A 226080-nucleotide genomic window follows, 5' to 3' on the forward strand; every position below is an offset into this window, starting at 1 on the left:
CGGCCGAGGTGTTCAACCTGCCGGGTGCCGGCGGGACCGTCGGGCTGGGCCGCACCGTCAACGAGGCGGGCAACGACCGGCTGACGATGAGCATGGGTCTGGGCGTGGTCGGCAGCGTCTACTCGAACGACTCGCCCTCCACGCTGGCCGACACGACGCCGATCGCGCGGCTCACCGAGGAGACCGAGATCATCGTCGTCCCGGCGGACTCGCTGTACCACGACATCGGCTCGCTCCTCGACGCCTGGCGGCGCGACCCGGCCGGCACGCCGGTCGGCGGCGGCTCCTCCCCGGGCGGCCCGGACCACCTGGCACCGATGCTGATGGCCGAGGGTGCCGGGCTGGACCCGACCCGCGTCAACTACGTCTCCTACGACGGCGGCGGTGAGCTGCTCGCCTCGGTGCTCGGGGGCAAGGTGGCGTTCGGCGTGTCCGGGCTCGGCGAGTTCGCCGACCAGGTCGAGTCGGGCGACCTGCGGGTGCTGGCGGTGACCGCCGGACAGCGGGTCCCCGGCGTCGACGCCCCCACCCTGCGCGAGTCCGGTGTGGACGTCGAGTTCTCGAACTGGCGCGGCGTCGTCGCCCCGCCCGGACTGTCCGAAGAGGGTCGCGCCGAGCTGGAGCAGGCCTACGCCGAGCTGGTCCGGACCCCGGAGTGGCAGGAGGCGCTGCAGCTCAACGGCTGGCAGGACGCCTACCAGCCCGGGCCGGAGTTCGGCGCGTTCCTGCAGACCGAGAACGACCGCGTGGAGCGGGTCCTGAGGAGGCTGGGGCTGGTATGACGATCACCGAGGATCCACCCCCGAGCGGGCCGCCCGGCCTGCGGGACCGGCTACGCGGACATTCCGAGCTGGGCGTCTCGGCGTTGCTCGCGGCAGCCGGGCTGCTCGTCGTCGTCGACACGCTCGCCGAGTCCGGCGGCGGCACCAACGACTCCGACCCGCTCGGGCCGCAGCTGGTGCCGCTGGTGCTCGGCGCGGCGCTGCTGCTGCTCGCGGTGCTGCTCACGGTGGACGTGCTGCGCGGCGGCCGGGGCGAGGCCGAGGGCGGCGAGGACGTCGACCTGAACACCCCGATGGACCTGCGCACCGTCGGCTCGCTGGCCGGGGTGCTGATCGCCACGGCTGCCCTCATCCCGGTGCTGGGCTGGCCGATCGCGGGCACCGTGCTGTTCTTCGGGGCCACCTACGCGCTGGGCTCGCGCACCGTCGCCCGGGACCTGGCCATCGCCGCCGGCGTCTCCCTGCTGACCTGGGTGCTGTTCGACGCCGTGCTCGGCGTCGACCTGCCCGGCGGCCCGCTGATGGGGGTGTTCGGCTGATGGGCACGTTCGACCTGCTGATGAACGGGTTCGCGAACGCGCTGACCCCGGGCAACCTGTTCTTCGCCGCCGTCGGGGTGCTGCTCGGCACCGCGATCGGCGTGCTGCCGGGCATCGGCCCGGCGATGGCGGTGGCATTGCTGCTGCCGGTCACCTACGCGTTCGAGCCGACCGGCGCCTTCATCATGTTCGCCGGGATCTACTTCGGCGCGATGTTCGGCGGCTCGACGACGTCGATCCTGCTCAACACGCCCGGTGAGTCGGCGTCGGTGATGGCCGCGATCGAGGGCAACCCGATGGCCAAGTCCGGTCGCGGGGCCCAGGCACTGGCGACGGCGGCGATCGGGCACTTCGTCGGCGGGCTCGTCGGCGTCACCGGGCTGGTGCTGATCGCGCCGCTGATCGCCTCGGTGGCCGTCAACATCGGCGCCCCGGACTACTTCGCGATCATGGTGCTGGCGTTCGTCGCGGTCACCGGCGTGCTCGGCGCGTCCCGGGTGCGCGGGTTCGCCGCACTGGCGCTGGGCCTGACGATCGGGCTGGTCGGCCTCGACCCGATCGCCGGGCAGCCGCGGCTGACGTTCGGTGTGCCGCAGCTGGCCGACGGCATCGACGTCGTCATCGTCGCCGTCGGCCTGTTCGCGGTCGGTGAGGCGCTCTGGGTGGCCGCGCACCTGCGCCGCACCCAGCAGGAGGTCATCCCGGTCGGCCGCCCCTGGCTCGGCCGCGCGGACCTGCGGCGCACCTGGAAGCCGTGGCTGCGCGGCCCCTTCATCGGGTTCGGGTTCGGTTCCATCCCGGCCGGCGGTGCCGAGATGTCGACGTTCATGGCCTACGTGACCGAGCGGAAGCTCTCGAAGCACCGCGACGAGTTCGGCAAGGGCGCGATCGAGGGCGTCGCCGGACCGGAGTCGGCGGCCAGCGCGTCCTCGGCGGGCACCCTGTCCACGATGCTCACCCTCGGCCTGCCGACGACGGCGATCGCCGCGGTCATGCTGGCCGCGTTCCAGCAGTTCGGCATCCAGCCCGGCCCGCTGCTGTTCGAGCGCGAGCCCGAGCTGGTCTGGACGCTGATCGCCAGCCTGTTCATCGGGCTGGTCATGCTGCTGGTGCTGAACCTGCCGCTGGCCCCCGCCTGGGCGAAGCTGCTCCGGATCCCGCGGCCCTACCTGTACGCGGGGATCCTGTTCTTCGCCTGCATCGGCGCCTACGCGGTCTCCGGGCAGCCGGTGGACCTGCTGGTGCTGCTGGCCATCGGTGCCGTCGGGTTCCTGATGCGCCGGTTCGGGCTCCCGGTGCTGCCGGCGATCATCGGGGTGATCCTCGGCCCGGACGCCGAGCTGCAGCTGCGCCGCGCCCTGCAGATCGCCGACGGTGACTGGACGACGCTGTTCTCCACCCCGCTGGCGATCACCGTCTACGCGGCGATCGCGCTCCTGTTCGTGGTGCCGATCGTCCTGCGCGCGGTCCGCGGGCAGCGCGAGCGCGAGCCGGAACGGGTCTGAGCCCGGTCCATCGGTGCCCCGCGGCCGCTCCCGGCCGCGGGGCACCCGTCATGCGACCGGTCCGGCCCGGTCGTCACGAACCCCTCTCGGCGACGAAGCAGTACCGGTTGAGGCTGAACAGGTAGTCCTCGCCACGGTCGCGCAGGTCCGCGGCCCACGCGTCGACGTCGGCGCCGGTCAGTCCGTCACGGCCGGCGACGTACGCGGCGATCGTGTCGATGGTCAGCGCGCTGTAGGTGTCGGGGTCGTACTCCGGGTTGAAGATCGGTACGAGATGCCGGCCGGTGACCCGGAACCCGGCCCGGCGCAGCAGCCCCGGCAGGGTGCGGGGCAGGTGCGGGTGCACCAGGTGACCGTCCCACGCCGCCATCACCCGCCGGTGCCGGGCGGGGTCCGCGGCATGCCACACGACCGAGTCCCAGTCGGTGTCCAGCAGGACGACCCGGCCGCCGGGCCGCACCACGCGGCACAGCTCGGCGAACGCCCGCGGCAGGTCCGCGACGTACTCGTAGACCTGGGTGGAGACGGCGGCGTCGAAGGTGTCGCCGGCATAGGGCAGGGCGGCGGCGTCGCCCTCGTCGAGACGGACCGTCGCCCGTCCTCCCGTCACCTCCGCCGCGATCGCGTGCATCGCCGGCGCCGGGTCGAGGCCGTGCACCCGGCCCTGCGGTCCCGTCCGGTCGGCGATCGCGTCCAGCAGGAAGCCGGGCCCGGACCCGACGTCGAGCACCCGCTCGCCCGGGCGCGGGTCCAGCAGCTCCAGGACCCGGAGTCGCTGGGCCACGACGTCCGGCGTCGCGTAGACCCGCTGGATGTGCCGGGCCGCGCGCTCGTCGAAGTCGAGTGTGGCCATCGCCGTGTCCCCTCCGCCGGTTGCCGGGGCCTCGTGCCGGACCACGCCCGCGTTACGGCAGCAGGTGCTCCGGGACGTCGACGAGCCGGCTGCGCAGGTACTCCCCCAGCCCCTTGGCCTGCGGGTCGGGCCGGGTGGCCGAGGCGACGCCGTCGCCGAGCAGCCCGTGCACGACCACGTTGACCGCCCGCAGGTTCGGCAGTTCGAACACCTCGACGTCGCGCTCCGCGGCCTCGGACCCGAGCAGCTCGCGGACGCGGCCCGCGGTGAGGAACGAGGCCAGCCAGGCGTGCCCGGCGTCGTCGCGGGCCCAGACACCGACGTTCGCGTCGCCGCCCTTGTCGCCCGAGCGCGCGCCGGCGACCGCGCCGAGCGGGACCCGCCTGGTGGCGCCTTTGCTCTGCTCACCGATACGCACCGGGGCGCTGACCTGCGAATCCGTCGGGGAGAAGGCGGGCGGGTCGGCGACGGTCCGGCGCTCGCCGTCGGGCAGCACCACGGTGTGTGCCACCGCCGAGCGCGGCACGCGGGCCGGGCGGTAGATCCCGAACGCCGACGCGTCGGTCGGCGGGGTCGTGGTGTGGAACCCGGCGTACCCGCCGAGCGCGAGCTGCATGGTGGCGTTCGAGAACGCCCGCCCGGCCACCCGGCGGTCGGCACTCTTGACGGTGATCCGCAGGTGCGCGGTGGCCTCGGCGTTGGACGCCGCGTCGGGGCGGTCGAAGCGCAGCAGCCGCACATCGACGTCGTCGAAGGCGTCCCGGTCGACGATCCCGAACAGCAGCTGTTCGGCGTGGACCGCCTTCGCCTCGATGTCGAGCCCGGTCAGGACGAGCGTCATCGTGTTGCGGTAGCCCCCGGTCTCGTTGAGGGCGACCTTGAGCGTCTGCGGCGGCGGGCTCCCGCGCACACCGGTGACCGCCACCCGGTGCTCCCCGGCCTGCTCGAGGCGGATCGTGTCGAAGTGCGCGGTGACGTCCGGTCCGAGGTAGGCGGGCGGGCCGATCTCGTAGAGCAGCTGCGCGGTCACCGTCCCGACCGACACGAGCCCGCCGGTCCGGTCCGGCTTGGTGATCACGCAGCCGCCGTCGGCGGCGACCTCGGCGATCGGGAAGCCCGGGTAGCGGCGGTCGGTGATCTCGTCGAGGAACGGGTAGTTGCCCCCGGTGGCCTGCGGCCCGCACTCGATCACGTGCCCGGCGACGACGGCGCCGGCGAGCGCGTCCCAGTCGTCGCGCGCCCAGTCGTGCCACCAGGCCGCCGGCCCGACGACGAGCGACGCGTCGGTGACCCGCCCGGTGACGACGACGTCGGCCCCCGCGGCGAGCGCCTCGGTGATCCCCCAGGCCCCCAGGTAGGCGTTGGCCGAGACCGGTGCGCCCTCGACCGGCGGGCTGATCGCGGACAGGTCGGAGCGCAGGTCGTCGCCCTCGACGTGCGCGACCCGCGCGGTGATCCCCTGTCCGGCCGCGACCGCGCGGACGGCGTCGGCGAGCCCGGCGGGATCCAGCCCGCCGGCGTTGGCGACGATCCGGATGCCGCGCTCGACGCAGCTGCCCAGGATCTGCTCGACCTGGGTGAGGAAGGTCCGGGCGTAGCCGACGCCGCCGTCGCGGTCCTGCGCCTTGGCGAGGATGAGCATGGTCAGCTCGGCGAGGTAGTCGCCGCAGACGACGTCGACCTCCCCCGCCTCGACCATCTCCCGGGCGGCGTCGATCCGGTCGCCGTAGAAACCGGAGACATTGCCGATGCGGACGGGGCGGCTCATCCGAACTGCCCCCGTGCCCGGCCGGGACCGGGCTTCCCGGCGAACGCCTGCGCGATCTCCATCCACCGGGCGGCGACCGGCCCGGTCACGGTCAGGTCGACGTCGTCGCGGTGCCGGCGCTGGGTGACGGCCAGGCAGAAGTCCAGCGCGGGCGCGGTGACCCGGTCCGGTGCGTCGCCGGGTCCCCAGGTCCAGGTGCCGCCGTCCGGTGCCCTCAGCTCGACCCGGACCGGCTCGCCGGGCGGTGTCCGGTCCCGGGCCACGTAGCTGAACGCCCGGGCGCCGACGCCGATGTGCGCCACGTGCCGCAGCCGCGCCGTCGGCTCACGGACGACGCCGAGGGCGTCCGCGACGTCCTGGCCGTGGGCCCAGGTCTCCATGATCCGCGCGGTGAGCGAGGACGCCGCGCTCATCGCGGGGCCGAACCACGGCACCCGCAGCGACGGGTCCAGTGCACGGAACGTCGTGACCAGGCGTGCGCGGGCCTCGTCGAACCAGCTCAGCAACGACTCACCGGACAGGTCGCGGTAGCGGGCGGCGGTCGCGTCCGGGTCGACGCCACCCTCGGCGTCGAGGCGCTCCAGCTCGGCCCGGAACGCGTCCGGGTCGACGGCCGAACGCACCGCGACGTCGTCGTAGTACGCCAGGTGCGAGACCTGGTCGGCGATCGTCCAGCCGGGCGCGGGCGTGTCCCGCTTCCAGTCCGGTTCGGACAGCGGCGCGAGCAGCCCGCGCAGGTCCGCGGACTCGGCGGCCAGGTCGTCGGCGAGCGCCTCCATCGAGACAGCCACTATCTCCCCTTCCAGACCGGGGCCCGCTTGTCGCGGAACGCGGCGGGCCCCTCCTGCGCGTCGGCGGACCGGTAGACCGGCGCCCAGATCTCCTCGGCTCGTGCGTAGGCCTCATCCCGGCTGCACGACGCCGACAGGTACGCAGTGCGCTTCGCCGCCGCCACCGACAGCGGCGCGTTCGCCGCGATCTGCCGGGCGAGGTCGTGCGCCTTCGCATGCAGCTGGGCGGCCGGGACGACGTGGTTGACCAGCCCGGCCTCCCGGGCCCGGTGCGCGTCGACCGGGTCGCCGGTCAGCAGGATCTCCAGCGCCACCCGCGGCGGGACCAGCCAGGACAGCGGTGCCGCCCACGGCGCCCCACGCCCGACCTTCACCTCGCTGACGGCGAACCGGGCGTGCTCGGCGGCGACGACGAGATCGCACTGCTGGGCGAGCAGGAACCCACCGGCGTAGGCGACGCCGTTGACGGCCGCGATCGTCGGCTTCGGCACGTCGATGTTGCGGCCGAACTGGGGGAGGAAGTCCGGCGGCGGGATCTCCAGGGCCGTGTCGGCCATCTCCTTGAGGTCACCGCCCGCGCAGAACGCCTTCTCCCCGGCCCCGGTCAGGATCAGCACGGCGGCGGAGTCGTCGTCGACGAACCGGCGGGTGCCCGCCCAGAGCCCGTCGCGGACCTCGGCCGACAGCGCGTTGCGGGCCTCGGGGCGGTCGATCGTCAGCCGGGCGACGCCGTCGAGGACCTCGTAGCGGACGGCGCCGTTCACCGGGCATCCCCTCCGCCCCGGTTCGGGGCCGCCGAGACCACCGTCTCCGCGTCGACGACGGCGAGCACCTGCCCGGTCTCGACCTGGTCGCCGGGCGCGACCCCCAGCTCCCCGAGTACACCGTCCCCGGGCGCGGCGACCGTGTGCTCCATCTTCATCGCCTCGAGCACGACCAGCGGCTGCCCCGCGCGTACGGCGTCGCCCACCGTCGCGAGCACCCGCACCACCGATCCCGGCATCGGCGCGAGCAGCGATCCCGCGTGCGTGACCGCGTTGGGGTCGGCGAACCGTGGTACCTCGTGCAACGCCGCGGCGCCGTCGGATCCGTCCACGTAGGACACCCCGTCGGCGCTGTGCACCCGGTAGGTCCGGCGGACGCCGTCGACCTCGAGCACCACGCTCTGCGGTGTCACCGACACCGGCACCGCGTCCAGCGGCTCGCCGGACACCCGCAGGTCCAGACCACCCCGCCGGAACCGGTAGCCCACCGGCAGCTCCCGTTCCCCCAGCCGGTAGGTGACCTGCTGGAACGCACCGCCGACGTTGCGCCATCCGGACGGCATCCCGGCCAGCACGCGCGCGCCGGCCCGGTGCGACGCCTGGGCGGCGAGGGCCGCGGCGGCGGCGTGCCGGCGCCCGCCCTCGGCGAGCGTGCCGGCGCCCAGGGCGACCGGGTCGTGCCGCACCAGGAACCCCGTGTCGGTGTCCCCGGCGAGGAACTCCGGCGCCTGCAGGATCCCGACGAGCAGGTCCCGGTTGGTCACGACGCCGTGCAGCTCCGCCCCCGCGAGGGAACGGGCCAGTACCCGGGCCGCTCCGGACCGGGTGGGGGCATGCGCGATCACCTTGGCGAGCATCGGGTCGTAGTGCGGCGACACGACCGACCCGTCCTCGACACCCGAGTCGACCCGCACCGCCCCCGGCACCGAGAACCGCTCCAGCACCCCGGTCGCCGGCAGGTAGGACACCCCGGCCCCGCGCTGTGGAGCATCCAGGCCCGTGACGCCACCCTCGGAGCCCGCGTCCTGGGGGTCGACGGGGTCGGGGGTGACCTGCTCGGCGTAGAGCCGCACCTCGATCGCGTGCCCGGTGATCGTGGCGTCCCGCACCTGCGCCCTGAGCGGCGCACCCTCGGCGATCCGGAGCTGCTGCTCGACCAGGTCCAGCCCGGTGACGAGCTCGGTGACCGGGTGCTCGACCTGCAGCCGGGTGTTGACCTCCAGGAAGTAGAAGTCCGCTCCGCTGAGGACGAACTCGACCGTCCCGGCGCCGGTGTAGCCGATCGCCTCCCCGGCCGCGACGGCCGCCTTCCCGAGCTCGGCCCGCAATGCCTCGGAGACCACAGGCGACGGGCATTCCTCGACGATCTTCTGGTGCCGCCGCTGGATCGAGCACTCCCGCTCGAACAGGTGCACCACGTCGCCGTGGGAGTCACCCAGGATCTGCACCTCGACGTGCCGCGGGTCGACCAGGTAGCGCTCCAGGAACACCAGCCCGTCGCCGAACGCCGAGATCGCCTCCCGGCGCGCGGACTCCACCGCACCGGCCAGCTCGGCCGGCGTGCGCACCACCCGCATGCCACGACCGCCACCGCCGAAGGCCGCCTTGACCAGCAGCGGGAAGCCCACCTCCGCCCCGGCCGTGCCGAGGTCGGTGTCCGGGCCGACGGTCACGCCGGGCAGCACCGGCACCCCGGCCGCCGCCATCATCGCCTTGGCCTCCACCTTGGACCCCATCGACGCGATCGCCGCGGGCGACGGCCCGACGAAGAGCAGCCCGGCGTCGGCACAGTCGCGGGCGAACCCGGCGTTCTCGGACAGGAACCCGTACCCGGGGTGGACGGCGTCGGCGCCGGTGGCCCGGGCGGCGGCGATCACGAGGTCGCCACGCAGGTAGGTGTCCGACGGGGCGGTACCGGGCAGCCGGACCGCCTCGTCGGCGTCCCGGACGAACGGTGCGCCCGCATCGGCGTCGGAGAACACCGCGACGGTGGCGATCCCGAGGCGGTGCGCGGTCCGCTGCACCCGGGACGCGATCTCGCCGCGGTTCGCGATCAACAGCTTGGTGATCATGTCCATCACATCCGGAAGACGCCGAAGCCCCGGCGCCCCTCGACTCGCTGGTTGTGCACCGCCGACAGCGACATCCCCAGCACGGTGCGGGTGTCGCGGGGGTCGACGATGCCGTCGTCGTAGAGCCGGGCGGTCACGTAGAACGCGTGCGACTCCTGCTCGATCTGCGCCTCGATCGCCGCGGTCCGTTTCGCGTCGGCGTCGATGTCGAACGGGCGACCCTGGGACTCGGCCGAGGCCCGGCCGACGATCGACATCACCCCGGCGAGCTGCGCCGCGCCCATCACCGCGAGCTTCGCGCTCGGCCAGGCGAACATCAGCCGCGGGTCGTAGGCCCGCCCGGACATGCCGTAGTTCCCGGCCCCGAACGACGACGCCATGTTGATCGTCAGGTGCGGCACCGTGGAGTTGGTGACCGCATTGATCATCTTCGCACCGTCCTTGACGATCCCGCCCTGCTCGTAGTCCGCGCCGACCATGTAGCCGGTGGTGTTCTGCAGGAAGATCAGCGGGGTGTCGGTCTGGTTGGCCAGCAGGATGAACTCGGTGGCCTTCTTGGCCTCCTCGCTGAACAGCACCCCGCGGTGGTTCGCGAGCACCCCGACGGGGTAGCCGTGCACGCTCGCCCAGCCGGTGACCAGCGAGGACCCGTAGAGCGGCTTGTACTCGTCGAACTCGGAGCCGTCGACGACACGGGCGAGCACCTCGCGCGGATCGAACGGGATCTTCGACTCGGGTGGGAGCAGCCCGAGGATCTCCTCCGGGTCGTGGAGCGGTTCGGCGGGTGTCGCCGCCGGGGCCGGGCCGAGCTTTCGCCAGTTGAACCGGGAGACGATGTCGCGGCCGATCCGGATCGCGTCCGGCTCGTCGACGGCGAAGTGGTCCGACAGGCCCGAGACCCGGCTGTGCATCTCGGCGCCGCCCAGCGCCTCGTCGTCGGCGTCCTCCCCGGTGGCCATCTTGACCAGCGGCGGGCCGCCGAGGAAGACCTTGGCACCCTTGTCGACCAGCACCGCGTGGTCGCACATGCCGGGCACGTAGGCGCCGCCGGCGGTGGAGTTGCCGAACACCAGCGCGACCGTCGGGATGCCCAGCGAGGACAGCTCGGTCAGCTCGTGGAAGATCCGCCCGGCCGGCACGAACAGCTCGGCCTGGGTCGGCAGGTCCGCGCCGCCGGACTCGACCAGGTTGATCACCGGGAGCCGGTTGAGCCGGGCGATCTCCAGCGCGCGCAGCGTCTTGCGCAGCGAGTACGGGTTCATCGCGCCGCCGCGCACCGTCGGGTCGTGGCCGATCACCACGCACTCCACACCGGACACCACACCGATGCCGGTGAGGATCGAGGCGCCGACGGTGAACTCGGTGCCCCACGCGGCGAGCGCGGCCAGCTCCAGGAACGGCGAGTCCGGGTCGAGCAGCAGCTCCAGGCGCTCGCGGACCGGGAGCTTGCCGCGGTCGCGGTGGCGCTGCACGTACCGTTCGCCCCCGCCGGCGACGACCTTCTCCAGCTCCGCGTCGAGCGCGGCGATCGCCTCGAGCTGGACCGTGCGGTTGTGCCGGTAGTCCTCCGACGTGGTGTCCAGCGTGGACCGCAGGACCGCCATCAGCGCTCCTCTCCCTGGTAGTGACCCTCGTACCGGTCCCGCAGGACGTTCTTCCGGATCTTCCCGGTGGAGGTCTTGGGCAGCTCGTCCACCACGAGCACCGCCTTGGGCACCTTGAACCCGTCCAGGCGCTGCTTCAGCGCGGCGACCAGCGCGTCCGGGTCGACCGAAGACCCCGGCTTCGGGACGACGACCGCGGTGATCGCCTCGCTCCACCGCGCGTGCGGCAGCCCGACGACGACCGCCTCCGCGATCCCGGGGTCGGCGGTGTAGACGGCGCGCTCGACCTCCAGCGACGCCACGTTCTCGCCACCGGTCTTGATCACGTCCTTGTGCCGGTCGGCGAACCACAGCACGCCGCCCTCGCCGACGGCCCCGACGTCGCCGGAGTGGAACCAGCCGTGCCGGAACGCCGCTCCGGTCGCCTCGGGATCGTCGAGGTAGCCGTTCATGGTGGACGGGCCGCGATAGACGATCTCGCCCTGCTCGCCGGGGCCGAGCAGCTCGCCCTCCGGGCCCATGATCGCGAGCTGGACCCCGGTGATGGGGGTACCGACGGCGCCGACGTGGGTGAGCTGGTGCTCGGGCCGGAACAGCGTCGTGCACGGGCTCATCTCGGTCTGGCCGAACAGCAGCGCGAAGTCGGAGCCGTACCCCTCCATACAGGCACGGATCAGCGGTTCGGGCATGGGCGCCATGGCGTACACGGCGCGGCGCAGCGAGGAGAGATCGCGGCCGGCGAACGACGGGTGCTCCAGGGCGGCGCGGTACATCATCGGCAGGCCGAACACCTGCGTGATCCGCTCCCGCTCGATCGTGTCCAGGAAGGACTCCGGATCGAACCCGCGGGCCACGTGGATCGTGGCCCCGACCAGGACCGCGGGCGTGCAGAACGCGTTGAGCTGCGCGGTGTGGAACATCGGCATCATCGCCAGGAACCGGTCGGCGGCGTTCCATCCCGAGTCCAGCGCGACCGAGAACGACTCCATCGTGATCGCCAGGTGCGACGCGGCGACGCCCTTCGGGAACGACGTCGTCCCCGAGGTGTAGAGGTAGCTCAGCGGGTCGCGGTCCTCCACGAGCACCTCGACCGGGCCGTCCGCACCCTCCAGCTCGTCCAGTGTGGACCAGCTCCGGTCCGCGGGCTCCGTGGCGTGGGCCGCGCCGAGGCCGGGCGCGACGATCACGTCGGCCACCGCGGGCACCTTCCGCAGCGCCTCGGCGAGGCCGTCCACCAGCTGGGACTCGACGACGATCCCGCGGGCCCTCGAGTGCCCGAGGACGTAGGCGACCTCGTCGGCCCGCCAGCCGAGGTTGATCGGCACGCAGACGACGCCGAGCCGGGCGCAGGCGAAGTAGACGGCCAGGAACTCGGCGCTGTTGCCCGCGGCCAGGGCCAGCGTGTCGCCGCGGGCGTACCGGCGGCCGGCGAACCCGCGGGCGAGCCGGGACACCCACGCGTCCAGCCCGGCGTAGGTCCAGCTCCGCTCGCCGTCGACGACGGCCGGCTGCTCCGGCCGGGCCGCCGCGCTGCGGGTCAGCGAGTCGGCGACGTTCACCCGCTGGATCAGGTTCCGCTCCCGCACCTCGTCGGTGAGCATCAGTAGGAGCGGGGGAGGTTCAGGCCGTGCTGGGCGACGTGGTTGAGGATCATCTCCCGGTTCACCGGCGCGACCTGCATCAGCCGGGCCATTCCCCAGTACGGCATGAACCCGTACTCGCTGGCCAGGCCGTTGCCACCGTGGGTCTGCATGGCCGCGTCCAGTGCGTGGATCGCGGCCTCCGCGGCGGCGTACTTGGCCATGTTGGACTCCTCGCCGGCAGGCAGGCCGCGGTCGTGGAGCCAGGCCGCCTTGCGGGTCATCAGCGCGGCGAGCTCGGTCTCGATCCGGGCCCTCGCCAGCGGGTGCGACACGCCCTGGTGGGCGCCGATGGGCACGTCCCACACCTGGCGGGTGCGGGCGTACTCGGCGGCCTTCGCCAGCGCGAACCGGGCGATGCCGACGCCGAGCGCGGCTCCGGTGATCCGTTCCGGGTTCAGTCCGCGGAAGACCTGGCGGAAACCGTCACCCTCCGCGCCGACCAGGGCGCCCGCCGGGACCCGGACGTCGTCGAAGTGCAGGACGTGCTGCTTGTCCGGCGCGATCAGGTCGACCGGGAGCGGGGTGCGCACCAGGCCCGGGGAGTCGACGGGCACGACGAACAGCGACAGGAGCGCACTCCCGTCGGGCTTGCGCCCGGTCCGCGCGGTATCGATGCGCGCTCCGCCTGCGCTACGCGCTACGACGAGCACCGCCTCGGCATCATCGGTTCCGGATATGTAGTGCTTGGTGCCGTTCAGCACCCAGTCGTCGCCGTCCCGGACGGCGTGCGTGGCCATCTTGTGCGTGTTCGACCCGGCGTCGGGCTCGGTGATCGCGAAGACGACCTTGGTGGAACCGTCGGCGAGGCCGGGCAGCCACCGCTTGCGCAGCTCCTCGGAGCCGAACTCGCCGATCACCTCGGCCGAGATCGCGGCGGACACCAGGATCAGCAGCAGCGGCGCCCCCTGCGTCGCCGCCTCCTCGCAGACCGCGGACAGCTCGACCAGGCCGCCGCCGCCACCGCCGTAGGCCTCGGCGACGTTGACACCGAGGAACCCGGCCTCCCCCATCGCCGCCCACAGTTCGTGGGTGTGCCTGCCCTCCCGGGCGCACCGCAGGTAGTACTCACTGCCGAAGGACCCCGCGATGGCCGCCACGGCGGACCGGAGATCACGTTCCTCGTCGGTCTCGCTGAAGTCCACACCGGCTCCCAGTGATCGAGGGTTCACTTGTGGCGAACCGTACCGCGCGACTGCCATGCTGACCAGATGCCGGCCGGAACCTCGTCCACGACCACCCCGCCGCCCCGGCGCCGCGACCCCGACCGCGCCGAGCGGATCCTCGCCGCGGCGGCGCGGCTGATCGCGAGCCGCGGCTTCCACGGCGTCGGGATGGCCGAGATCGGCGCCGAGGCGGGCATCGTCGGGTCCGGGATCTACCGCCACTTCCCCTCCAAGGAGGCGATCCTGGTCGCCCTGCTGGACCGCGGGATGACGCGACTGGAGGCCGGGGCCGCCGAGGCGCTGGCCGCCGCGACGTCCGACCGTGAAGGACTGTCGCTGCTGGTGAGGGACCACATCGCGGTGGCGATCGGACACCGTGCGGAGCTCGCCGTCTACCACCGCGAGGTGCACACGCTGCCCGAGGAGGAGCGCCGCTCGCTGCGCAGGCGCCAGCGCCACCACGTCGAGGAGTGGGTGCACGCACTGGCCCCGCTGCGCTCCGAGATGGCCGACGGCGAACTGCGGGTGCTCGTGCACGCGTGCGTCGGGGCGATCCAGTCGACGCTGTTCTTCCGCAGCGGGCTCGCCCCCGAGCGGCTCACCGCCCTGCTGACCGGCATCGCGCACGGCTGCCTCGGCGTCGATCCGATGTAGTGAACCGAAATTTACTGATGCCCTTGCCGTCGTGGCCCGGATCACGTCATAGTGACCGGCGTCCCCCACGGCGAAGGAGCCGGCGGCATGAGTGACACCACCCGGTCCCGCACCGGCCTCCCGCTGATCGCACACGGCACCGCGCTCCCCGCCCCGGGCGAGATCGATGTGACCACGCTGCGCGGACGGCGTGCGGTCCGGCGCTGGGAGCGCACCTGCGCAGGCGACGTGCTCGAACGGCTCACCTGGAGCCGCCCCGACCAGGTCGTGCTCACCGGGGTCCCCGGCGCGTACGGCGACGACCGGTTCGCCGCCGTCACCGCCCGCGTGGGCGACGCCGTGGCAAACCGGTTCGCGCACGCCCTGGCCGCGGCCGGTCTCGAGGCGGGGGACGTGGTGCTGCTGGTGTGCGAGAACTCCGTCGAGGCGTACCTGGCCAAGATCGGGATCGCGAAGGCCGGGATGGTCGCCGCGCCGGTCAACCCCGGCCTCGCCCCGGACGTCCTCGCCGCGCTGGTCGAGCGCGTGCAGCCGCGGTTCACCCTGGTCGACGCCGAGCTGTGGCCGCGGGCCGAGCCGGTGTTCGCCGGCTGCGGTCTCGCCGTCGGCGCGACGATCACGATCGGCGGCGGCCCGGTGGCGGGCTCGCCGTCGTTCGCCGCGCTGGTCGAGCGCCACCCCGCCACCGAGCCGGACGTGGAGATCCACGGCGACGACATCGCCGAGCTGCTGTTCACCTCGGGCACGACGGCGTTACCCAAGGGCGTGATGCTGTCCCACCACTACGCGCAGACCGCCGGGCTGAACTTCGCGCTCTCGCTGTCGCGCGGCTTGCGGCACGAGACCGACCTGGTCGTCGGCACGTTCCTGCCGGTGATCTACCACGTCGGCGACGTGATCTTCCCGAACGCCGCGCTGCTCGCCGGTGGATCCGTCGTGCTGGGCCGCCGGCCGGTCCCGTCCGATGTCGCCGCGGCCGTCGGGCGGCACCGGGTGACCGCGCTCTGGGCGGGGTCACCGCAGTTCGTGGGCCTGCTCGCCGACGAGCTCGACCGGGACCCCGGCCTGGACTGGGCGTCGGTGACCACCCTGTTCTACGGCTGGGGCGCCCTCGCCCCGGCCCTGCTGGAGCGCCTCGCGCCCCGGTGCGCGCCCGGCATGGTCACGGTCGGCATCTTCGGGCAGACCGAGGCGATCGCCTGCCACCGGTTCTGGCCGAGCCGATGGCCGGACACGCACGCGGCGACGGCGCCGTCGGTGAACTACGTCGGCGTCCCGAGCGGGCTGCTCGCCTCCGACGTCGTCGACGAGGCGGGTGACCCGGTGCGGGGTGGACCGGGCGAGGCCGTCTACCGCTCCCCGATCATGGCGGCCGGGTACTACCGGGACCCGGACGCGACCCGGGAGGCGTTCCGCGGCGGCTGGTTCCACTCCGGCGACGCGGCCGTGGTCGACGACAGCGACGAGGGCTTGCGGATCATGGTCGACCGCTACAAGGACATCGTGAAGTCCGGCGGGGAGAACGTGTCGTCGATGCGGGTCGAGACGGTGCTGCAGGACCACCCGGCGATCGCGAAGGCGGCGGTGATCGGACTGGCCCACGAACGATGGGGCGAGGCGGTGGCCGCGGTCGTCGTGCCGGCGCCGGGTGCCGCGCCCGACCCCGACGAGGTGATCGCCTTCTGCCGCGCGCGGCTGGCCGGGTTCGAGACGCCGAAGGCCGTCGTGGTCGCCGAGGCGCTGCCGGAGACGGTCGGCGGGAAGGTGCTGAAGTACCGGCTGCGGGCGGAGCACGCCGGGCTCTTCACCGGGTGACCTGTCCCGCGTGCGGTTGACAACGGGGTGGCCGCCGAGTTCGGTGGAGGCCGTGACCGGATTCCTGCTGACGCGCCGCCGTCACGTCGACCACCAGGTCGTCGTGAGCCAGGCCTGTCGCTGATCACTCGTTCCGCAGGTCCGTCCTCCCCTTTTCTCCTCTCTCCGCCCGACGTGGGGTGCGCGCCGTCCGTGCACCCCTGTCGCTGTGCGCAGCATCGACAAAACCAGGAGCCCCTCCGTGTCCGACACCATCGGCAACCTCGACCACACCGTGAACGCGCAGATCAGCGAACCGCTCAAGTTCGCCTACTGGGTCCCGAACGTGTCCGGCGGCCTGGTCACCTCGGACATCGAGCAGCGCACCGACTGGGGCTACGACTACAACGTCAAGCTCGCGCAGACCGCCGAGAACAACGGCTTCGAGTACGCGCTGTCCCAGATCCGCTACATGGCCAGCTACGGCGCCGACCACCAGCACGAGGCCACCAGCTTCTCGCTCGCCCTCGCGCTGGCCACCACGAAGCTGAAGCTCATCGCGGCCGTGCACCCGGGCCTGTGGCAGCCGGCCGTGCTGTCGAAGTGGATCGCCACCGCCGACCAGATCACCGGCGGGCGGGTCGCGCTCAACGTGGTCTCCGGGTGGTTGAAGGACGAGTTCACGGCGATGGGCGAGCCGTGGCTGGAGCACGACGAGCGCTACCGCCGCACGAACGAGTTCATCCGGGTGCTGCGCGAGATCTGGACGGCGGGCGAGGGCGGGGCCGAGTTCTCCGGCGACTTCTACCGGGTGCACGGCTTCGACCTGAAGCCGAAGCCGGTCGACGTCCCCGGCCGCCCGCACCCGGAGATCTTCCAGGGCGGCAACTCCACCGCGGCCCGCCGCAACGGCGGCACGGTGTCGGACTGGTACTTCTCCAACGGCAAGGACTACGACGGCTTCAGCGAGCAGGTCGAGGAGGTCCTCGGCCACGCGAAGACCGCGCAGCGCCTGCAGCCGGTGCGGTTCGGCCTCAACGGTTTCATGATCGCCCGGGATAACGAGAAGGAAGCCCGGGACACCCTGCGCGAGATCGTCGAGAAGGCCAACAAGCCGGCCGTCGAGGGCTTCCGCAACGCCGTCCAGCAGGCCGGGAACTCCACCGGCGACAAGCGCGGCATGTGGGCGGACTCGTCGTTCGCCGACCTGGTCCAGTACAACGACGGCTTCAAGACCCAGCTCATCGGCACGCCCGAGCAGATCGCCGACCGCGCCATCGAGTACAAGCGCCGCGGCGCCAACCTGCTACTGCTCGGCTTCCTGCACTTCCAGGAGGAGGTCGAGTACTTCGGCGCCAAGGTGCTGCCGATCATCCGCGAGAAGGAGGCCGAGCTGGCCGGCCGCGAGCTGCAGCCGACCACGGTCTGACCCCTCGTCCCCGGCGGCCCGGCGCACCCGCGCCGGCCGTCAGGTGATCGCGGCCCGGAGCTCCCCGGCGTGGTCGCGGGCCCAGGCCGCGACGGTCGTCCCCGGACGGCCGGTGACCTGTTCGACCACCCCGTTCGGGACGGGCTCGGCCTCGTGCAGGAACCCGAGGATCGTGTTGACCATCAGGTCCGCATCCTCGGCCCCCATCGACGGCGTCAGCGCGGCGACCGCCTCGTCCGGCGTGACCTGCTCGAACCTGATCGGGACACCGGTGGCCTGGGCGACCGCGGCGACCATGTCACGCCGGGTCACCGGCACCGGACCGGTCAGCGACAGGGCCGTGCCCTCGTAGCCGCCGCGGGTGAGCGCGACGGCGGCGACCTCCGCGATGTCGGTCATCGCGGTCGGCGTGCTGGCCAGCTCGGGCCACGGTTCCCGCACCATGCCGTGCTCCCGGATCTGCGGCAGCCACATCTGCAGGTTCTCGACGAAGTCCGCGGGCCACAGGTGCGTCCACGCCGGCCCGCCCGCCTCGACCGCCGCGGTGACGCTCCCCCACCAGCTCTCCGGCTCACCGGAGAGGTCCACGATGTACTCCACCCCCGCGTCCGCGGCACGGGCGACGACCTCGGCAGCCGTCTCCTCGACCGGGGCCAGGTACATCGCGCGGACGCCGTCGAACACCCCGTCCAGCGTGTCCGGCTTGCGGACCGACCCGCGCACGGCCTCGACGCCGTCCGGCAGCGCGGCGCGCGCCGGGTTCACGGTGAGCGCCCGCACGGGTTCGTCGGTGCGGGCACCCAGATGGTCGACGACCAGCCGGCCGATGTTCCCCGTCGCCCCGGTGACCAGGATCGTCACGCTGTCCCCCTCCGCACGGATACCGTTCCTCGTACACCGTACCGAGTGGGAGCCGTCGAGCGGAAGGCGGTCGCCGCGTCCGCACACCTCTTCGCCGCTCGTCACACCTGTCGTGGCAGGTGTGCCGAGCAGGAAAGGGGTGTGCGGCGGTGTCAGGTGTCAGGTGTCAGGTGCTAGACGCCGGCGGTCGAGCGCCGGTCACGCACCCGCGGGAGGAATCGGCCGGTGCGCCTGCGGTAGGCGTCGTACTCGGGGCCGAGCGCGCTGCCCAGCCCCGGCTCGTAGACCCCACGCGCCCGGATCTGCACCGCGACCAGGATCAGCACACCGGCCAGCAGCCCGAGCAGCGTCGGTGCCATCAACAGCATCCCGCCGTAGCCGACGACGAGGCCGGTCATCCCCGGGTGGCGCACCCGCCGGTAGAGCCCGCCGGTGGCCAGCACCGGCCGTCGCGCCGCGTCCGGGTCGTCGGCCACGGGAGCACCGGCCTGGGCCGACTCCCGCAGGACCGCCCCGAACTGCCTCGTCGCGGTGACGAGGACGCCGAAGCCGACCAGCAGCAACCCGGCCCCCACCAACGCGACGACCGGCCGGGCGAGCACGGAGATCGGCCCGAGCACCCCGAGCCCGACCAGCAGCGGGGCGACGAGCCCGAGCACGGCGCCCGCGGCGAACGACATCCGCGCCCACCAGGCAGGGCTGCCGGGGGCGCGGGCGAACTCGAGCCGGCGGCCGCCGCGGGCGCCGCGCGCCCACACCCGGGTCCCCAGGACGACGCCGGTGGCGATCGCCCCGAGCACCAGCGCCGCCCACCCGGTGACCCGATGGTCCATCGCGGCCAGCACGGCCTCGCCGGTGCCGGGGCCGCCGAGCTCCAGGATCGCGTCGACGAGCATCACGGCACCGAAGCCCAGGAAGAGCACGGCCCCGCCGATCTCGATCATCCGCTCGGGCAGCCGCCTGCCGAGCGTGCGGCCGACGAGGATCGCGAGCCCACTGGCCGCGACCATGCCCGCGGTCGAGCCCAGCCAGACACCGACCCAGTGGTACTGCGAGGCCAGTGCGACGGTCGCGAGCATCGTCTTGTCGCCGAGCTCGGCGAGGAAGAACGCCATCGTGACCGTCACGACGGCCGAACCGCTCCTGGGCCGGGGCGGCCGCTGCCCGTCCGCGTCACCGTCGGCATCGCCCCGCAGGCTCCACAGACCGAAGCCGATGAAGGCGAGCGCGGCGACCAGCGTGATCCAGCCGGTCGGCAGCGACGTCCCGAGGCCGTACCCGACGGCGACCGACACCAGGTGGGTCACCGCGGCCGCGATCGTGATGCCGACCAGGACCGGGAGTGCCTTGAACCGCGTCGCGAAGGTCAGCGCCATGAGCTGGGACTTGTCACCGAGCTCGGCCACGAAGACGACGCCGAGACTGACCGCGAACGCGACCAGGAACCCGTCCATGTCCACCCATTCGATCTCGCGCCGGACCGAGGAGATGGGGCGACCTCGATCCGGCGCTGTGCGGATCGAAGGTCTCGCTCGCCTGGTGGTGGACAGGCCGTCGCGCCCGGGTCGGCCCCGCAGGGGGCGACCAGTATGTCGAACGCGGCGTTGGGAGCTACTCCCCTTCGCGTGAATCGGACATTACCTCATCGATCCGGGCCCGTTCGACCCCGAGCGACGGCCTGTGACCGCACTCTCATGACGTTCGTGGCACAGCGGGCCGCCTACGGCTTAGCGTTGCGAACGAGTCCGGTGTCACCGCTGACCGAGGAGAACCCGCCATGCCCGAAGCCGTCGTCTGCGAGGCCGTCCGCACCCCGATCGGGAAGCGGCGGGGGTCGCTGTCCGAGGTCCATCCGGTCGACCTGTCCGCGGCCGTGCTGACCGCACTCGCCGAGCGCACCGGGATCGACCCCGGGGTCGTCGACGACGTCGTGTGGGGCTGCGTCAACCAGGTCGGCGACCAGGCCGCCCAGATCGGCCGGTACGCACTGCTCGCCGCCGGCTGGCCGGAGACGGTCCCGGGCGTGACGATCAACCGGGCCTGCGGGTCGAGCCAGTCGGCGTTCGACTTCGCGGCCGGGATGGTCCTGGCGGGGCAGTACGACGTCGTCGTCGCCGGCGGCGTGGAGTCGATGACCCGGGTGCCGCTCGGTGCCGGCCGCGACCTCGGACGCCCGTACGGTCCGCTGGCACGGGCGCGCTACGCCGAGGACCTGGAGTCCGGCGAGTTCCCGAACAACGACTTCAACCAGGGCGTCGGCGCCGAACGGATCGCCCGCGACTGGGGGCTGTCCCGCACCCGGCTCGACGAGTACGCGAGCCGCAGCCACGAGCTCTCCGCCGCCGCGATCGACTCGGGCGCCTTCGACGGCCAGCTCGCCGCGATCCCCGGGGCGCCCGGCTTCACCGCCGACGAGGGCCTGCGCCGCGGGACCAGCGTGGACACGCTGTCGAAGCTGAAGCCGTCGTTCTCCGAGTCCGGGGTGATCCACGCCGGGAACAGCTCGCAGATCTCCGACGGTGCGTCCGCCGTCCTGGTGACCACCCCGGAGCGGGCGGCCGAGCTCGGGCTGACCCCGATCGTGCGCTACCACTCCGGCGCGGTGTCCGGTGCGGACCCGCTGCGGATGCTGACCGGGCCGATCCCGGCCACGCAGAAGGTTCTCAAGCGGTCCGGGCTGTCGATCGGCGACATCGGCGCGTTCGAGGTGAACGAGGCGTTCGCCCCGGTGCCGCTGGCCTGGCAGGCCGAGCTCGGCGCCGACACCGACCGGCTCAACCCGCTCGGCGGCGCGATCGCCGTCGGGCATCCGCTGGGCGCCTCCGGGACGATCCTGCTCACCCGGCTGGTGCACCACATGCGTGACCGCGGCATCCGGTACGGCCTGCAGACGATGTGCGAGGGCGGCGGGACCGCGAACGCGACGATCGTCGAGCTGGTCGGGTAGTCCGGCTCGCCCGGCACGTAGATTCCGGTCGTGCTGTGGATCGGGATCGTCCTGCTGCTCGCCGGCGGGGGCTGCTTCTGGGCGGCCGTGCACACCCAGCGGCGGGTGCACGCCATGATGGCCGCGGAGACACCACCGGTGCCCGAGCTGCTCGAGCGGGCCCGGATCTCCACCGAGCTGAACGGCGGGCCCGGCCGGTTCCGCCTGGTGTGCGAGGTCGTCGGTGAGACCGCTCCCGCGCCGGTCGGGATCCTGCGGTCCGAGCTGGCCGGGGTGGAGTGCGTCTGGCACGCGCATCGCGTCGAACGCCGCTACGAGCGGCGCGAGCGCGACGACGAGGGCCGGATGCGCACCAGCACGCACACCGAGACCGTGTCCGAACGGACCTCGCCGCACGGCTGGCCGTTGGTGCGCGACGGGCACCACGTCGGCGTCGACCCGGGTGGGCAGCGACCGGAGCCGGTCGAGCAGGTGCTCGACCGGTTCGATCCGGCGGACGGACAGGGGTCCACCGGTGCCGGCGGGCAGCGCGGGGACCGGACCGTCGGCTACCGGCACCAGGAGTGGGTGCTGCGCCCGGGCGTCCGGATGTACGTCCTCGGCGAGGTCGACGACCGCGACGGCCCGCTGGTGATCCGGCGGCCGCAGGACCCGAAGCAGCCGTTCGTGCTCTCCACCCGCTCCGAGGCGGAGCTGACCGCCGCCGACCGCACCAGCCAGCGGTGGTGGGCACGCGGCGGCGCGGGCCTGGTACTGCTCGGGCTGGGGCTGGCGGTGGCCGGCGCCGTGAGCTGAACGGGCCGGGCACGGCGGCGTGCCACCTCACACCCGACGCCCGAGGGATTCCCAGCGCGATCACAGGATCGTCTCAGGGTCGCGGCGCACAGTGGGGCCATGACCGAGTACGGACCGGGTCCCGGCGAGCGCGCCGACGGACGGACCTCCACCGGAGGCGACGCCACGGAACCCACCCGGTCCGAGCAGCGTGCGCACGGGGCCGGCTCCGAGCGCGCCGACGGCATCCGCGCACAGGAGGCGACCGGCATGACCGATACCGACCACCGCCACGGCGGTGGCCCGAGCACCCAGCCCCCGCCACCGTGGTCGGCGAGCAACCCGGGCAGCCACCCGACGATCCCGGCGCACGGCGCGGGCAGCCCGCCCACCGCGGTGTACCCGCCGTTCCCCGGGCAGGGGCCCGCACCGAAGCCGCCACGCCGGCTCGCCACCGGGACGGTGGCGGTGGCGCTGGCCGCCGGCCTGATCGGCGGTGGCGTCGGGTTCGGTGGCGCCTACGCCGTTCTCGGCGACTCCACCGCCCCGAGCGCGGCGACGCTGTCCAGCGCCGCCGCCCCCGACACCCCGGCCCAGGCGGCCGACGGCTCGATCGCGGGCGCGGCGGCCGCGATCACCCCGAGCACGGTCGACATCCAGGTCCGCACGGCCGAGGGTGCGTCCGAGGGCTCCGGGATCGTCCTGACCGCCGACGGCGAGGTCCTCACCAACAACCACGTCGTCTCCGGTGCCGGGAACGGCGCCCAGATCACGGTCTCGACGTCCGACGGCAGCCAGTACCGCGCGACCGTCGTCGGCACGTCCCCCAGCTACGACCTCGCCGTCCTCCGGCTGGAGGGGGCCTCGGGGCTCAAGGCCGCCACGCTCGGGGAGTCCGGGAGCGTCCAGGTCGGTGAGCAGGTCGTCGCGACCGGTTCGCCGCAGGGCCTGTCCGGCACGGTCACCGCAGGCATCGTCAGTGCCCTGAACCGGACCGTCGCCGCCGGTGGCGAGGGCGAGGCCCCGGTCGTCTACAACGGCCTGCAGACCGACGCCCCGATCAACCAGGGCAACTCCGGCGGGCCGCTGGTGAACCTGGAGGGCCAGGTCATCGGGATCAACTCGGCGATCGCGACCACCGGGCAGGGTGCCGGGTCGATCGGCCTGGGCTTCGCCATCCCGGTGGACACCGCCAAGCGGGTCGCCCAGGAGCTGATGTCCGAGGGCGTCGCGACCAAGCCGCAGCTCGGCGTCCAGGGTTCGGTGTCGCCCTCCGGCGCGACCTCGGGCTCGGGCGGCGCGCAGATCGCGACGGTGCAACCCGGATCACCCGCCGCGAACGCCGGCCTGCAGGCGGGCGACATCGTCACCAAGGTCAACCAGTACCCGGTGGCGAGCTTCGCCGACCTGATCGCCCGGGTCGGCAACTTCACCCCCGGCCAGCAGGTCACGCTGACCGTCGGCAGCGGGGCGGAGGCCCGTGAGCTCCCGGTGACGCTGGGCAGCGTGCAGGACACCACCGCGGCGAACGCGCAGAACGGCTCGGCGACGACACCGGGCGGCGGCGACCAGCTGCCGTTCGGCTTCAACCCCTTCGGCGACTGATCGGCGGACACCCCGCGGTCTCCGGCCGGGCGCGACCCCTCCCTCCTGTCGCGCCCGGCCGGTCCCGTCGCCGCCCGGCGACTCCCGCCTTTGCGTTGCTGCGTCCGGTGGACATCCCCGGATCCATCCGGCGACCCTGGTCCCGACCGTTGCACGGTGACGTGCGAACGACCGGGAGGGGCGCCCATGGCGGCACGGGATCGGCAGGGACCGGGGCAGGGGCGCGGCATCGGGCTGGCGACCGCCGTCGCCGCGGCCGGTGGGCTGCTGTTCGGCTACGACACCGGCGTGATCAGCGGGGCGCTGCTGTTCATCGGGCCGGAGTTCGGGCTCGGTGAGGGCGGCCGGCAGCTGATCGTCTCCGGGCTGCTGGCCGGGGCGCTGGTCGGCGCACTGGCCGGCGGTGCGATCACCGACGCGCTGGGCCGGCGCCGGACGCTGCTCGGTGTCGCGGCCGTCTTCCTGGTCGGGGCGGTGCTGTCCGGGCTGGCGCCGGGCGCCGGGACGCTGCTCGCCGCCCGGGTCCTGCTCGGCCTCGCGATCGGCGTCTCCTCGGTCTGCGTGCCGCTCTACATCGCCGAGATCGCCCCCAGGGCGTCGCGCGGGCGGCTCGTCTCGATGAACCAGTTCCTCATCACGGTCGGGATCCTGCTGTCCTACCTGGTCAACTCGCTGTTCGCCGAGGCGGGCAGCTGGCGCTGGCCACTGGCGCTCGCCGCCGTCCCGGCGCTGGCGATGCTCGTCGGCCTGGCCGGGGCACAGGAGTCACCGCGCTGGCTCGTGCTGCGCGGGCGGCTCGACGAGGCCCGCACCGCGCTCATCGGCCGGACCCCCGAGGAGGCCGATGCGGAGATCGCCGAGATCCGCGCCGCCGCCCGTGACGAGTCCCGGTGGAGCTGGGCCGACCTGCGCCGCCCGCAGCTGCGCCCGGCCCTGACGCTGGGCATCGGCGTGGCGGCGGTGAACCAGCTGGTCGGGGTGAACGCGATCCTCTACTACGCGCCGACGATCCTCGAAGGCGTCTTCGGGTCGGAGACCGGCGCGATCCTCGCGACCGTCGGGATCGGCCTGGTCAACACGATCGTCACCGGGATCGCGCTGGCCCGGATCGACGCGTGGGGCAGGCGGCCGTTGCTGCTCGGCGGCCTCGCGGTCGTCGTCGCGTCGCTCGTGGCGCTGGTGGTGCTGTTCCTGCTGCCCTCACAGCAGGGCGTGGTGGGGATCCTGATCGTGGTCGCGCTGTGCGTCTACATCGCGGCGTTCGCGGCCAGCCTGGGTATCGCGATCTGGCTGGTGAACTCCGAGGTGTTCCCGACGGCGGTGCGCGGCAAGGCCGCCGGGCTCGGGGCGACGACGCACTGGGGCCTGGACCTGGTGATCGCCGCGACGACCCTGACGCTGATCACCTCGCTCGGCGAGTCCGGCCTGTTCGCGATCTTCGCGGTGATCGGTGCGGCCGGGTTCGTCTTCCTGTACCGGCTGATGCCGGAGACGAAGGGGCGCAGCCTGGAGGAGATCGACGCGCAGATGCAGGCGCGGGCCGGCCGGCGCTGAACCCTCGCCGGTGGCGTGCCGTGCCGTGCCGTGCCTACCGGTCGGCGGGTGCTGCCGGTCGGGCGCGACGTGCGCGCAGCCGGGCACGCAGCCGTCCCAGCACGGCGGTGAGGCCGCCGACGAGGGCGACCAGGCCCACCGCCATCGCCGCCGCGACCAGGGGCGAGTCGGTGAGGTTGCCGGTGAGCACCCCGAGGACGCCGTAGAGCAACGTCCACAGCACCGCCCCGGCGGCGACGGCCGGCACCAGCTTCGTCCAGGCCATCCCGGCCGCGGCGGCGGCGATCAGGGTCGGCACCCGCCCGGCCGGGGCGACCCGGCCCACCAGCACCAGCAGCCAGCCGCGGCCGGCGAACGCGCCCCGCATCCGGGCGATCCGCTCCCCGGTGCGGGCGCCGCCGAACCGGCCGCCGGCGACCGCGTCGAGCACCGGGGCGCTCCCCCGGCGGGCGACGGCGAAGGTCACCAGGTCACCGGTCAGCGCCCCGGCGAAGGCCAGCACCAGCACCAGCGGCAGGGACAGCGTGGCGGTGGTCATCGCCGTCGCCGCGGCGGCACCGACGATCGCCCCGGTCGGCACCACCGGCAGGACCGATCCGAACAGCACCCCGCCGGCGACGACGAGGTAGGCGATCCGGCCGGCGTCCGGCGAGAGTTCGGCCTCGAACCACTCGTCCCCCACCGCGAGCAGTGCGGCGAGCGCGCTCACGACGGCGCCCCGGCGGTGGCCCCGGGCGGCAGGACCACGGTGCAGGTGGGGAGCCCGGCCGTCGTGACGGCGTCGGCGAAGTCGTACGGCGGACGCACCAGCAGCTCACGCATCCGGCCACCGGTCCGGCCCGGCACCGAGCGGAGGCCGGTGACCGCGAGCGTCCCCCAGTGCACCGGCAACGCGACCCGCGGGGCCAGCCTGCGGACCGCCTCGGCGGCACCGGCCGGGTCCAGGTGCCCCGGGCCGAGGCTCGGTCCCCATCCCCACACCGGCAGCGCGGCCAGGTCGATCCGGCCCTGCGCGGCGACGTCGTCGAGGCCCGGGAACAGGCCGGTGTCGCCTGCGCTGTAGACGCGCAGCCCGTCGGCCTCGAGCAGGTGTCCCATCGCGTCGGCCTGCGGGCCGTGCGTCAGCCGCGGGCCCCAGCGGTGCCCGGAGTGGTCGGCCGGGGTGGCGGTGACGCGCAGCCCGCCGAACACCCGGGCCTGCCCGACGGCCAGCTCGGAGACCCGCGGCACCCCGCGGCGTCGCAGCCAGTCCCCCGCCCCGGCCGGCACGACGACCTCGGTGCAGGCCGGCAGCCTGCGCAGCGACGGGAGGTGCAGGTGGTCGGCGTGCAGGTGCGAGATCAGCACCAGGTCGACGCCGGCGAGCTCGGCCGGGTCGACCGCGGGCACCACCCGACGCAGCGGCCCGATCACGCCGGTCAGCACCGGGTCGGTCAGCACCGTGCGCCCACCCATCCGCAGCCGCAGCGTGCTGTGGCCGAGGAACGTCGTCTCCGGCAGGTCCACGCCGTCGATTATCCCCGCGTTCAGGCGTTCCCGAGGACGCGGTCGACGACGATCTCCAGCACCACCCGCTGCGGGTTCACCCGAGGCTCCTTGTACTCCCGGGCGTAGCGGCGCTCGGCGTCACGCACCGACTCCGGGTCGTCCCGGACGACGGCGACGCCCTCGATCGTCGACCAGGTCCGGCCCTCGACCAGCGTGACCGAGACCCGGGTGCCCTCGGGTCCGGCGGCCGCGACGTTGCGGGCCTTCTGCGAGCCCCCGCTGCAGATCACCCGGGCGGTCCGCTCCTCGATGTCGAGGGTGGCGCCGACCGGCACCGCGTGCGGCGTCCCGTCCCGCCGCAGGGTCACGAGGATGCACGGGCGGCGCTCCGACCAGAGCTCACGGAACCGGTCGGAGACACCGTCGGCGAGGGAGCGGCGTCGGTTCATACCCGCCATCCTCGCCCCACGACAGGATCCGCGTCCTGGGAGTCCCGGGCGCGGCATCCCACTCCGGGCCTCCCAGGACGCGGATCTTCACTCCCGGGAACGCGTCCCGCTGATCCACCTCGCCCGATCGCGCGGCCCGCGACCCTGCTCCGGTGCGATTCGAGGACGTGCTGCGCCGGCAACACGGCGTGATCATCCGCGCCGAGGCCCGGGACTGCGGGCTGTCCGCCCACACCGTGCGCGCACGGATCGCACGCGGTGAGTGGATCGAGGGGTACCCACCGCACTCGAAGCCGCGGCCACGCTGCCCGACGGCGCGACGTTCCTCGACCGGGCGCTCCAGCGCGGCCTCCCGTTCGCTGAGCTCTCGGCCGCCCACGATCGCAACATCGGCGCCGCCGGCATCCCCCGCGCGCGGCTACTGCTCGTCGAAGCCGCGGACCGCGCCGACTCACGGGCCGAACGACGCCTCGTCGGGCACCTGCGCAGGGCCGGGATCGACGGCTTCGTCCTCGGACTGCCGTTCGGACCCTGGTTCATCGACATCGCGTTCCCCGAGCGGCGACTCGCGGTGGAGATCGACGGCTGGGCCTTGGAGTCCCCAGGTCGTCACGCGCACCCGGCACTCCCCGGACCGTGATCATGCCGGGACGCGGCAGGGCGGTGGTGAGAATGCTGCCAATGCAAACTTTCGTGTTGCCCCGGACCTGACGACCGTGCTCATCTGATCCGGCACCCTTGCTCGCCGTCACGACCTACGGAGGTCATGTGTTCCGGGACCGTCGCCCTGCCCAGGCCACGCCCGGAACCTCCGCACCTCCCCGGCCCCTCGTGACGATCATCGTGCTCGCCTCGTGCGGGCTGCTCGTCTCGCTGGTGCAGACGATGGTGGTGCCGCTGCTGCCGCTGTTCCCGCAGCTGCTGTCGGTGAGCCCGTCGACGGCGTCCTGGCTGATCACCGCGACGCTGGTCGCGGGCGCGGTGTCGGCGCCGGTGCTGGGCCGGCTCGGGGACATGTACGGCAAGCGCCGGATGCTGCTGGTCGCGCTCGGCCTGGTCGGTGCCGGGTCGCTGCTCGGCGCGGTGTCGCCGGGGATCGAGCTGCTGCTCGTCGGGCGGGTGCTGCAGGGTGCGTCGTTCGGCGTCATCGCGCTCGGCATGAGCCTGATCCGGGACGTCCTTCCGCCGGAGCGCGTCGGCACCGGGGTCGGGCTGATGTCGTCGTCGCTCGGTTTCGGCGCCGCGATCGGGCTTCCGGTCACCGGCGTCGTCGCGCAGTTCGCCGACTGGCGCTGGCTGTTCGCCGGTGCCGCGGTGGTCGCGGTGTTCCAGATCCTGCTGGTGCGGCGCCTGGTCCCCGAGTCCGGGCTGCAGACCGGCGGCCGGTTCGACGCCGTCGGCGCGGTCGGGATCAGCGGGACCCTGGTCTGCCTGCTGCTCGCGGTCTCCAAGGGCAACGACTGGGGCTGGACGTCGCCGCCGGTACTCGGCCTGCTCGGTGCCACCGTGCTGCTGGCGCTGGTGACCGGTCGCTACCAGCTGCGTGTCGCGAGCCCGCTGGTCGACCTGCGGGTGTCCGCGCGACCGGCCGTGCTGCTGACCAACCTGGCCTCGGTCCTGGTCGGCTTCGCGATGTTCGCCGGCTTCGTGCTCGCGACCCAGATCCTGCAGGCGCCGACGTCCACCGGGTACGGCTTCGGCCTCTCGCTCGTCACCTCCGGGCTGGTGCTGCTCCCGATGGGTGGGGCGATGGTGGTCTTCTCGACCGCGTCCGCGCAGTTGTCTCGGGTGCGCGGGCCGCGCACGACGCTGGTACTGGGCACCGTGCTGCTCGGTCTCGGGAACCTGGCGTTCGCGCTGATGCCCGGCACGCTCGGGATGCTCATCCTCGTCACGACCGTCACCGCGGTCGGTGCGGCCCTGGCTTACTCCGCCATCCCGCTGCTGATCATGCGGGCGGTGCCGGAGGCCGAGACCGCCGCGGCGAACAGCCTCAACACCCTGGCCCGCCAGCTCGGAACCAGTTCGTGCACCGCCGTGGTGGCCGCGGTGACGACGGCGTTCATGATCGACGGGGGCGTCTTCCCGGCGGGCACCGCCTACACGATCTCGTTCCTCGCAGCCGGCGTGGCGGGGTTGCTGGCCGCGCTGCTCGTCGCGCTCACCCCCGCCCCCGCGATCAGCGACACGCACCCCACCGACGCCGCAGGCGCACCCGCGGCCGCTGCCTGAACCGGGTGGCCGGGCCGGCCGGAACCCGGTCGCCCTGCACGTGCACGTGCACGCGGCGGAACCGCCCGGACACCCGCCGTGATCACTCCATTGTGGATGATGTCGTGCCGACCACCTGCACAGACGACCGAATCAATACATAAACCGGCGAGTAGACCCGCCGGTAACATTCTCGCCGGTAACAGTCCAAGTTGACCGACTATCCGTGAGAGCGCACACTCCGGGGCCGGATCACATTCCGATCGCGCCTGTTCACCGATACCGTCTGGGGTACCGCATCCGCATCGCTCACCCGGCCGTACACACTTTCGGCCTGGTGTTTCAGCCCGGCAGGCGCCACCCCTGGAGGTCGTCACATGAAGCCGTTCGTGGTAAACAACCACGACCGTCTGGTCTTTCCCGCCAATTTTCTCGGAGAACTCGATTTCTCCGTAATTGACGATCTCGATCAGTTCACGGCAATCGTCGGGCGCGATTTCGAGGCGAAGGCCCCTACCGGGACCGACATCCTCGAGCGGGTCACGGCCGGGAAGTACGAGAGCCGGTTCGCGCTGCTCCGGGACATGGGCCAGAACCTGTTCTGGGTCAACCGCTACTCGATGACCATGTTCGAGAAGCGCCCCACCCGCTGGCGCGACCTGCCCCGGCACCGCAGCGACGTCTTCCTCCCCACGCTGACCCCGTGGCGCGACGCGCAGGAGAAGGTCCGTGCGGTCCGCGAGGCCTTCGGGTCGCTGCCGTCCACCTGGGACGACGCGGCCGAACAGAAGATCTTCGACCTGCTCTTCGACGTGTTCGGCAACCGCCGCCACCACGCCACCGAGCTGCCGGCCCTCAAGCCGACCGTGCAGGAGTTCCTGACCACCCCGGGCGCGCAGACGTTCGTCGTGCCGCACCACGACCCGGACTACCCGGTGTTCTCCTTCGGCGAGATCCTCGACGCGCACGCCGACCGTCCGGAGCTCGAGGCCCTCACCCGGTGGGCGATGGTCCTGCACAACCAGTACCCCTGGGACCGGGCCGCGACCGAGCTGCGCACCGCCGAGCAGATCGGCGACGACGACTACGTCATCGCGTTCCACCCGCGCAACCGCGACGTCGAGGCGTTCCTCGACCGCGCCACCGGTGCCCGGCCGACCCGCCGCGGCCGCATCTCCACCCAGGCCGAGCCGGTGCAGCCGCAGACACCGCTGCTCCCGGTGCGGGTCCGTGAGGCCTTCCGGGTCCAGCCCCGGATCGAGTCGCTGGCCGTGGCCCGCGGCGAGCACGTCTGCTCGAACGACGACGTCGTCCGCAACTCCGCGTTCTCCTGGTCGCCGATGAGCGCCGCGGAGATCTCCACCAAGACCGGCATCGACCAGCGCCGCTACACCGAGCTGGACATCGAGGACCTCGCCTGGTCCGCGGCCGTCCGCGCACTGGAGCACTCCGGGCGCGACCGCTCCGAGATCGGCGCCGTGCTCGTCGCCACCTGCACCAGCGAGCGGCTGATCCCGTCGCTGTCCACGTGGCTGTCGGGCCGGCTGGGCCTGCTGCAGACCCACTGCTCGGCCGACATCATCGCCGCCTGCGCCGGGCTGCCCTACGGCCTGTCCGAGGCCGTCCGCCAGCTGCAGGAGGTCGAGCGGCCGGTCCTGCTGGTCTGCGTCGAGAAGTTCTCCGACAAGATCGGTAACGTCCGCACCTCCCGGATGATCTTCGGGGACGGGGCGGCGGCCATGGTGATCGCACCGGCCGCCGAGGGCGAGCGGGGCGACGTCGACCTGCTGCAGACCTACGCATCCGGCCCGGACTCCCAGGTCAACTCGATCATCTGGCCGAACCCGGAGTTCGACAACGACATCACCGTCTACGGCCCCGAGGTCAAGGCGCTGGTCGCCCGCTACCTCGCGCAGATGATCTCCGAGCTGGGCGAGCAGCCCGGTCCCGGCGGGGACGGCACGATGCTGGACGCGATCGACCTGATCGTCCCGCACCAGGCGAACAAGACGATGATCCTGCAGCTCGCGGAGAAGGCCGGGCTGTCGGCCGAGCAGCTCTACTTCAACATCGGGTCGATGGGCAACGTCTCCGCGGCGTCCATCCCGATCGCGATGTTCGACGCGGTCGCCGACGGCGCCGTGAGCGGGCGGAAGCGGGTGTTCGCGCCCGGCTTCGGCGCCGGGGCGGTCGGTGGCTACGCCGTGCTCGAGGTCGATCCGGCCGTGATGGCCCCGGAGGTGTTCCTCGACCCGGCGACCGCCGCCGAGGTGCCCGTCCCGTCCGCGCCCACGTCCGACGACGTCCGCATCGCGTTCGGCGAGTGACAGGCCCGGTTCCGACCGGTAGTACAGGGCGGGTCAGCCGTCCTGCTCGAATAGACCGTCACCCGCCGTTGCAGCCATCAGGAGCAGTGAAGACCACCATGTTCTCGCGCATCGCCATCGTCAACCGCGGTGAACCCGCCATGCGACTGATCAACGCCGTCCGTGAGTGGAACGCCCAGAACGGCCCGGACCGCCGGCTGCGCACCATCGCCCTGCACACCGCCGTCGACCGGCGTTCGATGTACGTGCGGGAGGCCGACGAGGCCGTCCTGATCGGACCGGACGACCCCGACCACATGGGCGCGAGCCCGTACCTCGACCACGCCGAGCTGGAGCGGGCGCTGCGCGTGACCCGCGCCGACGCGGTGTGGCCGGGCTGGGGCTTCGTTTCGGAGAAGGCCGATTTCGCCGAGCTGTGCGAGCGGCTCGGGATCACCTTCATCGGGCCGTCGGCCGAGGTCATGCGCCGGCTCGGCGACAAGATCGCGTCCAAGCAGCTGGCCGAGTCGGTCGGCGTGCCGATGGCCCCGTGGTCCGGTGGCCCGGTCGCCGACCTGGACGCGGCGCGCAAGGCCGCCGAGACGATCGGTTTCCCCCTGATGGTCAAGGCGACCGCGGGCGGCGGCGGTCGCGGCATCCGGTTCGTGGCGGGCCCGGAGCAGCTGGACGAGGCGTTCGAGCGGGCGACGTCCGAGGCGTCGCGGACGGCGGGCGACGCGACGGTCTTCCTGGAGCGGGCGGTCTCGGGCGGCCGGCACGTCGAGGTGCAGGTCGTGGCCGACGCCGGCGGTGACGTGTGGACGCTCGGCGTGCGCGACTGCTCGGTGCAGCGGCGCAACCAGAAGGTGATCGAGGAGTCCGCGTCGACCGCGCTGGACGCCGAGCAGGAGCAGCTGCTCCGCGACTCCGCGGCCGACATGGCCCGCGCCGCGGGCTACGTCAACGCCGGCACCGTCGAGTTCCTCTACCAGCCCGAGGAGAAGCTCCTCTCGTTCCTCGAGGTCAACACCCGGCTGCAGGTCGAGCACCCGGTCACCGAGGCGTGCACCGGCGTCGACATCGTGAAGCTGCAGCTGCACGTGGCCGCCGGCGGGGCGCTCGCCGAGGTCGCCGAGACCGTGCCGACCGGCAGCGGCTGGGCCATCGAGGCCCGGCTGACCGCCGAGGACCCGGAGCGCGAGTTCGCCCCGGCCCCGGGCCGGATCGAGCACCTGGCCCTGCCCAGCGGACCCGGCATCCGGGTGGACACCGGGGTCGCCGCGGGCGACGTCATCCCGCCGCAGTTCGACTCGATGATCGCCAAGGTCATCGCCTGGGGCCGGGACCGCGACGAGGCCCGCGCCCGGCTGTCCCGCGCGCTGCGCCAGACCGCCGCGGTGATCGACGGCGGCTCCACGAACAAGGCGTTCCTGCTCGACCTGCTCGACCGCGACGAGCTGCGTTCCGGCGATCTGCAGACGACCTGGCTCGACGCCATGATGGCCGAGGGTTACGCGCCGCCCCGCCGGATCGACGTCGCCCTGCTGGCCACCGCGATCCAGTCGCACGACGGGCACGTCGCCCGCCAGCAGGACCGGCTGTTCCGCTCGGCCGAGGCCGGCCGGCCCGAGGTGGGTTACGAGACCTGGCACCAGACCGACGTCACCGCGGCCGGGCAGTCCTACAAGCTGCGGGTGGCCCGCACCCGGGCCGGGCGCTACCGCGTCGAGCTGGACGGTGCCGTGGTCGACGTCGACGTCGAGCGCAACGGTGCGTACGAGCGCCGGCTCACCATAGGTGAGCAGAGCTGGACGGTGCTGTCGGTCGCCCAGGGCCCCGACTACCTGGTCGAGGTGGACGGCTCCGTGCACCGGGTCTCCGGCGGCGAGGCCGGCATCGTCCGCGCTCCCGCCCCGGCGATGGTCGTGGCACTGCCGGTCTCCCCCGGCGACACCGTGTCCGAGGGCGACACCGTGGCGATCGTCGAGTCGATGAAGCTGGAGACGTCGCTGCGGGCGCCGTTCGACGGTACCGTCGCCGAGCTGCTCGTCCCGGCCAACACGCAGGTCGACGGCGGCACCAAGCTGATCCGCCTGGAGCCCGCCGCCGACGCTGCCGAAGCCGCCGCCGCCCCCGCGGGCGACCGCGCGGACTTCTCCGCGTTCACCGACACCGGCGCCGACCCCGACCCGGCCGCGGCCGCCGCGGACGCGCTGTCCGCGCTGCGCTTCCAGGTGCTGGGCTTCGACGTCGACGAGCGCCAGGCACGCCCGCAGCTGCGCCGGCTCGCCGCGGCCCGTGACGAGCTGGCCGCCGACGACCCGGCCGTGCTGGCCGGCGAGACCGCCGTCCTGCAGATCTTCGCCGACCTGTGCGCACTGTCGCGCAACCGTTCGGAGACCGACGACGAGACCGGCGAGACCGAGCGCAACCCGCAGGAGTACCTCTACGCCTACCTGCGCAGCCGCGACGCCGACGACGAGGGCCTGCCCGAGTCGTTCCAGGCGAAGCTGCGCCGGGCCCTGGCGCACTACGGGATCACCGACATCTCGGCCGGCGACGACCGCGCCCATTCTCGTTCCGCCGGCGCTGCTCTCGACGACCTCGGCCCGGCGCTGTACCGGATGTTCCTGGCCCACCGCCGCGCGCCGCAGCAGGTGCCGGTCGTGCTGGAGCTGCTGAACTGGCGGCTGCAGCACCCCGAGTCGCTCGCCGCGCTGTCCACCACCGCCCGCGAGGACTACCGGAGGACCATCGACGAGGTCGTCGTCGCCACCCAGCTGCGGCACCCGGTCGTCGGGGACACCGCCCGGCTGGTCCGCTACCGGGCGTTCGACGCCCCGGTGGTCGCGGCCGAGCGTTCCCGGGTGCTCGCCGAGGTGCGGGAGAGCCTGGACGTGCTCGCCCAGAACCCGGACACGCCCGACCGCGCCCGGCGGATCGACACGCTCGTCGCCTCCTCGGAACCGATCCTGGGGGTGTTCGGCGAGCGGCACGACGCCGTCCTGCTGGAGGTCATGGCCCGGCGCTACTACCGGGTACGGCCGCTGCGCGAGCTGGAGCTGACCGAGTACGCCGGGAAGCCGCTGCTGACGGCGCGCTACCAGCACCTGGGCAACGACCGCACGCTGTTCGCCTCGGTCATCGACAACAACGACCCCGCGGCCGCGGCGGCCGTGGCCGAGGAGCTGCGCCGCCGGGTCGCGGAGCTCGACGGCAACCGCACGGCGCTGGTCGACCTCTACGTCACCTCCACCAAGGCCGACGACGGCGGTGACCCCGACGCCCGCGCCGAGCGGGTCCGGGCCGCGCTGGGCCGGGTGCCGGGCGGGATCCTGCACCGGGTCGCCGTCGCCGTCCGCCCGAACCCGCGGACGGCCGGTGCCGGCGCGGACGAGGCGGAGTCGCCCACCTGGTTCACCTTCCGCCCGGACGAGACCGGCGAGCTGGTCGAGGACCGGACGTTGCGCGGCATGCACCCGCTGGTCGCCGACCGGCTGCGGCTGTGGCGCTACCGCAACTTCGAGCTGACCCGCCTGCCCGCGGCGCTCGACGTGCACCTCTTCCGGGCCATCGGCCGCGAGGTCCGCGGCGACGACCGGCTGGTCGCGATGGCCGACGTCCGTGAGCTCACCGTCCTGCGTGACGACGAGACCGGGCGGATCCGCTCGCTGCCGCAGTTCGAGCGGGCCCTCGACGCCTGCATCAACTCGCTGCGCGCGGCCCGGGCCGGGGACCGGACCCTCGCCCGGACGTCCTGGAACCGGATCGCGCTCTACCTGTGGCCCGAGGTCGACATCCCGCTGGCCGAGCTCGACTCCGTGGTGCGCCGGCTCGCGCCGCGCACCGCGAACCTCGGCATCGAGCAGGTGCTGGTCGAGTTCCGCAGCGCCGACGCTTCGGTCACCGGCGGCCAGGGCGGCCCCCGCTCGATGCTGCTGCGCATGTCCCGCCCGCCGGGCGCCGGGCTCACCCTGCGGCTCGACGAGCCGCCGACCCAGCCGATGCGCGAGCTCGACGCCTACGACCAGAAGGTGCTCAAGGCCCGCCGCCGCGGTGCGGTCTACCCGTACGAGATCGTCCCGCTGCTCACCGCGCCGATCGACGCCGGTGCGGGCACCTGGACCGAGTACGACCTGGACGCCGACGGCGTCCCGCACCCGGTCGACCGTGCCCCCGGGGGCAACGCGGCGAACCTGGTGCTCGGGGTCGTCTCGGTCCCGAGCAGGCGCTACCCGGAGGGCATGAAGCGGGTCGTGCTGCTGGGCGACCCGACCCGGGCGCTGGGCGCCATCGCCGAGCCGGAGTGCCGCCGCGTGCTGGCCGCGATCCGTCTCGCCCGCGAGCTGGACGTGCCGATCGAGTGGTTCGCCGTCTCGGCCGGCGCGAAGATCGCGATGGACTCCGGCACGGAGAACATGGACTGGATCTCCCGGGTGCTGCGCGGGATCATCGAGTTCACCCAGGACGGCGGCGAGCTCAACGTGGTCGTCACCGGCATCAACGTCGGCGCCCAGCCCTACTGGAACGCCGAGGCCACGATGCTCATGCACACCAAGGGCATCCTGGTCATGACGCCGGACTCGGCGATGGTGCTGACCGGCAAGCAGTCGCTGGACTACTCCGGCGGCGTCTCCGCCGAGGACAACTTCGGCATCGGCGGCTACGACCGGATCATGGGTCCGAACGGGCAGGCGCAGTACTGGGCGCCGAACCTGTCCGGGGCGGTGTCGGTGCTGATGCAGCACTACGCACACACCTGGACACTGCCGGGCGAGCGGTTCCCGCGGGCGGCGCCGACGACCGACCCGGTCTCCCGTGACGTCACCACCGCGCCGCACTCCGGACCGAACTGCGAGTTCGGCACGCTCGGCGAGATCTGGGCGGACGCGACGAACGGCGAGCGCAAGAAGCCGTTCGACATCCGCTCGGTGCTGCGCGGTGTCGCCGACGCCGACCACCCGACGTCCGAGCGGTGGGCCGACATGCACGACGCCGAGTCGGTCGTCGCGCTCGACGCCCACCTCGGCGGGCAGCCGGTCGCCATGATCGGCATCGAGTCGCGGCCGCTCCCGCGCCGCGGCCCGCGCCCGGTGGACGGCCCGTCGCAGTTCACCGCGGGCACCCTGTTCCCGCGGTCCTCGCGCAAGTGCGCGCGGGCGATCAACGCGGCGTCCGGCAACCGGCCGCTGATCGTGCTGGCGAACCTGTCCGGGTTCGACGGCTCGCCGGAGTCGCTGCGCGGGCTGCAGCTGGAGAACGGCGCCGAGATCGGCCGGGCCATCGTCAACTTCGACGGCCCGATCGTCTTCTGTGTCGTCTCCCGCTACCACGGCGGCGCGTTCGTGGTGTTCTCCGGAACCCTGAACGACAACATGGAGATCGCCGCGATCACCGGCTCGTACGCCTCCGTGCTGGGCGGCGCACCCGCGGCCGCCGTCGTCTTCGCCAGCGAGGTCAACGACCGGACCGCGAAGGACGAGCGGGTGACCGGCCTGGAGGCCCGGATCGCCGAGGCCACCGAGGCCGGCGACGAGGCCACCACGGCCCGGCTGCGCGGCGAGCTCGCCACGCTCCGCCCGGACGTCCGCTCCGAGAAGCTCGGCCAGGTCGCCGACGAGTTCGACACCAAGCACTCCATCGAGCGGGCGCAATCCGTCGGCTCGGTGCACCGGATCGTCACCCCGGACCAGGTGCGGCCCTACCTGGCCGACGCCGTCCAACGAGGCATGAAGCGCACTCTCGACGCCCACAACGCAGGAGGCAACGCATGACCGCCATCTCCGACACCCACCCGGACCAGCGCGTCGCGATCGTCACCGGAGGCGCGCGTGGGATCGGCGCGGCCATCACCACCGCACTCGCCCGCCAGGGCGTGCACGTCGCCGCCGGGTACTCGTCCAACTCCAAGGCCGCCGAGGACCTGCAGGAGAAGCTGGGCGCCGAGGGCGCCTCGGTCTCGGTCCACCAGGGCAACGTCGGCTCGCCGGAGGACTGCCAGCGCGTCGTCTCCGAGGTGCTGGAGCAGCGGGGCCGGGTCGACTACCTGATCAACAACGCCGGCATCACCGTCGACAAGACCGTCCGCAAGCTGACCGTCGACGACTGGCACGCGGTGCTGCGGATCAACCTGTCCGGGGCCTTCTACATGAGCAAGGCCGTGCTCGAGCACATGACCGACAACCAGTTCGGCCGGATCGTGAACATCTCCTCGGTGATCGGCCAGATCGGCTCGATCGGCCAGGCGAACTACGCCTCCTCCAAGGCGGGCCTGATCGGCTTCTCGAAGTCGCTCGCCCAGGAGGTCGCCCGCAAGGGCGTCACCGTCAACTGTGTCGCGCCGGGCTTCATCGAGACCGAGATGGTCGCCGCGGTGCCGGAGAAGGCGATGGAGAAGATCCTGGCGAAGATCCCGGTCGGCCGCCTCGGCCAGGCCGACGAGATCGCGCGCACCGTCCAGTTCCTGGTCGACGAGCGCGCGGGCTACGTCACCGGTTCGGTGATCAGTGTCAACGGCGGCCTGGACATGGGGTCCTGACCGTCCTTCCCGGCCGAGGGCCTCGCACAGTGCTGTGCGGGGCCCTCGTGCGTTGCGCCGGTCCGGCTCACCGGAGCCGACCGGTTCTCCCGCCGAGATGCGGATCAGCGGGAAGTGTCGATCTCCGCAGGCCGTTGAGCTGCATCTCGGCGAGGACGATACGTGCTCGGACGGAATCGGCGCGACCATTCGGCCCGTGGGGTCAGCGCCGGGAGCACAGCCCCTTGGACTCCAGGACGCGGGCCGCGGCGGCGTCGTTCGCCTCGGGGGTGATCCGGCCGTCGGCGAGGGCCTTCTCCCCGGCGTCGAGCAGCGGGCCGACCGCGGTCACGTTGGAGAACAGCGCGATGTCCGCGCCGGCCGCGAGCGCCCGGGTGGTGGCCTCGGCGAGGCCGTACCGGTCGGTGATCGCCTTCATGGCGCCGAGGTCGTCGGTCATGGCGACCCCGTCGAACCGGTACTTCTCGCGCAGCAGCCGGTAGGCGGCCGGGTCGACGGTCGCCGGGTTCTCACCGGTCAGCCCGGGGACCTCCAGGTGTCCCAGCATCACGCCGATCCGGCCGTCGAGCGGCGTGCCCGGACCGACGAGCGCCGCGTACGGCTTCAGGTCGCGCTGCTCGAGCTCGGCCAGCGGCGGCGTGCTCACCGATCCCTCGTGCGAGTCACCGGAGCCGCTGCCGTGCCCGGGGAAGTGCTTGAGGACGCCGTACACCCCACCGGCCTGCTGCCCTTCGGCCCACGCCCGCGCGTAGCTCGTCGCGATGTCCGGGTCGTCGGAGAACGACCGGTCACCGATGACCGAGGAGCGCGGCTTGTCGGAGACGTCCACCGACGGCGCGAGGTTCCAGGTGACACCGCGGGCCCGCAGCTGCTCGGCCCGGGTGCGGGCGATCTCGGTGACCTGCTCGGGGGTGCTCGACGCGGCCATCTGCCGGGCGCTGGGGATGTCGCCGTCGAGCTCGTCGATCCGCTGGACCCGGCCGCCCTCCTCGTCGACGGCGACCGCGAGCGGGGTGCGCGAGGCATCCTGCAGGGCCTGCATCCGGCCGTCCCGCAGCAGCGCGGTCGCGTTGCCGCCCAGGAACACGCCGCCGACCTGCGACCCCTTCACGATCGCCGCCGCACCGGCCGGGTCGGACGCGTCGACGCCGACCATCAGCCGCTGCGCGATCCGGTCCCGCGGGGAGAGCGCGGTGACCATCGGGCTGCAGGTGTCGGTGACCTGCTCGACGCTCGCCGGCGCGGCCTGCGGCTGCGCCGGCGCGGACGGACCGCTGTGCGCGGTGAGCGCCGGAGCCGCGACGGCCACGGTGCCCGCGACCAGCGCCCCGACGACGGCCGCCGTGAGCAGCCCGGGACCGCGGGGCCGGCGCGCGGCGGAGGGGGCACGCGGCGCCGGCCGCTCGGTTCGTCCTCGCATCGCCGACCATCGTGACAGCACCGCGCCGCCCCGCCCGCCTACGCCCCGCCACCCCGCGTGTCCCGCCCCGCTCTCCCCCCGGAGGGGTGGTGCGCCCAGGTGAGCAGAGCAAAGCGTCCCGCGAGACCCGTGAAGGGCACGTGGGGGCAGTTCGATCTCGGGAGGACGACGCTCGTGTGCCCCTCGTGAGGCGGGTGTCGTGGGGCGGGGCGGGGCGGGGCGGCGGTGGCGTGGGGCGGGGCCTGGGGCGGTGGCGTGGGGCGGTGGCGTCAGCCGATCGCGGGGATGCGCTCGGCGGCCGGGGGTGGGCCGGGCGGGCCTCCGTCACCGAACGGGCGGCCGCCCAGCTGCTCGCGGGCGTGTCCGGTGAGCCAGCCCGACACGTCCGGACCCACCGGGACGACACCGGACGGGTTGAGCGAGGTGTGCACGCCGTAGTAGTGCTGCTTGATCTGCTCGAAGTCGATGGTGTCGCCGAACCCGGGGGTCTGGAACAGGTCGCGGGCGTAGGCCCACAGCACGGGCAGCTCGGTGAGCTTGTGCCGGTTGGCCTTGAAGTGGCCGTGGTAGGCGGCGTCGAACCGGACGAGCGTCACCCACAACCGGATGTCGGCCTGGGTGATCGTGTCCCCCACCAGGTAGCGCCGGGTCGACAGGTGCCCGGACAGCGCGTCCAGCCGGGCCCACAGTGCCCGGTACGCACGCTCGTAGGCGGCCTGGGACGAGGCGAACCCGCACTTGTAGACGCCGTTGTTGACGTCGTGGAAGATCCCCTTCCCGAGCTCCTCGATCTCGTCGCGGTACTGCTCGGGCCACAGGTCCGGGGCGCCGTCGCGATGGAACCCACGCCACTGGGTGGACAGGTCGCGTTCGAGCGCCGCGTACTCGTTGGTGGCGACCTTGCCCGAGTCGACATCGACCATCGCCGGGACGGTGACGCCCTCGTCGTACCCGGGAACGGCCTTCTCGTACGCCTCGCGCAGGTACTCGATGCCGAGCACCGGGTCGACGTCGCCCGGATCGAGGTGGAAGCGCCAGCTCCGCTCGTCGTGCAGCGGGCCCGCGATGCCGAGCGAGATCGCGTCCTCCAGCCCCAGCAACCGCCGGGTGATGATCACCCGGTTCGCCCACGGGCAGGCCCGCGCCCCGACCATCCGGTACCGGCCCGCCGCCACCGGCCACGACGACGCCCCGTCCGCCGTGATGCGCTCGGCCACCCCGAGGGGTTCCCGCACGAACTCGCCACTGTCCCGATCGCTGCCCATGGGGCCCGACGCTAACCCCGGGTGCAGTATCCCGCAGGTCAGCTCCATGATCGGATGACAGGTATGAACGACGAGGCCTTCGACGACGCCGCCGCCGAGCGGGCGCTGGGCGAACTGGTCCGGCCGGGTGCCCGGATCGCGATCGCCGACGCCTGCGGGATGCCCTACGTGCTCGCCGGCCCGCTGAGCCGGGTGGCCGCCCGCACCGGCGGGGTGCGGCTGGTGCTCGGCTGGGTCCCCGGGCCGGCGCCGGAGCTCGACCCCGACGCGTTCGCCGACATCCGCACGGTCGTCGGCGGACCGGGCGCGCGGGCTCTGGTGGAGTCGGGCGCCGCGCACCGCGTCCCGGCCCGGCTGTCCGCGCTGCCGGCACTGCTGGCCGGGCCGCTGCGACCGGACCTGGTGCTCGCCACGGTCGTCGAGCACGCCGACGGGTACCGGTTCGGTGCCGAGTCGTCCTGGATGCGCGGGCTCGCCGAGGACGGGGTGCCGGTCGCGGCGGTCGTCGCGCGCCACGCACCGCACGCGGAGCGCGGCGCCCCGCTGCCGGACGTCACCGTGCTGGGCGAGGTCGACGGCACGCCGTTCACGGTCGGCACGCCGCCACCGACCGAGGCCGACCAACGGATCGCCGAGGCGGTCGCCACACTGGTCCCGGCGGGTGCGCGGATCCAGTTCGGCCCCGGGCGGCTGGCCACGGCGCTGGTCGCGGCCCTCGGCGTCGCCGTGCACGTCGACTCGGGACTGCTCGCCGACCCGGTCGTCGACCTGGCCGAGCGGGGCCTGCTGCTGGGCACACCGTCGGCGCTCGCGCTGCACGGCAGCCGGCGGCTCTACGACTGGGCGGACGGCCTGGGCCGGGCGGGTCACGGCATCGTCCGGCCGGTCGAGTACACCCACGACATCTCCCGGCTGAGCTCGGACCCGGGGCCGCTGATCGCGCTGAACACCGCGCTGGAGATCGACGGCAGCGGCCAGGTGAACGTCGAGGGCGTCGCCGGGTCGGCGGCCGGGATGATCGGAGGGCACCCGGACTTCGCGGCCGCGGCGGCGCGCGGGCCGGGGCTGTCGGTGATCGCGCTGCCGGCCTCGCACCGCGGCCGTCCGACGCTCGTGGAGCACCTCGGCGGGCCGGTGACCACGCCGTCACACGACGTCGACGTCGTCGTCACCGAACGGGGAACCGCGGACCTCCGTGGCCTGGGACGGCGGGAACGGGAACGCGCTCTCGCGGCTCTGTGGAGTGGCGCCGTTGGCGCGAACGAGTGAACTGCAAATCCATGCAGTGACCGACATCACAAAATTCGTTGGCGTTTCACGTAGCGGAAGTTCCCGCCGTGCAACTCCGCAAACGCTGAACGCCCGAACGTGTCCGTCTTCTCACCCGAGGCCCGGCACCGGGAGACTGCACCACTGGTCGGACCGCCCGCACGCCGCGGGCCGGAGATCCTGGTCACCGGCCCGCGGCGTGTCATGGACCACAGCCGCCACCCCCGGCGTTGCGTATAACACAACGTTCGCGACCGATCCAGACCCCCGCCCCGGGGCCGGACGGCACCCGATCCCCCGTTCTACGGTCGGGGCGCCCCGAAACACCCGAGTTGTGTCGAGGAGACGCGGTACATGACGGCCGACCATCGCACCGACAGCGAGCTGCCCGAGCTGGGACGAACAGTTCAGGAGTTCGGTGACGAACCCACCGAGGTCCGCGAGTCCACCCACTACAAGCACGAGTACGTGCAGACGTTCGTCGACAAGTGGGACGAGCTGATCGACTGGCGGGCCCGCTACGAGAGCGAGGGGAAGTTCTTCGTCCAGCAGCTCCGCGACCACGGAGTGAAGAGCGTTCTCGACGTCGCCACCGGGACCGGCTTCCACTCCGTCCGGCTGCTGGAGGAAGGCTTCGAGACCGTGGTCTCGGCCGACGGCAGCGCCGAGATGCTGGCGAAGGCCTTCGCCAACGGCATGAAGTTCGGCGGGCACATCCTGCGCGTCGTGCAGGCCGACTGGCGCTGGCTCAACCGGGACGTGCACGGCGAGTACGACGCGATCATCTGCCTCGGGAACTCGTTCACCCACCTGTTCTCCGAGCGGGACCGGCGCAAGGCACTCGCGGAGTTCTACGCGATGCTCAAGCACGACGGTGTCCTGATCCTGGACCAGCGCAACTACGACTCGATCCTGGACAACGGGTTCAGCTCGAAGCACCAGTACTACTACTGCGGCGACGGTGTCGTGGCCGAGCCCGAGCACGTCGACGACGGGCTGGCCCGGTTCCGGTACGAGTTCTCGGACGGCTCCGAGTACCACCTGAACATGTTCCCGCTGCGCAAGGACTACACGCGGCGGCTCATGCACGAGGTCGGGTTCCAGAAGATCGAGACCTACGGCGACTTCCAGTCGACCTACTCCGACGAGGAGCCCGACTTCTTCGTGCACATCGCGGAGAAGGCCTACCTCGAGGAGACGCTCGAGGAGGAGACCCCGTGACCCAGGCACAGGCGGCCGAGAGCACGGCTCGCAGCTACTACGACTCCGAGGACGCGGACACCTTCTACTCCCGCGTCTGGGGCGGCGAGGACATCCACGTCGGCCTCTACGAGACCCCGGACGAGGAGATCGCCACCGCCAGCCGCCGCACGGTCGCGCGGATGGGCGAGATCGCCGGTGTCGGGCCCGGGATGCAGGTGCTCGACCTCGGCTCGGGCTACGGCGGCGCCGCCCGCCAGCTCGCGAGCCGGCTCGGCGCGAAGGTCCACTGCCTCAACCTGTCCCCCGTGGAGAACGACCGCAACACGCGGCTCACCAAGGAACAGGGGCTCGACGAGCTGCTGACGGTCGCGACCGGCACCTTCGAGGACGTCCCCGTCGACGACGCCTCGATCGACGTCGTCTGGTCGCAGGACGCGTTCCTGCACTCCGGCGACCGGGACAGGGTGCTCGACGAGATCGCCCGGGTCCTGCGGCCCGGCGGGCAGGTCGTGTTCACCGACCCGATGGCCGTCGACGGTCTGGACCAGTCGTCGATCCAGCCGATCCTCGACCGGATCCAGCTGTCGACGATGGCCTCCCCCGGCTTCTACACCGGCGGGCTGGAGAAGCGTGGCTTCACCTCGGTGACGTTCCACGACCACGCCGACCAGCTCCCGACGCACTACCGGAGGGTCCGCGAGGAGCTCGTCGCCCGCGAGCAGGAGCTGTCCGCGGCCATCTCGGAGTCCTACATCACCGGTATGAAGGCGGGCCTGCAGCACTGGGTGGACGGCGGCAACGCCGGCAAGCTCACCTGGGGTGTCGTGCACGCCGTCAAGAGCTGAGTGTGTGAGGGGAGGGCCCCGGCACCCATGGGGTGCCGGGGCCCTCCCGTGCGTGGATCAGTCGTCGTCCTCCTGGCCGCCGCCGCCCTGGTCGTCCTGGTCGCCCTGGTCGCCGTCGTCGCCGTCGTCGTCGCCGCCCTGCTGCTGTTCCTGCTGCTGCTGAGGCGGCGCGGGGGCCTCCTCCCCGCCGCCGCACGCGCCGGCGGTGGTGAACACGAGGGCGAGCGCCGCGAGGGTGCCGAGAACTGCCCGGGAGAGCGTTGTACGTCGCATGGGGCGATTGTTCCAGGATGTCCGCTGTCGGCGCAGGGTTCGTCCCGCAAGCTTCTCTCAGTGCGGCAGCAGGAACCCGCGCAGTTCGTCGAGCGTGGCACCCGGCTGCTCGTCGACCAGGAAGTGCCCGGCGTCGGGCAGCGCCCGCCCGGTGACGAGGTCCGGGTCGGCGGCCGCGCGGCGCCACACCTGCAACGGACTCTCCGCATTGGCACCGACGACCCCGGACGCGCCCCACAGCGCGAGGGTGGGCACGGTGATCCGCTGTCCGGCGTCGGCGGAGGCGGCGTCGTGCTCCAGGTCGACGGTCGCGCCGGCGCGGTAGTCCTCCATCATCGCGTGCCGCGCGGCGGGATCGGCGAACGCCCGCTCGTAGGAGGCGAGTGCCGGTACCGGGTGCGCGTCCAGCCCGGAGCCCCAGCCGCCGAGCAGGGTGTGCAGATAGCCGATCGGGTCGCAGGCGATGAGCCGTTCCGGCAGGTCGGCGGGCTGGATGAAGAAGAACCAGTGGTAGTACGCGGTCGCCAGCGCCCGGTCGACGTTCCCGTAGACGTACGCCGTGGGCAGGATGTCGAGCAGCGCGGCCCGGGTCACCCGGCCGGGGTGGTCGAGCAGCATCCGGTGCGTGACGCGGGCGCCGCGGTCGTGCCCGGCGACCGCGAACTCGTCGAACCCGAGCCGGGACATGACGTCCACCTGGTCGGCCGCCATCGCCCGGAACGAGTAGCCGGCGTGGTCGTCGCCGGACTCCGGGCGTCCGGACTCGCCGTAGCCGCGCAGGTCGGTGCAGACGACGGTGTGGTCGCGGGCCAGCTCCTCGGCCACCGGCGCCCACATGGCATGGGTCTGCGGGAATCCGTGCAGCAGCAGGACGGGTGGCCCCGCACCGCCCCGGACGCCGTGGATCGGCACCCGGTCCGGGCCTGCGGTCAGGTCGAAGGCGGTGAAGTCGCCGAACACTGCGGGGGACCTCCAGCGTGCGTCGCGTCGTCGTTGCTGCCTGCTCCGTCCAGATCGAACACCCAGAACCGCAGCACCGCGAACCGGAGGAGCCCGCCCCCGATGCTGGCCAGCGCGACCGCTGCCGCCTCGTGCGCCGGGGTGGTCGCGGGGTCCAGCCACTGCAGCACGAGCAGTACCCCGGAGGTGTAGGTGGCGTAGAACGCGACGGTGCCCAGATCCTGCACCCACTCGCGGAGCCGGTGCGCACGGGCGCCCCCGAACGCGAAGCGGCGGTTCAGCTCGGTGCTGAGCGCGGTGGTCACGGTGAGCGCGACGAGGTTCGCGGGGACCGCGGCCAGCCACGGCCGGACCAGCAGGAAGAGCGCGGCGTTGAACGCGGTGGCCCCGCCGCCGACGACGGCGTAGCGCGCCAGCTGGGTGGCCAGCGGGTACCGGGCCGCGGTCCGGCGAGCAACGCGACGCAGGTGCCCACGGGCGCGCCCGGCGGCCGGCCGCCGTCGTCCCGGGGTTGATGCTGCGCCCACCGGACCTCCTGTCGAATCCTCCGCTCACAAGGATCTTCCCAGGTCCTACCCGATGTGCACGACCCGAACCCCGGCAGGGCGTCACAGCGGGCGCCGGACGGGCCGGGCCCGGCCGTCAGATCTGCAGGAAGACCGTCTCACCCACCCCGCGCAGCCGGATGTCGAACCGGTAGCGCCCGGGTCCCTCGGCGAGGGCGACCAGCGTGTCCCGCCGCTCGGCGGGCACCGTGGCCAGCAGCGGGTCGGCGGCGTTCGCGTCGGCGAAGTCCGGGAAGTAGATCCGGGTGACGAGCCGGTCGAGCAGGCCACGGGCGAACACCGAGACGTCGATGTGCGGGGCCTCGTCCGGAGCGTCGTCGTACGCCGGGAGCGCCCCGGGCAGCAGGGTGCGGATGCTCCAGCGGCCCTGCCCGTCGGTCGGGGCACGGCCGAACGCCCGGAACCCCTCGGCGGCCGGCTTCTGCTCGCCACGGGGGTCGTCGGGGTGGTCGAACCGGCCGTCGGGGTCGGCCTGCCAGGTCTCGATCATCGCGTCGACGACCGGTTCGCCGTTGCCGTCGAACACGGTCCCGCCGATCGTCACCGCGCCCGGGGTGCCCTCGGGCACGACGTCCGGGCCGTCCGTCCAGGGCAGCCCGAGCGCGAGGTAGGGCCCGACGGTCTGGGAAGGCGTGAGCTGATGACTCATGCGTGCGGCTCCTCGAACACGGTCTGGTTCCGGCCGCGCAGCACGATGTCGAAGCGGAACGCCAGCGCCCACTCCGGCCGGGTCGTGTCCAGGTCGAAGGTGGAGACCATCCGCTCGCGGGCGCCCTCGGGCACCGAGTTGTAGATCGGGTCCTGGGCGAACAGCGGGTCGTCCGGGAAGTACATCTGGGTGACCAGCCGCTGGGTGAAGGCCCGCCCGAACAGCGAGAAGTGGATGTGCGCGGGGCGCCAGGCGTTGTGGTGGTTGCCCCAGGGGTAGGCGCCGGGTTTGATCGTGGTGAACGAGTAGTCGCCGTGGGAGTCGGTGAGGACCCGGCCGCCGCCGGTGAAGTTCGGGTCCAGCGGGGCCGGCCAGTTGTCCCACGCGTGTGCGTACCGGCCGGCGGCGTTGGCCTGCCAGACCTCGACCAGGGTGTCCGGGACGGGGCGGCCGTCCGAGTCGGAGACCCGGCCGAAGACGACGATCCGCTGGCCCTGTGCCTCGCCGTGCTCACCGATGGTCAGGTCCTCGTCACCGGGGCGGATCGGCCCGGTCAGCAGCGGCCCGGTGACCTCGGTGAGCCGGTGCGGGAGGATCACCGGCTGCTCCTTCGGTGCGCGCAGCCCGGTGCTCTTGTAGCCGGGGAAGTCCAGGGGTGCGTGGGTGCCGTCGGGCACCGGCGCATAGGGCGGGATCGTCGGCGTCGGCCGAGCCATCGACGTCGTCCTCTCTCGTGGTGGTGGTGGGGCGGGTCAGACGGCACCGTGCGGCAGGCCGACGTAGTTCTCGGCCAGGCTCGTCGCGGCAGCGCGGGAGGTGGCGGTGTAGCGCAGCTGCGAGCGCTGCAGGCCGACGCCGAACGCGTCGCCCGCCTCGGTCGCGGGGTCGAAGCGGTGCAGCATCGAGGTCATGAACCAGGAAAAGTGCTCGGCCCGCCACACCCGTCGCAGGCAGGTCGCCGAGTACGCGTCGAACCCGCTCTCGTCGCCGTCGCGGTAGTACCGCTCGACGGCGTCGGCCAGCACCCGGACGTCGGCGATCGCCAGGTTCATCCCCTTGGCCCCGGTCGGCGGGACGATGTGCGCGGCGTCGCCCGCCAGGAACAGGCGTCCGCGGCGCATCGGGGACGCGACCATGCTGCGCATCCCGGTCACGCTCGGCTTCTCGAGGAACTCGCCCTCGTTCAGCGTGAAGCCGTCGCAGGCCAGGCGGGTCTGCAGCTCGTCCCAGATCCGGTCCTGGGACCAGTCGCCCGCGTCGGCATCCGGCGGGACCTGCAGGTAGAGCCGGGTGACCTCGGGACTGCGCATCGAGTAGAGCGCGAAGCCGTTGTCGTGGTGGGCGTAGACGAGCTCGTCGGTGGTCGGCGCGGCCTTCGCCAGCACGCCGAGCCAGCCGAACGGGTAGACGCGCTCGGCCGTCGTCAGCTCCCCGCCCGCCCCGGCGGCCACCGTCCGGGCGACGCCGTGGAAGCCGTCGCACCCGGCGACGACGTCGCAGCGCAACCGGTGCGCCGTCCCGTCCGCGGCCGTGTAGGTGATCGACGGCGCGTCGGTGGTGACGTCATGGAGATCCACATCGGAGACCTCGAACTCGACCGGCAGGCCGGCGTCGTCGATCCGGTCGGCGAGCAGGTCCTTGACGACCTCCTGCTGGCCGTACACGGTGATCCCCCGCCCGACGAGGTCGGCGAAGTCGATCCGGTGATCCTCGGCGGGCCCGCCGGGGGCCTCGGCGAAACGCAGCGAGATACCGGTGTGCCCCATGCCCTCCCGGTCCAGCCGCCCGGCGACGCCGGCCTCGCGGAGCAGGTCGACGGTGGGGGCCTCGAGAACACCGGCCCGGACGCGGGCCTCGATGTAGGAGCGGCTGCGGGCCTCCAGCACCACCGAGTCGATGCCGGCCCGCGCGAGCAGCGCCGCCAGGACGAGGCCGGCCGGTCCCGCCCCGACGATGCCGACCTGTGTCCTGGACTCGTGCCGCCGCGTCATGGGAGAAACTGTCCCCGACCCGGCCGCCCCCGTTCGACTCCACTTCCGCAGTGCGGAAGAATGCCCGGTCATGGCGTCACGACCGATCCGCTCCGGGGTCACCGCGCGGGTTCTGGACGTCCTCGGGGCGTTCACCGCCGAGGCTCCCGTGCTCGGCCTGTCCGACATCGCGAAGCGCACGGGGCTGCCCCTGACCACCGCGCACCGGATCGTCGGCGAGCTCACGGCCGGTGGCGCGCTGGACCGCGGCGAGGACGGCCGGTACCGGATCGGCCTGCGGCTCTGGGAGATCGCGCACCTCGCGCCGGCCAGCCACGGCCTGCGGGAGGCGGCGATGCCGTTCCTGGAGGACCTGCACGAGGTCACCCGGCACAACGTGCAGCTCGCCGTGCTGGACCCGGACGATCCGGGCGAGGTCGTCTACGTCGAACGGCTCTCCAGCCGGGACGCCGTCTCGATCGTCTCCCGGCCGGGGTCCCGGCTGCCGTCGCACGCCACCGGCGTCGGGCTGGTGCTGCTCGCCCACGCCGATCCGGCCGACGTCGAGACGGCGCTGGCCCGGCCGCTGCGCCGGTTCACCCCGCACACGGTCTGTGACCCGGACGCGGTCCGTGCGCTGCTCGCGCAGGCCCGCTCGGGTGGCTTCGTGATCTCCGACCGGCAGATCGAGGCGGTGTCGCTGTCGGTGGCCGCACCGGTGCGCCAGGGCGGCGGGCCGGTCGTCGCCGCGCTGTCGATCGTCGTGCCGGCGGCCGGGACGAACCCGCACACCTGGGTGCCCGCCGTCCGGGCGGCCGCCCGCGGGATCAGCCGAGCGCTCCCCGCTTCGTGATCATTCGGATGCCGCGGCGCGCCCCCGCCGCACCGCCGGGCGTGCCACGGTGGCAACGTGCGCGACTTCCGGATCGAGATCCCCGAGACCGAGCTCGACGACCTGCGCGAGCGGCTCGCCCGGACCCGCTGGCCGGACCCGGCGACCGTCGACGGGTGGGAGCAGGGCATCCCGCTGGACTACACCCGTGAGTTGTGCGAGTACTGGCGCACCCGCTACGACTGGCGCCGGGTGGAGGCCGAGATCAACTCCTGGCCGCAGTTCCGCACCGGTCTCGACGGCGGGGGCGACGACTCGGTCGAGGTGCACGTCCTGCACGCGCGGTCCCGGCACGCCGGTGCCATGCCGCTGCTGCTCACCCACGGCTGGCCGGGCTCGCTCGTCGAGTTCCTGGACGTGCTGCCGGCGCTGACCGATCCCGAGGACCCGGCGGACGCGTTCCACGTCGTGCTGCCGACGCTGCCGGGCTTCGGGTTCTCCGGCAAGCCCGCGGTGTCCGGCTGGGGCGTCGAGCGGATCGCCGTGGCCTGGGCACAGCTGATGGACCGGCTCGGCTACTCCCGCTTCGCCGCGCAGGGCGGCGACTGGGGCTCGATGATCACCTCCGCGCTGGGGACGGCCGCACCGGAGATGCTGTACGGCATCCACCTGACGATGGCGCTCGCCCCGAAACCGAGGGACGGCGCGCAGCCGTTGTCGAAGCAGGAGCGCGACGACATCGCGTTCTCGAAGGCCTTCAGCCGGTACGGCGCCGGGTACTCCGCCGAGCAGTCCACCCGGCCGCAGACGATCGGGTACGGACTGGTCGACTCCCCCGTCGCCCAGTGCGCCTGGATCGTGGAGAAGTTCTGGGACTGGACCGACTGTGCCGGGCACCCGGAGAACGTGATCAGCCGGGACAGGTTGCTGGACAACGTGATGCAGTACTGGCTGAACGGGACGGGTGCGTCGTCGGCACGGCTCTACTGGGAGAGCTTCGCCCGGCGGCGGATGGACGACGTCGAGGTGCCGACCGGCATTGCCCAGTTCCCGCAGGAGATGGTGAAGCTGCCACGGCACTGGCTGGAACGCCGCTTCACCGACCTGCGCTGGTTCTCCCGGCCCGACGTCGGCGGGCACTTCGCGGCGCTGGAGCAGCCGGAGACGTTCGTGGACGAGCTGCGGGGGTACTTCCGCACCCTGCGGTGAGCGCGCCGTATCCGGTGAGCGTGCGGTATCCGGTGAGCGTGCTGTGTCAGGTGAGCGTGTCCGGCGTCAGCGGCGCGCCGCGCGGATCCGGCCGGGACGCGGCCACAGCCGCAGCCGCGCGACCGCCCGGACCCGGGCGGGGCCCAGCGTCGCCGAGTCGGTCGATCCGAACGGGTTGTCACCGCGCACGTGCCAGCCGTCGCCGTCGGTGCGCACCGCCCGCTTCACCGACAGCTGGTCCGGCCGCGCGTCCCAGGTGACCAGCACCACGTCCCCGGGACGCACGGGGGTGCCGAACCGGACCAGAACGACGTCGCCGTCGGACAGTGCCGGGGACATCGACGGGCCCCGCACCGTCACCCTCCGCCAGCGCACCGGGCCTCCCTCCAGAGTGGATCTCGCGGCCACGCCCGGCTGCCTCACCCGGTCCGCAGGGGTAGGGTCGGCCACGCCAGAACGATCACCCAACCAGGGAGGATTCCATGCGGCTGTCCCGCATCTTCCGCCCGCGGCTGGAGGCCACCGCGCACTGCGACCTCCCCTGCGGCGTGTACGACCCGGCCCAGGCCCGGATCGAGGCCGAGTCGGTCAAGGCCATCCAGGAGAAGTACCAGGGCAACGACGACGCGGACTTCCGGGCGCGCGCCATCGAGATCAAGGAGCAGCGCTCCGACCTGGTCAAGCACCACCTGTGGGTGCTGTGGACCGACTACTTCAAGCCCCCGCACTTCGAGAAGTACCCGCAGCTGCACGAGCTGTTCAACAAGGCCACCAAGGCCGCCGGTGCCTCCGGCACCAAGGGGTCGAACGACCCGAAGTCCGGCCAGGACCTGCTGGACTACATCGCGGAGATCGACAAGATCTTCTGGGAGACCAAGCAGGCTGCCTGATCCAGGCGTCAGAAGCGGCGCTGACCAGCGAGAACCTCGTCGGTCAGCGCCGCTTCGTGCTCCTCGGCGCAAGCCCCTCGGGATGTTTCGCCCGCCCATCCAAGATCAACGGCACACCAGGGCTGTCCGATCTTCGTCCCACAGCCCTGGTGTGCCGTTGATCATGACGGCGAATGCCGGACGCCTCGATCGCCGGTCATTCGACGTTTGCGTCGAGTTCGGGAGTCGAGGGGCCGGGCTGCGGGCGTCGAGACTGCGGATCGCGTCCGCCGGGACCGTCAGGGGACCCGGGTACGGATGCCCTTCGGCTCGGCGAGACCCGCGCCGGTGCTCGCGGCCCGCGCGTGGTCACCGGGACTCGGCGACCTCGGCGAGCCGGTCCAGGGAGGCGCGGAGCCGCTCGGCGGTCGTCGACCGGGCCCGCTGCAGGCGTTGGTCGTCGGTCAGCCGGGACCAGTCGTAGGTGTGGCGGACGAGCGTCCGGCCGTCGTCGACCGGCTCCAGCTCCCAGCGCCACAGGTGCCCGGGCGGCGGGCTCCCCGGTTCCGACGGAAGCCAGGCGATCAGGCGTCCTTCGGCGAACTCCGTCACCCGGTTCTCCCGGACGCCGCTGCGCGTCAGCGTCATCGAGAAGACGTCCCCGACCCCGCGGACCCGCTGGCCGGCAGCGGCCTCGGCGAGGTTGTCGTTGCCGTCCCATTCGGGCTGCCGGGCCGGGTCGGCGATCAGGTCGAAGATCGTCTCTGCGGAGGCGGCGATCTCCCGGCTGCTGGTCACGACGGTCGAGGGTTGCTCGGTCACAGCGCAGTGAACCACCCGGTGCGCAACGGGGGAAATCATCGCCCCGGCCCTGGCGCGCCACCGGCGGTGCGCGATTCCGCGGCGCCCCACTGCGAGATCCGGGCGGACGACGGCGTCGATGTCGGTGGCCCGTCATAGTCTCCGGGCCGTGACCGAGCCCGCATATCTGACCGCCACGAGAGGCGGCTACGACGCCATCGCCGAGAGTTGTGCTGGACCTTTCCGCGCCGCGCTGGACGATGCGCCGCTGGATCGGGCGCTGCTCGCCGCGTTCGCCGAGATGGTGCGGCGCGACCACCCCGATCCGCTGACGGTCGAGGTCGGCAGCGGCCACGGAGGCACCGCCGCGTATCTGGCGACGCACGGCCTGAGCGTGAGCGGCATCGACCTGTCCACGGCGATGGTCGAGTTCGCGCGCCGTACCTACCCCGAGGTCGGGTTCCGGGTCGGCGAGATGCACAACCTCGACATCGACGACGTGAGTCTGGCCGGACTGGTCTCCTGGTACTCGCTGATCCACGTCCCGGAGCACGACCGGCCCGCGGTGCTGGCCGAGTTCGAGCGGGTGCTGCGACCCGGCGGGTACGTGCTGCTCGCCTTCCAGGTCGGCGACGACACCCTGCACTTCGACGAGGCGTTCGGGCACGAGGTGTCGCTGGACTTCCATCGCCTCGATCCCGACGCCGTCGTCGCGACACTCGAGGCCGCCGGGTTCGGGCTGGTCGCCCGGCTCGTCCGGGCACCCGAGGCCCGCCATGCGGCCGCACCGGTCCCCCAGGGGTTCCTGATCGGACGGAAACCGGCCGAGCAGGCTTCTGCTGCGTCCGGCGCAGGGTGACCGCGGTGCGTACCCACGTCGCGCTGCTGCGCGGGATCAACGTCGGCGGGTCCGGGAAGGTCCCGATGGCCGAGCTGCGGCGGTTGCTCGCCGAGCGCGGCTTCACCGATGTCGCCACCTACATCCAGTCCGGCAACGTCGTACTGACCAGCACCGACCCGGAGCCGGCCACTGTGGCGGCGGCGGTCGAGGAGGTGCTCCGGGAGGACTTCGCGGTCCCGCGGCCGGTCGTGGTGTTCGGGCGGGAGGAGTACCTCGCCGCCGTCGAAGCCAACCCGTTCCCGCAGGTCACCGAGCCGAAGCAGCTGCACGTGGTGTTCCGTGCCGCACCCCCGGACGACGCCGAGCTGGCCCGGCTGGATGCCGCCGTGACGATCGAGCGGACGAAGGGCGGCCAGGAGGACGCCGCCGTCGTCGGGCGGGTCGTCTACCTGCACCTGCCCGACGGGATCGGGCGCAGCGCGCTGGCCGTCCGCGTGAGCGCCAAGACCACGGCGGCCGACGGCGGCGGGACCGTCCGCAACTGGGCCACGGTCCGCAAGCTCGCCGAGCTCCTCGGATAGCGGGTCGCGGATGAGACGCGGCGGCGCCGCGTCCGGGAATCCCGGCGCGGCGCCGTCGACGGCGGGTGTCGAGCTGCCAGAACGATCACCGGCACCGTGTCACCACACTGCTGCAAGTGACTTGCAGAAGACTACGCCTGGCGACTCGATCCGTCCATGCGTGAGAGCCAGCCATCGCGGGTAGGCGGCTGTTGCGACATAGTGGCAAGTGATCGTGCGTGGCATCCGCCGCGCTCCCCCGTGACCGAGGAGGTCGGAGACAACCGATGGCCGAGTACACGCTCCCGGATCTGCCGTACGACTACGGCGCACTCGCCCCGCACATCGCGCCGGAGATCATGGAGCTGCACCACTCCAAGCACCACAACACCTACGTGACCGGCCTGAACGGCGCGCTCGACAAGCTCGCCGAGGCTCGCGACAAAAACGACTTCGGCGCGATCGTCGGTCTGGAGAAGACCCTCGCCTTCAACCTGGGCGGGCACGTCAACCACTCGATCTTCTGGAAGAACCTCTCGCCCGACGGCGGGGGCAAGCCCACCGGCGACCTCGCCGCGGCACTCGACGAGCACTTCGGGTCGTTCGACGCGTTCCAGGCGCACTTCACCGCGGCCGCGACCACCATCCAGGGCTCCGGCTGGGCGATCCTGAGCTGGGACACCCTCGGGCAGCGGCTGCTCGTCCACCAGCTCTACGACCAGCAGTCGCAGCTGCCGGCCGGCCAGACGCCGATCGTCATGCTCGACATGTGGGAGCACGCGTTCTACCTGCAGTACAAGAACGTGAAGCCGGACTACGTCAAGGCCTGGTGGAACGTCGTGAACTGGGCCGACGCCGGCGAGCGCCTGGCCACAGCCCGCGGCTGAGCCGGGCCGTCAGCACAGCCCGCGGCTGAGCCGGGTTCCCTGCACACCACGCCCCGTCCGGGATTCCGGGCGGGGCGCGCGTGTGTCTACCGGTGGGCGCCGGGGCCGGTGCGGCCGGTGACCCGCAGCAGCAGGTGCATGGCCAGGTCCACCGACCGTTCGCGGACGTCCGCCCGCCCACCCGGCAGCTGTGGGTCCCGGGCGACCACCTCGCCGTCGGCGGTGGTGACGCAGAAGCAGACGTAGCCGACCGGCTTGGCCTCGGTTCCGCCGTCCGGCCCGGCGACGCCGGTGATCCCGACGCCGACGTCCGCACCGAACCGGGCCCGGGCGCCGTCCGCCAGGGCCCGCGCGACCTGCGGGGAGACGGCGCCGTGCTCGGCGATCAGGGCGGCGGGCACGTCGAGCAGTGCGGTCTTGGCCTCGTCGGAGTAGGCGACCACTCCCCCGGCGACGTACGCGGACGAGCCGGCGCGGTCGACCAGGCGCCCGGCCAGCAGGCCACCCGTACAGGACTCACCGGTCGCCACCGTCCACCCCTTCTCCAGCAGTGCGCCGGCCAGCAGCTCGTCGGTGGTCCGGCCGTCGTCGCTGATCAGCTTGCGGCGGTGGGCCCGCACGACCCGGTCGGCCAGCTCCCCGGCGAGCTCGGCCGCCCCCGGGAGCGGGTGCAGGTCGACCTCCAGCTCGGAGCGGCGCAGGCAGGTGATGACCTCGACCCGGGAGAGGTCCAGCTTTTGCTCCACCTCGCGCAGGGTCGCCGCGATCTCCGACTCGGGGAGCCCGGCGAAGCGCAGCAGGATCGGTTCGGCGCGCGGGGCCGTCGCGAGCAGCTCCGCGACCGGCTCCGCGACGAGCACCGCCGGCCACATGCCGGTGAGCTCGCGCGGCGGCCCCGGCAGCACGACGACGATCGGGCCGCCCGGGCGCGTGACCACCAGTCCCGGGGCGGTCCCGACCGGCTCCAGCACGCACGCTCCGTGCGGCACCCGGGACTGCTTCTCGGTCGCGGCGTCGAGCGCCGGGCCGGCCCAGCCCGCCCGGGTCGCCCAACCGGCGACCTTCGCGTGGATCCGGCCGCGCAACTCGGTGTCGACCGCCATCGGGGCGGCGCAGAACTCGGCGACGATCTCGGCGGTCAGGTCGTCGGCGGTCGGGCCGAGCCCACCGCTGGTCACCACCAGGTCGTCGCCGGCGACGAACTCCAGCGCGGAGCGCAGGTCGTCGGGCCGGTCCCCGACGAGGAGCACCCGGCGCACCGCGAAGCCGAGGTCGGCCAGCGCGCGCGCCACGAACGGGCCGTTCGCGTCGGCGACGTGGCCGGTCAGCAGTTCACTACCGGTGACCAGCACGGACGCGGTGGGGCGCTCACTCATGATCCGAACCTACCCGCGGTGTGCGCAGGTGCACCCGGACGGACCCCGCGGACACCGGCGAACCGGTCAGGGCGCCCCGAACAGACCCGAACCGGACGACTTGACCACCCGATCGTGTCCGAACCGATCACGGTCGTGGCTGCTCACCGGACAGGTCGCCGCCGACCATGCCGCCGTTCACCCGAACGTGGCACCGGTACCGGGCGGACACGCCGATCCCAGAGCCGCACACGGCGTGTCCCCGCTGGTTCCGGCACGCTCGTCGCGCCCGCGGGCTCGGCCGGCGACACCGCACCGCCCGGCTGCGGTTCAGCACGCCGGGCGTCCACCTGCACCGATACCGGACAGCGGTACCGGAACCGGTGAACCGGTCGCCGACGACGACGCAGAGTCGTCGACGGGGCACGATCCGGCACTCTCAGTGTGGTCTCAGCGCGGGTGGACGAGACTGTGTCGCATGCCAGGGATGTGTTCGACGACCGACGCCGCGACGTGGGTGGGCGAGCTGGACCGACTCGCGCCGCTGCGCGACCTCCGGGCCGGGCCCGGATTCCACGCCGCCCGCCTGCTGGTGACGGTCGGTGGCACCCCGCAGGGGCAGGTCACGGTCCCGCTGCGGAACGGCCGCGCCACCGTCGCGGATCTCGAGTCCGCCCTGATCACGCTGGGCCCGCCCGAGCGGGTGGCCCCGGCCCCGGTCGCGACCGACCCGCTCACCGTGGTGATCGCGACCCGGAACCGTCCCGAGTCGCTCGCCCGCTGTCTGCGCGCCGTGCTCGCGTCCGACCACCCGGCGCTGTCGGTCGTCGTCGTCGACAACGACCCGGACGACGAGCTCACCCGCGACGTCGTGGACGCGACCGGTTCACCCCGGGTCCGCTACGTCCGCGAGCCGCGCCGCGGCGCGTCGGTCGGCCGCAACCGCGGGCTCGCCGAGGCGCGGACCGATCTCGTCGCCTTCACCGACGACGACACCGAGGTCGACCCGGCGTGGGCGTCCCGGCTCTGCGGCGCGTTCGCCGCCGACCCGGAGCTCGCCTGCGTGTCCGGGCCCGTCCTCGCCGCCCGGCTCGGATCGCCCGAGGAGCGCGCGGCCGACGTCGCCCTCGCCTGGAACAAGGGCTTCACCACCCGCCGGTTCTCGATGCAGGCGCCGCCCCAGGACTCGCCGATCTTCCCGTTCGCCCCCGGGCTGTTCGGGATCGGCGCCAACCTCGCCGTGCGGGCCACCGCCGCGCGGTCGGTCGGCGCGTTCGACGAGGCCATGGGGCCCGGCACGCCCACGCACGGCGGCGAGGACTGCGAGTTCCTCGTCCGGATGATCCTGGCGGGGCACGTCCTCGGCTACGCCCCGGGCGCCTACCTGTGGCACCACCACCGGCCCGACCAGGACGCGCTGCGCAAGCAGCTGGAGGGCTACGCGGTCGGCCTGGGCAGCTTCCTGGCCAAGGTCGCGCTGTCCCCGCAGGGCCGGTCGGTCGCGCTGCGCCGGCTGCCGGCCGCGCTCGCACGGCTGCGGCACATCTCGGCCCGCGAGGCGGGCGCCGGGGACGCGATGCCGGCCGACACCGACCAGACCCGCGCCCGAGGGCTGCTCACCGGACCGCGCGCCTACCTGCGCTCCCGCCGCGCGGTGCGCCGTGCCGGGGGTGCGGTGCCGCCGCTCATCGGGCGGTCGCTGCCCGCCGTCGTGCCGGGATACCACGGACCGGCGCCCACCGGCACCGGTCCGGTCCGGCCGGTGCCCTCCCGGGAACCCGGACCGGCCCGTCCGGCCGACCGGTCGGACCGGTCGGACCGGTCCGAGCGGGCGGAGCGCAGCGACCGGTCGAACACCGACCCGGCCGTCCCGGCCTGAACCCGGGTCCACCGAGCCCCACCCGCGCCGGCCGGCTGCGCGAGAGCGCCGCGGAGCGGTATCCGGTCAGGACGGGCCCGGGCCGAGGAGTGCCGGTGCCGCCGCGGCCGCCGCCAGGCGGCCGTGCGGATCGGCGACCAGCCGCCGGGCCGTGGTGTCCAGGACCCCCATCGTGCACTCCGCCTCGGCCGCGACGTCCTTCGCGGGCGCTCCGTCACCGTCGGCCACCCGCACGATCCGGTGACGCATCGTGAACGGCTTCCGATCTGTGAAGGCCATCTCCGAATCGATCTCCAGCTCGTCACCGTGGCGGAGCTCGGCGCGGAAGTGGACCGTCGTCGAGAGCAGGACGACCGTGAGCCCGTGATCGCCGAGCGCATGCTGGGACAGCCCGGCCGCACGGAGGTGTTCCATCCTGGCGTGCTCGGCGTACTGGTGGTATACGGCGTGGTTGACGTGCCCGTTCACGTCCATCTCGTAGCTCCGGACGCCGATCCTGACCACGTACCGTGCAGGCTGCTCTGCGCTCATGGGCGCCAGCCTGTCATCCCGCGCGGCCCCTCCCGGGAGCCCGCGCACCCGGCCGCGAACGATGTTTGTGCGACGCGCGACCGCGGTCGTAGGGTAGGAACTCCTCCTGACTAGGCTGGGACGGGGACAGCATGAACGGCACGTCAAGAATCGGCGTCCGATGTCACCCACGGTGACGCCCTACCGGGTTGAGCCACTGCCGACGACCGTCGAGGGAGCACGAGACACATGAGCAGTGAGACGCCCACCGGTGTGGGGGACGAGCAGACCCCCGACGTCGGCGAGGTCGTCCGCTTCGAGGTGGTCGAGCACGGGGACGGCGCAGTCGTCGTCCACGTGCACGGCGAGATCGACACGATGACCGCACCGGTGCTCAGCGAGCGCCTGGCCATGCAGATCCCGTCCGCGAGCCTGCTGGTGGTCGACCTGTCCCGGGTGACGTTCCTGGGGTCGGCCGGCCTGGCTGCACTCGTCGAGGCCAAGGAGTCCTCGCAGAACGCCGACATGCGGCTGCGGCTCGTGTGCGGGTCACACGCCGTGACGCGTGCCCTGGAGGCGACCAACCTGCTGTCCATGTTCGATGTGGCCGACGGCGTGCCGGAGGCACTCCGCACGGTCTGACGAGACCTGGAGGCGTATGGGTGCCTGGTGGCCCCCGCGGTCTTCAACACCGACGTGGCCGAGTATCTCGGCCAGGCGGGTTCGATTCCCGTCCGCCTCCGCCGAACAGAATCACCGACGGTGAGCGCGCTCCCCGGCACCGCCTCGTCCGGGCCCGGCACCCCGGACGGGCAGCCGTGGAGCGTGCCGGAGATCGCCGGGGCGGTCCGGGAGGGCCGCCGAACGGCGGTCGCCGTCGCCGACGCGCTGCTGGCCCGGACCGGTGCCGGCGGCGCCCGCCACCCGCTGCTGGCGGTCGATCCCGAGATGTTGCGCGCCGCGGCCGCGGCACTGGACCGGCGCACCGACCGGTTCGCCTTGCCGCTGGCCGGCGTGCCGGTCGCGGTGGAGGACGGTGTCTCGGTGACCGGCCGCGGCGACGAGCCGGTACGACGGCTCCGGGCCGCCGGTGCGCTGATCGCCGGCAGCGCCCGCACGGCGGAGTTCGACATCGGCCCGGACGGCTCCCCCGGCGGCCGGGCCACGGTCGCCGCGGTCGCGGCCGGCACCGTGCCACTCGCGATCGGCGTCGACGGCGACGGCGCGCTGCGGGCCGCCGCGGCCGCGCACGGCCTGGTGGCCCTCAAACCGGGCCGGCGGGTGCTCCCGCTGCCCGCCACCGCCGAGCGGCGCTGGTCGGGCCTGGCCGAGACGACCGTGGTCGCCGCGACCCCGCAGGACCTCCTGGTCGCGCTCGACGTGCTGTCCGTTCCCGCCCGCCGCGGGCCGGCCACGGCATCGCGCAGCGGGCCGGGGGACCCCTTCGGCCGCCCGCCGTCCGGCGCAGCGGACCCCGGGGGGCCCGGCCCGGCCGGTACTCACCTCGGTTCGCTGGCCTGCTCGTTGCGCATCGGGCGCAGCCGGCTCGCGGATCCGGCCGCCGCGGCCGGGGTGCAGGCCGCCGTCCGGATGCTCGACGCCGCCGGTGTCCGCCTGCTCGCCGCGGACCCTCCCTACAGCGCGGTCCTGGCGGTACACGGGGCCCGCCGCCGGCAGGCCGGGCTGGCCCGCCGGATCGAGGACCTCGACCTCGACCCGGCCGGCCTGCCGCGGGCCGCGCGCAGTGCCCTGCGCCGCGGGCGCCGGGTCCGCAGGCTCGGCGGGCTCCGGCCCGCCACCCCGGCCTCCTGGCGGCAGCGGCTCGTGGGCTGGCTGGACGAGGCGGGCGCCGAGGCCGCGCTGCTGCCCGCCACCGCCGGGCCGGCCGGCGCGGGGACGACCGGGCTGGCCGTCTGGAACCTGGCGGGGCTGCCGTCGCTGGTCACGCCGGTGCACCACGGCGGCAGGTCGACCTGCGTCCAGCTGGTCGGGCGCCCCGGCTCGGAGCGGCGGCTGCTCGCCACCGCGGCCCTGCTCGCGCCCTGAGCCGGCTCACGCCGCGGGCGGCTCCCAACGGCCGGTCGCGACGAACTTCTCCAGTGTCCCGGTGTAGGGGTCCAGGTCGAGCCCCTGCTCGGCGACCCAGCCGTCGTCGTAGTAGCTGTGCCGGTACCGCTCGCCGCCATCGCAGATCAGCGTGACGACGCTGCCGGTCCGCCCGGTACGCAGCATCTCCGCGACCAGCTGGTAGACGCCCCACAGGTTGGTCCCGGTGGAACCGCCCGCCCAGCGGCCGGTGCGGTCGCGCAGGTGCCGGGCCGCGGCGATGCTGGCCGCGTCCGGCACCGGGAACATCCGGTCGATCACCGAGGGCACGAAGCTCGGTTCCATCCGCGGCCGTCCGATCCCCTCGATCCGCGACGGCATGCCGGTGGCGTAGTCGGCGGCGCCGGTCGCCCAGCCCGGCAGGAACGCCGAGTTCTCCGGGTCGACGACGGCCAGCCGGGTGGGCAGCCGCCGATACCGCAGGTAGCGCCCGATGGTCGCCGACGTCCCGCCGGTCCCGGCCCCGACGACGATCCACTCCGGCACCGGGTGCTCCTCCTCGGCGAGCTGCGCGAGGATCGACTCGGCGATGTTGTTGTTGCCACGCCAGTCGGTGGCACGCTCGGCGTAGGTGAACTGGTCGAGGTAGTGGCCACCGGACTCGGCGGCGAGCCGCTCGGCCTCGGCGTAGACGTCCGGGCCGTGCTCGACGAAGTGGCAGCGGCCGCCCTCCCGCTCGATCAGCAGCACCTTCTCCGGGCTCGTCGACCGGGGCATCACCGCGACGAACGGCAGCCCCAGCAGCCGCGCGAAGTACGCCTCGGACACCGCCGTCGACCCGGAGCTGGCCTCGACGACGGTCGTCCCCTCGGCGATCCAGCCGGACGCCAGCGCGTACAGGAACAGCGACCGCGCCAGCCGGTGCTTGAGGCTGCCGGTGGGGTGCACCGACTCGTCCTTGAGGTAGACCCGCACGCCCCACTCGACGGGCAGGTCGAGCACGTGCAGATGGGTGTCCGCGGAGCGGTTCGCGTCGGCCTGGACCCGGCGCATCGCCTCGTCGGTCCAGGCTCGGGTACGGGCGCAACTACGGTCGACGGGCTCCACCCGCCCGACCCTAGGCCGCGTCACACGTGGACCAGGCCCGTCCCCTCCGTGACGAACCCGATCACCGCGGCGTCGTGCCCCTGTTCCCGCAACCGCGCGACCGCGCCCGCGGCGGCCTGCGGCTCGGCCCCGAACAGCAGACCGCCGGAGGTCTGGGCGTCCGAGAGCAGCAGCAGCTCGTCCTCGGAGATCGTGCCGCGGGTGACCCGGTCGTCGATCCACTGCCGGTTGCGCAGCGTCCCTCCGGGGACGACACCGCCGGCGATCAGGTCCCGCACGCCGTCCAGCACCGGGACGGCACCGGCGTCGACCGTGGCGTCCACACCGGAGGCGACGGTCATCTTCGTCAGGTGCCCGAGCAGGCCGTAGCCGGTCACATCGGTGCAGCCGGTCGCGCCGGCCTCCCGGGCGGCCACCGCGGCGTCCGCGTTGGGCGTGGTCATCGCGGCCACCGCGGCCTGGACCCCCGCCGGCACGCCGCGCTTGACCGCCGTCGAGATCACGCCGATGCCGAGCGGTTTGGTCAGCACCAGCGCGTCGCCCGGGCGCAGGCCGGCGTTGGTCAGGATCCGGTCCGGGTGCACCTCGCCGATGACGGCCAGGCCGTACTTGGGCTCCGGGTCGTCGATCGTGTGGCCACCGACGACGGCGAACCCGCACTCCCGGCCGACCGCGGCGCCGCCCTCGAGGACCTCGGCGAGCACCTCCGGACCGAGATCGCCCGACGGCCAGCACACCAGGTTCAGCGCGAACAGCGGGGTGCCGCCCATCGCGTACACGTCGGACACCGCGTTGGTCGCCGCGATCGCGCCCCAGGTGCGCGGGTCGTCCACGATCGGGGTGAAGAAGTCGGTGGTGGCGACCAGCGCACGATCCGGCGAGAGGCGCCAGACGGCGGCGTCGTCACCGGTGTCGGTCCCCACGAGCAGGTCCGGGTGCGCCGGCGGGGTGACACCGGCCAGCACCTCGGCCAGCTGCCCGGGACCGAGCTTGCAGCCGCATCCGGCGCCATGGCTGAACTCGGTGAGCCGCCGGGTGGATACGGTGTCGGACATGCGTTCCTCCGAACGTGACAGTGGTCACCGAAGATCCTACCCGGGACCACCGACGACCACGGAGAGGAGCACGCCGTCGGCCGCCGGACCGGGGCCGTCCGCCGAACGGGGGCTGCGCGGACACCGCCGGACGCCGAGACTGACCGACCGTGAGGAAGGCGTGAGCGACGTGCGAGAGGGACGACGGGCCGGCCCGGTCGGCGGGAGCCGCTCCGACGAGGAGCCGGACAGGGGGACGGTCGACGACGTGGGCGAGTACGACGGGCGGCCCGAGGACGTCCGGGACGACGAGGCGACCCGCGCCGGCGAGACGGCCGTCGCGGAGCTCCCCCAGCGCGTGCCGTCACCGCCGCGCGGCGGCGACGGGGCCCGGGCCGGGGCGCCCGGTGGCGGGAACCGGACGGACGAGACGGCGGTCGTCGAGGAGCTGCTGACCCGGCTCGCCGCCGCGGAACGGGCGCGGGAGGAGGCCGAGGCGACCCGGGACGAGGCCGCCCGCCGGGCCGACGCGCTCGCCGCCGCCCTGGAGGAGGCCCGGTCCCGCCCGGTCGAGACGTTCGGGATGCGCGCCGACAAGGTGCTGCGGATGGCCGACCACGAGGCAGCGCAGCGCCGCCGGGCGGCCGAGCACGAGGCCGAGGAGCTGCGTGCGCGGACCCGCGCCGAGGCCTCCCGGATCACCGCCGAGGCCCGCGCCGACGCGGAGCGGATCGTCGCGGAAGCGGCCGCCGAGGTCGACCGGCAGAGTGCCGCCGGTGCCGCCGCCCGCCGGGACGGCGAGCTCCTGGCGGACACCGCCGCGTCGATGCACTCGCACGTGGCCGGGCTGCGCAGCAGCGTCCGGGACGAGATCGCCCGGCTGCACACGCTGCTCGGCACGGAGCTGAACCGGCTCGACGGACCGGCCCGGATGGTGAGCGGGCGCGGCCGCGGCGGCGACACCGGCCCGCTGCCCGCGGTGTCGCTGCCCGAACAGCGGGCCGGCGCGGCGGGCGACGAGGGCGGTGCGGGCGAGAGCGGCGGTGTGCGCGAGAGCGGCGGTGTGCGCGAGGGGGCCGAACCGGCCGGCACGCCGTGGCACGACACCGAACCCGCCCCGACGACCGGGCACACCGGCAATCCCTGACCGCTACGGTGCGCCGATGACCACAGCGCGCCCGCACCGCGCGGCGGACCCGCGCCGCCGCGTCCCGCGCACCGACGCCGTGCTCGCCGAGCCGGAGCTGGTGGCGGCCGCCGAGCGTCTCGGCCGGGACCGGGTCAAGCGTGCCGTCACCACGGCCCAGCAACGGGCCCGGGACGGCGCGATCGACCCGTCGGACGTCGCCGCGGACGCGCTCGCGGCGCTCCCGGCCACGGCCTCCGGCATCCGTCCGGTACTCAACGCCAGCGGCGTGCTGCTGCACACCAATCTCGGCCGGGCCCCGCTGTCGGACGCCGCCGTCGCGGCGATCGGCGCCGCGGCCGGAACCTGCGACGTCGAGCTGGACCTGAGCACCGGCCGGCGCGGCACCCGCGGCGCCGGTGCGGTCACGGCCCTGCGCGACGCCGTTCCGGGCGCCGGCGCCGCGTGGATCGCGAACAACGGTGCGGCCGCGCTCGCCCTGGTCTGTGCCGCGCTCGCCGGGACCGGCCGGGAGATCGTGATCTCCCGCGGCCAGCTCGTCGAGATCGGCGACGGCTTCCGGATCCCGGAGCTGATCGAGTCCACCGGCGCCCGGCTGCGCCCGGTCGGCACCACCAACCGCACCCACCTGCGCGACTACGCCGACGCGATCGGCCCCGAGACGGCCTTCCTGCTGTCGGTGCATCCCTCGAACTTCGTGGTGAGCGGGTTCGTGTCCGAGGTGGACGTCGGCGAGCTGGCCGGGCTCGGCCCGCCCGTCGTCGCCGACATCGGCTCCGGGCTGCTCACCCCGCACCCGCTGCTGCCCGGCGAGCCGGACGCCGCAGGCGCCCTCGCCGCGGGGGCCGACCTGGTCACCGCGTCCGGCGACAAGCTCCTCGGTGGCCCGCAGGCCGGTCTGCTGCTGGGCGGCGGTGAGCGGGGCACGCGGCTGGTCGAGCAGGTCCGGCGGTTCCCGCTGGCCCGCGCGATGCGGGTGGACAAGCTGACCCTCGCCGCGCTGGAGGCCTCGGTCACCGGGCCGCCCACCCCGGTCCGGGAGTTCCTCGACGCCGACCCGGCCGCACTGCGCACCCGGGCCGAGGCACTGGCCACGACGCTCGCCGCCGACGGGGTGGCGGCCACGGCCGTCGACACCGTCGCGGGGGTCGGCGGTGGCGGGGCGCCCGGGGTGGAGCTGCCCAGCGCCGCCGTCGCGCTGCCCGCCCGCTACGCCGAGGCCCTGCGCGCCGGGGACCCCCCGGTGCTCGGCCGGGTCGCCGGCGACCGCTGCCTGCTCGACCTGCGCGCCGTGCCGCCGTCCGCCGACGCGGTCCTGGCCGGCGCGGTGCGCGCGGTACGGGGAGGCTGAGCCGGTGTACGTGCTCTGCACCGCCGGGCACGTCGACCACGGCAAGTCGACGCTGGTCCGCGCGCTGACCGGGATGGAGCCCGACCGGTACGCCGAGGAGCGGCGCCGCGGGATGACGATCGACCTGGGGTTCGCCTGGACCACGCTGCCGGGGGCCGGGCCGGTGGCGTTCGTCGACGTCCCCGGGCACGAACGGTTCGTCACCACGATGCTCGCCGGAGCGGGCCCGGTCCCGGCCGCGATGTTCGTCGTCGCCGCCGACGAGGGCTGGATGCCGCAGTCGGGGGAGCACGCCGACGCCCTCGCCGCCGCCGGAATCACCCGCGGGCTGCTCGTCGTCAGCCGGACCGACCTGTTCGACCCCGAGCTCGCCCTGGACGACGCCCGGTCCGGGCTGGCCGCCCGCGGGCTGGGCGACTGGCCGGCGGTGGCCGTGTCCGCGCAGACCGGCACCGGTCTCGACACGCTGCGCGGCGCGCTCGCCGAGCTGGTCACCGGGCTGCCGCCGGCCGACCCGGACGGTGATGTGCGGCTGTGGGTGGACCGGGCGTTCACCGTCCGCGGTGCCGGCACGGTGGTCACCGGAACGCTGGGCAGCGGGACCGTGCGCACCGGTGACGAGCTGGAGCTGCACGGCGCGGCCGGGCGGGTCCCCGTCACCGTGCGGACGGTGCAGGAGCTCGGCGAACCGGTCGACGCAGCGGGGGCGGTGGCCCGGGTGGCGCTCAACCTGCGCGGGGTGCCGCGGGACCGGGTCGGGCGCGGTGACGTCCTGCTCGCTCCCGGTGCCTGGCCGGTCACGATCGAGGCCGACGTCCGGTTGCACGGCGTCGGCGGCCCCGCCCCGGAGATCGACTCCCCGGTGGGCCTGACGCTGCACGCCGGGTCGGCCGCCGTCCCGGTCCGGGTGCGACCGCTCGGCGACGACCTGGTCCGGCTCCGCGCGGAGCATCCGCTGCCCGTGCGGATCGGGGACCGCGCCGTGCTGCGCGACCCTGGCGCGCACCGGGTGGTGGCCGGGGTGACCGTCCTGGACCCGGCCCCGCCACAGCTGCGCCGCCGCGGCGCCGCCCGGCTGCGGGCCCGGGCGCTGGCCGGCGCGACCGGCGTTCCGGATGCCGCGGCCGAGCTGGCCCGGCGCCGCACCGCGCGCGCCGCGGACCTGGTCCGCTGGGGGGTCCCCGCCTCCGAGGTGGCCGCGTTGCGACGGCGCGTGCCCGGGGCCACGGGGTGGCTGGTGCACCCGGACGCCGCGGTCGCCGCCGTCACCGCGCTGGAGCGGGCCGTCGCGGCGCACGACGCCGCCGACCCCCTCGACCCGGGGCTGCCGCTCGCGGCCGCCCGGCGGGCCGCGGGCCTGCCCGACGCCACGCTGGTGGAGGCCGTGCTCGCCGATGGGGCACCGCCGGACACCGGCTCCGGGCTCGTCGTGCGGGACGGCCGGGTCCGCACCGCCGCCGACGCCGGGCCGCCCGAGCACGTCCTCGCCGCCGCCGCACGGCTGCGCGCGGACCTCGAGGCGGACCCGTTCGCCGCGCCCGACGCCGACCGGTTGGCGCAGCTCGGCCTCGGCTCCCGGGAGCTGGCGGCGCTGGAGCGGGCCGGTGAGCTGCTCCGGCTGACCCCGGAGGTGGTGCTGCTGCCGGACGCACCGGACCGGGCTCTGCAGGTGCTGCGCGGCCTCGACGGGGAGTTCACCCTGAGCGCCGCCCGGCAGGCGCTCGGAACCAGCCGTCGGGTGGCCGTCCCGCTGCTGGAGCTGCTGGGCCGAACCGGGTGGACCGCACGCACCCCCGACGGGACGCACCGGCTGCGCTGATCCGGCGAGCGGCGCGTGATCAAGCCCGTGATCACCGCGTCGCCGGGCCGGACATCGCTCCGAGTGGCGTGCCCCCGGTCCGGTGCCTACCGTCGGACCGATGAACGAGTCCCGCCCTCCCGGCCCCGGTGCCCCGGACGGCCGGCCCGGCGGAGCCACCCGCACACCGCCACCGGCGACGGCCGGATCCGCCGAGGCCGCCGACCTCGGTGAGGGGCTGCGGCTGGAGGCGTCCACCCCGTCCGAGGGCGTCGTCGTGGTCGCCGTCGGCGGCGAGCTGGACATGCTCACCGCACCGGAGCTGCGCGGCGACGTGATCGCGCGCATCGCCACGGCGTCGCTGATCGTGCTGGAGCTCGACGGCGTGCGGTTCCTCGGCACCAGCGGCCTCGCCGCGCTGATCGAGATCCGCGAGCAGGCGCACCGGACGGGGGTCGAGCTGCGGGTCGCCTGCACCGAGCCGCGGGTGCTCCGGCCGCTCGCCATCGCCGGGCTGCACCACCTGTTCGACGTCCACGACGACGTCGAGACCGCCCTGAACTCCTGACCCGAACGGAGTATGACGCAGCTCACACCTACGCGGAGGGCTCGCCCGGACCCGCCCGGCCCGCCACCGGCGCCTCGGTCGTGAACAGGGGCGATGGTCCCGGATCGCGCCGGCCGGGACCCGGCACGCGGCAACCGCTCGCGCATCGCGCAGGTGCCGCGCACTGATCCGCGCGGCCCGCAGGTTTGACCTCGGGGCCGCCCGGGAACCGGGAGAACAAGCAACCGGTCCGCCCGGGCCCCGATCGACGAGGTGAGCACGTGAGCGATGTTTCCCGGCTACCCGGCCCGATGGACGACATCTGGCAGTGGCAGCGTCTCGGCGCCTGCCGTGGCATGGACAGTGCCGTCTTCTTCCATCCGGACGGCGAGCGCAACCCGTCCCGCTCCCGCCGCACGGAGCAGGCCAAGCAGGTCTGCCGCGGCTGCCCGGTGATCCAGGAGTGCCGCCGGTTCGCGCTGGCGAGCCGCGAACCCTTCGGCGTCTGGGGCGGGCTGGGCGAGTCCGAGCGCCGCGCCATCCTCGAGCGCCGTGACGCCGGTAGGCACGCCGTCGCCGCGCAGGCCCCGGACCTCGTCGCCGCCGCGGGCTGAGCCCGCCCCTGCTGCGCGGCCGGCGGCACGGACCCGCTCCGGCCGCCCGCGCGGAGCCGCTCAGACCGCGGGAGCCTGCCCGCCCGCGGGGCAGCGCACCGCCGTCGCCGTCGCGTGACGCACCCGTACGCCCCCGTCGCCGCCCGGCGGGCCGTACGGCAGCACCGGCAGCCCGTACACCCGGGCCACCCGCCGCACCGCGCGCCGGACGACCTCGATCTCCTGGTCCACCACCGGACCGATCGACGCCGGGGCCACGCAGTAGGTGCCGTCGTCCGGGTCGAACCCGACCAGTTCGGACAGCGCGGCCACCAGGTCGGGCTCGTCGGCGTCCTGGACGGTCCAGCGCAGCCCGAGCCGGTGCAGTCGCACCGGGATCGCCGGCACCCGGGTCACCGGCATCGTCATCGGTGAGTCGTCCGGGTCCGACGCCTCGTCGGCCGGGTAGTCCTCCGCGTCCGCCGGCTCCACCAGCCGCAGCGGCCCGACCGGATCGGTCCGCACGACGAGCAGGTCGGTCTCCCCCGTCCCGCCGGACAGCTCGGCCAGGGCACCCCCGGCCCGCACGGACTCGGACTCGGTGAGCGCCACGGCCACCAGCCTGCGCGGCCGGGCCACGTCCTGCCCCACGACGATCACGCGCCTTCCGAGTCCCGCACCTGCCTGCTGCCGTCGCCGGAGACTAGACCGGCCCGGGGGCGGGCACCCGCGCCGAACCACCACCCGTCCGGACGAGTGGGGTCAGCCGCTCCGCGAGCGGACCTCGACCCGGTCGATCCGCCCGTCGGCACTGTGCGGGCGCCGCAGCGATCACCGATTCCGACGCCCGCCGGTCGCCGTGAGCGGTCCGGCGGTCGAACGGCGCCGGATCCCCGCCCGACGGTCGACACCGGGATGTGAACGACGGTCACGGCACCTCGACGAGACCGATCACCACAGCCAGGACGTCGCGGGAGCCGGTGCGGCGGCGACCGCTCGGCTGTCGGGACCGGCCGGTATCGTCGTCACCGCTCCTCCACGGACCGTCGTGGAGGGTCACCACGGCCCCGGCGCCGAGTGCCCCGACGGGGCCGGGCCGCCGCCCGTCGAGACCACGACATCCGCGCCGCGACCGTCGTCGCGCCCCCACCCGGAGGTGATCCCGCTGGCCGGATCCGCGCCTGCCCAGCCGTCCCGGGGCGACGACGCCCGGGTCCAGGACGCCCCCGTCGACCTCGGGGTGTCGTTCTCGCACCCGCACGCCGGTCTCACGGTGCTCACCGTCCGTGGCGAGGTGGACGCCCTGACCGCGCCGCGGCTCGCCGTCGCCCTCGACGAGCTGCTGGACGGGCACGGCGACCGCGCGGTCGCCGTCGACCTGGAGGGCGTCACGTTCCTCGCGTCCAGCGGGCTCGGGGTCCTCATCGATGCCGCCCGCCATGCCGCACGCGACGAGCGCAGGCTGTTCGTCGTCGCCACCGGGCGGGCCGTGCTCCGGCCGCTCGAGGTCACCGGTTCCGCGCAGCTGTTCACCGTCGTGCCCGACCGGTCCGGGATCCCCGGCCCGGGAGCCGCCCCGGCCTGCACATCGAGCGCAGGCGAGACATGATTTGCCCGTGATCGGCGTACTCGCGCCGTGACCGCCCCCGACCCGAAAGGACATGCCAGCGTGGCCAAGGAGGACCCAGCGAGCGCTCCCGCCGGCGACGGCGTACCCGGCGCGGCCAGCGTCGAGATCCGTACCGCGGCCCGGCCCGCACTGATCCCGACGGTCCGCGCGGTCGCCTCCGATCTCGCCGCCCGGGCCGACTTCGACCTCGACGCCATCTCCGACCTGCGGATGGCGGTCGACGAGGCCTGCGCGACGCTGGTCGGGCTGGCCGCGCCCGGCTCGTCGCTGCGGTGCACCTTCGACGTGCACGACGAGCGCATCGACGTCGCGGCGCAGGTGCACACCGGCAGTGACGCGACGCTGCCCACCGACAGCTTCGGCTGGCGGGTGCTGCAGACCCTCGCCGACCAGGTCGCCGTCGAGACGGATGCGGCGGACGGGGGACGCTCCGCTCTCACCATCCGGCTGCACAAGCTCGCCGGACCCGGGCTGTGACGGCGGACTCCGAGTACGCCCACCTCACCCCGCTGCTCGAGGAGTACGCCGCGCTCGACCCGGACGACACCCGGCGGGAGGAGCTGCGCGACGAGCTGGTCACCGGCTACCTGCCGGTCGCCCAGCACATCGCGCGCCGGTTCAACCACCGCGGCGAGCCGCTCGACGACCTGGTCCAGGTCGCGACGGTCGGGCTGATCAACGCGATCGACCGGTTCGACCCCGAGAAGGGTGGCGAGTTCTTCTCCTTCGCCGTCCCCACGATCTCGGGTGAGGTCCGGCGGCACTTCCGCGACCAGAGCTGGTCGATGCGGGTTCCCCGGCGACTCAAGGACATGCACGTGTCGATCAACGGCGCGGTGTCCGAGCTGTCCCAGCCCCTCGGCCGGGCGCCGAAACCGTCCGAGATCGCCGAGTACCTCGACGTGCCGGTCAGCGAGGTCCTGGAAGGCCTGGAGGCCGCCGAGGCCTACCGGAGCTCGTCGCTGGACGAGATGCTCTCCTCCGAGGACGGCAGCGCCACCGTCGGCGAGCTCGTCGGCGACGCCGATGCCGAGCTGGACCGGGTCGACTACCGCGAGTCCCTGCGACCGCTGCTCGCCGATCTGGCGCCGCGCGAACGCACCATCGTCATGCTGCGCTTCTTCGGCAACCGGACGCAGACCCAGATCGCCTCCGAGGTCGGGATCTCGCAGATGCACGTGTCGCGCCTGCTGGCGCAGACCCTGAGCCGGCTCCGCAACCGGCTCGATCCGGACGACCGCACGTTGTGAGGACCACCTCCCCCGGTACCGCGTCCACCGGCCGGGGAGGATCATCCTCTGGAACAGTGCCGTTTCTCTCGAGGGGTGCGATGAGCGAGCCGGAGCACGTGCTGGTGGTCGGGGCCGGGTTGGGTGGCCTGCGGACGGTCGAGGGTCTGCGGCGGGCAGGCTACGAGGGCCGGATCGGCCTCGTCGGCACCGAGGAACCGCCCGCCTACGACCGGCCACCGCTGTCCAAGCAGTACCTGGCCGGCGAGTGGGACCGGGACCGGATCGACCTGGCCGCAGGCGACCACCTCGAGACCCTCGGTGTCCGGACCCACTTCGGGCGGTCCGCCGTCTCCCTGCGGGCCGGTGCGGACGGGAACGAGGTCGAGCTGGACGACGGCAGCACCCTGCACGCCGACGCGGTCGTGCTCGCCGTCGGTGTCGCCGCCCGCAGGCTCGCCGAGCAGCCCGAGTCGGTGCACCTGCTGCGCACCGTGGACGACGCGACCGGGCTGCGCAAGGCGCTCGCGAACGCGTCGTCGCTGCTCGTGGTGGGTGCCGGGTTCATCGGGGCGGAGGTCGCGAGCACCGCGGTGAAGGGCGGGCTGGCGGTGACCGTGCTGGAGGCCGACGGCGTGCCGATGGCGCGGGTGCTGGGCCCCGAGGTCGGCGCGCTGGCCGGGCGGCTGATCTCCGCCGGCGGCGCGGACCTGCGGTGCGGGGTGTCGGTGTCCTCGTTGACCGCATCCGGCGCGACGCTGTCCGACGGCACATCGGTCGAGGCCGACGTGACCGTCGTCGGCGTCGGCGCGTGCCTCGAGCTGGACTGGCTGGCGTCCACCGGGCTCGACCTGTCCGGCGGGATCGTGTGCGACGAGCACGGCCGCGTCGAGGGGCTGGACGGCGTGTGGGCCGTCGGCGACGCCGCCGCCTGGACCGACCCGCGCTACGGCGACCGGATCCGGCACGAGCACTGGACGTCGGCGACCGACCAGGCGGCCGCCGTCGCCGCGGACATCGCCGGTGCGGACCCGCCGCCGGAGAGCGTGCCCTACTTCTGGTCCGACCAGTTCGGGATGAAGATCCAGCTCATCGGGCGGCCGGATCTGGCCGACGGCCTCCTGGCACTGCACGGCGAGGGGTTCGCCGACGGCGCGGACACCGGTGGCGAGATCAAGGGCACGACGATCGGGTACCTGCGCGGGGACGAGCTCGTCGCCGTCGTCGGCTTCGGTGCGGCGCGACGGGTCGCCCGCTACCGCAAGCCGCTGGCGGAGCGTGCCACCCGCGACGCGGTCCTGGAGTTCCGCGACTCGCTCACCTGAGCTGTTCCGGACACGCCGACGCCCGGCCGGGGTTGCTGCCCGGCCGGGCGTCCGCATGTGCTCCGGGGCCGGGTCCTAGCGGAAGATCGAGCGGACCACGACCAGCCCGATCAGCGCGCCGACCGCGATCAGCGTGTACTTGATCTTCGGGTCGGCGAGCTTCTCGGCGACCTGCTCCTTGCCCCCCTCGATCAGGTTCTTCGGGTGCGCCCGGTCCGCCAGGGCGTCCAGGCTCTCGGCCAGCGCATCCCGGGTCTTCTCGATCTCACGCTGGATGTTCTCGGGGTCGCGGGCCACCATGTCTCCTCGGCTCGGCCGGTGCGCGCTCCGCGCGCCGGGGCTCTCCTGCTGCTCGCGCCCGCCGGCGACGTGCGGGCGGCGTGGCACACACCGTAGCCACCGGGCCCGTGCCCCGCGCGTCCCGGCCCGCGGCGCGCCGTGCCACGGACGGGTCCGCGCGCTCCCCCCGGCCCCGCCCGTCCACAGCCGACGCCCGATTCGCGGAGTTGTCCACAGGCCGCGATCTCGGCGCGGCAGCGCCGCGAGCGGGTGGCAGGCTGATCGTCATGAGCACCCGGTTGCAGGCGGGCGACACCGCCCCCGACTTCACCCTCGACGACGCCGACGGCACGCCCGTCTCGCTGGCCGCCCACAAGGGCCGCAAGGTGATCGTCTACTTCTACCCCGCGGCGAGCACGCCCGGTTGCACCAAGGAGGCATGCGACTTCCGGGACCACCTGGCCGAGCTGAACGAGGCGGGCATCGACGTCCTCGGCATCTCCCCGAACAAGCCGGAGAAGCTCGCGAAGTTCCGCGACGCCGAGGGCCTGACCTTCCCGCTGCTCTCCGACCCGGAGCGGACGGTCCTCACCGAGTGGGGCGCCTTCGGCGAGAAGATGATGTACGGCAAGACGGTCACCGGTGTCATCCGCTCGACGTTCCTGGTCGCCGAGGACGGGACCATCGCCGACGCGAAGTACAACGTGAAGGCCACCGGGCACGTCGCGAAGCTGCGCAGGGACTGGAAGATCTGACATGCGCGCCGGCCGGCCGGCGGGCGGCGCGTGATGCCGCGCCCCCGTCGGTGGACCGACGAGCAGCTCGTCGAGGCGGTGGCGGCGTCGAGCCGGTTGAGCGAGGTCTGCCACCGTCTCGGGATCAAGCCGGGCCGCTACGACTGGCTGCGGGGACACATCCTGCGGCTGGGGATCGACGCGAGCCACCTACCCGGCTCGGTCGAGGGCCGGCGCCGCAACCACTGGACCGACGAGCAGCTCGCCGAAGCGGTCCGGGCGTCGGAGTCGGTTTCCGCGGTCCTGCGCCGGCTCGGCTACACCCCGAGCGGTGGGATGCACCGGATGATCGTCGGGCACATCCGCCGCCTCGGCCTCGACAGCGGGCACTTCCTGGGGCAGGGCTGGTCCCGCGGTCGCCAGGTCCGAACCCGCACCCTGCGGCCCCTCGCCGAGATCCTGGTCAGGGACTCCCCCTACACCAACACCGACCACCTGCGTCGCCGGCTCATCGCCGCCGGACTCAAAGAGGCTCGCTGCGAGGTCTGCGGGATCTCGGAGTGGCATGGCCGACCGGTCCCTCTGCACCTGGATCACGTCAACGGGGACCACACCGACAACCGGCTGGAGAACCTCCGTATCCTGTGTCCGAACTGCCATGCTCAGACCGAGACATGGTGCGTCCGAAAGGCGTAGTCGGCGTAGCCCAATCGGCAGAGGCCCGGTCTTTAGGTGGCCGAAAGTGCGGGTTCGAATCCCGCCGCCGGCACCACAGCGGGTGCCCCGGACAACCCCGGGCCCGCGGCTCAGGCCGCGGGCTCGTCGGGCAGCGGCTTCCGCGCCGCCAGCACCACCCCGCCCAGCCCCAGCACCGCGCACGTCGCCGAGACGACCAGCAGCGACGGGGACACGTGCCCGGTGACCGCGTCGCCCAGCGCGACGATCGCGATCGTGCTCGGCGCGGATCCGATGACCGTCCCGACCAGGTACGCCCGGAAGCGCACCTGGGACAGCCCGGACAGGTAGTTCATCGCCGCGAACGGCACCATCGGGATCAGCCGCAGCGAGGTGACGGCGAGCGTCCCGTGGTGGTCGAGGCGCCGACGTACCCACACCGCGCGCGGGTGCTCGGCGTAGCGGGCGATCAGGCGGCCCCCGGTGAGCCGCACGAGTGCGAAGGCGACCACCGCCGCGAGCGCGGTGGCGACCAAGGTGATCGCGGTCCCGGCGACGGCGCCGAACAGCACCCCGGCCGACACCGTGAACACGGTCCGGGGCAACGGCGGGACGTTGAGCAGGACCTGGAGCAGCACGAACGCCACCGGCCCCCACGCGCCGGTTGACTCCACCACCTCCCGCAGCTCACCGAACTGCGGGACGACGGAGAAGCCGTAGGCCCGTGCCCCCAGCACCACGAGGCTCGCCACGAGCACGAGCCCGAGACACACCAGGAGCAGACGCCACCACCGCACGCGGATCACGGTACTCACGCCGCCGCCGCGACCGTCGTCACGCCCGGTGCCGCGGCCCGGAGCGGGCTCCGGGTGAGAGGCTTCGGCCATGAGTGCCGCGACGAACGGGATCGACCCCTCCGAGCTGGACGCCGACGGTCTGGCGGTACGCCGGGAGGTCCTCGGCGCCGACTACGTGGCCGCGGCGCTGGAGAAGACCGACGACACCACCGCCGAGTTCCAGCAGCTGATCACCCGCTACGCCTGGAACGAGATCTGGACCCGGCCGGGCCTGGAGCGCCGGATGCGCTCGGCGGTCACCCTCACCGCCCTGGTCGCGCACGGGCACTGGGCCGAGCTGGAGATGCACCTGCGCGCCGCCCGCCGCAACGGCCTGACGAACGACGAGATCAAGGAGATCCTGCTGCAGACCGCGATCTACTGCGGGGTGCCGGCCGCGAACTCGGCGTTCAAGATCGCGCAGCGGGTGCTGGCGGAGCCGGCCCCCGAGTAGACCTCCTCAGGCGTCGGCGAGCAGCGCCTGCAGGTGCGGGACCAGGGCCCGCAGGGCCAGGCCGCGGTGTGACGCGGCGTCCTTCTCCGCGGCGGACAGCTCCGCCGACGAGCGGGACTCCCCCTCCGGCGCGAAGATCGGGTCGTAGCCGAACCCGTTCTCCCCGCGCGGCGCGCGCAGCAGGGTCCCCCGCCACGTGCCGTGCACCACGGTGCGGCCGGGGGTCTCGCCGCCGGCGTCCGGGGTGCCGGGTGCGTCCGCACCCGACGGTGTCACCAGGGCGGCCGCACACACGAAGGCGGCGCCGCGCCGGGGGTCCGGGACGTCGGCGGTCTGTCCGAGCAGCAGCTCCAGGTTCGCCTCGTCGTCGCCGTGGCGCCCGGCCCAGCGGGCGGAGAAGATCCCGGGCATCCCGTTGAGCGCGTCGACGGTGATCCCGGAGTCGTCGGCGATCGCCGGCAGGCCGGTCGCGGCGGCCGCGTCCCGGGCCTTGGCGAGCGCGTTCTCGGCGAACGTCGCGCCCGTCTCCGGGGCTTCCGGGAACTCCGGCACGTCGGCCAGCCCGACGATCTCGACACCGGCGAGCCCGGCCGCGTCGACGATGCGGCGCAGCTCGACGAGCTTCTTCGCGTTGCGGGTGGCGAGCAGGACACGACGCGAGGTCATCCGGACCCTTCCGCGTCGGCCTTCTCCGCCTCCAGCTTCGGGTGCGGGGCGGCCAGGGCCTCGATCTGCATCCGGGCGAGCTCGGTGATCCCGGCGAGCGCGGAGTCGAGCATCGCGTCGAGGGTCTTGCGGGCGAAGGTGGCGCCCTCGCCGGTGCCCTGGACCTCGATCAGCGTGCCGGTCTCGGTCGCGACGACGTTGGTGTCGACCTCGGCGCGGGAGTCCTCGGTGTAGGGCAGGTCGAGGCGCACCCGGCCGTCGACGACCCCGACCGACACCGCGGCGACCTGGCAGGAGATCGGCTTCGGGTCGGTCAGCTTGCCGTGCTCACCGAGCCAGGTGACGGCGTCGCACAGGGCCACGTAGGCGCCGGTGACCGCCGCGGTCCGGGTGCCGCCGTCGGCCTGCAGCACGTCGCAGTCGATCGCGATGGTGTTCTCGCCGAGCGCGCGCAGGTCGATGCAGGCGCGCAGCGACCGGCCGATCAGCCGGGAGATCTCGTGGGTGCGGCCGCCGATCCGGCCCTTGACCGACTCCCGGGAGGCCCGGGTGTCGGTGGAGGACGGCAGCATCGCGTACTCGGCGGTGACCCAGCCCAGGCCGGAACCCTTCCGCCAGCGCGGGACCCCCTCGGTGACGCTGGCCGCGCACAGCACCTTCGTGTCACCGAACTCCACCAGCACCGATCCCGCCGGGTGCTTCTGGAAGCCCCGGGTGATCGTCACCGGCCGGAGCTCGTCGTCGGTCCGTCCGTCCGCTCTGCCTTCAGGTCGTGTCACCGGGACATCGTAGGAAGTCACACCGCGAACGCGGCGCCCGGGAAGGCCAGTGCGACGGGGCCGTCGAACGCGTCCCCTGCCTCCGAGGCGAGATCGGCGCCGTCGTACCAGGCGGGGACGTGTGTGACCACGAGCCGCCGGGCGCCCGCGGCGGCGGCGTGCTCGCCCGCCTCCCGGCCGGACAGGTGCACCCCGGCCGGGTTGGTGTCGTCGTGCGGCCAGCTGGCCTCGCAGAGGAACAGGTCGGCGTCGCGGGCGGCCTCGACGAGACCGTCGCAGGCGGCGGTGTCACCGGAGTAGGTCAGCACGGACCCGCCGTGCTCCACGCGCAGCGCGAACGCCGGGCACGGGTGACGGACCGGGTACGCGGTCACCGTCACCGCGTCCGGCCCGGTGCCGACGGTGAAGGGTGCCCCGGCGGCGAGATCAGCGAAGGTGAAGACGTCGGTGAGGTCGGTCGCCGCGACCTCCTGTTCCGACGGCGCGTAGGCGCGGGCGAACCGGGCGTGCGCACCTGCGGGGGCGTGCACGGGCAGCGGTGCCGCGGTGGGGTCGTACGGGGGCCGCGGGTGGTAGCGGCGGTACACGACCAGGGACGCGAAGTCCGAGCAGTGGTCGGGGTGCAGGTGGCTGAAGGCGACGGCGTCGAGCGACCACGGGTCGGTGTGGCGTTGCAGCGCGCCGAGGGTGCCGTTACCGAGGTCGAGGACCAGCCGGGTGGCGCCGGCCTCGATCAGGTAGCCGGACGCCGGGGACTCCGGTCCGGGGCCGCTGCCGGAGCATCCGAGCACGATCAGCCGCATGCGCGACCCTAACGCGGCCGGCCGGTGCGGCGCAGCCAGAAGATCCCGACGAACGGCAGCACCAGCGGGATGAAGCCGTAACCCAGCCCGAACCAGGACCAGACGGTGTTCTGCGGGAAGTCGCCGGGCACCAGCGTGGTGAACGCCCCGACGGCGAGGACCCCGACCAGCTCGAACGTCACCGCGAACCAGGCGAGCCGCCGGAAGCCGGGGCCGGTGCCGGCCAGCCCGGCGGTCGCGAGGATGTAGACGAACGCGGCGACGGCGGACAGCGAGTAGGCCAGCGGGGCCTCGTCGAACCGCTCCGCGATCTGGACGCCGGCACGCGCGCTCGCCGACAGCGCGAAGATCCCGTAGACGGCGATGAGGATCCGCCCGGGGCCGGTCGCGGTGGCACGCACCTCGTGCCGCGGCTCAGGCACCGGGGACCCACAGCCCCTGCAGGCGGAGCACCGCGACGAGGGTGCCGAGGACACCGACGGCGATCACCGCGCCACCCCACCGGCTCGGCTCGGCGGTGGCGAACTGGAGCGCGATCGGCGGCACGCAGATCGCGACGGCGAGGTAGATGAGGAAGGTGGTCTGCTCGGGCAGGCTCACCCCACCGGCGAAGACCTGGTACGCGGCGATCGCGGCCTGCACCACGATCAGCGCCGTGCAGATCCCGACCGCGGCCCGGTGCACCTGCCCGGGCGGGCGGTTCATGGCCGTCGTGACCAGGCCGAACAGCGCGGTGGCCGACAGCGCCACCGTGATCACCAGGACCAGCGTACCGATCACGGCCCGGACGTTACCCCTGCGTCGTGGGACACCGCGGCCCCGGCCCGTCCGACGACCGTCCCGATCTCCGGGCCGAGGAAGCGGCGCCCGAGCCGCCGGAACGGCTCCGGGTCCCCGGTGGCGAGGAAGCGGTGTGGCGCGGGGGGCGCGGTGTCGTCGCGGAGCAGGTCGTGCGCGTGCAGGGTGCGCACCAGCGTGCGGGCGGTCTCGTCGGCCGAGGACACCAGCGTGACGTCCGGGCCGAGCACGATCTCCAGCACGCCGGACAGCAGCGGGTAGTGCGTGCAGCCGAGCACGACGGTGTCCACCCCGGCCCGTTGCAGCGGCTCGAGGTAGCTCTGGGCCACGCCGAGGACCTGGCGGCCGCTGGTCGTGCCCCGTTCGACGAAGTCGACGAACCGTGGGCAGGCGACCGAGGTGATCTCGGTGTCGCGGGCGGCGGCGAACGCGTCGGCGTAGGCCCCGGACGCGATGGTCGCCTTGGTGCCGATGACGCCGATCCGGCCGTTGCGGGTGGCGGAGACGGCGCGGCGCACGGCGGGGCGGACGACCTCGACGACCGGTACCGGGTAGCGCTCGCGGAAGTCGGCCAGGCAGGCCGCGGATGCGGTGTTGCAGGCGATGACCAGAGCCTTGACCCCGGACTCGACGAGCTCGTCGCCGATCTCGAGGGCGAGCCGGCGGACGTCGGCGATGGTGCGCGGCCCGTACGGGCTGTGCGCGGTGTCGCCGAGGTAGACGATCTGCTCGGCGGGCAGCAGGTCGATCACCGAGCGGGCGACGGTGAGCCCGCCGACGCCGGAGTCGAAGATCCCGATCGGGGCGTCGAGGCCGGGTTCGTCCGTCACGCCCTCAGGGTAGGTGTGGCGCGCCGGTCGGCCTTCGCCACCCAGGACGCGGCGACCAGGCCGCCGATCGCGCCGAACAGGTGTGCCTGCCAGGAGACCCTCGGATCCGACGGCAGCACGCCCCACAGCAGCGAGCCGTAGAACAGGAACAGCACCAGGGCGAGGACGATCTGCCGGCCGTTGCGGGCGTAGAAGCCGCGTGCCAGCAGGAACAGGAACCAGCCGAACACGATCCCGGAGGCCCCGATCACCGGGGCCGGCGAGATCAGCCAGACACCGATCCCGCTGATCACCCAGATCGTCGCGGTGGCCGCGAACCACTGGCCGAGCCCACCCGACATCGCGAGGAACCCGAACAGCAGGAACGGGACGGTGTTGGCCACGAGGTGCGCCCAGTCGCCGTGCACCAGCGGTGCGGTGAGGATGCCGGTCAGGCCGGAGGTGTCGCGCGGGTAGATGGCCCCCGCGCCCTCCACCAGACTGCCGGAGGCGTGGTCGATCGCCTCGAACAGGTAGAGCGCGGCGGTGAACACGATCATGATGGCCGCGGCCCGTTTCGGCGCGGGTGGCAGCACTCGCGCGGGAGCCCGGCCGGACGGGGGTGCGGTCATGTCGTCGACGGTACCGGCGCTACGCGCCCCGTGACCGGGAACGCGGGTGCCCGGCTCCCGCCCGCACGAGCCGTCAGGCCCAGAGGTGCCCGTCGATGCCCTGGGCGGCGGTTCCCAGGTCGCCGGAGTAGGCGCCGGTCGACAGGTACTTCCAGCCGCCGTCGGCGATGATCACGACGACGTCGGCGCGCTCACCGGCGTCGAGTGCCTTGTTCGCGACGCCGAGCGCGGCGTGCAGGATCGCCCCGGACGAGATGCCGGCGAAGATCCCCTCCTGCTCGACGAGCTGGCGGGTGCGGCGCAGCGCGTCGTAGGACCCGACGGAGAACCGGCCGGTGAGCACGGACTCGTCGTACAGCTCGGGCACGAAGCCCTCGGAGAGGTTGCGCAGGCCGTAGACCAGCTCGCCGTAGCGGGGTTCGGCGGCCACGATCTGGATGCCGGGCTTCTGCTCGCGCAGGTAGCGCCCGGCTCCGACCAGCGTGCCGGTGGTGCCGAGCCCGGCGACGAAGTGCGTGACCGACGGCAGGTCGCGCAGGATCTCCGGGCCGGTGCCGCGGTAGTGCGCGTCGGTGTTGGCCGTGTTGCCGTACTGGTAGAGCATCACCCAGTCGGTGTGCTCGGCGGCCAGCTGCTTGGCGACGGCGACGGCCTGGTTGGACCCGCCCGCCGCGGGCGAGGAGATGATCTGCGCGCCGTACATCGCGAGCAGCTGGCGGCGCTCCTCGGAGGTGTTCTCCGGCATCACGCAGACCAGCTGGTAGCCCTTGAGCCGGGAGGCCATCGCCAGCGAGATGCCGGTGTTGCCCGAGGTGGGCTCCAGGATCGTGCAGCCGGGGGTGAGCAGCCCCTGCTTCTCCGCGTCCTCGATCATCGCCAGCGCGGGCCGGTCCTTGATCGAGCCGGTGGGGTTGCGGTCCTCCAGCTTCGCCCACAGCCGCACGTCCGCCGACGGCGACAACGACGGGAGCCCGACCAGCGGGGTGTCGCCGACGGCGTGCAGCAGCGAGTCGTAACGCACAGGTTCTCCTCACGAACGGTGCCGGGCGACGACGCCGCCCGGCACCCGGAACGAGATGCTCAGCTCCCGCCGGCGACGGCGGGAAGGATGGTCAGGTTCGAGCTCTCCTTGACCGGGGCCTCGAGCCCGCCGGCGAAGCGGACGTCCTCGTCGTCGACGTAGATGTTGACGAAGCGGTGCAGCTTGCCGTCGGTGAGCAGACGGTCCTTGATGCCGCTGTGCCGCGACTCCAGGTCGTCGATGACGGCGGAGACGGTGTCGCCCTTCGCCTCGACGGTCTTCTCACCGCCGGTGTGCGTGCGAAGGATGGTGGGGATGGAGACGGAGACAGCCATCTCGGTGATCACTCCTGGGGTCGTTGCCGGGGTCGTGCTCTTGACGCGGCAACGCGGCCGGAGCCCGGCGACATTCCCGCGTGACCGTCGCGCGGGTGCGCCGACGGTGGTTCAGGCCCGGTCGGGCACGTCGTCGGGGCCGGTGTGGGAGAACATGTAGGACTCCACCACCTGCAGATCGTCCTCGACGACCTCGCCGTCGGCCAGGCGGTAGGAACGCACCTCCGGCTCGCCGTCGGCGGCGGCCAGCCCGACGATCAGCCAGTGCTGGTCGGGGGTCCACTCCATCTGCGCGACGTCCTTCACCGAGGGGTAGGCCTCGGGCAGTCCGCTGTCGGTCAGGGGCCTGCGCGGCACGCGGGTGTGCGAGTGGACCACGAGCATCCGGCGCTCACCGCGGGCGTCGAGGTCGCGTTCGAGCGCGATGTCCTCGGCCGGAGCGAACGCGAAGTCGCTGGCGAGCTCGTCGGCGTTGGTCATCGGGACGTACCGGTGCGCCGCGTCGCCGCTCTCCGGCCCGACGAGCTGGCCGCAGGCCTCGAGCGGGTAGTCCCGCCGGGCGTGCGCGACGATCTCGTCGACGAGGTCCGCTCGGATGGCCAGCACGCCGATCACGATACGCCGGTGACCGGGTGGCGCCGCACCTCCCTCGACGAGGCTCACACTCCCCGGATGCCGCTAGAGGGCCTTCATCCGGACCCGGGTCAGCGAGTCCTGCACGTAGGTCAGCCAGTGGTAGACGCCCAGGTGCTGGGCCCGCGGGTCGTCGTCGGGCAGCTGCTCGGGCATCTCCTCGCTGACGTCGAGGGCGGTGCCCAGCGCCAGCCGGACGTCGTTCAGCCCCGCCAGCCAGGCGTCGGCCTGCGCGGCGGTGAGCTCCAGACGGCCGCCCGCCTCGGGCAGGGTGTCCAGCACCGTGGCGGCCGCGGTGTCCTTGGCCTCGATCAGCTCCGGCTCGTGCAGCGACCGGAGCCCGGCGGCGAGATCGGAGTCCTCGCTGGTGAAGTCGGGCAGCAGCCGGGCCAGCACGCGGTCGGTGGGCCGGCTGGTCGGGCCGGTGCGGATCCCGGTCAGCTCGGCGAGCTCGTCGGCCGGCGCGAGCTCGGAGCGCCCGGCGAGCATCTGCCGGATCTCGGTGAACAGCCCCCGCAGGACGGCGGCCTCCTCGCCGGAGAAACCCGAGGTGTAGCGGGCCCGTTCACCGCGGCCGCTGCGCTTCCAACCGTTCATGATGTCCCCGACCTCAGCAACGCTGCATGGTGGCCCAGAGGCCTGCCGTGTGCAGCTGCGCCACGTGCCCCTCCACCGTGTCCTTGTCCCCGGAGGAGACCGCGGCCTTGCCCTTGTGGTGCACGTCGAGCATCAGCGCGGTGGCCTTCGGTTCCGGGTAGTGGAAGACCTTCTGCAGCACGTACGTGACGTACGACATGAGGTTGACCGGGTCGTTCCACACGATCGCCTGCCACGGCGAGTCGGGATCGGTGGCCTCGTGCGCGTCGGGGTCGACGGCCGGCGAGACCTGCTCGGTGGGCGACGGGGACGGCGCGGGCATGCGCTCCATGGTGGCACAGCGGGCATAGGCTCCGACCATGACCGGTTCCCCGTCGCCGACCGCCCCGAATCCCGGTCCGGCGCTGCTGACCGACCGCTACGAGCTCACGATGGTGGCTGCCGCGCTCGCCGACGGCACCGCGGACCGGCAGTGCGTGTTCGAGCTGTTCGCCCGCCGCCTCCCGGACGGCCGCCGCTACGGCGTCGTCGCGGGCACCGGCCGGCTGCTGGACGCGCTGACCCGGTTCCGCTTCGGCCCGGACGAGCTGGAGCTCCTGTCCCGGGTGGTGGACGAGGACACCTGCGCCTGGCTGCGCGACTACCGCTTCACCGGTGACATCGACGGCTACCCCGAGGGCGAGCTCTACTTCCCCGGCTCCCCCGTGCTGACCGTGACCGGCACGTTCGCCGACGCGGTGATCCTGGAGACACTCGCGTTGTCGATCTACAACCACGACTGCGCGATCGCGTCGGCGGCGGCCCGGATGGTCACCGCCGCGGCCGGGCGTCCGCTGATCGAGATGGGCTCGCGGCGCACGCACGAGGAGGCGGCCGTGGCCGCGGCGCGCTCGGCCTACCTGGCCGGGTTCGCGACGACGTCCAACCTGGCTGCCGGGCGGCGCTTCGGGATCCCCACGGCCGGCACCGCCGCGCACGCCTGGGTGCTGCTGCACGACGACGAACCGGCGGCGTTCCGCAGCCAGGTCGCCGCGCTCGGCACGGACACCACGCTGCTCGTCGACACCTACGACATCCGCAAGGGCATCGCGAACGCCGTCGAGGCAGCCGGGACCGGCCTGGGCGCGGTCCGAATCGACTCCGGTGACCTCGGTGAGCTGACCCGCCAGGCCCGCGAGCAGCTCGACTCCCTGGGCGCGACGACCACCCGGATCGTGCTGTCCGGGGACCTCGACGAGTACGCGATCGCGTCGCTGCGGGCCGAACCGGTCGACAGCTACGGCGTCGGGACGTCGCTGGTCACCGGCTCCGGAGCACCGACGGCGGGGATGGTCTACAAGCTCGTCGAGGTGGACGGGCGCCCGGTGAGCAAGCGGTCCAGCGCCAAGGAGTCGCGCGGCGGGCGGAAGTCCGCGCTGCGCCGGCACAAGCCGACCGGGACGGCCGTGGAGGAGGTCGTCTTCGGCCACGGGTCCGAACCGGCGCTCGGCCCGGACGACCGGGTGCTGCCGGTACCGCTGGTCCGCGGCGGGGAGTTGACCGCCGAGGCGACCGGGGCGACCCTCGACGACGCGCGCGAGCGGCTCCGGACGGCGCTGGTCGCCGTACCGTGGGAGGGCCTGAAGCTGTCCCGCGGCGAGCCCGCGATCCCGACGACCTTCCCGCAGGGGTGATCATGACCCGTGAGACCCGCGCGCTGATCGTCGTCGACGTGCAGAACGACTTCTGCGAGGGCGGCGCCCTCGGGGTGACCGGTGGCGCGGCCGTGGCCGCGCGCATCGGGGCGCTCGCGCGCAGCGGGGACTACGACCACGTCGTCGCCACCCGGGACGTGCACGTCGACCCGGGGCCGCACTTCTCCGACACCCCGGACTTCGTCGACTCGTGGCCGCCGCACTGCCGCGCGGGTACCTCCGGGGCGTCGTTCCACCCGGCCCTGGACGTGGCGCCGATCGAGTGCGTCTTCGACAAGGGCGCCTACAGCAGCGCCTATTCGGGGTTCGAGGGTGCCAGCGAGAACGAGTCGGGTGTGCCCCTGGCCGACTGGCTGGACGAGCGCGGGGTGACCGAGGTGCACGTCGCCGGGCTCGCGACCGACCACTGCGTCCGGGCGACCGCGCTGGACGCGGCCCGGCTCGGCCTGCGCACGACGGTGCTGCTCGGCCACTGTGCGGGCGTGGCCCCGGAGACGACGGAGCGGGCGCTCGCGCGGCTGCGCGAGGCCGGCGTCACCGTCGCCGGGTAGCAGCCGCGCCGCGCCGCGTCCGTCGCGCCGGCCACGGCCCGGCGCGTCGTGGAGCCGGTCCGGCCCCACGACGCGGGGAGTGCTCAGCCCTGGAAGCCCGAGCTCAGCCCTGGAGAGCTCAGCCCTTGAAGCGGAACGGGGCGAGTGCCTCGGCGAGGCGGACCGGGTCGCCGTTCTCGCCCGGGGCGTGGTGGAAGCCCTCGGCCTCGGCGAAGCCGATCAGGCGGCGCTCGTCGAACAGGCCGCAGACGTAGCGGACCGTGTCCTCACCGATCTCCTCGACGCCCACCCGGAGCTGGTAGATGCCGGGGTAGTGCACCTGGTCGAGGTACTGCACCGACAGCGACGACGGGGACAGCCCGTCCAGCGGGCCGCCCGCCGGGTAGCCCAGGACGTCGGAGTGCAGCTCGGCCAGGCCGTCCAGGTACCAGGAGGCCAGCGCCACGTTGTTGACGTGCCGGTTCGTGTCCAGGTCGGTGAAGCGGGTCCGGACGTCCCAGCGGAACGGGTAGTTCTCGCGGACCGCGCGGGCGTCGCCACGCTCCGGCCGGACCGGGGCGGGGGCCTCGATGCGCAGCGTGCCCAGCGCGTCGCGGACCTCGTCGGTCAGCGGGGCCGGCCGCTCGCCGTCGGTGTGCACCGAGGTCGACTCGCCCGCGGCGACGCACTCGTCGCCGGCGAAGACGGCGTACCGGTAGGAGAACGACGTCGTGCCGATGCGGCTCACACCGACACCGATCCGGTAGGAGCCCGCGACCCGCAGCGGGGCGAGCACGTCCACCCGGATCGCGGCGAGGAGCAGCCGGACCCGGGACTGCAGGCGTGCGACCAGGTCGGCACCGAAGGTGTCACGCTCGACGGCGACCCGGGCGTCCTCGAACCAGCGCACCAGTGCGTCGCGGCCGATCCGGCGGCTCGGGTCGAGGTCGGCGTAGCGCGCCTCGTGCTCGATCAGCACCGGGAACTCGCCCGGCTGCGGGACCGTGGCGTTCTCGGTCGGGATAGTGGCAGTCACCCCTCCATCGTGACGTTGTGTCTCCGCTCACCGGGCACCGGCCGCCTCTTATCACATGGCGTGAGCACTGCGGTTACGCAGTGTGCGCACGGGAGCGCGGTCCCCCGTCCGCCCGTGGCTGTCGGGGGCGCTCGGTAACCTCGGTCCGTGCCCGCTCCCCTGCAGACCCGTGACCTGCCCGGTGTGCACGAGCTGCTGGACGTGGCCGTGTCCTCGGTCGGCGGGTCGCGCCGCGAGGGGCAGGACCGGATGGCCGACGCGGTACGCCGGTCGCTGTCGTCCGGGGAGCACCTGGCCGTACAGGCCGGCACCGGTACCGGCAAGTCGCTGGCCTACCTGGTGCCCGCCATCCGGCACGCGATCGCCCGGGACAGCACCGTCGTGGTGTCGACGGCGACGATCGCGCTGCAGCGTCAGCTCGTCGACCGCGACCTGCCCCGGGTCGCGAAGAGCCTGAAGAAGATCCTCGGCCGGGAGCCGACGTTCGCGATCCTCAAGGGGCGCCGCAACTACCTGTGCCTGAACAAGCTGCACGGCGACATGGACGATGCCGCCGACGATCCCAATGAGCAGCTGTTCGACGCGTTCGCGATCTCCGCGCTGGGCCGCAACGTGAAGCGGCTGCACGAGTGGGCCTCCGACACCGGGACCGGGGACCGCGACGAGCTCGTCCCCGGCGTCCCGGACGCCGCGTGGCGGCAGGTGTCGGTGACCGCCCGGGAGTGCCTGGGCGCGAGCCGGTGCCCGGTCGGCGAGGACTGCTTCGCGGAGAAGGCCCGCGCCGAGGCGGGCCGGGCGGACATCGTCGTCACCAACCACGCACTGCTCGCGATCGACGCGATGGGCGAGGCGCAGGTGCTGCCCGAGCACGACGCCGTGATCGTCGACGAGGCGCACGAACTGGTCGACCGGGTCACCGGCGCCGCGACCGCGGAGCTGACGGCGGGCGTCGTCGCGACGGCCGCCCGGCGCTGCGGGAAGCTCGTCGACCAGGAGCTGGCCGACCGGCTCGCCGAGGCCGGCGAGGGCCTCGGCGCGGTGCTGGACGACCTGCCCCCGGCCCGCTGGGAGTCGCTGCCCACGGCCGCCTCGGGCGCGCTGAACGCGATCCTGTCCGCCGCCGCGGGGTGCCGGCAGTCGATGGGCGCCAACCGGCGCTCCGACGAGGGCGACCCGGACGGTGCGGCCGCCCGCAAGCTCGCCCTCGCCGTGCTGGACGAGGTCTCCGAGACCTGCATCCGGCTGGTCGACACGTTCGCCGAGACCGATCCCGCGAAACGGCGCGACGTCGTCTGGCTCGGCGAGCAGGGGCCCGACGGCTCCCGCTACAAGGTGCTGCGGGTCGCGCCGCTGTCGGTCGGCGGGCTGCTGCGCGAGCGCCTGTTCAACACCCGTACCACCGTGCTGACCTCGGCGACCCTGGCGCTGGGTGGCTCGTTCGACGCGCTGGCCCGCCAGTGGGGACTGCCGGCGTCGCAGCCGAAGGAGTCCGGCGACACCCCGCCCGCCACCCCCGAGGGGCACGGCCCGGTCCAGGACCCCGAGGCGCCGCGCTGGCAGGGACTCGACGTCGGTTCGCCGTTCGCCCACGGCAGGTCCGGGATCCTCTACCTCGCCCGGCGGCTCCCCTCCCCCGGCCGCGACGGCCTCGCCCCGCAGACGCTCGACGAGATCGAGGCGCTGGTCCGCGCCGCGGGCGGCCGCACCCTGGGGTTGTTCTCCTCCACCCGGGCCGCGAAGCAGGCCACCGAGGCACTGCGTCCCAAGCTCGACACACCGCTGCTCTGCCAGGGCGACGACTCGACGATGCTGCTGGTCAAGCGGTTCGCCGAGGATCCCGAGACCTCACTGTTCGGGACGCTGTCGCTGTGGCAGGGCGTCGACGTCCCCGGCCCGTCGCTGTCGCTGGTGATCATCGACCGGATCCCGTTCCCGCGGCCCGACGACCCGCTCGTCGCGGCCCGGCAGAAGGCCACCGACGCCCGCGGCGGCAACGGGTTCCTGTCGGTCTCGGCGACGCACGCCGCGCTGCTGCTCGCCCAGGGTGCCGGGCGGTTGTTGCGCTCCACCGACGACCGGGGCGTCGTCGCGATCCTCGACCCGCGGATCGCGACCGCGCGCTACGGCGGGTTCCTGCGCGCGTCGCTGCCGCCGTTCTGGGAGACGACCGACGGGGAGAAGGTGCACGGCGCCCTGCGCCGCCTGCGCGACGCATGACCTCCGGCGCCCGGGCGGGTCAGCCCGTACCGGGCGACGGGGTCCTGACGACGTCGTAGACGAGCAGGCCGTCCTCGCGCAGCCGGACACCGTCGGTCGGTGGGTGGGGGACGAGCCGCCCGTCGTGCATGAGGTGCTCGACCGGCACTTCCCGGACGCACGCGGCGAAGTCCGCGATCAGCCGGCGGTGGCAGCGCCACCACACGGCCTCCGAGCACAGCACCGCGGTGCGCTCGGCCCGTGCACCGGCGAGCAGCTCGTCGACCGCCGTTCGGAAGCCGGACGTGCGCATGTGGGCGGCGTAGCCGCCGAACGACCGGTTCCGCAGCGCGGTGTCCGGCGAGTCCGGCGGGTCCCGGCGCCACCCACCGAGGCGCTGCTCCCACCGGTAGCCCACACCGTGCTCGGGCAGCCACCGGGTCATCGCGTCGCGGACCATGTCCGGGTTGTGCCGGCTGCCCGGCGCGGTACGCACGTCCACCACCCGGTGCACGTCCGCGCTCCGCAGCAGCTCGGCCAGCGGGCCGGCGGCGAGGGTGCCGTGCCCGAGCGTCACCAGAGGGATCACCCCACCCGGCTACCCGATCCGGGCCTCGCGGACTCCCCGCCGGTTCGCAGTCTCCCCGCCGGTTCACCGTCTCCCCGCCGGTTCACCGTCCCCGGCCGGGGATGTCCTCTCCGGGGAGGCCCGGCCTGCGCCGGCCCAGCCGCAGCGCCTCCTCCCGGGTCGGGGGCGGCAGCGGCGTGCGCGGCGCCCCTCCGGCGGGGACCCGGGGCGCGGCCGGGGCCGGGTGCCCCGGGCCGCCGACCGGCACCCGCCCGCGCAGCGCGTCGCGGTGCCGCCCGGGCGGCGGCGGGACGGAGGGGTCGCCCGGGACCGTCCGTTGCAGCCCTGCCCCCGTCAGCGCCCGGACCGACAACTGCGCGTAGCCCGCGACATCGGGCTTCTCGCGGCCCAGCACCGAACCGAGGTAGCCCAGCAGGAAGCCTGCCGGCACCGAGACCAGTCCCGGGTTGCTCAGCGGGAACCACGCGAAGTCCAGGCCGGGCAGCATCGACGACGGCGTACCCGACACCGCGGGCGAGAAGATGATCAGCGTGAGGGTGACCGTGAGCCCCCCGTAGATGCTCCACACCGCGCCGGTGGTGGTGAACCGCTTCCAGAACAGCGAGTACAGCAGGGTCGGCAGGTTCGCCGACGCGGCCATGGCGAAGGTCAGGGCGGCCAGGAACGCGATGTTCTGGCCGTTGGCCAGGATCCCGCCCCCGATACCGACCAGCCCGATGACCACGGTGGTGCGGCGCGCGACCCGGACCTCCTCCTCCGCGGTGGCCCGGCCGTTGCGCCACAGCCGGGCGTAGACGTCGTGCGCGAACGCGGCGGCCGCGGTGATCATGAGTCCGGCGACGACGGCGAGGATCGTCGCGAACGCCACGGCCGAGACCAGCGCGAGCAGCACCGGCCCGCCGATCGCCTGTGCCAGCAACGGCGCCGCCGAGTTCACCCCGCCGGGTGCGGCCAGGATGGCCGCCGGGCCCACCAGGGCGGTGGCGCCGTAGCCGAGGACGAGCACCAGCAGGAAGAACGCACCGATCAGCCAGATCGCCCAGACCACCGACTTCCGGGCCTGGCGCGCGTCGGGCACGGTGTAGAAGCGCATCAGGATGTGCGGGAGCCCCGCCACCCCCAGGATGCCCCCCAGCCCCAGTGACACCAGGTCGAGGTTGGCGGTGAGGCTGCCGCCGTAGAGCAGGCCGGGCGCCAGCACCGCCTCGCCACCGGGATGGTTGTCGACCGCCGCCGAGAGCAGCGTGGACAGGCTCAGCCCGGAGGTCCCGAGCACGAACGCCGCCATCACGAGCCCGGTCACGAGCAGCAGGCACGCCTTCACGATCTGGATCCAGGTCGTGCCGGACATGCCGCCCACCAGCACGTAGCCGATCACGACCGCGCCGACGGCGGCGATCACGGCGGACTGGCCCGCCGCGTCGGTGATGTTCAGCAGCAGCGCGATCAGGCCACCGGCGCCGGCGAGCTGCCCGAGCAGGTAGAGCGTGGAGATCACCACCGCCGAGGTCGCCGCCGCGGCGCGGACCGGCCGCTGCCGCAGCCGGTGCCCCAGGACGTCGGCCATCGTGTAGCGCCCGGTGTTGCGCAGCAGCTCGGCGACGAAGAACAACGCCACCAGCCAGGCCACGAACGCGATGACGGCGTAGATGTACCCGTCCGGGCCGGCGACCGCCACCGCGCCGACGATGCCCAGGAAGGTGGCAGCGGACAGGAAGTCGCCGGACAGCGCGAGTCCGTTCTCCGGCCCGGTGAACCCGCTGCCCGCGGTGTAGTAGTCCGAGGTCGCCGTCCCGGTTCGCCGCCGGACCCGCATCACGATGACGAAGGCGAGCAGGATGAACGCGACGAACACCGCCATGTTGAGCAGCGGGTCACCCGCCGCGGGGGCCGCGATAGCGGGCACCGTGGCGCTCACGCCCGGCCCCCCTCGAGCCGCCCGCGGATCTGGTCGGCGAGTGGATCGAGCCTGCGGTTCGCGTACCGGACGTACGCCGCGGTGAGCACGAAGGTCGAGACGAACTGCCCCACCGCCAGCACCAGTACCAGCGTCATCTCACCGATCACCTTGGCGCCCAGCAGCTCCGGGGCCCAGGCGTTGAGGGCGATGAAGAGGAAGAACCAGCCGAGGAACCCGACCGTCGCCGGCACGATGAACCGCAGCAGCCGGGCCTTGAGCTCGACGAACTCCGGGCTGTCCGCAGCGGTGACCCAGACGTCCCGCCCGGCGTCCGACCGCCCCGGTGGAGCCGCGCCGAACATCGGATGAGGGGGCCGTTCGTGCTGCCAGTTCATACTCTCCGTAACGCGGCGGGTCTGTTCCGGTTACGGACATCACAGAAGAGACAGCTCCGGAGATCGCCACATCCCGGCACCGTGGCAAGATAGGTTGTGCACAACCTAATTCGACGATCACGAGGAGCGGACATGACGGACCCGATCTACAGCACCGAGGCGGTCTCCTCCGGCGGCGGCCGCGACGGCCACGTCCGGACCGACGACGGCACCGTCGACCAGGACCTGAAGATGCCGCCCGCCCTGGGCGGCCCGGGCGGTGCCACCAACCCGGAGCAGCTGTTCGCGGCGGCGTACGCGAGCTGCTTCCACGGCGCGCTGCGCATGGTCGCCCGCAAGAAGAAGACGACGGTGCCCGACGAGGCCACGGTCACCGCGCAGGTCGCCTTGACGCCGGACGACACCAGCTTCACGGTCTCGGCGGTGCTCACCGCCCACCTGCCGGGCCTGGACCGGGCCGAGGCCCAGCAGCTCGTCGAGGCCGCGCACCAGGTGTGCCCCTACTCGAAGGCGACCCGCGGGAACGTCGAGGTCCGCCTGGAGACCACGGTCTGACCCGTGCCGCAGGCGGCCGGCTCCCGTGCGACCGGTGCCGGCCGCCTCAGCGGGAGGGTGCACGGCACCCTGCGTCGCCCGCGCGGCTCCCGAGGGTGAGGATGATGTGGGGGAACCCGCCCGAACGCCGTCAGGACAGTGGGATGACCCCGGCGGGAGTGCTGAGGAACGTGCCGAGGCACCGGGTCCCGCTCACCCCGCAGGCGTCGAGCAGGGCCCGGCCCCAGGCCCGGTCGGCCGGCTGCGGCCGGTCCGGTCCCCGGCGTTCCCAGGTCAGCACCACCGACCCCGGTCCCTGCTCGGTGGCCAGGTCGCCGTGCAGGGAACCGAGCACCTCCGCCAGCCGATCGACGATCCCCGGATCGGGCGCTGCCGGCATCTCGGCGATCGGCATGAGCACCGGAGCCTGTACACCGTCGCCGTCCAGGAACATGATCCACAGCTGTCGGTCGGTGACAGCCGTGCCGACCAGCATGGACACGCGCTCGTGCACGTCGGCGTCGGTGTGCAGGGCGGGCAGCTCGCTGCTGTGGGGTGTGGTCATCGGGTCAGGATGGTCGCGCGCCCGCTCGACGGGGCCGTGTTGGAGACACCGGCCGCGCGCCTGTTCGCGATCGTGAACCGCATCCCCGGCCGGGGTCGCAGCACGGGCTCCGCGACGCCCGCCGGCCGGCTACTCCCGCTCGGCGGCGATGCAGGTGACCGTTCCGGGCTCGACCTCGGTGAACCCGGCGTCCCGGACGGCTACGAGGTCGGAGTCCCCGGCCGCGAGCTCCGCGCAGAGCCGGTCCCAGGCGTCCGGGGCCGGGGTCCGGACCGCGCACCGCGGCACGTCCTGCGGTTCCGCGACCGGCCAGCCGCGGGCCGCACCGAGGAGCATCGACGCGTGCCCGACCTGGGCCGCAGCCTTCCCGACGCTCATCTCCACGCGCGGGTTCAGCCACACCCGCGCGGCCCCGGCGACCACGGCGCCGGGCGAGTCCGAGGCCAGCTCGGTGCCACCGATCTGCAGCCGGGCCACCGTCCTCGGGGCCTCGTCGACCGGGCCGGGCAGCAACGCGCGGGCCTCGGCCCCCGCGACCGCGATCGTCACACCGGGCAGCTCCTGCACGGCCTGCCAGTGCGCGCCCCGGGCCCGGCGGGCGATCTTGCGGATCCGGCCGTCGATCCAGGCCGCCACCGCCTCGTGCCACTCACCACCGGACTGCGCGCGGGGATCCAGGCAGAGGGCCACCGCCGCGGTCGCGGCGGCCTCCAGCAGCGGCGTCCGGCCCGGCAGCGGGTCACGCTCGATCCGCAACACGACCGGCATGGCCCGGACGACCCGGCCGGAACCGCCGGCCCCGGCGACTCGCTCGGCACCGTCGGCCCGGTCGGCACCGTCCGGCTCGGGCGGGACGTCCCGCCGGTGGGCCCCGGTCCCGTAGCGCTCGGCGAGCAGGCGCAGGACCGGGTCCCCCGCCACCTCGCTCACGCGATCGGGACCCGGCGCAGCACACCTTCGGCGGCGTCCGCGGCCTCCACCTCGTTGCGGGTGATGCCCAGGACGAACAGCACGACGTCCAGGTAGGGCACCGACACCGAGGTGTCCGCGACGTCGCGCAGCGCCTGCTTGGCGTTGAAAGCGACCCCGAGCCCGGCGGTCGAGAGCATGTCGATGTCGTTCGCGCCGTCGCCGACCGCGACCGACTGCTCGATCGGGATCTCGTACGCCTCGGCGAACCGGCGCAGCGCGGTGGCCTTTCCCGCCCGGTCGACGATCTCGCCGCTGACCCGTCCGGTGAGCATCCCGTCGACGATCTCGAGCTCGTTGGCCGCGACGAAGTCGAGCTTCAGCTCGTCCGCGAGCCCGGCGATGACCTGCGTGAAGCCGCCCGACACGACCCCGCAGCGGAAGCCGAGCCGCTTGAGGGTGCGGATCGTGGTCCGCGCGCCCGGTGTCAGCTCGATCTCGGCCGCGACCTCGTCGACGACCGACACGGGCAGCCCCTTCAGGACCGCGACCCGGCGGGTGAGGGACTCGGCGAAGTCGAGGTGCCCGGCCATCGCCTCCTCGGTGACCCGCCGGACCTCGGCCTCGACCCCCGCGCCGGCGCGCGCCGCGAGCATCTCGATGACCTCGCCCTGGATCAGGGTGGAGTCGACGTCGAAGACGATCATCCGCTTGTTGCGGCGGGCCAGCCCGGCCCGGGCCACCGCGACGTCCACCCCGGCCTGCCGGGCCACCTCGACCAGCCGCTTGCGCAGCGTGCCGGGCGGGTAGGCGGCGGGGTCGCCGTCCGGGACCGGGGAGACGAGCAGCTCCAGGCCGGTGACCGGGTAGTCGGCGACCCGGCGGATGGCGTCGATGTTCGCGCCGACCGCGGCGAGCTCGGCCGCGATCGCCCCGAACGCGCGGGCCGTGATCGGCCGGCCCAGCACCGTGACGACGTGCGTCGCCTCCGGGCGGGGCTCGACGTCACCGTCGCGCTGGATCTCGATGTGCACGAACATGCCGATGGAGTCCATCGCCTCACCGACGGACTCCTGCAGTTCCTCCGGGTCCCCCACCGGCACCACGAGGGCGCCGAGGGTCAGCCGCCCGTTCACGACCACCTGTTCGAGGTCGAGGAGCTCGACCCCGGCGGCGGTGAGGGCGGCGAAGAGGACGGAGCTGACACCCGGCCGGTCCGGACCGCTCACCGTGACGAGCACGGTGGGACGGGCCGGACCGGTGGTGGGGGCTACCGACACCTCAGTTGTGCTTGGGGTCGTCGTCCGGCATGGACTCCTTGCCGACCTCGTGCGCCAGGACCTCGGTCGGATGCGCTCGCCCGCCGACGTGCGCCTCGGCACGCACCTTCTCGACCAGGTGCGGGTAGTGCAGGTCGAACGCCGGGCGCTCGGACCGGATCCGGGGCAGCTCGGTGAAGTTGTGCCGCGGCGGCGGGGACGAGGTCGCCCACTCCAGCGAGTTGCCGAAGCCCCACGGGTCGTCGACGGTGCAGACCCGGCCGAAGCGGTAGCTCTTGAACACGTTGTAGAAGAACGGCAGCGTCGAGGCGCCGAGAATGAACGCGCCGATCGAGGAGATCGCGTTCAGCGTGGTGAACCCGTCGGACGGCAGGTAGTCGGCGTAGCGACGCGGGTAGCCCTCGTTGCCCAGCCAGTGCTGCACCAGGAACGTCATGTGGAACCCGACGAAGGTCAGCCAGAAGTGGATCTTGCCGAGGGTCTCGTCCAGGAACCGGCCGGTCATCTTCGGGAACCAGAAGTAGATCCCGCCGAAGGTCGCGAACACGATCGTGCCGTAGAGCACGTAGTGGAAGTGCGCGACGACGAAGTAGGTGTCCGACACGTGGAAGTCCACCGGCGGCATCGCGAGCAGGACGCCGGTCAGCCCGCCGAACAGGAACGTCGTCAGGAAGCCGAGCGAGAACAGCATCGGCGTCTCGAAGGTGAGCTTGCCGCGCCAGAGGGTGCCGATCCAGTTCACGAACTTGATCCCGGTCGGGATGGCGATCAGGAACGTCGTGAAGGAGAAGAAGGCCAGCAGTACCGCGCCGGTGGCGTACATGTGGTGCGCCCACACCGCGATGGACAGCGCCGCGATCGCGATGGTCGCGAAGATCAGGCCCTTGTAGCCGAAGATCGGCTTACGGGCGAACACCGGGAAGATCTCCGAGACGATGCCGAAGAACGGCAGCGCGACGATGTAGACCTCGGGGTGGCCGAAGAACCAGAACAGGTGCTGCCAGAGGATCACGCCACCGTGCGCCGGGTCGAACAGGTTCGCGCCGAGGTGCCGGTCCGCGGCCAGGCCCAGCAGCGCCGCGGTCAGGATCGGGAACGCGATCAGGATGAGGATCGCGGTGATGAAGATGTTCCAGGTGAAGATCGGCATCCGGAACATCGTCATTCCGGGCGCCCGCATGCAGGCGATCGTGGTGATGAAGTTGACGCCACCCAGGATCGTGCCCAGACCGGAGACGACCAGCCCCATGATCCACAGGTCACCGCCGACGCCGGGCGAGCGGACCGCGTCCGACAGCGGGGTGTAGGCGAACCAGCCGAAGTCGGCGGCACCACCAGGGGTCAGGAACCCGGAGAGCACGATCAGCCCGCCGAACAGGAACAGCCAGTAGGAGAACGCGTTCAGCCGCGGGAACGCCACGTCGGGCGCACCGATCTGCAGCGGCACGATGTAGTTCGCGAAGCCGAACACGATCGGCGTCGCGAACAGCAGCAGCATGATCGTGCCGTGCATGGTGAACAGCTGGTTGTACTGCTCGGTCGAGAGGAACTGCAGCTCCGGTCGCGCGAGCTCGGCGCGGATCAGCAGCGCCATCACGCCGCCGACCGCGAAGAAGCTGAACGACGTGACCAGGTAGAGGATCGCGATGTCCTTGGGATCCGTGGTCCTCAGCATCTTGAGGAACGTGGATCCCTTACCGTCCCGGCGCGCCGGATACGGGCGTGTCGAGATCGGCTTGGGCTCGACGGCTGTCACCTGGGCCTCCATGCACTTGCCTGACCTGAGCACGTCCTCGCGGACGGGAGGACTCTACTTCCCGACCGGCGAGCGACGCCCGTCCGGTCCGGAAGATCCACGAGGGATCCCGGACCGCCGGCACGGCGCCTGCCGATTGTGCTCTACGGAGGGTAGAACGAGCCCTCCCCGGACACGCAGCCAGGTCCGCCTTCCACCGGCCCATTGGTGTCAGGGATCACGTCCACGGCCGTCCGGGGTACCCCGGACGGCCGAGCAGAACCGGTTGCCTACCGTGGCGGGGTGGTCGTACCGACGCCGAACCCCGGTCGACCCGGCTCCCGACGCCGGGAACCCGGCTGGGACGTGCTGCGCAGCGGGTTCGTGCTGCTCGTGGTGCTCTACCACGCGACCCACCTCGGGCCGGTCCTGCACCCGGAGCTCATCCCCCGCCGCTTCTCCTTCGACCACCAGGTCGGCGCGAGCCTGCTGCTGGTCGTCTCGGCGTACTTCGCCTGCGCCACGCTGGGCCGGCACTCCCCCGGCCGCTACTGGTGGGGGCGGGTGGCACGGCTGCTACCGGCGTTCGTCGTCGCGGTGCCGGTGGCCTGGCTCGCGCTGCGCTTCCTGTCCCCCGAGGAGTGGGGGGCGCCACCCCCGAGCGAGCTGGTCGCCAACTGGCTGATGCTCGGGAACTGGGACCCCGCCCGCTTCCCCTGGCTCGACCCGGCCTTCTGGACGCTCCCGCTGCAGCTGATGGCGTTCACCGCCGCGGCCGTGCTCAGCGCGACCCGCTGGGGCGCCGGCCGGCGGCTGCGCGCGCTGCTCTGGGCGATGGTGCTGGTCCCGCTGGTGCTGTGGCCGCTGCGGGCGGCGCCGGTCGGCATGGCGGAGCCACCCACCTGGTACCGGATGCTCGCCGACGGGTTCGGGTTCCACCGGCTGCACCTGTTCGTCGCCGGGATCGCCATCTGGCTGTGGTCGACCCGGCGGATGGGCAACGGGCACGCGGTGGCCCTGCTGGTGCTGTGCGGCGCGGCGCAGTTCCTGCACGCTTTCGCGCCCGGCCCGGACGGGCGGGTACACCTCGACGCCGCGCACCTCGACCTCGTGGCCGCGGGCCTGGTGTGCGCCGGGATCGCCGTCGTCGCCCTGGTCTCCCGGCTGCCGCGCCCGGGCGCGTGGACGCCGGCCCCGGTCGCGTCGGCCGTCCGGTGGCTGGCCGGCATCTCCTACGGCGTCTACCTGATGCACCAGACCGTCGGCTACGTCCTGATGCGCAGGCTGCAGGACGTCGGCGCCGGGCCGCTGCTGCAGTCAGCGGCGATGATGGGGACGGCCGTGCTGCTCGGCTGGCTGCTGACCCGGCTGGTCGAGCGTCCCGCGCACGGGCTGCTGATGCGGACCTGGGACCGGTTGGCGCTCTCGCGCCCGTGACGCGCGCCGTCGGCGCTCACGAACCTCGCAGCGGCTCGAAGACGTCGGTCCACACCTCGGGCGCCGAGGCCGGGTTGGGCTGCGCCTCGACGATGTAGAACTCGGTGCCCAGGCCCATCGCGAACACCGGCTCCGGCATCGTCAGCATGAAGTGCTCCGGGCCCATCTGGCTGGCGTGCGCCCGCATCGACGCGCGCTTGACCTCGGCGTACTCGACGGCCTCGACCCGGTGGGTGATCTCCGACTCGGGCTTGCCGAACGAGCCGTCGTCGGGGATCTCCGGGGGCTGCCAGTCGGCGCCGCGGTCCTTCTGCAGGCCGCGCATCCCGCGCATCATCCAGTCCCGGTTCGTGGTGTTCTGCGCGACGACCGGGACCCCGGCCAGCTCGCCTGCCCGGCCGCCGACCCGGTGCACCTGGATGTGGTCGGGGTGGCCGTAGCCGCCGTTGTCGTCGTAGGTGGTGAGGACGTCCGTCTCCTCCTCCTCGAGGATCACCGCCAGGCGGCGGGCGGCGGGCTCCACCGGGGCCTGCCAGAAGCAGTACGGCGCGTCGTTGGTCGGTTCGCCCATCATCCCGGAGTCGACGTAGCCGAGGAACTCCACGCGCGCGACGCCGAGCTCCTTCGCCGAGGCGAAGCACTCCGCGGAACGTCGCAGCGAGAGCTGCTCGCCGTCGGCGAGGACGCCGGGCACCGGCTCGCCGAGCTCACCGCGGGTGGCGAAGACGAGCACCACCCGGTGCCCGAGCGCGGCGGCCTTCGCGAGCGTGCCGGCGGTGCCGATCGACTCGTCGTCGGGATGGGCGTGGAAGCTGACAAGGGTCCCCACGACGGCGGAGCCTACGCAGCGCCCGGCACCCGCCCGGCGACGGGCCAGGTCGATCTACAGACCGTTGACGACACGTCGGACGTGTGTAGCATCACAGGTCCCCGAACCGGCACAGGAGCCACCCACCATGGCCGATGTCGTCAGTGCTGACGAGCCCGTCCGTTCCACCACCGCCACGCCCATTCCCGCTCCGAGCGGGAGCTCGGACGCGTTCAACGCGGCCGCCCATCTCACCGCGGCCCGGGTCGCGGCGGGCGACGGCGGCCGCACGGCCGTCCGGTTCCCCGGAGGCTCCCTCACCTATACGGAGCTGACCGACCGGATCCGCGCGGTCGCGGGGGCGTTGCGCGCGGCCGGGGTGCGTCCCGAGCAGCGCGTCCTCATGGTCATGCCGGACGACATCGACCTCTACACCGCGATCCTCGCCACGATGTGGGCCGGCGCGGTCGCCGTGCCGAGCTCCACGATGCTGACCGGCCGGGAGCTGGCCGTCCTGATCCGGGACTCCCGGGCCACGACGGTGCTCGGTGGCGAGGCGTTCGCCGCGCAGCTCGCCGAGGCCACCGCCGGGGCGCCCGACCTGGAACGCGTCGTCCTCACCGGCGACACGGCGCCGACGGTCCCGCCGGGGGTCGAGTCGCTCACCTGGGATGCCCTGCTCGCCGCGGGCCCGCCGATGCCCGAGCCCGCACCCACCTGGACCGAGTCGCAGGCACTCTGGCTCTACACCTCGGGCACCACCGGCAAGCCCAAGGGCGCGATGCACCGGCACAGCGACATCCGCTACGTGTGCGAGACCTACGCGGACCAGGTGCTCGGCATCCGGCCCGACGACGTGTGCCTCTCGGTCGCCAAGCTCTTCTTCGCCTACGGCATCGGCAACTCGATGTTCTTCCCGCTCTCGGCCGGCGCGTGCGCGGTGCTGGAGCCCTCCCGGCCGAACCCGGACCTGTACTCCCGGCTCGCCCACGAGCACGGCGCGACGCTGTTCTTCGCCGTCCCCAGCTTCTGGGGGCCGATGCTCGCCGCCGAGCTTCCCCCCGAACGCTTCGCCACCGTGCGCCGCGGCGCCTCGGCCGGCGAGGCCCTGCCCGCGCGGATGTTCCACGGCGTCCGCGACCGCTACGGGTTCGAGGTGCTCGACGGCATCGGCTCCACCGAGGCGCTGCACATCTTCGTCTCCAACCGGCCCGGCGAGGTCGTGCCCGGCAGCTCCGGGTTCCCGGTGCCCGGCTACGAGGTGGAGCTGCGCCGCCCGGACGGCACGGTGATCGACGGCCCGAACGAGCAGGGGATGCTCTACGTCGCCGGCGACTCGGTCTGCACCGGCTACTGGTGCCGCACCGAGGTGAACCGCCTCGTCTTCCAGGGCCGCTGGATGCGCACCGGCGACCAGTACGTCCGCAACGACGACGGCTCGTGGACCTGCCTCGGCCGCGCCGACGACGTGCTCAAGGTCGGCGGGATCTGGGTCTCCCCCGGCGAGGTGGAGGCCCGACTGCTGGAACACCCCGGACTGGCCGAGGCGGTCGTCGTCGGGGTCCCGGACGCCGACGGGCTGGACAAGCCGGTCGCGTTCGTCGTCCCGGGCGACCCCGCGAACGCGCCCTCGGCCGACGAGCTCATCGCGTTCTGCCGCGACGGCCTCGCCGCCTTCAAACGGCCCCGCACCGTCGTCACCGTGGACGAGCTGCCGAAGACCCCCACCGGGAAGATCCAGCGCTACCGGCTGCGCGAGCACGCGTCCGGGCTGGCGGGCGTCGCCGGGCGGCAGGCGGAGCCGGAGACCGTCACCTGATCGAGTGATCCGGGATCGGGAACCGATCCGCCCGTCCCGCGTCCGATCCGGTTCCGGATTCGTGATCATCGCGAGGGCCGGTCCCTCGTGGATCCGGCGGACGGGTGTCGCGTTTCGCGACGACCCCTTGGCCGATCCCGATCGACGGGGTTCACTCGCACCGAGACCTGTCACCGGCGACGGCGAGGAGACCGGCGTGAACGCGTGGGAGTGGATCCCGGAGACCCCGGCGAGCTGGGACACCCGGAAGGCCGGGGTGCTCGGCGAGCTGGACCCGGCCCTGTTCGGCCTGGGGCGGCCCGCGTCCGGCGACGCGCTGGGCGACGAGTGGTGGCGCGTCGAGGACGACACCGGCGCGACCGTCGCGTACGGCCGGCTGGACGAGTCCTGGGGAGATGCGGAGATCCTCGTCCTGGTCCACCCGGACATGCGCCGCACCGGGGCCGGCTCGTACGTGCTGTCCCGGCTCGAGGACGAGGCCGGGAAGCGCCGGCTGAACTACATCTACAACGTGGTGCCGCACGGCCACCCGGACCCCGAGCAGGTCACCGACTGGCTCGCCGTGCACGGGTTCGTCCGCAACGACGTCGGCGAGCTGCGCAAGCAGATCCGCGCGGGGGCCGTGCAGAACTCGGGCTGAACCGCCGGGCGGACACTCCACAATCTTTCGTCGTCGCGTCGTCATGTTGTAGCCTTTAGGCGTCGCGACGCGAGGAGGCGCCCGTCCCATGACCGATTCCGGCCCCACCACCGACGCCGGTTCCCCTCCGGTCGACTTCGACCGGGATCCGTCGTCGTACCGGCACTGGCAGCTGGAGATCGACCCCGAGAACCCGGCGGTCGCCTGGGTGAAGCTCGACGTCGACGAGGAGGGCGGGCTCGTCGAGGGCTACGAGCTCAAGATGAACTCCTACGACCTCGGCGTCGACATCGAGCTCTACGACCTCACCCAGCGGCTGCGCTTCACCCACCCCGGCGTCAGGGCCGTCGTGCTGACCAGCGCCAAGGACCGCAACTTCTGCGCCGGCGCGAACATCCGGATGCTCGCCGGGTCCCCGCACCCGTGGAAGGTGAACTTCTGCAAGTTCACCAACGAGACCCGCAACGGCATCGAGGACGCGACCGAGCACTCCGGCCAGACCTGGCTCGCCGCGGTCAACGGCACCGCGGCCGGCGGCGGCTACGAGATGGCCCTGGCCTGCGAACGGATCCTGCTGATCGACGACAACTCGTCGACCGTCGCGCTGCCCGAGGTCCCGCTGCTGGGCGTGCTACCCGGCACCGGTGGGCTGACCCGGGTCACCGACAAGCGCAAGGTCCGCAAGGACCGGGCCGACGTGTTCGCCACCAAGTCCGAGGGCTTCGGCGGGAAGCAGGCCGTCGACTGGAAGCTGGTCGACGAGGTGATCCCCAAGCGCAAGTGGGACGAGACGGTGCGCGAGCGCGCCGCGTCCGCCGCGTCGGAGTCCGGGCGGCTGCCCGGCGGGGAGGGCATCGAGCTGCCCCCGCTGCAGCGCACCGAGACCGCCGACGGCATCGCCTACTCGCACGTGCACGCCACGTTCGACCGGGACCGCGGCCTCGTCGAGATCACCATCGACGGGCCCGAGGGCGGCGTCCCGTCCTCGATCGAGCGGGTGCACGAGCTGGGCGCGGCGTTCTGGCCGCTGGCCATGACTCGCGAGCTCGACGACCTGATCCTGCGGCTGCGCAGCAACGAGCTGGAGCTCGGCACCTGGATCATCCGGACCCGTGGCGACCTCGAGGACGCGCTGGCGTTCGAGCAGGTCATCGCCGAGCACTCCGGCTCGGACTGGCTGGTCAACGAGATCCGGCACTATTTCAAGCGGACCCTCAAGCGCCTCGACGTCACCTCGCGGTCGCTGATCGCGCTGATCGAGCCCGGCTCGTGCTTCGCCGGGGCGCTGCTGGAGCTGGCGCTGGCCTGCGACCGCCAGTACATGCTCGACGGCACCCTCGACGAGGACGACTCCGAACAGGGCGACGAGGCCCAGATCATGCTCACGGCGTCGAACTTCGGACCGTTCCCGATGAGCAACGGCGTGACCCGGCTGGGCTCGCGGTTCCACGGCGACGACGACCACGTCGCCAAGCTGCGCCAGGAGACCGGCCGCAGGCTCGAGGCCCGGCAGGCCGCCGAGCTGGGTCTGGTCACCGACGCCCCGGACGACATCGACTGGGACGACGAGGTCCGGATCATGCTCGAGGAGCGGGCGTCGCTGTCCCCCGACGCCCTGACCGGGATGGAGGCCAACCACCGGTTCGTCGGCCCGGAGACGATGGAGAGCCGCATCTTCGGCCGGCTCACGGCCTGGCAGAACTGGATCTTCGTGCGCCCGAACGCCTCCGGACCGGACGGCGCACTGCGCAAGTACGGCACGGGCCGCAGGGCCGACTTCGACCGCAAGCGGGTGTGATTGCCATGAGTATCGACTACTCCGAGAAGATCCCGAACAACGTCGACCTCGCCGGGGACCGCAAGCTGCAGCGCGCGCTGGAGTCCTGGCAGCCGAACTTCATCAACTGGTGGAAGACGATGGGCCCGGCCGTGCCGACCCAGGACGTCTACCTGCGCACCGCCGTCGACGTCGGGAAGGAGGGCTGGGCACAGTTCGGGCACGTCGCCATGGAGGAGTACCGCTGGGGCGTGTTCCTGTCCGAACGCGGCGACGACCGGCGGATCGCGTTCGGCGAGAACCGGGGCGAGCCGGTCTGGCAGCAGGTACCCGGTGAGTACCGCGCGGACCTGCAGCGGTTGATCGTCATCCAGGGCGACACCGAGCCGGCCTCGGTCGAGCAGCAGCGCCGCCTCGGCGAGACCGCGCCCAGCCTCTACGACCTGCGCAACCTGTTCCAGGTCAACGTCGAGGAGGGCCGCCACCTCTGGGCGATGGTGTACCTGCTGCACGCGTACTTCGGGCGCAACGGCCGCGACGAGGCCGAGGCGCTGCTGCAGCGCAACTCCGGTGACCTCGACAGCCCGCGCATCCTCGGTGCGTTCAACGAGGAGACCCCGGACTGGCTGAGCTTCTTCATGTTCACCTACTTCACCGACCGGGACGGCAAGTACCAGCTCGGGACGCTGAAGGAGTCCGCCTTCGACCCGCTCTCACGCACCTGCGAGTTCATGTTGAAGGAGGAGGCCCACCACATGTTCGTGGGCACCACCGGCATCGACCGCGTGATCCAGCGGACCTGCGAGCTGATGCGCGAGCACGACACCGCCGACATCGCCCCGCACGGCGGCGTCCCGCTGAACGTGATCCAGAAGTACATCAACTTCCACTACTCGGTGTCGCTCGACCTGTTCGGCTCCGAGCAGTCGACGAACGCGGCCAACTACTTCACCGCCGGGCTCAAGGGCCGCTGGCAGGAGGAACGCCGCACCGACGACCACCTGCTCACCGACGACGGCTACGGCATGGAGCAGGTCCGCGACGGCGCGGTGGTCACCGACGAGGTCCCGGCGCTGCTGGCGCTGAACCTGGACCTGCGCAACGAGTACGTGAAGGACTGCCAGTCCGGGGTGAAGCGGTGGAACCGGATCCTGGAGAAGAACGGGTTCGACGATCGGGTGTACCTGCCCCACGTCGGGTTCAACCGGGAGGTCGGGCTGTTCTCCACCCACCACGTCACACCCAAGGGCGATCTCGTCGGCACGGACACGTGGGAGGCCCGCCGCGACGACTGGCTGCCCTCGGACGCGGACCGCACCCACGTGCAGAACCTGATGCGCCCGGTCTACGAGCCCGGCAAGATCGCCGGCTGGATCGCCCCGCCGTCGAACGGGATCAACGGCAAGCCGTTCGAGTACGAGTACGTCCACTTCGCCTGATCACACCCGTTCGCCCCGCCTCACACCCGCAGCAACGGGTGTGAAGCGGGGACACGGGGTGTGAGGCCTCCTCAGCCCGGCGCGATGAGTTCCGGCGGCTGCACGGCGGGGCACCGGACGTCGGACCGGTCCGCGGCGACCCGTTGTGGGAGTGCGCCGGTCAGCAGGTAGTCGGCGACCTTGTCGTCGACGCAGGACACGCCGGACAGCGACGCCGAGTGGGTGTGCCCGCCGAGCCCCTCGATCAGCGACGAGCGGGGGAAGGTCCGCCGGGCCTGCAGCGCCCCGTCGAAGGGCGTCGCGGCGTCGTAGGTCTCGGAGATGAGCAGCGGACCGGTCTCCAGCTCGCCGGAGACGACCGGCGCCGGGCCGGGTTCCACCGGCCAGTGCAGGCAGGGCGCGTTGTACCAGGCGTTGCCCCAGGTCTCGAAGGGCGCTTTCGCGTCGATCTCGGTGTTGTCGCGCTTCCAGGTCGCCCAGTCCCGCGGGAACGGTGCGTCGGTGCACTGGGTGGCGAGGTAGACGGCGTAGGTGTTGTCGTCGGTCGGCGACCCGGCGCGGTCGTAGGCGGCCTTGAGCGCAGCGGCGTCGTTGCGCGCACCGGCGAGGAAGGCGTCGGCGACGGCTCCGTACTCGCCGACGTTATAGCCCGCCCGCAGGAAGATGTCGGTCCACTCCGCCGAGCCGATCTTCCCGCCCGCGGGGGCCTTCCGGAACTGCTCGTAGAGGTCGTAGAAGCGCTTCTCGACGGCGTCGCCGGTGTCGCCGAGGCCGTAGATGGCATTGTTCTTCGCGACCCAGTCGAAGAAGACGCCGATGTTGCGCTCGAACGCGACGTCCTGGTTCAGGTTCGCCTGGTACCACCAGTCCCGCGGGTCGACGACGCCGTCCAGCACCATCCGGCGGGTCCGGTCCGGGAACATCGTGGCGTAGAGCTGGCCGAGCAGGGTGCCGTAGGAGAAGCCGTAGTAGTTGATCTGCTCGGCGCCCAGCGCCTGCCGGATCAGGTCCATGTCGCGGACGGTGTCCTCGGTCCGCATGTGCTTCAGCAGCTCACCGCCCGCGGCCGCGCAGGCCTCGGCGTAGGCCTTCGTCCGGGGCAGCCAGGCCGCCTCGGCGCCGTTCTCCGGCCGGAAGTCGGGCCGGGCGTACCCGCCGTAGTCCGTGTCGCAGCTCAGCGACGGCTCACTGGCCCCGACGCCGCGCGGGTCGAAACCGATCCAGTCGTAGGCGGCGCCCGCGTCCTTCGGCACGGCGCCGCCGAGCCGGCTCAGCCCGCGCCCGGGGCCGCCGGGGCCACCCGGGTTGACCAGGACGACGCCCTGGTACTCGGCCTGCGGCACGGTGTGCCGGATCCGGGACAGCGCGATCTCGATCTTCTCGCCGCCGGGGGCGGCGTGGTCGAGCGGGACGGCCAGCATCCCGCACTCCGCGCCCGCCGTGGCCAGTGACGGGTCGGTGCACGGCCCCCACGCGACGGTCGGCGGCGGCTGCGCCGGGTCCTGCCGGGCCGGGTCCTGCCGGGCCGGGTCCTGCCGGGCCGGGTTCTGCGCCGCCGGGTTCTGCGCCGCCGGGTTCTGCACCGCCGGGTTCTGCACGGCCGACGGCTGCCCGGCCGCCGGCTCCCCGCCCGGCGTCTGCGCGGCTGCGGGTGCGGCAGCACCGACGGCCACCCCCAGCACCGCGAGCATCGTGACGATCGTCCTGCGCACGCGCCCCAACCTCTCCGGGCGCACCGCCCCGTCCCCCGACCAAGCCGCAGACGTTGCCATTCGCAACGCCGGACCCACAACGACCACGCCGGGTGGGGGCCCGATCGGACGAACCGATCCGGACGGCGTCACCCGGGGCGGCTGGAACGGACTCAGCGCCCGCCGCACCCACCAGCCCCGCACACGCACCCGGCACAGGCCGACCCCACGCCCCGGGGGATCAGCGACTCGACCACGTCTGCAGCCTGCACCGCGCCGCCGGCGGCCCGGGCGACCGCCTTCTGCTCTGCGCACCGCTGCGCGACCACCTCCGACGACGCCAGCCGCAGCACCGCCGAACGCAGCGTCTCCGGGGTCACCTCGCCGGCCGGCAGGTGCTCGCCGACCCCGAGCTCCGCGAGCCGTGCGGCGTTGCCGAACTGGTCGACCGCCTGCGGCACCGCGACCATCGGCACGCCGTGCCAGAGCCCCTCCGAGCAGCCGCCCATCCCGGCGTGCGTCACGAACGCCGACGCGTGCGCCAGCACCGCGAGCTGCGGGACCCACTCGCGGACCAGGACATCGTCCGGGATCTCGCCGAGGTCCTCCCGCGCGACGTGCGGGCCGGTCGCGAGGACCGTCGTCCAGCCGGTGCCATGCATCGCCGCGACGACGTCCCGCCAGAAATCCGGCCGGTCGGTGTAGGCCGACCCGAGCGACACGAGCAGCAGCGGCGTGGTCGGCTTCGGCCAGAGCCCCTGGTGCGAACGGTCGCCGATCACCGGGCCGACGAACGTGTACCGCTCCCGGTCGACCCGCTCCAGGTTCGGCTGCATCGCCTCCGGGATCAGCACGACCGACCGGTCGGGCCTGCCGAGGAACTCGCGGTTCCCGACACCGGCACCGACCTCGTCCAGCCAGCCGTCCAGCTCGGAGCGCCAGGCCAGCCCCTCCGGCTCCTCGAGGGGCGCGAGGGCCTCGGCCATGTCCTCCTCGAAGCCGTCCCAGGCGATCATGTGCGGGGCGAGCTCCACCCGCGGTGTCCCCCACACCCGCGACAGCGCGTGACCGGCCCAGCCGCTGCCGTCGTAACAGACGATGTCGGGGTGCTCGTACTGCAGCGCGTCGGAGATCTGCGCGTACGCCGAGCGAGCCTCGTCGGAGAACAGCCGCATCGCCTCGACGCCGCCGTCGGGCCACTGCTCGCCCTTCGCCGGGTCGGGCAGGTCGGTGTGGATCCGCAGCGCGGTGGCACCGGTGGCGGCGACGGCGTCGGCGAACCGTTCCGGTACCGGGTAGGTGACCCGGTGGCCGCGGGCGACCAGCTCGGCGATCACCGGCAGGTTGGGGTGGATGTGGCCGTGCGCGGCCGACGTGGACATCAGGACATGACTCATGGCGCCTGCGATCCTGCCCTGCGGGCCGGACGCCGTGCAGCCGGGTTTGCTTGACCCGGTCACGCGGTCGCGACGAAGATCGGTTCTCGTGGACCTGCTGCCCGGCGTGCGTGCGCGCGAGGTGCCGACCGACCGGATCCGGATGCACCTGCTGGAGGCCGGGCCCGAGTCCGGTCCGCCGCTGGTCCTGGTGCACGGCAACCTGTCGACGGGCCGGTTCTACGAACACGTCATGCCGGCCCTGGCCGCCGACGGCTTCCGGGTCCTCGCTCCGGACATGCGCTCGTTCGGGCGCAGCGAGCCGGCCCCGATCGACGCCACCCGCGGCCTCGACGACTGGGCCGACGACCTCGCCGCCCTGCTGGACGCCCTCGGGATCACCGCACCGCCGCACCTGGCCGGCTGGTCCACCGGCGGCGGCGCGATCGCCCGGTTCGCGCTCACCCGTCCCACGGCGTCACTGGCCCTGATCGGCCCGGTCGGGCCCTACGGCTACGGCGGCGTCCGCGACGACGGCACCCCGGTGCACCCGGATGGCGCGGGCTCCGGCGCGGGCGGCGCGAACCCCGAGTTCGTGCGGCGCCTGCGCGACGGGGACACCGGCACCGACAGTCCGTTCTCGATCCGGAACGTGATGCGCCGGACCTACTGGTCGCCGGCGTTCCGGCTGCCCCGGGAACGCGAGGACCTGCTGGTCGAGGAGATCCTGCTGACCACGATCGGCGACGGCGGCTACCCCGGTTCCGCGGCGGCGTCGCAGCACTGGCCCGGTTTCGCGGCCGGCGACACCGGCGTGCTCAACGCACTCTCGTCGAAGCACCTGCGCTGGGACGGCATCGTCGGTCTGGAGACCAAGCCGCCGCTGCTGTGGACGCACGGTTCCGCGGACCTGATCGTCGCCGACGGCTCGATGCTCGAGGCCGGGACGCTCGGGCAGGCCGGGCTGATCCCGGGATGGCCTGGTGCCGAGGTGTTCCCGCCGCAGCAGATGGTCGGCCAGATCCGGACCGTCCTGCAGCGCTACGCCGCGGCGGGCGGCTCGGTGCGCACCGAGTGGTTCGACGGCTCCGGGCACGGCCCGCTGTTCGACGCCGAGGCCCGCTGGACCGCGGTGGTGCGCGAGTTCCTCGCCACGGTGCGCCGGTGAGGCCGCCGACCGGCTCGCGCCTGCCGGGCTCCGCCCGCTGATGGCCCGGCTGCGCTGCGACGTCGTCGCCGACTCCCTCGGGCTGGCCACGTCGATCACCGTCCTGTTGCCGCAGCCGTCGCAGACCCGGATCGGTGCCGGGGTGCGGGATCTCGACCGGCCACCGCCGGTGCTCTACCTGCTGCACGGGCTGTCCGACGACGACACCGCCTGGACCCGCTACACCGCGATCGAGCGCTACGCCGACGAGCTGGGCCTGGCCGTCGTCATGCCGCAGGTGCACCGCAGCTTCTACACCGACCAGGCGCTGGGCGGCCGCTACCGGACCTGGATCGAACAGGAGCTGCCGGAGCTGGTCCACCGGTTCTTCCGGGTGAGCGACGACCCGGCGGAGACGTTCGTGGCCGGCTTGTCGATGGGCGGGTACGGCGCGCTGGGCTGGGCGCTGCGTGACCCGGGCCGGTTCGGGGCGGCGGCGTCGCTGTCCGGTGCGCTGGACATCGCCGAGCTGGTGCGGGGACCGCAGCGCGACGAGGACCCGCGGATCTGGGAACGGATCTTCGGTCCGGAGCCGGTCACGGGCACCGGGGCCGACCTGTTCGCACTCGTCGACCGGGCCGGCGCCGCGGGCGTCCCGCCCCTCTACGTCTGCGCCGGATCGGACGACCCGCTGCACGGGCACTCCACGCGGTTCGTCGCGCACGCCCGCGCCGCGGGCCTGGACGTCACCACGCACGTCGGCGCCGGGAACCACGAGTGGGCGTACTGGGACGCCCGGATCCGCGACGTCCTGGAGTGGCTGCCGCTGCAGCGATGACCCGGCTGCCCGGCGCTGGTCAGGGCAGTTCGCGCACCAGGCGGGCCTGCTGGGCACCGGACGCGTCCCGCAGGACGAGGTCGCCGCCGTGCAGCTCGGCCCGGCCCGCGTCGGCGATCCACCGGGCGATCGGGACGTTCTCGCAGCCGATCATCGTGCTCATGCCCGCGGTCCCGTCGAATGTTCCGTCGCCGTCGGGTCCGAGGGTCCAGGTGCCGCGCTGCCCGTTGCACCCGTCCGAGCCGGTCCAGCCGCCGTCGGCGGCGAACTCGGCGAACGCCCGGCCCTGCGCGGTGCCGTCGGCGGGGAACCAGCGCCCGAGGATGTCGTCGGCCGTGGCGGAACGCGGGGCGGCGCCCCCTGTCCCGGGTGCACCCGGTCCCGGCGCGGCCGTGGCGTCGGCACAGCCGAGCACGGCCAGCACGGCGAGCAACGCCGGCGCGAGCATCGTCCGGCTCATCACGGCACCTCCCCCTTCGTCCGGTTCCACGTCTACTCGCGATCGGGCCGGCTGTCACGCCGACAGGTTTCAGCTCAGTGCTGCTGCTTCGACCCTCGACCGCCGGGCCTCAGTCCCCGTCGCGGTGGGCGGCGCCGATCTCGAACGCCGGCAGGCACACCGCCACGTACTCGGCGCCGTCCGGCCCGGGCGAGCTGTAGCGCACCCACTCCCCCGGGGCCACGTGCACCGCCTGCCCGGCGGGCACGGTGAGCTCACCACCGGTGTGCTCGACCCGCAGCTCCCCGCGCAGCACGAGCGTGTACTCGTCGAACTCAGGGGTCTGGCCGGGCTCCGCCCAGCCGGGCGGGCTGTGCATGTGCGCCACCGACACGTTCGCGGCACCGGTGTTCACCCGGCCCACGTACTCGTCGATGGTCTTCGGCGGGGATCCGGCGGCGGTCACCCGGCTGGCGGTCTCGATCAGTCGCGGCATCGGTCCATCCTGCCCTCGCGGCGCCGGGTCAGGGCCCGCCGTCGCCGGGCGGCCGGGGTGACGGCAGCGCCGGGCCCGGGCGGGCGTCGACACGCTCCGCGGGGAACGGGCCGCCGTGTGCGGACAGGTCGATCCGCACGACCCGGGCCGGTGGGAACACCAGGCCCGTCTGTTCCCTGTCCGGGCGCAGCGGATGCCGGTAGTGCGTGCGGACCCAGCTGCGGTTCCGCCAGTGCCCCTCGACCCTGACCACGGCCCACCTCCCGCACTCACCGCCGATGCTCGCTCGGCAAGCCTCGCTCAGTGCCAGGGAACCACGGCCCACCGACGGTCGCCGCGATCGACCGGCTCGCCGCCGCGCCGTCGTCGCTCTCGGACAGCAGGCGGTGCATGTCGCGGAACAGCCCGGACGCGGCGACCAGCTCGGCGTGCGTACCGGACTGCACCACGCGGCCGCGCTCCAGGACGTGGATCCGGTCCGCGGACCGCAGGGTGGACAGCCGGTGCGCGACGACGAGCACGGTGCGGCCCGTCGTCAGCCGCTCCAGGCCCGCCATCACCAGCGACTCGGACACCGCGTCGAGCCCGGACGTCGGCTCGTCGAGGACGACGACCGGGGTGTCGCGCACCAGCGCGCGGGCGATCGCGATCCGCTGGCGCTGCCCGCCGGACAGCGTCGAGCCGCGCTCGGTGAGGACGGTGTCCCAGCCGTCCGGCAGCCGCTCGGCGAACTCGTCGACGTGCGCGGCCCGGCCGGCGGCGATCAGCTGCTCACGGGTGGCGTAGGGCGCGCCGTAGCCGATGTTGTCGAGGATCGTGCCCGCGAGCAGCACCGGTTCCTGCGGGACGACCGACACCTGGTCGCGCAGCGACTTCCCGGTGACCGAGCGGACGTCGTGGCCGTCGAGCAGCACGGCACCGGCCTGGACGTCGTGCAGGCGCAGCAGGAGCCCGCCGACCGTGGACTTCCCGGCGCCGGTGGGCCCGGCCAGTGCGACCGTCTCGCCGGGCCGGGCGACGATCGAGACGTCGTGCAGCACCGGGTGGGCCGGGTCGTAGCCGAACCGGACGCCCCGCAGCTCCACGTGCCCGCGCAGCGGCGGCAGCGGACGGGCGCCGGGCACGTCGGCGACCTCGGGTGCGGTGTCGAGCACCTCGCAGACACGGTCCGCCGACGCCTGCCCCTTGCTGATCGTCGTCTGCAGCTTCGCGAGCTGGCGGACCGGCTGGTAGAGCCGCTCGTTGTAGGTGAGGAACACCAGCAGCACGCCGAGATCCATCGCCCCGGCCATCACCTGCAGCGAGCCGGCGAGCAGCACCACCGCGCGTCCACCGTGGACCAGGACCTCGACGACGGCGGGCAGCCGCGCGGCGTGGTCGACCCGGTGCAGCCCGGCCGACATCCGCTCGTGGCCGTGGGTGCGCAGGCGCGACTCCGAGCGGGCCTCGCCGGCGAACGTCTTGACCAGCCGGATCGCGCCGAGCGACTCGACGGCGTGCGCGGCGACCCGGCCCTCGGCCGCGCGGGCGATCGCGGCCCAGGACTTGATGACCGCGCGGTAGTGCACGAGGACGACGTAGAGCACCGGTCCGACGGCCAGCGACAGCAGCGCGAACGCCGGGTCCAGCGCGAGGGTCACCGCGATGATCCCGACCAGCAGCGTCACGTTCGGCAGCAGCACCGACAGCACCGCGACCAACAGCGTCTGCACGGTCGAGGTGTCGGCGGTGAGCCGGTTGCCGAGGTCCCCGACGCGCTGGGTGTCGTGGTAGCGCAGCGGCAGTGCCTGCAGGTGCGCGAACAGCCGGTGCCGCAGGTCGGCCAGCACCCGCTCGCCCACCCCTGCCAGCAGGCGTTCGGCACCGTAGGTCGCCGCGGCGCCGGCCGCCGCGGCCAGGCAGAGCCCGAGCGCGCACACGACGACCAGCCCGGCGCCGGTGCCGACCAGCCGGGTGACCGGCTCCAGGACGTCCGGCACACCCGCCCCGCCGAGCACCGCGTCCACGACGACGGCCAGCGGCCACGGCAGCAGCAGCGTCAGTCCCGCCGCGACGACGGTCAGCACCCCACCCGCCGCCAGCCGGCCCCGGTGCCCGGCCAGCAGGTCCCGGAACCGCCACAACACGGTGGTCATCAGGCGACCCGGCCCGGCCCGGTCAGGGCGTGCTCGATCTGGGTGTGCTCGGTCAGGCTGTGCTCGGTCAGGCTGTGCCCGGTCAGGCTGTGCCCGGTCAGGCTGTGCTCGGCCGCAACACCGCCGACGACGGCGCGGTCGCGTTCCCTCATCAGCCACCGGGCCGCCTCGTGCAGCGGCACCCAGCGCACTCCGTCGACTTCGGACGGGTCCGGGCGGCCGGACGCGGCGAGCGGGGTCATCAACCAGTAGCGGACCTGCTTGGCACGACGGTTGCGGTCCCGGTAGCGCACGCCCGTGACCTCGGCGCCCGCCCGGCACCGCAGTCCGGTCTCCTCGCGGACCTCGCGCAGTGCGGCGTCCACGTCGGACTCCCCCGGCGCGACGGCACCCTTCGGAAGGGACCAGTCACCGTGCCGCGCCCGGTGCACGAGCAGCACCTGCGGGCCACCCGGGCCGGGGCGCAGCAGCACACCGCCCGCGGCCCGCTTGGCGGGGCCGTCGGTGTCGACGGGCAGTGCGTCGCGCAGCGGTCCCAGAGCGGTGAGCGGATCGCGCAGGTCCGGCCGGTCGACGGCGGCGAGCGCGTCGCGGGCGGGCCCGGGCGGGAGGTCTGCCGCCAGCTCCGCCGCGGCGTCGGCGAGCAGGACGGCCGCCGCCCGGTGCTGCAGGTCGGCGACTTCCCGGTCGACGGAGGCGAGCACGGACGGTCGGGGCGGGGCGCCTTCGGCTCCGGTCCCGATCGCGGGTCCCGTTCTGGCTCCAGTCCCAGGTCCGGTATCGGTCGCGGTCCCAGCTCCGGTGCCGGTGCCGGTGCCGGTTCTGCCCCCGGTCGCGGTCCCGGTCCCATCTGCGGTGTGCCCGACCGACCGGGTGCCGGGCACGGGGGTGCCGGTGAGCCCGGCGTCGACCGCCAGGGCGAGCACGATCCGCAGCTCGGCCGCCCGCCGGTGCACCGCGCCGGCGTCGCACGGGTCGGTGTCGCGCACCAGCTTGCGCAGGCGCCGGTGCAGCAGCGGCGGCAGCAGCACCGACGCCGGCAACGCCGGGTCGCCCAGCGGCGCGCCGGCCCGCAACGGGACCCGGCCCGCGGCGAGCGCGCCGAGGTCCGCGGCGAGCCCGGCGTCCAGGACCCCCAGCAGGGAGCGGCGCCGGGTCCGGACGAGCGCGGCCCGCAGCACGCGCGCCTCGGGGTCGTCGGCGACGCCGTCGAGCAGCGCGATCCGCAGGTCCAGGTCGTGCCGGGCGGCCAGCGCCCGCGCCGGGACGTCGGTGGCCGCGCGGACCCGCACCGCGTGCTCCTTGTCGAGCAGCGGCCGCAGCGACCGCAGCTCGGTGCGCAGCGTGCCGAGGGCGTCCACCACCGCGGCGACCGACGCCGGGTCGTCGCCTCCGGGGCCGGCGAGCGCGCGCAGCCAGCATGCCGCCGTGGCCGCGCTCCCGGCGAGCCGGGCGGCGGCGAGCGGGCCGGTGCCCGGGGGCGTCGAACGGATCGCCCGCACGGGCGGCGTGCCCGTCGGTCCGGTGGCCGGTGTCGGGCTCTGCACGGTCTGCACGGTCTGCACGGTCTGCACGGAAGGGACGGTGCGGGTCCGGCGGGTAGCGGCGCACTGCGCGAGGGTTAAGGCACGGTAATCCTGTCGGAATACCCCCTAGGGGTATCACGTTCCTGCGGTAGCGCACCCCCACGGGAAGGAACGGCCATGAACAGCGACGCATCGGACCACGGACACCATGACGGGCACGGCGACGGACACGGCGACCACGCCGCGATGTTCCGCGACCGCTTCCGGATCACCCTGATCCTGGCGGTGCCGGTCGTCGCGTTCAGCCCGATGGTCGGCATGGTGTTCGGCTACACCCCGCCGTCCTGGTCGGGGTGGATCCCGCCGCTCCTCGGGTCGATCGTCTACTTCTGGGGCGGGTGGCCGTTCCTGACCGGTGCGATCGCCGAGATCCGGTCGCGCCGGCCGGGCATGATGCTGCTCGTCGGCCTGGCGATCACCGTCGCCTACGGCGCCAGCCTGCTGCATGCGCTCGGCATCGGCGCACTGGACTTCTGGTGGGAGCTCGCGCTCCTCGTCGTGATCATGCTGCTCGGCCACTGGCTGGAGATGCGCGCACTCGGCCAGGCCTCCGGCGCACTGGACGCGCTCGCCGCACTGCTCCCGGACACCGCCGAACGGATCGGGCCGGACGGAACCGTCGAGACCGTCTCCCCCGCCCTGCTCGGTGTGGGCGACACCGTGCTCGTGCGGTCGGGCGGGCGGGTCCCGGCCGACGGCAGCATCGTCGAGGGAGCCGCCGAGGTCGACGAGTCGATGATCACCGGCGAGTCCCGGCCGGTCTCCCGTGCCGGGGGTGACCGGGTCGTCGCGGGGACCGTCGCCACCGACTCGGCGCTGCGGGTACGGGTGGACGCGGTCGGCGAGGAGACCGCGCTGTCCGGGATCCGCCGGCTGGTCGCACGCGCCCAGGAGTCACGGTCGCGAGCGCAGACGCTGGCCGACCGGGCGGCCGCGCTGCTGTTCTGGTTCGCCGCCGGGGCCGGCGTCCTGACCCTCGCCGTCTGGTCGTCGCTCGGCGAGCTGCCCCAGGCCGTGACCCGTACCGTGACCGTCCTGGTGATCGCTTGCCCGCACGCTCTGGGCCTGGCGATCCCGCTGGTCGTCGCGATCTCCACGGCCCGTGCCGCGCGCGCCGGGATCCTGGTCACCGACCGGCTCGCGCTGGAGCGCACCCGCACCGTCGACACCGTCCTGTTCGACAAGACGGGCACCCTGACCACCGGGGAGCCGAAGGTCATCGGGGTCGCCGGAGCCGAGAACACCCTCGCGCTGGCCGCCGCCGTCGAGGCCGACAGCGAGCACCCGCTCGCGCGGGCGGTCGTCGACGCCGCAGCCGGCCTCGACGTGCCCCGTGCCCGGGACTTCCGCTCGCACACCGGACGCGGCGTCACCGCGACCGTGGACGGCCGGGAGATCGCCGTCGGCGGCCCGGCCCTGCTGCGGGAGCGCGATCTCGACGTCCCCGCGGACCTCGAGCGATCGACGCACGACTGGAGTGCCGACGGCGCCACCGTGCTGTACGTGGTGCGTACCGGTGAGCAGAGCAGAGCGAGGGCACAGGAAGTCGTCGGCGCCCTCGCGCTCGCGGACACGGTCCGGCCCGAGTCGCGGGAAGCGGTCGACGCGCTGCACGCCCGTGGCGTCCGGGTCGTCATGATCACCGGGGACGCCCGCCCGGTCGCCGACGCGGTCGCCCGTGACCTCGGTGTGGACGAGGTGTTCGCCGAGGTCCTCCCGGACGGCAAGGACGACCGGGTGGCCGAGCTGCAGCGCCGCGGCGCGGTCGTCGCCATGGTCGGGGACGGCGTCAACGACGCGCCGGCGCTGGCCCGTGCCGACGTCGGCGTCGCAATCGGAGCCGGCACCGACGTCGCGATCTCCTCGGCCGGCGTCGTGCTCGCCTCGTCCGACCCGCGCGCGGTGCTGTCGGTGATCGAGCTGTCCCGCGCCGGCTACCGGAAGATGCTCCAGAACCTGTGGTGGGCCGGTGGGTACAACGTCGTGTCGGTGCCGCTCGCCGCGGGCGTGCTGGCCCCGGTCGGCATCGTGCTGCCCCCCGCGGTCGGAGCGGTCCTGATGAGCCTGTCGACGATCGTGGTCGCGCTCAACGCGCAGCTGCTGCGGCGGGTGGACCTGCGCCCGGCGCGCTTCACCGGCTGAGCCCGACCGCGGGCAGGATCGCCTGGTCGACGATCTCGGCGAGGCGGTCCGGGCCGGGCTCGGCGCCCGTGTCGATCCCGTACTTGAGCACCAGAGCCTCCCCGAGGTCCTCCACCACGGGGGTCAGCAACGCGGGGTCGAGGTGCCCCAGCCGGGCGTAGTGGTGCAGGACGGTCGCGGTGAACCGGCGCCCCGAGGCGTCGAAGACGTGCTGCAGCCCGGCGGCGAGTTCCGGTTCCCGGTGGCGCTCGGTGAGGATCACCTGCACCGCCCGCGAACTGGGGTGCCGCGACCACTGCAGGAGCAGCTCGAGTGAGCGGATGAGGTCCCCACGGAGGTCGTCGGCGGCCGGCGACGGTTCCTCGACCGGGTAGGCCGCACCGATCGCGTCGAGCAGCAGCGCGCCGGGGGTCGGCCACCGGCGGTAGAGCGTCGTCTTCGCCGTCGCCGCCCGCCGCGCGACGCCCTCCATGGTCAGCCTGCCCAGCCCCACCTCGTCGAGCTCGGCGAGCACGGCCTCGTGCAGCGCCGCCACCAGCTCGGCCCCACGGCGTCGTGAACGTGCCGCCACGATCCTCCTTGCTAGCTACGGAAGCGTATCTTATTCTGCGATCGCTACGCGTCCGTATCCTAACGGGGGGCCACTCATGTCCGCACCACCCACGAGGCTGCCGGGCACCGACCGCGCCCTCGCACCGGATCTCGCCCGCGGCGCGATGCTCGCCCTGATCGCGCTCGCGCACGCACAGGTGCTCACCGGCCGGGGGCTCGCGCCGCCCCCGGGGGCCGCCCCGGTCGTGGACGGTGTGACACAGGCACTGCTGACCCTGCTCGTCGACAGCCGGGCGTACCCGATGTTCGCGGCGCTGTTCGGCTACGGCCTGGTCCAGCTGCTGCGCCGCCGGGAACCGGTGATCGGCACGGACGGCGCCCGGCGTCTGCTGCGCCGGCGCGGCCTGTGGCTCGTGGTCTTCGGGATCGCCCACACCGTGCTGCTGTTCACCGGCGACATCCTCGCGGCCTACGGCATCCTCGCGGTGCTCCTGGCCGGGATGCTGGACGGCCCGGGCAGGCGACTGCTCGTCGCGGCCTCGATCGCGGCCGTGGCCGGTTCACTCGCCTACGGCGCGGTGCTTGCCATGCCCGATCCCACCGACGGCGTCGACACGCCCGCCGACCCACTGACGTCCGCCCTGATCAGGGTGGCCGTCTTCCCGGTGCTCACCCCGCTCAACGCGATCATGGCCGCGGCCCCGGTGCTGGTCGGCGTCTGGGCCGCCCGCCGCGGAGTGCTCACCGACCCGGCCCGGCACCGCGTGCTGCTGCGCCGGGTGGCCGTCACCGGGATCGCGATCGCCGTGATCGGGGCACTCCCCCAGGCCGCCCGCACCACCGGGCTGTGGGCCCCGGACTTCTCCGGCGCGTTCGCCGCGGGGGCGCTGCACACCGCGACCGGGTACGCCGGGGGCCTCGGCTACGCCGCCGCGATCGGCCTGCTCGCCGCGTACCTGACCACCCGGTCCCGCTCCGGACGGGGCACGGCGGCGCTCGTCGCGTGCGGCAGGCGGTCGCTGAGCTGCTACCTCGCGCAGTCCGTCGCCTGGCTGCTGCTGTTCGAGCCGTACCTGCTCGACCTGGGTGGCACCGTCGGGCCCGCGGGCGCCTCGGTGATCGGGCTGATGGTGTGGGCGATCACCGTGGGCGTCGCCGTCCTGGCCGAGCGTGCCGGGCGCCCGGGCCCCGCGGAGTCGCTGCTGCGCAGGCTGGTGGAGCCGCGACCGGATCGGTGAGCCGGTGTCGTCCGGCACCGAACCTGCGCCGGCGGTGGCGTACCGGTCAGCCGCGGGCGGGCGGCGCCGTCGTACCCCGCACGACCAGCCGGGTCGGCAGCTCGACGGCTGCCGGCTCGGTGCCGTCGAGCGCGGCGAGCAGCGCCTGCGCCGCCAGCTCGCCCTGCCGGCGGACCGGCTGCCCGATGGTGGTGAGATCGGAGACGGCGGCCATCTCGTGGTCGTCGAACCCGACCACCGACACCCGGCCGGGCACGTCCACCCCGGCCCGGCGCAGGGTCCGGACCAGGCCGAGCGCGGCCTCGTCGGACATCGCGAACACCGCCGTCGGCAGCCGGGGCAGCGACAGCAGCTCCCCCGCCGCCGCGTCACCGGCGTCGACGTCGGCGCCCACCTCCAGCACCGGGCCCCGGGTGCGGCCGGACTCGTCGAGGGCGTCGGCCCAGCCCGCGCGGCGGTCGCGGGTGGTGGCCTGTCCGCACGCCTCGTCCGGGTCGAACGACACCAGGGCGACCTCGGCGTGCCCGAGACCCACCAGGTGCCGCACGGCGGCGCGCGCGCCCGCCCGGTCGTCGATCCCGATCCGGGGCCGGCCCGCCATCTCGCCGCCGACGACCACGACCGGCACCGCGAGGTCATCCAGCGCGAGCCGCTCGGCGTCGTCGATCGCGGAGGCGACGACGATCAGCCCGTCCGCCCGCCCGCGTACGGGCAGCGTGCTGAAGAAGTGCGCCCGGCCCTGCGGGTCGCCGAGGTTGTGCAGCTGTAGCGCGTGCCCGTCCGCCGAGAGCACCGACTCCACGCCGGCCACCGCCTCGGCGAAGAACCAGCGGGTCGGGAACCGGGCGAGCACCGCCACCGTGGCCGCGCGGACGGGCACGGTGTAGCCGAGCGTCGCGGCGGCCCGGCGGACACGCTCCCGGGTACCGAGGGAGACCGGGGTGCCGTCGCGCAGCGCCCGGGACACCGTCGCCGGCGACACCCCGGCGAGCTCGGCCACCCGCCGGACGCCCGCCCGGCGGACGACCTCGGGAAGCGGCTCGTCCGTCACGGGGACATTCTGCGCCGACCTCGACAGCTGTTGCAACAGCGTGGAACAGTATGAAACATGAGTGCCCACGACCTCGACTGGTGGCGCAACGCCGTCGTCTACCAGGTGTACATCCGCAGCTTCGCCGACGGGAACGGTGACGGCACCGGCGACATCGCCGGGCTGCGCAGCAAGCTGGACCATCTCGCGCGGCTCGGCGTCGACGCGATCTGGATCAACCCCTGGTACCCGTCACCGCTGGCCGACGGCGGCTACGACGTGGCCGACTACCGCGCGATCGACCCGCGGTTCGGCGACACCGCGCAGGCCGAGGCGTTCGTCGCCGAGGCGCACGAGCGCGGGATCAAGATCCTGCTCGACATCGTCCCGAACCACCACTCCGACGAGCACGAGTGGTTCCGTGAGGCCCTCGCTGCCGGCCCCGGCTCGCCGGAGCGGGAGCGCTACGTCTTCCGCGACGGCCGCGGCCCGGACGGGGCGCAGCCGCCGAACAACTGGGAGTCGATGTTCGGCGGTCCCGCCTGGGAGCGGGTTCCCGACGGCCAGTGGTACCTGCACCTGTTCGACGTCAAGCAGCCGGACGTGAACTGGGAGCACCCGGAGATCCGGGAGGACTTCGAGCGGACCCTGCGGTTCTGGTTCGACCGGGGCGTCGACGGATTCCGGGTCGACGTCGCCAACGCGATGATCAAGCAGCCGGGGCTGCCGGACATCGAGCAGGGCGTGAACGACGTCCAGGACGGCGGCCACCCCTACCTCGACCGCGACGACGTGCACGAGGTCTACCGGTCGTGGCGCGCGATCGGTGACTCCTACGACCCGCCGAAGGTCTTCGTGGCCGAGGCGTGGGTGCCGGACCCGGAGCGGCTGGCCCGCTACCTGCGGCCCGACGAGCTGCAGACCGCGTTCAGCTTCAACTTCCTCACCGCCGCCTGGCTGGCCGACGACCTGCGGCGCAACATCGACGACGCGATCGCCGAGAACACCGCGGTGGGCGCGCCGGCGACCTGGGTGCTGTCCAACCACGACGTCTGCCGCCACCCCAGCCGGCTGGCCCGCAAGCCCGAGGCCGGTCGCGGCTGGCTCCTCGACGACGTGCTCGACCTGCCGGCCGACCCGGAGCTCGGGCTGCGCCGGGCCCGCGCCGCGACCCTGCTGATGCTGGCGCTGCCCGGGACCGCGTACCTGTACCAGGGCGAGGAGTTCGGGCTGCCCGAGGTCGAGGACATCCCGGTCGAGCAGCTCGACGACCCGACCTGGGAGCTGTCCGGGCACAGCAAGCGGGGCCGGGACGGCTGCCGGGTGCCGCTGCCGTGGGCCGCGAACGAGCCGTCGTTCGGCTTCTCCGTCAATGCTCGTTCCGCCGGCGCCGCTCTGAGCGACCCCGCCTGGCTGCCGCAGCCCGAGGTCTTCGCCCGGCACGCCGCGGACGTCCAGGAGTCCGATCCGGACTCGGTGCTGCACCTCTACCGGGACGCGCTGGCGATCCGGCACGCCCACCCGGCGCTGGGCGGCGGCACGCTGACCTGGCTGGACTCCCCGGAGGGCACCCTGGCGCTGGCCCGGACGTCGAACGAGGGCGAGAGCGGCTTCACCGCGCTGGTCAACGTCTCGTCGTCGCCGGTCTCACTCCCCGAGGACGCCGAGGTGCTCCTGGCCAGCGGCCCGCTCACCGCCCGCGACGAGGTGCCCGCCGACACCACGGTGTGGCTGCGACAGTGAGGTGATCAGGCCACCACGGGCAGCCCGGAGAACCACACCTCGCGCAGCGTGCGCCCGGTCCAGCGCCAGACCCGGCGGGCCAGGACCGGGTCCAGTGCGTGCGCGGCGACCCCGCGCCCGGCGGCGTCCTCGAAGTAGCGCCCGCTGATCCCACCGGCCAGCGGCGAGGCCGCGGCCAGCACGACCGTCGCGGCACCGATGGTTCCGGGGTGCACGGTGTTCACCGCGATCGCGTCCCCGGACCAGCGGCGCGCCGCCTCGACCACGTGCAACACCGCGGCGGTCCGGGAGCGCGCGTGGGCCAGCTCGGAGTCGTAGCGGGAGGACATGAAGTGCGGGTCGTCGAGGTCGAGCGGCGTGAGCTCGTGGGTGGACGACGAGACGTGCACCACCCGGGCGCCATCCACCGCGGTCAGCGCCCAGTGCAGGCCCGTGCTCAGTGCCGCGGGCCCGAGGTGGTTGACCGCGAGGTGCAGTTCCCACTCCTCGGCGGTGCGGGTGAGCGGAGCGCCCACGACGCCCGCGGCGTGCACCAGCATGTGCAGCGGCCCGTCCCAGAGCCGCACGAAGCGCGCGATCGAACGCTGGTCGGCGAGATCGAGCTCGCCGACCCGGATGTGCTCGTTGCCGGTGTCGGCGACGATGCCGGCCCGGGCGGCGGCACCGGCATCGGCATCGCGGACGGCGAGGGTGACCTCGGCACCGGCGGCGGCGAGGGCACGGGCGGTCTCCAGCCCGATGCCGGACGCGGCACCGGTGACGACCGCACGGCGGCCGGTGAGATCGACGCCCGCGAGGACATCGGCGGCGGTCGACCCGGGAACCGGGATCTCCTCCGCGGCGGGCAGGGATCGGGTGGAGGTGAAGCGGAATGACATGAACAGTGCTCCCGTCTGCTCGGGACACGCGGAGCGAACCCGGGAGGTGGAAACGGAGGGCTCTCCGTATGCACAGAACTTTATCCGGAGTACCCTCCGGATCGCAAGCCGTATCGTGGAGCCGATCCTGTCCGAGGAGGCACGACATGCCCACCGACACCGGCGACACCGGCACCCGTCCGGCGCTGCGCGCGGACGCCGCTCGCAACCGTGAGCTGCTGCTCGCCGCAGCTGTCCGCGCCTTCACCGTGGCGAGCGCGGGCGGCGCACCGCCCGCCCTGGACCGCATCGCGAAGGACGCCGGGGTCGGCATCGGCACGCTGTACCGGCACTTCCCGAATCGCGAGGCACTCGTCGAGGCGGTCTACCGCAACGAGCTCGACCGGCTGTGCGCGGCGGCGGCCGAACTGCGCACCGAGCTGCCCGCCGACCAGGCACTGCGCGCCTGGATGGACCGGTTCGTCGACTACGTGATCACCAAGAGGCACCTCGCCGACTCGCTGCACGCGCTCGTCGCGGACGGGCGCAACCCGTTCGCGCGCAGCCGGGAGCGCATGGTCGACGCGGTGCGTTCACTGCAGGAGGCCGGCGTGGCCGACGGCACCCTGCGCGCCGACGTGGACGCCGCGGACGTGCTCGTCGGGACCAGCGGCGTCTGCATGGCCGTCGCCGACCCGGAGGGACGGACCCAGGCCGGGCGCCTGCTCGATCTCCTGGTCGACGGCCTCCGTCCGCGCTGACCGGTCGCGGCGCCCGGCCACCGGGCGTGATCGTCCGGACACGTAGGATCGGCGTCGGAACCGGAGGACGGCCGGGTCCGGGTGGATCACGGAGGAGTCATGGGCGAGCCGCTGGGCCGGCGCCGGACACAGAAGCCGAGCATCACGGCCGCACCGCCCGCGGATCTGGTCGCCGCTCCCGGCTACGGCGCCCGCCGCATGTACCAGGCCTACCTCTCCGCCTGGAGCCGGCACGTCGACGCCGTCCTGACCGGGCCGCAGTTCGCGGTGCTGTCCGCGATCCGCGCCTACCCCGACTCCGACCAGAGCTCGCTGGCCGGCGCCGTCGCCCTCGACACCTCGACGATGGCCGACGTCTGCCGGCGGATGGAACGGCGCGGCCTGATCACCCGCACCGAGTCGCCACGCGACGCCCGCCGCAAGATCCTCTCCCTCACCGACGACGGCGACGAGGCCCTCGAGGAGGCCACCCGCCGGACCCGGCGCCTGGACCGGGAGCTGCTCGCCGCGGTCCCCGAGGAGCGGCGCACCGAGATCGCCGGCCTACTGAACACGCTCGGAGCGCACTGGGAGGCGGTCGCGGAGCGCGACCCTCTCGACGACTGGGCGTGACCGATCCGGCGACCCGGTGTCGCCGGATGTGAACGACGGGTCACGCCGCGTTTCGGTACGGGTTCATTCCCGGCGAACTCTTGCGTATCCGGATAGTACGTGCTCGGATTACTTCCCGTGCGGGCCACGTCACACGGCCCGATGGACGCGAGGAGGTAGTTGTGGCACCCAGCCAGTCCCTGGAGATCACGGTGGCGGGAGGCGGCCTGGGCGGGCTCACCGCCGCGCTCGCGCTGCGCCAGCAGGGCTTCCGGGTCACCGTGCTGGAAGCTGCGCCGCAGCTCGGCGAGGTCGGCGCCGGCATCCAGACCGCCCCGAACGCCAGCCGCGTGCTGATCGGGCTCGGCCTGCGGCCGGAGATGGAGCGCATCCACACCGCTCCGCAGGACCAGGTCCGCCGGCGTTGGGCCGACGGCAGCGTCATCGCCCAGCTCGCGCTCGGGCAGCGCGTCGTCGACGCCTACGGCGCCCCCTACTGGCACTACCACCGGGCCGACCTGCACCGGGTCCTGCTCGATGCCTGTGTCGCCCCGGAGGGCGCGGGCCCGGCGGTCGCCGTGCACACCGACGCGAAGGTCGTCGAGCTCGACCGCACCGACCCCGACCGCCCGGTCGCGATCACCGCCCGCGGCGAGCGGTTCGCCGGGGACGTCCTGGTCGGCGCGGACGGGATCCGGTCGAGCGTGCGGGACCTCGCCGGGTTCGACGACACCCTGGTCTTCTCCGGCGAGATGGCCTACCGGGCACTGATCCCCGGTGACCTGATCGCCGGCGACCCGGCCACCCGGTTCCTGCTGGACCGCTACCACTCGACGATCTGGTACGGCCCGGACAAGCACCTGGTGCACTACATGATCCGCAACGGCGAGTACCTCAACGTCGTCGGGATCGTCCCGTGCACCGAGCAGGTGGAGCGCGACTGGAGCGGCCCGGCGACCGCCCAGGACATGGTCGACGACTTCGCCGACTGGGACGACCGCGTCCCGGCGATGCTGTCCAAGGCCAAGGACGACGTGTCGGCCTGGGCCCTCTACCGGCGCCGGCGCGACCCGCTGTGGGTCGACGGCCGGGTCGCCCTGCTCGGTGATGCCTGTCACGCCATGCTCCCCTACCAGGCGCAGGGCGCCTCCCAGGCGATGGAGGACGCCGCCGTGCTGGCCGAGGAGCTCGGCGCCGCCGGCCGGTCCGACATGGACGGTGCGCTGTCGCGCTACGTGCATCGTCGCGCCAAGCACGCCGGCATGGTGCAGGACGCCTCGCTGCAGAACATGAGCTTCTACCACCTGCCCGACGGCCCCGAGCAGCGCGCGCGTGACGAGAAGCTGCGCACCTTCGACGGTGAGTCGGACGTCTCCTACGACTGGCTCTGGCGTGGATCGCCCCTGCACGATCCCGACAACGAGGCCATCACCTACCAGTTCGCCCGCTGAGCGCAGCTTGCGAAGCGAGCATCGACGCTGAGCGCAGCTTGCGCAGCGACCATCAACGCTGAGGAGTACCGACTGTGCGTACCGGAGACCAGGTCGTCCAAGACCTGCCCTGGCGGTGGAACGTCCAAGGGAAGATCTTCATCATCGGCGGCCTGGGCTACATGTTCGACGCCTGGGACGTCGCCCTCAACGGCTTCCTGACACCGCTGCTCGGCACCGAGTTCGACCTCGGTACCGGTGAGCGCGGCCTCGTCGCGACGGCGAACCTGGTCGGCATGGCCGTCGGTGCCGTCGTCTGGGGCACGATCGCGGACCGGATCGGCCGCAAGCGTGCCTTCAGCATCACCCTGATGATCTTCGCGTTGTTCTCGGTGCTCGGCGCGCTGTCGCCGACCTGGGAGATCTTCCTGGTCCTGCGCTTCCTGGCCGGTGTCGGCCTCGGCGGCTGCATCCCGGTCGACTACGCGATCGTCAGCGAGTTCTCCCCGAGAAAGCAGCGCGGCAGGGTACTCGCCGCGATGGACGGCTGGTGGCCGATCGGCACCACGCTGGCGGGTGTCTCGGCGACCCTGCTGGTCCCGGTCGACGGCAACTGGCGCTGGATGCTCGCGCTGATGGTGCTGCCCGCGCTGCTGCTGTTCTGGGTCCGCCGCGGCGTTCCGGAGTCCCCGCTCTTCCTGGCCCGCACCGGCCGTGAGGAGGAGGCCCGCGTGGTCATCGACGACATGGTCCGCCGGACCGGCGCGACCCCCGAGCCGTACTCCATCCCGGCCGTGGCGCCGGCGTCCACGCGGTCGCGCCTTCGCGGCGTGTCCGCCGTGGCCGAGCAGCTGAAGCTCGTCTGGGCGTTCTCCCCGAAGATCACCGGCGTCGCCTGGGCGCTGTTCATCACCGTGATGGTCGTCTACTACGCCGCGCTGTCCTGGATGCCGTCGATCCTGCGGGCGCAGGGCATGGGCGAGGTCGCCGCGTTCGGGTCCACCACCGTGATGAACGCGGTCGGCATCCTCGGCGTGATCACCTCGGTGCTGCTGGTCGAGACGCTCGGCCGCAAGTGGGTCATCGGCATCGCCGCCCCGCTGGCCGCGCTGTCGCTGATCGTGTTCTCGCTGGTGATCGAGTCCCCGACCGCGGCCATCGTGATGATCGCGGTGTTCGGGTTCTTCGCGCTGGTCGTCATCCCGGTCATGTACGCCTACGTCTCCGAGCTGTACCCGACCGAGCTGCGGGCGTCCGGGTTCGGATGGGCGTCGTCGTCGAGCCGTGCGGTCACCGGGTTCGTCCCGCTGGTCTTCGGCACCGTGCTCTGGCCGGTGCTGGGCCTGCCGCTGACGTTCACGCTGATGGGCGTGCTCGTCGTCGGCGCGGTGGTGTTCATGGCCTTCTGCGCCCCGGAGACCAAGGGCCGCGAGCTGGACCGGATCACCGGCACCGAGGAGGAGCTGGACACGCAGGTGGTGGAGAAGGCGTGAAGCCCGCCGCGTTCACCTACCACCGGGCGTCCTCGGTGCGCGGCGCGGTCGACCTGCTGACCGAGCTGGCCGACGAGGAGCCGAAGCTCCTCGCCGGCGGCCAGAGCCTGGTCGCGATGATGAACTTCCGGATGGCCCGCCCGGGCCACCTGGTCGACATCACGCACGTACCCGGTCTGGCCGGCATCCGCCGCGACGGCTCGCGACTGCGGATCGGGGCGCTGACCACGCACCGGGCCGTGGAGAAGGCCGACCTGGGCCCGGACTTCGCCGTGCTGTCGCGCGCCATGCGCTGGGTCGGGCACCTGCCGATCCGCACCCGTGGCACGGTCGGAGGCAGCATCGCGCACGCCGACGCCACCGCCGAGTGGTGCCTGCTCGCGGTCCTGCTGGACGCCCGGATCGTCGCGGAAGGCCCGGCCGGGCGCCGGGAGATCGGCGCGGGCGACTTCTTCCTCGGGCCGTTCACCACCGCTCTGGAACCCGACGAGGTGATCGTGGAGATCGTGTTCGACCGGCCCGCACCGCGGGCCGCACTGACCGAGTACGCCGACCGGCGGGGCGACTTCGCGATCGTCGCCGCCGGTGCGGATCTCGACACCGGCTCCGTCGTGCTCGGCGGGGTCGCGACGGAGCCGCTGCTCGTCCGCCCGGCCGGTACCGCCGACGAGATCGCCGGCGCCCTGGGCCTGCGGGACGAACCGGGTGCGCCCGCGGCCTACCGCCGCGGGCTCGTCCGGACCCTCGTGGCCCGGGCCCGGGCGCAGGCGGGTGGTCAGGATGGCTGAGCCCGGCTTCCGCCGTGACGGCACCTGGGTCGGGGCGAACGTCCCACGGCGCGAGGACCCGCGGCTGCTCGCCGGCCGCGGCCGGTTCGTCGACGACATCACCCTGCCCCGGATGCTGCACGCCGCGTTCGTGCGCAGCTCCGAGGCGCACGCCCGGATCACCTCGGTCGACCTGTCCGAGGTGCGGGAGGTGCCCGGCGTCGTCGCCGCGTTCGACGCCGCCGAGCTCGGGCTGGCCGACATCACCGCCCTGCTCGACCGGCCCGCGGAGGAGTTCACGCCGACGTCGATGCCGGTCCTGGCCCGCGACCGGGTCCGCTACGCCGGTGAGCCCCTGGCCATCGTCCTGGCGACCGACCCGTACGCGGCCGAGGACGGGGTGGAGGCGGCCGTCGTCGAGTACTACCCGCTCGACCCGGTGGTGACCGAGGCCGCCGCGCTGGCCGCCGCGGGCCCACCGGTGCACGACGAGGCACCCGGCAACGTGCTCGTCGACGTCTCGCTGTTCGCCACCGAGGGCATCGACGACGTGTTCGCCTCGGCGCACACGGCCGTGACCGTCGAGGCGAACACCGGGCGGCAGAACGCCCTGCCGCTGGAGACCCGCGGCGTCGTCGCCGACTGGGACGACCGCGACGAACAGCTCCTCGTCCGCACCTGCACCCAGGTCCCGCACCAGGTCCGCACCGTGCTGGCGCGGTGCGCCGGCCTGGACGAGAAGCAGGTCCGGGTCACCGTGCCCGACATGGGCGGCGGGTTCGGGCAGAAGTGCGTCGTGGGCCGCGAGGAGATCGCGGCCGCGGCGGCGGCCCGCCGGCTGCGCCGCCCGGTGAAGTGGATCGAGGACCGGCGCGAGGCGCTGACCGCGAGCTTCCTGGCCCGCGAGCAGCACTACACCGCCCGCGCCGCGTTCTCGGAGACCGGCGAGATCCTCGCCCTGGACGCCGACGTCGTCTGCGACATGGGCGCCTACTCCTGCTACCCGTTCACGGCCGGGATCGAGCCGCTGATGGCCTCGGCGGAGATGCCGAGCGTGTACACGGTGCCGGCGTACCGGGTGCGGGGCCGCGCGGTCACCACCAACAAGGCGCCCACCGCGCCGTACCGCGGGGTGTCGCGCCCGCAGTACGTGATGGTGATGGAACGGCTGATGGAACGGGCCGCCCGCGAGCTGGGCCTCGACGCCCTGGAGGTCCGCCGCCGCAACCTGATCACCGAGTTCCCGTACCGCGGGATCAACAACGTCACCTACGACCCGGGGTCCTATCTGGAGTCGCTGAACCTGTGCGAGCAGGTGCTGCGTGACGAGGGCTGGCTCGACCACTCCTCGCCGGACGGCCGGGTGATCGGGGTCGGGTACTCCTGCTTCTCCGAGCGCACCGGCTACGGCTCGGGAGCGTTCGCCCAGCGCAAGATGCAGGTCGTGCCGGGATTCGACATCTCGCAGATCACGATGGACCTGGACGGGACGGTCACCGTCACCACCGGCACGCTGTCGCACGGCCAGAGCCACGAGACGACGTTCGCCCAGATCGTCGCCGACCGGCTCGGGATCGGCTACGACAAGGTCAAGATCGTGCAGGGCGACACCGACCGGATCACCTACGGCTGGGGTTCGTTCGCGTCGCGCTCGGTCACCATCGGCGGGTCGGCGGCGTCGGCGGCCTCGGTGAAGCTGGGCGACCAGCTCCGTGAGATCGCCGCGCACCTGGCCGGTGCGGACATCGACTCGACCCGTCTCGACGGGCGGGGCGGCGTCCGCGCCGGGGACCGCACGTACCCGTTCACCGAGCTGGCCGACGTCGCCTACCTGCGGGCGCACCTGCTGCCCAAGGACGTCGGCCCCGGGCTGACCGCGACGGCCAGCTTCGACGTCGGCGGCGACGGCACGTTCTCCAACGCCACCCACGGCTGCGTGGTCGCGCTCGACCCGGGCACCGGCGGCGTGGAGATCCTGCGTTACGTCTGCGTGGAGGACTGCGGGGTGGCGATCCACCCGCAGGTCGTCGAGGGCCAGGCCCGCGGCGGAATCGCGCAGGGCATCGGCGGGGCGCTGTTCGAGCAGGTGACCTACGACGAGCTCGGCCAGCCACTGGCGCCGAGCTTCATGGAGTACAAGGTGCCCACCGCCGCCGAGATCCCGGACGTGCGGATCGAGCACCTGGAGACGCCGTGCGCGTTCACCTCGGACGGCGCGAAGGGCGCCGGCGAGGGTGGGACGATCGGCGCACCGGCCGCCGTCCTCAACGCCGTCAACGACGCGTTGCGGGCCACCGGTGTCGAGCTGGACTCCACCCCGATCCCGCGCGCCGCGATCTTCGCGGCCCTGTCGTCCGAGGAGAGGTCATGACCGACGTGCAGCTGGTCGAGCTGCGGGTGAACGGCGAGCGGCACGATCTCGCGATCTCCCCCCGGCGCACGCTGGCCGACGTGCTCCGCCACGACCTCGGGCTGACCGGCACGCACGTCGGTTGTGAACACGGCATCTGCGGGGCCTGCACGGTGCTGGTCGACGACCAGCCGGCGCGCGCCTGCCTGCTGTTCGCCGTCCAGGTGGAGAACTCGCAGATCCGCACCGTGGAGTCGCTGGCGGGGCCGGACGGCGAGCTGTCGGACCTGCAGCAGTGCTTCTCCGATCACCACGGCCTGCAGTGCGGGTTCTGCACGCCCGGCTTCCTCATGCTGGCCGAGGGCTACCTGGCCGAGGAGCCCGACGCGTCCCGCGAGGAGATCCGCGAGGTCGTCGCCTCGAACCTGTGCCGCTGCACCGGCTACCAGACCATCGTGGACGCCGTCGACGACTGCGCGTCCCGCCGCCGCGCGGTCCTGCAGGCCGCGCTCGACACGGAACGAACAGCAGGGAGCACCGCATGAGCCTGCACGGAGCCGATACCGACGCCACCTACGACCGCGCCGGGTTCGGGGCCCGCAGCCGCCTCGGGACCCGGCCGGCGATCGTCGTCGTGGACCTGACGGCCGGGTTCACCGACCCGGCCGCGCCCACCGGCAGCGACCTGTCCGAGGTGGTCGCCGCGACGTCATCGCTGGTCGAGGCCGCGCGCCCGATCGGCGCGCCGGTCGTGTGGACGACCATCGCCTTCACCCCGGCCGAGCTCGACACCCTGCCCTGGCTGGTGAAGGCGCCCGGCATGCGCGGGCTCGTCGAGGGCTCGGACGCCGTCGCGTTCGACGGCCGCCTCGACGTGCGCGGCACCGACCACGCGCTCACCAAGAAGGGCGCATCGGCGTTCTTCGACACCGGACTCGCGACCGTGCTCCGTGCATCCGGTGTGGACACCGTGCTGGTCTGCGGGGCCACCACGAGCGGCTGCGTGCGCGCGAGCGCGGTCGACGCCGTCCAGTCCGGATTCGGGGTGCTCGTGCCGCGCGAGTGCGTCGGCGACCGGGCGCAGGGCCCGCACGACGCCGCCCTGTTCGACATCGACGCGAAGTACGGCGACGTCGTCGGTCTCGACGACGCGATCGCCTACCTGAAGACACTGTGACATACAAGGACGCGACATTGGAAGGACGGCTGTGACCTCCACCCTCACCACCCGCCAGGTCCGCCAGGACGCCCTGGCCGACCTCGCCGATGTCCAGGCGGTGTCGCGCTGGGCGCGCAACGGCGACGTCCGGCTGCACGTGCTGGACTACGAGGGTTCCGGCACCCCGGTGCTGATCGTGCCCGGCATCACCAGCCCGGCGATCACGATGGACTTCGTCGCGCGCGAGCTGAGCGACCTGTGCCGGCCGCTGCTGCTCGACGTCCGCGGCCGCGGGCTGTCCGACTCCGGAACCTCCTGGACCCTCGGCGACTACGCCGACGACGTGCTCGCCGTACTGTCCGAACTGGACCTGGGCGCGGAGCCGGTCGTCGTCGGGCACTCGATGGGCGCGCGGATCGCCGCCGTCACCGCCACCGCGCGGCCGCTGCGCGGGACCGTGCTCGTCGACCCGCCGCTGTCCGGGCCCGGCCGCGGGCCCTACCCGACCACCCTCGAGGCGTTCCTCGGCCAGCTCACCGAGGCCGTGCGCGGTACCGACGCCGACGAGGTCGCCCGCGCCTGGCCGCGCTGGCCGCGGGCCGAGCAGGGGCTGCGCGCGCGCTGGCTGTCCTCCTGCGACGAGGCCGCGATCCGGGCCACCCACGCCGGGTTCGAGAACGAGGACTTCTTCGACGCCTGGCCGTCGGTGCCCGCCCCGACGACCGTGCTGTACGGCGCGGACTCCCCCGTGGTCACCGCCGACGGCGCCGCCGAGATCGCCGCTGCCAACCCGCGCGGTGAGCTCGTCGCGATCCCGGACGCCGGGCACATGGTGTTCTGGGACAACCCGGCCGAGTCGCTGCGGCTGCTGCGCAGCACGCTGGAGCCGCTGGTCGGCTGAGGACGGTGCGAACGCCCCGGAACGCCCCCACCGGGCGGTCCGGGGCGCTGTCGTCGGTGGGTGCGGGTACCGGTCGGCACCGTGCGCGGGCCTCCGGTGCCACCGTCGGCGTCGCGCCCGGCCCGCCGGGCTGCTGAGCCGGGGCGCGTGCGCGCCCCTTCGGGCCTACTGTCGCGGACGTGGGTACCCGAACCCGGACCGGCGCGTCCGTCCGGGCGGCCACCGTCGTGGTGGCCGCCCTGCTCGTGCTGTCCGGCTGCTCATCCGGCCCGGCGACCCTGGACCGGGCCCCCGACGACTCCGGACCGGGTACGAGCTCGTCCGACCGGGTCGGTGAGCCCGGCGCCGAGTCGCTGCGGACCAAGTTCCGCTACTTCTCCGCGGACGGGCGCCTCACCCGCGACCCGGCCGAGGTCTTCGGTCGCTGCGCGCGCTTCACCGGTGAGATCCGAAACGTGCTGCCGCAGATCCGGCGGGACGTCCCGGCCGCCGCCGACCAGGCCGACGCCACCGAGCAGGCCCTGGACCGCTTCGCCACCGCCGGCTGCGAGGCGGCCCCGGGCATGCCCGGCGGTGGCGACGCCGCGACCTGCGGGCCGGCCTACCGGGAGGTGCAGGAGGCCACGCAGGGCCTCGCGACCGCGGTCGGTGCGTCACGCTGAGCCGGATCAGGCGGCCAGAAGAGTGTCCACTTCGGCCCGGGTCGGTGCCGTCGCCGGCCCGTACCGGGTGACGGCCAGTGCCGCGGCGGCGTTCGCCCGTCTCACGGCCTCGGGCCAGTCGGCGCCACGCAGCAACTCGGCAGCGAGCACACCGCAGTGGGCGTCACCGGCGCCGTTCGTGTCGACGGCCTCGACCGGCGGCGCCGGGACCCGCTCGGCCTGCCCGTCCCGGATCAGCACACAGCCCCGGGCACCGTCGCGGACCACGACGGTCGCGCCGTCCGGGAGCTGTCGGGAGAGCTCCCGACCCGCCGCGAGGGCGTCCGGCTCTCCGGACAGCAGGTGTGCCTCCCGGGCGTTGCAGCTCAGCACACCGGTCACGGCGAGCATCCGTTCCCACGTGTGCGCGGGAACATCGGTCACCAGCGGTCCGGGATCGAGCAGCACCGCTGCCGCTGTATCGGCCACGAAGGACACGAGCCGGTCGGCCTTGTCCGGGACGAGCAGGCTGTAGCCGGACACGTACACGACGTCGTGCGGCGCCGCGGGCGGCAACGGGATCGCCCGGCCGGACTCGGCCCCGCTGCCGGTCACGAACGTGCGTTCCCCGGACGGTTCGACCAGGACCACACAGACACCCGTGTCGACGTGCGGATCCGGCGGCGCTGCGACGGTGACGCCCTCGACAGCCAGCGCTGCCCGCACCAGCTCTCCGCGCGGCCCGGTGCCGTGCCCGCCGGCGTACGTCACTGCGGCGCCCGCCCGGGCAGCCGCGGCGACGACGTTGATCCCGCCACCGGGAAGCATGACGGTGTCGGAGGCGAGGACGTCGCCGCCCGGCGGGGGCAACGCGGGGACCCGCATGACCAGGTCGACGAGCACCTGCCCGGTGTGCACGAGCCGGCCGGTCACCGGGGCTCCCGGGCTCCGCCCAGCAGGGCGTACCCCCCGGCCGCGACGACGAAGGTGATCACCCAGGCGAGTCCGTTCTCGCCGAACCACGTACCGGCGAGCGGGCCGGTGAACCACGGTGTCGACGCCGGGCCGACCGTCGCGAACAGGTACCCGGCGACGATCGCCACGGCCCAGGCCGTCGTGGCCCGCGGCTCGATCCCACCGCGGTACCAGTAACGACCGGTGGGCGAAGTGTCGATCAGGGCGTCCGGGTCGTAGTACCGGCGGCGCAGCATGTCGACCACGAACACACCGACCCACGCCGTGATCGGGATCGCGAGCGCGCTGATGAAGGCGATGAACGGCGTGTAGAAGCCGTCAGCGACCAGCATGAAGTAGATCGCGCCGACGAAGGTCACCAGCACGTCGAGGACCACCGCGTACACACGCGGCAGCTTGACGCCGAGGGTCAGCGTCGTGAGCCCCGCCGAGTACACGGACAGGTGGTTGGACAGCAGCAACCCGCCGAACGCGGCGACCAGGTACGGGATCGCCATCCAGACCGGGAGCATGTCCCGGATGGCGGCAACCGGGTCGCCCGCTTCCGCGAGTGCAGGGTCGCCGGCCGCCAGCAGGCTGCCCAGCGAGATCAGCAGCACCAGCGGGATCCCGGCACCGGCGGCCGCGGACAGCACCAGCGATCCGGCCCGCACCGACGGTGCCTGGTAGCGGGACATGTCGGCCGAGGCGTTCGCCCAGCCGATGCCGGTTCCGGCCGCGATGAGGCCGACCGCGGCCACGACCGCGCCGATCGGCGCCGGGGTCGCCGACGCTACGGCGGTCCAGTTCACGGTGGCGACCAGGAACCCACCGACAAGGATGTTGAGCGCGCCGAACACCCAGGTCGCCCAGCGCTGGACGGCGACCAGGAACCCGTGGCCGAGACCCGCGACCAGCACCGTGCAGAGCACGAAGACCGCGATGCACGCGATGGTGATCACCGGATGGTCCTTCGCCGCCGGGCTGGTACCCGTCACGATGGTGACCAGTGAGAGCAGCGCGAACGCGGCGGTGGTCGTGTTGACCGTCTCCCAGCCGAGCCGGGAGATCAGTGACACCAGGGTCGGGCCGATGTTGCCACGCGCACCGAACACGGCCCGGGACAGGGTCAGCCCGGGCGCACCGCCGCGGCGGCCCGCGATCGAGATGGCGCCGACGATCGCGAATGAGCCGACGGCACCCAACACCGCGGCGATGACGGCCTGCCAGACCGTGAGCCCGGACGCGACGAGCGTCGCACCCAGCGGGAGGCCCAGGATCGAGATGTTCGCGGCGAACCAGACCCAGAACAGCTCACCCGGCCGCCCATGGCGTTCGGCGAGGGGCACGGGCTCGATGCCCCGCGTTTCGAGGGTCCCACCTGCGGGACCGGCATCGGTGTCGGTCGTACCGGTGGCCATGACAGCCTCCTATCGAGAGGTGGACCGGATGTGGAGCAACCCCTCGACCACGTCGTCGAGGGGGTCGAGTAGCGGTGCGTTGACCCGGCGCACGCTCGCGACCAGATCCGCGGGCAGGCCGGCGGCACCGTGCACCGCACCGAGGACGGCGCCGCAGATCGCGGCGATCGTGTCGGTGTCCCCGCCCAGTGAGGCCGCGGTGACCAGCGCGTCCCGTGGGTCGTCGCCGAGCGCCGCCGCCAGGCCGAGCGCCGCGACGACCGACTCGGTGGCCGTCACCGACGTCCCGACGACGCCGGCGACGGTGTCGGCGAGCCTGTCCGGGGCCAGCCCGGGCAGCAGCCGGACGGCGGCCTCGAGCCTGGACGCGACGTCGGCGCCGGCCATCCAGTTCCCGCGCCGGGCGCCGGCCCGGGCCGCGTCCACGGCGGCGGCCAGTGCGGCGGGAAGCCCCGCACCGGACACCGCGGTGGAGACCGCTGCGGCGACCGCGGCGGCGGCGGCGATCCCGGGAGCGGTGTTGTGGGTGACGACCGCGGACTCCACGACGGCGTCGAGCAGCCGCGGACCGGTCGCGGCGATACCGATCGGGGCGACCCGCATCGCAGCGCCGTTGGTGACGCCGTCGCGACCGGCGAGTTCCGGTGGTTCACCCTCGGCAAGCCGGGTCAGCGCGCGGCGGGTGGAAGGTCCGAGCAGGTCCAGGGACCCGCGCAGGAGCATCTCCTTCTCCCAGTCCCCGAGCGCGGAGGCGAACACCCGCGCGGGCACCCGTCCCTCGTGGGCGACGAGGATCCGGGCGAGCAGCAACGCCTGCTCGGTGTCGTCGGTGACGGTCCCCGCCGGGAGCTTCGGAGCGATCGGCTGGTCGTCGGCGCCGTCGAGCAGCCGGTCGACGGCCCCGTACCGGGCCGCGATCGCCTTGCGGGACATCGACTGGGTCGGCATGCCGAGGGCGTCGCCGACGGCCAGGCCGAGAAGCGTGCCGAGCGCGCGATCCTGCTCACCGCTCACCGTGCGTCCCCGGTCGTCGCGGTGCCGCCGAAAGCGAGGTGGAACCGGAAGCGTTGCGGGTCGAGCAGGCTCACCACGTGTTCGGCGAGTCCTCCGCCGGCTGTGCGGGTGACCCGCGTCGCCCGCAGGAACAGATCACCGGGCGCTCGCTCGAGACGGGCGGCGTCGGTGGCGTCGAGCGGCTCGGCGGAGATCCACTGTTCACCGGTCGCACCGTGCAGTCCAGCGGCGGCGAGGGTCGCCGTGATGGATCCGTCCACCAGGCCACGCTCCGGGATCCCGGCCAGCTCGGCGGTCGCGGGCAGCGACGCGGTCTCCAGCGAGACCGGACGGCCGTCGGACCGGCGCAGGCGACGGACCGTGACCAGCGGGCCCTCCCGCTCCTCGACAGCGGGATCGCCGCCCGCGACGATGCCGAGCAGTTCGGTGGTGACCTCGGCACCGGACCCGGCCAGCGCCCGGGCCCAGCCGAGCTGCTGGTCCAGCCGGGCGCCGTCGAAGGTGACGAACGAGCCGACCCCGGTCTCGGTCTCGATGAGATCGCGACGCTGCAGCTCGGCGAGTGCGCTGCGCACGGTCCCCCGGGACACGGCATAGGTCTGCGCGAGCTGGTTCTCCCCGGGCAGCCGCTCACCGTGCCCGAGCCGGCCGGAGCGGATCCGTGTCGCCAGATCCGCGACGAGCTGGGCCCGCTTCGACCGACCGCCCTGTTCAGACATGTACAAACATGTACAGGACTCGGCGCCGTCTTGTCCAGGTCGACCGCTCAGGTCCCCGCGAATCCGAACACGCCGATAGGCCCGCGCCCTCGAGGGTGAGCGCGGGCCACGGGGCACTCGCCTCGCGGTCAGCCCGCGAGCAGCGCCCCCGCCCCGGGCACCCGCGGCTCCAGCCCGAGCTCGGTGAGGATCCGGTGGGTCGTCGCGGTGGCCGCGGACAGCACCGGGATGCCGATCTCGTCCTGCACCGGCTCGATCGCCAGCAACGACGGCATCTGCACACACGCGGACAGCACCAGCGCGTCGGCGCCGGTCAGGTCCAGTTTGCGGTGGTGTTCGCGCAGGTCGGCCGGGTCCAGGCGGGCCACGGCGAGGTTGTCGGGCACCTGCAGCGACAGCGAGTCCACCACCTGTACCCCGGCATCCTCGAGATAGTCCACGACGGCCTTGGTCAGCGGCTCCATGTACGGGGTGATGATCGCGACCCGCTTCGCACCCAACGCGGAGATCCCCGACAGCAACGCCCCCGCACTGGAGACCACCGGGGCCTGGGAGCCCTCGGCGCGCAGCGCGGCGGTGATGTCGTCCTCGGCGGTGCAGTGATACCCCGGCCCCTGCGCCATGATCGCGACCAGACACGCGGTCGCGACCACGTCGGGGCGGGCGTCGGCCAGCTCGGCCGCGGCCCGCTTGGCCTGCTCGTTCATCGCCCGCAACTGCTCCGGGGTCACGTGCTGCATCCGGGCCCGCGCGGCATGGAACACGAACCGATCCTCGGGATGGGCCTGTTCGCGCGCGGCCAGCATCCGCGGCAGCTCGGTCTCCATCGTCAGGTTCGACGACGGGACGATCATCCCGATGTGATGGTCACGCCGCTGCTGATCAGGGCTCATCGCTTGGTCACCGGCTTCATCTCGGGCACGGTCAGCTCACCGGCGTCGACGATCAGCTCGTCATCGAGGTAGAGCGAGTTGCCGCGCATGGGGATGTCGAAGTGGCACGCGGTGTCGTTCGGCCCACCCAGCTCGTTGTTCGGGCCGATCGAGAACATCACGTTGCCGTAGAAGGAACGCAGCTCCATACCCATCCCGCCACCGAACTGGGTCAGCCCGTGCCAGTGCGCCCGCTCGTCCAACCCCCACCCGACATGGGACATGCCGTAGCCGCGCGGGTCGTCGAAGGACCGGATGTAGGAGGCGAGCAGATCCGCATCCAAGCCGCTGCTACCGGCGCCGCCGCGGATGTCGCGGATGAACCCGGCCTCGATGGTGATCTCCACCGGGGTCTGCACGTAGGTGTTGAACGGCAACAACACGTCCCCGGGGGCGAGGACGATCTTCCCGTCGACGCCGTCGTCGGAACCACCGGTGAACACGAACGCCGCCGGCCAGTGATCCCACCGGCCCGGGGTGTCGGTGTAGCCGTACTCGCTCATGGTCGGGTACATGCCCAGCTGGTAGGTCACATCGGTGCCGTGCGGGCTGGTGATCCGCATCGTCGACGCCTTCGCCAGCAGCTCCGCACCCGTCTCGACCCGCTCACGCAGCTCGGTCGTGGGCATCAGCCGGGCCAGCAGCTCCGGCGGCTCCACCGCGGTCAGCACCCGCGTCCCGGCCGCCTGGATCGCGAACTGCTCCGGGGAGAACAACAGGAACGTGCAGTCCACCACCATGTCGACCGCCTTGAGCGCATCCACGGCCAGCGGAATCCGGCCCAGCCCGGAATCACCGACCGCCCACGCCCCACCCGCACTCGCCGGCGACGGCAACCGCATGTGATAGCCCGACGCGCCCAGGCGCCCGATCGCCCACAGGAACGCATCGGCGTACTCGGCCCGCTCCCCACCACGGGTCAGCACCACCACCGTCTCGCCCTCATGGACCCCGGACAGGGTCAGCTGCTGCAGACAGATGTCGTTGAACAGGTTCTGGTCCATCGCGACCACCTCCATGTCTCGGATTATTAATCCGAGCACGTACTATCCGGGTACGCAAGACCTGCAGGCCCCCGAAACACGACCGTCACCCGCGCGGAGTCACTCCGGGGTGCGGTCGCAGACCGACATGAGCGCGCGGCCGAGCGCCGCCCGGTGGAGGTCGTCGAGGCTCTCCGCCCGCGCGACGACCGCCTGGGCCAGCGTGGACGGGCAGTCCTCGTGCACCCGGGCGGGAGCGGCGACCTTCATCGCCGCGACGAGCTCGTCACCGATCCGGCCCAGCTCCGGCCGCACCTGCGCGAGGTCCGGACGCTCCGCGAGCCGGCTCTCCGGGCGGTCGTTCCACCGCCGGAGCAGGTCGTTCTGCACCTGGCTGCTCGCCGCGATCTGGTCGGCGACGACGCGGGCGACCCATTCGGGGTCGACGCCGGCGCGGGTGGCGTCGGCGCGGGCGTCGGCGACGACGGCGGCCTCCCGCTCCGGGTCGGTCACAGCCTGTCCGGTGCCGAGCTTCGCCGCCGCGACCCGGCTCGAGACCACCGCCCGCTGGGCGGACAGCTCGGCGATCCGGGTCACGCCGTCGGCAGGCGACGCGCCGGGCGGACCCTCGCTCAGCGGGGCGGCGGGCGGATCACCGCCGCACCCCGCGAGCAGGGCGAGCGCGGCCAGCGCCGGGAGCGCCCCGGAGCGGAGCGCGTGGCGACGCATCCGCCGCGGCGGCAGGACTCGGCTCCCGATCACGCCCGCGAGCCTACGACGCACCGCTGCCCGGCCCGCACCGCGCTGCGCCGCGCCGCATTGCGCTGCACCGCACCGCACCGCACCGCTGCACCGCACCCGACTCGACTCACCCCGGCCCGGCCCGGCCCGAGACTGTCCGAACACGGACGGCTCCCGCCGAGATGCACCTCAGCGCGATATGTCGATCTCCGGACGACCGTGTGCCGCATCTCGGTGGGGCGGTGCCCGCGGAACCGGATGACGTGCGCGGAATACCGGGAATCCGCACGCCCGGCCGCATTCTTGGCCCGTAGCCGGACCACATTCCCGAATACCCACTACCGGCGGCGGCGAAACATCACTCACCCACGCACACGACGAGGGGCGTGTCCCCCTCAGGGACACGCCCCCGTGTCATGCCGTGCCGGCCGGTGCGCGCCGGTGGATCACCGTGGCGCGCGCACGACCGGCCTGGTCAGAACCATGCTTTGCGCCCGCCCACCGGACGGCCGACCGCGCCGAGAATCATGAGGACGACGCCGATGATGACGAGCAGGCCGCCCAGGTAGTAGAGCAGCGAGATGCTCGTGAACCACCCCACCAGCAGCAGGATCACACCAAGGATGATCATTTCTTTTACTCCCTCCCAGGAATGTGGGAGAAAAGTACCGCCGAACGCGTTGCCGCGCAGTGCGAGGATCGATTCCGATGACCGGATCGTGACATTCCCGCGGGTCACGCGGGCGAATCCCGCGACGGACCGCTCAGCCCGGCCGCGCGGCCAGACCCCGCGCCGAGGTGGCCCGGTCCAGCGCGATCGCGGCCGCCCCGCGCAGGACGCCGTCGGCGCCGTGCGCCGCGTCGCGGACCGGTGGCGGCTCCGCCCGCCGGAACGCCATCAGCCCGGCCTCGTAGGCGACGGCGAAGGCGTCCGGCGCGGCGGCCCGCAGCGCGGGTGCGAGCCCGGCGAGGACGACGACCTCCGGGTCGTGCGCGTTGACCAGCCCGGCCGTCCCCCGGGCCAGTGAGGCCGCCGCGGACGTCACCGCGGACGTCGCCCCGGGCTCCCCGTCCGCCGCCCGGTCGAGCACGTGGCGGCTGTAGCCGTACGGGTCGTCGGGCTCCGGCTCGCCGAGCATCCGGGCCAGCGCCCGGCCGTCGGTCCCGTTGTTCCAGCAGCCCCGGGCGCCGCACGCGCAGCCCAGGGACGGATCACCGAACGGGAGGTGCCCGAACTCCCCGGCCGCGCCCCGTGCCCCGGTCTGCGGGCGCCCGCGCAGGAGCAGCGCACCGCCGACCCCGACCTCGACGGTGAGGAACAGCGCCGTGCCGGCCCCGGCCGCGGCGCCGTCGCGCACCTCGGCGACCCCGGCGAGGTTCGCGTCGTTGCCGACCAGCACCGGCAGGCCGTGCCCGGAGCCGATCCGGCGGACGTCGAGCGGGCTCCACCCCTGGCCGGCGCCCTGGGCGAGGTGCTCGTCGATGACGGTGGCCGCCACTCCGATCCCGGCCGCGACGACCGGGCCGGGGTAGGCGCCGACGAGGTCGCCGACCACCGTGTCGAGCTCGGTGGCGACCGCGTCCGGGTCGCGGCGGGCGTGCCGCCCCGACCGCACCGCCACCGGTACGCCGTCCAGCCCGGCCAGGCCGGCTCGCCAGCCCTCGAACCGTACGTCGACGGCGACGACGGCCGGGCCGTCCGGAGCGGGTACCAGCCGGGTCGTGGGCCGCCCGCGCCCTCCGCAGGGGGCGCGCTCCTCGGCCACCCAGCCGAGCTCGCGGAGCCGGCCCGCGATCTCGGTGGCCGAGCCGCTGGCCAGCCGCAACCGCCGGGCCAGCTCGACGCGGGTCAGGCCGGGGTCGCGGCGGACCTCGGCGAGCGCCTCGGCGGTGGCCCGCCAGCGGTCGGTCTCGGCCCGCCCCGGGCGTGAATCGGCTGACACCGAGCCCATTTCGTTTGACACCTCCGGGCGCACGCTCTTTATCCTCGTGGGGCGATGAAAATTATGGCTGCGCGTTCTCCTCACTCTCCCACCGCTGCCCCGGGCACCGGGAAGGCCGGTCCCGCCCTGTTCGCCGTGGCGCTGGGCGGGCTCGCGATCGGCACCACCGAGTTCGCCTCGATGGGCCTGCTGCCCGCGTTCGCCGCGGATCTCGGCGTCTCGGTGCCGCAGGCGGGCATCGCGATCAGCGCCTACGCGCTCGGCGTCGTCGTCGGGGCGCCGGTGCTCGCCGTGCTGGGCGCCCGGTGGCCGCGCAAGCACCTCGTCCTGGCGCTGGCCGGTGCGCTGGCGCTGTTCAACGTCGCCTCGGCGTTCGCTCCGACCTTCGGCACGTTCGTCGGCACCCGGTTCCTCGCCGGGCTGCCGCACGGCGCCTACTTCGGGGCGGCCTCGGTACTGGCGGCCTCGCTCGTGCCCCGGGAGAAGCGGCCCCGCGCGATCGCGACCGTGATGAGCGGCCTGATGATCGCGAACATCGTCGGGGTCCCCGGCGCGACCTGGCTGGGCCAGGCGGCCGGCTGGCCCGCGGCGTACCTGGCGACCGGCGTGATCGCCGTCCTGACCGTGGTGGCGGTGTGGGTGCTCGTGCCGGACGTGCGCGACGAGCGCTCCGGCTCGATCCGCGGTGAGCTCTCGGCCCTGCGCCGGGGCCAGGTGTGGATCACGATGGCGGTCATCGCGACCGGGTTCGGCGGCTCGTTCGCCGTTTACAGCTACATCACCCCGGTGCTCACCGAGGTGTCCGGCCTCGCCGCCTCCGCCGTACCGCTGGCGCTGGCCGTGTACGGCGTCGGGATGACGCTGGGCAACCAGGTCGGCGGCCGATTGGCCGAGATCGCCCCGGTGCGGACGATCGCGGTCGGGCTCGGCGCGGCGGCGGTGTCGATGGCGGTGTTCGCGGTGACGGCGTCGTCGGTGGTCGCGGCCCTGATCGCCCTGTTCGCACTGGCCTTCACCACGACGTCCACCACGCCCGCCCTGGCCACCCGACTGATGGACGCCGGCCGCGAGGGTCCGACACTCGGCGCCGCACTGCACCACGCGGCGTTCAACGTCGCGAACGCCCTCGGCGCCGCGCTGGGCGGGCTGGTGCTCGCCGCGGGCTGGGGCTGGATGTCGCCGGCCGCGGTCGCCACCGTGCTGCCCCTGCTCGGCCTGGTCGCGCTGTACGCCGCGGTCCGGCTGGAGCGGACCGAGCGGCGCCGGGACCTCGCCCTCGCCGCGTAGGTGTCGATCACGTCACCCTCGGGATTCCCGGCTCCTCGTCGATCGTTGCGATAGACAACGGTGACGAGGACGAAGGAGGCGCCCCATGGTGGCGGCGACCACGGGTGTACACGGTGGATCGAGCTCCGCCGGGCACGCCCGCTCCGACGTCGAGGAGATCCTCGACGCGCTCGGGACGCATCGGGACCGTGAGGTGCTGGTGCACGCCGACCGGCGGTGGACCGCGGGCGAGGTCGCGGACACTGTGCACCGGCTCGCGCACACCCTGGACGGCCGGGTCCGCCCCGGCACGATCGTCGCGCTGCTGGCCGGGAACACCCCGGAGGTACTGATGGCGCGCTGGGCGGTGAACCTGCTCGGGGCCGGGGCCACCCAGCCGCACGACGGGCTGTCGGCCGCGGCACAGGCGCGCATCGTCGACGACGTCGACGCCGATCTCGTGCTCACGCAGTCACCGCACGCGGTGGACGTGCTGGAGCGTGCCCGGCCGGTCGAGGCCCGGGCCCTGGTCCCCGATCTGCTCGCGGCGGCCGCGGACGCCCCGGCCACGCCGATCCACGGCCGCACCCACGCCGGTGACGTCGCGACCATCCGGCACACCGGGGGCACGACCGGGCACCCGAAGGGCATCACCTACACGTTCGGCCACCACGCCCGCGCGGCCACGATCCACCGGACGCTCTCCCGGCTCGCCGCGGAGTCGGCCCGGCTGCTGGTCGCCACCCCGATCGCACACGCGGGCGGTGGGCTCGCCGACCGGATCCTCGCCGGCGGCGGCACCGTCGTCCTGCAGGACCGGTTCGACGCCGGGGACTTCCTCGCCGCCGTCGAGCGCGAGCGGATCACCCACACCTGGCTGCTGCCACCGCTGATGTACCGGCTGCTCGACCACCCCGCACTCGACCGGACCGACCTGTCGTCGCTGCGCACGGTGATCTACGGCGGGGCGCCCGCGAACGCCCGGCGGATGGCGGAGGCGCACCGGCGGATCGGGCCGGTGTTCACCCAGTTCTACGGTCAGACCGAGGCCGGCGGGATCAGCGTCCTCACCCCGGCCGAGCACGACCGGCCGGATCTGCTGGCCACGGTCGGGCGGGTCGTGCCCAGCACCGAGATCGCGATCATCGATGCCGGCGGGTCCCCGGCCGGCACCGGGGAGTGCGGCGAGCTGTGGGTGCGCACCGGCACCGAGATGGACGGCTACTGGAAGCAGCCCGAGCTGACCGCGGGGACCATCGTGGACGGCTGGGTGCGCACCGGCGACGTCGCGCGGCTGGACGCGAGCGGCTACCTGCACCTGGTGGACCGGGTGAAGGACATGGTCGTCGTGGTCGGCGGGCACGTGTACACCGCGGAGCTGGAGGACACGCTGATGGAGCACCCCGGAGTGCGCCAGGCCGCGGTGTTCGGCGCTCCGGACGGCGACGGGACCGAGGCCGTGCACGCCACCGTCGTCCCCGGCAGCCCGGCGCCGTCGGCCGACGACCTGGCCGGGCTGGTCGCGCAGCGGGCCGGGGACATGTACGTACCGCGGGCGATCCGCTTCGTCGAGGAGCTCCCGCTGACCGGGATCGGCAAGACCGACAAGAAGCGGTTGCGGGCCGAGCTCACCGGCTGAGCACGGCAGCCCGGTACCGCCGCGCCGAGCTCACCGGCTGAGCGCGGCGGGCCGCTCCCGACGGACCGGTTGCAGCGCGCGGACCGCGACCGCGACCTGGGCCACGACGATCAGCACACCGAGCGGGACGTGCAGGGCGAGCAGCCCGGAGTAGCCGATCGCGACCTGGGCGGTGTCGGCGACGACCAGCGCCACGCTCACCGCGATCGGCCAGACCGGCATCCCGCCCGGCCAGGTCGCGACGACGGCGAGCACGGTCTGCACCATCGCGACCACGATCAGCGCACCGCCGATCCCGCCATGCGTCTCGAGGGCCAGGTCGACGGCGTCGAGCAGCGCCCCGGCGGCCCCGAGCTGGGTCAGCACCAGCAGCCCGTGGAACACCGCCCACACCCGGAACGGCACCGCGGCCAGTGACCTACCCATGCCCGCCACCGGCCAGGACGCGGGGCACCTCGGTGCTCCCGGGCGGTACGACGACGAACTGACCCATCATCCCCTGGTCCTCGTGGTAGAGCAGGTGACAGTGGTACATGTACGGCGTGCCCGGATCGGTGTGGCGGCCGAACCGCAGCAGCACCCGGGTCGTCGTGCGTGGTGGCACGTAGACGGTGTCCTTCCAGGTCCGCAGCTCCGGCCCGACCGCCCGGCCGTCGGCCTCGAGCACCTGACCGCGGGCGTCGTGCACGTGCAGGTTGTGCGGCCGGGAATGGAGGTTCACGAGCTCCCAGATCTCGGTGGCGCCTGCCGGGACGACCTCGTCGACACGGGCCATGTCCATCTTCTCCCCGTTGATGGTGTTGTTGCGCAGCTCGAAACGGCGCACGGTCGTCGCCGCCGCGGGATCGGGCCCCGGCTCGTGCGGCAGCGAACCGGGCAGCGCGGGCGCCGGTTCGAGCTCGGCGGCGGGACGGATCTGCAGCACGTCGAGGGTGTCGAGCGCGCCGATCGTGCGCTCGTTGCCGGAGACCGCGCCGAGGTCCTGCGGCAACGAGCGCAGGACCACCGGGCGTCCGGGGTCGAGGTCGAGCAGCACCTCGGCGCGCTCGCCGGGGGTGAGCAGGACGTCCGGGACCGGGCGCGGCGCGGGCAGCAGCCCGGAGTCGGTGCCGACGAGCACGAGCGGGCGCTCGTCGGAGCGCGCGAACCGGTAGCAGCGGGCCGAGGAGGCGTTGAGCAGCCGCAACCGGATGCGGGACGTCGTCGCGGCCAGGTACGGCGCGACGGTGCCGTTGACCAGCAACGTGTCGCCGACCAGGCCGTGCGCGTTGCGACGGGTCTCGTCGAAGGAGCCGTCCGCGGTGAACACCCGGTCGGTGACGACGACGGGGATGTCGTCGACGCCGTAGCGGTGCGGCAACGGATCGGGGCCGTCGGCGGCGGCGTTGCCGGTGGGGTCGTCGGTGGCGTTGCCGGTGGGATCGTCCGTGGCGGCGTTGCCGGTGGCGTCGTCGATCAGGAACAGCCCGGCGAGGCCGCGGTGCACGTGCCGCTCGGTGTGCCCGTGCGGGTGCGGGTGGTACCAGAGCGTCGCGGCCGGCTGCTCGATCGTCCACTCCGGACTCCAGGTGGCGCCCGGCTCGATCGGCTGGTGCGGGCCGCCGTCCATCGCGGCGGGCAGGGTCATGCCGTGCCAGTGCGTGGTCGTGGTCTCCGGCAGCCGGTTGGTGACGTGCACGCGGACCCGCTCGCCGCGGGCGGCGCGCAGCGTGGGACCGCCGAACGGGAGCCCGTAGCCCCAGGTCGGGGTGCTCGCGCCGGCCAGGAACCCGCTCGTGCCGGGGGCGGCCGCCAGCTCGAAGACCCGCACACCGCCGACGCGGGTCGACGGTGCCAGGGGCGGGATCGCGAGCGGCCGGGGCACCGGCGGCGGGCGCGGTGCCGACACCGGCACGCTCGCGCAGGACTGCAGCAGCATCCCGCCCGCGGCGACGCCGGCCCCGGCCAGCACCGAGGCGAGGAAGCCCCGGCGGGTGAACGCTCTGCTCATGACATCGAGCTTCGCCGGGAGACGGGTGCCCGCACATCGGCGCGGGAACGTCACCTGGACCTACGCGTCTCGACGTAGTCCCCCCGGGATCCGCCTCGGGGGGGGTCAGCGCGCGGTGCCCACCAGGCCGGTCTCGTGGGCGATGACGACCAGCTGGACCCGGTCCCGGGCGTCGAGCTTGGTCAGCAGCCTGCCCACGTGCGTGCGCGCGGTGGCCGGGCTGATCACCAGTTCGGCGGCGATCTCGCCGTTGGTGTGCCCGCGCCCGACGAGGCCGAGCACCTCGCGTTCCCGCCCGGTCAGCACGGCGAGCCGGTCGACGACGCGGGGTGCGGCGGGGCCGTGCCGGGCGAACTCGGTGATCAGCCGCCGGGTCACCGACGGAGCGAGCAACGCCTCCCCCGCGTGCACCAGGTCGATCGCACGCAGCAGTGACACCGGCTCGGTGTCCTTCAGCAGGAACCCGCTCGCCCCGCAGCGCAGGGCGCGGTAGACGTACTCGTCGAGATCGAACGTGGTCAGGACGATCACCCGGGTGTCCGCCAGCTCCGGGTCCGCGGTGATGTCGGCGAGGGCGTCGAGCCCGTCGGTGCCGGGCATCCGGATGTCCATCAGCACGACGTCGGGCCGGGTCTGCCGGGTCCGGCGCACCGCCTCGGCGCCGTCGGAGGCCTCGGCGGCGACCGCGTAGCCGTCCTCGGTCTCCAGCAGCACCCGCAGCCCCGCCCGGATCAGCGGCTGGTCGTCGGCGAGCAGCACCCGCACCTCATCCACCGTGCCCATTCCCCTCACCCGTGTCGCCCGCCGGACGCGCGCGGATGCTCGCCCGATCCCGTGCGCGCCGCCCGATCCGGTACATGGTCCCGGAGCCGCCGGACGGTGCCGCAGTCGCCGGCAGCGACGCGTCGACGGTCCAGCCGTCGGCACCGGGGCCTGCGGTCAGGTTCCCGCCCAGTGCCTCGGCGCGTTCGGTGAGGCCGCGCAGGCCCTGCCCGGGTGGGCGGCCACGACCGGCGGCCGGGGTGGCCGCGACGCCGCCGCCGTCGTCGCTGATCCGCAGCCGCAGCAGGCCGCCGGCCCGGTCGAGCGACACCCGTACCTCGGAGGCCTCCGGCGCGTGCCGGACCGTGTTCGTCACCGCCTCCCGGACGATCCCGAACGCCGCCCGGTCCACCTGGGCGGGCAGCGGTCCGGGCGTCCCGGAGACCCGCACCGCGATCCCGGCCGCCCGCCCGGCGCTCTCGATCTCGTCCAGCCGGTCCAGCCCGCCGGGCATCGGATCGGAGTCGTCCGGGGACCGCAGCAGGTCGAGGGTGCCGCGCAGCTCCCGCAGCGCGTCGGTGCCTGCGTCGCGGATCCGTTCCAGTGCGGCGACGGCCTCCTCCGGCCTGCGGGCCGCGACGTGCGCGCCGACACCGGCCTGCACCACGATCATCGAGAGGCTGTGCGAGACGACGTCGTGGACGTCCCGGGCGATCCGCAGCCGTTCCTGCTCGACGTGGCGGGCCAGCCGCTCCTCGGTGCGCTCCGCGGACGCCTGCGCCGCGCGCCGGACCGCACCGACCGCCACCCCGAGCGCCGTGGTGACGACGATCCACAGGTAGCGGTCCACGTGCACACCCACCGGCGGGCTGAGCACCAGCTGCTCGGTGCCGGTCCAGGCCGCGACCACGACCAGCCCGGCCAGCACCGCACGCGGCCAGGTCGTCCGGCTCGCGACGGTGTAGACGGCGACGGCGACGAGCAGCGAGGCCGGCCCGTCGGGGTGGTCGTGCCAGTAGTAGAGGGCCGTCGGCACCATCACCGCGGCCAGCACCGGCACCGGGAACGACGACCGCCAGCACAGCGCGAGCGCGGCGACGCCGATCAGCACCACGCCCCAGGGCAGCAGCGGGCGGCCCGAGGCGTCGGCGAGCAGGGCACCGGCCACCGCGACGACGGCCACCGCGAGGGCCAGGAGCACGTCGCGCACGCTCGGCATGAGCGCAGGTTACGCAGCGCGCGGGGATCGCCGCGTCAGCTCACCGACGTACGCTGCCGGACCGCCTCGAACAGCACGACCGCGGCCGCGATCGAGGCGTTCAACGAGTTGACGGTGCCGTGCATCGGGATGACGACGGTGGCGTCGGCGCCTTCCAGCCATGCCGTGGTGACCCCGGTGGCCTCGGTGCCGACGATCAGCGCGGACGGCCCGGTGAGGTCGGCGTGACCCAGCTCGGTCGCCCCCGCCGGCGTCGTCACGAAGGTGCGGATCTCGTTGCGGCGCAACCAGTCCATCACCTGCGAGGTGGAGGCCGACGCGACCGGGACGGCGAACACCGTGCCCTTCGAGGCCCGGACGACGTTCGGGTTGGCGAAGTCGGTCCCGGCCCGCTCCGCGGAGGCGACGACCACCGCGTCCACCCCGCAGGCCTCGGCGGTGCGCAGCATCGCGCCGACGTTGCCGGGCTTCTCGACGCCCTCGGCGACCAGCACGAGCGCGTCCGGGCGCAGTACCAGCTCGTCGAGCGGACGGCCGGGGGCGGGCGCGACGGCGAGCCAGCCGTCCGGGGACTCGCGGTAGGCGATGCGGGCGAAGACCTCGCGGCTCACCGAGAACGTCCGGGCGCCGGCCGTCCGCTCCAGCAGCGCGGCGTCGCGGACCAGGTCGGGCGCCCAGTAGACCTCGGTGGGACACACCCCTGCGTCGAGGGCCAGCGCCAGCTCGTCGTGCCCCTCGATCAGGGTGACGCCCGCGGCGTCGCGGTGGCGGCGGGTGCGCAGCCGGACCAGGTGCTTGACGCGCGGATTGGCGGTGCTGGTCAGGTCGGGCACGCCAGCGAGCCTAGGCCGAGCCGCCCGGGCGGCACCGGGACGGTCGGGGTCAGCCGTCGTCGGCGCGGGTCCGGAGCACCAGCCACACCGCCGTCGCCGCCGTGACCGCGGCCAGGATCAGCAGCGGCCACGCCAGCGCGTCGACCGTCACGAACGCCGTCGCCAGGTACGGCGCCGCGAACCCGAGGTAGGCGGCGGTGTAGAAGAGCCCGTTCGCCGCCCCGCGCCCGGCCGCCGGGGCGAGCCGCCCGACCAGGGTCAGGCCCGCGTTGAGGCACAGCCCGCCGCCGGCGCCGAGCAGCACCCCGGCCACGCCGACCGCGACGATCGACGACGAGTACGCCGCCACCGTCCCCGCCGCGAAGCCGAGTGCGCCGAGCCCGGCACCGATCGGCCCGGTGCGGGGGCCGAGCCGGTGCGCGAACGGCTGCACCAGCGTGCCGGTGCCCAGGGTCAGCGCGGCGAGCAGTCCGGTGAACGCGACCAGCCCCGACGCGTCGGGCAGCAGAAGCGGCAGCACCGTCACCGAGACCGACGGGAACGCGTACACGCACACCGCGGTCGGGACGACGACCCGGACGAACGTGCGACGCCCCGGCACGTCGAGCCCGGGCCGGGGCAGCAGCCCGCGCGGCACCACCCCGGCGGGCCGGGACCCGGTCCCGACGACCAGCACGACCGCGACGGCCGCCGGCACCATCAGTGCGACGTGCACCAGGTAGGGCAGCGTGAGCGGCCACGGGCCGTAGGTGGCGAGGAGCCCGGAGGTGAGCGGGCCGAGGCAGAACCCGGCGGTCTGCGCGATCGACGCCGCCCGCGCGGCCCGTGGCGCGCCCGCGGTCCCGGCCAGGTCCTGCAGCCACGCGCTGGCGACCGAGAACACGGCGCCGGATGCGAGCCCCTGCACGAAGCGGGCCGCGAACAGCAGCCACAGCGCGGAGCCGCCACCGAGGAACAGCAGCGACGCCCCGACGACGCCGAGTGCGGCCGGCAGCAGCACCCGCACCCGTCCGAACCGGTCCGACGCCGGGCCACCGAGCAGCAGCGACGGTGCCAGCCCGAGCGCGTAGACGCCGAACACCGCGGCCAGGGTGCTCGCCGCGAGATCGAGCTCGACCCGGTAGACCAGCAGCAGTGGCGTCGGCACGTTGGTGCCGAACGCCGTCACGAACAGCAGCCCGCAGGCCACCCACCACGTCCGGGCGTCCCGGCTTGCGTCCTGCACCACCGCATCGTGTCAGCCGGAGGTTACTCCCGGGTAGCCTCTCCGGTGCCGGACGGAACGGATGCGAGGAGTGCAGCGGATGGGCGAGCCGACGAACATCGCGGTCGAGGTGGCGGACGGGGTCGCCCGGCTGCGGCTGGACCGGCCGAAAGCGGCGAACGCGCTGCACGAGCCGATGTGGTTCGGGCTCCGCGACGCGATCCACGAGCTCGACGCCGATCCGTCGGTCCGGGTCGTGGTGATCAGCGGCAACGGGAAGCACTTCTGCTCCGGCATCGACGTCGCGATGCTCGGCGGGCTGAAGGAGACCGCGTCGGACCCGTCGCCGGGGCACGGCGCGGAGAAGCTGCGCCGGGTGATCCTCGACCTGCAGGACTGCCTGACCGCGATCGAGCGCTGCCGCGTCCCGGTGATCGCCGCGGTGCACGGGGTCTGCCTCGGCGCGGGCCTCGATCTCGCCGCGGCCTGCGACCTGCGGTACGCGACGGCCGACGCGTCGTTCGTGCTCAAGGAGGTCGACATGGGCCTCGCCGCCGACGTCGGCGTGCTGCAGCGGCTGCCGCGGATCGTCGGCGAGGGCGTGACCCGGGAGATGGCCTACACCTGCCGGCCGGTCTCCGGGACCGAGGCGAAGCAGCTGCGCCTGGTCAACGGCGTGTACGACGACGCCGACGCGCTCGCCGACGGCGTGGCCGCACTGGCGGCGGAGCTGGCCGCGAAGCCGCCGCTGGCGTTGCGCGGCTCCAAGTACGCGATCACCTACGCCCGCGACCACTCGGTCGCCGACGGCCTGGACCAGATCGCCACCTGGAACAGCGGGGCGCTGATCTCGGCCGACCTGCAGGAGGCGGTCACCGCGTACATGGAGAAGCGGCCGGGCGTCTACCGGGACTGACCCGGCACACGACCCGGCCGGCCTGTGCCTCCTGGGATCAGCGGTCGGAGTTCGTGTGGTGCACCTCGACCGGGGAGTCGCTGCCGACCTTGTGCTCGACGGCGGCGGCGATCCGGGCCGCCTCGAGCTCGGCCTCGCGGCGGCGGGCCTTCTTCTCCGACGGCGCCGTCTCCGGGGTGCCGACGCCGGAACCGGGCCGGCCGGCGACGACCTGCTCCTTCGCGGCCTTCTTCGCCTTCTTCTCGGCCTTCGCGGCCTCGTCGCGGGTGGCGACCTTCTCCAGCCGGGCGGCCTTGGCCTCCTTGGCGGCCCGCTTCTCCGCCTTGGCGGCCTTCTTCTGGGCCGCGCGCTGCTCCTCGGCCTGCGCCTTGGCCTTCTTCTCCGCCTTCGCCGCGTCCCGGACGGCCTGCTCGGCCGCCTTCTCCTCGGCGCGGAGGGCCTTCTTCTGGTCCTTCTTCGAGTCCTTGTCGGCCTTCTTCGCAGCCTTCTTCTCGGCCTTCTTGGCGGACTTCTCCGCGGCCTTCTTGTCGGACTTCTTGTCGGACTTCTTGTCGGACTTCTTCGACGAGGACTTCCCGCCGTCGTCGTCCGCGCCCTTCTTCTTGCTCTTGTCCTTCTTGCTCTTGTCCTTCTTCTTGCTCGTCGCCCCGTCGCTGTTCTTGTTCTTGCCCTTGTTCTTGCCGGGCTTCCCGCCGTCCTCGCGCTCACCGGCCGTGGTGCCCGTGGTCTCGGCGGCGACCTGAGCGGCCCGCCGGACGCGGTCGGCGGCCTGCTCGGCGCGCTCGGCAGCGCGTTCCATCCGGGCGGCCGTGGCCGTCAGCGTCTGCGTGGCGGCCGCGCGCTCGTCCGTCGTGCCGGTTGTCTCCTGCGAAGCCATACGGGGTCCTCTCGTCCTCCGCCCGGACGCGGGATGCGGCGACGCGACGGCGGCGCCGGGAGCCTCCGGACGCCGGTCGGGTCGGCGGCGCGGGCGCCGTCCGGAGCGGACCAAATCGGTAACTCACGACCGTACTCCCGGTGAACGGGAGGTGGTGTGCGGGAATGCGGCAGGGTTCCCCGCAGCCGCCGGACGAAACACGGAAGGTGACCGCTACCCGGCTCCCGGGACGACGCGCCCGGGACGGCCGGATGAGTCGTCCGCCTGCGCAGCGGGTACCTGCCCACCATGTCCTCGATCCTGCACGTGGAGCTCGCCGCAGAACCCGCCGCGGCCGGGCGGTCCCGCAGGGTGACCGGACGCTGGCTCACCTCGCTGTGCGGTGCCGAGCAACCCTGCGCCACCGCACAGGACCTGGTCCTCGCGGTGAACGAGGCGGTGTCCAACTCCGCCGAGCACGCCTACCGCGGCGACCCGTCCGGCGTCGTCGTGCTGCACGGGACCGCCGACGGGCCGCGGGTCGAGCTGGAGGTCTCCGACCACGGACGATGGCGGGACCCGCCTGCCGACAACGGGTTCCGCGGACGCGGCCTGGACATGATCGAAGCGGTCGCCGAGGACGTCCGGGTGGAACGGGGACCGCGGGGAACGACCGTGACCTTCTGCGGGACGCTGGGACAGTGCTCGGGGACGTGCGAGCCGTAGCGGCATCACACGCCCTCCGGGCTCGCGGTCATGCCACGTCCGCGAGGCGTGGTTGTGCTCGTGGTCGTTGCATCGGGTCGATCCAGCGGGGCGGGACGAATTCGGGGAGTCCGTCGCGGATCCGCACCAGCCATGCCGAGTGGTGCAGCAGCCGGTGGTGCACCCGGCACAACATCACGCAGTTCTGCAGTGAGGTTTCGCCGTCGGTCTCCCACGGGATGATGTGGTGGACCTCGCACCAGGACGGGGGCCGGTTGCAGCCCGGATGCGCACAGCCGCGGTCGCGGGCGGTGACCGCCCGGCGTAGCCCGTCGGGGATGGTGCGCTTGATCCGGCCGACATCGAGGGGCTGACCCCGGCCGTTCATCACGATCGGCACGACACCGGCGTCACAGGCCAGCATCCGCAGGGTCTCGGGGGTGACCTGGCCACCGAAGTCCAGCACCGCGGCGCGGGCGCGGCGCTGCAGATCGTCCAGGGTGACCAGGACACTGATGACCGGGCGCCGGCCACCGGTCTCGGGCAGGTCACCGTGGTCGAGGGCCTGGGCGCAGAGCTCGGACAAAGCTTCGGCCTGACGTTCCTCGGGGCGGCGTTCGTCGAGGTTGTCGCGGGGCGCGGACAGCGCGTCGACGGCGGTAGCGATCGCGTCGAACTGGGCGGCGTCGTCGTAGCGGCCCTGGATCCGCCCGCCCGATCCGTTGCGGTTGGCCACCACCTTCAGGGTGTTGATCTGTGGTGGTGGGGTGTCGTCGGGTGCCGGCCCGTCCTCGTCGAGGGCCTCGATCAGCCGGGTCGCCCAGGTGTGCAGCTCGCCGGGGTTGTAGACGCAGGCGTGTTCGGCGATCTCGGTCTCGGCCAGGGCGAGGCGGTCGGGGTCGATGCGGCGGGCGGCGTGGCTGCTGAGCACGGTGGCGATGACGTCGACGTGGCGCAGCCCGATCCGGCCGTCGGCGAAACGTTCGGCCGTGGCCGGCAGCACAGGCGGTTGCGGGGTGCCGTCGAGGACGGTGCGGGGATGGACCTGTTCGGCGGCCCGGGTGCGGCGCCGCGCGTCGGCACGGTCGAAGTTGAGCAGGTCGGCCAGGGCGAGGGCGGGGTTGCGGTAGCCGCGCTCGGTGAACGAGCCCTCGCGGTCGAGCGCGCCGACGGTGGCGACCGTGACCTGGTCGAGCCGCCGCACTCCGCCCTCGCACAGGGTGAGGACCGACAGGCGCTCGTCAGGGGTGGCTTCGGGCCCGGCGGCGGCCCGCAGCGCGGCGACCGCCTCGGTGAGGAGGCGATGCGCGGTGGCGAGCCGCTCGCTGGGCATGAACCCATTCTACTCGAACATACGTTCGATCAACTGTCCGTCGTCGCAGGTCAGCGACCATCCGGCGCTCGCTCGCGGAACGCGGATGCTTCCCGGTGCTGTGCCGCCGATGGGTGGTGGAGAGATCTCAGGCCGGACGCACCGGGCGATCGTCGCCGGGCCGGGCGGGCACGGCGTTCTGGTGGGACGCCCGGTGCGCACGGGGGCGCGGGACGCGGAGCGCTGACCGGCGCCCCGTCCTGCACTGGTCCCGGACCGAACCGGTGACGTCGGTGCCACGGACGCACACGGCGTGCCGCTCGGGAGTGTACCGGCCGTCGTGCCGGGCCGCCTCGCTCTCCGGGTGCGGCCAGGACGCGTCCGCGTGCTGGGTGCTGCTCTCACTCATGACACCAGCGTGACCGGGCGATGTTCCGTGCGAGCGAGGCGCAGGAGTCGTCCCGGTGACATCCGGGTGCCCGATCGGGTCCGGTCACACCGCCGCCAGCCCGTCGACGAGCTCGCTCGCCAGCCGGATCTCGGCCCCGAGCGGATGATCGGTCCGCACGTCGGGCAGTGCCTCGACGAGATCGGCGTACACGGCCGCGAGCAGTTCGCCACGCGGGGCGGTGTCGGCGAGCCGCAGCGCCCGGACCGCGGCGACGAGCTCGCAGGCCAGCACCGTGCGGTAGCCGGCGGCGGCCGCGGCGGTGCTGCGCGCCGAGTGCGGGGTGAAGCTGGCGTGGTCCTCCACGCCGCGGGAGATCACCGACGTCCCGAGGGTGACCGGCCCGGCCGAGTGCCGGAGCCTGCCCAGGGCGTCGTGCGCCACGTACTCCAGGATCATGATCCCCGAGCTGCCCGCCGGACCGCTCGCGAGGAACGGGGTGAGCCCGGTGAAGTCCGGCTCGACCAGGTCGCCGAGCCGTGCGGCGGACAGCTCGGCGACGTGGTGCACGGCGGCCCGCAGGTTGTCCAGGGACAGCGCCGGGTAGGCCGTGGAGAACTGGCCGTGGTGGAACACCGCGCCGGTGCGGGCGTCGACCAGCGGGTTCTCGGCGGCGGCGTTCACCTCGATCTCGAGCACCCGGTGCAGGTGCTCGACGCCGTCCAGCGCAGGCCCGTGCACCTGCGGGAACGCGCGCAGGCCGAACGGGTCCTGGATGCGCCGGCCCGGGCTGAGATCGCCCTCGTGCCACAGCAACCGCCGCATCCGCGCCGCGGCCCGCATTGCGCCGGCGTGCGGGCGCCGGGCATGGACCTGTTCGGCGAACGCCTCCGCCGATCCACCCAGCGCGCAGTACGACAGCGCCGCCACGGTGTGCGCCGCCCCGAGCAGCCGGCCCAGCTCGTCCGCGACCAGGGCCGCACGGGCCAGCGTGACCGCGCTCGACGAGAGGAACGCCAGCGCGTCACCGGGAGCGAGATCGACCGGGTCGAGGTGTCCGCGCGCCCACGGGAGGTGCCCGGCCAGGGTCAGGCCGATCTCGGCCAGCGCGGACAGGTCGCCGGTGCCGATCGACCCGGCGTCGTGCACCGTCGGCAGGGCGCCGGCGCGCAGGGCGTCGTGCAGGCCCCGGACCATCCGTGGGTGGATGCCGCTGCCCGCGGCGGCCAGCTGGTTGAGCCGGACCAGCATCGCGGCGCGCACCACGGCGTCGTCGAGCACCTCCCCGACCCCGGCGGCGTGGCTGAGCAGCAGGCGCAGGTCGTGGGTCTCGGCGTCCCCGGTCCCGACGACGGCATCCCGGTTCGCCCCCACGCCGGTCGTCCGGCCGTAGACGGGCCGCGCGGCGCTGACCGCCCGCGCCGTCTCGTGCACCCGATGGACCTGCGCCATCGCCTCCGGGGCGATCACGACCAGCACGTCCCCACCTGCGAACCGGACGATGTCGGCGCAGCTCAGGCTCTGCCCGTCGACCACGAGGACGTCCGGATCAGTCATGACGCCGTCCGGGTGTCGCCCGACCGTCCGTCCGGGCCATACGTCGCGCTCGGCACCGCTGCCACCGCCTTCGTCGTCGAGTTCTGTGGAAGGAACCGAGGAGCGAGCGAGGGCCGCACTCATGGCCCGCCGAACGACCGGCATCGACTCGAGCCGCCATGAAGATGAACGGCGTTCATGGGCCGGCGCACACCGGCCGTTGCCCGACGGCGTACCGGACCCCGGCGGCCACGACCTCACTGACCAGCGGCACCCCGGGCCGGTACGCGAGGTGCACGTACGACGGCGCCGCCAGCCGGACCAGGTCGGCGCGGAGGCCGGGCACCACGGCCCCGACATCGGTACGGCGTAACGCCGCCGCCCCGCCCGCGGTGACCGCGTGCAGCGCCTCGGCCGGGCTCAGTCCCATGTGCCGCACCGCGAGCGCGACGCAGAACCCGGTGCTCGTGGTGAACGAGCTGCCCGGGTTGCAGTCGGTGGCCAGCGCGACCGTCGCGCCGGCGTCGAGCAGCCGACGGCCGTCCGCCCAGGGGGTGCGGGTGCTGAACTCGACGCCGGGCAGCAGCGTCGCGACGGTCCGGCTCGCGGCGAGCGCCTCGACGTCGGCATCGGACAGGAAGGTGCAGTGGTCGACCGAGGCCGCGTCCAGCTCCACTGCGAGCCGGACGCCGTCGCCCTGTTCGAGCTGCCCGGCGTGCAGCCGCACCCCGAGCCCGCGGGCCGCGCCGGCTTCGAGCACGGCGCGGGACTCGTCGGCGTCGAACGCGCCGCGCTCGCAGAACACGTCCACCCAGCGCGCGTGCGGGGCACAGGCGTCGAGCATCGGGCCGCGGACCAGGTCGACGTAGTCGTCGCGGCGCTCGGCGTACTCGGCGGGGACGACGTGCGCGCCGAGGTAGGTGGTCTCGGGGGTGAACCGGCCGGCGATCTCCAGAGCGCGCCGCTCGTCGTCCACGGTCAGGCCGTAGCCGCTCTTGCACTCGAGGGTCGTGATCCCGGCGGCGAGCATCTCCTGCGTCAGACGCGCGACACCGGCGACGAGCCGGTCCTCACCGGCGGCACGGGTGGCCGCGACCGTGGTGCGGATGCCGCCCGCGGTGTAGGGCCGTCCGGACGCGCGGGCGGCGAACTCCGCGGAGCGTTCCCCGGCGAAGACCAGGTGGGCGTGGCTGTCCACGAAGCCGGGCACGGCGGCGTCGCCGTCCCAGGACACCCGGTGGTCGGCGGCGGGCGCGTGCGCGGCGGGACCGGCCCACACGATCGTCGCGCCGTCCACGACGACCGCCGCGTCGTGCAGCACGCCCAGCGGCGTGCCGTCCCCGGCGGCCGGGTCGTTGGTGACCAGCTCACCGATGTCGGTGTAGAGCACGGTCATGCGGCGCCTCCCTCCAGCAGGGTCGTCGTGATGGACGCGAGCCGGCGGGCCACGTCCGGGACCGTCACGTGCCGGCCCTCTCGCACGACCACCCGCCCGTCGACGACGACGTCGGTCACGTCCGCCGCGGTCGCGGCGAACACAGCGGTCTGCGCGGTCGGCCCGCCGCCCGCGGTGCGGACCGTCGCCAGGTCGATCGCGACCAGGTCGGCGCGCAGGCCGGGGGCGATCCGGCCCGCGTCGGGCCGGCCCAGCGCCCGGTGACCGTGCTCGGTGGCGCAGCGCAACAGGGTCGCCGCGTCGAGCACGCCGCGCTCTCGGCGGTGCAGCCGCTGGTCGAGCTCCACCGCGCGGGCCTCGGCGAGCAGGTCGATCACGGCGTGGCTGTCGGAGCCGAGCGAGAACGGGCCGGGCCCCGCGACGAGCTCCGGGGCCGGCCCGATGCCGTCCCCGAGGTCCCGTTCGGTGGTCGGGCAGAAGCACACGCCGGTGCCGGTGGAGCGCAGCGCGTCGACGTCGCCGGCCGTCAGGTGGGTGGCGTGCACGGCGGTGGTGCGCGGGCCGAGCGCCCCGGCGTCGTGCAGCAGTTCGACGGGGGTGCGGCCGTGCACCTCGCGGCAGCGCGCCACCTCGGCGACCTGCTCGGCGACGTGCACGTGCAGCGGGGCGTCGTGCGTGGCGGCCCACCCGGTGACCGCTCCGATCTGGTCCAGGGGCACCGCCCGGACCGAGTGCAGCGCCGCACCGATGAGCACTCTGTCCACATCAGACGCTCGTGCGGACAGCTCGTCCACACGGGCCGCCCACGCCGCACCGGAGCCGTCACCGAACCGCAGCTGTTCCGGGCGCAGCGGTGCGCCGTCCACATCAGATCCGAGGTAGCAGGTGTCGAGCAGGGTGAGCCGGATCCCCGCGGCGCGCGCCGCGTCGACGAGCGCGAGGCCCATCGCGTTCTGCTCGGCGTAACGGGCGCCGCCGCGGTCGTGGTGCAGGTAGTGGAACTCGCCGACGCACGTGACACCGGCGAGCGCCATCTCGGCGTAGACGGCGGTGGCCAGCTCCCGGTAGGTGTCCGGATCGAGGCGCTGCGCGGCGTCGTACATGAGGTCGCGCCAGGTCCAGAACGTGCCGCGCCCGGCCTGGGTGCGCGAGCGCAGCACCCGGTGGAAGGCGTGCGAGTGCGCGTTCGCCAGCCCGGGGACGACGAGGCCGCGCAGCGCGGGGACGTCCGCCGGTCGGGACGTGCCCGGTTCGACGCGGGTGAACCGGCCGTTCTCGACGGTGACCAGGACGTCGCTCTCGACGACCCCGGAGCCGGTCCAGGCGTGCTCGCACCACCACGCACCGGTAGCGGCCGTCACGGGGCGATCCGGTCGCGCATCACCGTGGCCAGCGCGTCGACCCCGGCCAGGCAGTCGTCGCGCTCGGCCCACTCCCGCGGCGAGTGCGAGACGCCGGTCGGGTTGCGCACGAACAGCATCGCGGTGGGCACGACACCCGCCAGCACCCCGGCGTCGTGCCCGGCGGCGGTCGGCAGGACCGGCACGTTGCCGCCGAGTGCATCGCGGATCCGCTCCCGCGGGCCCTCCGGAAAGTCGACGGCCGCCGACCGCGACTCGCCGACCACCTCGAGCCGGGTGCCCTCCGCGCCGGCGTGCCGGGCGGCGTCGGCGAGCAGGTCCCGGGTGAGCGCGTCGAGCTCCGGTGTGGACGGTGCACGGGCGTCGAGCACCGCACTCACCTCGGAGGCGATCGCGTTCGCTCCGTTCGGGGCCACCGCGATCTTGCCGAAGGTGGCGACGCCGCCGTGCTGCACGGCGCGGGCGCGGGCCGCGGCGACGGTCGCCGCGTAGGGCAGCATCGGGTCGTGCCGGTCGTCCATCCTGGTCGCGCCGGCGTGGTTGGCCTCGCCGCGGAAGGCGAGCCGCCAGCGGCCGTGCGGCCAGATCGACGACGCGACGGCGATCGGGACGCCGAGCCGGTCCAGCGCGCGGCCCTGCTCGACGTGCAGCTCGACGAAGACCCCGATCCGCTGCGGCAGTGTCGTGTCGCGGCCCAGCCCGGCCGGGTCGACCCCGGCGCCGGTGAGGACCTCGGCGAGGGTGCGCCCGTCGCCGTCACGCAGCGCGCGGGCCCGGTCCGGGTCCAGCGCCCCGGTGGACAGCTGCGACCCGACGCAGGCGACCCCGAACCGGGCGCCCTCCTCGTCGGCGAACGCCACGACCCCGACCGGGCTCCGCGGGCGGACCCCCTCGGCCCGCAGCGCGTCGATCGCCGCGAACGCCGACGCGACGCCCAGCGGCCCGTCGAAGGCACCGCCGTCGGGCACCGAGTCCAGGTGCGACCCGGTGACGAAGGCGCCGGTGGGGTCGCCGGTCCAGCCGTGCGGCAGCCACCAGGCCCAGAGGTTGCCGTTGCGGTCGCGCTCGACGTCCATCCCGCGGGCGGTGGCGCAGCCGGTGAACCACTCGCGCAGGGTCAGGTCGGCGTCGTCCCAGGCGTAGCGGCGGTAGCCGCCGGTGCCCGGGTCACGGCCGACGCCTGCCAGCTCGGTCCAGAGCGAGTCGAACGCGGTCACCAGCCCGGCTCCATCGGGATCCGGACGCCGCGCTCGCGGGCGACCTGCGCGGCGTGCGGGTAGCCGGCGTCGACGTGCCGCAGGACTCCCGTCGCCGGGTCGTTGATGAGCACCCGTTCCAGTTTGGCCGCGGCGAGCGCGGTGCCGTCGGCGACGCAGACCTGGCCGGCGTGCTGGGAACGGCCGATGCCGACCCCGCCGCCGTGGTGGATCGACACCCATGTGGCGCCGGACGCGGTGGTGACCAGGGCGTTGAGCAGCGGCCAGTCGGCGATCGCGTCGGATCCGTCGAGCATCGCCTCGGTCTCCCGGTACGGCGATGCCACCGACCCGGCGTCGAGGTGGTCGCGGCCGATCACGATCGGGGCGCTCACCTCGCCGGAGGCGACCATCTCGTTGAACCGCAGGCCCGCCCGGTGCCGCTCGCCGTAGCCGAGCCAGCAGATCCGCGCGGGCAGCCCCTCGAAGGCGATCCTCTCCCCGGCCATCGTGATCCAGCGCCGGAGGCTCTCGTCGGCGCCGAACAGCTCGAGGATCGCCCGGTCGGTGGCCGCGATGTCGGCCGGGTCGCCGGACAGCGCCACCCACCGGAACGGTCCGCGGCCCTCCTCGAACTGCGGGCGGATGTAGGCGGGGACGAAGCCGGGGAAGTCGAACGCGCGCTCGTAGCCGCCGTGGCGGGCCTCGTCGCGGATCGAGTTGCCGTAGTCGAACACCTCGGCGCCCCGGTCGGCGAACCCGACCATCGCCTCGACGTGCGCGGCCATCGACGCCCTGGCCCGCGCGGTGAAGGCCTCCGGATCCGCGGCAGCGGCGTCGGCCATCTCCTCGACGGCCGTGCCGACCGGCAGGTACGACAGCGGGTCGTGGGCCGAGGTCTGGTCGGTGACGACGTCGATCGGGGCGCCCCGGCGCAGCAGTTCCGGGACCACCTCGGCGGCGTTGCCGACGACGCCGATCGACAGCGCCCGGCGGGCGTCGCGGGCCTCGATCGCACGGTGCAGCGCGTCGTCGAGGTCGTCGGCGCGCACGTCGAGGTAGCGGTGCGCGATCCGGCGCTCGATCCGGGCCGGGTCGGCCTCGACGCAGAGCACGACACCGTCGTTCATCGTGACCGCGAGGGGCTGCGCCCCGCCCATGCCGCCCAGGCCTGCGGTCAGCGTGATCGTGCCCGCGAGGGATCCGCCGAAGCGCTTGCGGGCCACCGCGGCGAACGTCTCGTAGGTTCCCTGCAGGATGCCCTGGGTTCCGATGTAGATCCACGAGCCGGCCGTCATCTGGCCGTACATGGTGAGTCCGGCGGCCTCGAGGCGGCGGAACTCGGGCCAGTCGGCCCAGTCGGCGACGAGGTTGGAGTTGGCCAGCAGGACCCGCGGTGCCCACTCGTGGGTACGCAGGACGCCGACCGGTTTGCCGGACTGGATCAGCAGGGTCTCGTCGCCGGCGAGCTCGCGCAGGCAGTCGAGGATCGCGTCGAGCGCCGCGTGGCTGCGGGCGGCCCGCCCGGTGCCGCCGTAGACGACGAGGTCCTCGGGACGCTCCGCCACCTCGGGATCGAGGTTGTTCAGCAGCATCCGCAGCGCGGCCTCCTGCGGCCAGCCGCGGCAGCTGAGCGCGGTGCCGCGGGGGGCGCGCACCGCGGCGCGGGACGGTGACGGCGTCATGGCGGGCTCCTTCGTCGTCGCTGTGGGTCAGTGCACCGCGTCCGGGCCGTGCCGAGCCAGCACCTCGCTCCCTGAGTCGTCTGAGATCCGAGACTTCCGACTACGGTGAGGACCGTGACCAGCAGCAGCACCTCGCCCGCGGTGGGCCGGGCGCTGGACGTCCTGCTGTACCTGGCCGCCCGGCCCGGGCCGGTCCCCGGCGCGACCCTGGTCCGGGAGCTCGGGATCCCGCGGTCGTCGGCGTACCACCTGCTGACGGTGCTCACCGAGCGCGGCTTCGTCGTCCACTACCCGGACCAGCAGCGTTACGGCCTCGGCGTCAGCGCGTTCGAGGTCGGCAGCGCCTACCTGCGGCACGGCTCGCTGGAGCTCCTCGGCAGACCTGCCGCCCGCCGTCTCGCCGCCCGGACCGGCGAGATCGCGCACCTCGGCATCCTGCACGGGGCGGACACGCTCTACCTGGTGAAGGAGCGTCCCGCCCGGCAGCCGATGCCGGTCACCCTGGTGACCGAGGTCGGCGTCCGGCTGCCCGCCTCGCTGACCGCGAACGGGCGGTCGATCCTCGCCCACCTGGGCGCGCCCCAGCTGCGGGCGCTGTTCGGGCACTCGTCGTCGCTGGTCACCCGTACCGCGCACGGCCCGGCCTCGCTGCGGGCGCTGCGGACCGTGCTGGCCGCCGAGCTGGCGCAGGGCTACGCCCGGGAGGACGAGATGATCACCGATGGCATGCAGTCGGTCGGGGCGTGCGCCTTCGACCACACCGGGACGCCGGTCGCCGCCTTCAGCGTGACCCGCCGGATCGACCGCGCGAGCACCCCGGTCGCCCGGATCGCCGACGCCGTCCGGGACGCTGCCCGGCGGTTGACGGGGGCGATGTCGGGTACGGCTCCGGCGGGATGGTTCTGAGCAGGGCCTACAGCGTCACGTCCGGGCGGCCCGGCTCGTCCGGCTCGCCGTGGTCGCGGCGGACGATGCTGATCAACCCGTTCGGCTCGATGTACGCGCGTTCCACCTCGGCGGGGTCGTCGACACCGTGCAGCCGCAGCTGCGACTGCACCTCCTCGCGGGTCATCAGCTCCCGCCGCAGGACCTGCAGGTTGTACTCGCCGTTGCGGATCAGCAGCCGCGGCTCGGACTTGATCAGCCGTCCGATCCGGGGCCAGCGGTAGGCCAGCGCGTCGAACACGACGCTCCAGAACAGGATCGTGCCGACGAGGACCGCGCCATCGGTCACCGAACTCGCCTGGCCGTGCAACCCCACCGCCGCCGCCTGCGCGACGAGCACGACCAGCAGCACGTCGGTGATCCCGAGACCGCCCGCCTCCCGCCTGCCGATCACGCGCATCATGGCGAGCAGGGCGATGTAGGTCGCGCTGCCGCGGACGAAGATCTCCAGCAACGGGATGCTCAGCGCGAAGAGCGAGTGCAGTGTCGACATGAGGACGGGGTACCCGCTATCGGCGACCTTCGCCGGAACCCACCGGACACTCGATCTCAGGCCACCAGCAGGACGACGGCGGGTACCGGCAGCGACACCAGGAGCAGCAGGACCGCCACCAGGACGCGGTGCTCGCGCAGGATGGCGACGAACTCCCGGAGCACGGCGCTCGGCCAGTAGTACCCGGCCGTCGGAGCACCGACGGCCTGGGCGTCGACGCCGAGCCTGCGGGCGAGCACGGCCGCGCGGAACGCGTGGTAGTTGCTGGTGACGATCAGTCCGGCTCCGGCGCTCTCGGGAAGACACCCGGAGCCTCGCTCGGCCTGCACCAGTGCGTCGCTGAACCGCAGGTTCTGCTCCGTGGTGCGCGATTCGGTCTCCGCCCGCAGCGCGGCGGGGTCGGCGCCGTGCGCGACGGCCCACCGGCTCATCGCCTCGCCCTCCGCGAGCTGCTCGTCGGTCCCCTTGCCGCCGGACAGGACCAGCAACCGCGCGCCGCGGCGGGCGAACTCGGCCATCCCGACCGTGATCCTGGAGGCCAGTAGCGGCGGGACCGCGCTTCCGTGCAGACCGGAACCGAGCACCACCACCCAGTCGGCCGGACGGTCCCGCACCAGCCACTGGTACAGCCGCGCGTAGAGCAGGAACGCGACGAACTGGAAGGCGAGGAAGAAGGCCGCCAGCGCGCACAGCAACCACAGCGCCCGCAGCCACACCGAGTCGGCCAGCAGCACCGGGACGGCCGCCGCCAGCAGTACGACGACGAGGATCCCGCCGAGCAGGGACAGCGAGTTCCCCGGGCTCGCCCGTTCACGGCGCAGCATGACGACCCCGTTGAGGAGCAGGAACCCGGCGAAGACGAGTGCGATCAGCGGTGAGGCCAGCATCAGGACGAGTCCGGTCGCCACCACCGGATTGCCGCCGACGAACCCCAGCGTCGCCGCGGCGTTGCCGACGAGCAGCGCCGCGGCGAGCAGCCAGTAGGCGTTGCTGAGCCGTCGCGGATCCCGGCGGATGCGGCGCCGGACGAACAGGCAGCCGCCGACCGCGAGGAGCAGGGACACGACCGGTACCGCGAGGGAGACCAGCACGAGCGCGATGTCGAACATGATCGTCTCATCGTGCCCCTCCCCCGCCCCGCCGCGAGCCCGCCCCGCACACCGCCACCCACTCGTGCGGCCGCCCGGCCGAATGTCACGTGGATGCGGTGACCACGACACTCACGTGACATTCGGCGCCGGTGGAGGGTCAGCCGCGTCGGCGTCGCCGTAGGACGAGCGCCCCGCCGGTCCCTACGGCGAGCAGGACGAGGCCCGCCACGACGACCGGTGTGCCGGGGAACCCGGGGCCCGCGTCGTCCGAATCGACCCCCGCCGGGGGCCCGCCCTCCGCCACCGCGGCGGACTCGAACGGGGTGGCCCCGGCAGTGGTGGCGTAGACCGGCCCGGGCTCGGTGGCACCGCTGACGGTGAGATCGATCCGGACCGGGATCGGGGCGGCGGTCCGGCTGTCCTCCTCGTGCGGCGGGGACACCTGGACGCCGATGTAGTACCAGCCCGGCAGGCTCTGCGATCTGGCCGCGAGGACGTCGGCGTCACGGTTGAGATAGCGCACCGGGACGGTCGTGAGCGCGGGGTCGTGGGTGGGCAGGACCACGTTCCGGCCGGAGTAGGGGAAGGTGGCGTCGTCGATCTCCTCCCGGGTGGGCGCGTACAACGTCGTGTGCACGGGAGAGAGGTTGGCCAGCCCGCGGCCGGGGGTCTCGGCGAACCGCACCCGGTAGGCCAGCGACCGTCCCCAGTCCAGTCGCACCCGGTAGAAGACGAACTCGCCGCGCTGGAGGGTGTCGGTGTAGCTCCCGGAGCCGTCGAGAACTCCCGCGGTGGCGAAGGACCCGCCGCCGGCCGCCGGCACGGGCGCGGCGTCGGTCCCGGCGAGCGTGGGAGCCGGCAGTACCGCGACCGGGCCGGGCTCGGTGACCGGCTGCTCGACACCGACCAGCAGTTCCACCGGCAGCCGGGCCGGGACGCCCTCCGACACCCGGTTCCAGACCAGGCCGAAGACGTAGCGGCCGGGCCCCTTGCACCGATCCGCTCCTCCGCCGGTCCGCTCCTCCGCCGCCCCGGTCCAGGTGGTCGACACCGTCAGCGTCGCTCCGTCGCTGGACCGCGACTGCTGCGCGGCCTCGAACTCGTTGCAGTCCTCGCCCGCCTCGCCGTAGGTGCGCAGGTTCAGCGCGTTGAAGTCGTCGAGGACCCCGACGCCGGGGACGCGCGGGTAGGTGACCGTGGCGGTGAAGTACGCGGTGGCCCCGGCCGGCACGTCGACGGAGTAGTAGCGGGTCTCCTTCTGCCCGATCGTGTCCAGGTGCTGGCCCGGGGCCGCGACCGGGGCGGCCTCGACGGTGGGACCGCCGGTGATCGGGGTCCCGGTCGGCTCGTAGTTGCGCAGCGCCGTGGCCGTGATCCGTGGCAGGACCTGGGAGAGTGCCTCCCCGTCGAGGGCGTCGGTGTAGGTGCCGCCGGTCGTCTGGGCGACGCAGCTGAGCTGGGCTCGAGCCGTGTCATCGACGCCGAACCCGACGGCGTGCACGACCAGGTCGAGTCCCTGGCCGGCCAGCTCACGCACGACCTCGCAGGGCTCCGGCGGGGCGCAGGTGTCCTCGCCGTCGGAGACGAGCACGATCGACCTCGGGCCCTCCTGCGGCAGTTCCTCGGCCGCGACCTGCAGGGACCGCCCGATCGGGGTGTAGCCGCGCGGGGTCACCGAGTCGACCGCGCCGGTGATCGCGGCCCGGTCGAGAGCGGACGGCGGCTGCAGGACGGTGACGTCCTCGCAGCCCTGGGCACGCTCCGCCTCGGAGTTCCCGGTCGACGTGCCGTAGACCGCGAGACCGACCGGGGCGGCGTCGGGCGTGGCGTCGATCATCGTGCGCACGGCCTGCTGGGCGGCCTGCATCTTCGTGCCGCCCGACGGGTCGGGCCCGGTCATCGACCCCGACTCGTCCAGGACCACCATCGTCGGGGCGAACTCGGGCCCCGGGTCGGGGCTGCCCGGCGCCGGCGGCTCCTGAGCGCCGGCCACCGACACCGGCGCCATGCCCAGCACCGACACCAGGACGATGAGCAGGAGGGCACGCAGGCCCGCCCGCCTCGGTTCTCTCGAGTTCATGCGCGGACAACCGGCCTTCCTGTGCGAGGCGGTCGGACGCCCGCCCAGGCGGCCCTCTGCCCACGTGATCAGTCGCACCCACAAGATCACACCATCGGGTGAGAACCGTCTCCGCCCCCGTGAGGCTGTGCGCCGGAGACGACCTCCGCCGGGGACGCCGGCGCCGACCGATTACAAGGACGACGGCCAGCCGGAACAGGAATCCGCTACGTGGAGCCTGCCGTGATCCCGAGGACGCGTGCAGCGTTCTCCTTCAACACGAGAGGCCGCACCTCGTCCCTGATCTCCAGCGCCGCGAAGTCCTCGATCCACCGGTCCGGAGCCGTGGCCGTCCTGCTCGACGTGGGTGTGCACGTCGATCGCGACGAGCCGGTCGAGGTCGAGCGTCACGACGTCCCCTTCTGCCGGTCGGCCAGCGCGGTGTAGCCGAGTTCCAGGCTCTGCCGGAACAGCGGATGCTGGACGTCCGGCACCGCGCCGAGCATCTCCTCCTCGATCGCCGCGACCAACGGGTCGCAGCGTTCGAGGAGGTCACGGCCGCCATCGGTCAGTGTCAGCAGCAGAACCCGGCGGTTGTCCGGGTCGCGTCGGCGGACGACGAAGCCGTGGTTCTCCAGCCAGCGCACCATCTCGTTCATCGTCTGCGGAGTGACGAACGAGCGCCGGGCGAGCTGGGCCGAGGACAGCTCGTCCCGCTCGCGCAGCGCGGTGAGCGCGGTGAACTGCAGGGTGGTGAGCCCGTGCGGGCGCAGCGCCTCGTCCATCCGTGCCCGGATCGCCAGTTCCAAGCGCTTGACGAGGTACAGCGTGAGAGGTCGGTCCGGCACCTCCGGATCCTCCCGCACCGCCCGTACGGGCGTCGTCGCCGTCATCCGAACCGCTCCCGCAGCGCCGCCTTCATCACCTTCCCCGACCCGGTCCGGGGCAGGTCGTCGACGAAGTCGACGTGCTTGGGCACCTTGTACCCGGCCAGGCGCGCACGCAGGTGGGTCCGGAGTTCGTCGGCGCTCGCCGTCCCACCGACCCGCAACACGACGACCGCGCGCGGTACCTCGCCCCACCTCGGGTCCGGGGCCGCGACGACCGCGCACAGCTCGACCGCCGGGTGCTCGTACAGTGCGGACTCGATCTCTGCGGGGTAGACGTTCTCCCCACCCGAGACGATCATGTCCTTGATCCGGTCGACCACGGTGACGTAGCCGTCGCCGTCGACCGTCGCAACGTCGCCGGAGTGCATCCAGCCTCCGGCCAGCGCCTCGTCGGTGGCGTCCGGCCGGTTCCAGTACCCGATCATCACGTTCGGCCCCCGCACCAGGATCTCGCCCCGCTCCCCGGACGCGACCGGCTCCCCGGAGGGGGCCACGATCCGTACGTCGGTGAAGAACGAGGGCACGCCCGCGGTGCCCGCCTTCGTCCGCGCCGACGCCGGATCGAGGATCAGCACGCCGGGCGCGGTCTCGGTCATCCCATAGCCCTGCACGAAGGTCAGACCCCGCTCCAGCCACCGGTGTGTGGTCGCATCCGGTACCGGCGACCCGCCGCAGAGCAGGGTCCGGACGCTCGACAGATCGGTGTCCATCCACTCCGGACGGGCGGCGATCGCGTCGTACATGGCGGGAACGCCGAACAGCAGCGTGACCCGGTGCCTGGCGATCAGCTCCAGCGCCGTGCCCGGTTCGAACGACTCCATGAGCACGCAGGTGCCACCCTTGAGCAGGGTGGGCAGGCAGGTCATGCCCAGTGCCGCGGTGTGGAACAGCGGGGCGGCGACGAGTGCGACCTCGTCACCGGAGAGGTCCGACTCGACCAGCACGTTCACACAGTTCCAGGTGAGGTTGCCGTGCGAGAGCACCGCTCCCTTCGGCCGCCCGGTGGACCCGGAGGTGTACATGATCAGGCACGGGTCGTCGAGCCCGACCGGCTCGTCGACCGGCTCGGCCGGCATCTCCAGCAGGGCGTCGTACGTTCCGCCGATGACCAGCCGCGCGCGGAGCGGCCCGGCCGCAGCAGCGGGGGTGCGCGGCATGCCCGTGCCGTCACCGGGTGCCTGCGCCGCGGCGGTCTCGTCATGCGGCTCCGTGGCCGCGTCGACCAGTGATGCCGCAGCATCGCTGTGCACGAGGACCGCGACACCGGCGTCGTCGAGCACGAACGCCAGCTCCGGAGCCGCAAGCCGGGCGTTGACCGGCACGAACACCGCCCCGAGCGTCGCGGTGGCGAACAACGTCTCCACGTAGGCCGGATGGTTCGGACCGAGGTAACCGACCCGGTCCCCGCGCCGGACCCCGAGCCGGCGCAGTCCGGCGGCCAGCGCCGCGGTCCGCCGGGCCAGGTCGGCGTAGGTGTCGCGGCGGTCGCCGTGGAGCAGTGCGACCCGGCCCGGCGTCATCCGCGCCCGGCGCGCGGGCCAGGAGCCCAGCCCCTCGTCACGCATCGGGTTACTCGTCCGAGTACGCCGACAGACCCGGACGGTAGGTCTTGTCGTCCAGGAACTGGGTCATGCCCTTCTGCCGGCCGCGCTCGGCGTCGAGGAACTGGGACTGCTCGAGCTTGGCGTAGAGGTAGTCCTCGGCCTGCTCCCACGGCATCTCCTGGGCGAGCTTGTAGCCCACCTTCGCCGCGCGCATGACGACCGGGTTCATCGACGCGAGCTTGAGCGCCAGCTCGCGGGTCCGCTCACGCAGCCGCTCGGCGGGGACGGCCTCGTTGACCAGGCGCATCTCCGCGGCGCGCCGGCCGTCGAACGGCTCGCCGGTCATGATGAAGTACAACGCGTCGCGCTGGCTGACGGTCGCGGCGAGTGCCCGGCTGACGACGCCACCGGGCGGGATCCCCCAGTTGATCTCGGACAGCCCGTACTGCGCCGCTTCGTCGGAGATCGCCAGGTCGCAGGCGACCAGCGGGGTGAAGGCGCCACCGAAGCACCAGCCGTTGACCATGGCGACCGTCGGCTTGGACCAGTTGGCCAGGCGCTTCCACTGCCACTCGGCCGAGGCGCGGCGGACCCGGCTCTGCAGGGCGGGGTCGCCGGACTCGTCGACCTCGCGGAAGTACTCCTTGAGGTCCATGCCGGCGGAGAACGCGTCGCCGGCGCCGGTGAGGACCAGGGCCCGACACCGCGGGTCGGCCTCGAGCGCGTCCAGGGTGGCGACCATCTCGTCGTTGAGGGTCGGGTTCATCGCGTTGCGCTTGTCCGGGCGGTTGAGCGTGACCCAGGCGATGCCCTCGTCGAACTCGACGAGAACGGTGTTGCCCCAGGGGACCTCGGCGGTTTCGCGGGTGCTGATCGGAGCAGCCATGACAAGCGTCCTTTCGGTGGCAGGGCTCAGAACGGGTAGCGGGCGGACTCGGCGCGGACGGTGACCCACTGGGTCTCGGTGAAGGCCTCGAGGTTCGCTCGGGCCCCGCCGACCCGGCCGATACCGGAGGCACCGACACCGCCGAACGGGGCGGCGGGGTCGTCGTTGACGGTCTGGTCGTTGATGTGGACGAGTCCGGACGGGATGCGGTCGGCCAGCGCGAGTCCGGCGGCCGGGTCGGCGGTGATCACGCCGAGGGACAGCCCGTACTCGGTCTCGGCCGCCATGGCGGCCGCTTCGTCGAGGGTGTCGAACGGGCGCACGCACGCGACCGGGCCGAACACCTCCTCGGTGTAGGCGGGAACGCCGGGGTGGCAGTCGGCGAGCACGGTCGGCCGGAAGAACGGACCGTCGGCCGTCCCGCCCTGCAGGAGCCGGGCGCCCGCGGCGACACTGCGTTCGACGAGGTCCCGGACCTTGTCCAGCTGGCCGGCATCGATGATCGGGCCGAGCGCGACCTCGTCGGTGTAGGGGTCACCGACCGGGAGCTGCTCGGCCTTCTTGCTCAGCAGCTCGATGTAGCGCTCGTACAGCGAGCGGTGCACCAGATGACGGCCGGTGGCCATGCAGATCTGCCCCTGGTGCAGGAAGCTGCCGAACGCCCCGCAGGACGCGGCGGCCTCCAGGTCGGCGTCCGCGCAGACGATCAGCGCGCTGTTGCCGCCCAGCTCCAGGTGGGCGCGCTTGAGCAGCTCACCGGCCTTCGAGCCGATCACCCGACCGGCTCGGGTGGACCCGGTGAACGACAGCACCGGCACCTGCGGGTGCTCGACGAGCGCGGCGCCTGCCTCGGCGTCGCCGGGGAGAACCTGCAGCAGCCCGGCCGGGAGCCCTGCTTCCTCGAACACCCGCGCGATGACGACGCCGCCGCACACCGCGGTCCGCGGGTCCGGCTTCACGATCACCGCGTTTCCCAGGGCGAGCGCCGGCGCCACCGAGCGCATCGACAGCAGCAGCGGGAAGTTGAACGGTGAGATCACCGCGACGACGCCGGCCGGCACCCGGCGCTCCAGGCTGATCCGGTCCGCGGCGGGCAGCAGCTCCCCGTACGGGGCCGACGCCAGGCCGGCGGCCTGGGTGCACTCCCCCGCCGAACCGTCGATCTCGATCCCCGCCTTGAGCCGCACCGAGCCCGATTCGCGGACCAGCCAGTCGGCGATGTCATCGGAGTGCTCGGCGAACAGCGCGGCGGCACGGAGGAGGACCGCCGACCGCTCGGTGTGCGGGGTCGCCGCCCAGTCGCGTTGTGCTTCGGCAGCACGCTCGACGGCGGCGGCCACGTCGGCGGCACCGGCGACACCCACCGAGCCGAGTACGGCGCCGGTCGCCGGCTCCCGGACCTCCCTGACACCGACGCCGCCGGAACCCCACACCCCGGTGAAGACCCGGCCCTGCCACGTCGCGGGATCGAGAAACGCCACCCGAACCTCCTCGCTCCGTTCATCAGGTTTCCTGATGAATCTTCCGAGACACTGCGAGGGCCGGTGCATTCAATGCAAGTGTCAGTGGCCTGCGTCACTCGAATTTCGAAAGGAAGCCTGGCAATCAAGCAGGCGGTCGACCGCGGCGCATCTCGCTCAACCGGCGGGCCTGGACAGCCTGCTCGAACGGCGTGTCACCCCGGGCGCGCCGATCCCCGAGTTCGGCGTACAGCCGCGCGATGCGCGCACTGTCGTGATGCGAAGCGAGATCGGCGAGCTCCGGGTCGAACTCGGCGAGCACCTGCCGGAACCGGTGCTCCGCCAGCGGGCCGAGCCGGTCGTAGACCTCCAGGAAGAGTCGCTGAGCCTCAGCGCGAAGCCAACCCTCGGGGAGCATCTCGGCCGGAAGATCGGGGTCCCGCTCCGGGAACGACCGCCAGGCGACGCGCACCTCGGTACGGATCCGCAGGGCGTCGGCCGGACCGATGCGACCAGCGGCGAGCTCGTCGCGCAGCGGCTCGTAGGTTCGTACGAACTCGCGGTAGTCCGCCGCCAGTCCGTCGAGGTCGAACGCAGCGGCCGGGCCACCTCCGGCCGGCCCCCCGGGCACCTCGGTTGCGCGCAGCACGGTCGCCCGCCCGATGCCCAGTTCGGCGACCAGGTCGCGTGCCGGCTCCGCGAGGTCGCGCGGAGAGACCCACACTCCGTCGTAGAGCGCAGCCAGGCCGAGCACCCGCAACCTGGATCGCAGAGCGGTGCGCACCTCGCGCTCCTGCTCCGGCACCGAGAACACGACGACCGTCCAGTACCCGTCCCACTCCGGAACGGAGACACCGAAGGTCAGCATCCGGTGCGTGCGGTCGACGATGACATCGCTGGTGCGAGGCGGGATGCCGTAGGCCGTCGTTCGTCCCGTTCGAGAGGCGGTGAGCAGGCCCTTCGCGGCGAGCCGGCGCATCGCAGCTCGCGCGTTCTCCTGGCCGATCCCGAACTCCGCGAGAAGCCGCACCAGCGCCGCGGACGGGATGCACTCGTCGCGCCAGTACCAGTGGTCACCCAGCACGGAGGTCAGCAGGAGCTGGGGCTCGGCCCGCCCTCGTCCGCCATCCGACATCGACACCCCTCCCTCTGTCGTCAGCGTACGTGTCACCGGTTCTGGATCCGCCCGGGTGAAATCGGTGTTGTAATTGGCAACATCACATGCGACGCTCGTCGACATCATCGTCGGCAGTTGCCTGGGTGTGCTCCCGGCCCGACGACCACATGGCACGACCCAACGCAGGGAGAACCTCGCCATGCGCCATATCCCTCTTCACCGGACGCGCCGCTGGATGCTCGCTGCGCTCGCCGCATCGACCCTGCTGGTCTCCGGATGCGGGGCGACGACAGGGGACGCCTCCGACTCGGCCCCACCACCCGGCGCGAACCCCGCGCTGCACGCGGCCCTTCCGGACTCGATCAAGGAGGCCGGAGTCATCCGCTTCGCCGGTGACTCGCACCCGCCGTACCGCACGGTCGGCGCCGACGGCTCGATCACCGGCATCGACGCCGACTTCCAGGAAGCGCTGGGCCGTGTGCTCGGCGTTCGGATCGAGACGAGCGTGGTCGACAGCCTGCCCGCCGCTCTGCAGGGGATGCTCGCCGGCCGCTACGACGCCTTCAACGGGCCGGTCAAGGTCACCGCCGAGCGGGAACGTCAGTTCGACACGGTCACGTGGATGACCACCCGCACCTCGTACGTGGTGCCGGCGGGCGCACCGACCCCGATCGGTTCCACCGACGATCTGTGTGGCCGCCGGGTCGCCGTCATCACCGCCAGCGTGGTCGAGGAGCAGCTGCGGGGACTCTCCGCCTACTGCGAACGGACCGGTCGTGGCGCCGTCGAGTCGATCGGTCTGGCGGACACCAACGCCACCCTGCTCGCCGCCCAGGCCGGCCGGGCCGAGGCCGCCGGGATGACGCAGGCCGCCGCGATCGACGTCACCACCCAGCAGCAGGGTTCCTACACCTACGTCACACAGACCGAGGAGCAGGGCGCGACCGCCGACAAGCTCGCGCTCTTCGTGCCGAAGGACGGCGGACTCGGCCCGGCGATGCAGGATGCGTTCGAGGAACTGTTCCGCGACGGCACCTACCAGCAGATCATGCAGGAGTGGGGCCTCACCGACGTGACGGTGCCGGCCCCCGAGTACAACGCAGGCACCGCGCCGTGACCACGACCGCACCGAGCTCCCGCCCCAGCACACGCACCCACGACGTCGCCACGGCGCACGCCCGGTTCCGGCCGGGCCGATGGGTGGCCTCCGGGGTCCTGCTGCTGATCGCCGTCGAGCTCGTCGCGTTTCTCATCGGCAACGAGCGGTTCCAGTGGGACGTCGTCGCGGCCCACCTGTTCGCCCCCTCGGTTCTCCGAGGCCTCGGCACCACGCTGCTGCTCGCCGTCCTCGCCATGGTGATCGGCTCGGTGGTCGGCGGGGCGCTGGCCGCCGCGCAACTCTCCGAGTTCGGGCCCATCCGATGGGCGGCGACGATCTACGTCGGCGTCTTCCGCGGGATCCCGCCGCTGGTCCAGCTGATCTTCTGGTTCAACCTCGCCTACCTGGTGCCCGAGATATCGATCGGGGTTCCGTTCGGGGGGCCGGACCTGGTCAGCTGGGACGCCAACGATCTCATCACCCCGCTCACCGCGGGCGTGATCGGGCTGTCGCTGGTCCAGTCCGCCTACATGGCCGAGATCATCCGGGCCGGGATCCTCGGTGTGGACCAGGGGCAGCGCGAGGCCGCGTCGGCGATGGGGTTCACCGCAGGGCACACGTTCTTCCGGATCGTCCTGCCCCAGGCGATGCGAGTGATCATCCCACCGTCCGGCAGCCAGTTCATCACGGTCGTGAAGGGGACGGCCCTGGTGTCGGTGATCGCCATGAACGACCTCCTGCACTCGGTGCAGGTCATCTACAACCAGACCTACGAGATCGTCCCGATGCTCCTCGTCGCCTGCATCTGGTACCTGGCGGTCGTCACGCTGCTCACGATCGGCCAGCGCCGGCTCGAGCACCGCTTCGCCCGGGGCCACGTCCGCACCGTCGCGCCCGGAGGTGCCTCGTGAGCCCCGTCCTCGCCCTGCACGGTGTGACGAAGCGATTCGGTGACCACACCGCACTCGACGCGGTGGACCTGGACGTGACCGAGGGCGAGGTCGTCGTCGTGATCGGCCCGTCGGGCTCCGGAAAGTCGACACTGGTCCGCTGCGTTCACCAGCTCGAGCCGATCGACGGCGGCGGGATGTACCTCGACGGCGAACTCCTCGGCTACGAGGAGCATCGCGGCGGGGTACGTCCGCTCGCCCCGAAGGGTACCGCCGCACAGCGCCGCCGAATCAGCATGGTCTTCCAGCAGTTCAACCTGTTCCCCCACTTCAGCGCGCTGCGCAACGTCACCGAGGCGCCCCGGCGGGTGCACGGCCGCTCCGCCGCCGAGGCCGACCGGGACGCCGTCGCGCTGCTGGAACGGGTCGGCCTCGGTGATCGGCTGCACCACTACCCGCGCCAGCTCTCCGGCGGCCAGCAACAGCGGGTGGCGATCGCCCGCGCACTCGCCACCAGGCCCCGGATCCTGCTGTTCGACGAGCCGACGTCGGCTCTGGACCCGGAGCTCGTCGAGGAGGTTCTCGGCGTGCTGCGAACCCTCGCCGGGGATGGGCTGACCATGGTCGTGGTGACCCACGAGATGGCCTTCGCCCGCGAGGTCGCCGACCGCGTGATCTTCATGGAAGCCGGCCGGATCGTCGAGACCGGCCCGCCGTCGCAGGTATTCGGGAACCCGTCGAGCGAGCGGCTGCGTGCCTTCCTGTCCCGCCATTCCCGGGAGGTTTCTACATGATCACCGTCGCTGCGGTCGGGGACCTGATCCTCGACGAGCCGGACCCGGCGTCGTTCCTGGCACCGTCGACGCCGCTGCTGCGCGCCGCGGACCTGACGGTCGGGCACGTCGAGGTCCCCCACTCGACGACCACGGCGCAGGTCTCGACCGACGTCCCGGCACCGCCCGCGGACCCGGCCGCGCTGAACGCGCTGCGCGACGCCGGCGTCGACGTCGTCACCCTGGCCGGCAACCACATCTTCGACGCCGGCGAGATCGGGGTGACCGACACCGTCGCGCACGCCCACAAGGCAGGCCTGGTCCCGGCCGGAGCGGGCGCCGATCTCGCCGCGGCCAGGGCCGCGGCGATCGTCGAGCGCGGAGGTCTGCGGATCGGAGTCCTGTCGTACAACTGCGTCGGCCCACGGGAGTCCTGGGCGACCTCGCGCAAGGCCGGCTGCGCCTACGTGCACGTGCTCACCCACTACGAGCTCGACCACGCCAGTCCCGGCGGCCCACCGCGGATCTACACCTTCGCCGATCCGGAGTCGCTGGCGGCGATGGCCGATGACGTGGCCCGGCTGCGCGCCGACGTCGACGTGGTGCTGGTCGGACTGCACAAGGGCGTCGGGCACACCCCCGCCGCGGTGGCGATGTACGAGTCGCCGGTCGCGCGAGCCGCGATCGACGCCGGTGCCGACGCCGTGTTCGGCCATCACGCGCACATCATGCGCGGCATCGAGGTCTGGCGTGGGAAGCCGATCTTCCACGGGCTCGGCAACTTCGTGACCGTCACCCGGGCACTCACGCCGACCGAAGGCGGCGACAGCGCCGAGCGCGCAGCCTGGGCGGAGAAGCGCAAGGCGCTCTACGGCTTCGCCCCCGACCCGGACATGCCGTACTACCCGTTCCATCCGGAGAGCCGCGACACCGTCGTCGCCACCTGCCGGTTCGACCGCGACGGCCTCGTCGATGCCGGGATCGTGCCCTGCCGGATCGACGACGCCGGCCGTCCGGTTCCGCAGGGGCCCGACTCGCCCGTCGTCGACTACGTCCGCGACATCACCACCCGCGCCCGGCTCAACGGCCGGCTGGTCCGCCGCGGCGACGACTGGGTCGTCGCCGGGGCGGGCACGATCGAGGAGACCACGTGACCGACCAGCCGCTTGCCGGCCGCACCGTCATCGACCTGACCACCGCTCTGGCGGGCCCCTACGCGACACTGCTGCTCGCCGGGCTGGGCGCCACGGTGATCAAGGTGGAGAACCCCGTGACCGGCGGGGACACCTCCCGTAACAACGCGCCCTACCTGGGCCGGGACGGCCTGGCACTGGGCCGCAGGCACGACGACGACATGTCGGTGTCCATGCTGGTCCGCGGCCGCGGCAAGCTCAGCGTCACGCTCAACCTCAAGGACCCGCGATCGAAGACCGTGTTCACCGATCTCGTGCGCAGTGCGGATGTGCTCGTGGAGAACTACTCACCGGGAGTCACCAGCCGGTTGGGTATCGACTACGCCGCGGTGCGGGAGATCAACCCGAAACTGGTCTACACCTCGATCAGCGGATTCGGTGCGCAGGGCGGACCGGGTTCGGGCAAGGCGATGGACTCGATCATCCAGGCCCTGTCCGGGGTGATGATGACCGCCGGCGAGCCGGGGGGTGACCCGGTCCGGTTCGGACTGCCGGTCGGCGACCTCCTGGCGCCGCTGTACGCGGTCGTCGGGACCGTGTCAGCGCTGCTGCAGGCGGAGAGTTCCGGGCAGGGCCAGCACGTCGACGTCTCCATGCTGGGGGCGCTGACCTCGTTGGTCGCCTGCGAACCGTTCGATGCCTACGACGCCGTCGGGCTGGAGCAGCGCACCGGCGCGATGGTGCCCCGGCTCGCCCCGTTCGGGATCATGGAGGCCGCGGACGGGCACATCGCACTCTGTGCGCCCACCGACGCGTTCGCCCGCGGGGTGCTGCGCGCGATGGGCCGCGACGACCTCGTCGACGACGACCGCTACCGCACCCGTGACCAGCGCGTCGAGCGCGCGGACGAGCTGCACGCGCTGATCGGCGACTGGTGCCGGGAGCTTCCCCGAGACGAGATCATCGACCGGCTCTCCGCCGAGGGCGTCCCGGCAGCAGAGGTCCGCGACCCGCGGGAGGCGGTGCGTGACCCGCTGGTGCGCGACCGCCGCGAGGTCGTCCCGCTGACCCACCCGCGGCACGGGGCGACCGCCGACCTCTCCGCAACCGGGATACCGATCGTCTTCTCCGGCGCCGACGTCGGCCTGGACGAGCCCGCGCCCACGCTCGGTGAGCACAACGACCGCGTCTACCGCGACCTGCTCGGCTACCGCGACGACGAGATCGCCGAACTCGCCGCCGACGCCGTCATCTGACCGACTCCCCGGGAGACCACCATGTCCGCGGCACTCGCTGCGTTGCTCGACCCTGCCCACACACCTGACCGGCCGGTCGCCGGATACATCGGCGCCGATGTGCCGGTCGAGTTGCTGACCGCGGCCGGTTACCTCCCGCTGCGGCTGGCCGGCTCCCCACACGAGGACGCCGCGGAGGGACGCCGTCTCCTCGGCGGCGGGCTCGACCCGGTCGCCTGCTCGGTGCTGACCCGGCTGCTGGCCGGCGCCTACGGGCCGCTGGAGGTGCTCGTCGTCTCGCGGGACTGCGAGGCGTCGCTGCGGTTGTTCTACGTACTACGCGAGCTGCGCCGGGTGGAGCCGGAGACCGCACTCCCGCCGGTGCACCTGGTCGACGTCCTGCACCTGCCGCACCGCACCACCACCCGCTACGTGTGGGCGAAGGTCCGTGGGCTCCGCGCCTGGCTGGCCGAGCGGGCCGGACGCCCGGCGGGCGACGACGACCTGGCCGCCGCCGTCGTCACGCACGACCGGGTGCGTGGGCTGCTGCGAGCGGCCGGGGCGCTGCGGGCCGAGCGGCGGCTGACCGGCACGGAGTACCTGGGCGTGGTCGCGGCGTCGACGTCGCTGCCGGCCGACCGGTCGGCGACGCTGCTGGCCGCGCTGCTCGACGAGCTGCCCGACCGGGACCCGCGGCCCGGGCACCCGGTGTATCTGACCGGCAGCAGCCACGACTCCCCCGACGTCTACGCGACGCTGGAGGGCGCCGGGCTACTCGTCGTCGGCGAGGATCACGACCACGGCGACCTGCTGTCCCGCACCGACGTCGGGATGCCCGCCGGCCCGGCCGGACTGGATCTCGCGCTGGCCGAGCGCTACCAGCACAACGGGCCCGCCGCGCCGCGGGCGTCGATCGCGGAGCGGGCCGCGCACACCGCGGCCGGGGTTCGTTCCCGCGCTGCGGCGGCGCTGCTCGGCTACGTCCGCGAGCACGACGACGCGCCCGCGTGGGACTGGTCCGCGCAGCGGGCGGCGGCGGGCGTGCCCGCGGCGTTGCTGGAACACCAGCCCTACGGTGCGGTCGACCCGGCCGGGCTGGACCGAGCACTCGCCGAGTTGCGGACGCCGGCGGTGGCCGCATGAGCGCGCCCACCCGCGCCGACCGGCTGCCCAGCGCAGCCGCCGCGACGGCGTACCAGCGTCGGTGGTTCGCCGACCTGCAGCGTGACCACATCCCCGGAGCTCCGCTCGCCCTGGTCAACGCCGACGCCCCCCAGGAGATCTTCCGCGCGATGGGCATCCCCTACGTCGTCAACCAGTGGTGGGCATCGATCGTCGCGACCAAGCGGCGTACCCAGGACCACCTGGCCCGGCTGCGCGAACGCGGCTACCCCGACTACACCGAGCAGTACAGCTCGACCGCGCTGGGCAGCGCCTTCGACCCCGACCCGGCCTCCGCGCCGTGGGGCGGGCTCCCGATGCCGTCGGTCGTGCTGGCCGAGACCACGGGCGACGCCTCCCGCAAGATCTTCGACGTCTGGGGCGACCAGCCCGGCGTCACCTTCTACCCGCTGGAGAGCGCAGCCGCCGACACCGTCCCGGAACGCTGGTGGGAGCTGATGCCGCACCACTGGGAGTCCGCGGTCGGCACCGACCGGCTCGACCTGATGGTCGGCGAGCTGGAGGGGCTGATCCGATTCCTGGAGCAGACCACCGGATTGCGGTTCTCCGAGCAACGCTTCGCCGAAGTACTGGCGCTGACCAACGAGCAGGAGGAGTGGAACCGGCGTACCCGGGACCTGATCGCCGCGGCCCGGCCGTGCCCGGTCGCGGTCACCGACTCCATCCCGGCCGTCATGATCCCGCAGTGGCACCGGGGCACCGTCTGGGCCCGGGACGCCGCGAAACAGCTGCACGACGAGGTGGCCGAGCGGGTCACCGGCGGCACCGCCGTGTGCAGCGGCGAACGGGCCCGGCTGATGTGGGTCGGCCGCGGACTGTGGTTCGACCTGGACTTCTACCGGCGCTTCCAGGACCGCTACGGCGCCGTGTTCGTCTGGTCGATGTACCTGGCGATCGCCGCCGACGGCTACATCCGCTACGGCGACGACCCGCTCCGGACCCTCGCCGCACGGTTCGCAGCGTTCTCCGACCAGCTCTACACCCCGCCGTGGTCGGCCGAGTGGTACGTCGAGGAGGCCCGCTCGCACGGCGTGCACGGCGTCGTCCACCTGGTGTCCGACGACGCCCGCGGCAGTTGGGCGACCACCCGTGCGTTGCGCGCGGCCGGGATCCCGGTGCTGGAGCTGCACGCCGACAACGTCGACGCCCGCCGGTCCGCCCCGGACTACCTCGACGGCGCGGTGGGTGGGTGGCTGGAGGCCGAGGTCCTGCCCCGGGCCGATGGCTGAGGCGACCACCCGCGGGACCGCCGCCGGGGCCGGCTTCTCGGCGCCCGCGGTGCTGGCGGGCGCGCTGGTCGCCCTGTTCACCGGCTCGCTGACCAACACGATCATCGGGATCGCGCTGCCCACGATCGCCGGTGAGCTCGGCGGGCAGGACCGGGTCGCCTGGGTCGCGGCGGCCGCACTGCTGACGATGACGGCGGCGACGCCGGTGTGGGGCAAGCTCGCCGACCGCCGCGGAGCGCGCCCGATGCTGCTCGCCGCCATCGCCCTGTTCGTGGCCTCGTCCCTGGTCGCCGGGCTGGCCACGACGATGGGCTGGCTGATCGTCGGCCGGGCGCTGCAGGGCGCCGCGTCGGGCGGCATCCTGGCCTGTGCGAACGCGCTGGTCGCCGTGCTGATACCGGCCCGCGAGCGGGGCCGCTACACCGGCTGGTTCGGGCTCTCGTTCGGTACCGCCTCGGTGGCCGGACCGCTGATCGGCGGGCTGCTGGTCGGCCCGGCCGGACCGGGATGGCGCTGGTGCTTCCTCGGTGTCGTGCCGGTGACGTTGGCCGCGGCACTGTTGGTTCGGCTCGCGCCGGACCGCCGCCCGGCACCGCGCACCGCGCCGCTGGACCACCTGGGGGCAGCGCTGCTGGCACTCGCCGCAGGCGGGCTGGTCGTGCTGCTGTCGGCCGGCGGGGTGGCGTGGCCGTGGTCGTCACCGGCGACCGCGGTCCTGGCGGGCGTGGTCGTGGTGACGACCGTGCTCGCGGTGCTGCGCGAACACAGCGCGCCCGATCCGATCCTGCCGCCACGGCTGTTCCGGAGCCGGACGTTCACCATCGTCTGCGCCACCAGCCTGCTGGTCGGGACGGTGATGTTCGGCGGGATCATCTACCTGCCGCAGTTCCTGCAGGTGGTGCACGGCCACGACGCCATGACCGCCGGGCTGCTGATGCTCCCGCAGATCGGGACGATGATCGTCGCCTCGGCCGTGGTCGGCCGGCTGATCGTGCGGACCGGGCGCTGGAAACGGTTTCCCGCGATCGGCTGCACGCTGCTTGTCGCCGGGCTGGCGGTACTCGCACCGCTCACCCCGGCCACCCCCGCGTGGCAGGTCGCGGCCGGGATGGCGCTGCTCGGCGCCGGGACCGGACTGACCCAGCAGGTGCTCGTGCTCGCCGCGCAGGACGCCGTCGGCCCCGGCGACGTCGGCGTGGCCGGCTCATCGGCGACCTTCACCCGCACGCTCGGCGGCGCGGTCGGGGTGGCCGCGTTCGGCGCGCTGATCGCCGCCCGGCTGCGGGCCGACCTGCCCGCTGCGCTGGCCGCCGCCGGCCTGCCCGCGACCGACGACGACGTCGCGCTGCTGCTCGGCACACCCGCCCAGGTCGCCGCACTGCCCCCGCCGCTGGCCGACGCCGTGCGGGAGTCCTACACGCACGGGCTGCAGCTCGTCTTCCTCGCCACCCTCCCGCTCGCCGTGCTCGCACTCGGCGCGGTGCTGCTCGTCCGTGAGACCGCGCTCGGCGAGGGCGCACCGGCTCCCTGAGCCCGGCGCCCCACCCGCACGACCCGACCGTTGCACCACCGATCGCTGCACGGAGGCCCTGCCATGCCCGAAAACCCCCGCCCGTCCCGTCGCCGGACCCTGACCGTGTCCGCGCTCGTCGCCGTCGGCCTGGTCGCCGCCGTCGTCGTCGCGGTGCTGGTGGTTCCCCGGCAGGAGAACGCCTCGGCGGAGTCGTCACTCGGCTCGTACCGGCCCGCCACGCAGTTCACCGAGCACGTCAGCGAGTCGTTCTACCTGCCGATGCGCGACGGCACCCGGCTCGCCGTGCGGCTCGACCGGCCGGCCGTGGACGGCCGGGCCGCCCCCGGGCCGTTTCCGGTGCTGTGGCAACACAGCCTCTCGATCGACCGCAAACCCGAGGACGGCGCCGGCCCGGAGACCGGCGGCATCCAGACGATCCCGACGCTCACCGACCACGGCTACGTCGTCGCGCAGGTCGCGCGGCGCGGCAACGGGCAGTCGTTCGGGGTCCGGCGCGGCTACAACGACCGGCTGGAGGCAGGCGACGCCTACGACGTCACCGAATGGCTCGCCGCCCAGCCGTGGTCGGACGGGAACGTCGGCGTCTACGGCTGCTCGAACACGGGGGATGCCGCCATGCACGCACTCACCGTCCGCCCGCCGCACCTGAAGGCGGTGCTCGCCGGCTGCTTCTCCTGGGACAAGTACGACGCCTGGCGGGTCGGCGGCATCTCCGCGCAGTGGGGCTACGGGCCGTCCCGCACGGTCGAGCAGGACCTCGCGAACAACCCGGTCGACGGTGACGGGAGCCGGACCCTGCTCCGCGAGGCCGCTGTCGAGCACCAGAAGGCCACCCCGCTCGCCGACATGTGGCGCGGCATGCCCTTCCGTGACAGCTGGTCGCCCGCCCCACAGTCCCGGTTCTGGTCCGAGGGCAGCGTCGCCACCTACGCCGACCAGATCCGGGCCGCGGACGTGCCGGTGTACGTGATCGGCGGGTGGCGCGACGAGCTGCGCGGGCAGGGCGTGGCGACGCTGCTGAACGTGCCCGGCTCCCGACTGCTGATCGGGCCGTGGGAGCACTGCGAGAACACCGGCTTCGGGCTGGTCGAGGAGGCCCACCGGTTCTTCGACCAGCACCTCAAGGGTATCGACACCGGCATCGACACCGAGCCGCCGATCCACTACGCGACTCCCGACTCGGACGCCGCCGACGCCACCGGCCTGGAGTGGAAGTCGGCGCAGAGCTGGCCGCCGGCCGGGACGACCGCGCCCCCGACCGCGCTCGGCGGTGATGGTGTCCTCGGCTCCACCGCCGCCGGGGCGCGCGGGTTCACCGTGGACACCGCCGCCGAGTGCCCGACCGATCCGGGCAGCGGGGCCACGATCCAGCCCTGCCACGTCCCGGGCAGCGGCACGAGCTGGACGGGACCGGTGCTCGACCGCGACACCGAGCTCACCGGCACACCGGTCGCGGACCTGACCGTGCGGACCGACCGGCGCGACGCACACGTGTTCGCCTACCTCGAGGACGTCGCGCCGGACGGGACGACGACGGTGATCACCGAGGGCCGCCAGCAGGTGTCGCTGCGCGCCGAGCACCCCGCTCCGTACGCGCTGCCGCCCGGCGTGCCCTGGCACCGCGCACACGCCGCCGACGCCGCACCCGTGGCACCGGGCGAGGCCACACGGCTGCGATTCGCGATGCTGCCGACGTCGTACCTGATCCGGGCCGGGCACCGGGTCCAGATCACGGTGACCGGATACGACCCACGGGAGACCGGGGTGCTCCCGGACGCCGACGGCGCCCGGATCGACGTGCTGTCCGGCCCGGCCAACCCGTCCTCGGTCGCGCTGCCGCAGCGCGCCGGCTGAGCCCGCCGGGGCCCTGATCTGGCCGGGACGTGTGGTGTCCGGCGGGACCAGCTACGTGCAGCAGTTCCTGCAGGTGGGGTGCGGCGATTGACGCGCCCCGCTTCGGCCGGAGCTCAAAAGCGGTGGTCGTCCGGTCAGGAGCGCAGATCGGCGGCGCGCTGTCGATGCGGGCGTCGGCCCAGGCGCTCGGTGTCGGCCCGGCGACCCTCTACACCACGTTCCGGGCAGGGCGGAGCTGCTGGAGTTGACCATTCACACTCTCGTCCACGGCACCGAGCGGCACGTGTTCACGCTCTGAGCGGTCGCCGAGTGTCACGCAGATGCTCGCGGCCCAGCCTTTGCGTGACACTCGGCGCGCCTACGGTTCCCTCGTGAGGAACAAGCCCGCGTACAGCATCGAGTCGGTCGATCATGCGCTGCGGTTGGCGGTGCTGCTGCAGCAGGAAGGTCCGCTCAGGGTGAGCGAGGCCGCGGGCCGGCTCGGCGTGGCCCGGTCGACGGCGCACCGGCTGCTGTCGATGCTGGTCTACCGCGACTTCGCGGTGCAGGGCACGGACCGTCGTTACGCCGCCGGCCCCGTGTTGGGGTCCCCGGCGCGGATCGAGCCGGTCGCCCACCTTCGCCACGCGGCGTTGCCGCACCTGCGGGCACTCGTCGACCGGACCGGGGAGTCGGCCAACGTCATGGTGCTGCTCGGCACGCAGGTCCAGATGGTCGCCACCGCGGAGTGCGACCACGTCCTGCGGGTCGGGGACCGGGAGGGGCGGCTGCTGCCGGCGCACCTGGCCTCCGGCGGGCGTGCCCTGCTCGCTCGGTTGTCCCGGGAGGAGATCGAGTCGCGGTACGCCGACGACGCCGGCGGCGTCACCTCCGAGGAGGTCGTCCGCATCGTCCGGCAGACCCGCCGGCGTGGGTTCGCGATCAACGACGGGGGCACCGAGACCGGCCTCACCGCGATCGGCCACCCGATCGGCGACGCCGCCCGGTCCCCCGCCGCGGCCCTGTCGGTGGCGATGCCGACCGCGCGCTACCACCGCAGGCTGCTTCCGGACCTCGGCACCGCGCTCGCCGAGGCCGCCGCCGCGATCGACCGCGACCTGCGCGCGTCCGAGCCGCCGTGATTCTGCACGGAAGAACGTCCTGTCCTCCAGGGCATAACGCGCGCCACGCTGGCAGCAGCCGCAGCGACACTGGAGGAACCGACCGATGCAGTTCTACCTCGACGGGTACAAACCCGGGGACCCGTTCGTCGCGGAGCCCGACCCCGCACTCGCCGACCGCCCGGCGGGCCTGCCCGAGACCGCCGACGTGCTGATCGTCGGCTGCGGCCCGGCCGGGCTGCTGCTGGCCGCGCAGCTGGCCGAGTTCCCGGACATCCACACCGTGATCGTCGACCGGCGCGACGGCCCGCTCGAGGTCGGCCAGGCCGACGGCGTCGCCTGCCGCTCGGTGGAGATCTTCGAGGCGTTCGGGCTGGCGGACCGGCTGATCGGCGAGGGCTACCAGGTCAACGAGGTGGCGTTCTGGCGCCCGGACCCGGCCGACCCCTCGTCGATCGTGCGGACCGGGCGCATCGACGACGTCGAGGAGGGCATCTCCGAGATGCCCCACATGATCGTCAACCAGGCCCGGATGCTCGAGTACCTGCGCGACCACATGCGCCGCTCCGCCGCCCGCGCCGAGCCGCACTACGGGCTGCACGCCGCGGACGTCCAGGTCGATCACGAGTCGGGCGCCGAGCACCCGGTCACCGTGACGCTGGAGCACGTGGCGGACGGCGAGCCCACCGGCGAGACCTCGACCGTGCGCGCCCGCTACGTCGTCGGCTGCGACGGTTCGCGCAGCTCCACCCGCCACGCGATCGGCCTGCAGCTCGAGGGCGACGCCACGAACAAGTCCTGGGGCGTGCTCGACGTGCTGGCGGTGACCGACTTCCCGGACATCCGGCTGAAGTCCGCGATCACCTCCGAACACGGCAGCATCCTGATCATCCCGCGCGAGGGCGGCTACCTGGTCCGGCTCTACATCGAGCTCGACAACGACCGCGACGGCGAGATGCTGCGCGACCGCAGCGCGACGCCGGAGAAGCTCGCGGCCGTCGCGAACCGGATCCTGCAGCCGTACTCGATCGACGTGAAGCACGTGGGTTGGTGGGCGGTCTACGAGATCGGCCAGCGGCTCTGCCGGCAGTTCGACGACGCCACCGAATCCCGGCCGCCGCGGGTGTTCATCGCAGGCGACGCCTGCCACACGCACAGCGCCAAGGCCGGCCAGGGCATGAACGTCTCGATGGCCGACGCCTGGAACCTCGGCTGGAAGCTCGGCGGTGTCCTGCGCGGCACGGCCCGGCCCGAGCTGCTGCGTACCTACAGCACCGAGCGCCAGGCCGTCGCACAGGAACTCATCGACTTCGACCGCGAGTTCTCGACGATGTTCAGCGCACGCCCGGGCGACGGCTCCGCCGCCGACCCCGAGCGGTTCCAGCACTACTTCCGCGAGCAGGGCCGCTTCACCGCCGGAGTCGCGGTGCGGTACACGCCGTCGGCCATCACCGCGACACCCGAGCACCAGGACCTGGCCACGGGCCTCCCGATCGGCATGCGTTTCCACTCCGCGCCGGTCGTGCGGGTGGCCGATGCCAAGCCGATGCATCTCGGGCACGCCGCCCGGGCCGACGGGGCCTGGCGGCTCTACGCGTTCGCCGACCGCTCCGGCACCGCACCGGGCTCGCGACTCGGCGGGTTCGCCGCGTTCCTCGCCTCGGCGCAGTCGCCGATCGCCCGCTACACCCCGGACGGCGCCGACCCGGACTCGGTGCTCGACGTGCGGGCGGTGCTCCAGCCCGGCCACCGCGACGTCGTCGTCGGTGACCTGCCTGCGGTGCTGTTCCCGCGCAAGGGCCCGTTCGGGCTTCCCGACCACGAGAAGGTCTTCAGCCCCGACCCGTCGGCGGACGTGTTCGACCTGCGCGGCATCGACCGCGACCGCGGGTGCCTGGTCGTGGTCCGGCCGGACCAGTACGTGGCGCACGTCCTGCCGCTCGACGCGCACGACGAGCTCGTGGAGTTCCTCGACGGCGTGCTGCTCCGGGCAGGCGCCACGGTCGGCGTCTGACGCCCCGGCCGCTCGCTCGAGGGTTCTCCTCGACCGCGACGCCGGCCTCTCGGGCGTGGGCGACGGTCTCGGCGGTGCTCCCGGAGCCGGCGGGTGGCGTGCCGTCCTGGACGGCGGCGAGCAGGCCACAGCGGTCGATGAGCCGGCGGCTTGCGGGGCAGCGTGGTAACGGACGGTCGTTCCATCCCGCGGCCCGAGTACCCACTGTCGCCCGGCGGCGTTCCGCGGAACCCCGGCGTTCAGCGCCGCCGTCCCCGGCGGCACTCGATCGTGCCGCCGGGTTGACCATGCCGCAGCGGCACGGTGTTTCGTGGAGCTCACGCCCCGACCCGCCGGACACCGGCGAGCCGGACACGGCGCCGCAGTGCTGCCCGACCGTCCTGCATCTGAGCTGGAGTAGAGGATGACCACCGCCCCGCCCCGTGGGTCGACGCCCGAGCTGATCGACATCGAGGAGTTCTTCGCCGACCCGGAGTTCGCGAACCCGTCGATCTCACCGGACGGCACCCGGATCGCCTACCTCGCCCCCGCCCACGGGCGTCGCAACATCTGGGTCCGCGGCATCGACCGCACCCACGACGAGGCCATCTGCGTCACCCACGACTCCCGACGCGGGATCACCACCTACCACTGGACCGACGACCCCCGCTGGCTGCTCTACCTGCAGGACACCGACGGCAACGAGGACTGGCACCTCTACCGCGTCGATCTCGAGGACCCGGACTCACCCGCCGTCGACCTCACCCCGATGGACCCGGGATCGCGCGTGGTGGGCGCGGAGCCGCTGCCGTCGGTTCCGGGCAGCGTGCTGGTCACGATGAACCGGCGGCCGATGTTCTTCGACATGTTCCGGATCGACGTCGCCACCGGCGAGACGACCCTGCACCGCGAGCAGGACGACCCGACGGCCGCCGTCCTGCTCGACCGCCGCGGCGAGCCCGCGTTCCGGACCGCGCTCGCCGAGGACGGCACCGTCGAGATCTCCGCGATCGACCCCGCCACCGGAGGGACGCGGCTGCTGCGCCGCCTCGGCGGGGCCGAACACCCGATGAGCGTCCATCCCCAGGAGATCACCGCCGACGGGAGGGGCCTGCTCGTCGGGTCCTATCAGGACGACGACCACCTGCGACTGGTCCGGATCGACCACGAGACGGGCGAGGAGACCGTCGTCGCCGCCGTCGACGGTCACGACCTCGACATCAGCGGCACGATGCTGCCCGGCGTACTCCCGCCCCCGATCTACACCAGCCGGCGCACCGGCGAGGTCCTCGCCGCCCGCTTCGTCGGCGACCGCCCGCACATCGAGGTCCTCGACCCGCACTTCGCCGAGGTCTACACACGACTGCGGACGCTCTCCGACGGCGTGCTCGGCACGCTGTCCTCCGACGAGTCCGGCCGGCGCTGGATCGCCACCTTCGTCCACGACCGCGACCCCGGCGTCACGTGGCTCTACGACCACTCCACCGGGGATGCCCGGCTGTTGTTCCGCGCCCACCCGGACCGGGATCCGAACGCGATGGCCCCCATGGAACCCGTCGGTTTCCCCGCCCGCGACGGGCTGCCCCTGCACGCCTTCCTGACGCTCCCGGTCGGCGTCGAGCCGCGGAACCTGCCCCTCGTTCTGGTGGTGCACGGCGGACCCTGGTGGTACGACGCGTGGGGGTACAGCAGCGACGCCCAGTTCCTGGCGAACCGGGGCTACGCGGTGCTGCAGGTCAACTTCCGCGGCTCGCTGGGCTACGGCAGGCGACACGTCACCGCCGCGATCGGCGAGTTCGCCCGGGCGATGCACGACGACCTGATCGACGCCGTCGACTGGGCCGTCGACCAGGGCTACGCCGACCCCGGCCGGGTCGGCATCTACGGCGGTTCCTACGGCGGCTACGCCGCACTCCTCGGTGTCACCCTCACCCCGGACCGCTTCGCCGCGGCCGTCGACTACGTCGGCGTGTCCGACCTCGCCAACTTCCTGCGCACCCTGCCGCCGTTCACCCGGGCGTTCAACGTGAACAACTGGTACCGCTACGTCGGCGACCCGGCGATCCCGGAACAGGAGGCCGACATGCGGGCCCGATCGCCGATCACCATGGTCGACCGGATCCGCGCCCCGCTGCTCGTCGCCCAGGGCGCCAACGACGTCCGTGTCGTCGCGGCGGAGTCCGACAACATCGTCGACTCGCTGCGCGCACGCGGCGTCCCGGTCGAGTACCTGGTCGCCGAGGACGAGGGGCACGGCTTCGCCAACCCGGAGAACCAGGTCCGGCTCTACCGCGCCATCGAACGGCATTTCGCCGAGCACCTCGGCGGTCGCAGCACGGCGGCCACCTGACCTGCACGATCCGGGCCCCTTGCCGAGGCCTGACCAGCGACAACGCTTCGCCGGGGTCGAGGACCGCCCGCACGAGTCCGTCCGAGCACGGAGCATCCTCGTCGAGATGCGGCTCAGGGGTCTGTGGAGATCGACAATTCCCGCTGAGGCGCATCTCGACGCGGAAGGCCGCGAGCCGCTCGGCCCTCCGCGCCGGGGGCCGGCCGGCTGTCACTCCCTGGCAGGATCGAGCAGGTGATCACGTCACCGCGGCCCCGTGGCTGGACCAGTTCCCTGCACCAGGTCGGGGGGCGGCCCGTCATGCGGTGGGAGTCCGACCGCGCGTGGCGGAGCCTGTCGAGCGGGGTGCTCGGCGGCGGGCTCGGAACCAGCCGGTGGGTCCTGAACGCGACGGTGCCGAACGACTTCGACGACGACTCGCCCGCCGAGTACCTCGCCCGGCTGGCCGAGACGGTGGGGCTCGCTCCCGATGCCGGGATCGGGTTGCTCACCGCCGTCGACGTCCATGCCGCCGTGACCGTCGCCCGGCCCGGGGTGACGATGTGCGTGACGACCGGGGTCGGGCCCCACGCGAAGTGGCCGGCCGTGCACGACGCCGAGGTCAGCGAGTACCCCCGGGCCGGAACGGTCAACGCGGTGGTATGGCTCGACCATCCGGCGACCCCGGATGCGCTGGTCAACGCGGTGATCACGGTGACCGAGGCCAAGACCCAGGCGTTCTGGGAGGCCGGGGTCGCCGGGACGGGAACCTGCACCGACACGGTGACGCTGCTGTGCCCCGTCCCCGCCGAGGGCGAGGAGCCGACCCGGTACCTGGGAACCCGCTCACCGGTGGGACAAGCGCTCGCGACGGCGGCACACGCCGCGGTGGCGACCGGCCTGCGTCAGGAGCGCGCCGCCTTCGCCGAGTCGACGGGGTAGCCCCACGCGCCCGGCCACAGTGATGTGGCCTCCACCGGACCCGGTGCAGCTCCTCCGAGGGGCTGCGAGAGCGATTGAAGCCGGTTTGGAGTCCACGGCGCCACGCTCCCGGCATGTCGATGCTCAAGGTTCTCGCCGGTTTCGTTCCCTGGTTCGTGTTCGGCCTCGTCGCCACCCGGGAGGGCGCGGGCGCGGTCACGACGGCCGCCTGGCTGGCCTTCGTCGTGGCCGCCGCGCTCGTCGTCGTCTCGCTCGTTCGCGGCGGGTCACCCAAGGTGCTGGAGGTGGCCGGAGCGGTGGTGTTCGCCGTCTTCGGCGTCGCCGGCGCCCTCGCCCCCGCCGCGGACGGCTTCCTCACCGACTACGGCACATCACTGGCCACGCTCCTGCTCGCCGTCGTCATCTTCGCGCTGCTGCCCGTCATGCCGTTCACCGAGCAGTACGCCCGGGAGACGGTGCCGCGGCAGTACTGGGACTCGCCGGTGTTCCGCTCGGTCAACCGCCGGATCAGCGCCGCGTGGGGCGCCGTGATCGCGCTGATGGGCGTGAGCAACGCCGTGGCCGGGCTGGTCACCGAGCTGCCCACGACCCTGCCCACCCGCCCGGTCGACCTGGCGCTCAACTGGGTGGTTCCGGCGCTGCTGATCTGGTGGGCGGTCCGCTACACCCGGCGGGTCAGCTCCGAGGCCGACGACCACGCACCCGCCGCACACCGGGTCTGACCGACCCGCGCAGCTGACCGGACCGACCAGCACGAGGGAGTCGCACGATGACCACTCAGCCCACCACCCACCCCCGGCACACCCCGTTCGACGCCGCCACCGACATCCATCTGACCGGCCCGTTCGCGCCGGTGACGGCCGAGGTCGACGTCGCAGGCCTGCCGGTGGAGGGCGAACTGCCGGCCGACCTCGACGGCGCCTACCTGCGCAACGGCCCCAACCCGCGCTTCTCGCCGATCGGCAGCTACACCTATCCCCTCGACGGGGACGGCATGCTCCACCGGGTCGAGCTCTCCGGAGGGCGGGCCCGCTACACCAACCGTTTCGTCCGCACCCCGATGGTGGTCAAGGAGGAGGAGGCCGGGCGCGCGCTCTGGCCGGGGCTGCTCAGCCCCTCCCGGCCGGACGCCGACGAGGTCGGTCCGGAGCTGGCGGGCACGGACCGCGAGCTGCCGGACATCAACGTCGTCCGGCATGGCGGGACGCTCCTCGCGCTGGCCGAGTTCAGCCTCCCCTACCGCATGTCACCGCAGCTGGAGACGCTCGGCCCGGAGACGTTCGGCGGCACCCTCGCCGCGGGCATCTGTGCCCATCCCAAGATCGACCCACGGACGGGCGAGATGATCGCCTTCCACTACAACCTGGAGCCCCCGTTCCTGACCTGGACGTCGATCGGCCGCGACGGCGTCCCGACCCCGCCCCGGCCGGTCGAGGGCGTCGAGCGGCCCACCATGATCCACGACATGGCGATCACACCGCGCTACGTGGTGCTCGTGGTCTCCCCCCTGTTCTTCGACATCGAGGCGGCGATGCGCGGCGGGTCCCTGCTCGCCTGGGACCCGGCCGCCGGCACCCGGATCGCGCTGGTCCCCCGCGACGGCGGCCCGGTGCGCTGGTGCACCGACGAGACGTTCTGGCTGTGGCACACCGTCAACGCCCACGAGGCGACGGACTCGGCGAACCCCGCGGCCGACGTCGTCGTCCTGGAGTACTCGGAGTGGACCAAGCCGTCCGGGATCACCCCCGGCCCGTCGGGCACCCCGCGGCTGACCCGGGCGACCATCGATCCGGCCTCGGGCACCGTGCGCCGCGAGACCGTCTCCGACCTCGACGTCGAGTTCCCGCGCATCGACGACCGCCTCCTGGGCCGGGAGCACCCGGTGTCGGCGTTCGCACTGCGCACCACCCGGCCGACGCCGCACCCCGGGGTGCGCGACGGTCTCGCCTGGCACGACACCCGCGCCGGCACGACGGCCCGGTGGGAGCCGGACGGCGTCGCGGTCGGGGAACCGGCCTTCGCGCCGGACCCGGGATCGGACGACCCGGACCGGGGCTGGTGGCTCACCTTCACCATCGCCTTCGGCACCGGCGAGTCCCACCTCGTGGTCCTGCCCGCCGCAGACCCGGCATCCGGCCCGGTCGCGAGGGTCCGCATGCCGGTCCGCGTCCCGCTGGGTCTGCACGGCAACTGGCTGCCCACGCAGGAGGACACACGGTGAGCACGGTGAGCGTCTGGACCTTCCAGGCCGCAGGCGGCGCGGCGAGCGGGTTGCGGATCCTGGAACGGCTGCAGAACCGGGGATCTCTGAGGATCAGCGACAGTGCCGTCGCCGAATGGCCGTCCGGGCAACGGCGCCCGATGACCTACCAGGTCGGCGCCGTGTCCGGCGAGGCGATGCTCTCCGGGGCCTTCTGGGGCCTGCTGTTCGGCATACTGTTTCTCGCGCCGCTGGCCGGGCTGACCGGCCCGCCCTGGCCGCCCGCGGGACTGCGGCGTATCGGTTTCCCGGAGCGGCTCCTCCAGCAGGTCCGGGACCGCACCACTCCCGGCACCTCGGCACTGTTCGTGGTCGGCGCGGACGCCGATCTCGACCGGATCCGCGACGCGCTCACCACCACGGACACCACACCGGCGTGTGCGGCCAGCACGCTCACCTCCGACGAGGAGTCCGCGCTCCGGCGAGCATTCGGTGCCGACTGACAGCGTCTCTGCCCACGCCGCCGATCGGGATCGGGTCCGCCGGCCACGCCGTTCGCACTCGGCACCGGCCTCCGCCACCTGTTCCGCGGCTCGTCGGCGGCCCGGTTCTCCGGCAGGATTCACCCATGAGTGTGGCGCCGGTGAAGCCGCCGCAGGCCCCGGCCGCGGTGTACTTCCGCGATCTCGGTCCGATCCTCATCGGTCGTGGCAAGGCGGCGCGGTCGCCGGGCGGTGCCCGGCTGGTGGCGGCGCTCTCCCTGCTGCTGGTCCACGCCGACCGCCGCGTGGGGACGGACGCGCTGATCGAAGCGATGTGGGGGGCCTCCGCGACCAGCCGGTCCACCTCGACGCTGGACTCCCACATCTGGCGGTTGCGCCGCGTGCTCGAACCGGAACGGGCGAGCGGAGCACCGTCGCGACTCCTGCAGCGCGACAACGCCGGATACCGCCTCGTCGTGGGCACCGGGCAGGTGGACTCGCTGCGCTTCGAGCAGCTCACCGTCGAGGCCGGCGACCTGCTGGCCGGCGGCCAGCCGAGACGGGCGCTGCGCCGCACGTCGGACGCCCTCGATCTGTGGCGAGGACGGCCGTTCACACCGGTCAGCGACGAGCCGTGGGCGGCGGCCACGGTGGCGCGGCTCGAGGAGTTGCACGGTCAGCTCCGCGAGTACCACATCGAGGCGCTCCTGGGGGTCGAGGAGCCACAGCGGGCCCTCGCCGAGCTCGAGACCGCCCTCGCCGAACACCCGCTGCGCGAGCGGCTGTGGGCGAGCCGGATGCTCGCCCACCACCGCAGCGGACGCACCCACGACGCGTTGCGGACGTTCCACGAGGTGCGTGAGCTGTTCCTCGACGAACTCGGGGTCGAGCCGGGGCCGGCGCTGCGGGAGACACAGGCCCGCATCCTCACCGACGACCGCGCCGGCGTGCCTGCGGCACCGAGCCCCTCGCGGCCGGCGGTGCCGGCACCGCCGGTGCGCCACGAGCCCGAGATCCGGCTCCCGACGGTGCGCAACCGCCTCATCGGACGGGAGGACGAGCTCGCCGCGGCGGACGCGGCGCTGTCGGTCGACCAGCTGGTCACCCTCGTCGGCGCAGCAGGGTGCGGCAAGACCCGGCTGGCGGTGGAGGCCGCCCGTCGCGCCGCGCACGGGTTCCCGGACGGCGTCTGGTTCGTCGATCTCGTCTCGGCGACGCGCGGTCGGGTCGTCGACGCCGTCACCTCGACGCTCGGGGTCCCCGCGCCGGCGGTGGGGTCGGGAACCGACGCGCTCCGGGCGTTCACCCACGGCCGCTGCATGCTGCTCGTGCTCGACAACTGCGAACACGTCCTCGACGACGCCGCGGCCCTGCTCGACGAGTTGCTCGTGGACGACACCGAGCTGTCGGTCCTCGCGACCAGCCGCGAGCCCCTGGACATCGAGGGCGAGCGGGTGCTGCCGATCGCCCCGCTCGCCCTGCCGAGCCCGGACCCCGGCACCGACGCGGCCCTGGCTCCGGCCCTGGAGCTGTTCCTGGAACGGTTGTCGACGACGGTGCCCGGTGTGGAGCGGGACGCTCCGTCGTCGGCCTGGGCCGCGTCAATCGTCTCGGCCCTCGACGGGGTACCGCTGGCCCTCGAGCTGGCCGCCGGCCGGGCACGGGCCTACTCGCTCGAGGAGATCGCCGCCCAGGTGCGCCGGGACGCCGGCGCTCTGGCACGGGTGGGTCGCGGACACGCCGCGCACCACACGACGGTGCGCGGCGCGGTGGACATGAGCTACCGGGTACTGCCCGTCGACGAGGCGGCGCTGCACTGCCGGATGTCGGTGGTGCCCGGCCCCTTCACCGCCGCGCTGGCGTCCGCGGTGGGCGATCAGGACGGCGTCGAGGACGTCCTGGCCCGCCTCGTGCACCGTTCCCTCCTCACCCCGCTGGGACCGCTCCGCCCGGGCGGCCCCTCCCGGTTCGCGCAGCTCGCCATCGTCCGCGGCCACGCCGAACACGTGGGCGCCGCGGGCCTCGGTGAGGCGGTCGTGCGCCGTGACCGCGCCGCCGCGGCGCTCGTCGAGGCCCAACCGCGGATCGGCGCTTCCACGTCCCGCGCGTGGTACGACGCGGTCGACGACGACTTCGCAGCCCTGCGCGCCACGCTGCAGCACACCCTGGTCGACGAACCCTCCGCCCTCGGGGTCCGGCTGGCGTCCCGGCTGGGGATGTACTGGTACTTCCGCGGCATGAACCTCGAGCAGATGGAGTGGCTACGGCGCGCCCTGACCGTCGAGGACCTGGCCGGCCCGCTCGACCGTTTCCTGCTGCACCTCGCCGTCGGCTCGCTGCTGACCATGCAGAGCCGGGTCGACGCCGGTAGGCCCTACCTCGAGGGTGCCCTGGCGTCGCTGCCCGATCTGCCCGTCGAGAGTGACCTGTACCTGTGCGACCACCTGGGGGTGTTCACCGGACCGCTGTACATCAGCGGTCATCCCGACCTGGTCCGGACCGTCACCGCCGCCGCCGACGGCGTCGCCGTCCGCACCGGCGACCCCTCCCTGCGATCGCTCGCCGACGCCGCCCGGTTGCTCTGCGACGTCGACGAGCAGCCCGCGACGGGGGTCCTGAACCGCTGCTCAGCGGCCTACGACGAGGCTCTGCACGTCGGGAACCTCTACAGCGCCTGGATCGTGTCCGTCGTCGCGATGACCGGGCTGCTCGGGCACGGGCGGGGAGCGGAGGCGCTGACGTGGTCGGACCGCGCGATCGGGGCCTGCCACGAGCTCGGCCTGCAGGACGTCCCGACCGTCGTCGAGCTGCGGGCCAATGCCCTGGCGCTGACCGGTGAGCACCGCGAGGCGGTGCGGCTCTACGCCGCCACCCGAGCCGGCCACACGCGGACCGGGATGCGGTGGCCCCGCGACGTGCGGACCCAGCAGCTGTTCGACGCCGCGACAGCGGCACTCGACCGCCGCGACGCCGAGCTCCTCCGCCGCGAGGGCGCAGCGCTCGACCTGTCCGATCTGCTGCCGCGCCCGTGACCGGCCGTCATCGGTGTGGCCGGACGACGGCGGGATCGGCTCAGAGTGTGGGTAGACGCTGTCGGAGATCGATCAGCGGGGCCAGCGGGTCACCCGCCTCGGCGAGGTGCTCGGCTGCGGTGCGCACAGTCCACCGGTCCGGGCGCAGGTCGGGATCGTCGAGGTGGTCCCAGGTCACCGGCATCGAGACCGGGGCATGGGACGCCGGCCGCGGGCTGAACGGCGCCACGAGGGTCTTGTTGATCGCGTTCTGGGTGTAGTCGAGGCGGGCCAAGCCCTTCCGGCGGTCGGTGTGCCACTCCCAGGAGACGAGCTCGGGTGCGGTGCGTCCGACCGCGCGGGAGAGCCGCTCCACCCAGGCGCGGGTGTCGTCGAAGGTGTAGCCGGGCTCGATCGGCACCCAGATCTGGATGCCGCGTTGCCCGGTGACCTTCGGCGCGGCCGCCAGGTCCAGGTGCTGCAGAGCGGTGCGGTAGAGCCGGGCCAGCACCAGCACGTCGTCGAACCCGGTTCGTGAGCCCGGGTCGATGTCGATGAGCGCCCAGGTCGGTTGCCGCACGTCCGGCAGCCGGGAGGTCCACGGATGCAGTTCGACCGCACCGTAGTTCGCCGCCCACACCAGGGCCGCGACGTGGTCGAGGACGGCGTAGCAGCGGGTCTCGCCGGGGTCGGCGTCGACGTTGTGCCAGCGCCGGACCCAGTCCGGGGCGTGCTCGGGCACCTCCTTCTGCCAGAACCCGGGCCGGTCCACGCCGTCGGGGTAGCGGTGCAGGTTGACCGGGCGGCCCGCCAGGTACGGCAGCAGGTGCGGCGCCATCATGGCGTGGTAGCGGACGAGGTCGCGTTTGGTCGTCGGTGGTGCGTCGGCGGTGCCGGGAAACAGGGTCTTGTCCAGGTTGGTCAGCGCCACCTCGTGTCCGCCGACCCTCCAGGTGCCCTTGACACCGAGCGCGTCGAGCGCGGCCAGCTCGTCCTCGGTCACCGGCCCGGTCCCGGAGCCGGCGTCCGCCCCCAGCGGGAGTTCGGCGTGCCGGGCCGGTGCGTCGCCCTGCCACATCGCCGACGGTGCCGCGGCGACCTCGTCGGTGGTGCGGCCGCTGAGCACCGAACGCCGGTGGTCCTCGGCGTCCCAGCCCACGACGGCGTGCTCGTCGTGCTTGTGCACCAGGAGCCACTGCTTCTGCTCCCCCGAGCCGGAGCGCCCGCGGCGGACCAGCGCGAACCGGCCGGCGAGCTTGTCGCCGTGCAGGTCGAAGTGCAGCTCGCCGCGTTCGAGCGCGGCCTCCGGATCGGTCCCGTCGGCGGGTGTCCACGTGCCGCGGTCCCAGACGACCACCGACCCGCCACCGTACTGGCCGGCCGGGATCACGCCCTCGAAACCGGCATAGTCGATCGGGTGGTCCTCGACCTGCACCGCCATCCGGCGCACGTCCGGGTCGAGCGTCGGCCCGCGCGGCACCGCCCAGCTGGCCAGCGCGCCGCCGACCTCGAGGCGCAGGTCGTAGTGCAGCCGGCTCGCACGATGGCGCTGGACCACGAAGATCGGCGGCCCGGTGCCGGGTTCTCCGCCGCCCGGCTCCGGGGTGACGTCGAGGTCGCGCTTGGCGAGGTAGGGAGCCAGGCGCTCGTCCGGGCCGGCCGAGTCCCCGGCCGGGCCGAACGCGGTGGCGTCGCCGGCCGGAGCGGGCGTCGCGGTGTCGCCGGCCTGCGCGGTGAGGCGGACCTCCGGAGGCTCCCGGTCGGGGCGCAGACCCCGCCAGGCCGCGTGCCGCAGCCGCCCGTCCGTGGTCAGGCGCCGGTACTCGACCTCCCCGACCAGTCGCGGATCGACCCAGCGGGCCCGGCGGGCGTGCTCGCGCGGGACGGTCTCGTCGAACGGGCTGTCCCGGCGGCGCAGCGGTTCCAGCCGTTCGAGCAGGTCACCCAGCATCGCCTCGGTGAACCCGGTCCCGACGTGGCCGAGGAAGCGCAACCGGCCCTGCTCGTCGTGCGCGCCCAGCAGCAGCGACCCGACCGAGCCGCTGCGGCGCCCGTTGCCGGGGCGCCAGCCGCCGATCAGCACCTCCTGGGTGCGCAGCAGCGCCGTCTTCGTCCAGGCGTGTGACCGGCGGCCGGGTTCGTAGGGCGCGTCGCGCCGCTTCGCGACGACACCTTCGAGGCCGTTCTCGCGTGCGGCGCGCAGCACCTGATCACCGGCCACGTCGGTGAACGCCGCCGGGACCGACATCCGCGGCCACCCGTCCGCGCCGACCGCCGAGAGCCGCTCGCGCCGGGCGTCGTAGGGCTCGTCCACGAGGCGGTCGTCACCGTCGACGAGCAGATCGAACACGACGTAGGAGACGCCGACCTCGGCGAGCAGCCGGGCGCCGGGCGCGGCGACGTGCATCCGCTGCTGGAGCAGCCCGAAGTCCGGACGGCCGGCGGCGTCCGAGGCGATGATCTCGCCGTCGAGCAGCAGCGGGCGGTCGGCGTGCACCCCCTCGGCGAGATCGGGGTAGGCCGAGGTGACGTCGTTGCCGTTGCGGGTGGTGATCCGGACCCGGTCGCCGGCCACCGCGACGACCGCGCGAATGCCGTCCCACTTGAACTCGAACGCCCAGCCCGCACCGGTCGGCGGATCCCCGGCCACGGCCAGCATGGGCGACAGCGGCGCGGGAAGGTCACCCTCGCCGGGATCGGCCATCAGGACGCCTTGCGACCGGCCGACCCGACCGCGTCGGCCAGCTCGTCGCGGTTCATCGACGAGCGCCCCGGCACATCGAGCTCGCGGGCCATCCGCTGCAGCTCCGCCTTGGTCGCCGAACGCAGGTCGGTCCCGGGGTCCGCGGACCGGTCGCCGTCCGGGTCGCCGGAACCGCGCCGCTTCCGGGGCTCCCCACCGTCGGGCCGGCGGGACTTCCCGGCCCCCGATCCACCACCGCGGGCGTCGTCGACACTGCGCTGCAGCGCCTCCAGCAGATCCGACATCCCGGTCGGCTCGGGCGCTTCGGCCTCGGTGACGACCTCGCGGCCGCGACGCTTGTCCTCGATCAGCTGCTCGACCCGCTCCCGGTAGGTGTCGTGGTACTGCTCGGGCTCCCACCGCGCGCTCATGGACTCGATCAGCCGGGTCGCCATGTCGAGCTCGCGGTCGTCACGACCGCCGCGGCGCGGACCGGGCAGGTGCTCCAGCTCGGCACGCGGATCGCGGACCTCGTCGGCGAAGTACAGGGTCTCCAGGGCCAGTACGTCGCGGTCCGCCCGGATGGCGGCGAGATACTCCTTGCCGCGCATCACGAACGTCCCGATCGCGGCGCGACCGGTCTCGGTCATCGCCTGCAGCAGCAGCGCGTACGGGCCGGCCTCGCCGTCGCCGGTCGGCGCCAGCCAGTAGGTGCGCTGGAAGTACAGCGGATCGATCTCGTCGAGATCGACGAAATCGGAGATCTCCAGGCTCTGCGAACGGCCCGGGGCGATCGACTCCAGCTCCGACGGCTCGACGACGACATGGTCGCCGCCACCGACGTCGGCGCCCTTCACGATGTCGCCGTGGTCCACCTGTTCGCCGGTGCGTTCGTTCACCCGTTGGTTGCGGACCCGGTCCGATGTACCCCGTTCGAACTGGTGGAAGTGCACCGTGTGGTCCTCGGTCGCGGCGAACAGGCCGACCGGGATCGACACCAGTCCGAACGTGATCGCGCCCGTCCAGATCGCCCTCGCCACGACATCGCTCCTCACATCGGTTCCTGGCACCGTTCGACTACCCCGCTCCCCCGATCTCATACCCCCTTGGCCGGGTCATGGCGTGCTCGTCCGGGTCGGACGATCGAGGGTTCGTACCGGGCCGGCGCGGACATGCGGGCGGGGTGCCGGGCCGGGAGCGACGCCGGGGCGGACACGGCCGACACGGTCACGGAGCCGAGGGAGGGTCGATGCACATCGGACACCGGCCGGATGACGGCGAGGCCCGTCAGGCACCTGTGCTCCGTGCCTCCGGGCCGTCGTGAACGACGACCCGGGCGCCGGGCACCAGGCGTCGCCGTCGACCTGGGTACCGCGGGCTCGCAGCCCGGGCACCGGCTGCGCCGGGAATCAGGGCTGCGGCACGTAGCGCGGGAGCTCGTCGAGAACCTGGTTCGCTGCGATCGGCCCGATCCCGAGATACCACAGGTCGTCGCTGACCGGGTGGGCGTCGCCGCGCGAGACCGCACCGAGCCGTTGCCACAACGGGCCGGCGGCCAGCTTCGCCTGCTCATCGAGGCCGTCATTGCCGTAACCGGCGTAGAACAGCAGGTCGCCGTCGGCGGACGAGACCTGCTCCGGTCCGATCTGGACGAACGTCTCGTCGGTGCGCGCGATCGGCGGTCGGGCGAAGCCGACGTCGCTCAGAATCGTCCCGATGAAGGAGCCCTCACCGTAGAGGCGGATGCCGTTCGCCATGAACCGCACCATGCTCACCTCGACCTGCGCCGGGTCGCCGAACGCCGTGCCGACCTGCTTCGCCTTGTTCTCGTAGTCGGCGAGGATGCGCTCGGCCTGGTCCGACTTCCCCAGCGCCGTGCCGGCCAGCCGGAGGTTCTCCTTCCACGACTCGCCGACCGAGCCGGCGAAGACCGTGGGGGCGATCTCGTTCAGCTGCGCGTAGATGTCCTCATGCCGCACGCTGTTGGACAGGATGACGTCGGGTTTCAGCGCGACGATCGCCTCGAGGTTCGGCGACTCGATGGTGCCCACCGGCTCGATCCCCTGAGCCTGCTGCCCGAGATAGGCCTGGGGGCCGGCCACTTCGTCCGCGCGCACGGCCCCGACCGGCTTGATCCCCAGTGCGAGGACCGAGTCGAGCTCACCGGTGTCGAGGACGACGACGCGCTCCGGGTTCATCGGAACCTCGGAGACACCCATGGCGTGCTGCACGCTTCGCGTAGGGCCCTCGGCGTCGCCGCCGGCTCCCCCACAGCCCGCAACGAGCAGCCCCATGAGGGCGATGACGGCGGCCAGTTGCCGCCCGGCGTTGGACACTGCTGGCTCCTTGACGAGACATGGATAAGCGAAGGCTAACCAATACAGGACCAAAGAAGGGTCCGCCATACCCGAAAGAATCTTGACAGGACGTTGCGACCCGGGGTGCCGAGACGGATCAGCGGCGAGTTGCATCCCGCTGTACCGGGGCCGGGCCTACGGCGTCCTGTCCCTGGCCGTTGGTGGCGATCTCGAATCACTCGCCAAGACTGGTGATGACGGGGTTCTCCACCTCGGAGGACGATTTTCGCCCTCCGGGCCCTGCGGGAGCTCTCGATCAAGGAGGCCGAGTGTGACCATCTCTACTTCTCACCTCACCCGAGCGGCCGGCCTGTTCGCCGTCGCCTCGGGCCTCCTGTACATCATCATCCAGTTCGTCCACCCGGCGGAGAATGCTGCCACGGTCACCACGAGCGCCTGGGCGGTAGTCGGCTACATGACCGAGCTCATGGCCGTCTTCGGCATGATCGGCGTGACTGGCATCTACCTGCGTCAAGTCACCGCGTCCGGAATCCTGGGCCTGGTCGGCTTCGTGTTGTTCTGGTGCTTCTACCTCCTCACAGCCGCCTTCAACTTCGCCGAAACGCTCATCATGCCGCCGTTGGCGGCCCAGGCACCGCAGTTCGTTGACGGCTTCGAGGGCGTCTTCGCCGGCGCTGCCTCCCAGGTGGACCTTGGTTCACTCCCGGCGATCAGCCCGATTGCAGCGGTGCTGTATGTCCTCGGTGGCGCGCTGTTCGGGCTCGCGATCTTCCGCGCCCGTGTCCTGGATCGCTGGGCCGGTGCGCTTCTCAGCGTCGGGGCGGTGTTGACGCTGGTGGTTCCGCTGCTGCCACACGCCATCGGGCGTTTCGCAGCCATCCCGGTCGGTCTGGCTATGGCCTGGCTCGGGTACTCCCTGTGGTCTGTCGAGCGCCGCACGATCTCGTCCCCCGGCGCCGACCCGCGGCACGATCTGACTACTGCGACGTGACAAGCAAGCGGTGGGAGGGTCCCGGGCAGCGCTCATCTCGGGCGACCGTGGATCGAGCCGGCACCCAAGAGCGGCCGGCACCGGCTGCCGTCCGGCCCTGGCTACTGGCGGTCGCGCTGGCCCTGTTCGCGTTCGTTCCCGTCCTCGCCCGGCTCCTGGTCGCACTCGCCGGGGGCCCGTCGGTCGCGTCGGCGGACCCCCGTCCGTCGCTTCGTCGGTAGCTCTCGGCGTGCATGCCGCGACCGGGACGCTGTTCACGATGCTGGGCGCGTTCCAGTTCCCCACGGCGCTGCGACGGCGCTCCACCTGGCATCCCCGCGTCGGACGCCTCCTGGTGCCCCTCGGGCTGACCGCGGCGCTCTCCGCGCTCTGGCTGACCCTCTTCTACTCCCACACCGACGGCACCGAGCAGCTGCTGTACGTGTTCCGCCTGCTCTTCGGCGTCGCAATGGTGACGGCCATCGTCGTGGGCTTCACCGCAATCAAGCGTCGCAACATCATCCGGCACCGGGCATGGATGATCCGCTCCTACGCCCTTGGACTGGCCGCGAGCACGCAGATCTTCACTCTCGGTTTCGGAGCCGCTGTTTTCGGAACCGGCGAGGTCAGCACGGCGCTGCTCACCGCAGCGGGCTGGGTGATCAATCTCGGCGTCGCGGAGTGGGTGATCCGTCACCGGCGTCGCGAGCCGCGTCAACCCGAGCGAGGCCGTCCACCCCAGCAGCGCACTCAGGATGCCGTCGGTCAAGTATCACCGTCGCCAGGGGCCGGGGCCTCCGCGGCGTCCGACCCCGACGAGCGCGACCCGCTCCGCGACCGCAACGGCTGCTGAGCGTCCCCTCCGGTCTCGCCACCTCCGGAGCGGTCACCGTCGGCGCGGGCCGAGCCCACCGCGTCGACGGGCGTCGGCTCAGCGCAACGGCGGTCGGCGCCCGCGGGCCTGGAGCACAAGCCGCGCTACTTCTCGGGGGCAGATGCCGCGCTCGAGCGGCGCGGAGAAGAGCTGCACCACCAGACGAGGACGCAGTGGTCCGGTCACGCGCACAGGTACCAGTTGGCCAGGCACCTTCGGCCAGCCTGGTCACCGCCTGCCGGCGGCTCGCACTGTCCGCGATCAGAGAGGGTGCCGGTGCTGATCACGAGCCGACCTCTCGCCGCTTGCGGGTCACCGCCATGGATCGGTGATCACGCGTAGCTCAGTGAGAATGTCGCGAAGCTGCGGACTGTCACGATGAGCAGGTGGCGCCCCGTTTCCCCGAGTCGACCAAGACCTCCGTGCGGCAACGGTTACGCGCGCGGACCCGTGAGCGTTGGCCCCAGATCACCGAACTGCACATGCGTCACCACGGCGTGTTCACCTACATCGGGGCCAGCACCGAGACCGAGATCCTGCCGCTGCGTCGGCTGCGCTACGTCGGATCGGCACATGACTGGCAGGTCGCGATCTACCGGGCCAGCCACGACGACTACGCCGAGTCGATCTTCCCCCACGGGCTCCCGTTCGGGACCTGCCAGGACGCACTCGACCTCGCCTGCGGCCTCTACCTCAACGACCCCACCGCCTGGCACGACCTCAGACCCCCGACGAACTAACGACCGGAACCACTAGCTTGGTCGCTCATCCGCTTGGGGTGACGCCCGTCCGCGTTTCGGGGGGGACCGTATAGCCGTGGCCAATACGAGCGGCACCGACCCTGGCACGCGGGTGCCTCGGGGCGTGATCCTCGTGCTCGCCGCCGCCGGGCTGCTGGTCGCGGCCCTGGCTGTGCAGCAGTTCGCGGGGATCGTGGCGCCCGTCGTGCTCGCGCTCATTCTCGTCGTCGCCGTGCATCCACTGACCGGGATCCTGCGCCGACTCGGCCTGCCGATGTGGCTCGCGACAACCATCACCCTCCTCGCGCTCCTCGCCGTGATCGTGGGGCTCGCGGCAGCGTTCGCGCTCTCGATCGCCCAGCTCGCCACGATCCTGCCCCAGTACGAGGACCGCTTCGTCGAACTCGTGGTCAACCTCCGGACCTGGTTGGCGTCGCTCGGAGTCGGGCAGGACGAGCTGCAGGCCGCCCTCGATCAGATCTCCCTGGGCAGCATCGCCGGTGTACTGCGCGACATCCTCACAGGGCTGGCCACCACGTTCTCGAACCTGCTGTTCCTGATCTTCGTGGTCGCGTTCATGGCCCTCGACGCGGTCGGGTTCTCCAGCCGGCTGGCCCAAGCTCGGCGTCGACGCCCGGACTTCATCGCCCCACTGGACACCTTCGTGCGGGGCACCCGCAGCTACCTGCTGGTCACCACCATGTTCGGGCTGATCGTCGCGGTGCTCGACACCGGCATCCTCTGGTGGCTCGGCGTGCCGTTGCCGCTGGTATGGGGGCTGCTCGCGTTCGTCACCGGCTACATCCCCAACATCGGGTACTTCATCGGGCTCGTCCCACCGGCACTGCTGGCCCTGCTCGAAGGCGGGCCCGAGCTGATGCTCATCGTGATCGTGGTCTACGCCGGGATCAACTTCGTGATCCAGTCGATCATCCAGCCCAAGGTCATGTCCGACACGGTCAACCTCTCGCTCACACTCACGTTCCTCTCGCTGGCCGTCTGGACCCTGATCATCGGACCGGTCGGCGCGATCCTCGCGATCCCACTGACCCTGCTGGCCAAGGCCCTACTGTTCGACATCGACCCGAGCACCAAATGGATGTCCGACCTGCTCGCAGGCGGGCCGGCCCCGCCCGACGACGACGAAACCGAGTCGGCCGCCGATCGAGTCGATGTCCCCACGGACGGCACCCCCATCGTCGTCGTCCGGCAGGAGCCCGGGCCCGACCCAGAAGCAGCCGAGGCGGGTACCAACGTGGATCAAAGACCACCGCCGGGATGAGTATCGAGAAGGAACGGACGCCGCTCAGAGGCTTGTCAACGTCTGCCGGTCGTTCCGCCGAATCGCCGCCGCCGCGGGCCTGGATGCCGCGGAGTGGACGGCCCGGGAACTGCGGCACAGCTTCGAGTCACTGCTCTCCGACTCGGGCGTTCCCCTGGAACACATCTCGCGACTGGTCGGGCACAGCGGCACCGCCGTCACAGAAGCCGTCTACCGGCAGCAGCTCCGGCCGGTGCTGGAGCACGGGGCCATCGCGATGGACGAGATCTTCCGGCCGATGAGGACCTGGCCTGATGTCTGACGGGCGGATGGCCCCGAAGCCCGGAGCGATAGACACTCAGTTAGTCACTCACCGATGCCCGGCCCCGGACAAAAAGAAAGCCAGGACCGGAGTCCTGGCTGGTGAAGAAGGGTGGAGCTGAGGGGACTCGAACCCCTGTCCCCTTGACTGCCAGGATCATTTCGCGCCTTGCCTGAACTGGGAAATGCGTCGCTGTGCAGGTCAACCGGTGCAGTACGATTCAGTCCAACGCAACCCGATTCGAACCGGCACCGCTCACGTGCTCCAGACTTGCTCCAAAAAGTCAGTCAATGACCTTGGACACAGAGATGCACCCCCGCGGTGTCATCGAGGCCGAGCATCACCGCGCCGCACAGGGCCGCTTCTGAGCGCTCCGAGGCCAGTAGGGCTCGACGTGGGAGTCCACAGTCCAGGCAGACACGCGGGTGGCCCGGTGACGGTGAGGGATCAGCTACCGAGCGCGTCTGACGCCGCCGTAGCGGCGCCGCGAACCAACTCGATGATCTCGGTACGACGTGCTTCGCTGATTCGGAAGGCCGGACACGGTGCGGAGATCGCCGCGACGATCCGCCCATCCTCGTACACGGCGGCGGCAGGAGCCCAGACGCCTTGGTCGATTTCCTCGTTACTGACCGACCAGCCGCGCTCGACGTCGCGCTCGACGTCGTCGAGAAATGCTTCGCGCCCGTTCACCGGTGGCAGCGCGCCGGACTCCATGGCCTCGTCCAGGTAACGCCGACGACCCTCCGAATCCAGCGATCCGAGCAACAGCCGGACGCTCGCGCCGCGTAGAGCCGGCAGCAGTTGGCCCGGCTCGAAAGACAGCCGGAACCGGCTCGGTGTCTCGACCCGGTGAATGCAGACCGGGGCGCCGTGAACCAGACGCATCAACAGCACCGACTCCCCGATCTGCTCGGAGAGTGCGCGCATCAGCGGCTCGACGGTGTCCACGATCGGCGCGGCCCGACGGGCGGCCCGCCCGAGCGCAGCTACCCGCATCGACAGGTGATATCGCCCCCGCGACGACTCCTCCAGCAGGCCCATGTCTCGCAGCAGCGCCACATAGCGATGCACGGACGGGATCGGAATCACCAGGGTTTCAGCGAGCTCTCGCACAGAGAGCACAGGTCGTTGCTCGGTGAATGCGAACAGCAGATCCAGAGCCCGCCTGCCGCTGTCGGCGCCAGCTCGTGCTGTAGCCATCGTCGTTCCCTCCGTTGACGCCTGCTGCGTGGCGGCTTAGTCTCAATAAATCACTCGGCGATAGTTAAGTATCACAGAGTGATATTAAGGAGTCAAGCATGGATCCCGTAGAGGCGATGCCCTGCCTGCCGGCCACGGCGCGGGCGAGCGTCGCTCTGCCCAGCGGCGGCTGTGAGGTGCGGGAACTGCCAGTGCCCGCACCCGATCCGGACACCGGATGGCTGCGAGTCGCCGCGTCTGGAATCTGCGGCACCGACGTCGCCCTGCAGGCCCGCGGCGTGCCAGGGCCGACCGTGCTCGGGCACCACGCGGTCGGCGCGGTCGCCGCAGTAGGAGAGGCCGCTGCGCGGCGTTGGGACGTCGGCCAGAGGGACCGCGTGGTGATCGAGGAGTACCTGCCCTGTGGCTCCTGCTCTACCTGTCGTACCGGCCCGTACCGGCTCTGCCCTCAGACCGACATCTGGGGCGGTGGGCGTCGGATCGGCACCGTGCCGGTCACCGAGGCTCCCGGCCTGTTCGGCGGCAATGCGGAGTATCTCCACCTACCCGCCAATGCCGTGTTGCACCGCCTGCCGGACACGCTCGACGACGAGCTGGCCACTTGGGTACTGCCCTACGCCAACGCTCTGGACTGGACGCTCGGCGCGGGCCGGCTGCGTTCCGGCGAGACCGTGATCGTCCTCGGCCCCGGCTACCACGGCTTGGCTGTCGCGGCGGCCGCGTTGGCCGGCGGTGCGGAGCGCGTGGTCGTCACCGGACTGCCACGTGACGCCGAGCGGCTGAGCATCGCCGAGGCCCTCGGCGCTGTCCCGGCCGTCACCGACGACACGCCCCGACTCGCAAGCGAGCGCCCCGATCTGGTGGTGGACACCACCGGTGGCGCGCCCGAGGTCGTCGGCCCCGCGATGGAGCTGCTCGGCCACGGCGGTCGCTTCATCCTGACGTCGCCGAAGTCGCCGGCAGCGGTCCCGGTCGACACCGCCCACATGATCCGCCGCGGCCTGTCGGTGCAGGGGGTCCGCGGTCGCTCGCCGGAAGCCGTCCGCGCCGCGATCGCGGCACTCGCCACCGGCGAATCGCGTCTCGCGCGGATCCCGGTCGCTGTGACCTCACTCGACGGTGTCGGGGACATGCTCGCCCGCCTCGCCGTCGGTGACGGGCCGCGATCCCCGCACGTCGTTGTCCGTCCCTACCACCAGATGACGTCCTGACACCGACTGAAAGGAACCAATACCCGTGCTGACGCGTGAGCAGAACGAACGACTCATCCGCACCGACCGGGGCACCGAGATGGGTGCCCTGCTACGCCGCTACTGGATTCCGGCGTTGCTCACCGAAGAGATCCCGGAGCCGGACTGCCCCCCGGTGCGGGTACAGCTGCTCGGGGAGCGCCTCATCGCGTTCCGGGACAGCGAAGGCAGGCTCGGTCTGCTCGACGAGTTCTGCAGCCACCGTACGGCTTCGCTGTTCTTCGGCCGCAACGAGGAGTGCGGTCTGCGGTGTGCCTACCACGGCTGGAAATACGACGTCGACGGCAACTGTGTGGACATGCCCTCGGAGCCGCCCGAGAGCCGGTTCCGAGAGAAGATCAAGCAGAAGGCCTACCCGTGTATCGAGCGCGGCGGAGTCGTCTGGACCTACATGGGCCCGGCCGAGCACCAGCCCGACCTACCGGAACTGGAATGGGCGATGCTGCCCGACTCCCAGGTGTTCGTGTCCAAGCGTCTGCAGGAGACGAACTACATGCAGGCCATGGAAGGAGGCATCGACTCCAGCCACGTCTCGTTCGCGCACCGATTCAACATGGACGACGACCCCATGCACGCCGGCACCGAGGGCCTGACCTACCTCAAAGCAGACACCCGGCCGAAGTTCGAGGTCATCGAGTCCGACGGCGGCCTGCTGATCGGAGCGCGGCGCAACGTCGACGACGAGCGCTACTACTGGCGCATCACCCAGTGGATCATGCCGTGGTACACGATCATCCCTCCGTTCGGGACACACAATCCGCTCGGCGCCCACGCCTGGGTCCCGATCGACGACGAGACTTGCTGGGCGTGGAGCATCAACTACCACCCCACCCGCGATCTGCGTGACGACGAGCTGGAGTCGATGCACCGCGGCGACGGGATCCACTCCCGCAACATCCCGGGTACCTACCGCACGGCCGCGAACAGATCCAACGACTACCTCATCGACCGCAAGGCCCAGCGCGAGAAGCGCAGCTTCTCCGGCGTTGAAGGCATCGCCGCCCAGGACTTCTCCCTTCAGGAGAGCATGGGTCCGATCGTGGACCGTACGAAGGAGCGTCTGGGCACCAGCGATGCGGCAATCATCCTGGCTCGCCGGCGCCTGCTCGCCGCAGCCGAGGACGCGGCCGAGGACGCAGCAGGCCTGCCCGGTGAGAACGCCGAACACCACCGGGTCCGGTCCGCATCGGTGCTGCTGCCCAAATCGGTTCCGTTCCAGGAGGGCGCGCAGGAAGCCCTCATCGTGAAGCCAGGTCAGGACTTCGTCTCCATCTGACCCCTCCCCAGAAAGGAGAGTCGTCCCGATGGCGTCGATCCCCACCCGACGGTCCTACGAAGCGGCCGTCCTACTGGTCGCACTCGATCCCACCGCCCGGCTCTGGCTCAACGGCCACGATGACTCCGAGCTGGCCGGCATCACGATAGCCGGCGCAGAGCTGGCGGCACCGCCCCCGGACGACCCTGCCCCCGGCGCGGGAGGACCGCCTGCGGTGAGCAGCCCCCTCGAGCACGCCGTGCACGCCACCGATGTGGTCGTCGTCCTCACCCACGACCTCGCCGGCGTCGACCGCGACATGGTGATCCGCATCGGCGACGCGGCACGGGCCAACGGCATCCTCCTCGGTGCTGTCATCGCGAGCCCGGGTGCCCGTTGGGACGACCCGGCAGCCGAACGTTCTGCGACCACGGTTCGCGAGGCGGCCGACAGCGTCGTCGTCCTCGACGACACCCGGTTCACCCTGCCCTTCCTGCAGGTTCTACGCGGCGGTGCCCGCGACGGCGATCTGGCCGGAGCACCCTCGTGAACGGCGACGACACGCACGAAGTCCTCGTGGCACAAGCCCGCTACGAAGCGGCGGGCGTGCTGTCGCTGCGACTGCGCGGCGACTCACCGCTCCCGGCCTGGACAGCCGGCGCACACGTCGACCTGATGCTGCCCTCAGGGCTGGTCCGCCAGTACTCACTGTGCGGCGATACGGACGACCCCGAGTACACCGTGGCCGTGTTGCACGAAGCGGACGGCCGCGGCGGGTCCGCGGAGATCCACACTTCCGGTCTGGTCGGTAAACACCTGCAGATCCGCGGGCCACGCAACCGATTCATCCTTGAACCGGCCGTGTCCTATGTGTTCGTCGCAGGTGGCATCGGTATCACCCCGCTCCTCGCGATGGTCCGCCACGCCGTTGATGACGGAACGCCCTGGGAGCTGCACTTCGGCGGCCGGCGGGCGGACACGCTCGCGTTCACCGGCGAACTGCAGCGACTCGCCACGGTCTCGGACGGAGCTGTCTCGCTGCACAGCGACGACGTCGACGGCCCGCTGCCACTGGCGGATATCCTTGCCGCCGCTCCTGCGGGCGCTGCGGTCTACGGCTGTGGGCCGCCCGGCATGCTGGCCGCGCTCGGCGATGCGGCGGCGCTCACTCGTCCCGAGCTGCCGGTCCGATTCGAACGCTTCGTCACCGACCCGAGCCTCAGCAGCGTGGCGGACACGGTCTCCGACACCGACGGCGCGTTCGAGGTCGAGCTGGCCTCCACCGGCGAGACCGTCCCGGTCGCCGCAGGCGGTTCGATCCTCGACGCCGTCCGCACGGTCCGTCCGGACATCATGTCCTCCTGCGAGGAGGGCTTCTGCGGGACCTGCGAGGCAAAGGTCCTGAAGGGGACGCCGGTTCACCGAGACACGATCCTCACCGAACGAGAACGAGCCCGCGGCGCCTCGATGATGATCTGTGTAGGCAGCTGCTCGTCCCCACGACTCGTGCTCGACCTCTGACCACGGCGGCACTGCGACCTCACAGCGAAGCGCGGCGCCGCCTCCCGCACCCTCTCCCACCACGGAGTCTCAACGATGAGCACTGTCCCTGCCGGCCCGGCGGGCGCGGCGACACTGTCGTCCTACCGCTGGGTGGTCCTATTCGCCTGCTGGCTCTCGTTCACCCTGACCTCGATCGACCGCTCGACCTGGGGCCCGGCATCGGTGTTCGTCGGCGAGGATCTGGCCGTCCCGTTCGCCAGCCTCGGTGTCTTCGCCACCGCCTACTACATCGGCTACGTCATCTCGAACGCGCTCGGCGGCATCGGCACCGACCGTCTCGGCGGGCGATGGATGCTGTCCATCTCGCTGTTCGGCGCCGGCGCGTTTATGACACTGTTCGGTTCCACCACCTCAGCCACGGTCGGCATCGCGGTACAGGCGATGGTCGGCCTGTTCGCCGGAGCCGACTACTCGGCCGGTATCCGGCTGGTCGCCAGCTGGTTTCCGTCCACACAGCTCGGACTGCCGATGGGCATCTTCGTCACCGCCACATCGTTGGGCACCGCGATCGCGAACTCCGTGGTTCCGGCGATGATCGCTTGGCACGGCTGGGACACCTCATACCATTTCTTCGGTGTCATCTCGATGGTGCTCGCAGTGCTGTTGTTCTTCGTTCTGCGCCCGGGCCCGATGCTCGATTCCGAGGCCGAGGCGAGCCCGTCAGCCACCGCCCCGGTGGACAGCGAACGATCCCCCTCGAGCTGGACGGCGATGCTCGCCAACCGGAATCTCGTGCTGACCGCGATCGCCGGCTTCGGCGGGTTCTGGGGGCTGTACGGGTTCATCACCTGGGCCAACGCCCTGATGATCAAGGGGCACGGCATCACGCCCGCAACGGCTGGAGCGGTCGTCGCGATCTTCGCGATCACCGCCGTCGTCGTGAAACCGATCGTCGGCTTCGTCAGCGACCGGTTCTTCGGCGGCGCCCGCCGGATGCCCGCCGTACTGATCCTGGCACTGTTCGTCGTCACGCTGCTCGTCTTCGGCAACCTCAGCTCCGCGACCGCCTTCCTGTGGCTCGCCCCGTTGCTGGGCGCCGCCGCCTACGGTTGGACAACGCTGCTCGTCGCGCTGGTACCGCGACTCGTACCGAGCGCCGTCACCGGCACCGCGTCCGGGTTCGCCAACGCGTTCTGGCAGCTCGGCAGCGTAATCGTCCCGCTGGCGGTCGGCGGAGCCTACGCCGCCACCGGCTCGTTCATGGTCGCGTTCCTGACCCTCGCCGCCGGTCCAGCGCTTGGCGCTCTGGTGATGCTCGCAGTCCGCGAACAGCGCCCTGAACGGGCCGACGCCACTCTCGCAACGCGGCAGTAGCCTGCGTGATGAGCGGACCCAGGTAACAAGCCACCGAGTTGCCGCGCGGCATTCGCCGCTACGGCCCGTCGACTCGTGGATGCTCGCCGGACGAGACGGACCAGTGGTCCAGCCTGGCCGGTCGCGTCCGGAGGGAAGCTCAGCGGATCTGACTGAGGTTGGCAAATACCGTCGTCACGAGCATGGGCGGCTCCGCCGCCGGACGAAGGCCCTGACCCTCGACGTCGAGGCCGGGGCCGGGGCCGGGGCCGGGGCCGGCTGACAGGTCTCAGGCAGTCTGGGAGGAGAGAAGCAGTACGGCGGCCGCCCGGACCTGGTTATCGGTTCCGACCGCGGCGATCCGACTCTCACGTGCGTGCCGATGAAGGTGATGGCGGCCGGGACCGTCGTGCTGGACTGGCGGCAGGACCGTCATGGCCGGGGCCCGACCCCGGGTAGCTGACCAACCAGAGCACAAGTCCGTACCCGACGCCGGCTGTGCTGGGTTCTGCGGCGTTCTCCTGCGTCCGCTGCGGTGACGGGGGTCAGGTACTCGTGCAACTTGTCTGCGGCGGCGCTGGCTGGCAGCAGCCGATGAGGACGGCGGTGAAGCCCGCAATGCGTACGAGGCGACAAGCGATGCGTTCGTTGGCACGAACGCGCCAACAACCCGTCCAGCCTCACGAGGTCGGTGATCAGCACCGCCACCTCGAGTCATTCGCCGAGCATGCCGACAATTACCGCGACCCGGGCCGACGGTGTGGCTGTCGACGGCGACCGGTGGAAGCCACCACAACGACCAGCGGCGGCGGGGCCCGATGAGGTGGATGAGTCTTCCTATCGGGAGTCTGGGCGGCTCGCAGGGTCTGCGTACGCGTGGCGACGTCGGCAGACGTCGGCAGCTAGGGTTGCGCATTGAGGCGAAGCCGAGTCCGCACACGAAGACGTCGCCGGCTCCGTCGACCCGAACGCGACATCCAGCCGCCCTATGCGAGCCGGCAATAGGCTACCGGCAAGGTCGAGCAGGCCCCGCTGGACGAGCCGACGAGGTCAGCGACCGGCGGCTGAGGTCGCACCGGTGCCACCGCCGGACCACCGAGGTACCACCGAACGGCCGAACGATCCTGGAGCAGGATCCTGACCTCATTTCACCGGCCGGACGGGCGTGCTCCAGGACTGCTCCAGATTGAGACCACAGTGGACTCCACCATGATCGGCCAGGACGGCCGTACCGCGATCATGAACGGCGACGTCATCGCAGGTCACCAACGCAAAAAACCCGGCATCGCCGAAACGATGCCGGGTCTTCCACAGGGTGGAGCTGAGGGGACTCGAACCCCTGACCCCTTGACTGCCAGCGGTGTGCGAAACGTCCGTGACGTCCGCACAGTCCGCTGACCTGCGGGAGTCTCCGCCTGACGTCCATCTCAGGGCCTCCAAACCCGCCCCGTCCGCCCGTCCCGTGAGGGATCGGTGAGACGGGACGGCCCCGGAATCGCGGTGATCAGAACACCGGCCGGGGCCTTGATCGGATGGAGGTCCGACCCATGCACGACCGTACCCACTCCCCCGCTTGCCCCCCGTGGTGCGCGCAGCCCGCCGGCCACCGCGAGGACGTCGACTGGACCTGCCACTTCGGCCGCATCGCAGTCGACGTCCCCGGGCACCGCGTCGAGGTCGCGCTCTCCGTCGCCGACTACGCCGCCCCGGAACCGCTCGTCTTGCTCGACGTCCCCGGCTCCGCCACCGCGGAGATCCTGACCCCCGCGCAGGCCCACCTGCTCGCCGCCGCGCTCACCACGGCGGCCGACCGAGCGGAGGGCCACCGATGACCCGCCGCGCCCCCGTCCTGTTCGCCGCCTCGTCGGTGCTGTGCGCCGCCTCGGCCTGGTCGCCGCTGCCCTGGTCCGCGGTCCTGCTCGCCGCCGGCCTGGTCGCGCTGGTGGCCGGCGGGTGGCTGCTGTACCGGGCCCGCCGGGCCGGTGGCGCCCACCGCGGCACGTTCCCCTACGGCCCGCGGCGGGGTGGTCGGCGATGACCACCACCGACCTCGTGCCCTCCGACGTGGAAGGCCCCGACGGGATCACCGCCGGCGATCGGCTCGCCGCCGAGCTCGGCGCCCGCCTCAAGCACCACGGCTACCGCGGCGCGGTGACCGATCCCGCCGCCGTCGCCGAGATCCGACGCGCCATGCAGGCGCACCGGGACCGTGAGGCCCGTCGCCCCGCATGGCGGCGCCGCCTCGACCCGGTCCTAGACGTGCTCGGGGGGGGAACGCATGAGCCGACTCATCGTCGGCGGCGTCATCCTCGGGATCCTCGTCGCCCACGCCGGCCCCCACACCGCCGGCATCCTCGGCCTCGGCTGCATCGCCATCACCGTGTGGGCGCTCGCCGGGCGCACCCGCGGCGGACGAGCTGCGTCCGGTCGCGCCGTGATGGGGCACGGCCACGGCACCCAACGGCTCATCTCTCGCCACGAGGCCGGGCATGCCGCCGCGGCCCGGGCGCTCGGCGGCCGGGTGCGCTCCATGCGCATGTGGAAGGACGGCGGCATGGTGCAGGCGACCTTGCCGACGTCCGACCCGCAGGCCGCCATCACCTTCTGGCGGGCCGGGCGCCATGCCGCCGGGACCGGCACCGGATGCGGCGCCGACGACGACCTCGTCCGCCGCGAACTGCGGTCCGTGCCGCGTGCTGACCGGGCGCGGGTCCGCCGCGACGCCGACCGGGACGCCCGCCGCATCGTCCGCCGCCACGCCAGCGAGATCCGCCGCGACGCGGCCCGCATGCTCAAGGAGAGCGACTGATGAGCGCCACCAACACCACCCGGCGGACACCGCTCGTCCTGTGGGCGACGTGGGCGGGCATGGCGGTCGTGCTGGTCGCCGCCGCCGTCCTGTCGTTCGACGCCCTGCGCGGCCTCGCACTGGCCGTGCGCATCCCCGGCCACTTCGCGTGGCTACTGCCGATCGCCGTCGACGCCGGCGCGGCCGTGTCGTGCGCCGTGTGGCTCTCGCCGCGGGTCGCTCGGGACGCTGCCCGGTTCGCAGCCGGCATGACATGGGTCCTGCTCGCCTCGACCGTCGCAGGGAACGCCGGCCAGCTCGCCATGCACGCCCACTCGGTCGTACCGCCGTGGTGGGTGGCGGTGCTGGTCGGCGCGGTGCCACCGGCGATCGTCGGCGGCACCGTGCACCTCGCCGTCCTCGTCGGCCGAGCACCACAGGAGACAGCCGGCCCGCCCGTCGACGCCGACCCGATCGTGATCCGTCACCTCGACGAGGTCGACGAGGTCGACCTGCCGCCGGACTGGTGGGTCGATGCGCTCGACGCCGACGAGCAGGAGCAGTTGGCCGCCGACCCGGCCGCCGACCCGGCGGCCGAGCTCATCGCCGCCGGCGCCGGACGCCGCCGGCTGTCTCGAGAGCTGGGCATCACCGAGCACGCCGCCCGCGAGCTGCTCGCCACCCGCCGCAACGGCCACCCGCAGGAGGTGCCGGCATGACCGAGGACGACGTCTACACGCGGGTGAAGCGGGCTCTCGCTGACCGGGTCGCCCTGCACCCGCCAACCCCCGACGCCGCCCCGGCCGAGACGGCGGCGTGGTGCGAGGCCCACGCCGAGACCTGCGACCGCGAGGCGCAGGCATGGCGCGACGCCACCGACCACCTGCCGCTGTCCGGCCTATGCCACGAGGCCGTCGTCGTGGCCCGCATGTGCGCTGAGGACTCCGCCCGCGACTGGCGGCGCCTCGCCCGACCCGATGGGAGCACCCGGTGACCGACCTCGTGCAGGACTTCTCATCGCCCGCTGTATCCCCCGCTGCTCACCCGGTGGCACCCGCCCCGGGTGAAGGGGTGGGCGACGAGCGGGTGCCGGTCGACCCGGAGCCGACCCCGACGACGATCTACGCCACCGCGCTCGCCACCCGCGACACCGAGCGCCGCCCGATCGTCCCCGCGTATCTCCGGAACCGGGACGAGGCCCGCCACCTCGCCGGGTGGCTGGCGAAGTTCGGCGCGCACGTCACCGCCTACCACCTGTCGCGGGCGCCGCTGTACGCGCTGCGCCTCGCACTGCGGGCACCGCGGGGCCTGGCCGTCGCGGTGGTGGCGGCCGAACGGTGGGTCCTCGACGCCGAGGGCGCCCCGCTGCGGGCCGGGGCGGTATCGCGCGGCGACGCGAGCGGGTACATGACCCTCGCCCGGGAGCGGAACCGGCGGGTGCACGAGCGCGCCATCATCGCCGGCGCCTGCGCTGTGCTCGCCGCCGTCGCGGCGGTGGCCGGATGGTGGTGGGCGCCCGGGTGGGTGCTCGCCCTCGCCCTGGTCGTCGCCGTCGCAGTCCTCGGCAAGGTCGGCACCCCACGCGACCGACGGGTGACCGACGTGGCGACCACCTCGTCGGCGGCCCCGCCCCGGCTCACCGCGGACGTCGTCACCCGCGCCCTCCAGTCCCTCGGCATCTCGGCGATGGCGGCCAAGGCCGTCCCGCCGTCGTTCGTCGCGCCGATCACCCGGGACGGCCCCGGGTGGCGCGCCGACGTCGACCTCCCGCACGGCGTCACCGTCTCCGACGTCATGGAACGGCGCGACCGGCTCGCCTCGGGGCTGCGCCGGCCGCTGTCGGCGGTGTGGCCGGAAGCCTCGTCCGAGCAGCACGCGGGCCGGCTCGTCCTGTGGGTCGGCGACCAGCCGCTCAACAAGGTCCGTCCGGCGGTGTGGCCGCTCGCCAAGGCCGGCGCGGTGCAGGTCATCGGGGGCCGGTTCCCATTCGGCACCGACCAGCGCCAGCGCCCCGTCAAGGTCGCGCTCGAGGAAACCAACGCACTCATCGGCGCGTTGCCGGGCGGTGGGAAGACCGCCGCGGTGCGGGTCCTCGCCCTGGCCGCCGCGCTCGACCCGCACTGCGAACTCCGCATCGGTGAGCACAAGGGCAGCGGCGACCTTGAGGCCCTCGGCCTGGTCGCCCACCGGTACGCCTCCGGTGTCGACGACGAGGCCCTGGCCGCCACGTTGGACAGCCTGCGGGAGCTGCTCGACGAGGTCGGTCGGCGCGCGAAGACGGTGGCGAAGCTGCCCCGGACAGCGGTCCCGGACCGCAAGGTCACCCCGGAACTCGCCGCCCGCAAGGGCTCCGGGCTGCACCCGATCGTGCAGGTCATCGACGAGGCGCAGGAGTTATTCACCCACCCCGACCTCGGCAAGGAGGCCGGGGAGGTCGCCGAGCGGATCATCAAGCGCGGCCGGGCATTCGGCGTGTACTTGGTGATCGCGACGCAGCGCCCGGACGCCAAGTCCGTGCCCTCCGGGGTGGCTGGCAACGTCGGGCTGCGCTTCTGCCTGCGCGTCACCGGGCAGGTCGAGAACGACATGGTGCTCGGCACCTCCGCCTACCGCAACGGGATCCGGGCGACCACGCTCACCCCGTCCGACCGCGGAATCGGCTACCTCGTCGGCGCCGGCGACGACCCGCAGGTGGTGCGCACCTACTACGTCGACGGCCCGGCCGCCGAGAAGATCGCGCAGCGGGCCCGCGCCGCCCGCGAGGCGGCCGGGACGCTGACCGGGCACGCGGCCGGCGAGGTAGTCGACGAGGGCCTCACGCCGGCGGCGCAGCTCCTCGAGGACCTGGCCGTCGTGTTCGCCACCGTCACCGACGAGCGGGTGTGGTCCGAGACCGTGCTGCACCGCCTCGCCGAGCACCGCCCCGCCCTGTACGCGGGGTGGACTCCGGAGGCCCTGGCCGCGGCGCTCAAGCCGTTCGGGATCACCACCGGGCAGGTGTGGGGCCGCACCGACGAGGGCGCCGGCGCGAACCGGCGCGGCGTCACCCGCGCCGACGTCCTCGCCGCGATCGAGACGCACCACCGGGCCCGCGCGGAGATCGCCCGCTAGCGGCAGGGCCCGCTAGACCTAGCACCTGCGCTAGCGGCGGAGATCGCCGCTGACCAGGGAACTAGCGCCTAGCGGGCCCTGTCCTCCGGACCCCACAACACCCTCAGGAAGGGCCTTCGATGACCCCCACGACGCCCGCTAGCGACCCCGCCGCCGTCCGCGGCACCCCGGAGTGGCAGGCCGCCCGCTTCGACAATCTCGCCGCCCTCGCGACGCTCGCGCAGACCGCGGTCGAGGTCGACGGCGAGCAGCTCGACCTGTTCGCCGCCGCCCCGGCCGCGCGGTGACCACCCTCGCCGTGCTCTCCCTCGCCGCCACCGCGGTCTACGTCGCCGCGTGCGTGTGGTGGCCATATGCCGCGTGCCGCCGCTGCTCCGGCACCGGCAAACGCCGGTCACCGTCCGGGCGGGCGTGGCGGCCCTGCGGCCGCTGCGACGGCACCGGGCGGCGAGTGCGGGCCGGCCGCTACCTCGCCGAGCTGTTCCGGTCGGACCGGTAGCGACGCCTCAGGGGGTCACCGCGGGGTACAGCCGTTCGGGCAGGACCGCCACTGCGGCACGTACAGCGGTTCACTCAGGCCCGGGTACCGGTAGATCTCGGGAACGATCGGCCGGCGGCACCGGGGACAGCCGGGCATGACCTGTTCCTCGATCTCCTCGATCTCCTCCGCTGTGAACGTGGTCCGGCCCTCGGAGTGCACGAGCTGCCAGCTTTCGGGGTCGACGCTCCAACTCATACGTACACGTTCGCTACAGCGGGCCGAGACGTTGCACGCCGCCGCAGGTGGCGCCGGCTGGCCGGGCTGACCGCTATCCGGGGCGAGCGCTGTCCGGGGCAGCCCGGAACGACCGCGGAACGGCGAGACGGCCGGCCCCCGGGGGGAGGGACCGGCCGTCTCAGTAGGTCAGTGGATCAGTCCTGCGGTGCCGGCGCCATCCCCTCGACCCCGGCGTTCGCGCGGACGTCCTGCACCCGGACCGCGTGGTCCAGCGCCCGGCTACTACCCGGGGAGGTGTAGCGGTCGATCTGCTTGCGCAGCGACCCGACTGCGAGCTCGGCGCCCTCCGCCCCGGTGGCGAGGTCCCGCTCGACCCGCAGCCGGCCGCGCTCCCCCTTCGGCGCCGTCGCCATGACCGCCTCGTCGAGGTGCCGGTCGACGACGGCCGGGTCGCTCACATGACGGCTCTGGCCCGCTGCGGCCGCGTACGCCCCGTACTCCGCCCGCAGGGCGAGGACGGCGTCGTGGTCGCCGGCGGCCTGCGCCTGCTGCACCAGGGTGAGCGCGTCGACGCCGGCATCGAGCTGTGCCCGCTGCCGGTTCCACGCTTTGGTCTGCCGAGTCTCGGAGAGCAGGGCGGCGTTCACGTCGACCGGGCCGGACTGGCCGCGGGTCCACTCGGCGATCGCGCGGACCGAGTCGGTGGCGGACTGCTCGAGGCGATCCGCGGCCGCGGTCGCATCGGCAACGGCCTTCTCGACCTGCTGGTCACGCCAGTCGGTCCCGAGCCGCTCAAGGTCGGCGGTGCGGATCCGGTGCAGCTCGCGGACGAGGCGGTCGACGACCTGCTCGGCCTCGGCCGGCGCACCCCGCAGGGTGTCGACCGCACCGTCGACGCGGGTGCGGACCCGCTCGGCGGCCCGGTCGGCGGCGATGCTGTCGAGGACCTGCGACATGAGGTTGCTGGTCATGAGAAGTTCTCCTTCGGGTTGTCCGACGGCGTCCGGCCGTCGGAGGTCTGGTTGCGGGAAAGCTCATCGCGCTCCCCCGCTGCGGTGCCGGGCTCGATGGCCCACACCGCGCCCGTCTCCGCCGTCCACGGCAGATCGGGCAAGTCCTTGAGTCGCGTGCTGCGCAGGGCACGGGCCCGGAGGCGACCGCGGGGCCGATCACCACCCATCGCCGGCCGCCTCCCCCGCCGGCAGATCCATCCACCGCGACGACTGCATCGGCACCGGCCGTCGCGGCACCGCAGCGCCCCGCCCGGTCGTCACGACGTCCCGGTCCGGCCGCCACGACGGCGCCCCACTCGCACCAAGCGCGTCCCGCAGCCGCCCCGTCTGCACACACGACATGGCCTGCATGAGCGCCATCGCGAGGTCGTCGTGACCGGCCCGCTCCGGAACCGCGATCCGCACACCACCCGCCGGCAACTGCTCGAACTCGAGCGCGCGCAACTGCTTGAGCAGCTCCGGGTGGCGAGGCAGCACCAGGCGGTCGCCCTGCAACAGGGTGCGCAGCTTCCCGAACCCGGCCTGCTTGCGGCGCGCGTCCGTCCACACCGGCGCCACCCGCGTCCGCACCCGCTCGCGGTGCAGCCGGTCCTCGAGGTCCTCGGTCGGGTAGGCGCCGACGCCGTTGCGCTCGCTCGCGAGGACCCGCATCCCGAACCGGCCTGACACCTCGACGAGGCGGTCGATCCACGACGACCACGGCGCCCGGTGCTGCGCCTCGAGCCACGGCACGTACAGCCGCCACCGCATGTCGAGGGCGTCCGCCGGGTCGAGCACCGACAGCGTCACCAACGCGTTCGCGTCCACCGCCTGGCCCCAGTCGACGCCGCCGACCATCGGCCACAGCGCCCGGCCGTGCACCGGCACCGTGCCCGGGTCGCGCAGCTCGTAGCCGGCCGCCGCACCCGTCAGCTCGTCCTCGGTGAAGTAGGCGCCGGCCGCGTCGCCCCACTCCGCGAGGTACTCCCGCGTGAAGTAGTCCGCCGGCTCCCGCTGCCGGATCTCCTCGAGCAGGGCCGCGTCGACCAGCGGCGACACCGTCGACGGCCAGTGCCACGCCGCGACCTGCTCGTCGGGCCGGTCCATGCCCCGCCGCCACAGCGACCGGAACCAAGCGTCGGGGCCGCCCCACGGGCTCGACGTCGCGATGACCCGCGACCCCGGGCGGGCGATGATGGCCGGCTCCGCCGAGCGCCAGATCTCGTCACTGACGAACCCGGCCTCGTCGACGATGAGCAGGTCCACCGGCCATCCGCGGATCGCCCGCTCGGACGCCGGCACGCTGCGGATCGTCGACCCGTTGCTCAAGGTCAGCGCCGACTTTGTCTCGTCGAGCACCGACCCGGACAGCGCCGCGGACCCGGTGGCCAGGCCGGCGACGTCGGCGAGGAGGCGCTTGGCCGCGTCCTCGCCGGCCGACACGATCAGCACCGTCACGTTGCGCCGGGTGGCGGCCGCGTGCAGGGCCAGCACGGCGAGCAGCACCGACTTGCCGACCTGCCGGCCGGCGCAGACGACGCGGTAGCGGGCCGGGCTGCGGGCGACCTCGAGCTGGTGCGGCCACAAGGGACGGCCGAGGACACGGGCGGCGAACTGCTCGACGTCGAGCAGCCCGCCCGCGGTCGGGGCGGTCACGTCGACACCTCCACTGCACAGCGGGGGCACATGCCCGCCCGGTGGCGTTCGTCGGCGACCTCGAACCCGATCTCCAACAGGTCGACCCGCAGCGTCTCGACGGCGAGGTCCTCGGTGGCCTGTCGGGATTGCGCGGCCAGGTCCTCGTATCGGGCCGTGAGGGCGTCGTACCGCGCGGCGAGGTCCTGGTACTGCGCGACGAGGGCGCCGAGGTCGGGGGCGGTCACGCCGCCACCGCCGTCGGCGACGTGGCCGCACCGAGCAGGAGCAGCTCGACCGCGAGGAACCACACCGGCGGATCACTCGACGCGGGCGCGCCGTCGCGGTCGGCCCGGGCACGCACCGTCCCGAACGTCACCCCGTACTCGGTGCGGTCGGGTCGGCGGTCGGCGTTGACGACGACGACCGTGCCGATGCGGCCGTGCCACGACGGCCAGGTTCCCCGTGACGGGTGCTCGACCGCGTCGCGTTCGATGCGGACGACGTCGCCGACCTGCGGTAGCCGGCGGGCTCGTGTGGTGGTCACTGGTGATCTCCGGAGGTGTGCGGCCGGGGCGCTGTGTCGCCCGTGGACGGCCGATCGGGGGTGGGCTGGTGTGTGGGGCCGGGCGCGGCCTGTGCGGCGTCGAGGCGCTCCTGCTCGGCGGTGAGCATCTGGGCGAGGTCGGTACGGGCCGCGGTGACGTCCCGACCGAGGCGGGCGCGGGACAGCGGGTCGAGGCCGAGCCGCTGCCGGGCCTTCGCCGCGCGGGCCTCGGCTCGATCGAGCATCGACAGGGCCGACTCGGTCGCGCGGGTCGAGGTGCGAGATCGGCTGCTCCCCCGGGACTCCTCGGCCTCGGTGGTCGACTCCGTCGTCGAGGCGAGGGCGGCGTCGAGGTCCCGCTCGGCGAGGTAGGTCCACAACAGTTCGACGACGGCCTCGGCGCGGGCCCATGCCCGCACCGCCGGCGCATAGACGGGCTCGTCGAGGTAGGAGGGCCACGTCGGCAGGGCGCGGGCTTGCTGCTCGACCTCGGCGGCCAACGGGGCGATGCGGCGCTCGCTGTAGGCGCCGTGCCGGAGGCCGGCCTCGTTACCGTCCCGGAATGGCTCCCACGAGTAGCCGCGCGCCACCTCAGCCACGGGCCACGTCACTTGACAGGTCCACAAGTGACAACTCGCTGACCTGCTTGGATGCGGCACCGATCACGTCGAAATCACGCGTCTCAGCCGTCCGCAGAGCGGCCCCGACGCCCGCGCGTGTGCATCGTGTCTGCGGTTCCGCGGGGGCGTGCGACCCCGCCGGACCGCGCTCGGTGGCGTTCACGCGGCGGCCTCGAGCTCGGCGTCGGCGGACGGGCGGCAGTCGGTGCAGGCGCCCCACGAGAAGGCGAGGGGTCCGTAGGTCACCGCCCCCGGCACGATGCCGTCGTGGTCGGTGCCGGCGGTGATGCGGCCGCACCGGTCGCAGGTGCGGTCGGCGTCGCTACCGGGGCGGAGCAGGTGGAGGCCGGCGCAGGTCATGCAGGTGACGAGGTCCGGTCGCCACGCGGTGCTGTAGACGAGCTGCGGCCGGCGCGGGTTCGGATCGTGCAGGCACGTGTCGGCGTAGCCGAGGGTCCAGCGGACGAACGTGGTGAGCAGCGGCAGTCGGATCCATGCCGGGATGGCACCGGGGCGGGCGGTGGACCGGGTGCCGCCGAGGGCGGGGGCGAGCCGGTCGAGGAACGCCTCGGCGTCGCGGGCGGCGGCGTCGGCCTGGTCGTCGTGCGCGGTGCGGGTTCGGTGGGCCTCGGCGAGGGCGGCGGCGAGGAGGTCGTCGTCGGCGAGCAGCTCGTCGAGGGCGAGGACGGTGCGCCCGATGTGGGCGTCGGTGGTGGTCATGGGAGGTCACCTCGGCGGTGGGTGGGGAGCGTCTGGGGAGCGACGGCCGGGGTGCTGGGTGGATCGCGGCCGGGGTTGTTCCTCGCCGGTTCTGAGCCCTCGTTTTGCCCATGGACCACTGCGCGGACGACCGGGCGGACAAGGGGACGACTCCATAGTCGTCGTCCCCCACTTGTCCCCCCACCTGTAAATGATCTTGTCCACACTTGTCCCGACTCGTCCGTGCAGGTCAGAGACTTGTCCGCGACTCGTCCGCACTTGTCCACCGACTCGTCCCGGGAGTCGTCCGGCGGGGGCGGCGGACAAGCCGATGGACGAGTGCCCGTAGCCGGTCTCATGCCGCCCCGTGGAGGTGCTGATCGGACAGGGCGAACCGGCCCTTGCTGACGTTGGCGATCACCTGGGCGTCGTCGCGCAGCATCCGCAGGCCGCGGTCGACGCTGCTGTCGCTGTAGTCGCGGCCGGGGGCGGCGTTGACGGCGCGGATCAGGGCACCGCGGGTGCTGCCCTCCTCGCGGTCGCCGATGAATGCGAGGACGCGGTACACGTCGCGGGCGGCGTCACTGCCGCGGCCGGTGAGCCGCGCGACCTGCTCCGGAACGCTGTCCGTGGCGAGGTCGGTCCACCAGTCCCCGCCGCGGTCGCCGAGCAGCGCCTCTGCCCCGGCCACGGCGCCGATGATGGCGACGGCGGCCGGCACTCCGTCCTCGTCGACGATCTCGGGGACGCGGGCGAGGCGGATGGGCCAGGTCTCGCCGTCGGGTGCGTCCTTGAACTTGGCGACGCGCAATGTGCGCTGCTGGTCGGCGTCGCGGTTCCCGTTCGGGAGGTCGATCATCAGGACGTAGTCGGCGTTGGCGCGTTTGGCGCCGGCGCCGCCGAGGTCGGCGAGGCCTTGGGCGGACTTGTTCGTGTGGTCGATCAACAGGGAACCGATGCCGTGCTCGTCGCGGACCTCGATGAGGCGGCGCATGACGATCCCGACGGCGGTGTTGTCGTTCTCCTCGACACCGACGGTGGTCTGCCGCCAGGTGTCGACGACGATGAACCCGATGCGGTTGGCGAGGGCGAATCGGATCATGCGTTCGGTGTCGGCGGGCGAGCCGAGGTCGAACGCCCGCGGGTAGAGCGCGACGCCGCGGGTGGCGGTGATGTCGAGCCGGCGACGCACGGCGCGCAGGCGCAGGCCGACCCCGCTCGACCCCTCGGCGGCTACGTACAGCACCTTGAGCTGCTCGCGGGGAGTGAGGCCTGCCCCTTCGAGCGCGGGGACGCCGTAGGCGATGCTGGCAGTGATCCCGACGCCGACGAAGCTCTTGTAGGACCCGGAGGGTCCGCCGAGCCATCCGACGGCGCAGGCCGGAATCAGGCGGGTGACGAGCATGCGGGGCGGCGGCAGGGTTTCGAGCGCGTCGTCCCACACGACGACGTCCTCGACAGCCGGGGCGTTGGCGAGCCGTTCGGCGTCGAGCTGCTGACGGGCCTGTTCCTTGATGCGCAGTCGTTCGGTCTCGAGGTCGACCTGAATCTGTCGGGCCCGCTCGCGAACCCCCGCGGTGGGGTCCTCGGCTGGTGGTGTGGTCTCGTCGGAGATGCCTGGTGTTCCGGGGCGCCACTCTTGCGCGACGGCCCATCCGACGATGGATTCGAACTCGTTCTCGGCCTGGGGGCGAGTGATGGCGCGTCCGTCGCGGCCGGTCTCGGTCAGTGCGGCGACGAACTCGTCGGCGAGGCGGCGGAGCCCGGTGCGGGCAGGGAAGCGGCCCTCCATGGCCTCACGGACGACCCAGCATGCGGCGCCGGTGGCGGCGACGTGACGGGAGGCGCCGGCGTCGACCTCGGCGTTGAATCCGGCGATGATGGCGTCGAGGCTCTTGGCGCTGAGGTTGAGCTTGTGTTCGGCGACGAACCGCTCGATCTCAGCGTCGCCGACGGCGGACGCGGTGTCTCCTACGTCGGGGAGCAGGTCGGACACGTTGCGGGGCAGCTCGGGGACTTCCTCGGTCTGCCGCCACACGCGGCCGGGGCCGCCGACGAGGATGATGCCGTTGTCGCCGCGCCACTCGCCCCACTCCCGCCCGGTCTCCCCGGCGCGGTTGCCGATGCGACGACCGGGGGGCTGCGCGAACAGGTAGTGACCACGGCGGGGCTGCTCTTCGCGGGTCGACTGAAACGGCGGTTTGAGGGCGGCGACGGCTGTGGCCAGCTCGGGGGTGACCTTGTCGGGGTCATCGACGTCGGCAACGATGAGCCCGGACCGGCCGCAGTGGATGGCGACGCGGTGGTCGGTGTTGGCGAACCAGTCCCGGATCTGCTCGGGGTCGCGGCTGGACTTCGCCGGCCACCCCGTACCGAGCACCGACCCGGCGTGCTTGGCATCGCCGGTGTTGCGAGTGGGCAGGACGTAGAACCCTGCCTCGGCGAGGGCGCGGGCGATGGTGAAGCTGTCGGCGTCCTCGTCGATGAGCGGGACGAACAGGGGCTTGTTCACGGCGCGGCCTGCTCGCTGCCGGTGTCGGCGGTGGTGAGCCGGTGCAAGGCTGCGGCGGCGTCGCGGAGGCTCGGGCCGTGCCCGGGGCAGGTGCACCCGGAGTTGGGCTCGTCGGTGACGGGGCGCCCGCAGACCCGCCATGTGTTGATCGGCCTGGCGGGGCCGGTGGTGTCGCGGGGGGCGTTCACGTATGCTCTCCGGTGCTGGTCAGGTAGCTAGTTCGGCGACGGCCGGGGTGTGCCGCCCCGGCCGTTTCGCATGTCATGGGGTCTCGAGCGACGCGACGATCGAGGCGGTGACGACGCGCAGCCGACCGCCCGCCTTGATCACCCGGGCGGGGAACTGCCCCGCGGCGACGAGCTCGTATCCGTGCGACGGACTGAAGCCGTAGGCGCCCAGTGAGGCGCGGGGGACGCTGACGGTTGCGCCCCAGTTCTTGATCTCGTCGAGGGTGGCCGTGTCCTCTTCCCGTCGAGCCGGTGCGCTCATATCGCCGTCCATCCTCATCAAATCGACATGCTCAGTACGCAGAATGATGCGCACCACGGACTGTACGGGTCGTGTGGACGGTACGCAAACCGGCGAGGTACCGTGTCGATATGATTGATTCGGACGACGTCACGGCCGCCTGGCCGTTGAGCGAGATCACCGCCGCGCAGATCAACCGGCTCCGCCGCCGCGCCGGCATGAGCAGGGACCAACTCGCCGCCCGATGCCGCGACCTGGGCGCACCCGAACAGATGACCGCTGCGGCTATCGCGAACATCGAGACCGGCCGCAGGAATCCGACGACCGGGCGCCGGCGCCGCGACGTCACCATCGACGAGCTCGGCATATTCGCCGCGGCGCTCGGCGTGCCGCCGGTGCTGCTCGCCATCCCCGTCGGCCTGCGGGAGCTTGTCGAGATCCTGCCCGGGCGGGTCGTGTCGGCGTGGGACGCGGCGCAGTGGTTCACCGGTGAGGAACCCTTGCCCACCCACAACGATGCGGGCGAGCGGTTCGTGACCTCGGACGCGTTCCGGGCATGGGAGACGGGCGGGGCGCCCCTCGACTTCTACCGCCGACAGGACGAGCTGCTCGACGACTGGCGCAGTGCAGACGCGGCCGCACGGCCCGACCTCGAGCAGCGGCTCGCCGAGCTGCGCCGGTCGATGCGCCGGGCCGGCGTCCGTACCGGCGCCCTGCCCGGGCAGCTCACTGCCAATCTGGCCCATGTGGACAGCGACGAGGAGAGCGGCAATGGCTGATCGCAGGGTCCGACGGATCACCGTCGGCGACCGCACCCGGTACCGGTTCGTGGTTGACGTCGGGCGCGACCCGGCCACCGGCAAGCGCAAGCAGATCACTCGCACTTTCGACAGGCAGGGCGACGCCGACAAGGACTTGACCCGCATCCTCGCCGAGGTCAACCGGGGCACCTACGCGCACCGGTCGAAACTCACCGTCGACGAGTACCTCGGCGAATGGCTGCGATCCGCCAGCCGTGGGAAGGAGGCGGCGACCATCCGGAACTACGCCGACGCCCTCCGGCCCGCGCGGGAACGGCTCGGCGCGGTCGAGCTGCAGAAGCTCACCACGCGGCACGTAGAGGACCTGGTCGACTGGATGTCGACGGAGGGCCGGCGTCGGGGTGGGAAGCCTGGCACCGGGCTCGGGCCCCGGTCGGTGCAGCTCACCCTGTCTCGGCTGCGGTCGGCGCTCGACGCGGCGGTGATGCACCGCATGCTCGACTTCAACGTCGCCGCCCCGGTGAAGCCGCCGGCGGCGACCAAGGTGAAGCGGGTGCCGTGGTCCGCGGCCGAGGTGCGGCACTTCCTCGGTTCCCTTGATGGGAAGCGACTGCACGCCGTCCTGCTGCTGTCCCTGTTGGGGCTGCGTCCGGCGGAGGTGTGCGGGCTGCGGTGGTCCGACGTGGACCTCGACGCGGGCACGTTGGACGTGGCGAACACCCGCACGTTGGTCGCGGGCGACCGGGGCCAGGTGGTGGTCGAGAAGGGTCCGAAGTCGAGCGCGGGAGAGCGGTCACTGCCGCTGCCGGCGTCGGTGACGGCGGCCCTGCGGCGACTGAAGACGTTGCAGACCGAGGAGCGCCTCGCGGCCGGAGGGGAGGCGTACACCATGACCGGGTACGTGCTCGTCGACGAGCTGGGCGCACCGCAGCGCACCGACTGGTTGCGGCGCCGGGCGTACGAAGCGATGGCGGAGGCGGGAGTGCGGAAGGTCCGGCTGTACGACGCCCGGCACGCCTGCCTGACCTACCTCGCGACGAACGGAGTGCCGGACGTGATCGTGTCGGCGTGGGCCGGCCACTCGGACCTGTCGCTAGCGAAGCGGGTGTACGTGCACCCGTCGGCGAAGGACCTTGAACAGGGGCGCGACAAGCTCACTGAACTGCTCGGATGACGGCAGCATGCCTCCGGGCTTGTCTTCGCGCATTGCTTCCGGTACGTTTCTCAGCATGGCAACCAGCACGGAGAAGGTTCGCGAGAACCGGCTCAGACGGGCCGCTGAGCGGCAGGGGCGACTGCTCGTCAAGTCACGACGCCGGGACGAGCGAGCCCTCGACTTCGGACTGTTCGTCCTCGTCGACGACACGGCCGGCAACCGGACCGGGCAGCACGGTGGACAGGCCGCAGTCTCGGCGTTCGCGGACGGTGAGGGCATGACCCTCGACGAGGTCGAGCAAGCGCTGCTCGGCTGACCACGACAACTACATGTGAGATTTCGTGAGAGCACCGGCCCCGGAAATGCAGTCAGGGCCTCTCTCACCGAAGTGATCAAGGCCCTGACCTGGCGCTATTGGGTGGAGCTGAGGGGACTCGAACCCCTGACCCCTTGACTGCCAGTCAAGTGCGCTACCAGCTGCGCCACAGCCCCTTGCGACATGAAGAACAGTACACGGCCCGGATCCCGCCCCGGGAAGGGGGGCCCTCCCCTCGACCACGTCGGCCCGGCCGGCCGAAACCCGCTCAGCCGGTCCGCTCCCCGTTCTCCCCACCGGAGTACGGCTCCGGCATCTCCCGGAGCCATTCGATGCCCGGGTCCCGGGCCCAGAACTCGGCGAAGCCGTCGTCGGCGAACCGCTCGGCGACCAGGTGCAGCGCGATGTCGTGGCGCACGTAGTCGACGGCGAGCAGCACGGCGGCGGGGTCGTCGGTGTACAGGCCCCAGGTCTGGTCGGCGGTGAGCCCGCCGATCACCGCCTGGGCGCGGTCGGCGACGACGACCAGCAGCCGTCGTCCCAGGTTGGCCTCGACGACCTCGGGGCTGGAGTAGCGGTGCTCGGTCGTCCGGCCGACCTGGTCGTCATCCCGGCCGAAGACGACCGTGGAGACCACGGCCCCGTACTCCTCGGCCCGGCGCAGCGCTGGTTTCAGCTCGTCGAGGTCCTCCGGCCAGCCCGAGACGAACAGCTCGCGCCGGGACGCGGCGATGACGTCCTCGGCGCGCTCGAGCAGGGTCCGGCGCTCGGCCAGCGAGTGCACCAGCCGCACCTGTGTCGGGGACGCCAGCCGGGGCATCT

215 protein-coding genes and 3 tRNA genes (2 of these 218 cut by a window edge) are annotated in these 226080 nt (G+C 73.2%); 109 read left to right on the forward strand and 109 right to left on the reverse strand.

Annotation, left to right across the window (positions count from 1 at the left end; genetic code table 11):
- The 3 genes in view from JOF36_RS30590 to JOF36_RS30600 are tightly spaced (each overlapping or abutting the next) and all read left to right on the forward strand, a layout consistent with a single transcriptional unit that may run on beyond the window.
- Positions 1-782, forward strand: the 3' portion of a protein-coding gene (locus tag JOF36_RS30590) for a Bug family tripartite tricarboxylate transporter substrate binding protein (protein WP_210033790.1). 268 nt of this gene lie to the left of the window's left edge; only the last 782 of its 1050 coding nucleotides appear in the window; its start codon lies beyond the left edge, outside the window; it ends in the stop codon at positions 780-782.
- Positions 779-1321 (forward strand): tripartite tricarboxylate transporter TctB family protein, encoded by a 543-nt coding sequence (locus JOF36_RS30595; RefSeq protein WP_210033792.1) that lies wholly within the window; start codon positions 779-781, stop codon positions 1319-1321. The genes JOF36_RS30590 and JOF36_RS30595 overlap by 4 nt, the downstream gene beginning before the upstream one ends.
- Positions 1321-2826: a tripartite tricarboxylate transporter permease gene (locus JOF36_RS30600; protein WP_210033794.1), complete on the forward strand. Its 1506-nt coding sequence runs from the start codon at positions 1321-1323 to the stop codon at positions 2824-2826. The genes JOF36_RS30595 and JOF36_RS30600 overlap by 1 nt, the downstream gene beginning before the upstream one ends.
- 73 nt (positions 2827-2899) lie before the next feature.
- Here JOF36_RS30600 and JOF36_RS30605 read toward each other — a convergent pair whose 3' ends face one another.
- The 8 genes from JOF36_RS30605 to JOF36_RS30640 are packed head-to-tail and all read right to left on the reverse strand — an operon-like array spanning position 2900 to position 13463.
- Positions 2900-3679 carry a methyltransferase domain-containing protein gene (locus JOF36_RS30605; protein WP_210033796.1) on the reverse strand — a complete coding sequence of 260 codons (780 nt, stop codon included), beginning with the start codon at positions 3677-3679 and terminating at the stop codon, positions 2900-2902.
- Between the two features lie 52 nt (positions 3680-3731).
- Positions 3732-5447, reverse strand: a complete 1716-nt coding sequence (locus tag JOF36_RS30610; protein ID WP_210033798.1) for an acyclic terpene utilization AtuA family protein — start codon at positions 5445-5447, stop codon at positions 3732-3734.
- Positions 5444-6238, reverse strand: a complete 795-nt coding sequence (locus JOF36_RS30615; protein WP_307862672.1) for a TIGR03084 family metal-binding protein — start codon at positions 6236-6238, stop codon at positions 5444-5446. Before JOF36_RS30615 ends, JOF36_RS30610 begins: the two co-directional genes overlap by 4 nt.
- Positions 6238-7002 carry an enoyl-CoA hydratase/isomerase family protein gene (locus tag JOF36_RS30620; protein ID WP_210033800.1) on the reverse strand — a complete coding sequence of 255 codons (765 nt, stop codon included), beginning with the start codon at positions 7000-7002 and terminating at the stop codon, positions 6238-6240. The genes JOF36_RS30615 and JOF36_RS30620 overlap by 1 nt, the downstream gene beginning before the upstream one ends.
- Positions 6999-9074 (reverse strand): ATP-binding protein, encoded by a 2076-nt coding sequence (locus tag JOF36_RS30625; protein WP_210033801.1) that lies wholly within the window; start codon positions 9072-9074, stop codon positions 6999-7001. The genes JOF36_RS30620 and JOF36_RS30625 overlap by 4 nt, the downstream gene beginning before the upstream one ends.
- Positions 9075-9079: 5 nt before the next feature.
- Entirely contained in the window at positions 9080-10678 is a 1599-nt protein-coding gene (locus tag JOF36_RS30630) for an acyl-CoA carboxylase subunit beta (protein WP_210033802.1), read from the reverse strand.
- Positions 10678-12279, reverse strand: coding sequence for an AMP-binding protein (locus tag JOF36_RS30635; protein WP_210033803.1), 1602 nt, complete (start codon positions 12277-12279; stop codon positions 10678-10680). Before JOF36_RS30635 ends, JOF36_RS30630 begins: the two co-directional genes overlap by 1 nt.
- Complete coding sequence (locus JOF36_RS30640) at positions 12279-13463, reverse strand: acyl-CoA dehydrogenase family protein (RefSeq protein WP_210033805.1); 1185 nt, start codon at positions 13461-13463, stop codon at positions 12279-12281. The genes JOF36_RS30635 and JOF36_RS30640 overlap by 1 nt, the downstream gene beginning before the upstream one ends.
- A 66-nt stretch (positions 13464-13529) precedes the next feature.
- Here JOF36_RS30640 and JOF36_RS30645 point away from each other — a divergent pair, with 66 nt between their 5' ends.
- From JOF36_RS30645 to sfnG, 3 genes are all read left to right on the forward strand, one after another.
- Positions 13530-14138: a TetR/AcrR family transcriptional regulator gene (locus JOF36_RS30645; RefSeq protein ID WP_210033807.1), complete on the forward strand. Its 609-nt coding sequence runs from the start codon at positions 13530-13532 to the stop codon at positions 14136-14138.
- Positions 14139-14225: 87 nt separating this feature from the next.
- Positions 14226-15953: an AMP-binding protein gene (locus JOF36_RS30650; protein ID WP_210033809.1), complete on the forward strand. Its 1728-nt coding sequence runs from the start codon at positions 14226-14228 to the stop codon at positions 15951-15953.
- Positions 15954-16194: 241 nt separating this feature from the next.
- Positions 16195-17361 carry a dimethylsulfone monooxygenase SfnG gene (gene sfnG / locus JOF36_RS30655; RefSeq protein WP_443706277.1) on the forward strand — a complete coding sequence of 389 codons (1167 nt, stop codon included), beginning with the start codon at positions 16195-16197 and terminating at the stop codon, positions 17359-17361.
- Positions 17362-17400: 39 nt separating this feature from the next.
- On the opposite strand, the gene JOF36_RS30660 is transcribed toward sfnG, so the two are convergent.
- Positions 17401-18222 carry an NAD(P)H-binding protein gene (locus tag JOF36_RS30660; RefSeq protein WP_210033810.1) on the reverse strand — a complete coding sequence of 274 codons (822 nt, stop codon included), beginning with the start codon at positions 18220-18222 and terminating at the stop codon, positions 17401-17403.
- A gap of 173 nt (positions 18223-18395) precedes the next feature.
- Positions 18396-19676, reverse strand: a complete 1281-nt coding sequence (locus JOF36_RS30665; RefSeq protein ID WP_210033811.1) for a TMEM165/GDT1 family protein — start codon at positions 19674-19676, stop codon at positions 18396-18398.
- Between the two features lie 323 nt (positions 19677-19999).
- On the opposite strand from JOF36_RS30665, the gene JOF36_RS30670 reads away from it, so the two are divergent.
- The 4 genes from JOF36_RS30670 to JOF36_RS30685 all read left to right on the forward strand — a co-directional run bounded on the left by JOF36_RS30670 (position 20000) and on the right by JOF36_RS30685 (position 25102).
- On the forward strand, positions 20000-21169 hold the full coding sequence (locus JOF36_RS30670) for a thiolase family protein (RefSeq protein ID WP_210033812.1): 1170 nt from the start codon (positions 20000-20002) through the stop codon (positions 21167-21169).
- 30 nt (positions 21170-21199) lie between these two features.
- On the forward strand, positions 21200-21964 hold the full coding sequence (locus tag JOF36_RS30675; RefSeq protein ID WP_210033813.1) for an E3 ubiquitin ligase family protein: 765 nt from the start codon (positions 21200-21202) through the stop codon (positions 21962-21964).
- A gap of 99 nt (positions 21965-22063) precedes the next feature.
- Entirely contained in the window at positions 22064-23548 is a 1485-nt protein-coding gene (locus JOF36_RS30680; protein ID WP_210033814.1) for a S1C family serine protease, read from the forward strand.
- 186 nt (positions 23549-23734) lie between these two features.
- Positions 23735-25102 carry a sugar porter family MFS transporter gene (locus tag JOF36_RS30685; protein WP_210033815.1) on the forward strand — a complete coding sequence of 456 codons (1368 nt, stop codon included), beginning with the start codon at positions 23735-23737 and terminating at the stop codon, positions 25100-25102.
- A gap of 34 nt (positions 25103-25136) precedes the next feature.
- On the opposite strand, the gene JOF36_RS30690 is transcribed toward JOF36_RS30685, so the two are convergent.
- Genes JOF36_RS30690 through JOF36_RS30700 form a run of 3 tightly spaced genes read right to left on the reverse strand, consistent with a single transcriptional unit; the run spans position 25137 to position 27039 of the window.
- Positions 25137-25811, reverse strand: coding sequence for a DedA family protein (locus JOF36_RS30690; protein ID WP_307862673.1), 675 nt, complete (start codon positions 25809-25811; stop codon positions 25137-25139).
- The gene (locus JOF36_RS30695) at positions 25808-26608 is read right to left on the reverse strand and encodes an MBL fold metallo-hydrolase (protein WP_372447425.1); all 801 of its coding nucleotides are present in this window, start codon (positions 26606-26608) and stop codon (positions 25808-25810) included. Before JOF36_RS30695 ends, JOF36_RS30690 begins: the two co-directional genes overlap by 4 nt.
- A gap of 20 nt (positions 26609-26628) precedes the next feature.
- Entirely contained in the window at positions 26629-27039 is a 411-nt protein-coding gene (locus tag JOF36_RS30700; protein ID WP_210033817.1) for a TIGR03618 family F420-dependent PPOX class oxidoreductase, read from the reverse strand.
- Between the two features lie 262 nt (positions 27040-27301).
- On the opposite strand from JOF36_RS30700, the gene JOF36_RS30705 reads away from it, so the two are divergent.
- The 5 genes from JOF36_RS30705 to JOF36_RS30725 all read left to right on the forward strand — a co-directional run bounded on the left by JOF36_RS30705 (position 27302) and on the right by JOF36_RS30725 (position 38094).
- The gene (locus JOF36_RS30705; RefSeq protein ID WP_210033819.1) at positions 27302-27679 is read left to right on the forward strand and encodes a putative endonuclease domain-containing protein; all 378 of its coding nucleotides are present in this window, start codon (positions 27302-27304) and stop codon (positions 27677-27679) included.
- Between the two features lie 191 nt (positions 27680-27870).
- Positions 27871-29271, forward strand: a complete 1401-nt coding sequence (locus JOF36_RS30710; protein WP_307862674.1) for an MFS transporter — start codon at positions 27871-27873, stop codon at positions 29269-29271.
- Between the two features lie 356 nt (positions 29272-29627).
- Positions 29628-31577, forward strand: a complete 1950-nt coding sequence (locus JOF36_RS30715) for a 3-oxoacyl-[acyl-carrier-protein] synthase III C-terminal domain-containing protein (RefSeq protein ID WP_210033829.1) — start codon at positions 29628-29630, stop codon at positions 31575-31577.
- 98 nt (positions 31578-31675) lie between these two features.
- Positions 31676-37330, forward strand: coding sequence for an ATP-binding protein (locus JOF36_RS30720; RefSeq protein ID WP_210036354.1), 5655 nt, complete (start codon positions 31676-31678; stop codon positions 37328-37330).
- Entirely contained in the window at positions 37327-38094 is a 768-nt protein-coding gene (locus JOF36_RS30725) for a beta-ketoacyl-ACP reductase (RefSeq protein ID WP_210033831.1), read from the forward strand. Before JOF36_RS30720 ends, JOF36_RS30725 begins: the two co-directional genes overlap by 4 nt.
- A 202-nt stretch (positions 38095-38296) precedes the next feature.
- Here JOF36_RS30725 and JOF36_RS30730 read toward each other — a convergent pair whose 3' ends face one another.
- Both JOF36_RS30730 and JOF36_RS30735 read right to left on the reverse strand, forming a co-directional pair.
- Positions 38297-39514, reverse strand: a complete 1218-nt coding sequence (locus JOF36_RS30730) for a glycoside hydrolase family 3 N-terminal domain-containing protein (protein WP_210033833.1) — start codon at positions 39512-39514, stop codon at positions 38297-38299.
- Positions 39515-39783: 269 nt separating this feature from the next.
- Positions 39784-40779, reverse strand: a complete 996-nt coding sequence (locus tag JOF36_RS30735) for a glutathione S-transferase family protein (RefSeq protein WP_210033835.1) — start codon at positions 40777-40779, stop codon at positions 39784-39786.
- Positions 40780-40842: 63 nt separating this feature from the next.
- On the opposite strand from JOF36_RS30735, the gene JOF36_RS30740 reads away from it, so the two are divergent.
- From JOF36_RS30740 to JOF36_RS41115, 3 genes are all read left to right on the forward strand, one after another.
- Positions 40843-42048: an acetyl-CoA hydrolase/transferase C-terminal domain-containing protein gene (locus JOF36_RS30740; protein WP_210033837.1), complete on the forward strand. Its 1206-nt coding sequence runs from the start codon at positions 40843-40845 to the stop codon at positions 42046-42048.
- A 354-nt stretch (positions 42049-42402) separates the two neighbouring features.
- Positions 42403-43269, forward strand: a complete 867-nt coding sequence (locus JOF36_RS41110; RefSeq protein WP_210033844.1) for a glycine/sarcosine N-methyltransferase — start codon at positions 42403-42405, stop codon at positions 43267-43269.
- Positions 43266-44096: a methyltransferase domain-containing protein gene (locus tag JOF36_RS41115; RefSeq protein ID WP_210033846.1), complete on the forward strand. Its 831-nt coding sequence runs from the start codon at positions 43266-43268 to the stop codon at positions 44094-44096. The genes JOF36_RS41110 and JOF36_RS41115 overlap by 4 nt, the downstream gene beginning before the upstream one ends.
- Before the next feature lie 57 nt (positions 44097-44153).
- Here JOF36_RS41115 and JOF36_RS30755 read toward each other — a convergent pair whose 3' ends face one another.
- The 6 genes from JOF36_RS30755 to JOF36_RS30780 form a co-directional block, all read right to left on the reverse strand.
- Entirely contained in the window at positions 44154-44369 is a 216-nt protein-coding gene (locus JOF36_RS30755; RefSeq protein ID WP_210033848.1) for a hypothetical protein, read from the reverse strand.
- A 57-nt stretch (positions 44370-44426) separates the two neighbouring features.
- Positions 44427-45329, reverse strand: a complete 903-nt coding sequence (locus tag JOF36_RS30760) for an alpha/beta fold hydrolase (protein WP_210033851.1) — start codon at positions 45327-45329, stop codon at positions 44427-44429.
- Positions 45299-45856 (reverse strand): GtrA family protein, encoded by a 558-nt coding sequence (locus JOF36_RS30765; protein ID WP_210033855.1) that lies wholly within the window; start codon positions 45854-45856, stop codon positions 45299-45301. Before JOF36_RS30765 ends, JOF36_RS30760 begins: the two co-directional genes overlap by 31 nt.
- A 115-nt stretch (positions 45857-45971) precedes the next feature.
- On the reverse strand, positions 45972-46544 hold the full coding sequence (pcaG, locus tag JOF36_RS30770; protein ID WP_210033856.1) for a protocatechuate 3,4-dioxygenase subunit alpha: 573 nt from the start codon (positions 46542-46544) through the stop codon (positions 45972-45974).
- The gene (gene pcaH / locus JOF36_RS30775; RefSeq protein ID WP_210033858.1) at positions 46541-47260 is read right to left on the reverse strand and encodes a protocatechuate 3,4-dioxygenase subunit beta; all 720 of its coding nucleotides are present in this window, start codon (positions 47258-47260) and stop codon (positions 46541-46543) included. Before pcaH ends, pcaG begins: the two co-directional genes overlap by 4 nt.
- A gap of 36 nt (positions 47261-47296) precedes the next feature.
- Positions 47297-48535 (reverse strand): 4-hydroxybenzoate 3-monooxygenase, encoded by a 1239-nt coding sequence (locus tag JOF36_RS30780; RefSeq protein ID WP_210033860.1) that lies wholly within the window; start codon positions 48533-48535, stop codon positions 47297-47299.
- Between the two features lie 70 nt (positions 48536-48605).
- Between JOF36_RS30780 and JOF36_RS30785 the strand changes: the two genes are divergently transcribed.
- Complete coding sequence (locus JOF36_RS30785) at positions 48606-49367, forward strand: IclR family transcriptional regulator (protein ID WP_210033861.1); 762 nt, start codon at positions 48606-48608, stop codon at positions 49365-49367.
- 57 nt (positions 49368-49424) lie between these two features.
- A complete protein-coding gene (locus JOF36_RS30790) occupies positions 49425-50555 on the forward strand; it encodes an epoxide hydrolase family protein (RefSeq protein ID WP_210033863.1) in 1131 nt (376 codons plus the stop codon).
- Between the two features lie 66 nt (positions 50556-50621).
- On the opposite strand, the gene JOF36_RS30795 is transcribed toward JOF36_RS30790, so the two are convergent.
- A complete protein-coding gene (locus JOF36_RS30795) occupies positions 50622-50930 on the reverse strand; it encodes a S24 family peptidase (RefSeq protein WP_307862675.1) in 309 nt (102 codons plus the stop codon).
- A gap of 107 nt (positions 50931-51037) precedes the next feature.
- Here JOF36_RS30795 and sodN point away from each other — a divergent pair, with 107 nt between their 5' ends.
- A complete protein-coding gene (sodN, locus tag JOF36_RS30800; RefSeq protein ID WP_210033865.1) occupies positions 51038-51445 on the forward strand; it encodes a superoxide dismutase, Ni in 408 nt (135 codons plus the stop codon).
- Between the two features lie 348 nt (positions 51446-51793).
- On the opposite strand, the gene JOF36_RS30805 is transcribed toward sodN, so the two are convergent.
- Positions 51794-52222, reverse strand: coding sequence for an SRPBCC family protein (locus JOF36_RS30805; RefSeq protein WP_307862676.1), 429 nt, complete (start codon positions 52220-52222; stop codon positions 51794-51796).
- Between the two features lie 172 nt (positions 52223-52394).
- Here JOF36_RS30805 and JOF36_RS30810 point away from each other — a divergent pair, with 172 nt between their 5' ends.
- The 3 genes from JOF36_RS30810 to JOF36_RS30820 all read left to right on the forward strand — a co-directional run bounded on the left by JOF36_RS30810 (position 52395) and on the right by JOF36_RS30820 (position 54513).
- Positions 52395-53084, forward strand: coding sequence for a class I SAM-dependent methyltransferase (locus JOF36_RS30810; protein WP_210033869.1), 690 nt, complete (start codon positions 52395-52397; stop codon positions 53082-53084).
- 5 nt (positions 53085-53089) lie between these two features.
- On the forward strand, positions 53090-53647 hold the full coding sequence (locus JOF36_RS30815) for a DUF1697 domain-containing protein (RefSeq protein ID WP_210033870.1): 558 nt from the start codon (positions 53090-53092) through the stop codon (positions 53645-53647).
- Between the two features lie 266 nt (positions 53648-53913).
- Positions 53914-54513, forward strand: coding sequence for a superoxide dismutase (locus JOF36_RS30820; protein WP_210033873.1), 600 nt, complete (start codon positions 53914-53916; stop codon positions 54511-54513).
- Between the two features lie 86 nt (positions 54514-54599).
- Here JOF36_RS30820 and JOF36_RS30825 read toward each other — a convergent pair whose 3' ends face one another.
- A complete protein-coding gene (locus tag JOF36_RS30825; protein WP_210033875.1) occupies positions 54600-55889 on the reverse strand; it encodes a competence/damage-inducible protein A in 1290 nt (429 codons plus the stop codon).
- 466 nt (positions 55890-56355) lie between these two features.
- Here JOF36_RS30825 and JOF36_RS30830 point away from each other — a divergent pair, with 466 nt between their 5' ends.
- Positions 56356-57747: a glycosyltransferase family 2 protein gene (locus JOF36_RS30830; protein WP_210033877.1), complete on the forward strand. Its 1392-nt coding sequence runs from the start codon at positions 56356-56358 to the stop codon at positions 57745-57747.
- Between the two features lie 66 nt (positions 57748-57813).
- Here JOF36_RS30830 and JOF36_RS30835 read toward each other — a convergent pair whose 3' ends face one another.
- On the reverse strand, positions 57814-58278 hold the full coding sequence (locus JOF36_RS30835) for an acyl-CoA thioesterase (RefSeq protein ID WP_210033879.1): 465 nt from the start codon (positions 58276-58278) through the stop codon (positions 57814-57816).
- Between the two features lie 228 nt (positions 58279-58506).
- Here JOF36_RS30835 and JOF36_RS30840 point away from each other — a divergent pair, with 228 nt between their 5' ends.
- The 3 genes from JOF36_RS30840 to JOF36_RS30850 all read left to right on the forward strand — a co-directional run bounded on the left by JOF36_RS30840 (position 58507) and on the right by JOF36_RS30850 (position 60303).
- The gene (locus JOF36_RS30840) at positions 58507-58899 is read left to right on the forward strand and encodes an STAS domain-containing protein (RefSeq protein ID WP_245351040.1); all 393 of its coding nucleotides are present in this window, start codon (positions 58507-58509) and stop codon (positions 58897-58899) included.
- A gap of 8 nt (positions 58900-58907) precedes the next feature.
- A tRNA-Sec gene (locus JOF36_RS30845) sits at positions 58908-59000 on the forward strand.
- Positions 59001-59019: 19 nt separating this feature from the next.
- The gene (locus JOF36_RS30850) at positions 59020-60303 is read left to right on the forward strand and encodes an amidase (protein ID WP_210033881.1); all 1284 of its coding nucleotides are present in this window, start codon (positions 59020-59022) and stop codon (positions 60301-60303) included.
- A gap of 6 nt (positions 60304-60309) precedes the next feature.
- On the opposite strand, the gene cds1 is transcribed toward JOF36_RS30850, so the two are convergent.
- On the reverse strand, positions 60310-61356 hold the full coding sequence (cds1, locus tag JOF36_RS30855; protein ID WP_210036357.1) for an L-cysteine desulfhydrase Cds1: 1047 nt from the start codon (positions 61354-61356) through the stop codon (positions 60310-60312).
- A 74-nt stretch (positions 61357-61430) separates the two neighbouring features.
- On the reverse strand, positions 61431-62465 hold the full coding sequence (selD, locus tag JOF36_RS30860) for a selenide, water dikinase SelD (protein ID WP_210033884.1): 1035 nt from the start codon (positions 62463-62465) through the stop codon (positions 61431-61433).
- A gap of 160 nt (positions 62466-62625) precedes the next feature.
- Between selD and JOF36_RS30865 the strand changes: the two genes are divergently transcribed.
- From JOF36_RS30865 to JOF36_RS30885, 5 genes are all read left to right on the forward strand, one after another.
- Positions 62626-63591, forward strand: coding sequence for a V-type ATP synthase subunit E family protein (locus JOF36_RS30865; RefSeq protein ID WP_210033886.1), 966 nt, complete (start codon positions 62626-62628; stop codon positions 63589-63591).
- A gap of 16 nt (positions 63592-63607) precedes the next feature.
- Entirely contained in the window at positions 63608-64942 is a 1335-nt protein-coding gene (gene selA / locus JOF36_RS30870; RefSeq protein ID WP_210033887.1) for an L-seryl-tRNA(Sec) selenium transferase, read from the forward strand.
- Positions 64943-64946: 4 nt separating this feature from the next.
- Entirely contained in the window at positions 64947-66761 is a 1815-nt protein-coding gene (gene selB, locus JOF36_RS30875; RefSeq protein ID WP_210033888.1) for a selenocysteine-specific translation elongation factor, read from the forward strand.
- Between the two features lie 100 nt (positions 66762-66861).
- On the forward strand, positions 66862-67308 hold the full coding sequence (locus JOF36_RS30880) for an anti-sigma factor antagonist (protein ID WP_210033889.1): 447 nt from the start codon (positions 66862-66864) through the stop codon (positions 67306-67308).
- Positions 67309-67568: 260 nt separating this feature from the next.
- On the forward strand, positions 67569-67901 hold the full coding sequence (locus JOF36_RS30885; protein ID WP_210033894.1) for a WhiB family transcriptional regulator: 333 nt from the start codon (positions 67569-67571) through the stop codon (positions 67899-67901).
- A 60-nt stretch (positions 67902-67961) separates the two neighbouring features.
- On the opposite strand, the gene JOF36_RS30890 is transcribed toward JOF36_RS30885, so the two are convergent.
- Entirely contained in the window at positions 67962-68540 is a 579-nt protein-coding gene (locus JOF36_RS30890; RefSeq protein ID WP_210033896.1) for a hypothetical protein, read from the reverse strand.
- A gap of 388 nt (positions 68541-68928) precedes the next feature.
- Between JOF36_RS30890 and JOF36_RS39545 the strand changes: the two genes are divergently transcribed.
- From JOF36_RS39545 to JOF36_RS30910, 4 genes are all read left to right on the forward strand, one after another.
- Positions 68929-69489, forward strand: coding sequence for an STAS domain-containing protein (locus JOF36_RS39545; protein WP_210033898.1), 561 nt, complete (start codon positions 68929-68931; stop codon positions 69487-69489).
- A gap of 60 nt (positions 69490-69549) precedes the next feature.
- Positions 69550-69987 carry an ATP-binding protein gene (locus JOF36_RS30900; RefSeq protein WP_210033899.1) on the forward strand — a complete coding sequence of 146 codons (438 nt, stop codon included), beginning with the start codon at positions 69550-69552 and terminating at the stop codon, positions 69985-69987.
- Positions 69984-70760, forward strand: a complete 777-nt coding sequence (locus tag JOF36_RS30905) for a SigB/SigF/SigG family RNA polymerase sigma factor (protein WP_210033901.1) — start codon at positions 69984-69986, stop codon at positions 70758-70760. The genes JOF36_RS30900 and JOF36_RS30905 overlap by 4 nt, the downstream gene beginning before the upstream one ends.
- 80 nt (positions 70761-70840) lie before the next feature.
- On the forward strand, positions 70841-72064 hold the full coding sequence (locus JOF36_RS30910) for an NAD(P)/FAD-dependent oxidoreductase (RefSeq protein WP_210033903.1): 1224 nt from the start codon (positions 70841-70843) through the stop codon (positions 72062-72064).
- 75 nt (positions 72065-72139) lie between these two features.
- Here JOF36_RS30910 and JOF36_RS30915 read toward each other — a convergent pair whose 3' ends face one another.
- The gene (locus JOF36_RS30915) at positions 72140-72361 is read right to left on the reverse strand and encodes a DUF3618 domain-containing protein (RefSeq protein WP_210033905.1); all 222 of its coding nucleotides are present in this window, start codon (positions 72359-72361) and stop codon (positions 72140-72142) included.
- 269 nt (positions 72362-72630) lie between these two features.
- Between JOF36_RS30915 and bcp the strand changes: the two genes are divergently transcribed.
- The 3 genes from bcp (at position 72631) to JOF36_RS30930 (ending at position 73849) form a co-directional block, all read left to right on the forward strand.
- Positions 72631-73098, forward strand: coding sequence for a thioredoxin-dependent thiol peroxidase (gene bcp / locus JOF36_RS30920; protein WP_210033907.1), 468 nt, complete (start codon positions 72631-72633; stop codon positions 73096-73098).
- Between the two features lie 33 nt (positions 73099-73131).
- Positions 73132-73773 (forward strand): HNH endonuclease, encoded by a 642-nt coding sequence (locus tag JOF36_RS30925; protein WP_210033909.1) that lies wholly within the window; start codon positions 73132-73134, stop codon positions 73771-73773.
- A tRNA-Leu gene (locus JOF36_RS30930) sits at positions 73773-73849 on the forward strand. The genes JOF36_RS30925 and JOF36_RS30930 overlap by 1 nt, the downstream gene beginning before the upstream one ends.
- Before the next feature lie 34 nt (positions 73850-73883).
- On the opposite strand, the gene JOF36_RS30935 is transcribed toward JOF36_RS30930, so the two are convergent.
- Complete coding sequence (locus JOF36_RS30935) at positions 73884-74549, reverse strand: TVP38/TMEM64 family protein (RefSeq protein WP_210033911.1); 666 nt, start codon at positions 74547-74549, stop codon at positions 73884-73886.
- An 88-nt stretch (positions 74550-74637) separates the two neighbouring features.
- On the opposite strand from JOF36_RS30935, the gene JOF36_RS30940 reads away from it, so the two are divergent.
- Positions 74638-75042 carry a carboxymuconolactone decarboxylase family protein gene (locus JOF36_RS30940; protein WP_210033914.1) on the forward strand — a complete coding sequence of 135 codons (405 nt, stop codon included), beginning with the start codon at positions 74638-74640 and terminating at the stop codon, positions 75040-75042.
- Positions 75043-75048: 6 nt separating this feature from the next.
- On the opposite strand, the gene JOF36_RS30945 is transcribed toward JOF36_RS30940, so the two are convergent.
- The 12 genes from JOF36_RS30945 to clpS form a co-directional block, all read right to left on the reverse strand.
- Positions 75049-75708 carry a non-canonical purine NTP pyrophosphatase gene (locus JOF36_RS30945; protein WP_210033920.1) on the reverse strand — a complete coding sequence of 220 codons (660 nt, stop codon included), beginning with the start codon at positions 75706-75708 and terminating at the stop codon, positions 75049-75051.
- Positions 75705-76487 (reverse strand): ribonuclease PH, encoded by a 783-nt coding sequence (rph, locus tag JOF36_RS30950; protein ID WP_210033922.1) that lies wholly within the window; start codon positions 76485-76487, stop codon positions 75705-75707. Before rph ends, JOF36_RS30945 begins: the two co-directional genes overlap by 4 nt.
- A 17-nt stretch (positions 76488-76504) precedes the next feature.
- On the reverse strand, positions 76505-77290 hold the full coding sequence (locus JOF36_RS30955) for an MBL fold metallo-hydrolase (protein ID WP_210033923.1): 786 nt from the start codon (positions 77288-77290) through the stop codon (positions 76505-76507).
- Positions 77291-77298: 8 nt separating this feature from the next.
- Positions 77299-77712: a hypothetical protein gene (locus JOF36_RS30960; RefSeq protein ID WP_210033926.1), complete on the reverse strand. Its 414-nt coding sequence runs from the start codon at positions 77710-77712 to the stop codon at positions 77299-77301.
- Complete coding sequence (locus JOF36_RS30965) at positions 77705-78070, reverse strand: hypothetical protein (protein WP_210033938.1); 366 nt, start codon at positions 78068-78070, stop codon at positions 77705-77707. The genes JOF36_RS30960 and JOF36_RS30965 overlap by 8 nt, the downstream gene beginning before the upstream one ends.
- Positions 78067-78918 (reverse strand): glutamate racemase, encoded by an 852-nt coding sequence (murI, locus tag JOF36_RS30970; RefSeq protein WP_210033940.1) that lies wholly within the window; start codon positions 78916-78918, stop codon positions 78067-78069. Before murI ends, JOF36_RS30965 begins: the two co-directional genes overlap by 4 nt.
- Positions 78915-79529: a rhomboid family intramembrane serine protease gene (locus JOF36_RS30975; protein WP_210033942.1), complete on the reverse strand. Its 615-nt coding sequence runs from the start codon at positions 79527-79529 to the stop codon at positions 78915-78917. The genes murI and JOF36_RS30975 overlap by 4 nt, the downstream gene beginning before the upstream one ends.
- A gap of 73 nt (positions 79530-79602) precedes the next feature.
- Positions 79603-80550 carry a PLP-dependent cysteine synthase family protein gene (locus JOF36_RS30980; RefSeq protein WP_210033944.1) on the reverse strand — a complete coding sequence of 316 codons (948 nt, stop codon included), beginning with the start codon at positions 80548-80550 and terminating at the stop codon, positions 79603-79605.
- Between the two features lie 59 nt (positions 80551-80609).
- On the reverse strand, positions 80610-80885 hold the full coding sequence (locus tag JOF36_RS30985; protein WP_210033946.1) for a MoaD/ThiS family protein: 276 nt from the start codon (positions 80883-80885) through the stop codon (positions 80610-80612).
- A 111-nt stretch (positions 80886-80996) separates the two neighbouring features.
- Entirely contained in the window at positions 80997-81500 is a 504-nt protein-coding gene (locus JOF36_RS30990; RefSeq protein ID WP_210033948.1) for a M67 family metallopeptidase, read from the reverse strand.
- Between the two features lie 63 nt (positions 81501-81563).
- Positions 81564-82115: a DUF2017 domain-containing protein gene (locus JOF36_RS30995; protein WP_210033950.1), complete on the reverse strand. Its 552-nt coding sequence runs from the start codon at positions 82113-82115 to the stop codon at positions 81564-81566.
- A gap of 13 nt (positions 82116-82128) precedes the next feature.
- Complete coding sequence (gene clpS / locus JOF36_RS31000; RefSeq protein ID WP_210033952.1) at positions 82129-82437, reverse strand: ATP-dependent Clp protease adapter ClpS; 309 nt, start codon at positions 82435-82437, stop codon at positions 82129-82131.
- Between the two features lie 37 nt (positions 82438-82474).
- Here clpS and JOF36_RS31005 point away from each other — a divergent pair, with 37 nt between their 5' ends.
- Both JOF36_RS31005 and JOF36_RS31010 read left to right on the forward strand, forming a co-directional pair.
- The gene (locus JOF36_RS31005; protein WP_210033954.1) at positions 82475-83788 is read left to right on the forward strand and encodes a nicotinate phosphoribosyltransferase; all 1314 of its coding nucleotides are present in this window, start codon (positions 82475-82477) and stop codon (positions 83786-83788) included.
- Between the two features lie 2 nt (positions 83789-83790).
- Complete coding sequence (locus tag JOF36_RS31010; protein WP_210033956.1) at positions 83791-84360, forward strand: nicotinamidase; 570 nt, start codon at positions 83791-83793, stop codon at positions 84358-84360.
- 118 nt (positions 84361-84478) lie between these two features.
- Here JOF36_RS31010 and JOF36_RS31015 read toward each other — a convergent pair whose 3' ends face one another.
- Positions 84479-85375: a thioesterase family protein gene (locus JOF36_RS31015; RefSeq protein WP_210033958.1), complete on the reverse strand. Its 897-nt coding sequence runs from the start codon at positions 85373-85375 to the stop codon at positions 84479-84481.
- A gap of 147 nt (positions 85376-85522) precedes the next feature.
- Between JOF36_RS31015 and JOF36_RS31020 the strand changes: the two genes are divergently transcribed.
- Entirely contained in the window at positions 85523-87592 is a 2070-nt protein-coding gene (locus tag JOF36_RS31020; protein ID WP_372447427.1) for an ATP-dependent DNA helicase, read from the forward strand.
- Between the two features lie 19 nt (positions 87593-87611).
- Here the strand turns inward: JOF36_RS31020 and JOF36_RS31025 are convergent, their stop codons facing one another.
- The 3 genes from JOF36_RS31025 to JOF36_RS31035 all read right to left on the reverse strand — a co-directional run bounded on the left by JOF36_RS31025 (position 87612) and on the right by JOF36_RS31035 (position 90455).
- Positions 87612-88160: a DUF488 domain-containing protein gene (locus tag JOF36_RS31025; RefSeq protein WP_210033960.1), complete on the reverse strand. Its 549-nt coding sequence runs from the start codon at positions 88158-88160 to the stop codon at positions 87612-87614.
- 82 nt (positions 88161-88242) lie between these two features.
- Positions 88243-90066: a monocarboxylic acid transporter gene (locus JOF36_RS31030; protein WP_372447469.1), complete on the reverse strand. Its 1824-nt coding sequence runs from the start codon at positions 90064-90066 to the stop codon at positions 88243-88245.
- Positions 90067-90074: 8 nt separating this feature from the next.
- Complete coding sequence (locus JOF36_RS31035; RefSeq protein WP_245351042.1) at positions 90075-90455, reverse strand: DUF485 domain-containing protein; 381 nt, start codon at positions 90453-90455, stop codon at positions 90075-90077.
- Positions 90456-90587: 132 nt separating this feature from the next.
- On the opposite strand from JOF36_RS31035, the gene JOF36_RS31040 reads away from it, so the two are divergent.
- Positions 90588-91010: an organic hydroperoxide resistance protein gene (locus tag JOF36_RS31040; protein WP_210033962.1), complete on the forward strand. Its 423-nt coding sequence runs from the start codon at positions 90588-90590 to the stop codon at positions 91008-91010.
- Between the two features lie 130 nt (positions 91011-91140).
- Here JOF36_RS31040 and JOF36_RS31045 read toward each other — a convergent pair whose 3' ends face one another.
- From JOF36_RS31045 to ctaD, 4 genes are all read right to left on the reverse strand, one after another.
- Positions 91141-91554 carry a hypothetical protein gene (locus JOF36_RS31045; protein WP_210033964.1) on the reverse strand — a complete coding sequence of 138 codons (414 nt, stop codon included), beginning with the start codon at positions 91552-91554 and terminating at the stop codon, positions 91141-91143.
- 129 nt (positions 91555-91683) lie between these two features.
- A complete protein-coding gene (locus JOF36_RS31050; protein WP_307862678.1) occupies positions 91684-92484 on the reverse strand; it encodes a peptidyl-tRNA hydrolase in 801 nt (266 codons plus the stop codon).
- Entirely contained in the window at positions 92481-93743 is a 1263-nt protein-coding gene (serB, locus tag JOF36_RS31055) for a phosphoserine phosphatase SerB (protein ID WP_307862679.1), read from the reverse strand. The genes JOF36_RS31050 and serB overlap by 4 nt, the downstream gene beginning before the upstream one ends.
- A gap of 1 nt (position 93744) precedes the next feature.
- Complete coding sequence (gene ctaD, locus JOF36_RS31060; RefSeq protein ID WP_210033966.1) at positions 93745-95499, reverse strand: aa3-type cytochrome oxidase subunit I; 1755 nt, start codon at positions 95497-95499, stop codon at positions 93745-93747.
- A gap of 282 nt (positions 95500-95781) precedes the next feature.
- On the opposite strand from ctaD, the gene JOF36_RS31065 reads away from it, so the two are divergent.
- On the forward strand, positions 95782-96915 hold the full coding sequence (locus tag JOF36_RS31065; protein ID WP_307862680.1) for an acyltransferase family protein: 1134 nt from the start codon (positions 95782-95784) through the stop codon (positions 96913-96915).
- A 16-nt stretch (positions 96916-96931) separates the two neighbouring features.
- Here the strand turns inward: JOF36_RS31065 and JOF36_RS31070 are convergent, their stop codons facing one another.
- The gene (locus tag JOF36_RS31070) at positions 96932-97744 is read right to left on the reverse strand and encodes a PIG-L family deacetylase (RefSeq protein ID WP_210033968.1); all 813 of its coding nucleotides are present in this window, start codon (positions 97742-97744) and stop codon (positions 96932-96934) included.
- 127 nt (positions 97745-97871) lie between these two features.
- Here JOF36_RS31070 and JOF36_RS31075 point away from each other — a divergent pair, with 127 nt between their 5' ends.
- The 4 genes from JOF36_RS31075 to boxB all read left to right on the forward strand — a co-directional run bounded on the left by JOF36_RS31075 (position 97872) and on the right by boxB (position 103398).
- Positions 97872-99542: a benzoate-CoA ligase family protein gene (locus tag JOF36_RS31075; protein WP_210033969.1), complete on the forward strand. Its 1671-nt coding sequence runs from the start codon at positions 97872-97874 to the stop codon at positions 99540-99542.
- Positions 99543-99738: 196 nt separating this feature from the next.
- Positions 99739-100182, forward strand: a complete 444-nt coding sequence (locus JOF36_RS31080) for a GNAT family N-acetyltransferase (RefSeq protein ID WP_210033971.1) — start codon at positions 99739-99741, stop codon at positions 100180-100182.
- 88 nt (positions 100183-100270) lie between these two features.
- A complete protein-coding gene (boxC, locus tag JOF36_RS31085; RefSeq protein WP_210033973.1) occupies positions 100271-101980 on the forward strand; it encodes a 2,3-epoxybenzoyl-CoA dihydrolase in 1710 nt (569 codons plus the stop codon).
- The gene (gene boxB, locus JOF36_RS31090) at positions 101980-103398 is read left to right on the forward strand and encodes a benzoyl-CoA 2,3-epoxidase subunit BoxB (RefSeq protein ID WP_210036364.1); all 1419 of its coding nucleotides are present in this window, start codon (positions 101980-101982) and stop codon (positions 103396-103398) included. The genes boxC and boxB overlap by 1 nt, the downstream gene beginning before the upstream one ends.
- 71 nt (positions 103399-103469) lie before the next feature.
- Here boxB and JOF36_RS31095 read toward each other — a convergent pair whose 3' ends face one another.
- Both JOF36_RS31095 and JOF36_RS31100 read right to left on the reverse strand, forming a co-directional pair.
- A complete protein-coding gene (locus JOF36_RS31095) occupies positions 103470-105110 on the reverse strand; it encodes an alpha/beta hydrolase (RefSeq protein WP_307862681.1) in 1641 nt (546 codons plus the stop codon).
- Positions 105111-105262: 152 nt separating this feature from the next.
- The gene (locus JOF36_RS31100; protein ID WP_210033975.1) at positions 105263-106486 is read right to left on the reverse strand and encodes a macrolide family glycosyltransferase; all 1224 of its coding nucleotides are present in this window, start codon (positions 106484-106486) and stop codon (positions 105263-105265) included.
- A gap of 88 nt (positions 106487-106574) precedes the next feature.
- Here JOF36_RS31100 and JOF36_RS31105 point away from each other — a divergent pair, with 88 nt between their 5' ends.
- Positions 106575-107633: an alpha/beta fold hydrolase gene (locus tag JOF36_RS31105; RefSeq protein WP_307862682.1), complete on the forward strand. Its 1059-nt coding sequence runs from the start codon at positions 106575-106577 to the stop codon at positions 107631-107633.
- 40 nt (positions 107634-107673) lie between these two features.
- Positions 107674-108450: an alpha/beta hydrolase gene (locus tag JOF36_RS31110; protein WP_210033980.1), complete on the forward strand. Its 777-nt coding sequence runs from the start codon at positions 107674-107676 to the stop codon at positions 108448-108450.
- A 19-nt stretch (positions 108451-108469) separates the two neighbouring features.
- Here JOF36_RS31110 and JOF36_RS31115 read toward each other — a convergent pair whose 3' ends face one another.
- The 5 genes from JOF36_RS31115 to JOF36_RS31135 form a co-directional block, all read right to left on the reverse strand.
- Positions 108470-108910 carry an META domain-containing protein gene (locus JOF36_RS31115; protein ID WP_210033981.1) on the reverse strand — a complete coding sequence of 147 codons (441 nt, stop codon included), beginning with the start codon at positions 108908-108910 and terminating at the stop codon, positions 108470-108472.
- 109 nt (positions 108911-109019) lie between these two features.
- Positions 109020-109385, reverse strand: a complete 366-nt coding sequence (locus tag JOF36_RS31120; RefSeq protein ID WP_210033982.1) for a cupin domain-containing protein — start codon at positions 109383-109385, stop codon at positions 109020-109022.
- Positions 109386-109413: 28 nt separating this feature from the next.
- On the reverse strand, positions 109414-109638 hold the full coding sequence (locus JOF36_RS31125) for a hypothetical protein (protein WP_210033983.1): 225 nt from the start codon (positions 109636-109638) through the stop codon (positions 109414-109416).
- A 16-nt stretch (positions 109639-109654) separates the two neighbouring features.
- Entirely contained in the window at positions 109655-111520 is a 1866-nt protein-coding gene (locus JOF36_RS31130; protein ID WP_210033988.1) for an ABC transporter ATP-binding protein, read from the reverse strand.
- On the reverse strand, positions 111520-113094 hold the full coding sequence (locus tag JOF36_RS31135; RefSeq protein WP_210033989.1) for an NUDIX hydrolase: 1575 nt from the start codon (positions 113092-113094) through the stop codon (positions 111520-111522). The genes JOF36_RS31130 and JOF36_RS31135 overlap by 1 nt, the downstream gene beginning before the upstream one ends.
- A 129-nt stretch (positions 113095-113223) precedes the next feature.
- Here JOF36_RS31135 and JOF36_RS31140 point away from each other — a divergent pair, with 129 nt between their 5' ends.
- A complete protein-coding gene (locus JOF36_RS31140) occupies positions 113224-115248 on the forward strand; it encodes a copper-translocating P-type ATPase (RefSeq protein ID WP_245351045.1) in 2025 nt (674 codons plus the stop codon).
- On the opposite strand, the gene JOF36_RS31145 is transcribed toward JOF36_RS31140, so the two are convergent.
- Positions 115238-115819: a TetR/AcrR family transcriptional regulator gene (locus tag JOF36_RS31145; RefSeq protein ID WP_307862683.1), complete on the reverse strand. Its 582-nt coding sequence runs from the start codon at positions 115817-115819 to the stop codon at positions 115238-115240. The genes JOF36_RS31140 and JOF36_RS31145 overlap by 11 nt on opposite strands.
- Positions 115820-115895: 76 nt before the next feature.
- Here JOF36_RS31145 and JOF36_RS31150 point away from each other — a divergent pair, with 76 nt between their 5' ends.
- Positions 115896-117038, forward strand: coding sequence for a DUF418 domain-containing protein (locus JOF36_RS31150; RefSeq protein WP_210033991.1), 1143 nt, complete (start codon positions 115896-115898; stop codon positions 117036-117038).
- A 46-nt stretch (positions 117039-117084) separates the two neighbouring features.
- On the opposite strand, the gene JOF36_RS31155 is transcribed toward JOF36_RS31150, so the two are convergent.
- On the reverse strand, positions 117085-118089 hold the full coding sequence (locus JOF36_RS31155) for a LacI family DNA-binding transcriptional regulator (RefSeq protein WP_210033992.1): 1005 nt from the start codon (positions 118087-118089) through the stop codon (positions 117085-117087).
- 57 nt (positions 118090-118146) lie between these two features.
- On the opposite strand from JOF36_RS31155, the gene JOF36_RS31160 reads away from it, so the two are divergent.
- Positions 118147-119811, forward strand: coding sequence for a glycoside hydrolase family 13 protein (locus tag JOF36_RS31160; protein ID WP_210033993.1), 1665 nt, complete (start codon positions 118147-118149; stop codon positions 119809-119811).
- A gap of 5 nt (positions 119812-119816) precedes the next feature.
- On the opposite strand, the gene JOF36_RS31165 is transcribed toward JOF36_RS31160, so the two are convergent.
- The gene (locus JOF36_RS31165; protein WP_210033995.1) at positions 119817-120689 is read right to left on the reverse strand and encodes an SDR family NAD(P)-dependent oxidoreductase; all 873 of its coding nucleotides are present in this window, start codon (positions 120687-120689) and stop codon (positions 119817-119819) included.
- A 146-nt stretch (positions 120690-120835) separates the two neighbouring features.
- Here JOF36_RS31165 and JOF36_RS31170 point away from each other — a divergent pair, with 146 nt between their 5' ends.
- The 10 genes from JOF36_RS31170 (at position 120836) to JOF36_RS31215 (ending at position 130782) form a co-directional block, all read left to right on the forward strand.
- Positions 120836-121429: a TetR/AcrR family transcriptional regulator gene (locus tag JOF36_RS31170; protein ID WP_210033997.1), complete on the forward strand. Its 594-nt coding sequence runs from the start codon at positions 120836-120838 to the stop codon at positions 121427-121429.
- A gap of 99 nt (positions 121430-121528) precedes the next feature.
- Positions 121529-122041, forward strand: coding sequence for a MarR family winged helix-turn-helix transcriptional regulator (locus JOF36_RS31175; RefSeq protein ID WP_210033999.1), 513 nt, complete (start codon positions 121529-121531; stop codon positions 122039-122041).
- A gap of 161 nt (positions 122042-122202) precedes the next feature.
- On the forward strand, positions 122203-123471 hold the full coding sequence (locus JOF36_RS31180) for an FAD-dependent monooxygenase (RefSeq protein ID WP_210034001.1): 1269 nt from the start codon (positions 122203-122205) through the stop codon (positions 123469-123471).
- 74 nt (positions 123472-123545) lie between these two features.
- Positions 123546-124943, forward strand: coding sequence for an MFS transporter (locus tag JOF36_RS31185; RefSeq protein ID WP_210034003.1), 1398 nt, complete (start codon positions 123546-123548; stop codon positions 124941-124943).
- Positions 124940-125731, forward strand: coding sequence for an FAD binding domain-containing protein (locus JOF36_RS31190; RefSeq protein ID WP_210034005.1), 792 nt, complete (start codon positions 124940-124942; stop codon positions 125729-125731). The genes JOF36_RS31185 and JOF36_RS31190 overlap by 4 nt, the downstream gene beginning before the upstream one ends.
- Positions 125724-128081: a xanthine dehydrogenase family protein molybdopterin-binding subunit gene (locus tag JOF36_RS31195; protein WP_210034012.1), complete on the forward strand. Its 2358-nt coding sequence runs from the start codon at positions 125724-125726 to the stop codon at positions 128079-128081. The genes JOF36_RS31190 and JOF36_RS31195 overlap by 8 nt, the downstream gene beginning before the upstream one ends.
- On the forward strand, positions 128078-128605 hold the full coding sequence (locus JOF36_RS31200) for a (2Fe-2S)-binding protein (RefSeq protein WP_210034014.1): 528 nt from the start codon (positions 128078-128080) through the stop codon (positions 128603-128605). The genes JOF36_RS31195 and JOF36_RS31200 overlap by 4 nt, the downstream gene beginning before the upstream one ends.
- Positions 128602-129237 carry an isochorismatase family protein gene (locus JOF36_RS31205; protein ID WP_210034016.1) on the forward strand — a complete coding sequence of 212 codons (636 nt, stop codon included), beginning with the start codon at positions 128602-128604 and terminating at the stop codon, positions 129235-129237. The genes JOF36_RS31200 and JOF36_RS31205 overlap by 4 nt, the downstream gene beginning before the upstream one ends.
- Before the next feature lie 31 nt (positions 129238-129268).
- The gene (locus JOF36_RS31210) at positions 129269-130120 is read left to right on the forward strand and encodes an alpha/beta fold hydrolase (RefSeq protein WP_210034018.1); all 852 of its coding nucleotides are present in this window, start codon (positions 129269-129271) and stop codon (positions 130118-130120) included.
- A gap of 179 nt (positions 130121-130299) precedes the next feature.
- A complete protein-coding gene (locus tag JOF36_RS31215; RefSeq protein ID WP_210034020.1) occupies positions 130300-130782 on the forward strand; it encodes a hypothetical protein in 483 nt (160 codons plus the stop codon).
- 6 nt (positions 130783-130788) lie between these two features.
- On the opposite strand, the gene JOF36_RS31220 is transcribed toward JOF36_RS31215, so the two are convergent.
- The 9 genes from JOF36_RS31220 to JOF36_RS31260 form a co-directional block, all read right to left on the reverse strand.
- On the reverse strand, positions 130789-131694 hold the full coding sequence (locus JOF36_RS31220; RefSeq protein WP_210034022.1) for a PfkB family carbohydrate kinase: 906 nt from the start codon (positions 131692-131694) through the stop codon (positions 130789-130791).
- Positions 131691-133136, reverse strand: coding sequence for a purine-cytosine permease family protein (locus JOF36_RS31225; RefSeq protein ID WP_210034023.1), 1446 nt, complete (start codon positions 133134-133136; stop codon positions 131691-131693). Before JOF36_RS31225 ends, JOF36_RS31220 begins: the two co-directional genes overlap by 4 nt.
- Before the next feature lie 9 nt (positions 133137-133145).
- Positions 133146-134150 carry an ADP-ribosylglycohydrolase family protein gene (locus JOF36_RS31230; protein ID WP_307862684.1) on the reverse strand — a complete coding sequence of 335 codons (1005 nt, stop codon included), beginning with the start codon at positions 134148-134150 and terminating at the stop codon, positions 133146-133148.
- The gene (locus JOF36_RS31235; protein ID WP_210034025.1) at positions 134147-134869 is read right to left on the reverse strand and encodes a GntR family transcriptional regulator; all 723 of its coding nucleotides are present in this window, start codon (positions 134867-134869) and stop codon (positions 134147-134149) included. The genes JOF36_RS31230 and JOF36_RS31235 overlap by 4 nt, the downstream gene beginning before the upstream one ends.
- 128 nt (positions 134870-134997) lie before the next feature.
- A complete protein-coding gene (locus JOF36_RS31240; protein WP_281071938.1) occupies positions 134998-135762 on the reverse strand; it encodes a maleate cis-trans isomerase family protein in 765 nt (254 codons plus the stop codon).
- On the reverse strand, positions 135759-136805 hold the full coding sequence (locus JOF36_RS31245) for a 2,5-dihydroxypyridine 5,6-dioxygenase NicX family protein (RefSeq protein WP_210036370.1): 1047 nt from the start codon (positions 136803-136805) through the stop codon (positions 135759-135761). Before JOF36_RS31245 ends, JOF36_RS31240 begins: the two co-directional genes overlap by 4 nt.
- Before the next feature lie 99 nt (positions 136806-136904).
- A complete protein-coding gene (aroQ, locus tag JOF36_RS31250; protein WP_210034033.1) occupies positions 136905-137546 on the reverse strand; it encodes a gamma subclass chorismate mutase AroQ in 642 nt (213 codons plus the stop codon).
- A gap of 454 nt (positions 137547-138000) precedes the next feature.
- On the reverse strand, positions 138001-138264 hold the full coding sequence (locus tag JOF36_RS31255) for a hypothetical protein (RefSeq protein ID WP_210036447.1): 264 nt from the start codon (positions 138262-138264) through the stop codon (positions 138001-138003).
- 25 nt (positions 138265-138289) lie between these two features.
- Entirely contained in the window at positions 138290-139468 is a 1179-nt protein-coding gene (locus JOF36_RS31260) for an ROK family transcriptional regulator (RefSeq protein WP_210034037.1), read from the reverse strand.
- Between the two features lie 63 nt (positions 139469-139531).
- Between JOF36_RS31260 and JOF36_RS31265 the strand changes: the two genes are divergently transcribed.
- The gene (locus JOF36_RS31265; protein ID WP_245351048.1) at positions 139532-140755 is read left to right on the forward strand and encodes an MFS transporter; all 1224 of its coding nucleotides are present in this window, start codon (positions 139532-139534) and stop codon (positions 140753-140755) included.
- A gap of 85 nt (positions 140756-140840) precedes the next feature.
- Complete coding sequence (locus JOF36_RS31270) at positions 140841-142373, forward strand: AMP-binding protein (RefSeq protein ID WP_210034039.1); 1533 nt, start codon at positions 140841-140843, stop codon at positions 142371-142373.
- 30 nt (positions 142374-142403) lie between these two features.
- Here JOF36_RS31270 and JOF36_RS31275 read toward each other — a convergent pair whose 3' ends face one another.
- The 6 genes from JOF36_RS31275 to JOF36_RS31300 form a co-directional block, all read right to left on the reverse strand.
- A complete protein-coding gene (locus JOF36_RS31275; RefSeq protein WP_210034047.1) occupies positions 142404-142799 on the reverse strand; it encodes a hypothetical protein in 396 nt (131 codons plus the stop codon).
- On the reverse strand, positions 142792-144363 hold the full coding sequence (locus JOF36_RS31280; RefSeq protein ID WP_210034049.1) for a multicopper oxidase family protein: 1572 nt from the start codon (positions 144361-144363) through the stop codon (positions 142792-142794). The genes JOF36_RS31275 and JOF36_RS31280 overlap by 8 nt, the downstream gene beginning before the upstream one ends.
- 105 nt (positions 144364-144468) lie before the next feature.
- Positions 144469-145146 (reverse strand): response regulator, encoded by a 678-nt coding sequence (locus JOF36_RS31285; protein WP_210034051.1) that lies wholly within the window; start codon positions 145144-145146, stop codon positions 144469-144471.
- Positions 145130-146344: a sensor histidine kinase gene (locus tag JOF36_RS31290; protein ID WP_210034053.1), complete on the reverse strand. Its 1215-nt coding sequence runs from the start codon at positions 146342-146344 to the stop codon at positions 145130-145132. The genes JOF36_RS31285 and JOF36_RS31290 overlap by 17 nt, the downstream gene beginning before the upstream one ends.
- 35 nt (positions 146345-146379) lie before the next feature.
- On the reverse strand, positions 146380-147177 hold the full coding sequence (locus JOF36_RS31295) for a TrmH family RNA methyltransferase (protein ID WP_210034059.1): 798 nt from the start codon (positions 147175-147177) through the stop codon (positions 146380-146382).
- A gap of 49 nt (positions 147178-147226) precedes the next feature.
- Positions 147227-148402 (reverse strand): MFS transporter, encoded by a 1176-nt coding sequence (locus JOF36_RS31300; RefSeq protein ID WP_210034066.1) that lies wholly within the window; start codon positions 148400-148402, stop codon positions 147227-147229.
- 79 nt (positions 148403-148481) lie between these two features.
- On the opposite strand from JOF36_RS31300, the gene JOF36_RS31305 reads away from it, so the two are divergent.
- Positions 148482-149297, forward strand: coding sequence for a crotonase/enoyl-CoA hydratase family protein (locus tag JOF36_RS31305; RefSeq protein ID WP_210034068.1), 816 nt, complete (start codon positions 148482-148484; stop codon positions 149295-149297).
- A 37-nt stretch (positions 149298-149334) separates the two neighbouring features.
- Here JOF36_RS31305 and JOF36_RS31310 read toward each other — a convergent pair whose 3' ends face one another.
- Positions 149335-150174: a hypothetical protein gene (locus JOF36_RS31310; RefSeq protein WP_210034070.1), complete on the reverse strand. Its 840-nt coding sequence runs from the start codon at positions 150172-150174 to the stop codon at positions 149335-149337.
- 288 nt (positions 150175-150462) lie between these two features.
- On the opposite strand from JOF36_RS31310, the gene JOF36_RS31315 reads away from it, so the two are divergent.
- The gene (locus JOF36_RS31315; RefSeq protein ID WP_210034072.1) at positions 150463-150879 is read left to right on the forward strand and encodes an ATP-binding protein; all 417 of its coding nucleotides are present in this window, start codon (positions 150463-150465) and stop codon (positions 150877-150879) included.
- Positions 150880-150907: 28 nt separating this feature from the next.
- On the opposite strand, the gene JOF36_RS31320 is transcribed toward JOF36_RS31315, so the two are convergent.
- The 7 genes from JOF36_RS31320 to hutU all read right to left on the reverse strand — a co-directional run bounded on the left by JOF36_RS31320 (position 150908) and on the right by hutU (position 159732).
- Positions 150908-152191 (reverse strand): HNH endonuclease signature motif containing protein, encoded by a 1284-nt coding sequence (locus tag JOF36_RS31320; protein ID WP_210034073.1) that lies wholly within the window; start codon positions 152189-152191, stop codon positions 150908-150910.
- Positions 152192-152318: 127 nt separating this feature from the next.
- Positions 152319-152579: a hypothetical protein gene (locus tag JOF36_RS31325; protein ID WP_210034075.1), complete on the reverse strand. Its 261-nt coding sequence runs from the start codon at positions 152577-152579 to the stop codon at positions 152319-152321.
- 84 nt (positions 152580-152663) lie between these two features.
- Complete coding sequence (locus tag JOF36_RS31330) at positions 152664-154115, reverse strand: aromatic amino acid ammonia-lyase (protein WP_210034076.1); 1452 nt, start codon at positions 154113-154115, stop codon at positions 152664-152666.
- A 175-nt stretch (positions 154116-154290) separates the two neighbouring features.
- A complete protein-coding gene (gene hutI / locus JOF36_RS31335) occupies positions 154291-155490 on the reverse strand; it encodes an imidazolonepropionase (protein ID WP_210034077.1) in 1200 nt (399 codons plus the stop codon).
- Positions 155487-156851 (reverse strand): formimidoylglutamate deiminase, encoded by a 1365-nt coding sequence (locus JOF36_RS31340; protein ID WP_210034078.1) that lies wholly within the window; start codon positions 156849-156851, stop codon positions 155487-155489. The genes hutI and JOF36_RS31340 overlap by 4 nt, the downstream gene beginning before the upstream one ends.
- Complete coding sequence (locus JOF36_RS31345; RefSeq protein WP_210034079.1) at positions 156848-158068, reverse strand: allantoate amidohydrolase; 1221 nt, start codon at positions 158066-158068, stop codon at positions 156848-156850. The genes JOF36_RS31340 and JOF36_RS31345 overlap by 4 nt, the downstream gene beginning before the upstream one ends.
- Positions 158065-159732: a urocanate hydratase gene (gene hutU, locus JOF36_RS31350; protein ID WP_210034082.1), complete on the reverse strand. Its 1668-nt coding sequence runs from the start codon at positions 159730-159732 to the stop codon at positions 158065-158067. Before hutU ends, JOF36_RS31345 begins: the two co-directional genes overlap by 4 nt.
- Positions 159733-159846: 114 nt before the next feature.
- Between hutU and JOF36_RS41120 the strand changes: the two genes are divergently transcribed.
- The gene (locus JOF36_RS41120; protein WP_210034083.1) at positions 159847-160638 is read left to right on the forward strand and encodes an IclR family transcriptional regulator; all 792 of its coding nucleotides are present in this window, start codon (positions 159847-159849) and stop codon (positions 160636-160638) included.
- A 7-nt stretch (positions 160639-160645) separates the two neighbouring features.
- Here JOF36_RS41120 and JOF36_RS31360 read toward each other — a convergent pair whose 3' ends face one another.
- The 3 genes from JOF36_RS31360 to JOF36_RS31370 form a co-directional block, all read right to left on the reverse strand.
- Entirely contained in the window at positions 160646-161170 is a 525-nt protein-coding gene (locus JOF36_RS31360; protein ID WP_210034084.1) for a DUF421 domain-containing protein, read from the reverse strand.
- A gap of 56 nt (positions 161171-161226) precedes the next feature.
- The gene (locus JOF36_RS31365) at positions 161227-162279 is read right to left on the reverse strand and encodes a YdcF family protein (RefSeq protein ID WP_210034085.1); all 1053 of its coding nucleotides are present in this window, start codon (positions 162277-162279) and stop codon (positions 161227-161229) included.
- 139 nt (positions 162280-162418) lie between these two features.
- Positions 162419-164341, reverse strand: a complete 1923-nt coding sequence (locus JOF36_RS31370; protein ID WP_210034086.1) for a vWA domain-containing protein — start codon at positions 164339-164341, stop codon at positions 162419-162421.
- 222 nt (positions 164342-164563) lie between these two features.
- Between JOF36_RS31370 and JOF36_RS41485 the strand changes: the two genes are divergently transcribed.
- Positions 164564-164767 (forward strand): hypothetical protein, encoded by a 204-nt coding sequence (locus JOF36_RS41485; protein ID WP_210034087.1) that lies wholly within the window; start codon positions 164564-164566, stop codon positions 164765-164767.
- Here JOF36_RS41485 and JOF36_RS31380 read toward each other — a convergent pair.
- From JOF36_RS31380 to JOF36_RS31400, 5 genes are all read right to left on the reverse strand, one after another.
- A complete protein-coding gene (locus JOF36_RS31380) occupies positions 164728-165213 on the reverse strand; it encodes a MarR family winged helix-turn-helix transcriptional regulator (protein ID WP_210034089.1) in 486 nt (161 codons plus the stop codon). The two genes, JOF36_RS41485 and JOF36_RS31380, sit on opposite strands and share 40 nt — an antisense overlap.
- Positions 165210-166775, reverse strand: a complete 1566-nt coding sequence (locus JOF36_RS31385; RefSeq protein WP_210034091.1) for an acyl-CoA synthetase — start codon at positions 166773-166775, stop codon at positions 165210-165212. The genes JOF36_RS31380 and JOF36_RS31385 overlap by 4 nt, the downstream gene beginning before the upstream one ends.
- A gap of 4 nt (positions 166776-166779) precedes the next feature.
- Complete coding sequence (locus JOF36_RS31390) at positions 166780-167640, reverse strand: p-hydroxycinnamoyl CoA hydratase/lyase (RefSeq protein ID WP_210034092.1); 861 nt, start codon at positions 167638-167640, stop codon at positions 166780-166782.
- 26 nt (positions 167641-167666) lie between these two features.
- Positions 167667-169121, reverse strand: coding sequence for a benzaldehyde dehydrogenase (locus tag JOF36_RS31395; protein ID WP_210034094.1), 1455 nt, complete (start codon positions 169119-169121; stop codon positions 167667-167669).
- Between the two features lie 124 nt (positions 169122-169245).
- Positions 169246-170235, reverse strand: coding sequence for a PaaX family transcriptional regulator (locus tag JOF36_RS31400; RefSeq protein WP_210034096.1), 990 nt, complete (start codon positions 170233-170235; stop codon positions 169246-169248).
- A 217-nt stretch (positions 170236-170452) separates the two neighbouring features.
- Here JOF36_RS31400 and JOF36_RS31405 point away from each other — a divergent pair, with 217 nt between their 5' ends.
- The 17 genes from JOF36_RS31405 (at position 170453) to JOF36_RS31485 (ending at position 193224) form a co-directional block, all read left to right on the forward strand.
- Positions 170453-171334 (forward strand): transporter substrate-binding domain-containing protein, encoded by an 882-nt coding sequence (locus tag JOF36_RS31405; protein ID WP_245351049.1) that lies wholly within the window; start codon positions 170453-170455, stop codon positions 171332-171334.
- On the forward strand, positions 171331-172227 hold the full coding sequence (locus JOF36_RS31410) for an amino acid ABC transporter permease (protein WP_210034102.1): 897 nt from the start codon (positions 171331-171333) through the stop codon (positions 172225-172227). Before JOF36_RS31405 ends, JOF36_RS31410 begins: the two co-directional genes overlap by 4 nt.
- On the forward strand, positions 172224-173000 hold the full coding sequence (locus JOF36_RS31415) for an amino acid ABC transporter ATP-binding protein (protein ID WP_210034103.1): 777 nt from the start codon (positions 172224-172226) through the stop codon (positions 172998-173000). Before JOF36_RS31410 ends, JOF36_RS31415 begins: the two co-directional genes overlap by 4 nt.
- Complete coding sequence (locus tag JOF36_RS31420) at positions 172997-174133, forward strand: CapA family protein (RefSeq protein WP_210034105.1); 1137 nt, start codon at positions 172997-172999, stop codon at positions 174131-174133. Before JOF36_RS31415 ends, JOF36_RS31420 begins: the two co-directional genes overlap by 4 nt.
- Positions 174130-175368 carry a CaiB/BaiF CoA transferase family protein gene (locus JOF36_RS31425; RefSeq protein ID WP_210034107.1) on the forward strand — a complete coding sequence of 413 codons (1239 nt, stop codon included), beginning with the start codon at positions 174130-174132 and terminating at the stop codon, positions 175366-175368. The genes JOF36_RS31420 and JOF36_RS31425 overlap by 4 nt, the downstream gene beginning before the upstream one ends.
- Before the next feature lie 21 nt (positions 175369-175389).
- Positions 175390-176490, forward strand: a complete 1101-nt coding sequence (locus JOF36_RS31430; RefSeq protein ID WP_210034111.1) for a 2-hydroxyacyl-CoA dehydratase family protein — start codon at positions 175390-175392, stop codon at positions 176488-176490.
- The gene (locus JOF36_RS31435) at positions 176487-177758 is read left to right on the forward strand and encodes a 2-hydroxyacyl-CoA dehydratase family protein (RefSeq protein WP_210034113.1); all 1272 of its coding nucleotides are present in this window, start codon (positions 176487-176489) and stop codon (positions 177756-177758) included. The genes JOF36_RS31430 and JOF36_RS31435 overlap by 4 nt, the downstream gene beginning before the upstream one ends.
- Positions 177751-179289: an MFS transporter gene (locus tag JOF36_RS31440; RefSeq protein ID WP_210034115.1), complete on the forward strand. Its 1539-nt coding sequence runs from the start codon at positions 177751-177753 to the stop codon at positions 179287-179289. Before JOF36_RS31435 ends, JOF36_RS31440 begins: the two co-directional genes overlap by 8 nt.
- A gap of 63 nt (positions 179290-179352) precedes the next feature.
- Positions 179353-181146, forward strand: a complete 1794-nt coding sequence (locus JOF36_RS31445; RefSeq protein WP_210034117.1) for a CocE/NonD family hydrolase — start codon at positions 179353-179355, stop codon at positions 181144-181146.
- A gap of 371 nt (positions 181147-181517) precedes the next feature.
- Complete coding sequence (locus JOF36_RS31450) at positions 181518-182267, forward strand: IclR family transcriptional regulator (protein WP_210034118.1); 750 nt, start codon at positions 181518-181520, stop codon at positions 182265-182267.
- 85 nt (positions 182268-182352) lie between these two features.
- Entirely contained in the window at positions 182353-184260 is a 1908-nt protein-coding gene (locus JOF36_RS31455) for an FAD-dependent monooxygenase (RefSeq protein WP_210034120.1), read from the forward strand.
- A 403-nt stretch (positions 184261-184663) separates the two neighbouring features.
- Positions 184664-186589, forward strand: a complete 1926-nt coding sequence (locus JOF36_RS31460; RefSeq protein WP_210034122.1) for a S9 family peptidase — start codon at positions 184664-184666, stop codon at positions 186587-186589.
- Between the two features lie 234 nt (positions 186590-186823).
- Complete coding sequence (locus tag JOF36_RS31465) at positions 186824-187510, forward strand: adenosylcobinamide amidohydrolase (RefSeq protein WP_307862685.1); 687 nt, start codon at positions 186824-186826, stop codon at positions 187508-187510.
- A gap of 113 nt (positions 187511-187623) precedes the next feature.
- Positions 187624-188232 carry a hypothetical protein gene (locus JOF36_RS31470; protein ID WP_210034124.1) on the forward strand — a complete coding sequence of 203 codons (609 nt, stop codon included), beginning with the start codon at positions 187624-187626 and terminating at the stop codon, positions 188230-188232.
- A 47-nt stretch (positions 188233-188279) separates the two neighbouring features.
- Positions 188280-189731, forward strand: coding sequence for a carotenoid oxygenase family protein (locus JOF36_RS31475; RefSeq protein WP_210034126.1), 1452 nt, complete (start codon positions 188280-188282; stop codon positions 189729-189731).
- On the forward strand, positions 189728-190213 hold the full coding sequence (locus JOF36_RS41125) for a DUF1269 domain-containing protein (RefSeq protein ID WP_210034128.1): 486 nt from the start codon (positions 189728-189730) through the stop codon (positions 190211-190213). The genes JOF36_RS31475 and JOF36_RS41125 overlap by 4 nt, the downstream gene beginning before the upstream one ends.
- 125 nt (positions 190214-190338) lie before the next feature.
- The gene (locus JOF36_RS31485; protein ID WP_210034129.1) at positions 190339-193224 is read left to right on the forward strand and encodes an AfsR/SARP family transcriptional regulator; all 2886 of its coding nucleotides are present in this window, start codon (positions 190339-190341) and stop codon (positions 193222-193224) included.
- Between the two features lie 40 nt (positions 193225-193264).
- Here JOF36_RS31485 and ligD read toward each other — a convergent pair whose 3' ends face one another.
- From ligD to JOF36_RS31505, 3 genes are all read right to left on the reverse strand, one after another.
- Positions 193265-195907, reverse strand: coding sequence for a non-homologous end-joining DNA ligase (gene ligD / locus JOF36_RS39560; protein WP_245351050.1), 2643 nt, complete (start codon positions 195905-195907; stop codon positions 193265-193267).
- Positions 195907-196926 carry a non-homologous end joining protein Ku gene (gene ku / locus JOF36_RS31500; RefSeq protein WP_210034131.1) on the reverse strand — a complete coding sequence of 340 codons (1020 nt, stop codon included), beginning with the start codon at positions 196924-196926 and terminating at the stop codon, positions 195907-195909. The genes ligD and ku overlap by 1 nt, the downstream gene beginning before the upstream one ends.
- 369 nt (positions 196927-197295) lie before the next feature.
- Positions 197296-198357, reverse strand: a complete 1062-nt coding sequence (locus JOF36_RS31505) for an ABC transporter substrate-binding protein (protein WP_245351051.1) — start codon at positions 198355-198357, stop codon at positions 197296-197298.
- Between the two features lie 157 nt (positions 198358-198514).
- Here JOF36_RS31505 and JOF36_RS31510 point away from each other — a divergent pair, with 157 nt between their 5' ends.
- The 5 genes from JOF36_RS31510 (at position 198515) to JOF36_RS31530 (ending at position 202371) form a co-directional block, all read left to right on the forward strand.
- Complete coding sequence (locus JOF36_RS31510; RefSeq protein ID WP_210034133.1) at positions 198515-199195, forward strand: hypothetical protein; 681 nt, start codon at positions 198515-198517, stop codon at positions 199193-199195.
- 259 nt (positions 199196-199454) lie between these two features.
- Complete coding sequence (locus tag JOF36_RS31515) at positions 199455-200027, forward strand: DUF2306 domain-containing protein (protein ID WP_210034135.1); 573 nt, start codon at positions 199455-199457, stop codon at positions 200025-200027.
- A gap of 407 nt (positions 200028-200434) precedes the next feature.
- Positions 200435-200788, forward strand: coding sequence for a hypothetical protein (locus tag JOF36_RS31520; protein WP_210034137.1), 354 nt, complete (start codon positions 200435-200437; stop codon positions 200786-200788).
- A 76-nt stretch (positions 200789-200864) separates the two neighbouring features.
- Positions 200865-202070, forward strand: a complete 1206-nt coding sequence (locus JOF36_RS31525; RefSeq protein WP_210034139.1) for an AI-2E family transporter — start codon at positions 200865-200867, stop codon at positions 202068-202070.
- Complete coding sequence (locus JOF36_RS31530) at positions 201961-202371, forward strand: tyrosine-type recombinase/integrase (RefSeq protein ID WP_210034144.1); 411 nt, start codon at positions 201961-201963, stop codon at positions 202369-202371. Before JOF36_RS31525 ends, JOF36_RS31530 begins: the two co-directional genes overlap by 110 nt.
- A 447-nt stretch (positions 202372-202818) precedes the next feature.
- Here the strand turns inward: JOF36_RS31530 and JOF36_RS31535 are convergent, their stop codons facing one another.
- Complete coding sequence (locus tag JOF36_RS31535) at positions 202819-203574, reverse strand: IclR family transcriptional regulator (protein WP_210034145.1); 756 nt, start codon at positions 203572-203574, stop codon at positions 202819-202821.
- A gap of 98 nt (positions 203575-203672) precedes the next feature.
- Between JOF36_RS31535 and JOF36_RS31540 the strand changes: the two genes are divergently transcribed.
- The 13 genes from JOF36_RS31540 to JOF36_RS31600 all read left to right on the forward strand — a co-directional run bounded on the left by JOF36_RS31540 (position 203673) and on the right by JOF36_RS31600 (position 215333).
- Entirely contained in the window at positions 203673-204785 is a 1113-nt protein-coding gene (locus JOF36_RS31540; protein WP_210034146.1) for an alcohol dehydrogenase catalytic domain-containing protein, read from the forward strand.
- Between the two features lie 25 nt (positions 204786-204810).
- On the forward strand, positions 204811-206100 hold the full coding sequence (locus JOF36_RS31545) for a Rieske 2Fe-2S domain-containing protein (RefSeq protein WP_210034147.1): 1290 nt from the start codon (positions 204811-204813) through the stop codon (positions 206098-206100).
- Between the two features lie 28 nt (positions 206101-206128).
- Positions 206129-206629 carry a hypothetical protein gene (locus JOF36_RS31550; RefSeq protein ID WP_210034148.1) on the forward strand — a complete coding sequence of 167 codons (501 nt, stop codon included), beginning with the start codon at positions 206129-206131 and terminating at the stop codon, positions 206627-206629.
- On the forward strand, positions 206626-207600 hold the full coding sequence (locus tag JOF36_RS31555) for a PDR/VanB family oxidoreductase (protein ID WP_210034149.1): 975 nt from the start codon (positions 206626-206628) through the stop codon (positions 207598-207600). The genes JOF36_RS31550 and JOF36_RS31555 overlap by 4 nt, the downstream gene beginning before the upstream one ends.
- A gap of 75 nt (positions 207601-207675) precedes the next feature.
- Positions 207676-208956, forward strand: a complete 1281-nt coding sequence (locus JOF36_RS31560) for an MFS transporter (RefSeq protein WP_245351052.1) — start codon at positions 207676-207678, stop codon at positions 208954-208956.
- 1526 nt (positions 208957-210482) lie between these two features.
- Positions 210483-210767: a DUF6907 domain-containing protein gene (locus tag JOF36_RS31565; RefSeq protein ID WP_210034150.1), complete on the forward strand. Its 285-nt coding sequence runs from the start codon at positions 210483-210485 to the stop codon at positions 210765-210767.
- On the forward strand, positions 210764-210973 hold the full coding sequence (locus tag JOF36_RS31570; protein WP_210034151.1) for a hypothetical protein: 210 nt from the start codon (positions 210764-210766) through the stop codon (positions 210971-210973). Before JOF36_RS31565 ends, JOF36_RS31570 begins: the two co-directional genes overlap by 4 nt.
- 240 nt (positions 210974-211213) lie before the next feature.
- The gene (locus JOF36_RS31575) at positions 211214-211744 is read left to right on the forward strand and encodes a hypothetical protein (RefSeq protein WP_210034152.1); all 531 of its coding nucleotides are present in this window, start codon (positions 211214-211216) and stop codon (positions 211742-211744) included.
- Positions 211744-212442 carry a DUF2637 domain-containing protein gene (locus JOF36_RS31580; RefSeq protein WP_210034154.1) on the forward strand — a complete coding sequence of 233 codons (699 nt, stop codon included), beginning with the start codon at positions 211744-211746 and terminating at the stop codon, positions 212440-212442. The genes JOF36_RS31575 and JOF36_RS31580 overlap by 1 nt, the downstream gene beginning before the upstream one ends.
- Positions 212439-212717: a hypothetical protein gene (locus tag JOF36_RS31585; protein WP_210034156.1), complete on the forward strand. Its 279-nt coding sequence runs from the start codon at positions 212439-212441 to the stop codon at positions 212715-212717. The genes JOF36_RS31580 and JOF36_RS31585 overlap by 4 nt, the downstream gene beginning before the upstream one ends.
- A complete protein-coding gene (locus tag JOF36_RS31590) occupies positions 212714-214834 on the forward strand; it encodes an FtsK/SpoIIIE domain-containing protein (RefSeq protein ID WP_210034157.1) in 2121 nt (706 codons plus the stop codon). The genes JOF36_RS31585 and JOF36_RS31590 overlap by 4 nt, the downstream gene beginning before the upstream one ends.
- Positions 214835-214953: 119 nt before the next feature.
- On the forward strand, positions 214954-215121 hold the full coding sequence (locus JOF36_RS31595) for a hypothetical protein (protein ID WP_210034159.1): 168 nt from the start codon (positions 214954-214956) through the stop codon (positions 215119-215121).
- The gene (locus JOF36_RS31600; RefSeq protein WP_210034161.1) at positions 215118-215333 is read left to right on the forward strand and encodes a hypothetical protein; all 216 of its coding nucleotides are present in this window, start codon (positions 215118-215120) and stop codon (positions 215331-215333) included. The genes JOF36_RS31595 and JOF36_RS31600 overlap by 4 nt, the downstream gene beginning before the upstream one ends.
- Before the next feature lie 15 nt (positions 215334-215348).
- On the opposite strand, the gene JOF36_RS31605 is transcribed toward JOF36_RS31600, so the two are convergent.
- The 11 genes from JOF36_RS31605 to JOF36_RS31655 all read right to left on the reverse strand — a co-directional run bounded on the left by JOF36_RS31605 (position 215349) and on the right by JOF36_RS31655 (position 223100).
- Positions 215349-215570, reverse strand: coding sequence for a hypothetical protein (locus JOF36_RS31605; RefSeq protein WP_210034163.1), 222 nt, complete (start codon positions 215568-215570; stop codon positions 215349-215351).
- A 176-nt stretch (positions 215571-215746) separates the two neighbouring features.
- Positions 215747-216523, reverse strand: coding sequence for a hypothetical protein (locus JOF36_RS31610; RefSeq protein WP_210034164.1), 777 nt, complete (start codon positions 216521-216523; stop codon positions 215747-215749).
- On the reverse strand, positions 216520-216732 hold the full coding sequence (locus JOF36_RS31615; protein ID WP_210034165.1) for a hypothetical protein: 213 nt from the start codon (positions 216730-216732) through the stop codon (positions 216520-216522). The genes JOF36_RS31610 and JOF36_RS31615 overlap by 4 nt, the downstream gene beginning before the upstream one ends.
- Entirely contained in the window at positions 216722-218200 is a 1479-nt protein-coding gene (locus JOF36_RS31620; RefSeq protein WP_210034166.1) for a terminase large subunit domain-containing protein, read from the reverse strand. The genes JOF36_RS31615 and JOF36_RS31620 overlap by 11 nt, the downstream gene beginning before the upstream one ends.
- On the reverse strand, positions 218197-218427 hold the full coding sequence (locus JOF36_RS31625; RefSeq protein ID WP_210034167.1) for a hypothetical protein: 231 nt from the start codon (positions 218425-218427) through the stop codon (positions 218197-218199). The genes JOF36_RS31620 and JOF36_RS31625 overlap by 4 nt, the downstream gene beginning before the upstream one ends.
- On the reverse strand, positions 218424-218726 hold the full coding sequence (locus tag JOF36_RS31630; RefSeq protein WP_210034168.1) for a hypothetical protein: 303 nt from the start codon (positions 218724-218726) through the stop codon (positions 218424-218426). Before JOF36_RS31630 ends, JOF36_RS31625 begins: the two co-directional genes overlap by 4 nt.
- Positions 218723-219325, reverse strand: coding sequence for a hypothetical protein (locus JOF36_RS31635; protein ID WP_210034169.1), 603 nt, complete (start codon positions 219323-219325; stop codon positions 218723-218725). Before JOF36_RS31635 ends, JOF36_RS31630 begins: the two co-directional genes overlap by 4 nt.
- A 180-nt stretch (positions 219326-219505) precedes the next feature.
- Entirely contained in the window at positions 219506-220066 is a 561-nt protein-coding gene (locus tag JOF36_RS31640; protein ID WP_210034170.1) for a hypothetical protein, read from the reverse strand.
- A 334-nt stretch (positions 220067-220400) separates the two neighbouring features.
- On the reverse strand, positions 220401-222557 hold the full coding sequence (locus JOF36_RS31645) for an AAA family ATPase (RefSeq protein WP_210034172.1): 2157 nt from the start codon (positions 222555-222557) through the stop codon (positions 220401-220403).
- Entirely contained in the window at positions 222554-222745 is a 192-nt protein-coding gene (locus JOF36_RS41130) for a hypothetical protein (protein WP_210034174.1), read from the reverse strand. Before JOF36_RS41130 ends, JOF36_RS31645 begins: the two co-directional genes overlap by 4 nt.
- Positions 222746-222818: 73 nt before the next feature.
- The gene (locus JOF36_RS31655; RefSeq protein ID WP_307862687.1) at positions 222819-223100 is read right to left on the reverse strand and encodes a DNA-binding protein; all 282 of its coding nucleotides are present in this window, start codon (positions 223098-223100) and stop codon (positions 222819-222821) included.
- Between the two features lie 56 nt (positions 223101-223156).
- Between JOF36_RS31655 and JOF36_RS31660 the strand changes: the two genes are divergently transcribed.
- From JOF36_RS31660 to JOF36_RS31670, 3 genes are read left to right on the forward strand one after another with little or no spacing between them, the layout of a single operon-like run.
- Positions 223157-223804 carry a helix-turn-helix domain-containing protein gene (locus JOF36_RS31660; protein ID WP_210034176.1) on the forward strand — a complete coding sequence of 216 codons (648 nt, stop codon included), beginning with the start codon at positions 223157-223159 and terminating at the stop codon, positions 223802-223804.
- Positions 223797-224960 carry a site-specific integrase gene (locus tag JOF36_RS31665; RefSeq protein WP_210034177.1) on the forward strand — a complete coding sequence of 388 codons (1164 nt, stop codon included), beginning with the start codon at positions 223797-223799 and terminating at the stop codon, positions 224958-224960. The genes JOF36_RS31660 and JOF36_RS31665 overlap by 8 nt, the downstream gene beginning before the upstream one ends.
- A 55-nt stretch (positions 224961-225015) precedes the next feature.
- A complete protein-coding gene (locus tag JOF36_RS31670) occupies positions 225016-225258 on the forward strand; it encodes a hypothetical protein (protein ID WP_210034178.1) in 243 nt (80 codons plus the stop codon).
- A 103-nt stretch (positions 225259-225361) separates the two neighbouring features.
- Here the strand turns inward: JOF36_RS31670 and JOF36_RS31675 are convergent.
- Together JOF36_RS31675 and JOF36_RS31680 are read right to left on the reverse strand one after the other, a co-directional pair.
- Positions 225362-225434: transfer RNA gene (locus JOF36_RS31675), tRNA-Ala, on the reverse strand.
- Between the two features lie 92 nt (positions 225435-225526).
- On the reverse strand, positions 225527-226080 hold the 3' portion of the coding sequence (locus tag JOF36_RS31680; protein ID WP_210034179.1) for a TrmB family transcriptional regulator. 295 nt of this gene lie beyond the right edge of the window; 554 of the gene's 849 nt are visible here — the last part of the coding sequence; the start codon falls outside the window, past its right edge — the gene reads right to left on this strand; the stop codon is at positions 225527-225529.

It is taken from the genome of Pseudonocardia parietis, from assembly GCF_017876315.1.
In the GTDB taxonomy this organism is placed as follows: Bacteria; Actinomycetota; Actinomycetes; order Mycobacteriales; family Pseudonocardiaceae; genus Pseudonocardia; species Pseudonocardia parietis.

What these genes read in the sequence shown, in the direction of transcription:
- JOF36_RS30595 (WP_210033792.1), top strand. Translation starts at nt 779, where the DNA reads ATGACGATCACCGAGGATCCACCCCCGAGCGGGCCGCCCGGCCTGCGG.
- JOF36_RS30600 (WP_210033794.1), top strand. Translation starts at nt 1,321, where the DNA reads ATGGGCACGTTCGACCTGCTGATGAACGGGTTCGCGAACGCGCTGACC.
- JOF36_RS30605 (WP_210033796.1), bottom strand. Translation starts at nt 3,679, where the DNA reads ATGGCCACACTCGACTTCGACGAGCGCGCGGCCCGGCACATCCAGCGG.
- JOF36_RS30610 (WP_210033798.1), bottom strand. Translation starts at nt 5,447, where the DNA reads ATGAGCCGCCCCGTCCGCATCGGCAATGTCTCCGGTTTCTACGGCGAC.
- JOF36_RS30625 (WP_210033801.1), bottom strand. Translation starts at nt 9,074, where the DNA reads ATGATCACCAAGCTGTTGATCGCGAACCGCGGCGAGATCGCGTCCCGG.
- JOF36_RS30630 (WP_210033802.1), bottom strand. Translation starts at nt 10,678, where the DNA reads ATGGCGGTCCTGCGGTCCACGCTGGACACCACGTCGGAGGACTACCGG.
- JOF36_RS30635 (WP_210033803.1), bottom strand. Translation starts at nt 12,279, where the DNA reads ATGCTCACCGACGAGGTGCGGGAGCGGAACCTGATCCAGCGGGTGAAC.
- JOF36_RS30645 (WP_210033807.1), top strand. Translation starts at nt 13,530, where the DNA reads ATGCCGGCCGGAACCTCGTCCACGACCACCCCGCCGCCCCGGCGCCGC.
- JOF36_RS30650 (WP_210033809.1), top strand. Translation starts at nt 14,226, where the DNA reads ATGAGTGACACCACCCGGTCCCGCACCGGCCTCCCGCTGATCGCACAC.
- JOF36_RS30665 (WP_210033811.1), bottom strand. Translation starts at nt 19,676, where the DNA reads ATGGACGGGTTCCTGGTCGCGTTCGCGGTCAGTCTCGGCGTCGTCTTC.
- JOF36_RS30670 (WP_210033812.1), top strand. Translation starts at nt 20,000, where the DNA reads ATGCCCGAAGCCGTCGTCTGCGAGGCCGTCCGCACCCCGATCGGGAAG.
- JOF36_RS30680 (WP_210033814.1), top strand. Translation starts at nt 22,064, where the DNA reads ATGACCGAGTACGGACCGGGTCCCGGCGAGCGCGCCGACGGACGGACC.
- JOF36_RS30685 (WP_210033815.1), top strand. Translation starts at nt 23,735, where the DNA reads ATGGCGGCACGGGATCGGCAGGGACCGGGGCAGGGGCGCGGCATCGGG.
- JOF36_RS30700 (WP_210033817.1), bottom strand. Translation starts at nt 27,039, where the DNA reads ATGAACCGACGCCGCTCCCTCGCCGACGGTGTCTCCGACCGGTTCCGT.
- JOF36_RS30715 (WP_210033829.1), top strand. Translation starts at nt 29,628, where the DNA reads ATGAAGCCGTTCGTGGTAAACAACCACGACCGTCTGGTCTTTCCCGCC.
- JOF36_RS30720 (WP_210036354.1), top strand. Translation starts at nt 31,676, where the DNA reads ATGTTCTCGCGCATCGCCATCGTCAACCGCGGTGAACCCGCCATGCGA.
- JOF36_RS30725 (WP_210033831.1), top strand. Translation starts at nt 37,327, where the DNA reads ATGACCGCCATCTCCGACACCCACCCGGACCAGCGCGTCGCGATCGTC.
- JOF36_RS30730 (WP_210033833.1), bottom strand. Translation starts at nt 39,514, where the DNA reads ATGCGAGGACGAACCGAGCGGCCGGCGCCGCGTGCCCCCTCCGCCGCG.
- JOF36_RS30735 (WP_210033835.1), bottom strand. Translation starts at nt 40,779, where the DNA reads ATGGGCAGCGATCGGGACAGTGGCGAGTTCGTGCGGGAACCCCTCGGG.
- JOF36_RS30740 (WP_210033837.1), top strand. Translation starts at nt 40,843, where the DNA reads ATGAACGACGAGGCCTTCGACGACGCCGCCGCCGAGCGGGCGCTGGGC.
- JOF36_RS41110 (WP_210033844.1), top strand. Translation starts at nt 42,403, where the DNA reads ATGACGGCCGACCATCGCACCGACAGCGAGCTGCCCGAGCTGGGACGA.
- JOF36_RS30755 (WP_210033848.1), bottom strand. Translation starts at nt 44,369, where the DNA reads ATGCGACGTACAACGCTCTCCCGGGCAGTTCTCGGCACCCTCGCGGCG.
- pcaG (WP_210033856.1), bottom strand. Translation starts at nt 46,544, where the DNA reads ATGAGTCATCAGCTCACGCCTTCCCAGACCGTCGGGCCCTACCTCGCG.
- pcaH (WP_210033858.1), bottom strand. Translation starts at nt 47,260, where the DNA reads ATGGCTCGGCCGACGCCGACGATCCCGCCCTATGCGCCGGTGCCCGAC.
- JOF36_RS30780 (WP_210033860.1), bottom strand. Translation starts at nt 48,535, where the DNA reads ATGACGCGGCGGCACGAGTCCAGGACACAGGTCGGCATCGTCGGGGCG.
- JOF36_RS30785 (WP_210033861.1), top strand. Translation starts at nt 48,606, where the DNA reads ATGGCGTCACGACCGATCCGCTCCGGGGTCACCGCGCGGGTTCTGGAC.
- sodN (WP_210033865.1), top strand. Translation starts at nt 51,038, where the DNA reads ATGCGGCTGTCCCGCATCTTCCGCCCGCGGCTGGAGGCCACCGCGCAC.
- JOF36_RS30820 (WP_210033873.1), top strand. Translation starts at nt 53,914, where the DNA reads ATGGCCGAGTACACGCTCCCGGATCTGCCGTACGACTACGGCGCACTC.
- JOF36_RS30825 (WP_210033875.1), bottom strand. Translation starts at nt 55,889, where the DNA reads ATGAGTGAGCGCCCCACCGCGTCCGTGCTGGTCACCGGTAGTGAACTG.
- JOF36_RS30830 (WP_210033877.1), top strand. Translation starts at nt 56,356, where the DNA reads ATGTGTTCGACGACCGACGCCGCGACGTGGGTGGGCGAGCTGGACCGA.
- JOF36_RS30835 (WP_210033879.1), bottom strand. Translation starts at nt 58,278, where the DNA reads ATGAGCGCAGAGCAGCCTGCACGGTACGTGGTCAGGATCGGCGTCCGG.
- JOF36_RS30840 (WP_245351040.1), top strand. Translation starts at nt 58,507, where the DNA reads ATGAGCAGTGAGACGCCCACCGGTGTGGGGGACGAGCAGACCCCCGAC.
- cds1 (WP_210036357.1), bottom strand. Translation starts at nt 61,356, where the DNA reads ATGCGCCGGGTCCAGGCCGACGCGAACCGCTCCGCGGACACCCATCTG.
- selD (WP_210033884.1), bottom strand. Translation starts at nt 62,465, where the DNA reads ATGTCCGACACCGTATCCACCCGGCGGCTCACCGAGTTCAGCCATGGC.
- selA (WP_210033887.1), top strand. Translation starts at nt 63,608, where the DNA reads ATGACCACAGCGCGCCCGCACCGCGCGGCGGACCCGCGCCGCCGCGTC.
- JOF36_RS30880 (WP_210033889.1), top strand. Translation starts at nt 66,862, where the DNA reads ATGAACGAGTCCCGCCCTCCCGGCCCCGGTGCCCCGGACGGCCGGCCC.
- JOF36_RS30910 (WP_210033903.1), top strand. Translation starts at nt 70,841, where the DNA reads ATGAGCGAGCCGGAGCACGTGCTGGTGGTCGGGGCCGGGTTGGGTGGC.
- bcp (WP_210033907.1), top strand. Translation starts at nt 72,631, where the DNA reads ATGAGCACCCGGTTGCAGGCGGGCGACACCGCCCCCGACTTCACCCTC.
- JOF36_RS30925 (WP_210033909.1), top strand. Translation starts at nt 73,132, where the DNA reads ATGCCGCGCCCCCGTCGGTGGACCGACGAGCAGCTCGTCGAGGCGGTG.
- JOF36_RS30940 (WP_210033914.1), top strand. Translation starts at nt 74,638, where the DNA reads ATGAGTGCCGCGACGAACGGGATCGACCCCTCCGAGCTGGACGCCGAC.
- JOF36_RS30945 (WP_210033920.1), bottom strand. Translation starts at nt 75,708, where the DNA reads ATGACCTCGCGTCGTGTCCTGCTCGCCACCCGCAACGCGAAGAAGCTC.
- JOF36_RS30955 (WP_210033923.1), bottom strand. Translation starts at nt 77,290, where the DNA reads ATGCGGCTGATCGTGCTCGGATGCTCCGGCAGCGGCCCCGGACCGGAG.
- JOF36_RS30975 (WP_210033942.1), bottom strand. Translation starts at nt 79,529, where the DNA reads ATGACCGCACCCCCGTCCGGCCGGGCTCCCGCGCGAGTGCTGCCACCC.
- JOF36_RS30985 (WP_210033946.1), bottom strand. Translation starts at nt 80,885, where the DNA reads ATGGCTGTCTCCGTCTCCATCCCCACCATCCTTCGCACGCACACCGGC.
- JOF36_RS30995 (WP_210033950.1), bottom strand. Translation starts at nt 82,115, where the DNA reads ATGAACGGTTGGAAGCGCAGCGGCCGCGGTGAACGGGCCCGCTACACC.
- clpS (WP_210033952.1), bottom strand. Translation starts at nt 82,437, where the DNA reads ATGCCCGCGCCGTCCCCGTCGCCCACCGAGCAGGTCTCGCCGGCCGTC.
- JOF36_RS31005 (WP_210033954.1), top strand. Translation starts at nt 82,475, where the DNA reads ATGACCGGTTCCCCGTCGCCGACCGCCCCGAATCCCGGTCCGGCGCTG.
- JOF36_RS31010 (WP_210033956.1), top strand. Translation starts at nt 83,791, where the DNA reads ATGACCCGTGAGACCCGCGCGCTGATCGTCGTCGACGTGCAGAACGAC.
- JOF36_RS31035 (WP_245351042.1), bottom strand. Translation starts at nt 90,455, where the DNA reads ATGAACTGGCAGCACGAACGGCCCCCTCATCCGATGTTCGGCGCGGCT.
- JOF36_RS31040 (WP_210033962.1), top strand. Translation starts at nt 90,588, where the DNA reads ATGACGGACCCGATCTACAGCACCGAGGCGGTCTCCTCCGGCGGCGGC.
- JOF36_RS31045 (WP_210033964.1), bottom strand. Translation starts at nt 91,554, where the DNA reads ATGACCACACCCCACAGCAGCGAGCTGCCCGCCCTGCACACCGACGCC.
- JOF36_RS31075 (WP_210033969.1), top strand. Translation starts at nt 97,872, where the DNA reads ATGGCCGATGTCGTCAGTGCTGACGAGCCCGTCCGTTCCACCACCGCC.
- boxC (WP_210033973.1), top strand. Translation starts at nt 100,271, where the DNA reads ATGACCGATTCCGGCCCCACCACCGACGCCGGTTCCCCTCCGGTCGAC.
- JOF36_RS31100 (WP_210033975.1), bottom strand. Translation starts at nt 106,486, where the DNA reads ATGAGTCATGTCCTGATGTCCACGTCGGCCGCGCACGGCCACATCCAC.
- JOF36_RS31110 (WP_210033980.1), top strand. Translation starts at nt 107,674, where the DNA reads ATGGCCCGGCTGCGCTGCGACGTCGTCGCCGACTCCCTCGGGCTGGCC.
- JOF36_RS31115 (WP_210033981.1), bottom strand. Translation starts at nt 108,910, where the DNA reads ATGAGCCGGACGATGCTCGCGCCGGCGTTGCTCGCCGTGCTGGCCGTG.
- JOF36_RS31120 (WP_210033982.1), bottom strand. Translation starts at nt 109,385, where the DNA reads ATGCCGCGACTGATCGAGACCGCCAGCCGGGTGACCGCCGCCGGATCC.
- JOF36_RS31130 (WP_210033988.1), bottom strand. Translation starts at nt 111,520, where the DNA reads ATGACCACCGTGTTGTGGCGGTTCCGGGACCTGCTGGCCGGGCACCGG.
- JOF36_RS31140 (WP_245351045.1), top strand. Translation starts at nt 113,224, where the DNA reads ATGAACAGCGACGCATCGGACCACGGACACCATGACGGGCACGGCGAC.
- JOF36_RS31150 (WP_210033991.1), top strand. Translation starts at nt 115,896, where the DNA reads ATGTCCGCACCACCCACGAGGCTGCCGGGCACCGACCGCGCCCTCGCA.
- JOF36_RS31160 (WP_210033993.1), top strand. Translation starts at nt 118,147, where the DNA reads ATGAGTGCCCACGACCTCGACTGGTGGCGCAACGCCGTCGTCTACCAG.
- JOF36_RS31165 (WP_210033995.1), bottom strand. Translation starts at nt 120,689, where the DNA reads ATGTCATTCCGCTTCACCTCCACCCGATCCCTGCCCGCCGCGGAGGAG.
- JOF36_RS31170 (WP_210033997.1), top strand. Translation starts at nt 120,836, where the DNA reads ATGCCCACCGACACCGGCGACACCGGCACCCGTCCGGCGCTGCGCGCG.
- JOF36_RS31175 (WP_210033999.1), top strand. Translation starts at nt 121,529, where the DNA reads ATGGGCGAGCCGCTGGGCCGGCGCCGGACACAGAAGCCGAGCATCACG.
- JOF36_RS31195 (WP_210034012.1), top strand. Translation starts at nt 125,724, where the DNA reads ATGGCTGAGCCCGGCTTCCGCCGTGACGGCACCTGGGTCGGGGCGAAC.
- JOF36_RS31200 (WP_210034014.1), top strand. Translation starts at nt 128,078, where the DNA reads ATGACCGACGTGCAGCTGGTCGAGCTGCGGGTGAACGGCGAGCGGCAC.
- JOF36_RS31205 (WP_210034016.1), top strand. Translation starts at nt 128,602, where the DNA reads ATGAGCCTGCACGGAGCCGATACCGACGCCACCTACGACCGCGCCGGG.
- JOF36_RS31225 (WP_210034023.1), bottom strand. Translation starts at nt 133,136, where the DNA reads ATGGCCACCGGTACGACCGACACCGATGCCGGTCCCGCAGGTGGGACC.
- JOF36_RS31235 (WP_210034025.1), bottom strand. Translation starts at nt 134,869, where the DNA reads ATGTCTGAACAGGGCGGTCGGTCGAAGCGGGCCCAGCTCGTCGCGGAT.
- JOF36_RS31240 (WP_281071938.1), bottom strand. Translation starts at nt 135,762, where the DNA reads ATGAGCCCTGATCAGCAGCGGCGTGACCATCACATCGGGATGATCGTC.
- JOF36_RS31245 (WP_210036370.1), bottom strand. Translation starts at nt 136,805, where the DNA reads ATGGACCAGAACCTGTTCAACGACATCTGTCTGCAGCAGCTGACCCTG.
- JOF36_RS31265 (WP_245351048.1), top strand. Translation starts at nt 139,532, where the DNA reads ATGGCTGCGCGTTCTCCTCACTCTCCCACCGCTGCCCCGGGCACCGGG.
- JOF36_RS31270 (WP_210034039.1), top strand. Translation starts at nt 140,841, where the DNA reads ATGGTGGCGGCGACCACGGGTGTACACGGTGGATCGAGCTCCGCCGGG.
- JOF36_RS31275 (WP_210034047.1), bottom strand. Translation starts at nt 142,799, where the DNA reads ATGGGTAGGTCACTGGCCGCGGTGCCGTTCCGGGTGTGGGCGGTGTTC.
- JOF36_RS31280 (WP_210034049.1), bottom strand. Translation starts at nt 144,363, where the DNA reads ATGAGCAGAGCGTTCACCCGCCGGGGCTTCCTCGCCTCGGTGCTGGCC.
- JOF36_RS31285 (WP_210034051.1), bottom strand. Translation starts at nt 145,146, where the DNA reads ATGGGCACGGTGGATGAGGTGCGGGTGCTGCTCGCCGACGACCAGCCG.
- JOF36_RS31290 (WP_210034053.1), bottom strand. Translation starts at nt 146,344, where the DNA reads ATGCCGAGCGTGCGCGACGTGCTCCTGGCCCTCGCGGTGGCCGTCGTC.
- JOF36_RS31305 (WP_210034068.1), top strand. Translation starts at nt 148,482, where the DNA reads ATGGGCGAGCCGACGAACATCGCGGTCGAGGTGGCGGACGGGGTCGCC.
- JOF36_RS31310 (WP_210034070.1), bottom strand. Translation starts at nt 150,174, where the DNA reads ATGGCTTCGCAGGAGACAACCGGCACGACGGACGAGCGCGCGGCCGCC.
- JOF36_RS31315 (WP_210034072.1), top strand. Translation starts at nt 150,463, where the DNA reads ATGTCCTCGATCCTGCACGTGGAGCTCGCCGCAGAACCCGCCGCGGCC.
- JOF36_RS31320 (WP_210034073.1), bottom strand. Translation starts at nt 152,191, where the DNA reads ATGCCCAGCGAGCGGCTCGCCACCGCGCATCGCCTCCTCACCGAGGCG.
- JOF36_RS31325 (WP_210034075.1), bottom strand. Translation starts at nt 152,579, where the DNA reads ATGAGTGAGAGCAGCACCCAGCACGCGGACGCGTCCTGGCCGCACCCG.
- JOF36_RS31330 (WP_210034076.1), bottom strand. Translation starts at nt 154,115, where the DNA reads ATGACTGATCCGGACGTCCTCGTGGTCGACGGGCAGAGCCTGAGCTGC.
- hutI (WP_210034077.1), bottom strand. Translation starts at nt 155,490, where the DNA reads ATGACCGTGCTCTACACCGACATCGGTGAGCTGGTCACCAACGACCCG.
- hutU (WP_210034082.1), bottom strand. Translation starts at nt 159,732, where the DNA reads ATGACGCCGTCACCGTCCCGCGCCGCGGTGCGCGCCCCCCGCGGCACC.
- JOF36_RS31360 (WP_210034084.1), bottom strand. Translation starts at nt 161,170, where the DNA reads ATGTCGACACTGCACTCGCTCTTCGCGCTGAGCATCCCGTTGCTGGAG.
- JOF36_RS31365 (WP_210034085.1), bottom strand. Translation starts at nt 162,279, where the DNA reads ATGTTCGACATCGCGCTCGTGCTGGTCTCCCTCGCGGTACCGGTCGTG.
- JOF36_RS31370 (WP_210034086.1), bottom strand. Translation starts at nt 164,341, where the DNA reads ATGAACTCGAGAGAACCGAGGCGGGCGGGCCTGCGTGCCCTCCTGCTC.
- JOF36_RS31380 (WP_210034089.1), bottom strand. Translation starts at nt 165,213, where the DNA reads ATGACGGCGACGACGCCCGTACGGGCGGTGCGGGAGGATCCGGAGGTG.
- JOF36_RS31385 (WP_210034091.1), bottom strand. Translation starts at nt 166,775, where the DNA reads ATGCGTGACGAGGGGCTGGGCTCCTGGCCCGCGCGCCGGGCGCGGATG.
- JOF36_RS31390 (WP_210034092.1), bottom strand. Translation starts at nt 167,640, where the DNA reads ATGGCTGCTCCGATCAGCACCCGCGAAACCGCCGAGGTCCCCTGGGGC.
- JOF36_RS31400 (WP_210034096.1), bottom strand. Translation starts at nt 170,235, where the DNA reads ATGTCGGATGGCGGACGAGGGCGGGCCGAGCCCCAGCTCCTGCTGACC.
- JOF36_RS31405 (WP_245351049.1), top strand. Translation starts at nt 170,453, where the DNA reads ATGCTCGCTGCGCTCGCCGCATCGACCCTGCTGGTCTCCGGATGCGGG.
- JOF36_RS31420 (WP_210034105.1), top strand. Translation starts at nt 172,997, where the DNA reads ATGATCACCGTCGCTGCGGTCGGGGACCTGATCCTCGACGAGCCGGAC.
- JOF36_RS31430 (WP_210034111.1), top strand. Translation starts at nt 175,390, where the DNA reads ATGTCCGCGGCACTCGCTGCGTTGCTCGACCCTGCCCACACACCTGAC.
- JOF36_RS31435 (WP_210034113.1), top strand. Translation starts at nt 176,487, where the DNA reads ATGAGCGCGCCCACCCGCGCCGACCGGCTGCCCAGCGCAGCCGCCGCG.
- JOF36_RS31440 (WP_210034115.1), top strand. Translation starts at nt 177,751, where the DNA reads ATGGCTGAGGCGACCACCCGCGGGACCGCCGCCGGGGCCGGCTTCTCG.
- JOF36_RS31445 (WP_210034117.1), top strand. Translation starts at nt 179,353, where the DNA reads ATGCCCGAAAACCCCCGCCCGTCCCGTCGCCGGACCCTGACCGTGTCC.
- JOF36_RS31455 (WP_210034120.1), top strand. Translation starts at nt 182,353, where the DNA reads ATGCAGTTCTACCTCGACGGGTACAAACCCGGGGACCCGTTCGTCGCG.
- JOF36_RS31460 (WP_210034122.1), top strand. Translation starts at nt 184,664, where the DNA reads ATGACCACCGCCCCGCCCCGTGGGTCGACGCCCGAGCTGATCGACATC.
- JOF36_RS31470 (WP_210034124.1), top strand. Translation starts at nt 187,624, where the DNA reads ATGTCGATGCTCAAGGTTCTCGCCGGTTTCGTTCCCTGGTTCGTGTTC.
- JOF36_RS31475 (WP_210034126.1), top strand. Translation starts at nt 188,280, where the DNA reads ATGACCACTCAGCCCACCACCCACCCCCGGCACACCCCGTTCGACGCC.
- JOF36_RS31485 (WP_210034129.1), top strand. Translation starts at nt 190,339, where the DNA reads ATGAGTGTGGCGCCGGTGAAGCCGCCGCAGGCCCCGGCCGCGGTGTAC.
- ligD (WP_245351050.1), bottom strand. Translation starts at nt 195,907, where the DNA reads ATGGCCGATCCCGGCGAGGGTGACCTTCCCGCGCCGCTGTCGCCCATG.
- JOF36_RS31505 (WP_245351051.1), bottom strand. Translation starts at nt 198,357, where the DNA reads ATGCAACTCGCCGCTGATCCGTCTCGGCACCCCGGGTCGCAACGTCCT.
- JOF36_RS31515 (WP_210034135.1), top strand. Translation starts at nt 199,455, where the DNA reads ATGCTGGGCGCGTTCCAGTTCCCCACGGCGCTGCGACGGCGCTCCACC.
- JOF36_RS31530 (WP_210034144.1), top strand. Translation starts at nt 201,961, where the DNA reads ATGTCCCCACGGACGGCACCCCCATCGTCGTCGTCCGGCAGGAGCCCG.
- JOF36_RS31535 (WP_210034145.1), bottom strand. Translation starts at nt 203,574, where the DNA reads ATGGCTACAGCACGAGCTGGCGCCGACAGCGGCAGGCGGGCTCTGGAT.
- JOF36_RS31540 (WP_210034146.1), top strand. Translation starts at nt 203,673, where the DNA reads ATGGATCCCGTAGAGGCGATGCCCTGCCTGCCGGCCACGGCGCGGGCG.
- JOF36_RS31550 (WP_210034148.1), top strand. Translation starts at nt 206,129, where the DNA reads ATGGCGTCGATCCCCACCCGACGGTCCTACGAAGCGGCCGTCCTACTG.
- JOF36_RS31560 (WP_245351052.1), top strand. Translation starts at nt 207,676, where the DNA reads ATGAGCACTGTCCCTGCCGGCCCGGCGGGCGCGGCGACACTGTCGTCC.
- JOF36_RS31565 (WP_210034150.1), top strand. Translation starts at nt 210,483, where the DNA reads ATGCACGACCGTACCCACTCCCCCGCTTGCCCCCCGTGGTGCGCGCAG.
- JOF36_RS31570 (WP_210034151.1), top strand. Translation starts at nt 210,764, where the DNA reads ATGACCCGCCGCGCCCCCGTCCTGTTCGCCGCCTCGTCGGTGCTGTGC.
- JOF36_RS31575 (WP_210034152.1), top strand. Translation starts at nt 211,214, where the DNA reads ATGAGCCGACTCATCGTCGGCGGCGTCATCCTCGGGATCCTCGTCGCC.
- JOF36_RS31580 (WP_210034154.1), top strand. Translation starts at nt 211,744, where the DNA reads ATGAGCGCCACCAACACCACCCGGCGGACACCGCTCGTCCTGTGGGCG.
- JOF36_RS31585 (WP_210034156.1), top strand. Translation starts at nt 212,439, where the DNA reads ATGACCGAGGACGACGTCTACACGCGGGTGAAGCGGGCTCTCGCTGAC.
- JOF36_RS31595 (WP_210034159.1), top strand. Translation starts at nt 214,954, where the DNA reads ATGACCCCCACGACGCCCGCTAGCGACCCCGCCGCCGTCCGCGGCACC.
- JOF36_RS31605 (WP_210034163.1), bottom strand. Translation starts at nt 215,570, where the DNA reads ATGAGTTGGAGCGTCGACCCCGAAAGCTGGCAGCTCGTGCACTCCGAG.
- JOF36_RS31610 (WP_210034164.1), bottom strand. Translation starts at nt 216,523, where the DNA reads ATGACCAGCAACCTCATGTCGCAGGTCCTCGACAGCATCGCCGCCGAC.
- JOF36_RS31615 (WP_210034165.1), bottom strand. Translation starts at nt 216,732, where the DNA reads ATGGGTGGTGATCGGCCCCGCGGTCGCCTCCGGGCCCGTGCCCTGCGC.
- JOF36_RS31640 (WP_210034170.1), bottom strand. Translation starts at nt 220,066, where the DNA reads ATGACCACCACCGACGCCCACATCGGGCGCACCGTCCTCGCCCTCGAC.
- JOF36_RS31660 (WP_210034176.1), top strand. Translation starts at nt 223,157, where the DNA reads ATGATTGATTCGGACGACGTCACGGCCGCCTGGCCGTTGAGCGAGATC.
- JOF36_RS31665 (WP_210034177.1), top strand. Translation starts at nt 223,797, where the DNA reads ATGGCTGATCGCAGGGTCCGACGGATCACCGTCGGCGACCGCACCCGG.
- JOF36_RS31670 (WP_210034178.1), top strand. Translation starts at nt 225,016, where the DNA reads ATGGCAACCAGCACGGAGAAGGTTCGCGAGAACCGGCTCAGACGGGCC.